Raw genomic sequence first — 230686 nt, forward strand, 5'->3', positions numbered from 1 at the left:
TTTGGAAAGTTCGTTGTAGAACCGCTTGAGCGTGGATATGGTACTACACTAGGAAACTCCTTGCGTCGTATCCTATTATCCTCACTTCCTGGCGCTGCTGTAACTTCCATTCAAATTGATGGAGTGCTCCATGAATTCTCTACGATTGAAGGCGTAGTAGAAGACGTGACAACCATCATTTTGAACTTGAAGAAACTGGCTCTCAAAATCTACTCTGATGAAGAAAAAACATTAGAGATCGATGTACAAGGTGAAGGGAAAGTAACTGCTGCTGACATCACTTTCGATAGCGATGTAGAAGTACTGAATCCGGACCTTCATATCGCAACACTGGGCAAGAATGCTCACTTGCATATGAAGCTTACGGCAGAACGCGGCCGCGGCTACCGTCCAGCTGATCAGAATAACCATGAAGATCAGCCGATTGGTGTCATTCCAATTGACTCCATCTTTACGCCAGTTTCAAAAGTGACGTATCAAGTGGAAAACACGCGTGTTGGCCAGTTGGCTAACTTCGACAAACTGACGTTGGATGTATTCACTGACGGCAGTATCCGACCTGAAGAGGCAGTTTCTCTTGGTGCAAAGATCTATACGGAGCATTTGAATATCTTCGTAGGTCTTACTGATGAAGCACAAAATGCCGAAATCATGGTTGAAAAAGAAGAAGACCAAAAAGAGAAAGTTCTTGAGATGACTATCGAAGAATTGGACTTGTCTGTTCGTTCTTACAACTGTCTGAAACGTGCTGGAATCAACACAGTACAAGAACTTGCTAATAAATCTGAAGAAGACATGATGAAAGTGCGTAACCTAGGACGTAAATCATTAGAAGAAGTTAAAAAGAAACTAATCGATTTAGGACTTGGTCTTCGTAAAGAAGACTGATCCCGCTTAGCGGAGCATTTGACACCAGGAAAGGGAGGGATAACCTATGGCTAGAAAGTTAGGACGTACTACGGATGCTCGTATGGCGCTTTTGCGTAACCTTGCAACTGATCTTATCGTTCACGAAAGATTGGAAACAACGGAGGCGAAAGCTAAGGAGCTTCGTTCTGTAGTAGAAAAAATGATCACTCTTGGCAAACGTGGAGATCTTCACGCTCGTCGTCAAGCTGCTTCTTTCTTGTACGGAACTAAAGCGGACGAGAACCAAGATGCAGTACAAAAACTATTCAGCGATATCGCCGGACGTTACGAAGAACGTCAAGGAGGTTACACACGCGTGTTGAAACTTGGACAGCGTCGTGGTGACGGTGCCGCTATGGCAATCATTGAACTAGTATAAGGTAATAACAAGGGCAGGAAAATCTCTACCACGAGGTGTATTCCGGCCCTTTTTTCTTTAGCAGATAAAGCAAGCGCCGACATTAGCGCTTGCTTTTCTTTTTTGTCGGGATTCTTTATACTAGCTATAGAAATGACAGGAACGGACAAACACGTTTAGTATTTCCCCGGAAATAGTCGGGTAATGACGAAGGAGCACGAAAACATGCACGCGATTGAATTCAAGAATGTTTCTTTCCGCTACGAGGAAGAGCAGCCCTATGTACTTCGCAATGTCAGTTTTCAAGTGGAGGCTGGGGAATGGCTGGCGATCATCGGTCATAATGGTTCAGGCAAGTCAACGATTGCCAAGCTGATGAACGGGCTGCTGTTTCCGACGGAGGGGGAGATCATTATCAACGGTATACCGCTTAATGAGGAGAATATATGGGAGATACGACGCCAGGTAGGTATGGTTTTCCAAAACCCAGATAATCAATTCGTCGGTACGACTGTTCGTGATGATGTAGCATTCGGTTTGGAGAACCGCGGGGTGCCCCGTTCTGAAATGATGAATCGGATCACTTCTTCTTTGGAACAAGTGCGTATGCAGGATTACCTGCTGCATGAACCATACCGTCTGTCAGGCGGACAGAAGCAGCGGGTGGCTATAGCAGGTGTCCTGGCTATCTCTCCAAGCGTCATTATCCTGGATGAGGCAACAGCGATGCTGGACCCACTCGGCAGGAAGGAAATCCTTGATACTGTCCATCGTGTTCAAGCAGAACAGCAGCTTGGTCTGATTACTATCACCCATGATTTGAATGAAGTGATGCAGGCGCATCGGGTATTGGTCATGAATGACGGAGAAATATGGACGACTACTGTCCCAAGGGAATTAGTGAAAAGAGAGACGGAACTGCAGCAAATCGGTTTGGACGTGCCGTTTGTTACGCAGCTTGCTCATGCTTTGGAAAGACAAGGTATTATCCTAAGCGAGCAGCCGATTGATCACGAGGAGTTGTTAGATGCATTATGGACATTACATTCAGACAAGTAGACTACACGTATCAGGCAAACTCCCCGTTTGAGCATAAAGCGCTAAAGGATTTGTCTTTTCATTTGCCAGGAGGGAGCTTCACAGCTATTGTCGGACATACCGGCAGCGGTAAATCCACTCTGTTACAGCATTTGAACGGACTAGTGAGACCTACCAACGGAAGCGTACAGATTGGTGAACATACACTGGAGCCAAAGAAAAAGCCTAAGCAAGCAAAAGAACTTCGTAAACAAGTAGGCATTGTGTTCCAATACCCAGAACATCAGCTATTTGAAGAAACAGTAGAGAAGGATATCGCCTTCGGCCCGCGGAACTTCGGAGTAGCTGAGAATGAGATCTCAAAGCGTGTAAAGGAAAGTGCAGCAGCTGTAGGGTTGGATTTATCCTTACTGAGCCGATCTCCATTTGAGCTAAGCGGCGGGCAAATGCGTCGTGTTGCGATTGCAGGTGTGCTTGCTGTGCGGCCTAGTGTGCTCGTTCTGGATGAGCCTACAGCAGGATTGGATCCACGCGGGCAGCGGGAGATCATGGATATGTTTTACCGGCTTCATAAAGAACAGCAGCTTACAACGATATTGGTAACACACAGTATGGAGGATGCGCTGACGTATGCTGATCATATGCTTGTACTCGATAAAGGGGAAAAGTATATGGAAGGGTCTCCTGTAGAAGTATTTCAAAATCGGCAAGCTCTCCAGCAGGTGCAGCTTGATGTACCGGAGATATTCCAGTTTCTTCAGAAGGCATCCGAACGTTTCGGCAAACCGGTCGCCTTTGAGGGAGAGAATATGGACAGGCTCGCTGAGCGGCTGGCGGATTTGGCAGGTGATAAGAAATGAACAATCTGCTGATTGTCGGTCAGTATGTTCCGACCAATAGTATTGTCCACCGGATGGATCCGAGGATAAAGATGCTGATCATCTTCTTTTATGTGATTTTCATTTTCTTTGCCAATAACGTCGTCAGTTATGCGCTGTTCACAGTATTTGCAGTCGGAGGTACACTTCTGACGAAGGTTCCATGGCGTTTTATCGCCAAAGGGCTGACACCGGTATGGTTTTTAATTATCTTTACGTTTATCCTGCACTTATTCGTTACAAAGGAAGGCACAGTATTGGTGAACGTATTCGGATTGCCGATTTATAGCGGAGCACTGGAACAAGGAGCCGTTATCTCACTGCGTTTCTTTTTGCTAATCCTTTTGACATCTCTGCTGACGTTGACGACAACGCCGATCGAGATTACTGACGGAGTCGAGTCCTTGCTTGGTCCTCTGCGCCGATTCAAGTTCCCAGTTCATGAACTAGCGCTGATGATGTCCATCTCCTTACGTTTTATCCCTACTTTGCTTCAGGAGACCGAGAAGATTTCCAACGCTCAAGCTTCCAGGGGCGTGGATTTCCGTACAGGGCCATTCAGGGAGCGCGTACGGGCTGTAATTCCCTTGCTGGTGCCTTTGTTTGTCAGTGCCTTTAAACGGGCAGAGGAGCTTGCTATGGCAATGGAAGCAAGAGGCTATCGCGGCGGAGAAGGACGTACGAAGCTTCGGGAGCTGCGCGTGATGAAGCGGGATGTTGCAGCACTCGTCATCTTCATTGTAGTGGTGGCTGCTGCCTTGATAACGAGAGACTATAGTTAGGAGTTACAAAGATGACGCAACGTATGAAGGCGACTGTCAGCTATGACGGCACGCATTTTTCCGGCTTCCAGGTGCAGGAGAAAAACCGCACGGTCCAAGGTGAGCTGGAGAAGGCACTTACGAAGATTCATAAGGGAAAGCAAATCAGGATCCAAGCATCTGGCCGTACAGACGCAGGTGTGCACGCCAGAGGGCAGGTGATCCATTTCGATACCGAGCTTCGCATGGGAGATTACAATTGGCGCAAGGCGCTCAATACCTTGCTGCCGGATGATGTACGGATAACAGATATAACACAAGCAGAAGAAGATTTCCATGCACGCTACAGTGTGAAACGGAAGCAGTATAAGTATTTTGTCCATAATGCGCCGGAACAGGACGTGTTCAAGCGTCATTACGTGCATCATGTTCCTTATCAGCTAGAGCTGGATAGAATTCAGCAAGCTATCACAGCAATCGAGGGAACCCATGACTTCAGCGCTTTTTGTTCTGCGAGGACAGGAGTCAAAGGAGACAAGATCCGTACCGTCTATGAAGCTGTATGTGAAAAGCAGGACGATATGCTTGTGTTCACCTTCACGGGAAGCGGCTTTCTGTATAATATGGTGCGTATACTTGCAGGCACACTTATTGACATCGGGAATGGCCGCAAAGAGCCGGAGGACATGGCTAGAATACTAGAGTCGAAGGACCGGCAGCTGGCGAGTAAAACCGCTGCTGCGAGCGGACTTTGCCTCTGGAAAGTGGACTACTGAAAACTTTTTTGCAAAACAACGCATTCGGGTGTTACATGCTCTTGACATGAGGGTCTATGATGATATACTATGGTTTATGGCATTTTATTTCTATACCACGATTAGCCCCGGAAGACTAATTGTGTAGAATAATAAATGAACGATTCAATCGAAAAAATGGAGGAAATGACATGCGTACAACATTCATGGCGAACGAAAGCAATATCGAACGCAAATGGCTTGTTGTGGATGCAGAAGGCCAAACTCTTGGTCGTCTTGCAAGTGAAGTTGCTGCTATCCTACGCGGTAAGCACAAACCAACTTACACTCCACATGCCGACACTGGTGATAACGTAATCATCATCAACGCTGAGAAAATCGAACTTACTGGTAACAAACTTGCTGACAAGATCTACTACCGTCACTCTAACCACCCAGGTGGTTTGAAACAGCGTACAGCTGACGAAATGCGTACAAAATACCCTGAGCAAATGCTTGAGCTTGCTATCAAAGGCATGCTTCCTAAGGGACCACTTGCACGTAAAATGATCAAAAAGCTTCACGTATACCGTGGCGCAGAGCACAAACACCAAGCACAACAACCAGAAGCTTATACACTTCGCGGTTAATTAAAAAGGAGGTAAACGATAGTGGCACAAGTACAATACTACGGCACCGGTCGCCGTAAAAGCTCTACTGCCCGCGTACGTCTAGTACCAGGCACAGGTCAAGTAACAGTAAACAACCGTAGTGCGGAAGATTACTTCCCATACGAAACACTTCGTACAATCATCAACCAACCTCTAGTTGCAACAGAAACTGCTGGCAACTACGACGTTCTTGTAACTGTACAGGGTGGTGGATTCACAGGACAAGCAGGTGCTATCCGTCACGGTATCTCTCGTGCGCTTCTTGAAGCAGATCCAGAATACCGCGGTACACTTAAAAAAGCTGGCTTCCTAACTCGTGACGCACGTATGAAAGAACGTAAAAAATACGGTCTTAAAGGTGCACGTCGCGCTCCACAGTTCTCAAAACGTTAATTTTTGGGCACTCACGAAAGACTCCCAACCTATTGGTTGGGAGTCTTTTTTTGTGTTCATAAATCTTCTGCCTGACGGAAATGTAAGAAAAGTACTGAATTACTGAACCTGCTGTTCTATTTGTCCGTAGTATTCGTATCATAGTACGGATATCACGAATCAGAGGTGGGAAATGAAAGCGATTGTTTACACAAGGTACGGATCTGCAGACGTTCTTCAATTAAAAGAAACAGCAAAGCCAGTTCCAAAAGATCATGAAATATTAGTAAGGGTAAAAGCGACAACTGTAACAGCAGCAGATATTCGGGCACGAAGTTTTACTGTTCCACCGGTCTTTTGGCTGCCTGCCCGTATAACGCTTGGTCTTAGACAACCCAAAAAAGAGGTGCTGGGAGCTGAGTTAGCTGGTGAGATTGTTTCAGTAGGGAAAGATGTTAAAAGGTTTAAGAAAGGTGACCAAGTATTTGCGGCATCTCTGGAAGATTTCGGTGCCTATGCCGAGTATAAGTGTTTATCAGAAACTGGTCCTGTATCTATCAAACCTTCGAATATCTCTTATGAAGAAGCGGCTGCCATTCCAATAGGAGCACGAACAGCATTGTACTTTTTAAGAAAAGCAGCTATTCAGAGCGGCCAAAAAATACTGGTGTATGGAGCTTCAGGGAGTGTGGGGAGTTATGCAGTCCAGATTGCCAAGTATTTCGGAGCAAACGTAACAGGAGTTTGCAGCACGTCAAATGTGGAAGGGGTAAAATCATTAGGAGCTGACAAGGTAATAGATTATACCAGCGAAGACTTTTCTAAGAAAGATGAGTTGTATGATGTTATCTTTGAAGCAGTTAACAAAAGCTCATTTCCAGATTGCATGAAAGTGTTAAAGAAGGATGGTACTTATATAAATATCACAGAGCCGCTGCCGAGTGTTCGGATGTTATGGACTATATTAACAACAGGTAAAAAATTAATACTAAGTCGAAACGCACCTGAAACACCGGAAGCGCTAAATTTTCTCGGCGAACTCATACAGATAGGGAAATTGAAAGTGGTAATTGATAGGTCTTATGAATTTGAAGAAATAGTGGAAGCACATCGTTATGTCGAGAAGGGACATAAAAAAGGGAATGTCATTATTAATGTAGAATAACTTAATAAAGCTTTGTAACTATGAATTGGATAGGGCACTAAATAATCTTTAAGAGACTCTCACTTGATTGGAGTCTTTTTATTTGTGCTATTAGTGTATGGTGCACATATAAAAGCTCCTCTCTTACAGGAAGATATATTATCTGAAAGGAGAAATTCAAATGCAAAAACGTAATCTCATACTATTTATTGCTGCAAGTCTGGATGGGTATATCGCAACCAAGGAAGATTCATTGGATTGGCTCTTTGCTGTAGAAGGTGAGGGGGATAATGGTTATTCGGAATTCTACGAGACAGTTGATACGGTTATTATGGGCAAGAAGACGTATGATTGGGTGATAGATAATATAGAAGAATTTCCCTACCAAAATAAAGCGTGTTATGTCTTTACGCGTTCAGATATCAAAGATACTGAGCACGTACAATTTGTCCAGGGCGATATTGCGCGTTTCACGAATCAGTTAAAACAACAAGATGGCAGGAATATCTGGATAGTCGGCGGCGGAGAGCTGTTGTCTTCGTTCATTGAAGAGCAACTGATAGATGAAATGATACTTACTATTGCACCTGTGGTTATTGGCAATGGTATACCTTTATTCAAGGAGGGTCATAATCAAATCGAATTTACTTTAAAAAGAACAAGAACATTCAATCAGTTTGTGGAGCTGCATTATGAAGTAAAGGCTTGAGTAATCTATTCTGTTATGAAGATAGGTAATGATTACTCCTTAATGTCTGATGGCATAGTGCGATATTATCCAAATATAAAGACACTGTAAAGTGCAATCTGCGTTTGCTTTCATTCTTAACACTAGCTGCATGGTATTCTATACCATGCTCTTTTAGATTAACAGTATGAGACAATCTATTTTATTTTTATTGATATGTGTGCTGTTGCTATCAGGCTGTTCATTGGCCCACACAGAAGCTGCCTATGATTCCGAATATAGCCCATTGGTTATTGCCCATCGCGGAGCGTCTGCTGTTGAACCTGAGCATACGTTCTCTTCATATGATCAGGCAATGGAGGATGGAGCAGATTATATCGAAATTGATTTGCGCAGAACGGCGGATGGCGAATTGGTTGCGATGCATGATGACACGGTTGATCGAACAACAAACGGAAAGGGATTGGTCGAGGAGCTAACTTTAAAAGAGATAAAAGCACTTGATACCGGAGAAGGGCAGACGGTACCGACACTAGAAGACATTTTTATACGGTATGGCAGTGAGGTGCAATATTATATTGAAACACGCGAAAATGATAAGGGAAAGCTCGTCATGGAGAGGCAAGTCCTGCAATTGCTAAAGCAGTATGCTATCCCGAAGGGTCAAGTCATCCTGCAGTCGTTCAGCAAAGACAGCATTCGTATATTACATGAACTCGATCCGGAGCTTACGCTTGTACAGCTGTTGAAGAAGAAAGACGTGGAGCAGCTAAATGGGAAAGATCTTCAGGAGATTAGAGACATAGCAATTGGCGTGGGTATCTATGCCGGCATATTAGAAGAATCAGTAGTAGATCTGATTCAGCATCATGATCTCGAAATCCATGCTTATTACCGAGGAGACGAAAGAGAGTGGACAGAGGAGATGCTTCATTACGAAGTGGATGGCATTTTTTCGGATGATCCGGCCTTTTTGGCGAATATGATGGAGAAGAAGGAGTAATCACAACTAGTGATATATTCCTTTTTTTGTGTCCAAATGTTTAGCTTCCCGCTGGGGTGATATAGAGGTAAAAGAATTATTGTAGCAATGAAGGGAGTTTTGTTCTATGAAAACAGTTGCGACAGTAGGAGGCATATTCGGTATCGTTGCCTCACTTCTAGCTATGTTCTTTACCTTAATTGAAAATACGTACACAGTCGGCAATTTTGGTTTGCTTGGAATTGCCGCGGGTATCCTCGGAATTATTGCCGCAGTCTTGCTCAATAAAAAACCAGTACTTGCTGGAGTTCTCCTTATTGTGGCAGCTGCAGTCGGTATCTACGGCGTGTTATTATACTTCTTCGTTCCAGCTGCATTGATGCTGATTGCGGCATTTGTGAAAATGAGCCGTAAAAAAGAAAGTTACTGAAAGAAGGCATACCAATTGAGGTATGCCTTCTTTGCATTTTGTTATGTAGTCGCTTGACGCTCGATTTCAACTTTCAATCTTTTTTCGGGAGCATAATCTCTTTCCCAGTTTTCCGGTTTGAGTATTTTTCCATCACTTTCACGATACTTAGCAACACCATTATGCAGCTTGCCCATATTTGCTTGATGTACTATATCAAACAGTGGTTCAGGCTCAACGCCTAGAATAGCAAACGAACCATTGTTAAAATAGGCCTCATCAATTAGTGCATCTGCTTGAGCAACAAGAACGTCATCTACTGGCTTTTGCTCTTCACGCATCTTGGTTTTGGCTTTCTCTAATCCTGCTAGGAATTGTTCATAAAGCTTTTCAAACTCAGTGAGATCTCCACCCACAGTGGCATATAGAAATTCCATTAATTCCTCACCTGACCATACTGCACGATGTAATGCGATCTCTTTACTCATAGGAGTTGGTTTGTCATTTTGTAAATGATCGAATGCCTTATGGAATTCTCTAACTTGGTTGTATTGTTTCGTCATCTCGTTATCTCCCTTTGGGTTTTTGCTTAATTTCATTATATCAATCGAGAGACGTCTAATACTCTATATGCCTTCTTCAGCGGTAATGTTTTAATTTAAGTTGATAATGCTGTTCTATCGCCAGTCAAGGCAGTCCCGAAGCTCTTGCAATTTCTCATGTACGTAATCAGCAGGAAATACGTTGTATACGTCAGCTTCTGGCCAGATAACATTCAAACGAGCAAAATCTTGAAAGTGAAGTACAGCTAAAAAAGGTTCCTCCTCATCAAGTTCTAACGTGTTATAAAGAAAATCCCCGCGCTTTGCAAAAGGTTTCTTAAGCCACTTCTCCAATTGAAGATAGAATTCCAATAAAGGACAAGCTTCTTCATAAAAGTAAGTTCTATCATTTATCTTAATTTCCAATAAACCTTCTACATAAAGAAAATTACCAAATTGTCTCCTCTCTCGGTTGGAAAGGTGCTCAAAATCAGATCTGAAATCAAAGTTTATTAGTAGCTGTTGCATGTGTTACCCCCACCACATGAGAGTAACAAAGACAGACCACAAAGAGACTGTTCCAGCTACGAATAACATTAAAACTATGTAAGCAGGTGTATCGCCTTTTCGTTTACGCGAGAATAAAATTACTATAAGCATTGCTAGTAGATACAAGACGATACTTATTACACAGAAAGCCGTCACATAATAAATTGGCCACGTATCATAAACGTGGTCCTGCATCCAGTATGCAAGGTCTTGACTGCCAATACCCAGGTATGTGGCGAGCAGGAATAACGGAATAAAGTATATTAAAAATCGTTTCATAGGTGTTCTCCTCTCTGATACACTAAATATATCATGTAAAACCAAATAATGGTTTACCGAGTCGGGAGTGAAAAAAGGTTATGAAACGGTATATCATCATGATGGTGGGAAAGACACATAGTGGAAAGACAACATTTGCGAAAGAATTAGAAGACAGGGTGGAGCACGCTGTTATGATAGACCAAGATACACATGCATTCTTTCTGCAATACCAATACCAAAAACTAGTTCCTAAGACAGGACCACATGATCTAAAACATGCAATCACACAGACTATAGTGGATTACGCAGTAAAAAGAACAGATGCCCATCTGATACTAAGCAACGCTAACCTTGACTGCTCATCACGAAAAAGACTACTTGATTATTATCGAGAGCGGGGATTTGTCAGTATAATTGTTTACTTCGACTTGCCTGAAACTATTCTTAGAGAGCGGGTTGCCAGAGGAAATCGTGACACAAGTATACTCCGTACCGTTTCTAGTTTCGAACAGGTCCTGGACAGGCAGATGAGGATGAAGAAGGCAGAGGAACCCGCGGCAGATGAGGCAGATCATCTATTCATTATACGAGATATAAATGATGTGGGTCAGATCATGGCCATGATTACTAACACAATACAAAAGTGAAAAAGAGGGATTGTTATCCCTCTTCGTATATTAATATCCGTAACCGTAACCATAGTAAGGATAGTTATAGTACGGATAGTATGGATAAGGATAGTAAGGGTATGGGTAAGGCCGAGGCCGGTTATAATAAGGCGGATAAAGTAAAGTGCTGCCGATCAGTCCGCCGACAACACCGCCTAGAAATGGTGCGCCGTAGCCATAACCTGGGCGGCCATAGCCGAATCCTGGACGGCCGAACCCGCCGAAGCCATAACCGGGACGACGTCGGTATTCATCCGTATACTCAGGATAAGAATATTGGAGTTGCTCGTCAGCTTGATAAGGTACAAGAGTTTGATTTTGTTCTTGCATGTAAAACACCTTCCTTTCTGTGCCAGTGTATGACGGGCAAGAGCGGAAGGCGCGGGACAGCAGCCCAAATAAGTTGGCTTTTTTAATTGAATGTATCGCGAAGGATGGCAGCTATCGGGATAAGCAATGCTAGTATGGGAACGAAAGCCCATATCCAGCTGTGCCTGGGGTGTTTGTTTTCCTCTTTCATTTTTTCCACTTCCAGCTCGAGCAGACGGATGCGCTGTTCCAAATCTTCTTTCATAATTCATCCTCCTTAGGCTTGTCTTCGAGACTCTAATAAAAAGAGCCTTCGTTTACATTGTAGTAAACAAAAGGCTGCTTCATGCTTAGGCAATAACAGCAGCTGTTACGGCGCCATATCCTTCACCGCTTCCAGCATTCTGTACAGATCTCTTATAGGAGGCATAAGAAATGTAAAGAGCAATTGTTGCTCCGATCAGGGACAGGATTAGGCCTATATAAGATATCACCGTGGCGATGAACTCATATCTTTCCTCTTCGATAATGACAGCATCGTTATTCACTGATCATCGCTCCTTCCTCCTCTTAGGTTATGCACCTATGGGCGGATGGTGCCATAGCATTTTGATCAATCGTTTGATTAGCTTCCCTTTTGTGAATTATCTGCGCTTTTGCTCAGGGAAAAACTATTAGCTATCAGCTATTCATATGGCAGCTAGAAAAAACGTTGCTGTAGACCCACCCGATGCCGGACTGATATGATGATGGAACTGGAATGAAAGGGCTGACGAGGCGTTGGAAAATGAAAAATATAAGGAACTGAAGATGGGAGAGCGCGGAGTCTATATTAGTATCGGTGCTTATCTTGTCTTGTCCTGTTTGAAACTGATTGTTGGATTTTTAAGTGGATCGGCTGCTTTAAGGGCGGACGGTTTGAATAATGCTACAGATATCGTGGCTTCTGTTGCTGTATTGATCGGACTGAAGCTGGCGAGAAAGCCACCCGATGCGGATCATCCGTACGGACATTGGAAAGCAGAAACAGTGGCAAGCCTTATTGCCTCCTTCATCATGATGACAGTCGGTCTCCAAGTGCTGTATACAGCTGTGCTGAATGTGTTTGATGGTTCTAACGAGGCGCCAGATATGATGGCAGCCTGGACAGGCGTATTCGGGGCGATCGTCATGTTCTTCGTGTACAGATATAATATGCGGCTAGGTTCAAAAATAAACAGTCAATCTGTCAAAGCTGCAGCAAAGGATAATCTATCAGATGCCCTTGTCAGTGTAGGAACAGTAGTAGGTATCATCGGCGCACAGCTAGGGTTGCCTTGGCTGGATCCGCTGGCGGCAATCATTGTCGGCTTGATTATCTGTAAGACGGCATGGGAGATCTTTACTTCTTCTTCTCACCAGCTGACCGATGGATTCGATGAAACACTTATGGTCTCCTATACGGAGACGATTATGAATATCTCAGGTGTAAAAGGTATAAAGACGATGAAGGCGAGAAGCTACGGCAATAATGCCATCGTCGATACAGAAATTTTGGTCAATTCCACGCTGGACATCCGGCAAGCACATGATGTGGCAACAACAGTGGAGAAGACGCTGAAGCGGGAGCATGGCGTCTACTGGGTGAATGTCCATGTTGAACCACAATAAAAAGCCAGAAGCGACTATGCTTCTGGCTTTTTTACTTTAATCAATGATCAGCATATTGTTTTCGTCAAATTTCCAATGCTCGCTGAACGCCACTTCCCAATAATAGCCATTAGGGTCAGTGAAATAACCGCTGTATCCACCCCAATCGACTCGCTGCGGCTGTTTCACGATTGTGGCACCGGCTCGTGCCGCTTTTTCGATTACATAATCGACTTCCTGTGCCGTTTTCGCATTGTAAGCGAGTGTGAAGCCAGGAAAACCAGTGCCTGTTTCAGGGGGATTATCCGCATTGATATCTTTGCGTAATGCATCTAGCGGATACAATTCCAGCTTCGTGCCTCTATTGTTGAAGAAGACGATATTCGGTGAGTTTTCTTTTACGCTTGTCTCGAAATCCAGGCCATCACGATAGAAAGCAAGTGACGCTTGCATGTCGTTCACACCTAAGCAAATCAAATTGATTTGGTTCATTTCGGCAAACACTCCTATTGTTTTTTTTGTCGTCGGTTTTTGAGCCATACACTAATGTTAAAAAAGATCATAATTACGGCCGCGGCACTAAGCAGAATCACGAGCATCAACGTTCCTGCGTTCGTGAAGTTATTGTAGATGCCAATGGATAAGCCCGCTAGCATAATGAATAAGTACATCCAGGTCTTTTTTGTCATAATCGTGCCCCTTTATGGAATAAGTAGGCCAGAAAGCATCTTCTGGGTGATATGGTTGAGTTCGGGCAGGTCATCTAGAGGGAAATACCGCAAATCCAGGCTTTCCCCATCAAGCATAGTGAATTCCCCTGAAACGTCGTGAGCCTCATAAACAGAGATGACATTATACACCTCGTCACCATTTGGATACTTGGCGTAGAACTCAGGTCCTGAACACATACGCAGGAAGCTGAAACGCTCTGCATGCAGTCCAGTTTCCTCAAAAAGCTCTCGTCTGGCTGTGTCTTCCAGTGATTCTCCGAGCTCCAAAGCGCCACCTGGAAGTCCCCAATCCTTTGTATCCGCTCTTAGCTGTAAGAGCAGCTGGCCGAATTCATTCCGAACAATGACACCGGCACCAGCCATGACGAGCGGTCGGGTTCCGACTGTTTCACGTAAGTCCATGATATAGTTGGCCAACGACATTACTTCCTTTCATCCTTCGGGTAGAAGGTATCTTTGCTGCGAGGAAAAAGAGTGTTGGAGATACCGTAGCTGATCAAGTAGCTGACGAGTAAGCAGATGCCAATAATGATTAGATTGTCATGAAGCAAATAAAGCAGTGCGCTTATTCCGCCCAGCACAACATAAATACCAACATTCAAATATAAGCGTTTCGTCTGATTATCGAAATTCATTTTGTACGTCCTTTTCTGTCATACTTTGTATAGCTATTTTTAATCGTCATGTTGCTAGCTTCAATCGTATACTTAGTTTTAATTGTATTACTAGCTTCATTATACCAGTGCCTGGATAAATTCCAAAGAAGAGCGTATATCCGGAATGGTTGTCCCATATAGTGTACAAATGCGCGGTATGGGAGGAAGCACGAATGACTAGAAGATGGATTGCAGGAGCCATAGCAGCTGCGCTGTTTATCATGCTGCTCGCTTACTACGTACCGAAGATTGTCACGACAGAGGAATCTTCCCATTCCTGGTCCTTGCCGTTGGCTGGCAAGACGATTGTCATCGATCCGGGACATGGCGGTGTAGACGGCGGAGCGGAAGGATCAGATGGTACGCAGGAAGCAGGAATTACATTAGCAGTCTCAAAAATGCTGCGGGACTATTTGCAGCAGGCAGGTGCACTCGTCTATCTGACACGGGAAGAGGATGTGGATCTGGCGGATGAGGATACAAAAGGACTTTCCCGCCGGAAATCAGAGGATATTCGGAACCGGGTAGCCTTTATAGAAGAGAAGGAAGCAGACTTTTATATAAGCATTCATACGAACGCATTGCTTTCTTCCAAATGGTCCGGAGCCCAAACATTCTTCAATGAAGATAATGCAGGCAGTAAAGCATTGGCAACGTTCATCCAGGATGAAATCAAACGTAATCTGGAAAACACGACACGGGTACCGCTGGCATTGAATACGATGTACCTGCTGAAGCACACGGAACCGACAGGCGCACTTGTCGAAATCGGTTTCATGTCTAATCCGCGGGAGCTGGAGCTCTTGAAGGATTCCACTTATCAGGAGCAAATGGCATTCAGTATTTATGAGGGTATCCTCCGCTATACAACCGAGAAGATGCCGGAAGATGAATGACCGAGCGCCGCTTGCCTAGCAGTCTTAAGAATGTGTTATACTAGCGGTAAAAGCAATCTGGAAAACGTTTTCCGGAACAAGCTAGGTAGGGGGCGTTCACATGGTAACAGAAGAAAAAGTACGGGAGCTTCTGAATGATATAGAAGATCCTTTTCTACATACGACGCTAGGAGAGACTGGCGCTATCGCAGACATCCGGATCAAGGAAGAGAAGCGTCATGTCAGCGTGAAAATTTTGGTTGGTAAAACAAATACAGCAGAGCAGATGCAGCTGCAGCAAGAAATTGTCAATGTACTGAAAAGTGCAGGAGCTGCAACAGTAGGATTGCGCTTTGATCAGCTGCCGCAGGACATTGTGGACCGCTACAGCCAAACACAATCCTCTGGCAAGCAGCAGAAATCCTTGCTGGACAAAGATACAAAGACAAAATTCATCAATATCGCCAGCGGTAAAGGCGGTGTCGGTAAATCTACGGTTACAGTCAATTTGGCGGTAGCACTTGCACGCATCGGCTTCAAAGTTGGTATCATCGATGCAGATATATATGGCTTCAGTGTTCCGGAAATGATGGGTATCGAGAAACGACCGGAAGTGGTCGATGACAAAATCACACCAGTCGAACGTTTCGGCGTGAAAATCATCTCGATGGGCTTCTTCGTGGAAGATAATGGTCCGGTCATCTGGCGCGGACCAATGCTTGGAAAAATGCTGACAAGCTTCTTCAAAGAAGTACAGTGGGGCGATGATCTCGATTACTTGCTTGTCGACCTTCCGCCGGGAACAGGCGATGTGGCTTTGGATATTCATACGATGCTGCCATCCTCCAAGGAAATCATCGTTACAACACCGCACCCTAACGCTGCTTTCGTAGCTGCACGTGCTGGTCAAATGGCGATTCGCACCGAGCATGAAATCCTTGGTGTTGTAGAAAACATGGCTTATTACGAAGTCCAGGCTACTGGCGAGAAAGAATATGTCTTCGGTCAAGGTGGCGGGGACAAGCTTGCAGATGCACTTGATACAGAAGTGATCGGACGCTTGCCGCTGGCACAGCCATACAAGGAAGAGGGAGTCTTTGCACCAGCTGTATATCAAGAAAATCACCCGCTCGGAGATGCGTATGATGACTTGGCAAGAGCGATCTTAGAGAAATATATGCAATAAAATAAAGCTGAGAGCATTTTTTCTCTCAGCTTTTTCCTATTTATCGAAGCTGCTCGACCCTGTAATATTCGCTCCTTTGATAAAGTACTTCTGGAATACGAAGAATAAGATGATCACAGGCAGCAATACAAGCAAGGAGCCTGCCATCAGGTAATTCCATTGTGTACTCGCTTGCTCTTTGAATACTTGCAATCCGATTTGCAGCGTGTAAAGATTTTCATCGTTCACATATAGTAAAGGACCGAGGAAATCATTCCACGCACCGTTGAACGAGAAGATAGCTACTGTTGCCAAAGCCGGCTTCACAAGAGGCAGTGCAATCTTCCTCCAGATATAGAAATGATTTGCACCTTCCATTTTTGCGGCTTCAATCATTTCGTTCGGAATCGTCCGGAAGAATTGCCGGAGCAGGAAGATATTGAACGCGCTTCCGAAAAGGGCAGGCACCACAAGCGGATAATACGTATTCAGCCATTCCAGCTTAGCAAAGAGAACATATTGCGGAATGAGTGTTACAAAGCCAGGAATCATCATCGTTGATAGGACGACCGTGAATAGGATATTCTTCCCCGGGAATGGAATCTTGGCAAATCCATACGCTATAAAAGCATTCACAAATACGTTGGCTACCACACAAATAAGTGTGATGGTAATCGTGTTCACAGCATACGTCGTGAACGGAGCGGACTGCCACGTATGTACGTAATTCTCCCAATGCCATTCCTGCGGCAGCAGGGTAGGCGGAAACTGCATGATTTCCTCCATCGGTTTGAGAGAGGTACTGATCATCCACCATATTGGTGATAACAGGAAGAGACTGCCGACTACGAGCAGGACCCAATTCAACGATCGCAACAGGTTATTGTTTAAAACTGGCTTCCTTCGTTCTCGTTTTTTGGCAAGCTGCTTTCTTTCTGCAATATCCATCACTTATCATCCCCCTCGTAATGCACCCATTTTGGTGCAAGCTTCAGGTTTATGATCGTAATGATGAGGACGACAACGAACAGGATCCATGACATTGCCATGGCATATCCCATATCGAACGATTGGAATGCCTTGATCCACATATAAAGATTATAGAACAGCATGGAACTTGCCGGTCCTCCAGAGCCATTCTGACTCATAACATATGCTTCTTGGAAGATTTGGAAGCTGCCGATAGTGCTAGTTATGATATCGAAGAATATGACTGGGGTAATCAAAGGTAACGTGATATGAAGGAACTTCTTCCATGGTCCAGCCCCGTCGATATCAGCTGCTTCATACAAATTCTTGCTGATACCTTGCATGCTCGCAAGATAAAGCAGCATACTGCCGCCGACACTCCACAGTTTCATGAAGATAAGAGACGGTTTCGTCCAATCCGGATCGAACAGCCAATTCGGCCCATTGATACCGAACCAGGAAAGAACGGTGTTAACAAGGCCAGTTCCTGGGTCCAGGAGCTGCATCCAAAGCAGGTAGACACCCACACCGGATAAAACAGCCGGAAGGTAGAAGATTGTCCGGAAGATCCGCATGCCTGGAAGACTTTGATTCATCAGCATCGAGATGAAGATAGCCCCTATGGTTGTAAGCGGAACTGAGAAAATAACAAAGTATAACGTGTTGTAAAGGGATGTCCAAAATAGGTCATCCCCTGTAAATAGCTGATCATAATTCTGCAAACCCACAAAGTTCATGCGGGATGTGATGTTGTAATCGGTGAAGCTTGCGTACAAAGAGAACGCCAGCGGACCTAGTGTGAATGCAAGGAAGCCGATGATCCAAGGGGCAATGAAAATATACCCTTGGAGACTTTCACGTCTTCCCGTTGTCCACCATTTTTTCTTTTTCATCGTATCCCCCCAAAAACTCACCCTATTGTGCTGTTTTTTCTACAAGTTCTTCCACGTCCTGCTGGGCTTTATCCAATGCTTCCTGCGCTGGTTTATTCTCTAACAGGATAGCATCGAGCTGCGGATTGATGAGATTCACGTAATCCGGAGCATAAGCAGGCATTGGAGTAAGCAATGTATCATTCAGGTTCTGTGCTGCCATTTCATAGACCATTTGGTCTTTATCTGATAGTTCATCAGATGTTGCTGCACTTTCGGATGCTTCGATATTGGCTACATTATCGAAGTTTTTCACTGCCCAGTATTCCTGAGCTTCTGTGTCAGTTAGATATTTAATGAATTCCCATGCCTCATCTGGGTGAGAAGAGCCTTTCGGAATCTCAGCTACAAATCCGCCGCCCCAGCTTGTGTGCCCGCTGCCAGATGTTTTCTCCGGTAATGGAGCTACACCAAAGTCAAGATCCGGTGCATAGTCACGTATTTGCGTATAGAAGGTTGCTGCGTTCGCCATCATACCGAGTGAACCGTCGAAGAAAGGATTGCTCTGCTGACTGTCGATTTGAGATTGGTAACGATTGATGGTATCTTCGCCGTATTTATCCTTCCAGCTCTTGATCCATTCCATCGTATCAACATTTGTTTCACTGTTAATGACTGGTTCATCATTCTCGTTGAAATAATTCATGCCTGATCCGTTCAATAGCCACACGTCAGATCCCACTCCATAAAGCGGGTAGAAGCCAATTCGTTCATACGTATCGCCTGACTTCTCGTCGAGTTTTTCCGCATACTCCTCGAGCTCTTCCCAAGTTTCGGGAGGCTTGTTCGGATCTAATCCTGCTTCTTTGAAGGCATCTTTGTTATAGAACAGCAGTCGTGTGTCTGTATTGAATGGAATCCCGTAGGAATCGCCTTCATACAATGTTGCGTCCCATAGATTCTCATAGAATCTGCCGGAAATATCGTCTTCTTCTAAATAAGGTGCCAAGTTCTCAGCTTGTCCTTCCTGTCCGCGAAGAGCAGTGGCATTGATGTCATTGATGACAACATCCGGTGGATTATTTGCCGCGATGGCAGCTAATTCCTTTGTCCAGATATCGCCGAATGGTATGTATGTATGTTCTACTACGATTTCGTCTTGCGAGTTATTAAAGTCCTCAATGATTTTGTCTATTACAGGACGGCGGATCTCGGAGCCCCAGAATGTCCAGAAATCTATTTTTACTTTACCGTCTTCGGTCTTTCCTTCTGAAGCTGCAGTTCCTTCTGAGCCGCCGGTAAATCCAGCACAACCCGTCAGGAAGAGGAGTAATGCCAGTGCCAGCAAACTGAATCGTTTCAGCATGTTTAATTCCCTCCAGTTGATTTATGAAAACGTTTTTCTTTACCCATCGTAAAATAGTTGGAAACGCTTTTATGAGAAAACGATAAATAAGACCTAGACAGAGGTAGTCTGCCTAGGTCTTATAATTTACTTCTCTTTTTGTTTGGATTGTGCTTCTTCTAATGCTTTTTGGACAGTCTGCATTAGCTTTTGCTCAAACATGGGTGTTTCGGCAGATTCCTGGATCGTTTTCTCCAGCTCCTTACGGAAATCCTGACTCTTCATGACGTTTAGCATCTGCTCTTGTACTTTTGGATCCTGCAGCAGCTGCAGCAGCTGCTTTTGAAAATCTGAATCATTCATCAAATCTTTGACGAGCTTCTTTTGCTCAGGACCAATATTTTTCGCGAAGGCTGCGACAAACTCCGGATCCTCGAAACGCTCTTTCCAGAATTTCTGTCCTTCTTCTGAGGTCCATGATTTATTGATAGCATCTTCTACCTTACTGGCATCCAAAGAGACCAGATCCTGCATTGTCTCATCAGACATTACTTCCGAGATGGCTTTTTTGCCTTCGTCTGTTTTCAATATATCGGCGACCATTTGTTTGGTCGTATCATAATCCGGCTGACTGCTTTCCGCGGCTTGCCCGCCCGTGCATGAAGTAAGCACGAATAGGGATAATAACAAGATCGGCGCTAACCGTATAAACATAATCATGTGCTCCTTCCACTGTAGTAAGTACGCTTACTTTGCGCAGAAGGTGCGGTGTTTATGCATTAATTCACTTCTTTCAATTCAGGTGTTCCGCCGGCAATCAGTTCACTGACAGTTACGTAATGATATCCTTTGTTTTTCAGCGCCGGCAGAATAGTCTCCAGGGCTTTTTCCGTTTGTTTAACGGAATCGGAAGCGTGCAGCTGAATGATATCACCATTGCTTGCTTCTTCCATGACTTCATCCACGATAAGCTGTGTTCCTGGATTACGCCAGTCCTGCGGATTGACACTATATTGAATGACTTTCAATCCGAGGGTTTCGGACAATTGGATGATTTCAGTATTGAAATCCCCGGTTGGTGCCCGGAGCAGTTCAACATCTTCATGACCGAGTTTACGGAATATTTCTTTTGCATAAGAGAGGTCTTTTCTTATTTGAGCAGGCTCTTGATCGATATAGCTTTTATATCTGTAGCCCATCATTCCCAATTCATGCTTATCCTCGACAATTCGATCAATGATTTGCGGATGACGCTCGGCCCACTCGCCACTGACGAAGAAGGTTGCTTTGACATTCTGTTCCTTCAATTCATCCAGTATAGGGATAGCTTGTGTATCTCCCCAGCTAATATTGAAGGTGAGTGCAATATTAGGCTCTTCCTTGCTCCCTTGTGTCAGTGCTGCTGGTTTTTCTTTTGAGGAAAAGACGGAAAGTGAGCTGCTCGTCTCCATCCAGATGATTAACGCTGTGAACATCGCCGCTGCTACGACAAATGCCCACCTTTTCCACTTGTTGAAACGGAATACATAAAAGTGCTGCATGCCTATCATTCCCTTCGCTGTCTCCGTAATGTAGTTCCATTCTATGCATGCCTGTCCGTGAACATGATGCTTGTCTGTTATCCGTTAATGAAAATGACAATACTTTTACAAAAAAACTGAGTCTAATTGAGGCAGTTGGGGGAAACCAATAGGAGAGAACCTCAGAAAGGGGCGTACGTAGTGAAGGCTTACCGCATGGATGCAGAAGAGGTTTTACAGGAACTGGGAACCTCACGAGATGGTATATCACAGGAAGAAGCACAGCGTAGACTGGAAGCGGATGGATACAATGAATTGAAAAGCAAAGAAAAAGATCCGGTATGGAAGCTGTTCCTTGCCACTTTTAAGGATGCCATGGTCATTGTCCTGCTCGTAGCGGCGGCTGTTCAGCTGGCATTGGGCGAAGTAGTGGAATCCATCATCATCTTCTTGGTCATCTTGCTCAATAGTGTCATCAGTGTTGTTCAGACAAAGAAAGCGGAAAGCTCATTAGAAGCGTTGCAGGAGATGTCAGCTCCATCAGCTAAAGTGGTGCGTAGCGGAGAGAGTAGGACTGTACCAGCTAAGGAACTGACTAAAGGAGATATTGTACAGCTGGATGCTGGGGATTATGTACCGGCAGACGGCAGGCTTATCAGCAGTGAAGCTTTGAAAATCAATGAAGGCATGCTGACGGGGGAATCCGAAGCGGCTGATAAGAAGACAGAGGCAATTGAAGAAGAAGCTTCTATTGGAGATCGTATCAACATGGTACATAGTGGGTCGCTTGTAGTGAACGGCCGAGGGAGCTTTATTGTAACAGCGATTGCCCAGGATACTGAAATCGGGCAGATTGCCAATATGATCGAAACGGCAGAATCCAAGCAGACGCCTTTACAGAAAAAACTGGATGAATTCAGCAAAAGACTCGGAATTGCTGTTTTAGTATTGTGTATTTTGATTTTCGCTGCTCAGGCTGCGCGCCTTTGGTTTGGAGATGCTCAGACAGACATGACACAAGGCTTTCTCAATGCCTTCACTTTTTCTGTGGCAGTAGCAGTAGCTGCAATTCCTGAAGCACTATCTTCTATTGTTACAATCGTCATGGCAGTGGGTACGACCAAGATGGCCAAGCAGCAGGCAATCATTCGCAGGCTTCCAGCAGTAGAAACACTGGGTTCCACTCGCGTGATTTGTACAGATAAGACGGGAACACTGACACAAAACAAAATGACTGTGACGGATACATTCCTTCCTGGGAAAAGCGAAGGGATATCTGAAGATGAGTCAGTACGGAGCAGAGCAGAGAAGTTGCTTCTGTATATCGCAGTTCTTTGTAACGACTCTAGTGTAAGTGAAGAAGGCGCGGAAATCGGAGATCCAACTGAAACGGCGCTGATCCACTTTGGAAAGAAGATGGGGCTGGATCCAGCTAGTCTGCGAAAAGAGAAGGAGCGGGAAATGGAGCTGCCTTTTGACTCGGATCGAAAAATGATGTCTACTGTCTACCAATTGGATGGGCACAGGCTGATGCTGACTAAGGGCGGACCAGATGTTATGTTTGAAAGATGCACGCACATCCTGATTGATGGAGAAGAACAATCATTGGATGAAATGCGTCTTAAGGAAGTAATGGAACAGAACGAAAAATTCTCCGATAATGCGCTCCGTGTACTGGCTTATGGTTATAAGAAGATACCCGATGATAAGCGTTCATTGAAGGTGCAAGATGAACAAGATCTTGTACTAGTCGGTCTCACAGCGATGATCGACCCTCCGCGCGAAGCTGTACCGGCGTCTATTGCAGAAGCAAGAAGTGCTGGTATTCGCAGTATCATGATTACGGGTGATCATAAAACAACTGCTCAGGCAATTGGAAAAGAAATCGGATTGATGGAAGAAGGGGATCTTGCACTGACAGGCAAGGAACTGGATGCACTCTCTGATGCAGAACTGGATGAGAAGCTTGGCCGGATTTCTGTCTATGCCCGCGTATCACCGGAAAACAAAATCAGGATTGTCCGGGCGTGGCAGAACAAAGGATCCATTACTGCTATGACCGGAGATGGTGTGAACGATGCACCTGCACTGAAGCAAGCGGATATAGGAATAGCCATGGGGAGCGGAACAGATGTAGCAAAGGATTCATCCGCTATGGTGCTGGCGGATGATAACTTTGTCTCTATCGTCAACGCTGTCGGAGTAGGACGCACGGTGTTTGATAATATCAAAAAGGCGATAGGCTATCTGTTTGCTGGAAATCTTGGTGCGATTATCGCGATTCTCTTCGCGGTCTTTCTGAATATGCCGAATCCATTCACGGCACTGCAGTTGCTGTTTATCAACTTAATCAATGACTCCCTGCCGGCGCTTGCTCTTGGTATGGAGAAGGAAGAGCCGGATGTCATGAAACGAAAACCTCGTGATATAAACGAAGGCATATTCTCTGGCGGGACGCTTCAAAGTGTAATCGTCAGAGGGGTGCTGATAGGAGCAGCAGTGATTGTTTCCTTCTATATTGGACTACGGCATTCTGATGAAATGGGAATAGCAATGGCCTTCACGACACTTATACTGGCCAGGACGCTCCAAACGTTTTCTGCAAGATCCAATACACAGACCATTTTCAAAGCGGGCTTCCTTACAAATAAGTATGTACTCGGTGCAGTAGCTATTTGTTTTCTGCTTTATGGCATCACAGTATTGCCGGGAGTACGCAGTATCTTCTCTATTCCGGAGGCATTCGGATGGAGAGACTGGTCCATCGCAACAGGGCTTGCTCTTGCGGCTGTCATCTTGATGGAGATCATCAAAGCTATACGCAATAGAAGATAATAAAGAGAAAAGCTCCGTTCAAAACGGGGCTTTTCTTTATGTTAAAATAGAATAATGAGTGCTCTGGATGGGCTGCCAGTCTGTTAACTGAGATGCTCCATAGAAGGGCCTCTCGGCAGCTTTTGAATTTTAATAGAAAAAAGATGTTGACGTATATTGAAATAGGTCGTATACTGTTAAATGGCGCTAAGATAAGACGAAAAAACACGCCAAACAGATTATCAAGTTTTTTAAAAAAGGTTGTTGACAGAAACAACCGAGACATGATAAGATGTTCTAGTCGCCGAAACAAGCGACAACAACTTGATTCTTGAAAACTGAACAAAACAACCAATTACGAACTAAACGACATGATCGTAAGATCAACGTCAGCTCTAACGAGCAATGCATCAAAACTTTCATGGAGAGTTTGATCTTGGCTCAGGACGAACGCTGGCGGCGTGCCTAATACATGCAAGTCGAGCGCAGGAAACCAGTTGACCCCTTCGGGGTGATTCTGGCGGAATGAGCGGCGGACGGGTGAGTAACACGTGGGCAACCTGCCTGTAAGACTGGGATAACTTCGGGAAACCGGAGCTAATACCGGATAGTATTTCCTTTCTCCTGATTGGAAATGGAAAGACGGTTTCGGCTGTCACTTACAGATGGGCCCGCGGTGCATTAGCTAGTTGGCGGGGTAATGGCCCACCAAGGCGACGATGCATAGCCGACCTGAGAGGGTGATCGGCCACACTGGGACTGAGACACGGCCCAGACTCCTACGGGAGGCAGCAGTAGGGAATCTTCCGCAATGGACGAAAGTCTGACGGAGCAACGCCGCGTGAGCGATGAAGGCCTTCGGGTCGTAAAGCTCTGTTGTTAGGGAAGAACAAGTACGAGAGTAACTGCTCGTACCTTGACGGTACCTAACCAGAAAGCCCCGGCTAACTACGTGCCAGCAGCCGCGGTAATACGTAGGGGGCAAGCGTTGTCCGGAATTATTGGGCGTAAAGGGCTCGTAGGCGGTTTCTTAAGTCTGATGTGAAAGCCCACAGCTCAACTGTGGAGGGTCATTGGAAACTGGGGAACTTGAGTGCAGAAGAGGAGAGTGGAATTCCACGTGTAGCGGTGAAATGCGTAGATATGTGGAGGAACACCAGTGGCGAAGGCGACTCTCTGGTCTGTAACTGACGCTGAGGAGCGAAAGCGTGGGGAGCAAACAGGATTAGATACCCTGGTAGTCCACGCCGTAAACGATGAGTGCTAGGTGTTAGGGGGTTTCCGCCCCTTAGTGCTGAAGTTAACGCATTAAGCACTCCGCCTGGGGAGTACGGCCGCAAGGCTGAAACTCAAAAGAATTGACGGGGGCCCGCACAAGCGGTGGAGCATGTGGTTTAATTCGAAGCAACGCGAAGAACCTTACCAGGTCTTGACATCCGCTGACAACTCTGGAGACAGAGCGTTCCCTTCGGGGACAGCGTGACAGGTGGTGCATGGTTGTCGTCAGCTCGTGTCGTGAGATGTTGGGTTAAGTCCCGCAACGAGCGCAACCCTTGATTCTAGTTGCCAGCATTCAGTTGGGCACTCTAGAGTGACTGCCGGTGACAAACCGGAGGAAGGTGGGGATGACGTCAAATCATCATGCCCCTTATGACCTGGGCTACACACGTGCTACAATGGATGGTACAAAGGGCAGCGAAGCCGCGAGGCTAAGCGAATCCCATAAAACCATTCTCAGTTCGGATTGCAGGCTGCAACTCGCCTGCATGAAGCCGGAATCGCTAGTAATCGCGGATCAGCATGCCGCGGTGAATACGTTCCCGGGCCTTGTACACACCGCCCGTCACACCACGAGAGTTGGTAACACCCGAAGTCGGTGAGGTAACCTTTTGGAGCCAGCCGCCGAAGGTGGGATCAATGATTGGGGTGAAGTCGTAACAAGGTAGCCGTATCGGAAGGTGCGGCTGGATCACCTCCTTTCTAAGGATAATTGGAACTACTACTTCGTAGTAGACATCGTAATTGGTTGTTTGTTCAGTTTTGAAGGATCAAGCTGTAAAATGCATATCCTTTAGATGGGCCTATAGCTCAGCTGGTTAGAGCGCACGCCTGATAAGCGTGAGGTCGGTGGTTCGAGTCCACTTAGGCCCACCATCTATATTTTTAATGGGGCCTTAGCTCAGCTGGGAGAGCGCCTGCCTTGCACGCAGGAGGTCAGCGGTTCGATCCCGCTAGGCTCCACCATTTTTTATGTGAACCTTGAAAACTAGATAAGAAACAACATGCCAGAACATCAAACTTTAAAGCCGACAATTTATTGTCGCGATTTATAGATTTATCATGCGTTATTAGTTAAGTGAAGAAGGGCGCACGGTGGATGCCTTGGCACTAGGAGCCGATGAAGGACGGGACTAACACCGATATGCTTCGGGGAGCTGTAAGTAAGCTTTGATCCGAAGATTTCCGAATGGGGGAACCCGCTATCCGTTATTGGATAGTACGTATCACTGAATACATAGGTGATACGAGGCAGACCCGGGGAACTGAAACATCTCATTACCCGGAGGAAGAGAAAGCAAATGCGATTTCCTGAGTAGCGGCGAGCGAAACGGAATTAGCCCAAACCAGAAGGCTTGCCTTCTGGGGTTGTAGGACACTCCTTTGGAGTTACAAAGAAACCATATAGACGAAGCGGCTTGGAATGGCCCGCCATAGAAGGTAAGAGCCCTGTACTTGAAATGTGGTTTCCTCCGGAGTGTATCCTGAGTACGGCGGAACACGTGAAATTCCGTCGGAATCCGGGAGGACCATCTCCCAAGGCTAAATACTCCCTAGTGACCGATAGTGAACCAGTACCGTGAGGGAAAGGTGAAAAGCACCCCGGAAGGGGAGTGAAATAGATCCTGAAACCGTGTGCCTACAAGTAGTCGAAGCCCGTTAATGGGTGACGGCGTACCTTTTGTAGAATGGACCGGCGAGTTACGATCCCCTGCAAGGTTAAGTTGTATAGACGGAGCCGCAGCGAAAGCGAGTCTGAATAGGGCGATATAGTAGGTGGTCGTAGACCCGAAACCGTGTGATCTACCCATGTCCAGGGTGAAGGTCAGGTAACACTGACTGGAGGCCCGAACCCACGCACGTTGAAAAGTGCGGGGATGAGGTGTGGGTAGGGGTGAAATGCCAATCGAACACGGAGATAGCTGGTTCTCTCCGAAATAGCTTTAGGGCTAGCCTCAAAGGATGATGGTTGGAGGTAGAGCACTGATTGGACTAGGGGCCCTCATCGGGTTACCGAATTCAGTCAAACTCCGAATGCTAATCAATCTACTTTGGGAGTCAGACTATGGGTGATAAGGTTCATGGTCGAAAGGGAAACAGCCCAGACCGCCAGCTAAGGTCCCAAAGTGTGTGTTAAGTGGAAAAGGATGTGGCGTTGCTTAGACAACCAGGATGTTGGCTTAGAAGCAGCCATCATTGAAAGAGTGCGTAATAGCTCACTGGTCGAGTGACGCTGCGCCGAAAATATACCGGGGCTAAACACACCACCGAAGCTGCGGATTGACATCTACGATGTCAGTGGTAGGAGAGCGTTCTAAGGGCAGTGAAGGTCGATCGTGAGGACGGCTGGAGCGCTTAGAAGTGAGAATGCCGGTATGAGTAGCGAAAAAAGAGTGAGAATCTCTTTCATCGAAAGCCCAAGGTTTCCTGAGGAAGGCTCGTCCGCTCAGGGTTAGTCGGGGCCTAAGCCGAGGCCGAAAGGCGTAGGCGATGGACAACAGGTTGATATTCCTGTACCACCTAAATCCGCTTGAACGATGGGGGGACGCAGGAGGATAGGGAAAGCGCGCTGCTGGTTATGCGCGTCCAAGCCGTGAGGAAGTTGAGCAGGCAAATCCACTCAACATTAATTCCAGGCGGTTATGGGGAGGGAAATTTAGTACCGAAGTTCCTGATTTCACACTGCCAAGAAAAGCCTCTAGTGAGGAAATAGGTGCCCGTACCGCAAACCGACACAGGTAGGCACGGTGAGTAACCGAAGATGATCGGGAGAACTCTCGTTAAGGAACTCGGCAAAATGACCCCGTAACTTCGGGAGAAGGGGTGCTTCTTTTAAGGAGAAGCCGCAGTGAAAAGGCCCAAGCGACTGTTTAGCAAAAACACAGGTCTCTGCAAAGCCGTAAGGCGAAGTATAGGGGCTGACACCTGCCCGGTGCTGGAAGGTTAAGGGGAATGGTTAGGGACTTCGTCCCGAAGCTGTGAACCGAAGCCCCAGTAAACGGCGGCCGTAACTATAACGGTCCTAAGGTAGCGAAATTCCTTGTCGGGTAAGTTCCGACCCGCACGAAAGGTGCAACGACTTGGGCACTGTCTCAACGAGAGACCCGGTGAAATTATACTATGCGTGAAGATGCGCATTACCCGCGACAGGACGGAAAGACCCCGTGGAGCTTTACTGTAGCCTGATATGGAATGTTGGTACAGCTTGTACAGGATAGGTGGGAGCCTTAGAAGCCGGAGCGCCAGCTTCGGTGGAGGCATCCGTGGGATACCACCCTGGCTGTATTGACATTCTAACCCAGAACCGTTATCCGGTTCGGAGACAGTGTCAGGTGGGCAGTTTGACTGGGGCGGTCGCCTCCCAAAGAGTAACGGAGGCGCCCAAAGGTTCCCTCAGAATGGTTGGAAATCATTCGTAGCGTGCAAAGGCAGAAGGGAGCTTGACTGCGAGACCTACAAGTCGAGCAGGGACGAAAGTCGGGCTTAGTGATCCGGCGGTGCCGTATGGAAGGGCCGTCGCTCAACGGATAAAAGCTACCCCGGGGATAACAGGCTTATCTCCCCCAAGAGTCCACATCGACGGGGAGGTTTGGCACCTCGATGTCGGCTCATCGCATCCTGGGGCTGTAGTCGGTCCCAAGGGTTGGGCTGTTCGCCCATTAAAGCGGTACGCGAGCTGGGTTCAGAACGTCGTGAGACAGTTCGGTCCCTATCCGTCGTGGGCGTTAGAAGTTTGAGAGGAGCTGTCCTTAGTACGAGAGGACCGGGATGGACGCACCGCTGGTGCACCAGTTGTTCCGCCAGGAGCATAGCTGGGTAGCTACGTGCGGAAGGGATAAGTGCTGAAAGCATCTAAGCATGAAGCCCCCCTCAAGATGAGACTTCTCATCATTTTAAATGAGTAAGATCCCTCAGAGACGATGAGGTAGATAGGTTCGAGGTGGAAGCGTGGTGACACGTGCAGCTGACGAATACTAATCGATCGAGGACTTAACTAACATTAAGTCAACGCCAAAGTCCAAGCACTCCGGTGCTTGGCCGTATGAAATGTCTGGCAGGACATGTTTCTTATCTAGTTTTGAGGGTTCATTTCCAATTGAATTCTTGCATAGTCTGGTGGTAATAGCGAAGAGGTCACACCTGTTCCCATGCCGAACACAGCAGTTAAGCTCTTCAGCGCCGATGGTAGTTGGGTTCGCCCTGCGAGAGTAGGACGCTGCCAGGCAAGGATGAAAGATTCCTTACACCGTTTATACGGATGAGGAATCTTTTGTTTTCTTAGGGTATTGCATTATGCCCTTAATCATGATATATTATTCAAGTCGCTTCGGAACGGAGCTGATGAAAATAAAAAACATGTTGACAACATAAGTTAAAACATGATATGATGTTCTAGTTGCCAAATGAGCGGCAGAACGAAATTGATCTTTGAAAACTGAACAAAACAACCAATTACGAACTAAACGACATGATCGCAAGATCAACGTCAGCTCTAACGAGCAATGCATCAAAACTTTCATGGAGAGTTTGATCTTGGCTCAGGACGAACGCTGGCGGCGTGCCTAATACATGCAAGTCGAGCGCAGGAAACCAGTTGACCCCTTCGGGGTGATTCTGGTGGAATGAGCGGCGGACGGGTGAGTAACACGTGGGCAACCTGCCTGTAAGACTGGGATAACTTCGGGAAACCGGAGCTAATACCGGATAGTATTTCCTTTCTCCTGATTGGAAATGGAAAGACGGTTTCGGCTGTCACTTACAGATGGGCCCGCGGTGCATTAGCTAGTTGGCGGGGTAATGGCCCACCAAGGCGACGATGCATAGCCGACCTGAGAGGGTGATCGGCCACACTGGGACTGAGACACGGCCCAGACTCCTACGGGAGGCAGCAGTAGGGAATCTTCCGCAATGGACGAAAGTCTGACGGAGCAACGCCGCGTGAGCGATGAAGGCCTTCGGGTCGTAAAGCTCTGTTGTTAGGGAAGAACAAGTACGAGAGTAACTGCTCGTACCTTGACGGTACCTAACCAGAAAGCCCCGGCTAACTACGTGCCAGCAGCCGCGGTAATACGTAGGGGGCAAGCGTTGTCCGGAATTATTGGGCGTAAAGGGCTCGTAGGCGGTTTCTTAAGTCTGATGTGAAAGCCCACAGCTCAACTGTGGAGGGTCATTGGAAACTGGGGAACTTGAGTGCAGAAGAGGAGAGTGGAATTCCACGTGTAGCGGTGAAATGCGTAGATATGTGGAGGAACACCAGTGGCGAAGGCGACTCTCTGGTCTGTAACTGACGCTGAGGAGCGAAAGCGTGGGGAGCAAACAGGATTAGATACCCTGGTAGTCCACGCCGTAAACGATGAGTGCTAGGTGTTAGGGGGTTTCCGCCCCTTAGTGCTGAAGTTAACGCATTAAGCACTCCGCCTGGGGAGTACGGCCGCAAGGCTGAAACTCAAAAGAATTGACGGGGGCCCGCACAAGCGGTGGAGCATGTGGTTTAATTCGAAGCAACGCGAAGAACCTTACCAGGTCTTGACATCCGCTGACAACTCTGGAGACAGAGCGTTCCCTTCGGGGACAGCGTGACAGGTGGTGCATGGTTGTCGTCAGCTCGTGTCGTGAGATGTTGGGTTAAGTCCCGCAACGAGCGCAACCCTTGATTCTAGTTGCCAGCATTCAGTTGGGCACTCTAGAGTGACTGCCGGTGACAAACCGGAGGAAGGTGGGGATGACGTCAAATCATCATGCCCCTTATGACCTGGGCTACACACGTGCTACAATGGATGGTACAAAGGGCAGCGAAGCCGCGAGGCTAAGCGAATCCCATAAAACCATTCTCAGTTCGGATTGCAGGCTGCAACTCGCCTGCATGAAGCCGGAATCGCTAGTAATCGCGGATCAGCATGCCGCGGTGAATACGTTCCCGGGCCTTGTACACACCGCCCGTCACACCACGAGAGTTGGTAACACCCGAAGTCGGTGAGGTAACCTTTTGGAGCCAGCCGCCGAAGGTGGGATCAATGATTGGGGTGAAGTCGTAACAAGGTAGCCGTATCGGAAGGTGCGGCTGGATCACCTCCTTTCTAAGGATAATTGGAACTACTACTTCGTAGTAGACATCGTAATTGGTTGTTTGTTCAGTTTTGAGAGATCAATCTCTCTTGTGAACCTTGAAAACTAGATAAGAAACAACATGCCAGAACATCAAACTTTAAAGCCGACAATTTATTGTCGCGATTTATAGATTTATCATGCGTTATTAGTTAAGTGAAGAAGGGCGCACGGTGGATGCCTTGGCACTAGGAGCCGATGAAGGACGGGACTAACACCGATATGCTTCGGGGAGCTGTAAGTAAGCTTTGATCCGAAGATTTCCGAATGGGGGAACCCGCTATCCGTTATTGGATAGTACGTATCACTGAATACATAGGTGATACGAGGCAGACCCGGGGAACTGAAACATCTCATTACCCGGAGGAAGAGAAAGCAAATGCGATTTCCTGAGTAGCGGCGAGCGAAACGGAATTAGCCCAAACCAGAAGGCTTGCCTTCTGGGGTTGTAGGACACTCCTTTGGAGTTACAAAGAAACCATATAGACGAAGCGGCTTGGAATGGCCCGCCATAGAAGGTAAGAGCCCTGTATTTGAAATGTGGTTTCCTCCGGAGTGTATCCTGAGTACGGCGGAACACGTGAAATTCCGTCGGAATCCGGGAGGACCATCTCCCAAGGCTAAATACTCCCTAGTGACCGATAGTGAACCAGTACCGTGAGGGAAAGGTGAAAAGCACCCCGGAAGGGGAGTGAAATAGATCCTGAAACCGTGTGCCTACAAGTAGTCGAAGCCCGTTAATGGGTGACGGCGTACCTTTTGTAGAATGGACCGGCGAGTTACGATCCCCTGCAAGGTTAAGTTGTATAGACGGAGCCGCAGCGAAAGCGAGTCTGAATAGGGCGATATAGTAGGTGGTCGTAGACCCGAAACCGTGTGATCTACCCATGTCCAGGGTGAAGGTCAGGTAACACTGACTGGAGGCCCGAACCCACGCACGTTGAAAAGTGCGGGGATGAGGTGTGGGTAGGGGTGAAATGCCAATCGAACACGGAGATAGCTGGTTCTCTCCGAAATAGCTTTAGGGCTAGCCTCAAAGGATGATGGTTGGAGGTAGAGCACTGATTGGACTAGGGGCCCTCATCGGGTTACCGAATTCAGTCAAACTCCGAATGCCAATCAATCTACTTTGGGAGTCAGACTATGGGTGATAAGGTTCATGGTCGAAAGGGAAACAGCCCAGACCGCCAGCTAAGGTCCCAAAGTGTGTGTTAAGTGGAAAAGGATGTGGCGTTGCTTAGACAACCAGGATGTTGGCTTAGAAGCAGCCATCATTGAAAGAGTGCGTAATAGCTCACTGGTCGAGTGACGCTGCGCCGAAAATATACCGGGGCTAAACACACCACCGAAGCTGCGGATTGACATCTACGATGTCAGTGGTAGGAGAGCGTTCTAAGGGCAGTGAAGGTCGATCGTGAGGACGGCTGGAGCGCTTAGAAGTGAGAATGCCGGTATGAGTAGCGAAAAAAGAGTGAGAATCTCTTTCATCGAAAGCCCAAGGTTTCCTGAGGAAGGCTCGTCCGCTCAGGGTTAGTCGGGGCCTAAGCCGAGGCCGAAAGGCGTAGGCGATGGACAACAGGTTGATATTCCTGTACCACCTAAATCCGCTTGAACGATGGGGGGACGCAGGAGGATAGGGAAAGCGCGCTGCTGGTTATGCGCGTCCAAGCCGTGAGGAAGTTGAGCAGGCAAATCCACTCAACACTATTCCAGGCGGTTATGGGGAGGGAAATTTAGTACCGAAGTTCCTGATTTCACACTGCCAAGAAAAGCCTCTAGTGAGGAAATAGGTGCCCGTACCGCAAACCGACACAGGTAGGCACGGTGAGTAACCGAAGATGATCGGGAGAACTCTCGTTAAGGAACTCGGCAAAATGACCCCGTAACTTCGGGAGAAGGGGTGCTTCTTTTAAGGAGAAGCCGCAGTGAAAAGGCCCAAGCGACTGTTTAGCAAAAACACAGGTCTCTGCAAAGCCGTAAGGCGAAGTATAGGGGCTGACACCTGCCCGGTGCTGGAAGGTTAAGGGGAATGGTTAGGGACTTCGTCCCGAAGCTGTGAACCGAAGCCCCAGTAAACGGCGGCCGTAACTATAACGGTCCTAAGGTAGCGAAATTCCTTGTCGGGTAAGTTCCGACCCGCACGAAAGGTGCAACGACTTGGGCACTGTCTCAACGAGAGACCCGGTGAAATTATACTATGCGTGAAGATGCGCATTACCCGCGACAGGACGGAAAGACCCCGTGGAGCTTTACTGTAGCCTGATATGGAATGTTGGTACAGCTTGTACAGGATAGGTGGGAGCCTTAGAAGCCGGAGCGCCAGCTTCGGTGGAGGCATCCGTGGGATACCACCCTGGCTGTATTGACATTCTAACCCAGAACCGTTATCCGGTTCGGAGACAGTGTCAGGTGGGCAGTTTGACTGGGGCGGTCGCCTCCCAAAGAGTAACGGAGGCGCCCAAAGGTTCCCTCAGAATGGTTGGAAATCATTCGTAGCGTGCAAAGGCAGAAGGGAGCTTGACTGCGAGACCTACAAGTCGAGCAGGGACGAAAGTCGGGCTTAGTGATCCGGCGGTGCCGTATGGAAGGGCCGTCGCTCAACGGATAAAAGCTACCCCGGGGATAACAGGCTTATCTCCCCCAAGAGTCCACATCGACGGGGAGGTTTGGCACCTCGATGTCGGCTCATCGCATCCTGGGGCTGTAGTCGGTCCCAAGGGTTGGGCTGTTCGCCCATTAAAGCGGTACGCGAGCTGGGTTCAGAACGTCGTGAGACAGTTCGGTCCCTATCCGTCGTGGGCGTTAGAAGTTTGAGAGGAGCTGTCCTTAGTACGAGAGGACCGGGATGGACGCACCGCTGGTGCACCAGTTGTTCCGCCAGGAGCATAGCTGGGTAGCTACGTGCGGAAGGGATAAGTGCTGAAAGCATCTAAGCATGAAGCCCCCCTCAAGATGAGACTTCTCATCATTTTAAATGAGTAAGATCCCTCAGAGACGATGAGGTAGATAGGTTCGAGGTGGAAGCGTGGTGACACGTGCAGCTGACGAATACTAATCGATCGAGGACTTAACTAACATTAAGTCAACGCCAAAGTCCAAGCACTCCGGTGCTTGGCCGCATGAAATGTCTGGCAGGACATGTTTCTTATCTAGTTTTGAGGGTTCATTCAATTGAATTCTTGAATTGTCTGGTGGTAATAGCGAAGAGGTCACACCTGTTCCCATGCCGAACACAGCAGTTAAGCTCTTCAGCGCCGATGGTAGTTGGGTTCGCCCTGCGAGAGTAGGACGCTGCCAGGCAAGGTAAAGGACTCCAACACTGCTATGTGCAGATTAAGGAGTCTTTTATTTTCGAAGCTGTGTCGAGTTAGATCGATTGCTTCGCCAAAAAACATGTTGACAACGTAAGTTGAAACATGATATGATGTTCTAGTCGCCAAATGAGTGACGGAACGAAATTGATCTTTGAAAACTGAACAAAACAACCAATTACGAACTAAACGACATGATCGCAAGATCAACGTCAGCTCTAACGAGCAATGCATCAAAACTTTCATGGAGAGTTTGATCTTGGCTCAGGACGAACGCTGGCGGCGTGCCTAATACATGCAAGTCGAGCGCAGGAAACCAGTTGACCCCTTCGGGGTGATTCTGGCGGAATGAGCGGCGGACGGGTGAGTAACACGTGGGCAACCTGCCTGTAAGACTGGGATAACTTCGGGAAACCGGAGCTAATACCGGATAGTATTTCCTTTCTCCTGATTGGAAATGGAAAGACGGTTTCGGCTGTCACTTACAGATGGGCCCGCGGTGCATTAGCTAGTTGGCGGGGTAATGGCCCACCAAGGCGACGATGCATAGCCGACCTGAGAGGGTGATCGGCCACACTGGGACTGAGACACGGCCCAGACTCCTACGGGAGGCAGCAGTAGGGAATCTTCCGCAATGGACGAAAGTCTGACGGAGCAACGCCGCGTGAGCGATGAAGGCCTTCGGGTCGTAAAGCTCTGTTGTTAGGGAAGAACAAGTACGAGAGTAACTGCTCGTACCTTGACGGTACCTAACCAGAAAGCCCCGGCTAACTACGTGCCAGCAGCCGCGGTAATACGTAGGGGGCAAGCGTTGTCCGGAATTATTGGGCGTAAAGGGCTCGTAGGCGGTTTCTTAAGTCTGATGTGAAAGCCCACAGCTCAACTGTGGAGGGTCATTGGAAACTGGGGAACTTGAGTGCAGAAGAGGAGAGTGGAATTCCACGTGTAGCGGTGAAATGCGTAGATATGTGGAGGAACACCAGTGGCGAAGGCGACTCTCTGGTCTGTAACTGACGCTGAGGAGCGAAAGCGTGGGGAGCAAACAGGATTAGATACCCTGGTAGTCCACGCCGTAAACGATGAGTGCTAGGTGTTAGGGGGTTTCCGCCCCTTAGTGCTGAAGTTAACGCATTAAGCACTCCGCCTGGGGAGTACGGCCGCAAGGCTGAAACTCAAAAGAATTGACGGGGGCCCGCACAAGCGGTGGAGCATGTGGTTTAATTCGAAGCAACGCGAAGAACCTTACCAGGTCTTGACATCCGCTGACAACTCTGGAGACAGAGCGTTCCCTTCGGGGACAGCGTGACAGGTGGTGCATGGTTGTCGTCAGCTCGTGTCGTGAGATGTTGGGTTAAGTCCCGCAACGAGCGCAACCCTTGATTCTAGTTGCCAGCATTCAGTTGGGCACTCTAGAGTGACTGCCGGTGACAAACCGGAGGAAGGTGGGGATGACGTCAAATCATCATGCCCCTTATGACCTGGGCTACACACGTGCTACAATGGATGGTACAAAGGGCAGCAAAGCCGCGAGGCTAAGCGAATCCCATAAAACCATTCTCAGTTCGGATTGCAGGCTGCAACTCGCCTGCATGAAGCCGGAATCGCTAGTAATCGCGGATCAGCATGCCGCGGTGAATACGTTCCCGGGCCTTGTACACACCGCCCGTCACACCACGAGAGTTGGTAACACCCGAAGTCGGTGAGGTAACCTTTTGGAGCCAGCCGCCGAAGGTGGGATCAATGATTGGGGTGAAGTCGTAACAAGGTAGCCGTATCGGAAGGTGCGGCTGGATCACCTCCTTTCTAAGGATAATTGGAACTACTACTTCGTAGTAGACATCGTAATTGGTTGTTTGTTCAGTTTTGAGAGATCAATCTCTCTTGTGAACCTTGAAAACTAGATAAGAAACAACATGCCAGAACATCAAACTTTAAAGCCGACAATTTATTGTCGCGATTTATAGATTTATCATGCGTTATTAGTTAAGTGAAGAAGGGCGCACGGTGGATGCCTTGGCACTAGGAGCCGATGAAGGACGGGACTAACACCGATATGCTTCGGGGAGCTGTAAGTAAGCTTTGATCCGAAGATTTCCGAATGGGGGAACCCGCTATCCGTTATTGGATAGTACGTATCACTGAATACATAGGTGATACGAGGCAGACCCGGGGAACTGAAACATCTCATTACCCGGAGGAAGAGAAAGCAAATGCGATTTCCTGAGTAGCGGCGAGCGAAACGGAATTAGCCCAAACCAGAAGGCTTGCCTTCTGGGGTTGTAGGACACTCCTTTGGAGTTACAAAGAAACCATATAGACGAAGCGGCTTGGAATGGCCCGCCATAGAAGGTAAGAGCCCTGTATTTGAAATGTGGTTTCCTCCGGAGTGTATCCTGAGTACGGCGGAACACGTGAAATTCCGTCGGAATCCGGGAGGACCATCTCCCAAGGCTAAATACTCCCTAGTGACCGATAGTGAACCAGTACCGTGAGGGAAAGGTGAAAAGCACCCCGGAAGGGGAGTGAAATAGATCCTGAAACCGTGTGCCTACAAGTAGTCGAAGCCCGTTAATGGGTGACGGCGTACCTTTTGTAGAATGGACCGGCGAGTTACGATCCCCTGCAAGGTTAAGTTGTATAGACGGAGCCGCAGCGAAAGCGAGTCTGAATAGGGCGATATAGTAGGTGGTCGTAGACCCGAAACCGTGTGATCTACCCATGTCCAGGGTGAAGGTCAGGTAACACTGACTGGAGGCCCGAACCCACGCACGTTGAAAAGTGCGGGGATGAGGTGTGGGTAGGGGTGAAATGCCAATCGAACACGGAGATAGCTGGTTCTCTCCGAAATAGCTTTAGGGCTAGCCTCAAAGGATGATGGTTGGAGGTAGAGCACTGATTGGACTAGGGGCCCTCATCGGGTTACCGAATTCAGTCAAACTCCGAATGCCAATCAATCTACTTTGGGAGTCAGACTATGGGTGATAAGGTTCATGGTCGAAAGGGAAACAGCCCAGACCGCCAGCTAAGGTCCCAAAGTGTGTGTTAAGTGGAAAAGGATGTGGCGTTGCTTAGACAACCAGGATGTTGGCTTAGAAGCAGCCATCATTGAAAGAGTGCGTAATAGCTCACTGGTCGAGTGACGCTGCGCCGAAAATATACCGGGGCTAAACACACCACCGAAGCTGCGGATTGACATCTACGATGTCAGTGGTAGGAGAGCGTTCTAAGGGCAGTGAAGGTCGATCGTGAGGACGGCTGGAGCGCTTAGAAGTGAGAATGCCGGTATGAGTAGCGAAAAAAGAGTGAGAATCTCTTTCATCGAAAGCCCAAGGTTTCCTGAGGAAGGCTCGTCCGCTCAGGGTTAGTCGGGGCCTAAGCCGAGGCCGAAAGGCGTAGGCGATGGACAACAGGTTGATATTCCTGTACCACCTAAATCCGCTTGAACGATGGGGGGACGCAGGAGGATAGGGAAAGCGCGCTGCTGGTTATGCGCGTCCAAGCCGTGAGGAAGTTGAGCAGGCAAATCCACTCAACACTATTCCAGGCGGTTATGGGGAGGGAAATTTAGTACCGAAGTTCCTGATTTCACACTGCCAAGAAAAGCCTCTAGTGAGGAAATAGGTGCCCGTACCGCAAACCGACACAGGTAGGCACGGTGAGTAACCGAAGATGATCGGGAGAACTCTCGTTAAGGAACTCGGCAAAATGACCCCGTAACTTCGGGAGAAGGGGTGCTTCTTTTAAGGAGAAGCCGCAGTGAAAAGGCCCAAGCGACTGTTTAGCAAAAACACAGGTCTCTGCAAAGCCGTAAGGCGAAGTATAGGGGCTGACACCTGCCCGGTGCTGGAAGGTTAAGGGGAATGGTTAGGGACTTCGTCCCGAAGCTGTGAACCGAAGCCCCAGTAAACGGCGGCCGTAACTATAACGGTCCTAAGGTAGCGAAATTCCTTGTCGGGTAAGTTCCGACCCGCACGAAAGGTGCAACGACTTGGGCACTGTCTCAACGAGAGACCCGGTGAAATTATACTATGCGTGAAGATGCGCATTACCCGCGACAGGACGGAAAGACCCCGTGGAGCTTTACTGTAGCCTGATATGGAATGTTGGTACAGCTTGTACAGGATAGGTGGGAGCCTTAGAAGCCGGAGCGCCAGCTTCGGTGGAGGCATCCGTGGGATACCACCCTGGCTGTATTGACATTCTAACCCAGAACCGTTATCCGGTTCGGAGACAGTGTCAGGTGGGCAGTTTGACTGGGGCGGTCGCCTCCCAAAGAGTAACGGAGGCGCCCAAAGGTTCCCTCAGAATGGTTGGAAATCATTCGTAGCGTGCAAAGGCAGAAGGGAGCTTGACTGCGAGACCTACAAGTCGAGCAGGGACGAAAGTCGGGCTTAGTGATCCGGCGGTGCCGTATGGAAGGGCCGTCGCTCAACGGATAAAAGCTACCCCGGGGATAACAGGCTTATCTCCCCCAAGAGTCCACATCGACGGGGAGGTTTGGCACCTCGATGTCGGCTCATCGCATCCTGGGGCTGTAGTCGGTCCCAAGGGTTGGGCTGTTCGCCCATTAAAGCGGTACGCGAGCTGGGTTCAGAACGTCGTGAGACAGTTCGGTCCCTATCCGTCGTGGGCGTTAGAAGTTTGAGAGGAGCTGTCCTTAGTACGAGAGGACCGGGATGGACGCACCGCTGGTGCACCAGTTGTTCCGCCAGGAGCATAGCTGGGTAGCTACGTGCGGAAGGGATAAGTGCTGAAAGCATCTAAGCATGAAGCCCCCCTCAAGATGAGACTTCTCATCATTTTAAATGAGTAAGATCCCTCAGAGACGATGAGGTAGATAGGTTCGAGGTGGAAGCGTGGTGACACGTGCAGCTGACGAATACTAATCGATCGAGGACTTAACTAAAACGAAAAGCGGAGGGAACCGCTTAGAAATGCAAGTATAAGTGAGAGGCCGGAAAGGGTGGTTTTACCCTTGCAGGGCTATCGCTTAGGCTGGAGTTTCTGGTTCCTGGAGCTGGATCTGACGAGTAAGTCAACGCCAAAGTCCAAGCACTCCGGTGCTTGGCCGCATGAAATGTCTGGCAGGACATGTTTCTTATCTAGTTTTGAGGGTTCATTTCCAATTGAATTCTTGAATTGTCTGGTGGTAATAGCGAAGAGGTCACACCTGTTCCCATGCCGAACACAGTAGTTAAGCTCTTCAGCGCCGATGGTAGTTGGGTTCGCCCCGTGAGAGTAGGACACTGCCAGGCAGTTCTTTTTTGTATACATATTTAATATTGATCCACAGTAGCTCAGTGGTAGAGCTATCGGCTGTTAACCGATCGGTCGCAGGTTCGAATCCTGCCTGTGGAGCCATCGCTTCCTTAGCTCAGTCGGTAGAGCACCACCATGGTAAGGTGGGGGTCAGCGGTTCAAGTCCGCTAGGAAGCTTAGAAAAAAAGTATTAGAGTTTAATTACTCTAATACTTTTTTTGATTTTATAGATTTTTAACTATTGAGCCCTATCATACTAGAAAGGGCTTTTTCTGTAATTTATGATGATAAAGAAGGTCTTACAATCAATTCACTCACATCGATCTCTGCTGGTTGTGAAATTGCATAAAGAATGGCCTTTGCAATAGCAGAAGCAGGAAGAGCTAGTCGGCGATATTCGAGCATAGCTTCACTCGCTTGTTTATCAGTAATATGATCAGCCAGTTCAGATTCAGTTACACCCGGTGAAATTAGAGTTGCACGAATATTATTTGTTGCTTCCTGTCGCAATCCTTCCGTGATTGCACGGACCGCATATTTGGTTGCGCAATAAACTGCTGCTGTTGGGGTTACTTCGTATGCGCCTATAGAAGCGATATTAATAATATGTCCGCTATGCTGTTCCTTCATCAGAGGTAATGCAGCGCCAATACCATGGAGGACACCTCGGATATTTACATCAATCATACGATTCCATTCATCAATTTTCAGAGATTCCAATTTTGATAGTGGCATTACACCAGCATTATTTACAATAACATCAATTTTTCCGTATGACTCTATAATCTCTTCTACTGTATCCTGCATTTGATTAAAGTCTGTAACATCGAGCTGCTTATAATCGGCTATATACCCTTTTTGGCGGATTATAGATACAACTGTTTCTAATTTATCTGTTCTGCGGGCTGCAGCAATTACAACAGCACCATTTTCAGCTAACAATTCTACAGTAGCTGCCCCGATACCGCTGCTTCCTCCAGTGACAAGAATAACTTTATTCTTTATACTCATGCTTGTATCTTCCTTTCTAATTCAACTTTGATAGAAGACTCTTTACGGGACCACATTATTCTTGGTCACGATATAGGATCATTCCTGCGTGGTATAAGATCCCGTTACGAAAATCTCCATCTGCTGTGAAACCAGTATCATCTTGGTATTCAATGTGGTCACCTATAATTTGATAAGCACCTGTATAGGCGCCTTCGACATTGCCGCGAGCTTCCACATAGCGTCCTTCGGGCAGCAGTTCATGCCGGATATACCGATCTTTGGTGACCCAAAGTCCAGCATAAGAATGAGTAGTAATCTTCAAACGATATCACTCCTTTTCTGATCTACTATTAGTATCAAGGAAAGTAAGCATGGGGCGGTAGCCGGCATCTCTTTAATTCTTGCCCTATTCTCCAAGCTGATGAGCTCTACAAAGGAGGATGTATTCCATGTCATCGGAAGAACAATTGCAATTGAAAGAACGCGAGCTTACAAAGTTAGTCACAACACTTGCAACCAAGGATGGTACGAATCTTACACTTATCTCTGGTTTGGAATTTATTCGATCTGCAAAGCCGCTGGAACCTGTACATACAATGCATGAACCTGCGTTATGCATTGTTCTGCAAGGAAGAAAATTGGTATCTGTTAATGGGGAGGACTTCTTTTACCAGAAGGGTGATTACTTAGTCGTAGCAGTTGATCTGCCAGTTATCGGAGAAATATTAGAGGCAAGTGAAAAGGAACCATATCTATGTCTTCGGTTGAATTTTAATTTCATGCAGATTGCAAAAGTTTCAAAAGAGTATAAGCAGCACGCAACCAATAAAGGTATTTCCGAGAGAGGCATATATGTAGATCAGACAAATGAAGCAATTGTGGATGCATTAATCAGACTCGTGAAACTGCTCCATACTCCTGAAGATACGGAGATACTTGCACCACTTATTATCAAAGAAATCCTTTACCGTATCATGCAGGGGAAGTATGGCGACAGAGTAAAAAACCTCGCTGCAAAAGGGAGTAAGTTATCTGAAGTAGCCGCTGCTCTAAATTATTTAAAGAAGTATTTTTCTCACGAAATAAAGATAGATGAATTGGCTAAACAAGTAAACCTTAGCACGTCGGCTTTATATCATCATTTTAAACGAGTTACAACTATGACTCCTATTCAATACCAGAGAGCATTACGGCTGCAAGAAGCAAGGAGATTAATCATTGGTGAAGATATGAGAGCAGCTGATGCAGCCTTTAAAGTTGGATATGAAAGTCCCACTTATTTTAATCGGGAATACAGAAAAATGTTTGGCAAGCCACCAGGAAGAGATCGGAAAGAGAATCTAAAGTTATATAATACGTAGTACATTCAAAAACAAAAAGCCGCATACGGTAGTATGCGGCTTCTTCTTATTTCCTGTACTTCTGATAATTCTTATTCCCACCAGAGAGATTATACACCTCTTTGAATCCCATGTTTCTTAATATATTCTGCGCAGCATTGCCCGTCACACCACTGTTGCAATAGCAGAGGGTCGGCTTTTTCGGATCAAGATCATTTGCTTTCTCCCGCAGTTTTGCTAAAGGTATGTTAACTGCCTCTGGTACGTGCGATGTGTCATATTGGGTTTTAGCGCGTGTATCAATGATCTGGAAAGACTCGCCTTGTGCCAGCCGATGCTGCAGCTCTTTAGGCGTAAGCAGCTTATTATGCTTCTTGATGGCATTATCGAGTGCCATGCCAGTGTACATGACAGGATCCTTTGTCGTGCTGAATGGCGGGGCGTATGCCAAATCGAGATGGAACAGGTCCTCTGCTTTGGCTCCGAACGTCATAGCGGTGACAAATACATCAATACGCTTGTCCACGCCTTCTTCTCCGACTGCCTGAACACCGAGCAGTCTGCCGGTTGCTCGGTCAGCAATAGCTTTTATCGTAATCTCTTTGCCTCCAAGATAAGCTGCGCGAGCAGGCTTGATATTATGCAGTGTCTCGATATCATATCCCTGTGCAAGAGCCTCTTGTTCGTTCATGCCAGTCTGCCCAACAGCTAGTTCGAATACACGGACAATCCCTGTTCCGAGAATACCGCGATGAGCAGAATTGCCTCCGGTAATGACATCACCAGCTATGCGTCCCATTTTATTAGCGGTGGACCCGAGTGGGCGATAAATGGCGTTACGAGTAATAACAGAAAAGCTCTCTGCTACATCTCCGACTGCATACACATCAGGTAAGTTGGTCTGCATTTTTTCGTTAACTGCAATTGCGCCTGTTTCGCCAATGTTAACGCCAATCTTTTCAGCCAGAGCTGTATTTGGTTTGACTCCTGCAGCTAGGAAGACTATATCAGATGTAATTGTATCTCCGTTTGACGTAATGACATCTGTATCTGTAATGCGAACAGCCTCTTGCCCAAGCAGCAAATTAACACCATGTGCTTCCAATGTATCGGCCACACGGTCAGCTATATCTTTATCCAGATGCCTCATCACTTGATTGCTGCGCTGGATTATAGTTACTTCAATCCCTAAATGGGTGAGCTGTTCGGCCATTTCCAATCCAATATAACCGGCACCAATGATCGTAGCACTTCTCGGCTTCCGGGATTCGATGAATTGGTCGATGGCGCCTGCATGCTGGATCGTACGCACGTGAAAGACATGCTCCAGCTCTGTACCTTCTATAGAAGGTGTTATCGGGCTGGCGCCAGTTGCGAAAACGAGAACATCGTAAGTGTCTGTCGCTGTTTCTTCAGTCTCCAAGTTTATAATAGTCAAGGTCTTGCTATCATGATCTATATCTACTACTTCATGCCTTGTTTGAATCGAGACATTATAGCGCTTTTTGAACCAAGCTGAATCACGAGGATTCAGTGTTTCCAACTCCTCTACCTCATCGCCGATAAAATAAGGAATACCGCAAACACTGTAAGAGATATCATAATCCCTGTCATAAATGCAGATATCTGCTTCTTCATTATTACGACGTGCTTTTGCTGCGACGGAGGTACCGGCTGCGACGGATCCTATTATACGGATTTTCATATTATCTCTCCTTTAATGGATGATGGCTAACCATATATAAAGTCCTGTTAGTGTTATAAACAGTGTTGGTATAGTTAATACAATTCCAGTTTTGAAATACGCTCCCCACGATATTCTGACACCTTTCTGGGATAGGACGTGGAGCCATAGCAGCGTTGCCAGTGAGCCGATCGGCGTGATTTTAGGACCGAGATCAGAACCGATCACATTTGCATAAATAAGGGCTTCCCGCATAGCTCCCGACGTGGACGTCTGGGATATCGCGATAGCATCAATCATGACTGTCGGCATATTATTCATGACCGAAGACAGAATGGCTGCGATAAATCCCATACCTATCGTGCCGATGAACATACCTTGGTCTGCCACATACTGGATCATGTCCGCGAGTATATCCGTCAGACCAGCATTACGCAATCCGTAGACAACGACATACATCCCGATAGAGAAGAAGACGATGTTCCACGGCGCGCCTTTTACCACTGCTTTTGCTTCAACTGCTGGGCTGCGCCGTGCAATAAGCAGGAAGAAGATAGCTATTGCCCCGGCTACAAAGGAGACTGGGATATGGAAGAATTCACAGATCAAATATCCGATCACTAATAGAGCGAGTACATACCAAGATAGTTTAAACATTTTCTTGTCTTTAATAGCCGAAGACGGCTGTTTCACATAATTTACTTCATAGTTCTTCGGAATACGTTTTCGGAAAAATAAGTAGAGCACAAGGATGCTTGCCCCAAGTGAAATCAAATTCGGAATGATCATACGCGAAGCATATTCCAGGAAAGTGATGTTAAAGAAATCAGCTGATACAATGTTCACCAAGTTACTTACGATCAGCGGCAGTGATGTTGTATCGGCTATGAACCCACTTGCAATGATGAATGGAAATACGAGTGTTTCGTCAAAACGTAGTGCTCGTACCATCGCCAGCACGATCGGTGTCAGGATCAAGGCTGCACCATCATTTGCGAAAAAGGCAGATACGACAGCTCCCAACACACAGACGTAAACGAACATCTTCACGCCGTTTCCTTTTGCGGCAGCAGCCATATGTAAAGCGGCCCATTCAAAAAAACCGATGCTATCCAATATTAGTGAAATCAAAATGATGGCCACAAACGCCAAGGTGGCATTCCAGACGATGTTAGTCACTTCCCATACGTCCGTGAAATCGACCACACCTGCTAAAAGTGCAAGTATTGCACCACCACATGCCGTCCAGCCGATACTCAGATTCTTCGGCTGCCAGATGATAAGTATAAGTGTGATAAGAAAAATGATACAGGCTAAAACAGTTGTCAACATGTGAATAAAAACTCCTTACTTAACAAGTGATTGCTTCTGCTTTTTTCCGCAGCTTTACGAGCTGTTCATCATTCTCGTCTAGCTGACCGAGAATTTGCTCTACCAAAGCGTGTTGTTCACAAGTATTGTTAAAACGATAGTAGCGCCATTGTCCGCGCCTTTCTTCGTAAACAAGACCTGCTTTTTTATATTTACGCAAGTGCTGGCTGATAGCTGGCTGGCTCACTTCAAACATGCCTACCAGTTCACAGACACAGTACTCCTTTTCCATCAGTAATTTCAATAGCAGCAGACGTGTCGGATCATGAAGGATCTTTAAAGTCTCTGTAAGCTTTTCCGTTGATAAAGCAATTGATGCCGTCATCCAATTCCCTCCTTCTGAAACTAGTATATAAGCAAATTGTTATATAAGGCAATTGTTATATGATATGTTTAACATAGATAGGGAAGTGGCGTGACGTCACGTCACATTATTGGAAAGGAATGTGTCCGATGATTTTAAACAAAGGCGGTAAGTTGAGCCCAGCGTACTTTTTATCTTATATAGAGCTTGTTGCTAGCTTCAGACAATGCAGCAAAGCAGATGTGTATGACATAGTCTTTGATAGGCTATTCGACCGGGATAAAACAAAACTTGGTTCAGCTAGCTTTCAAGCATTCGAAACAGCATATGAGCAGTTCAGTAAAAAGCATGAATCCATATAAGGGTCCATGCATTTATTTTATAGAGGACGCTTATATCGATTACCTGCTCAAGTGCCCCAGTTTAAGAAAGCGGCTTTATGCGTTATAATGGTAACAGCAATCATTATTTCACACACAGTTTTAAAATAGATTGAAAGAGAGTGTTCATTAATGGGACGTAAATGGAACAATATCAAAGAGAAGAAAGCTTCGAAGGATGCCAATACCAGCCGGATTTATGCGAAGTTCGGCCGGGAGATCTATGTAGTTGCCAAACAAGGTGAGCCGGATCCAGAAGCCAACCAGGCATTGAAATTCGTCTTGGAGCGTGCGAAGACGTATAACGTACCTAAGGCAATCATCGAGCGTGCGATCGAGAAAGCTAAGGGCGGCGGCGAAGAGAACTACGACGACATGCGCTACGAAGGCTTCGGTCCGAGCGGCTCTATGATTATTGTTGATGCATTGACGAATAATGTAAACCGTACAGCACCTGAGGTTCGTGCTGCTTTCGGTAAAAACGGCGGTAACATGGGTGTCAGCGGATCTGTTGCTTACATGTTCGATGCAACGGCAGTAATCGGAGTCGAAGGCAAATCTTCTGATGAGGTATTGGAAATCTTGATGGAAGCTGACGTTGATGCACGTGACATCATCGAAGAAGACGATGCGGTCATCGTTTATGCAGAGCCGGATCATTTCCATGTTGTACAGGAAGCTCTTAAGCAAGCTGGAATCGAAGAATTCTCGGTGGCTGAGCTTACTATGCTGGCACAGAATGACATCACACTAGATGCAGATACACAGGAGCAATTCGAAAAGCTTATAGATGCGCTTGAGGATCTAGAAGATGTGCAGCAGGTTTATCATAACGTCGATTTAGGTTAAAGTGAAAAAAGCAGTGCCATTGCGGCGCTGCTTTTTTTATCTTATAGAGATAATCCTGTCCATTTCCAATAAGTAAAATAGAACAATAGGATAACAAGTACATAAATCGGCATGAGCACAAGACTTATTTGGAGTAACTTTTTAGCGTCGTATGTGCAATCACCTTCTTCGTAATAGAGAAGCAGAGCTTTTGAGCTGACAGGGAACGTTACACAGTAATTCATTCCTATTAAACTTAAAAACACGATAGTATCGAGTTCGACAGCGATAGATTGCCCAAAAAGGATTAAACTTGGTATAAAGACAATAGCACGTGTTGTATGCGAGGTGATATATAAATGACTGGTAACGGTTACGACGGAAAGCAGCAGAACAATCGTCCATTCTGAAGCTCCTGTGAATAAATGCAAGTTATGCATCACTTCTTCTTCCATCCAGCCGACAACGCCCGTATCCACTAATACTTTCCCCAGCGCTGTGGCGGCTGCCACAAATAAAAGCAAGTTCCATGAAATGGCCTTTATACCTTGTTTCCAGCTTATTACGCCATAGCCAGGCATCATAAGCAGCAATGCACCAATCATAGTGACAAATGCGATATCATACCCATGAATATTTTCAGTAATCCATCCAATGATCAAACCAACGAGTATGATAATTGTCTTTTTCTCTATCTTAGTTATAGGTGTAACCCTATACGCATTTTTAATAGGAAGGACGTCGCTGCTATCTGATGCGAAGCGCTTCGGCCATAAAGTTAATTTTAAGATATACATTGTTATTAAAGTGATAATGATTGTAAAGGGCACACCCCATATCAGCCATTGCACGAATGATATCGATTGGTCCGTTGTACTTTCTAGTAATCCAATACCAATCAAATGGGAACCAGCACCAATTAAAGTTGCTGAGGTGCTCATTAAAATGATGACTGGAGCTAAAATAGCTAAAAATTCTTTTTGCTTACTTGAAAAGTGAGTACCTAGTTGCTTGATAATTGGCATGGATAGGGCAGCCCTTCCTGAAGTGGAAGGGATAAAAAGCGCCGTTAATCCTAATGCAAGAGTAAAAGCCCGTATCAAGGAATGTTTCGACTTAGCCCGAAACAGGATAGCATGACTGAACCGCTCAGCAAGTCCTGATTCTTTAATACTCTCACCAATCACAAATGCACCGAGCATCAGCCACACAACTTCTTCACTGAATGATTGATAAAGCAGTTGAGGTTCCCCTGCATTCATAAATATGATAAAAGCGATAAGCGAAACAGCAACATATCCAGCGGGAATTTTTGTCGTGATCCAAAGTGTCATTGCGGACAAGAAAGCAAAAAGCGATACTTTTGCGGCATAATCCATATCTGTCACTATGACAAATAATAGGATAAACGCATGAATAATACCTATAAGACGTGCTTTGCCAGGGATTTCTTTATTCTGTTTGGCGAGATGCTTTTTGCTTCTTCTATACCGATTCACTTGTTCCATGAGATTGGATCCTTTCTTTCGAGGTCCTTTGGTCTGCTAATGTCACACCTATTCTGATTTGGCGCAGGATGCATTCTACACTCTCTTTTATCCATCTAGGTGCCTTCGATATAGCCTTCTCTAAGGTGACGGGGTATTGGATGATACTTACGTATGCATCGATACCTGCTTTGTAATTGTTTTCGGCTCCGCGTCCAATTGAGCCCGTAATCGCTATGACAGGTATATTGTATTTCTTTGCAATCCTTGCAACTTCACAAGGAATCTTTCCATCAGGTGTCTGGAAGTCAAGACTGCCTTCACCGGTTATAACGAGGTCCGCATCTGCTATTTTCTCTTCAATCTGAATGTAGTTTTTAATCAGGTCGAATCGGGGGTGCAGCCTCGCACCTGTGAATGCAAGAAGTCCTGCCCCGAGCCCTCCTGATGCACCGCTTCCTGGTGCATGGCGGACGACCATACCTGTAGATTCCTCAATTAATGTAGCGTAATGGTCAAGTGAAACTGAAAGGGCATCAACTTGCTCGGCTGTTGCTCCTTTTTGGGGTCCAAAAACTCTCGCCACGCCGCGGTCACCGCACAATATATTTTTCCAGTTGCAAGCAACATCAATAGAAACGTCATTCAATCTGTGGGGTAAGGCAGACGTGTCTATTGATATCGCTTTCATTAAATCCGTGACAGATCTTATAGCAATACGATTCTGCTTTTCATCCAGAAATACAACACCAAGAGCCTCAGCCATACCTGCGCCACCGTCTGATGTACCAGAATCACCGCAGCCAATAATTATTTTATTGACGTGTTTGTCTAAAGCATCAAGAATTAATTCGCCCACGCCATATGTGGTTGTTTGCAACGGATTCCTCAAGTCTTTTGGTACCAATTTCAAGCCAGCAACGGCAGCCATTTCTATCACTGCTGTGCGTGTTTTCCCCTCTTGAAAAATACCATAATGGCTATCGATCTTCTGCCATACAGGTCCAGTGACAGTCTTATGGATTAACTCACCGTCTTTGATCTTAACAATCGCTTTTGCAAAGCCTTCTCCTCCATCTATCATGGGAAGTATCTCGGTCTGGATAAAAGGCTCGAATTTTTTAGCACCTGCTCCCATTGCAACAGCCACTTCTTCTGCATCAAGACATTCTTTAAAACCTGACGGAATCATAATAACTTTCATAATTTTTTCCTCCAATATATTTTTTAATACTGCTATCATAGCTTTCAAAAAGGTGTATTTACTGTGAAGTCCATTAAGATTGGATTAAAGATTGATGAATTTTCAGAAAATATGGTGGTGTATTGCGTAGAAGGAGGAGAGAAGGGAGCATAGTGGATTTGAATCAAAAAAACAGTAAAGAGCAGAGACCTCATAACGGGATCCTGCTCTTTTAATTAAGCAATATTTTTTTACGTCCAGGTCAGAGCTGGAAAAGCATATTTTTACATAAAACAGTTAGCGCATAAGTGTACCACCGTTCACATGGATAGATTGCCCCGTAATAAATGATGCTTTTTCCGAAGCTAAGAAAAGAGTCATTTCCGCAACGTCAGACACATCTCCTAATCTTTTCAATGGAACGCCATTCATGACTTTTTCTCTGTATGCAGCGTCCCACTGCTCGGTCATATCTGTTTCAATTGGGCCAGGGCAGACAGCATTGACCCGTATGTTATGATCAGACATCTCATAGGCTAGATGCATGGTCAGATAATTAAGTGCTGCCTTGGAGGCACCATAGGCAGGAGTTGCATTCTTATGTGGTGTGTTTGCAGTTGTAGAGCTGATATTTATAATCGCCCCTTGCTTATTCTCTATCATAAAAGGCAATACGGACTGGCTGATTAAAAAAGCGCTGGTCAAGTTCGTTCTAATAATATTTTCCCAATCGTCCAGAGTGGTTTGGAGAGTAGGAGTACGGGTGTTCATACCTGCATTATTAACTAAGACATCAACCTTTTGAAACGTTGAGCTAATTATTTCCTTGATTTGATTTGCGGTCTCAGGGCTGCTAGCGTCACCAGATACAATAAAACATGTGCCGCCTTCTTTCTGGATGTCATGCTGAAGGGCTGTCAATCTTTCGCTGTTTCGACCGTTCACAATCAGTGATGCTCCATGCCTAGCAAAGGTTAGGGCAATTTCTCTTCCGATTCCTTTTGTGGCACCAGTAACTACGACAACTTTGTTTTGGAATGACAAAATGATCCCTCCGATGTTTTGAAGTAAGAATATATTGTTCGTTTAAAAAGTAAACAGATAATAGATTGATTTCTAGATCGATCATGATTAGCTCATACACTTGTTGCTAAAGTAAACAGATAATATATGTTCATTGTAAGCGCTTAATCAAAGGGTTGCAATCAGATAATGAAGAATGTGTGATGAATATGGAGGAATTCAAGCGGTTGAGGGGTGGATTTAGAACTAGTAAACCTATAAAAAACACTGATCTTATCCTCTTCTAGAGGTTAAGATCAGTGTTTTACTGGATCTCTTTTAATTTACGCCATAAGGTTGTACGGTTAATGCCTAATCTTTCTGCTGTTTTAGAGTTATTCTTCTTTTCTTCCAGCCATACTGCTTGGATGATTTGCGTTTCAATATCGGCTAATGTTCCAGTAATGTCGATAACTGTTTTACTTTGATCCTGAAGTTCGTCCATTATGTCTGCAATAGTGGAATCTTGGATATAAGCTGCCTCTTCCTTTCGTACAGCTTTGTTGATGATTCTGCTTAGCTCGATAATATTTGATTCGAATGGATTTGATTCAAGAAGCTGTACAGCCTCTTCACTGATGCCTGCGATTTGCACCCCGTATTCACTATTAAAACTTGAAATAAATAAGCGGATCAGATTTGGAATATCTTCTTTGCGTTCCCGCAGCGGCGGAAGATGGAGCATCTTGAATTTTGCTGGAATCCGGTCTGATGTCTTATTGTTCATGGCAAGGATAATACGAAATGGAACTTTCGCCTTTAGCTGCTTTTCTATCCAGTCCTTTGTTGTTTCCGCTATTTTATCTGCATTCACTATATAAAGTGTACCGCCATCCTCCAGCACTATTGCCAGATAGGGAAGTAATACGCTTGGGAATGCTGCTCCGTCTATCCGGATAAAATCAGTAGTATCGTTAGTGTGAATATATCTAGCCAAACTTTCTTTTCCTGTACCATTTTCACCAATGATGACAATAGGAGCAGGTTGTTCACGTAATGCTTCAGCTTGTTCAATAGCCAGCTGCACTTCTTCATGGTTGGAGCTTAAATAAACAGAAGCATTTGGATCAGCCACTAAAGAAATGGACGGCAGCGATTTAGAAGGTGCTTCCTGTTCCAGTAATTCAATGACTACTTGCTGTGAGCTCAATTGATGTGCATGTAATTGGTAAAATCTATTTTTGTATACCACTTCAACTAGTATTTGTTCAAACTGAAAAATAGCCGCAGCTATTCTTCTAATGAAAGAAGGTGGAAGCGGTATGGGCTGGGTTGAGAGTGAACGAAGCTGCAGATACTTATCTGCTATGATTGTATGCTGATTCAAATCTTGGAGGATTTGTGCATACGTATCTCTTTCTTTCTTTATTTTTTCCACAGTACGGTACGTTTCTACTGCTTGGCGAAGAGCATTAACGACACTTTCTTTTCCAGAAGTCAATAAAAGGCCGTGCATGCCTATTTTTTCTGCTAATTGAACTGTGATTACATCTCCGATAACAAAGGTATAATTCTCTTCTTTCAATAATAGCAGCTGATTTTCAATATGATGCTCATCATCTATGGCATAAATATCAAGATTTACATCGATCAACTGACTGACACTCGATACCGCATTGGCTATAGCTGGGAAACCGACAAAGGCTACTCTGTTATCTGTATCCTTGATTAGCGTGATAATACGAAGCAGGTCAAAACCAGACACCTCTATATTTATTACCGGGATTGTAACATGTTGCTTAATCCGTTCAGCAGTACCGCCTCGGCTAATAATGATATCAGTGCCTTGCTTTTCAGCTTCTATTGCAAATTTAACCCCTTGCTGTAAATCACCTTGCACTATATCAATGTTGCCAAGTTCTTTTTGGTTGGCAACGTCTTGAATTAATTCTCCTAAGCCAGCATAAGGAGCAATGGCTGTAATCTTCATTTCCTTCACCTCAAGTGTAATTAAACGCCTTACTTGTACGTTACCACATTCAGTGTGAATCTAAAAACCTTTTCTACTCTATTATAGCCATTCATAATGTTATTTTGTTTCATTATGAAACGAAATAACATTTGTTATTTTATTTATGGCTATTAATTATTATAAATGGTTGATTTATGAAACAGTTTGGAGTATGCTTTATGAAAGCGCGTACAATGGAGGGGAAGAAAATGAATTTAACTGGTATTTGGCCAGCGATGGTCACGCCTTTTACAGAAAATCAACGTATCAACGAAGATGCTATACAAAAATTAACGAATTATCTTATAGAAGCTGGCGTTCATGGATTGTTTGCTTTAGGCACAAATGGCGAATTTCATATGCTTGACCGAGATGAGAAGCTTACAGTTGCAAAGGAGATCATCCAAACAGCTAATGGAAGAGTACCGGTAATGGTTGGAACAGGAGGTAATTCCACAAAAGAAGTAATTGATTTATCCCGAGATATGGAAGCATTGGGTGCTGATGCGCTTTCCATTATCACACCTTATTTTGTCGCTCCTGACCAAACGGACCTTGCAGTTCACTACGAAACGATTGCCAGTGCAGTTACTATCCCTGTCATGCTATACAATATCCCATCCAAAACAGGGATGTCGATAGAGGCAGAGACGGTTGCCAGACTTGCAAAGCACTCGAACATTCTTGGTATCAAAGACAGCAGCGGAAACTTCGATAACATCAAAGCTTATATAGAAGCTACTAATAATGAAGAATTTGCAGTGTTTGCTGGAACGGATTCGTTAATCCTTCAAACATTGCGTGCCGGAGGGCAAGGAGCTGTTGCGGCTACTGCGAATGTTCTGCCGGATAAAGTGTTAGCAATTTATGAAGGGTTCCGGAATAACGACGAACAGCAAGCAGAAGAAGCGCAGTCCAGTTTGCAGCCTTTACGGGAGACTTTCGTGCTTGGGGCCATTCCAAGTTCACTAAAGAAAGCAGTAGAGTTAGCCGGAATTCCGGTAGGACCGCCACGACTTCCAGTCACCGAAGCAAAAGGAGAAGTACTGCAAAAAATCGAGAACATGATGCAAGGATACAACCTACACACTCGTTAACAAAAAGGGGAGAGCGAATTGTCTATTTATAAATTCCAAACAGCAGATCATATTGTTGCAGGTCGTGAAGCAGTAGATAACATTAGTGAACATTTATCTTTACTGAATCTGCCGATTAAACAGGCGCTATTGATCACACAGCCGGCTTTGATTGCAGCAGGTGCCGCAGAAAAGGTAGAGAAGGCATTGGAAGCTGTAGGTATAACTGTGGATCTGACAACTGATGTAGAACCAGAACCTACACTTGAAAATATCGAAAGAGTCTTTTCAGAAACTGTCGGCGTGAAAGATTATGATGTACTGATCGGGCTTGGCGGAGGAAGTATTTTAGATACAACAAAACTGCTATCTGTTTTAAAAACAAATGATACTGCCTTGGAGAACCTGCTTGGAACTGACCTGGTGGAAAAGGCAGGGTTACCAACTATCTTAATTCCAACTACTTCAGGTACCGGAGCGGAAGTGACGCCGAATGCCATTGTCACATTACCTGAACAAGAGCTGAAGATCGGTGTTGTTAGCAGATATTTGCTTCCGGATCTAGTATTGCTTGATCCAACATTAACAACAGGACTGCCAAAACCAATCACAGCTGCAACAGGGATGGATGCATTCACACATGCGCTGGAATCTTATATTTCAAATAAGGCTAATTCGATAAGTGATATGTTTGCGCTGGAATCCATTCGGTTGATTACAGCTAATATTGTTACTGCTTATCAGAATGGAGCTGATTTGGATGCCAGAGAGAAAATGCTTATCGGCTCCATGTATGGCGGTATGGCATTAACAGCAGCGGGTACGGCAGCAGTTCATGCAATGGCTTATCCGTTGGGAGGCAAGTACAAGATTGCACATGGTGTGGCAAACTCCATGCTGCTTCCACATGTGACGCAGTTCAATATGGATGCGATGGTAGATCGCTTAGCCTCTGTAGCTGAGCCTATGGGCATTGATACAAATAGTCTGTCCAGTGAAGAAGCAGCCCAGGCAGTAGTAGATAAAATTAAGGAACTGACAACTGTATTGGAAATACCTCAGGATTTAGGGGAATACGGTGTGGAAGAAGAGAGCATTGAATCAATGGCAGTTGCTGCTTTGGAAGTGAAGCGATTGATGGACAATAATCCAAAGGTGTTGGATAAAGAAGATGTAAAGTCTATTTATCGCAAGCTGTTAGTCTGAGAGCGGTAAGAGCGATGAAAAAGATAGCGATTATTGCGGACGACCTGACAGGTGCAAGTGATTGCGGTGCAATGCTGCTTCCATATGCTGTAGAAGTGGATGTTCTTTTGGATGGGAAGATGAAAGAGATAGACAGCAACCAAGCGGTCGTTATCAATACGGACAGTCGTTCCCTTCCTGCATCAGCAGCTTACAGCAAGCTTGCTGAAGCTGCTGAAGGGGTTGCATTGACAGCGCCGGACATTATATACAAAAAAATAGATTCCACAATGAGGGGAAATGTAGGGCAGGAGCTGGATGCCCTATATGATGTTTTGAAGCCGGATGTTATCCTTTTGGCTCCTGGCCTTCCATCACAAGGAAGGGTAGTGAAAGATGGCATTCATTACCTGCATGGTATCCCTCTGGCGGATACGGAAGCTGCCAAGGATCCAAAAACGCCAGTAAAACATTCCGATATCAAGCAGTTGGTTTCTTCTCAAAGCAAGCATCTGGTCCAACATCTAAGTATAGGGGAAATCAGATCTGGCAATGAGAAAAGGGTCGAACGGCTGCTAGCAGCTGTTTCAGCGGGAGCTAAGATTATTACAGCTGATTCAGAGGATGATGACGATCTGCGTTTGCTTAGCGAAGCTGCTGTAGCTACCAAACTGAATGTCATCTATGCGGGGTCGGCGGGATTGATGGAATATCTTCCAACCGCACATGGCTTGGAACAAAAGGTGATTGCTCCATCTCTCGATCTTGTGGAAGAAACTGTATTGTTGGTAGTAGGCAGTGTAAGTCCAGTTGGGCGTAAACAGCTTAACTGGTTAATGGAATCAGATCATAGCGTTCAATTTTTGGAAGTCGATCCTGTGATGCTGCTTCAAGACAATCTTGAGGATACAAATGAATGGAAGATAGTAATGGAAGAGGCGCAATATGCACATGCGGCAGGAAAACATATTGTGCTGTTTTCTTCTTCCGAAAAGCCGGTCGCAGTCAATGAGGAAGAAGCGATTCAAAATAGTAATAAGATTGCGCAGAACTTAGGAGCAGTGGCTGCTTCAATAGTTAAAGGGATGAAAATCTCGAGATTATTTCTAACTGGCGGGGATACAGCTATTCGTGTGATGGAAGCACTCCAAGCAGATTCTTTTCACATCCTGGGTCAAGTTGAGGTTGGGGTTCCAATAGGGAAGCTTAATGGAACTAACATAATTGCTGTCACGAAGGCTGGAAGTTTTGGATCACAGGAAGTCATGGGGAATGCATTGCAATTGCTTAAAGGAGTAGATAAAGTTGAAGCCAACTATCGGAATTAGTATGGGTGACGCGGCTGGAATCGGTCCGGAGATCATTGTGAAAGCTTTGCAGCACAAAGAGGTTTATGAGCAAGGTAACCCCTTTGTAATCGGAGATCTCAGCATGTTAAGGAGAGCGGCAGAGGTCGTTAGTTCAGTTCTGGAATTTCATACTGTCGAAACTATTGATGCCTGCCGATTTGAGCATGGCGTAATCGATGTAATGGATCTACAGCTGCTTCCGGAGGATCTGGAACAGGGCGTTGTCTCCAAAGAAGCCGGGAATGCAGCATTTCACTACTTAAGTAAGGCAATTGAGCTTGGCAAGGAAGGGGAGTTAGCAGCTATATGTACTGCTCCTTTAAATAAAGAAGCACTTCATTTAGGCGGGCATAGATATCCTGGCCATACCGAGATCCTTGCAGAACTGACCGGAACCAAGGATTATTCTATGATGCTTTCCTCACCTAAACTTCGCGTCATTCATTTAACAACACATATTGGGTTGTTGGATGCCATATCCGCCATTAATCCGGAGCGGACATACACTGTCATTAAATTGGCGTATGAGACGCTGACAAAAGCGGGATATGATAATCCGCGTATCGCGGTATGCGGTATCAACCCGCATGCGGGGGAAAACGGTTTATTTGGAAATGGGGAAGAAGAGGAGAAGCTGACGCCTGCCATTGTGAAAGCACAGCAGGAAGGAATCGATGTCAGCGGACCACACCCGGCAGATACACTATTCTTCCGTGCGGTCAGAGGAGACTTTGATATCGTAGTAGCCTGTTATCACGACCAAGGACACGTTCCGATTAAGGTGCTTGGATTAGAAGAAGGGGTTAACATAACAGTGGGTTTAAAAGGCGGACTGGTGAGAACCTCAGTAGATCATGGAACAGCATTTGATATAGCTGGAAAGAATATTGCAGATGAACGCAGCATGCTTGCAGCTCTACAGACTGCAGCCGATTTAGCTCCGAAACAATCAATTACTAGGTAATAGTTGAGCGGCAAGATGTATTACATGCTAGTGCAAACGATGCATCTTCCGCTGTTCTCTTAAAAGCATAAGATGGTGAATTGATTCAAAATAAGCGCTATACGATGCACCTTAGAGGATTGATAGCTTGCTATTTATTGTAAGCGCTATCAAATTAGGGGGTAAAAGCGATGAATAAGAACTTGAAGGAAAGTGAAGCACCTGTCAAGGAAATGAAAGAAGCACCGTCTGCATTACCTAAAACATTTATGGAATACATGCGAAGTCTGGGACCGGGCCTTGTACTGGCGATGACTTTCCTTGGTACTGGGGATTTGGTCAGTTCTACAGTCTCGGGTGCGAACTACGGGTATGCGCTTTTATGGACATTGGTCGTCGCGCTGGCTGCTCGTTATTTCATGGTTTCAGCGGTAGCGAAGTATAAATTGCAGAACCGTCATGGAGATACTTCGATTCTGCAAGGATTTCAGAGAGTGTGGCGCGGGTTCCCTTTACTTCTGGGTGTTGCAATCTTGTTCCTTGGAATAGTCATTCAGATGAGCTTCCTCCGAGCATGTGCTGTTGCACTTTATAATTTGTTTGGGGGATTCGGCGGTGAGACTTGGGGTGTCTTCCTCTTCAGTTTAGTGGTTGTCGGACTTACGTTCCTATTATTGATCAATCCAAACCAATATAGGTTATTGGAAATGCTGGCTCGCTTTGCTTCTGTAGCCATCATTGCTGCGTTCGTTTTTGCCCTGTTCCGAATCGGTTCATTTGATGTCATCGGGTTCTTGAAGGGACTGACATTCGATATGCCGCCAAACCAAGGGCCATTCAATGCCATATTCATCGCAGTTGCTACTATAGGAGCGATTGGCGGGTCAGCTGTAAATCTGCTGTATCCTTATTTCATGGATGATAAAGGCTGGGATAAACCGAAATACCGGAAGATACAGCAATTGGACCTAATTACGGGAATGCTGCCACTCTTGGTAATCAATGTGCTTTTCTGGGTAGTAGCTGCGGAAGTATTCTATGGAACCGGCATACCAGTCAGCAATGAAAATGACTTGGCGCTTATGATGGAATTGGCTGTTGGTCCAGCTGGTCCGACGATGCTTTGGGTCTGTCTGTTCCTAGCGGCTTTTACAAGTTTTCCGGCTCAAGCTCGCGGCTTCACTTTGCTGATGCTTAATGGCTTTCATCTATCCGCAAAGAAGGATTATAAAAAAACAGATGAAGATCCCAAATTCCGCTACTTATCCATTGGTCTATTTCTTTTGCTTCCTATTCTTATATCGATCCCTGGAGCGCCGGACTTGGTACTGCTGAATGTATTCGGCACTAGTGTCATCACTGCTTTGATCCTTCCGCCTATTGTCGTTGGATTGGTATTGATGACAAGCAGCCGGAAATATATGATGGATGGTTACAAAAATAGATGGTGGGAGACAGGAATCTTAGTAATTATTGCTGCTATCGGTATTTGGTCGACGGTGGAAATCATTCGTAATTTTGTCGATCAGATAAGTAAATTCATATAGAAAAAAGAATCCGGTATTTACCGGATTCTTTTTTTTATATGTCATAAGTCTTGTGAAGGATATGAATAAGAGGGTTAAAAGTCCTTTTAATAGATAAGTTAGCTGCTGAAGTGGGGAATACGATAAAAGGGGTATTTATATGTATATATTTCCCATATACTCGCGTTTAAGTTCTCTTCTGAGGGTTAGAGTTATAATAGATGAGATTAAAAAGAGCTTAGTTTCGCAGCTTTCGTATAAAAGATAAACATGAAAGTGTACTGTATTAGCTAAATATAAATCTTTTGAACTGAGTACAAGGTTTTGATTGTACGATTGATTAATTATTAAATCTTAAATTAACAGAAAATTATTACTATTATCCCGCAGGAAATCCCATCATCTACGCATATGCTCCTCTTTTCTCCCGACACTCTTCCCGTAACCGACAGAATCTCGTAATCTATCTATAACATCTGAGCGATATTACATAATCTGTCATTTAACAGGCGGAGGTGGATAAGGTTAACGGGCAGGACCAAATCAGGGAAAAGGAGAATGAGAAGATGCAAAAACGAATGGCAAAATGGCTCAGTATTCTGGCGGTCGGTGTTTTTCTCTTGTCCTTGCTTTCTCCTACAGCTTCACGAGCACAGTCTTCTGAGCGAACTTCTGTAAAAGCGAGTGAGGGTGTAGCAGCGAAGGTGGACAAGGATGTTACGTCGCAGTTCAAAGCGGATGAGCAGGTGACGTATCTAGTTAAGTTAAAGGAACAGGCGGATACGAAGAAGGCTGCAGAGATTGCTGTCGAGAAGGCGAAGAAGCAGTCTGCGAGTTTGTCTGCCAAGGAAGAGAAGCGCATCCAAAACTCAGCTGTTGTCAGCGATTTGCGGGTGACTGCAGATGCTTCTCAAGCAATTTTGCTTGATTACTTGAAGCAGGCAAAGGACAAGGGCGTTGTAAAGGATTATGACTCTTACTATATCGTCAATGCATTAAAGGTAACCAGCTCCAAAGAGGTGATGGAGGAGATTGCTGCTTCTGAGGAAGTGGAGAAAATCCTGCCAAACAGAGAGCGTAAAATTCTCGAGCCTGCAAAAGCAGAAGAAAAGCAGGTTGCCGCTTTGGCTGAGGAAGTCGAAGCTTGGGGCGTAGAAAGGGTCGGAGCACCTGCGGTATGGCAGGAAACTGGCTTGGATGGAACGGGTGTCGTTATCGGCGGATTGGATACTGGTGTGCAGTATGATCATCCTGCACTATTGGATAAATACCGCGGCTATGACCCAGCTGATCCGGATAATGTTTCCCATGAATTCAACTGGTATGATGCGGTCGATGGGGAAGCAGTACCGTATGATGACTTGGATCACGGTACACATACAATCGGTACAGCTGTCGGTGCAGAACCTGATGGCTCTCAGGATATTGGGGTTGCACCAGGTGCAAAATGGATTGCGGTAAAAGCTTTCCATCCTGATACCGGACAGGGGCAAACAACGGATGCCATCTTGCTCGATGCGGCTGAATGGATGCTTGCACCAAAGGATGAAGAAGGCAATCCGCATCCGGAGCAGGCGCCAGATATCGTCAATAACTCTTGGGGCGGCGGTCCAGGATTGGATGAATGGTATAGGGATGTTGTCCAAACCTGGCGAAATGCTGGTATCGTCCCAGTATTCTCCGCTGGTAATGACGGGGACGGAGACGCAACAGTGTCAGCACCTTCCAATTATCCAGAGTCGATCTCAGTCGCTGCGACGGATAGTGAAGATGGATTGGCCAGTTTCTCCTCTCGAGGCCCTTCGCCTTATGAAGGAGAAATCAAGCCGGATATTGCTGCTCCTGGGGTGAGCGTCTACTCCTCGGTAAGCGGCAGTGAGTATAGTGCCTCTTTCAGCGGCACCTCAATGGCAGCTCCGCATATAAGCGGTGTCATTGCTTTGCTTCTGCAGGCAGACAGCTCGCTGACAGTCGATGAGATCGAAACGATCTTGTACGATACAGCTGATCGCCAGACGAGCAGTGAGTATCCAGATGAAATCAATGAAGGATTCGGCCACGGTATTGTGAATGCATACTTGGCTGTATCCACGATTGCGACTGGTGTCGGAGAAATCAATGGTAACGTCTATCAGGATGGCGAGGACGAAGAACCTGCTGTCATTACACATGAAGCAGTGTCAGAAGTGTATCAGGGTGTTGCCACGCCACTCACAGCAGAAGTAACAGATAACATCAGCGCAGACACGGTAACGCTTCAATACAAAAAGGATGAGGGAGAATGGCAATCTGTTGAGGCAGCGCTTGTAGAAGGAAATGCAGCAAGCGGTACGTTTCAAGCGGTGCTGCCAGCGGAAGCGACAACAGGTGACTCACTCGCATATAAATTTGTCGTGACCGACTTTGGCGGCAATACAACAGAGACGGATACGTACGAAGTGGAGCTCATTGCACCACTGACAGTTGGCTATAGCCAGGACTTTGAAGAGGAGCCATCTGGCTGGACATCATTTGGTGATCAGAACTCCTGGGAGTGGGGAGCCCCAGCTGACGGCCCTGAGGCAGCAGCTTCTGGCGAGAATGTATACGGAACAGGTGCTTATCCAAACAATGCAGATGCGACTTTGCTAGCTCCGCCGGTAGCAGTGCCAGAGGATGGAGAAGCGTATTTGCAGTTCCAAACATGGTTCGACTTGGAAAGCCGTTATGATTATGGCCATGTGGTCGTTTCGACGGACAAGGAGAGCTGGGAGCAGGTAGGCACGTACAATGGAGCAAATGGAGCTTGGTCTGCTGAACAAATCGATTTGGGTGACTTTGCCGGACAAACGGTTTACGTAGGTTTCCATCTGGAGACGGACGGAAGCATCAGCAAACAAGGCTGGTATATCGATGATGTAGCCATTTCGGATTCCTCTAACACCTCTGCCTCGATTATGAAAGATACAAAGAAGGTGAAAGAGGACGCAAAGCAGACAAAGGATAGTGCAAAGAGTAAGAAGAAGGTAGATGCGAAGAAGCTTGCTCCAACACCGATCAAAAATGTACAAGGTCCAACGCTGCCGGATGGAAAAGCAGATCCATCTGATATCAGCCCAGCTGCTTTACCGGTTGATGCAACAGTGACAGTACAAGAAACGGGCCGGAGCGTACAGACGGATCCAGCAGATGGCAGCTATCGCTTGCTGCAGGCTGCAGGTGATGTGACATTGGAGGCTTCCGCATACGGCTTCCACTCCAGCACAGCACCAGTAACCGTAACAGAGGGATCTGCCGTTACACAGAATTTCACGCTGGACCCTATTGCGGAAGGAACAGTTTCAGGCACTGTGACGAATTCCCAAACAGGTGAACCGATTGCTGGTGCCAACGTATATGTAGTCGAGGATGCGGCCATACAACCAGTACAAACCGATGAGAGCGGGGCGTATACGCTGACTGCTTATGAAGGAACGTACACACTTAAAATCACGGCACCATCCTTCAAAGGAGCAGAATTCGAAGTCACGGTGAATGCGGATGAAGCGACAGAACAAAACGTTGAGCTGGAGCCATTCATCGGATTTGCAGGAGAGATCGGCTATGATGATGGAACTGCTGAGAATGCACATGCCTTCTATGATGGCGGAAATGGCTGGGCAGTTAAATTCACGCTGGCGGAAGGGCAATCTTCAGCACAGGTGACAGGCGGATTATTCCGTTTCTGGGATGAAAGCTTCCCGACACCAGGAGGCACGAACTTTGCAGTTGAAATCTATGATGATTCCGGTGAAGACGGTGCACCAGGTAAGAAGCTCGCCGGACCAATTACTGGGGAAGCACTCCGGAATGGAGAATGGACTCAGGTTGATTTGGCGGGAGAAGGCGTTGTAGTAGATTCTGATTTCTATATTCTTTATGTCCAAACAGATCCGAATCCGAATACTCCTGCATTGGCGACGGATGAAGACGGAGAATTCTCCGGCCGCAGCTGGCAGAACGTAGGTGGGGAATGGAGCCCTGTGCCGGAAGAGGACGGGAACTACATGATTCGTGCTCTTGTTGATTACGAAGCACAATCTCCAGTCATCACGTCGCCTGCACCAGACACAGTCACGAAAGAAGACAGTGTGACAGTGGAAGGGACAGCCGCACCTGGCGGGACAGTAGAGATCAGTAATAACGGTGAGGCTGCTGTGTCAGTAGAAGCATCGGATGAAGGAGCTTTTGCAGCGGAAGTAGAGCTGACAGAAGGGGAAAACAGTCTGACAGCCGTCACAAAACTGGAAAATGGCAGCACAGCCCCATCTGAACCAGTGACGATAATCCGGGATCAAACGGCACCGGAATTAACGATTACAGCACCGGTAGATGGTTCCAAGACAAATAAAGAGACGGTAACTGTTACAGGGACAGCATCAGATGATTATTTGAACAAGCTGACAATCAATGGTGCGAAAACAGATGTAAATGAAGACGGGACTTTCTCCAAACGTATCCTATTGGATGAGGGCGTCAATGAAATTAAAGTAGTCGCGACAGATGAGGCAGGAAATAAAGCAAGGAAAGTTATCGAGCTGGAAGCAGACTACACTGCGCCTGTACTGGGAAATGTGAAGCCAGATCAGGATGCAGAAGTGCAGCCTGGTGAAACAGTTGTGATCTCCTTCGAATCAGAGCCTGGTCTAGAGGATGCGACCTTCTACTTGAAGGCACCGCTGACCAATTTCCGGACATCATCCCAAGCTACAGAGCTGCCGATGAGGGAAACCGAAGATGGCCTTTATGTAGGCTACTGGACAGCAACGTCATCTGCGAAACTAGATGGAGCGGATGTGGTCGTGAAAGCAACAGATGCATTCGGGAATGAGACGGAAGCAACTGCAGCTGGAAAGGTATTTGTGGAATAACGAAGAAGAGGCTTCTCCGAATTATTGGAGAGGCCCTTCTTTTTATCGTTAATCATCGATACGACATCGCTTTTAAGCTTTCGGACACAAGATTGAGGAATAGCTTCATGAAAGAATATGGAAGACGGAACTGGCGCAAAGGGTATGTACCATTAGGATTAACCCTTGTCTAGTTTAATTCACTAATAATAATTAGGCTTACACTTTCCTTAATATAAAGAAGAAAGCTTTATCTGGAAATTGTTCTTTTATATCCATAATACCTAAAAGCGTGTTTGCATCAACTTTTCTAAAAACATCTATTATCCCTTTATTGTCGTAGATCATTGCTGAGGTAACTTTCCCTCTATGTTTTACTTTTCGTAACCTTGCTTTACTCTTATTTGTTTTTAGGATAGGTCGTAATATTGTCATAGATGAGGGGAGGATTTTCTTGGGAATGTTATGCAAGCTTTGCAAAAGAAAATTGATAGGAAGCAAATTTGGATTAATAGTATAGAGAACCTCATTACTTTTTTTGAAAACTAAAGGGTGGACATGTTCTTCATCGATAAATTCTTTTCCGTACCAACCTGATGCTGTTAAAAGTCCCTCCAGTGGGTGTCCAGTTACGATTTCTTCTCCTTTCCACATCCCAATCATTTCTTCTGGCTCAACAATATCCAGCTGATCATAAAAAGCAAGGGCATCTTCTTGTGATGTACCATTACGTAATATTACGTTTAGGAGATCGATATTCTCCATCTGTCCAACTCCTTTGTGATAAAGATATTTCAAGACCAATCTAATAGTATCATAGGATTTATTCTGGACATGCTGCAGTGACAACTAATGCTAAAGATATAAGAAGAAGGACCCGTCAGTGACGGGTCCTTCTTTTATATACCGATTGAGATATATTTTGTTTCCAGATAAGGCTCAATTCCTTCGATTCCGCCTTCGCGGCCGACGCCGCTTTCCTTCATACCGCCAAATGGAGCTTGAACGGCAGATGGACCGCCGTCATTCCAGCCGACAATACCATATTTCAGGTTCTCGGCAATATACAGTCCGCGGCGATAGTTTTCTGTGAAGAAGTATGCCGCCAAGCCATATGGTGTATCATTTGCCAGACGAATCGCTTCATCGATTTCTGTATAAGTGGTAATCGGAGCAACTGGCCCGAATGTTTCCTCATGCATGATGTCCATGTCATCCGTTACGTGATCAAGAACAGTCGGATTGACGAAGAAGTAGCCTTTGTCGGCATCTGCATTATACGTGCCGCCAGTAAGGACTTTAGCGCCTTTGGACTTTGCATCATCAATTTGAGCCACAATTTTATCAAAGCCTTTCTTATTGATGACAGGGCCGATTGCTACACCTTCTTCTGTACCAAGACCTACCTTCATTTCGGATACAGCTTTAGTGAAGGCTGTTGTAAATTCGTCTTTTATGGATTCGTGGACGAGCAGTCTATTGGCACAAACACATGTCTGTCCCGCGTTCCGGAATTTTGATGCCAGGGCATGCTTCACAGCACGGTCAATATCTGCAAACTCATCAACAATAAGCGGAGCATGTCCGCCGAGCTCCATGGATACATGCTTGACACTATCGGCGCTCTGTTTCATGAGCAGTTTGCCGACAGGAGTAGAGCCGGTAAAGGAAATCTTCCGGATATGAGGGTGCTCGGTGAAGATTTTCCCTACCATCTCGCCATCAGCATTTACATATTGGATAACGTCTTCCGGAATTCCGACTTCATGAGCCATTTCGACTAACCGTATGGCTGTCAGCGGTGTATCTGGTGCGGGTTTGATAATGAATGTACAGCCCGCAGCTAATGCTGGAGCAGCTTTTCTTGTAATCATTGCTGCTGGGAAATTCCAAGGTGTGATTGCGGCTACTGGACCGACTGCTTCCCGAGTTACCAGCAAACGCTTATCGGTAGTGGAGGCAGGGATGGTACGGCCGTATACACGTTTTGCTTCTTCTGCAAACCATTCGATATAGCCAGCTGCATATAATACTTCACCTTCTGACTCTTTTAGCGGCTTGCCGTTTTCTTCTGTCATCAATGCAGCAAGCTCTGCTTTGTTTTCTATCATCTTGTCATGCCAAGCGCGGAGGAGCTTACTGCGTTCCGTTGCAGAAGTTCGGGACCAGGAAGGGAAGGCTTGATTGATTTTTTCTATTTTCTCGTTTATTGCTTCTTCTGAATCGATTGTTACTCTTTTGATCAATTCACCGGTGGCTGGATTCGTTACATCGAATGTTTCAGTCATGTCGAACGCCCCTTTTCTTGTTTATTTCATAGTAAAAGCATAACAAGGATTTTTTCTATCAGACAAAAAAATGCTCACAATTTTTGATGTTCATGTTTATATTCCTGTTTTGAGAGGAAAATATGCAAGAAGAACAGAAGTGATAAAAATAGCTATAAACGTTGATGTAACGGGGTTTTTGGCAAGAGAGAAGGGGTGTAATCTACTGATTAATTATCTGAATTAAAAGAAATTAAGAAAGTGGGTTTACAAAGCCTTGCATTCCTGTATATAATAACTCTTGTCAGTTTCGAGTTACGAAAAACGTAACGATGAAAAACAGACATCCTGGCCCGTTGGTCAAGCGGTTAAGACACCGCCCTTTCACGGCGGTAACACGGGTTCGAATCCCGTACGGGTCATCAAGTTTTTGGAGGATTAGCTCAGCTGGGAGAGCATCTGCCTTACAAGCAGAGGGTCGGCGGTTCGAGCCCGTCATCCTCCACCACTTGCTTAAAAAAGTAATTAAAAAGTGTTGACAAGTTGTTTGGATAATGATATGATATCATTCGTGACGTTCGAGTCAATGAATTAAATAACTTGCCGGTCTAGCTCAATTGGTAGAGCAACTGACTTGTAATCAGTAGGTTGGGGGTTCAAGTCCTCTGGCCGGCACCACTTATGCTGGAGGGATAGCGAAGTTGGCCAAACGCGGCGGACTGTAAATCCGCTCCCATCGGGTTCGTAGGTTCGAGTCCTACTCCCTCCACCATTTATTGGGCTATAGCCAAGCGGTAAGGCAACGGGTTTTGGTCCCGTGATCGTTGGTTCGAATCCAGCTAGCCCAGCCATTTACTTCTTTTCAATAGAATGTTTTTGAGCCATTAGCTCAGTTGGTAGAGCATCTGACTTTTAATCAGAGGGTCGAAGGTTCGAGTCCTTCATGGCTCACTTTATAGATCAGTTCCAGTAACTGTTTCTATTACGCGGGTGTGGTGGAATTGGCAGACACGCTAGACTTAGGATCTAGTGCTTCGGCGTGGGGGTTCAAGTCCCTCCACCCGCATCATCATTACTATACTGCTGAGCGGAAGTAGTTCAGTGGTAGAACACCACCTTGCCAAGGTGGGGGTCGCGGGTTCAAATCCCGTCTTCCGCTCCATATGGGGCCTTAGCTCAGCTGGGAGAGCGCCTGCCTTGCACGCAGGAGGTCAGCGGTTCGATCCCGCTAGGCTCCACTCATATGAAAAATCGTCCATCTGGGCGGTTTTTTTTTTCATTTTTCAGGCATAGGAGTAAATCTCCTATGCCTTTTTGTTTATTCTTAAGCCAATCGGGAAACAGTTTAGATAAAAGTCTTTTGGTAGGAGGATACGAATGGAGGATAGATCTACATATAAACGCAGGAATATCTTTTCTGGATTTATGTTCGGTGTTGGTCTGGTTGCATTCATCGATGAAGCTGTGTTTCATCAGCTTTTGCATTGGCATCATTTTTACGATTTGTCTTCTACGACTTTGGGGCTTGTATCGGATGGTTTCTTTCATGCGCTGAGCTGGTTTGCGACGGTTGGAGGATTGTTCCTTTTTGCTGATCTTCGCAGACGCAGAGGTCTTATTCCACTTAGATGGAGTGGTGCTGTTTTGGTGGGAAGTGGTGTCTTCCAGCTGTATGATGGCCTGATTCAGCATAAGTTGTTCCGCATTCACCAGATTCGTTATGGAGTCGATATCTTCTATTATGACTTGGTTTGGAACATAATCGCTGTCCTGTTGATAGCAGCGGGTATTTGGTGTATCCGTCTTTCGAGGGGGAAAGAGCATGTACGTTGAAAGATTAGCTCTGATTATAGCCTCCTGCTGTATACTGTCTTATCTGCTGGCAATGAAGTATTCTGCGAAGCGCTTCAAAACCTGGCCGCTGCGCAAGCTTGTGTTATTTGTAAGCGGCATTGTAATCGGCCTTCAGGCTGTTGCAGGGCCAATAGCAATGCATGCGCACCATAGCTTTGTCTATCATATGATTGGGCATTTGCTGCTCGGGATGCTTGGACCCTTGCTGCTCATCTTATCGCAGCCTGTAACCTTGCTCCTGCGCGCGCTTTCGCAATCGGGAGCAAGGTCAGTCTCTCGTGTTTTTCGCAGCAGATATGCACGTTTCCTCATTCATCCGATCACTGCAGCCGTACTGAATATCGGAGGTCTATGGCTTCTCTATACAACGCACCTATTCCATCTCATGCATGAATCAGCCTTGGTTTCGATGCTGGTCCATCTGCATGTATTTGCTGCGGGTTATTTATTCACGCTGGCTATGTTGTATACAGATCCCGTCCCATACCGGAAGAGCTATCTTTACCGGGTGATCGTATTTGTCTTTGCCCTTGCAGGACACGGCATACTGTCGAAGTATTTGTACGCGAATCCGCCTATGGGCATAGCTCCTGCTGATGCGCGGCAGGGAGCAATGTTAATGTACTATGGCGGTGATCTGATCGATCTCACTATAATCGTCATTTTGTGCTGGCAATGGTATCAAGCGGCTGCGCCTAAAACTTCATTATCTGCTGCAAAAGCTGCCGAGTAAGGCAGCTTTTTTGATGATTGCTGCTATTTTTGGTAAAAATACCGCTGTAACCGATTTACAAAGTGTCAAGACACCTGTAAACTTAATGTGTCACATAATACTTTTCGCAGAGGTGCTGGAATGGAACGAACAGTAGCAGGTCATAAAACAACTAAACCGATTTCAGAACGAAAGCTGCTCGGGATTGTCGGAACAGGCTGGTTGTTTGATGCAATGGATGTTGGTATTTTATCTTTTATTATTACGGCGCTGACATTGGATTGGGGATTATCATCCCAGCAAGCGGGCTGGATTGGCAGTATCAATAGCATCGGAATGGCTGTTGGGGCATTTGTTTTCGGAATTATGGCGGACCGTGTAGGCCGGCGGACGGTCTTTATGATCACGATTTTGATTTTCTCCATAGCGAGCGGATTATCCGCTTTGGCAGCTTCTTACTTTATTTTCGTTGTGCTGCGCTTCTTTATCGGTGCAGGACTCGGCGGGGAGCTGCCGGTTGCATCTACATTAGTGTCGGAGTCTGTAGCACCAGAGAGACGAGGGCGCATGGTCGTGCTGCTGGAGAGCTTCTGGGCTGTCGGCTGGCTGCTTGCGGCAATTATCTCTTACTTCGTCATCCCGGATTACGGCTGGAGAGTTGCTCTCTTGCTGACAGCTATACCTGCGTTATTCGCAGTCTTTCTCCGTAAGAATCTGCCGGATTCACCGTCTTATACGAAGCTGAAACAAAAAACTTCTGTCATGTCGGGTATCCGTCAATTGCTGGCGAAAGGATTTGCTAAACGAAGCCTGATGCTCTGGATTGTTTGGTTCTGCATTATGCTCAGCTACTATGGCATGTTTCTGTGGTTGCCGAGTGTGATGGTAGAAAAGGGATTCGATATGGTGCGAAGCTTCGAGTACGTCTTAATCATGACACTCGCCCAGCTGCCAGGTTACTTCTCTGCTGCTTGGCTGATTGAGAAGGTAGGAAGGAAGCCGATACTTATCATTTATCTGGTAGGTACGGCTATCAGCGCAGTGCTGTTCGGTAATGCGGAGTCAGCAGGCATGCTGCTGACAGCGGGCATGCTGCTTTCGTTCTTCAATCTGGGAGCTTACGGTATTTTATACGCTTATACCCCTGAGCAGTATCCTACTGCTATCCGTGCAACAGGCTCGGGGATCGCAGCAACTGCCGGGAGGATCGGTGGAATCCTGGGGCCATTGCTGATTGGATATCGAGGCGCGTTAGGTATATCTGTCAGCACTGTTTTCCTTCTATTCTGTGTAACAGTTCTCGTTGCTGCAGCGGCAGTTTGGCTCCTTGGAGAAGAAACGAAGGGTAAGACGCTTGCTTGATGCGTTCTTACACTCCTGTATGGTAAAGTAGAGCGAGAGTAAGAAGGAGGGGTAACGCTTTGTTTACCATACAAGATTATACGGAGGCAGTGAGTGTCACCTTGGAGAAGCATTCGGAGGATGTAATAAACGAATTGAAGCAGATTTTCCAGCTGCCTTTCCTCCCGGAAGTGGAGAAAATTGCTTTTCGTATGTTCAAGGAGCCGATGGCTTTTGAGCTGACGATCATGTATTATGCACTCGATGCAGATGGTAATGAACGCTATTATGATGAAATGGGCGATAAATACGCTGGCGGAAGTGAAGAAGTGGCAGAGGAGATTCCGTACTTCCAGCTGCCGGATACGGCTAGTGATGCATTCGAAGCTTTCCGTGAACTGCAGGAGGACGCTGTTGAAAAAGCGGATGAACAGGTGATGATTGCCTGGTTTGCTGACTGCTACAAGCGAGCAGGCGGGGATGCTTTCCCGCTTGAGGCGAGTGTCGGTTTTCATAACGATGTGAAAGCTTACTTCCTTAAACAAGGTGCTTGGGCAGAAGATCGCCATTAATAGAAAGTGCGTACCTCGTGTACGTGCTTTTTTTATGCAAAAAAAAAATTAACAGCTTCCCTTACAGGCTGTTAATTGGCACTACATGTTTTTTCTCTGCTTTTCATATTCATTCAATAGATCATCCAGCTGTACGCTTGCTGTGACAACTGCTTCGGATGTAAGTGGCATGCGGCGTGAAAGGTTTAGCATATGATTGCGCGTCTGTTCGATTTTTTCCAAAAGATTGTCTAATGTAACCATTTTGACCTCCAGAATCTGATATACTATTTGCTGATAAGATTACCCTTTGCTCTTTTATTTAAAACGTCATTTTTTTAAAAAAATATAAAAAACAAGAAAAAACTGTTGCTGGCCCACTTTAAGGTTTGAAATAAGATATTTTTTTGGGAAAGTGAAACCTTTTCGGAACGTCATTCGTTATCAAGAAGCCGCAGTTAGGCGGGAGGATTTTCATGGAGAACATCATAAAATATCATATAAAAAACGTCAAGAAGGGTGATCATGCGGCCTTCGAGGAAATTGTTTCCTTTTATCAGAACAAGGTGTACCATATCGTATACCGAATGGTCGGAGACAGCCACGAAGCGCAGGATATCGCCCAAGAGGCATTTATCCGTGCTTACACCAACATCCATTCTTTTGACGAGAACCGGAAATTCTCCACATGGCTTTACCGGATCGCAACGAATTTGAGCATCGATCGTCTGCGGAAGAAAAAGCCTGATTTTCATCTGGATGCCGAGGTGAAGGGAACAGAGGGGTTGGATATGTATTCCCAGCTGGCGGCCGATCAGGCACTGCCTGAGGAAGAAGTCGAAAGCATGGAGCTTCAAAGTTATATCCACAAGGAAATATTGTCCCTTCCGCCAAAGTACCGCAGTGTTATCGTATTGCGGTTCCTGGATGATTTATCATTAGCGGAGATCGGCGAAATCCTGGACCTGCCGCTCGGGACAGTGAAGACGCGTATCCACCGTGGCAGAGAGCTACTACGGAAAAAACTGCGCCACGTATAAAGGGGGGTAACACATGAATTGCGAAGAAAGCCTTGCGCTTATGCATCTGTATCTGGATGGAGACGCTTCGGAGGAAGAAGCACAGCAGCTTCGGGAGCACCTGAAGACCTGCCCAGATTGTAATCAGCATTACCGTGAGCTCAAACAGACGGAAAGCCTGCTTAGCGGCGCTGCCTATGAGTTGAGTGCACCGGCCGGCTTCACCGCCAGTGTCATGGCGAACTTGCCGAAAGAAAAGAAGCGCGTCGGATATATGAGGTGGTTCCGTACGCACCCTGTCATCACAGCTGCTGCAGTATTCTTCCTATTCATGTTCACAAGCGGATTATCTGCTTGGAATAGTGATAGCAGTGTAAGTGTATCGAAGCAAGAGGGTTTGATAGTAGAGAATGATCTCGTCATTGTACCGGAGGGCGTCACAGTCAAGGGGGACCTGGTTGTCGAAAACGGTGATTTGGATATAAGGGGTCAGGTGGATGGCGATGTCACCATCATCAATGGCGACCTCGTCGAAGATCCTGGTGCTAATGTGAATATGGCTTCTGTTGATAATATATCAGGTGAATATCAGGAAATTGACCGGATATTCGGCTGGGCTTGGTATCATATAAAAGAATTAGTTACATTTTAATGTTAGAGTGGAGCTGCTTGTAAGAGGGCTCTCTTTTTTTTACCTTTATATCATTGGCAGTACAAGCCTGTATTACGTTAAGATAACAGGGGACAGTAAGGTTAAATTACTCCCTCTGTTGGTAAGCGACTGTTAAAGGGGAACTGTGCTATAATGTACGAAGAAATTCGAGCTATTCATATATAAAAGGACGTGTATCCATGTTTGGGGGATTAAGTGAACTTTCTATATTATCCATACTGCGGATTATCGTGGACATTGCAGCAGTATGGTTCATTTTCTACAAAGTCTTAATGCTCATAAGGGGAACGAAAGCGATTCAGCTGCTGAAGGGGATCTTCATCGTTGTTATAATCGCTTTCTTGAGCAGTGAGCAGATACTCGACTTCCCGATGCTCGCCTTCCTGAGCTCGCAGGCGATTACGTGGGGATTCGTGGCCATCGTCGTTTTGTTCCAGCCGGAGATCAGGCGTGCTTTGGAGCAGCTCGGACGAGGCAGCTTCTTCTCCCGGAACGTGCGATCGGAGGAAGAACAAACGAATAAGAACATAGAAGCGATTGTAAAGTCCTGTAATTACATGGCGAAGCGGCGAATCGGTGCGCTGATCACGATTGAACGCGAGACAGGTATGGGAGATTATATCGAGACAGGAATTCCGGTGAATGGTCACCTGACATTCGAACTGCTCACGAATATTTTCGTCCCGAATACGCCATTGCATGACGGAGCTGTCATTCTGAAAGAAAACCAGATTGCAGCGGCTGCCTGCTACCTGCCGCTATCGGAGAGTCCGTTCATTTCCAAGGAACTTGGGACGCGTCACCGGGCGGCTATGGGGATCAGTGAAGTGACAGATGCACTGACAATCATCGTTTCAGAGGAGACAGGGGCGATTTCCTGTACGAAGAACGGAGAGTTGTTCCGTGACATCACGCCAGATGCTTTGAAAGAGATCCTCGATAGAGAAGTAGGCGTACCAGCTTCCGGTTCCAAGGCGAGAAGATGGAGGGGTAAGAATGGATAAATGGCTGAAGAGTCCATGGACATTGCGTGTTGTATCGCTTGTGTTTGCTGTCCTTCTCTATGCCTATGTAAGTGCGGAATCGGACGTAGATAACCGTGCGGGTGAGGTTCCGATCACCAGCTCGGATGAAACAAACACAGTGGATGCACCTGTCGGCATCCGGATCGATGACTCGAAATATGTTGTCAGCGGCGTTCCGGAGTATGTATCGATGCAGCTTGTCGGGCCGGCAAGTGATGTAACGGCAGCGATACAGCAGAAGAACTATGAAGCGTATGTCGATCTGAGAGATCTGGATACCGGCACGCATACAGTGAAGCTGCATTACGAAAATGTCTCGGACAACCTGCAGGTATATATGCAGCCAGCCTCGATTGAGGTGACAATTCAAGAAAAAGCTTCACAGCAATTTAACGTAAACGTAGGCTATACCAATGAAGACCAAATGGCAGCAGGATTCCAAGTTGACAGCTCCACTGTGGAACCTCAGACGGTTTCAATCGTAAGTACACAAGAGGTCATCGACCAAATTGCCAGTGTGCGTGCTTATGTGGATCTGACAGAAATAGATGCTGACATTAATAGCAGGGAAGCGCCTGTAAAAGTATATGACGCCCAGGGCAATGAGCTGAGTGTGAATGTACAGCCGGAAACAGTCGAAGTTTCGGTGCAGGTGAGCAATCCGAGCAAGACTGTCCCTGTAGAAGTAAAGACAAAGGGGCAAGCGCCAGATGATGTGTCTGTTGCTTCGCTCACACCTGAAAAACAGGAAGTGACAATCTATGCACCTCAGGATACATTGGATGGTATCGATTCGATCAGTACCGAAGAGATTGATTTGTCCAAGGTGACTGAGAACCAGACGATAGATGCGGACTTGCAGCTGCCGGATAATGTACGCTCAGCAAGTGACGAGCAGGTATCAGTTGATATCGAGCTGGAAGAAACGAGCGAGACGACAATCGAGAACGTTCCGGTTACAATCGAAGACCTGCCTGATGATCTGGAAGCAACGCTAACAGATCCGCAGAATGAGCAGATCGATGTAACAGTAAGTGGAGCGCAGAGTGAAATCGAAGGCTTGTCGGCTGACGATATTACGGCGACAATTGATGGAAGCGGCCTGGAAGAAGGGGAGCAGACAGTCCAGATCGATGTATCAGGACCTCAGAACATCGAGCTTACCCCGAGCCAGGACGAAGCCACAATAACTGTTCAATCCGCAGAAAATGCAACGAGTGAAGAAGATACGAATACAGATACACAGACACAGTGACTGTGAGCCATGTGAAGGAGAGGTAACAATGGGAAAATATTTTGGAACGGACGGCGTCAGGGGGATTGCGAATGAGGAGCTCACCCCGGAGCTGGCCTTCAAGCTAGGCAGATATGGCGGCTATGTGCTGACAAAGACAAGTGAAGACAGACCAAAAGTGATGATCGGCAGGGATACACGTATTTCTGGTGAAATGCTTGAAGGAGCGCTAGTTGCGGGCCTCCTGTCCATCGGGGCTGAGGTAATGCGCGTCGGTGTCATCAGTACACCAGGTGTTGCTTATCTTACAAAGAATATGGGAGCAGCTGCAGGTATTATGATTTCTGCCTCCCATAACCCTGTACAGGATAACGGAATCAAGTTCTTCGGTCCGGATGGCTTCAAGCTTTCTGATGAGCAGGAGAACGAAATTGAGCAGTTGATCGATGCAGAGACAGATGAACTGCCTCGTCCATCCGGAGCTGACCTAGGTCAGATCAATGATTATTTCGAAGGCGGCCAAAAGTATATTCAATACTTGAAAGGTACGATCGATAACGATTTCGAAGGGCTTCACATTGCGATTGACAGTGCCCATGGAGCAACTTCTTCCATTGCGACTCACTTGTTTGCGGATCTGGAAGCGGATATCTCTTCGATTGGTTCATCGCCTGATGGATTGAATATCAATAAAAACGTCGGGTCCACGCATCCAGAAACATTGCGTGATTTCCTTCTGGAAAAAGAAGCAGATGTCGGACTTGCCTTCGATGGTGATGGTGACAGATTGATCGCTATCGATGAAAAAGGACAAATCGTCGATGGTGACAAAATCATGTACATCTGTGCTAAATTCCTGAACGATTATGGACGTTTGCGTCACAACACAGTTGTATCGACCGTCATGAGTAATATCGGCTTCTACCGTGCGCTGGATAAGCATAATATCAAGAGCAACAAGACAGCTGTCGGCGACAGATATGTGATGGAAGAAATGCGCCGCGGTGATTTCAATCTTGGCGGTGAGCAATCCGGTCATATCATCTTCCTGGATTACATGACAACTGGTGATGGGATGCTGGCAGCATTGCAGCTGATCAATGTTATGAAAGAAACAGGCAAGAAGCTGTCCGAGCTTGCTGAAGAAGTAGAGATCTTCCCGCAGATCCTGAAAAATGTGCCGGTAACAGATAAACAGGAGGCACTTGTGAACCAGCAAATCCTTGACTCCATCGCAGAAGTTGAGCAGGAGCTTGGTGATCAAGGACGCGTTCTTGTACGACCTTCCGGTACGGAATCGCTTGTACGGGTAATGGTGGAAGCACCAACGAAAGAAGACTGTGAGAAATATGCAGATAAAGTTGTTGCTGTCATCGAACAAGTACTGGGAACTAAATAAAACCAAAGTATGTATGCGCAGGGGAACGGAACACTACCTTTGCGCATACTTTATTTACATGCAAGAAAGAATTGACCAACATGATTTCCTTCATGTAAAATGAAGAGGTTAGTCATTCGAGCAGGAAAGTGAGGATAGAGGTTACAACATCATAAAAGCGCCAGGACTTATCCCGAGCGGTGGGGTAAGTTGACGAGGTGGAGGTTTATCGAACCATTCGGCGGATGCCTCCCGATTGCACACATCTCAGTCGTCATGTTTTAGAGCTGAAAGCAGAGAGGCGACTCTCTGGATAAGGACAAAACAAGATGTGAAAAATAGATAAAACGAGAAAGGGGCAAACAACGCCCCTAAGCTTAGCGCAGGCCGTTCGTTTGCCCCTTCCAAGTCTTGAGGAGGACAACAACGACATGTGTGGAATTGTAGGATATATTGGACAGAATGATACGAAGGAAGTATTGCTTAACGGACTAGAGAAGCTGGAGTATCGCGGATACGATTCAGCTGGTATCGCAATCGAAAATGAGCAAGGCGTGAACCTTTTCAAAGTAAAAGGGCGCATTGCTGCATTGCGTGAAAAAGTAGATCATAGCGTTTCATCCACAATGGGAATCGGCCATACACGCTGGGCGACACATGGTGCACCGAACGAAGACAACGCGCACCCGCACCAAAGCGCTTCTGGCAAATTCACGATTGTGCATAACGGTGTAATCGAGAACTATGTCGACATCCGTAAAGAGTATCTTTCTGACGTAACATTGAAAAGTGATACCGATACAGAAATCGTTGTACAGCTTGTAGAGAAAATGTATGAAGAGACAGGGGATACAGCAGCAGCATTCCGTAAAGCGGTCAGCTTGCTTACTGGTTCTTATGCCCTTGCAATGATCGATAAAGACGATAAAGAAACAATCTTTGTGGCAAAAAATAAAAGCCCATTGCTTGTAGGTATCGGCGAAGGCTTCAACGTCGTAGCAAGTGACGCGATGGCAACACTTCGCGAAACAGATACGTACAAAGAGATCCGTGACAAAGAAATCGTTATCGTTCGCCGTGACAGCGTGGAAATCCAGCTGCTTGACGGTACGACAGTAGAACGCGATAGCTTCAAAACGGAAATCGATGCAGCCGATACAGAAAAAGGCACATACGATCACTTCATGCTGAAAGAGACAGATGAGCAGCCATTCGTTATCCGTAAAATCATCCAGCACTACCAGGATGAAGCGGAACAAATTAAAATGGAACCTGCTATCCGTAACGCGATGGTAAATGCAGACCGTGTTTACATCGTAGCAGCAGGAACAAGCTACAACGCTGGACTAGTCGGTAAACAATTCATTGAAAACCTGGCTAAAATTCCGGTTGAAGTGCATATCGCAAGTGAATTCGCCTACAATATGCCGCTTCTATCTGAGAAGCCATTATTCATATTCCTTTCCCAATCAGGTGAAACTGCTGACAGCAGAGCCGTATTGGTGAAAATCAAAGAACTCGGACACCCAGCACTTACAATCACAAACGTGCCAGGATCCACCCTTTCTCGTGAAGCAGACTTCACATTGCCACTTTATGCTGGCCCAGAAATCGCGGTAGCCTCTACTAAAGCATATACAGCACAGATGGCAGTTATGCTATTGCTAGCTGTAGACGCAGCAAAAGGCAAAGAAATCACACTTGATTTCAACCCGCTTCAGGAGCTTGCGATCGTTGCGAACGCAATGGAAGTACTGACAGATCAAAAAGAAACATTCGAAACACTAGCACAAAGCTATCTAAGTGAATCCCGCAACGCATTCTTCATCGGCCGCGGTGTCGATTACTTCGTCTGCGTCGAAGGTTCATTGAAATTGAAAGAAATCTCCTACATCCAAGCAGAAGGCTTCGCTGGAGGAGAACTGAAACATGGAACTATCGCCTTGATCGAAGAAGGCACACCAGTAATCGCACTAGCGACACAAAGCTCCCTGAACCACTCCATCCGTGGTAACGTACAGGAAGTAAACGCACGCGGTGCCAACACATTGCTCATCAGCATGAAAGGCTTGGAGCATGACGAAGACGCCTTCGTCATCCCAGCAGTGCATGAGCTATTAACACCACTTGCAAGTGTCGTACCGCTTCAATTGCTTGCTTACTATGCAGCTGTACAGCGTGGTGCGGATGTTGATAAGCCACGTAACTTGGCTAAGAGTGTAACGGTGGAATAAGTCTTACCAGTTAACGCACAATATCTCATTCGCTATGGAATTCGTTCTTAGCGTATATACAATACAAACAGAGAAGCACCATACTTATTATTTATGAGTATGGTGCTTTTTTTTCGAGAAAAAGAAAGGAGGGACTTTATATGAAGAAAACGTATTTTATATGGCTTTCCATTTACTTTGTTGTCTGGACTTTAGCCTATTGGGAATATGCCGCATTTCTAACTGTAGGACGACTAACAGGTATAAGTGTCTTTTTTATTCTATTATTCATAGTGCCGCTTTTTAAAGAAAAGCCGCTAATACAAACCCTATTATTCTGTACACAAGCACTACTGACAATTCTCATCTTCTACCCTATAAACAACGAATTAAGCTTATTTGCAATTCTTATACAATCCTTGATAATGGCTGAAGCGGCTTTTTATCTTTCTCGAATTAAAAGTTTAATTGTATTTTCTGTGCAAATTTTGAGTGCTGCGGTGATTTTAATGATGTCAACAGTCACTCCTTCGCAATTATACTGGAGTGCATTATATTATCTTTTACTTGTAGTTGCTTTGCTTTATCATCAAGTTATACATAATCGAGAAAAAGAGGCACGATTAAGCAATGAAGCCTTACTGGAAGAATACAGAAGAATGAAGAGGCAGCTTCTTGTAGAGGAGCAGCAAGCGAGACAGGATGAGCGGATGCTGATTGGACATGAGATTCATGATTCAGTTGGGCATAAGCTGACGGCGCTGCTGTTTCAGTTTGAAGCTTTTCGTTTAACGGCTGCTGAGAAGGATAAGGAAACGGTTGAGAAGCTGAAAGAACTGGCTGAACAAAGTCTGGAGGAAACGCGGCAGGCGGTGCGGTCATTCAAGCAACATGAAGTGGGCGGATTACAGGGTGTTATTCGGCTGATTCGGAAATTAGAGACAGAGAGTTTCATGAAGATCAACTTTTCGGTAAAGCATGGGGCGTTTGCGGCTCCTTTGACTGGTGAGCAGTCATTCGCGATTTATCGTGCGGTGCAAGAGGCATTGACGAATATTATGAAGCATAGTTCTACAAGAGAGGCGCAAGTCATTTTTGAGTCTCCTGGAGGAAGCATCTTTCGGTTTGAAGTGATTAACGCAACAACGCATGATCGCTATTTTCAAGAAGGTTATGGGTTGAAGGCGATGCGGGAGCGTTTAGAAAAAGTGGGCGGTTCGCTGGAGATTGATTATGAGGCGCAACGTTTTCTAGTGAGAGGTACGATAAGATTAGCAGACTGGGGCGGTTCTGATGATTAAAATTTTATTGGCTGAAGATCAAGTGATGGTGCGTCAAGGCTTAAAGATGATGATCGAAACGGACGAGGGAATTAGTGTGACAGGGGAAGCGGATAACGGGAAAGAAGCAGTCAGATTATGTGAAAAGCAGTTTTTTGATGTGGCAATTTTGGATATTCGTATGCCTGTGATGGATGGCATCGAAGCAGCGAAAATCCTCCGCACTCGCTTCCCTCATATAAAGGTTCTAATGCTTACTACCTTTGATGATAGCGAGTATGTGATGAACGCCTTAAAGCTGGGAGTCAGCGGCTATATGCTAAAAAACGGTGATACAGCATCACTCATTCGCTCTATTAAAAGCGCCTTGAGCGGCGGCCTATCCTTGGAGGATCAGGTGGCATCAAAAGTGATGCCGATTCTGCTGCAAAATCAGGAGGAGAGAAAAATTGATCCAACACTGACTCCGAGGGAAAGAGCGATTTTGAAGTGTATCGGTGAGGGACTGAATAACAAGGAAGTGGCCGAGCGGTTAGGCTTGTCGGTAGGGACGGTCAAGAACCAGACGAGTCATGTTTTAGATAAATTGGAGTTGAGGGATCGCACACAATTAGCTATTTATGCGATACGTCACCGCCTTGTATAAAAAAGTGACGAAAGTAATAAGTGCCCAATCGCGGAATGACCATAGTCAGTAGTGGCTCTGGTCTTTTTTATTTATGATGCAAGTAACAACATTAAAGGAGGCAAAAACGTGCTTGAAACCATCAACTTAAGCAAGTCCTTTAAGGGTAAGAAGGTCGTGCAGGATTTAAATTTATATTTGAACGATGGGGAATCAGTTGGATTGCTTGGCCCGAATGGTGCCGGAAAATCTACGACGATTTCCATGATTTCCACTTTGATCAAGCCGACGAGCGGAAAGATAATCTTAAACGGTGTAAATGCGGTTAATAAACCAGGTGAAGTCAGAAGGGTTTCGGGTGTGGTACCGCAGGAATTGGCATTATATCAAGAGCTGTCCGCCTATGAAAATCTTAAGTTTTTTGGCTCGATTTATAAATTGAGAGGTAAAGAACTAGCGATAGCTATTCAGCAAGCTTTGGAATTTGTCGGGTTGGATGATCGTAAAAAGGATTTGGTAAAGACTTATTCTGGCGGGATGAAACGCAGACTTAATATAGCAGCAGCGTTAATGCATCGCCCGCAGATTTTAATATTGGATGAACCGACAGTCGGTATCGATCCCCAATCGAGAAATCATATCCTGGAAGCTGTACGGGCGCTGAATCAGCAAGATGGAACGACAATTCTTTATACGAGTCATTACATGGAAGAAGTAGAGCAGCTCTGTGATCGAGTATATATTATGGATCATGGCAAGATCATTGCGGCAGGAACAAAAGATGAATTACTCAGTATCTTGTCGACCGAGGATAAAATAAAGGTAGAGTTAAATAAGCTTGATGAAGCCTTTGTAGAGCAAGTAAAGACCATTGAAGGAGTTCGTAAAATGGAGGTATCTGAATTGCAGCTGAAGATTATAGCCGCAAAAGGCAGCAGCTTGATCAGCAAATTGGTTCATCTTACCGAACAGCATCAAATCCAATTGCTTCATTTTCATACGGAATCGCCTAGTTTGGAAGATGTATTCCTTCACTTAACCGGACGTACGCTGAGAGATTAAAGGGGTGTCATGATGCGGAGTTTTATCAAAAAAGATTTATTGATATTTTTACGAGACTGGAAAGAGCTGCTCACGGTCATGCTACTTCCTATCGTTTTGGTTATCGTGCTGAATTTTGCTTTTGCGGGGTTATTTGATGGAGACGATGAGGTATCAATGGATTTGCAGTTAGCAGTAGTGAATGAGGATAATGAGTCTGAGGCAATGGAGCAGTTGAAGGATAGATTGATTAGTGATGCTGCCTTTGAAGAGCAGGAGGCAAATGCGATTGTGGAAGCTGCAGGGGAGATACAACCTGTTCAACTGCTATCGGATTATCTGGAAAGTGACGAATTAAAGGAATGGGTGACGGTTCATCATCTGGAGGAAAAGGCAGCGGCCGAGAAAGTTAAAGAGGGTGACCTGGACGGTGTGCTGATCATCCCTAAGGGGTATACCGCAGATAGTTTGTATGCGAGCTTCGCAGGCGAATCTCCAACTACAGCATTGACTTATAAGATAGAAGAAGAGACGACGAATAGCAGTGCTCTGCAACAGTTCATAGAAGAATTTATTGAGCAGTTGAATTATCAATTTGCAATACAGGAAATAACGGGTGGTGCAGAAATAGAGGCAGCGCCTCCTGAAGGTGGTTTGGAGGATATAGGCGCTGCGTACAATTTCAAGGTCAATCAGTACTTTACAATATCATTAGGAGCATTATTTGCCTTATTCGTTGTAGCGACGGTAGCAATGAAAACGGGGGTGGAAATCAGGGACCAAGTATTCAACCGAATCCTATTAGCGAATAGCCATCCTATGCGTTTTTTAATTGGTAAAATGGTATCCACGATTTGTCTAGTTGTACTGCAGATTATCTTTGTATTGCTTGTATCCCACTTTCTTCTGGATGTATTTCCGGATCGTTCGATAGCCTTTTGGAGTGGTATCTTCGTGATGATTGCGTTACTCGCTTTGGTGCTGTCGGGCTTAGCGGCTATATACACGGCGATATTATTACGGATGAATAGTGTTGATGCCGCAAATGGGGTCTTTATGTTGGCTACTTTGCTATTCGGTACGCTAGGAGGAGGCTTTGTTCCCATCTATATGATGCCTAAGTGGCTGCAGCAGATTGGAGAATGGACTCCGAATGGTCTATTCTTAGCCATACTGACAGAGTGGGTCCAATTTGAGAATCTGTCCTCCATCGTCCAACCAAGCATAATTATGATCGGCTTTTTCCTATTATTCACTTTCATTGGCTTGGCTTTGTTTCCGAAAAGGGGGAAAGCACAATGAAGAACGTATTATGGGTGCAATTTTCCAAGGATAAACGGAATCCGCTGCTCATTCTATTATTGATTACGGGCAGTATTGCCGCCACGCTTCTATTTGGCGGTGGTGTCCAGTCCGTGACAACAGTTGGGCTTTTCAGTGAAGATGTCAATGATGCTGAATTAGAGAAAAAATGGGAAACGTTGTTAAATACGGATGACTCTTTCACGTTTGAAATAGTAGAACCAGAAGAAGCGCGTGAAGACATAAAGAAAGGCAATATCGATGTAGCAGTAAGAGTCATGGAGGATGATTACCGGCTGCTGGTCTCCAAAAATATGCCAAGCGTTTCTTCTATCGAACATCATGTTAATAGCGTGTTTCAACGAGAAGCTCAAATCGCCGCGGTCGAATTACAAGAAGGAAAAGATGTACGGGGTGAATTGGATGACTACCTGGCAGATGCACCATTTCAGATAGAAGCGCAAGGGTTGGAAAGTGAACAGATTCCTACGTACAACATCCGTACGCAGCTGCTGTTTGCCTTCACTTTCTTGATCTCGATGTTCATCCTTGGATTCAAGGTTAATAATGTGACACATGATAAGGTGTCTGGTATTTGGAATCGGATGATTTTATCACCGATGAAGAAAACAGGTATGTACAGTGGTTATTTGTTATATAGCTTTCTGGTAACGATGCTTCAAATTGTCGTCGTGCTCATCGTGTTTAGATATGTCATGAATTACGATGTAGGAGATAATCTGTGGCTGATAATCCTCATTACAGCGTGCTTTACATTCGGTATGATCAGTATTGCCATGTTGATTACCGGTTTTGTCAGGACACCGGAGCAGTTTTATGCCATATACCCGTCCCTTATCCCGCTGATTCCACTTGTCAGCGGAGCCTATATGATGCCAGGAACGATTACGAATCCGGTGTTACTGTTTATTGCTGATTTATTTCCGCTGGCACATGCTATGGAAGCGATTATGTCTGTCGTTTTCTATGGTGCTGGTCTGCAGGATGTTTTGATGTCGCTGTTGTATATGCTGTTGATTGGCGTAGTGGCGATGGGATTGGGGATTAACCTTGTGGAGCGGAGAAGCAGGTAAAAAAATGCACATTATTGAAAAGTCTCGATCATGGATCGAGACTTTTTCATTCCTTGTCATACCATTTGATCAAGCTATGTAAAATGCTATCTAATAAGCCAATCTCGGCAGCTTTTGCGATGGCTCCATCACCAAACCGTTCGCTGCGAACTATATAAGTAGCGGCGCGAATACCATCTGCAACGCTTAACTCCATATCTGACGAGTAGTCTGGTAACCCGTTACTCTTCCAGTTGTATAAAGGGGTTATGGCGCCGACAGTATATAGCAGATTCGTGGCTTTGTCTATACGTTCACTATAGGCGGGGTAGTTTAATGAGTACTCGTTTCCTCCATTTGTCCATACTACATTACGATCTTCACCTGTCATTTCTTCCGCAACAGAACGCAATTCCTCCCAGGCATCTTCCTTCCTAGTTCGTTAATGAGTTGTATATTATTCGGATTTCCCTCCATAAACATCATCCTCCTTTTATTAGATTATATCGCATTCCCAGTATACGCTGAGTTGCAAACACGAAATCTGGTATCGTTTTATGGCCTCCTCTTATCCTCAACTTCCATAATTCTGGATATTAACTGTAGACATAATAAAACTAGTTCCAGCTCACGAATTAATTCTTTATATATTTGTACGTATAAGTACAAAGAATTGCTCTGAAATATATTTATTTTTTTGAAGAATAATAAAGAATCTATCTATAAAACAAGGATTTTATACTTATTGACAACTTTATCTATTCCTCCTAATCTTAAACTAGCAATATGTAAGCGTTATCAATAAAGAGGAGGAAAGAGATGAAAGCTAACAAACGTATACTCGTGATGTCGATGCTGTCTGCCGCATTACTTATTCCTGTTATTCCAGGCGCCGATACCCTGGCAAAGGATAAAGGTGGAAAAGAGAACATACCTGTATTTGAAAATGCCTCTGTCCATGATCCATCCTTCATTGAAGTGGACGACCAGTACTACGTCTTTGGCTCCCATCTAGCTGCAGCAAAAACGAATGACCTTATGAAATGGAAAATGGTCGACTCTGGTGTGCGTGATGGCAATAAGCTTATTCCCAATGTAACGGAAGAGCTTAAGGAGACACTTGAATGGGCGCAGACGGATACCCTCTGGGCAGCTGATGTCATACAGCTGGCGGATGGGAAGTTTTATATGTATTACAATGCGTGTAAAGGTGATTCACCGCGGTCTGCGATGGGTGTGGCAGTTGCTGATAATATCGAGGGGCCCTACGAGGATACGGGTATTATCCTGAAGTCGGGTATGTGGGATGAGCCGAGTGAGGATGGCGCGATTTATGATGCGACTAAGCATCCGAATGTGGTCGATCCGGATGTGTTCTATGATGAGGAAGGCAAGTTGTGGATGGTGTATGGCTCCTACTCTGGCGGTATTTTCATTATGGAAATGGATGAAGAGACGGGCAAGCCGATTCCAGGGCAAGGGTATGGGAAGAAGCTAATGGGCGGAAACCACAGCCGGATTGAAGGACCGGCGATGATGTACAGCCCGGAAACAGATTATTATTATATGTTCCTTTCCTTCGGCGGACTGGATGCTGTTGGCGGATACAATATTCGTGTGGCGCGTTCTAAGACTCCAGATGGTCCGTTTTACGATGCAGAAGGAAATGACATGATTGATGTGAAAGCAGATCCGAATCTGCCTCTGTTTGATGATAAGTCTATCGAACCTTATGGCGTGAAGCTGCTGGGGAATAACTTGTTCGAGAAGAAGGTCGGTGATCCAGGGGAGGAGCCGGGTATAGGGTATGTTTCGCCGGGACATAATACTGCTTTTTATGATGAGGAAACAAAGAATCATTATTTAATCTTCCATTCTCGTTTCCCTGACCGCGGTGAAGAGCATGAGGTTCGGGTGCATCAGATGCATATGAACGATAAAGGCTGGCCGGTCGTTGCTCCATCTCGTAATACGAATGAAAAAGAGGCGAAGATCAAACGGAAGGATATGGCTGGTGACTATCAGTATGTGAACCATGGAAAAGATATTTCTGCTGATGTGAAAACTTCGGAACAGATAACTCTGAAAGAGAACGGAAAAGTCGAAGGTGCTGTAAAAGGAAGGTGGAGTCACGGAAAAGATAATGAGATCACTCTGACGATTGATGGCGAGAAGTATAATGGGTTCTTCCTGAAACAGTGGGATGAAGCGGCACAGGAATATGATACGACGTTCACCGCTTTATCTGACAAAGGTGTTGCGGTATGGGGCAATCGAATGGAAGATATGAAAGATAAAGAAGTTGTTGCAGCGGTGAAAAATGATCTTACTATCTCGAACAGTGATAATCTGTATCAAAATGTAGAGCTGCCAACAGAAGGTACCCACGAATCCACGATAGTGTGGACGTCATCCAATTCAAATGTGATCGAGGCGGATGGTACGATACACCGGCCAGAGGCAGGAAGTGGAGATGGCAAAGCGACACTGACCGCAAGTATTCAAGCAGGCAAAAAGAAAGATAAGAAAACCTTTCGAGTGACAGTAAAGCAACAGGCTTCTGAGCCAGAAATTGCGCAATATAACTTTGGTAATCCAGGCAGTAAGGAAGCGGCCGATTCATCTGGTAGCAATCTGCCTGCACAATTGAAAGGGAACGCTGTGCAAACCGAGGACGGCAAGCTGGCGTTGGATGGGAAAGATGCTTATGTGGAACTCTCCCCACTCGTTGCAGATGCAGAGGACTTCACGTTTTCCGCCTGGGTGAACTGGCAAGGCGGTGCAGCATGGCAGCGAATCTTTGATATTGGTGAAAGCAACGGCAAAAACATGTTCTTCACACCGTCTGACGGCAGCGCCAGCTTCGATTTACCATTCATAATGGAGTTGACCAGAACATAACAGCTGATAAAGCATTGGCTGCGGGTGAATGGGTACATCTTGCGGTGACACTGGAAGGTGATACCGGAAAACTGTACATGAATGGAGAGCTTGCAGGGACAAACGAGAATATTACTGCTAACCCAGCAGATATTCTTGGAAACACAAACTATCTGGGGCGAAGCAGGTATGCTGCGGATGCGTTCTTTGGCGGGCAGATGGATGATGTTGCCGTGTATCGGAAGGCTTTGAGTGAAGAGGAGATAAACGAACTGGCTAATTAAATAGGCGTTATCAGAACACCTCTTGTAATGGAGGTGTTCTTTTGCTTTACTCATAGAATATTACCCAAGTTATCTGTTTCAATTAATTAATGTAAGTATTAATAGTGAATACAATATGGTTAAGGAATAATATTCCTATAATGTTTATAATAGAAAGTATATAGTGAAAGTTTAAGTAGGGTGATGATGTTGCGTATCGAGAAATATAATCAGCAAACAGGGAATCCAGCTTATTGTCATGAAGCTATATTCTCTCTTATTATAGGAATCTTTTCGATTCTAGGAGTTATTTTTATGGATAATGGGGCAACACTAGGTGGATTTGGACTAGGAATTGCGTACATAGCACATAGAGAGATTAAGAAGGGCAAACTAAAAGGGCGGAAGTTTGTAGTGTTAGGTATAGTGTGCAGTCTGATCGGTATAGCAGGTAGTTTCCTGTGGTAGATACCAAACCATCTAGCATAAAGTCGATAATAGAACAGTCTCTATTACTAGTCATCTTTTCTTTTTCTAGGCTTGTGGTTATAGTAGAGATACAATAAGATCTTCGATAATTGTTTTTGGGGGTAAGTAAAATGATAGCATTCGCAGATTATCTGGCTCAAATTGACAATCCACAGCATCGGGAACGAACGGAAGAAGTGCTGAAATGGGTGGCTGAGAAATATCCTAATATGGAACAGAAAATAGCCTGGAACCAGCCGATGTTTACTGATCATGGCACATTTATTATTGGCTTTAGCATCGCCAAACAGCATCTGGCTGTTGCTCCGGAAAAGGCAGGAATAGATCATTTTTCTGACGACATAATACAGGCAGGCTATGACCATACGAAGCAGCTGGTTCGTATCAAATGGGATGGACCAATTGATTATTCATTATTAGAAAGAATGATAGAGTTCAATATTACAGATAAAGCAGACTGTACGACTTTTTGGCGGAAATAATGAAAGTGAATGAAAAACACCTCTAAATGGTGTTTCTTTGCTGGGGATTCTCCCAGCGTGCTGGACAGAGTAAGGAGAAGACATATGGAACAATCTAATCAATTAAAACAGAATGCCTCACGTATTGGAGTCGTTGTATTAGTCTTAAGCATTATGCTTATCGGTGCTAACTTGCGTGCGCCGATAACAGGGTTAAGTCCTTTAATAGATAATATCCGTTCAGATACCGGCATTGGCAATGCTTCAACTGGTATGCTGACTACTTTGCCTTTGATCGCATTTGCAGTATTTGCGCTGGTCGCGCCAAGAATTGCTAGGCGTGTAGGTATTGAAAGAACTTTATTTGCCGGACTGATTATCATAGCTGTTGGACTTATATTTCGGTTTTTCTCACCGGTATGGATGCTTTTCGTTGGTACGGCTTTAGCAGGAATCGGAATCGCCATGGGGAATGTACTTTTGCCAGGCTTGATTAAGCGGGAATTCCCTAAAAATGTAGGCGTTATGACTGGAGCTTATGCAATGACCATGAATGGGATGGCTGCGCTCGCTTCTGGAATTAGTGTTCCTCTTTCAAACGGTCTTGGCAGTGGATGGCATGGATCACTCGCAGTATGGGTGATTTTGACGCTTGTAACGATGGTCGCTTGGATACCGCAGCTGCGCCAGAGAGTAACAACATCATCTATTTCCCTACCTAAGAAAGGAAAGAAACTATGGTCATCGGGTCTCGCCTGGAAGGTAACAGGTTTCATGGGATTGCAATCGCTATTGTATTACATCATGATCACCTGGATGCCTACAATACTTCAAAATCAAGGCTTTAGTGAATCAACAGCTGGCTGGCTTTTAGCTCTCACGCAGCTTTGCAGCTTGCCAACTTCATTCTTGCTCCCGATCCTAGCAGGGCGGTTATCTGGACAAAGGGGAATAGTAAGCATAATAGCTTTGTGTTTCGTTATGAGCTTCTCTGGATTGCTGACGGGTATCACATGGATCAGTGTCATTAGTGTACTGCTATTCGGATTAGCGGGAGGCGGTGTGTTCAGTCTCGCGACAATGTTTTTTGTCTTGCGAACACAGTCAGCTCAAGAATCAGCTGAATTATCAGGTATGGCTCAGTTTGTCGGGTATTTACTAGCAGCAGTAGGGCCGACATTATTTGGTTTGCTGCATGACGTGACGTCAAGCTGGACAGTGCCATTGGCATTATTGGTTGCTGTAGCTGCAGTGCTCTGGATTGTTGGTATGGGAGCGGGGAAGAATGCTTATATCAATCAGCAGCCAGGCGGGGGCGAACAGTAACAAGAAAGACTAACTACCCGGGGTAGTTAGTCTTTTTAATTACTGTAAGATGAACTGTTAAAGGTAGCTGAGGATTAGAAATTAGCTTCTATAAGAATCAGATATATGAAAAGGTAAGTTATAATTCGGGGTAAATAATAGTTGCTATTGTGATTAACTATATAATTTTAGATTAGTTGTTAACTTCTTATTAATTTCTCTTATCCCCTAGTAATCGCAACTTGTTTCCTTGCATTCTTCTTTAAATTGAGGAAAACCTTCATTTGTACTGATACCTGCTACACTTATATCATTATTGAATTTTATTGAGAAACCAGCACTACCATTCACTGTACCATCTATAGTCATACTACCCATTGGAGCTGTATAAGGTTCGTCCATTTCGATAGAACTTACATTTTCAAAATTGCTTTCTATATAACTTTTAGCTGTATTCTTGGCTTTAGTTATAGTGTCATCATCGTACTCAGAATTACTCGCGTTCACATTACATCCTCCTAGTAGTATAATGGAAAATATAGAAAATAATAAAATACATGTATTTTTTTTCATAATAACACCTCGTATAAAGTATAACAAAGAGAGGGCTTGTTACCAATGAGCAAATTGAATGATTATCAGGCCGGTTATATTTCACAGGAAACCTATGTGAATGGTAAGGAGCAAATCGTAATTGAATCATCATTTTCGAATGAAAGAGTAATCTGGAAAACAGTAGACATCATTGAAGACGAAGACACAGGTTTATATGGTTATGTATTAGAAAATCCTAAAACTGAAGAGATAGTAATTAGTTTTAGAGGTACAGAAACTGATAAAGGTTTATCTGAAATGATAAAAGATTTTGATGAGGATTTAAATGGAGTTGTTTTGGGTGATTCGAATTATACTGATGTTTATGAGGCGACGGAGACTTATACCGGTTCCCGGGCTCAAATCCAAAGTCTATATGTTGGCAGTGCGAAATATAATGCGCAAGAGCGAACAGTTACATACACAAATAAGAACCAGTTTTCTGAAGCAGAAGTTGCTGTTAAGAAATATGTGAAGAGATATGGTGCCGAAAACATAACATTTACTGGTCATTCCCTGGGCGGAGGAATTGCGCAGTATTGCGCAGTCATTTATGACGCCGATGCAGTTACCTTTGCTGCAGCAGATGCTTACGGGCTGTTAAGTGAGGATCAGCAGCAAAATGTCCAGAACGGTGATTACAAAGATAACATTATTACTTATGCATACCCAACTGACATGGTCTCAATGTTTCATGATAAGACAATTGGCTCGTTTTATTATATGGAAGATCCAGCGGGGAAAGATGGTGTAGGGGATCAATTAGCTGATAAACTTGGTTCTCACTATGCTAGTAATTACATGGATGCAAGTCTATACAATGAAGATGGCTACTACAAATCAGATCTATTATTTGATGAAAAACTTCGCGCGGCTATCCCCACATCACCTCTCTTCCTGAAAAATAGTGGTGTATCAGATTTTCACATCGTAATTCAAACCGAATTAATGAAAGCCTATGCGGCACAAGTAGAAGCTAGCGAAGATCTGATTGCGAAGACTAAAAAAGAGATGATGCAGTTCTTGGATGACTATCTCTCGGCGATGGAATATGCGAAGAGTAAATTCAAAGGGCAAGTTGGATCGGGCAGATATGATAAGCTGAATGGCTCCGATGTGGATGATATCTATCGGGATCTGACGGTAAGTGGTCCAAACGGTATTCCGATGTTATTTGAGATGGATTATTTTGATGAAGTGATTGAATTTCTGAAGGATGCACAATCTGACACGGGGGAAATCGCACACAATATGAACAAGATGGCGAAGGATTTTGCACATATTGATGAAATGCTGGCAGGTTGGCTGAGGTTTTAATTCGTTAGTAGGAAAGCATGATAAGAATGTTAGATATACTTGATGAATTTGACGAATTCCTGGAACGACGAAAGCAAAAGAAAGAGTTGGAAAGAAGTATCAAAGATGATTTAGAAGCAGATGAGAAGTTTTATAAGAAGTATTTAGAGCGCTGCAACCATATAGAATCACTTTCAGAGGAGCATATAAAACTAAAGGATGCACTGGAGGATTGCTTTGATGGACAGGCGAATAAAGCACTAAGACAGCGTTTGGAAGAGAATATCCTGCTTTTGAAAGGGATAGAGCATTCTTATGTTATTTTGAGGGAGAGTATCAGGGTTAGAGGTGGCTGGTGGTAATTCTAAGTAAGCTTCTTATCCTCTTGCAGAGGCGAATGTTAACTTTAAAGAATGAAAATCAAGATAAAATCGAACCTTCCATATGGTTGATGGAAGGTTTTTTGTTGTCATAAAAAAAACGATCAACTTCTTATTGACTGTGTGGTAACCACACGGTTTATGCTATTGCTATAGAGGGGGAGTTATAATGCAATTTTTGACGAGCGGCGAATTAGTGAGATTACTTGATATAACGAAATACACATTAAGATATTATGAAGAACAGCAGTTGATACAGCCAGCATTCATTGATTCCAATGGGTATCACATGTATGGAGAAGATGAAGTATACGCTATGGCACATGTTCTGCTTCTCAAGAAAATTGGATTTTCGATAAAAGATATAAAAAGCAGTTTGGAGAATGAACTAGATCAAACAAAAACATTAACATCTGTACTATCAAGAATCGAAGATGAAATGGAGCAACTTAATAATGCGAAGAATAAAGTCCAAACAATTCTCGGTCTTCAGCAAAATGTATCAAACGGTCTAATTACTGAAACGAAAGAAATTCGATCATTTACATACCTTCCTGATGAATTTGTGGATGAAGCCTATAATCTGAATTTGAAAGGGTTAGCGAAACGGAAGGATGATAATCTGACGATTTTGGATGAGATTTCCTATGTCATTACAGAGAACGGTGAGAAGATCAAAGTAATGTTTGGAAGCACTAATGAAGAAGCAGAGCATATCATGCCAAGCGGAACTTACTTTAGTAAGAAAATTACTATTGAACAAGAAGAAGAACTTGAGCCAGAAATACAGTGTTTTTACGGTGATCTGGCTTTGCTTGATGCTGAATACGAAGATAGCTTATTCATTCATGAGGAAGCATATCTGTCTGCTTTCTATACCAAGTCCATGGTTTATAGTCTGGAGGTGAAAGCGAAATGAATATCTCTAAAGACGGTATGGACAATGAGATAAAAGAAATGGCGAATCTATTGATGGAGGGTTTTGGCGGAAAGCTTGGTACCTTGAAATTACCTGGAAAGGAAACAGAATTTATGCTGCGCTGTCTGGCAGAACATATCTTGAAGAATCATTGGGATAATTTAATTATCATACGTGATAAGGAGATACAAGGTACTTTATTCGTTAAACCGAAGAAATGGAATGTAAGTGAGATATCAACCCGGTTGTTCAAGAAACTGCGTCTTCGCTCATTTTTAAAAGCAAGCATTTTTCTTTGGATGCTTGATCATAGAACTAAAGGGAAGGAGATTCATATTGACTTCCTTGTAGTATCTAAATCAAACCGAGGGATAGGTATTGGAGGCCGCCTAATTGAAACTCTTAAAAGTCGTGTAGAAGCAGATCAATATATTACATTGTTTGTTTCTGCCACTAATGTTGCTGCTAGAAGGCTTTATGAGAAGCAAGATTTCCAGGTTAAAAGAAAAGGAACAAGCGTAATCGGAGCAAGCTTTCACGGAACAAGGAATTGGTGCTTTATGGAATGGAGAGGCTCTTGCATATGAAAAAGAGATATAAGCTACTCATTAGCATTCTGTTCATTATTATGCTGGTCGCTGGTGTCTTCATCTATGAGAATGATTATGCAATGCAAGAAAAAGATGTCATCATAAGAACGGATCAAGGAGATTTGGCTGGGTTTGTTGCACTACCTCAAGAGAAGAATGAAGGTGTTGTTATCTTTGTACACGGAGATGGTGCACAAAATGCAACGCAAGATGGCGGCTATAAGCCTTTGATGGAACGCTTTGCTAAACAAGGTTATGCATCTGTTTCATGGGATAAACCTGGTGTCGGAAAATCAACAGGAAATTGGTTAGACCAAACAATGGACGAACGTGCACAAGAAGTAGAAGATGTGATGGAATGGGCGGAAAACCAAGATGATATAAACACCGAAAAAATTATTCTTTGGGGAGCCAGTCAAGCAGGGTGGGTCATTCCAAAAGTACAGCAGAAACGCGAGGATGTCACAGCGTCTATCTTAGTAGGCCCCGCAATTAATTGGCTTCGCCAAGGTGCGTATAATACCACTGAGGAAATGAAGAGTGAAGGGAAAACTGAAGATGAGATAATGCAAGTGCTAAACAACGATAAAAAAGAGTCTGATCTTATCCTCGCAGGTGCTACTTATGAGGATTATATAGAGGAAACTGCAGATGACAGTCTTTCTGAAGAAAGATATGCATTCGTTCAAAAGAATATCTCAGCTGATGCAACGGAGGATATTGAGAAGGTTGAGTCTCCTGTACATATTGTATTGGCCGAAAACGACCTGAATGTGGATTCGAATGAAACAGAAAAAACGTATAAGCAGCTGTTGCCGAAGTCACAATTAACAGTAAGAATAATATCCGGGGTTGATCATTCTATGTTGAATCCAGCACTTCACGAGTCGCAAATCTTGACTTATTTGAGTGCAATTTTAGCACCAAAAGATACGCTTGTAAGTGAGGAGTACCTTGATTATTGTGAGGAATTAATCCGTCACATGTAAAACTTTTCTTTTATAAAGGAAAAACCGTCAGCAGCTAATGCTGGCGGTTTTTGATTATAAGTCTATAAATAGAATCCTACTTCCTAGTATTGGGTATAGATACTGTAACCTCTGAAATATTAGGAAGCTGTTCTTTATAACAATCTTGATTCCTGTATTTGGATTAAAAGAAAGTATCGTATCCAGACGAGGTTGGTTGTATAATCATGAAGCAAATAGATGCACTTATTATAACTATAGCCGTTAATGAAGACATGAAATACAAGCAAGCCAGCAGCATGAGTTAAAGACCTAGCAGAACGAGGTGTTGCGATAGTGAATTTATATAAATCAACTAAAAACAAATGGAAAGAAGAATTGAAGCTCGCACTTGATAGAGAGGAATTTCGTCTTCTTTATCAGCCAAAGCTCAACCTGCAGACGGGTAAGCTGTGCGGAGTGGAGGCGTTGATCCGATGGGAACATCCTGAGCAAGGAATCATTTCTCCACTGGATTTTATCCCTGCTGCTGAAGAGACAGGAATGATTCTTCCTATTGGAGAATGGGTGCTACGGTCGGCATGTATGCAGAATAAAGCGTGGCAGGAACAAGGTCTGTCTTCTATGATTGTGGCGGTTAATCTTTCGGCTTCTCAATTGTATCAAGGTGATTTGGCAGAGAAGGTACAGTCTATTTTAGAAGAATCCCAACTCTCTCCGGAGTATCTGGAGCTGGAGATTACCGAATCTATGACGATGGATGTCGATTATGTATTGCCTGTATTGCATAAGCTGAAACAGATAGGTGTTCGAATCAGTTTGGATGACTTTGGTACCGGATATAGTTCTCTCTACCACTTAAAGGAATTCCCGATAGATATCATCAAAATAGATCGGTCATTTGTGCGTAATTGCACTATTGATTCCAAGGATGCCACCATTGTCAAAACGATTATTGCAATGGCACATCAATTAAAGCTAGAAGTGATTGCCGAAGGTGTGGAATCCAAGGATCATCTTGTTTTCCTGCAGCAGAATCTATGTAATGAGGCGCAGGGATATCTTTTCAGTAAACCGGTTGCACCCGAGGAATTTAAGAGAAGCATTCCTCGTTTGGAACAGATAATCCCGGATGAAGGTATCTCCTTAGAGAAGTCCAGGGAAACTTGGTTCAAAAGCGGTGTGGAAAATACGTATCATGACTTGCAAGAGGCCGTACGGAAACAACAGGGAATGATTTTTAAATTCAAAAAAGAACATGAACGGTTTGTCCATAGTTTTTGTGATGGAGAACTGATCTACCGCTTGCAGTTTACTCCTGACCAGCTTATCGGAAAAGACTTAAAAGACTTTCTTCCGGCCGAAGAAGCGGAAAGAAAAATGGAATTCTATGAGCGAGCGTGGAATGGAGAAGAGAATGTCATATACGAGTCCAGAGTAAATGGTTTGTCGTATGTCACATCGCTGAGACCAGTCTTACGGGGAGGAAAAGTAGTTGAAGTAATTGGATGTTCGGTGGATATTACAAAGAAAACTGGAGTTGTATTCAGCTCAGATGATGTGAAATATCGTCTAATTGCAGAAAATGTCCATGACTTGATATGTATAATAAATCCGGACGCCATTATACTTTATGCTTCACCGTCCCATCAAAAGCTTCTCGGTATAACTCCTGAAACCTTTATAGGAAAAAGTGCTTTTAAATGGATCCACACTGAGGATGTAGAATTGATTCAAAATCGTATCCATCAGATTCTGACATATAAAACAGCTTGGCAGGTGAAGTTCAGATACCAGTGCGCCAATAATGGATGGCTGCTTGTTGAAGCTATTGGAACTCCTGTACTGGATGAACGGGGGGAAGTGGAATATATAGTGGTGGTGTGTCGCGATGCATCGTAGAGAAGAGGACTTTATGTTCGGAAAGTTAGATGTACAGCAGCTGATGCTTCTGGAATCATTACCGGTTGCCATTGTCATTCACAGAGAAGGCAGCATCCTGTACGCAAATAAATCATTTGTTGATCTGATTGGAGCTGCCTCTATACAGGAACTAAAAGGAAAATCAATTCTGGATTTTTCTCCCCCAGCTTATGTAGACATAGTCGAAGAACGTTTCCGGCAATTAAATCGAGTCGGAGCAGTAATATCGCCGACAGAAGAGAAAGTAGTGCGTCTGGATGGAGCAATCATTGATGTCGAAATAACTGGTGTCTCTTTAGAGTATGAAGGCGAGCTTTCTTACTTAATGATCATACAGGAGCACACCGGAAGAAAAATGGCTGAAGAAGCGTTGCGGCAAAGTGAGGCACGATACAGATTGATAGCGGAGAATATGACAGATTTGGTCTGTATCATCGACTGGGAGGGCTATTTCAAGTACGCTTCGCCGTCCCATGTAACGGTGCTTGGGTTTCCTGCTGTCGCGTATGAGGGAAAACCAGCGAGGGATTTCATGCATGAAGATGACCGTATGAAGGTACGGCAGAAGATGGGTGAAATGGTGATGACAAAAGAGGGCTGTGTGCTAAAATTCCGTTTTAAGAATATCATGGGCAATTGGATTTGGCTGGAGGCACAAGTAAGCCCTATCTTCGATGAACATGGGGTATTTGAACATTTCCTCTTTGTATCAAGGGACATTACAGAAAGATTGGCATATGAACAGCAACTGACGCATATGGCCTATCATGATACCTTAACTGGACTGCCGAACCGAAGGCTGTTCAAGGAAAAGCTGGAGCAAGCGCTGGAAGAGGCAAAGCAGAACAGGAAGAAAGTAGCTGTCATGTATCTGGATCTCGACAATTTTAAATATATCAATGATACTCTTGGTCATGATGTAGGCGACGAGCTGTTAAAGCAATTCGCTAGCAGGGTCAAGGGGTGCCTGCGGAATCAAGATGTGCTTTCGAGACAAGGCGGAGATGAATTTACGATTCTTTTGCCGGAAATTGAAGAGGAAAATGATGTTTTTCGTATTGCGGACGATATCCTTGAATCCTTTCAAAAAGCATGGAATATAGGCAGGAATCTCTTCAGGACAACATCCAGTATCGGGATAGCTTTCTACCCGGAGAATGGCACGAAAGAGTATGAGTTGATGCGGAGTGCTGATGCCGCTTTGTATCAGGCGAAGAAGAATGGCAAAAATATGTATCAGACATTTTAGGAGAGATTAGTTCAATAGAACCTTCTACATACGAAAAGACAGGTTGAAGACAACCTGTCTTTTTCGTATAGGTATCAGCTATCCATTCGATAACTGATAAACGATAATAGGGATGCAATAAGAGCACATATCCCGCCCACAATTGCAAGGTTTGGCAGGTTTCCGTATGCAACGACCAACCCGCCTAGCGCAGAACCAAGTGTAATACCGATATTGACGGATACAGGAGTCAGCGAGGAAGCAAAGTCCCTGGCCGCTGTCGAATAGGCCGCTGCTTGATCCATCAGATAAATTTGAATGGTCGCATTCATGACGTAAATCATGACTGCGATTAGCATGATGCTGATCAATCCGGCAATTGTGATGTCCATTGTTACGTATAGGGAGCCAATGATGATTGCTTGGATGATGAATGCATAACGCAGATCTCCAATACCGTTACGGCCGGCTATCTTTCCAGCTAAGAAGTTGCTGGCGATGGAAAAGAGTCCGTATGCAAGCAAGACAAGTCCGACTGAGCTGGAGGCAATACCTAATTCATCCTCAATGATAGGCGTGATATACGTGTAGATCGTATACGTTCCAGCGATACTGAACGTCGGGATAAAGAAACCGACGAGGATTTTCGGATTCTTGAATAGGACAAGCTGCTTCATGATGGAACTTTTCTCGCCTGCTGCTGTCTTTGGCAGGATGAATAGACTGATGACAAAGGCGATAACACCGAGTAGTGCAGTCACCCAGAACGTCAGGTGCCATGAGTCTAATTGGCCTATGAACGTACCAAGCGGTACACCCAGGACATTGGAGATCGTGAACCCGGCAAAAATGAGTGCAATAACCGAAGAACGTCTTGCCGCTGGCATTGTGTCACTTGCTACTGTCATCGCTAAAGCGGTAAGGACACCACTTGCTGCTGCTGTCACGATTCTTGCTGCTAGTAATACTCCAAAAGAGGATGTTAAAGCACTAATAATATTACCTAAAATAAAGACGACAATTAGTGTGAGCATCAAAGGATATTTCGGAAAACGGCTTACCCAGCCAGTTAAGAGGGGAGTGCCGATTGCATAAGCAATGGCAAATCCCGATACAAGTGTTCCGGCCGAAGCGACCGTTACGTTTAGATCAGCAGCGACCTCTGTCAGCAGGCCGACAATGACGAATTCGCTTGTTCCCATAACGAACGTCAATAAAGTTAATGTGAATGCTAAAAATGTCTGTTTTTTAGTTAAAGCCATCGTGTCACTCCATTTGTTGTATATTTGTATATCGTAATAAATCGATATTCAAAGTTGAAAGAAAAGAAATCCGTGGAGGATTTCTTATAAGTCGTTACAATTCTTTACCCAGGTAAGCTGCCAGCTTCTGAATTGTTTCTTCGTTTCTGCGGTAATAAGTCCATTGGTTATAACGGATTGACTCCAATAACCCTGCACGCTGCATCATGGCCAGATATTGCGAAACCGTGGATTGAGAAGCTTGCACCTTTTCTTGAATGTCGCCGACACAGACACCGCCCTTATAATGAACCTCCTTCGGCAGATGTGCCTGCTGCTTGGGAAAATGCTTCTCTGGTTCTTTAAGCCAATGCAGTATTTGCAGTCGTTTTTCGTTCGACAAAGCTTTGAATAGTTCGATTGTATTCATGCGTCTATTGTATATCGAGGTTTTCCGATAAAGCAATCATAAAGCTTCGTTTTTTTACAGCTGTTGTTGAGTCAGGATTAGCTAATAAGTTAAACTGCTAGGAGGTAAAGATGAATAAATATTGTTGGAATATCATTTCAATTGCATGCCGTTCTTGTTTTGTTTCTAGTAGTATTTGATTATTGGATAAGTTTTAATTTATATGGGCAGGCAGGTATGATTGCTGCAGGGATTTGGGGTATTTACCTGAATATTCATGCTCTGATAAAAATGCGAAACAGAATGAACAGATCAAGTATAGTTAATCATTGGTTTGGTTCTTCTGGCTCTCTGAATACAAAAGTAAATGTATTCAGAGAGTTTTTTGTTTTCTTGGGTAACTAGAGATTAATCAATAGTCCATGAAGAGAGAAAAACATTTAATTTAGGGCTATTATAATGCATAATCAGTACTTTTTTTCACCATTGTTACATTTTGTTCTAAAATTGGATAATCATGTGCTATACTTTAGCGCGAGGTGATGAGATGAACAAAATGTACTTAATTGCATCATTTACTGCTCTTTTACTCTTCTTATGTGGTTGTGGATTGAATACGTCAGTTGATCAATCCTCTAAGAATGATGGCTCAAAAGAATCTAGTACATCAGTACCTAAAGAGGGAGAGGCAAATTCAAATGAGACAGAACAGTCAACGGAAGAAAAAAAGCCAGAACCAGATACAGACACCTATGTGATTGAAGATGGAAAATTTACATACGACAGCATTTCATTTGATATACCTTCTGAATTTGAATTAATCGAAGCGCCAGAAGAGGAGAGCGGAAGTATCACGTTCGGATTCCAAAATGATACTGCTGCGTTTGTATTAGTAGTTGATGATTTATCGTATATGCCGAATTTAACCCCGGATGCTTATGTTGAAATGGCTAAGCAGCAAGCTGGAATCGACTTTTTAAGTAATCGGAAATATGAAGTCAATGGTATAGAAACATATGAATTGGTTAGTCATGAAAATAATAAAATCGTACAAAACATTTTTATACATGATGAAAAAGCCTTTACATTCTCTTTTGGCCTTTTTGAAGACGAAATAAATCCAGATAACCCGTTCATAAAATCCATAGTAAATTCCGTTTCTTTTGAGTAGAAGCCATTAACCAGCGGTGTTGCAGTAATGTCAGTATCTTGCTATAATGCTATAAGAAAATGGAATACGTTCGTGTTACACTGTATAACCTCAATAATTTGGTTTGAGGGTCTCTACCAGGAGCCATAACTCCCTGATTACAGATTTATAATCTGTAATCAGGGAGTTTTTTTATGTGCCATTTTCGAATATAGGATATAGAAAGGAAATGAAAATTGAATTTCAGAGTCTTTATATTAGCTATTTCTGTTATATCGGTAGGGTTAGTTGAACTGATTGTCGGGGGGATATTGCCTACCATAGCGAATGATCTGCAGGTTTCGATTGGACAGGCAGGGCAGCTTATTACAGTGTTCGCTTTGGTCTATGCAGTGTCAGGTCCGATTTTATATACGATGACTGCAAATATTGAACGAAAGAAGCTTTTGCTTTTGACGTTAGGTGTATTTGTACTGGGGAACGTCATCACATACGTGAGTCCGTCCTTCCTCTTTGTCATGATTGCTCGAGTCCTCACTGCCATGAGTACAGCATTAATCATTGTTCTTTCTTTGACGATCGCAGCGAAAATCGTCAAGCAGCAGCATCGTGCTAAAGCAATTGGGCTCATTTATATGGGGATCAGTTCCTCGCTCGTACTTGGGGTACCGATTGGTATCATCATCAGTGATGCATTCGGCTGGAGAATGTTGTTTTTGTTCATAGGATTAATGGCTTTGCTTTCCATGATATTAATCGCATTTACGCTCGATCGTATTGAGGTAGAACAAGTGCAATCCTTGAAATCGCAGCTGAAAGCACTGCGTAATAAAAAGATGCTGACAGCACATTTGACGATGCTGTTCCTGCTTGCAGGTCATTATACGATTTACGCTTATTTCACGCCTTTCCTTGAATCGGAGTTAGGTCTGAATACGCAATGGATTAGTATTTGCTACTTTATTTTCGGTATCGCAGCTGTTGGTGGAGGAGCCTTTGGAGGCAGTCTGGCAGATAAATTTGGATCCAAAGTGAGTATCATCCTAGTAGTGGCATCATTTGTAATTATTTTATTCCTGCTTCCATTCTCTACAGTTTCCTTCCCATTATTCCTTGTGGTGATGGTAATCTGGGGTGCATTAAGCTGGAGTCTGGCACCGCCGCTGCAGAACTATATCATTGAATCGGATGCAGAGACAGCTGGGATACACCAGAGCTTCAACAATTCAGCGCTGCAGATAGGTATTTCATTAGGTTCGTTAGTAGGCGGTCTTGTCAATGGTGCTACATCCTCGATGCAGACGACAGCGCATGTCGGAAGTCTGTTAGTAATCTTATCGCTTGCTTTTGCAGTTTGGTCATTCCGAAGTGTAAATAAGTCGGCTTTACGTTCCAGATAGAGGTGTTCGTATAGGTCGTGTCGAATCTTCCCTTCAGACTGTTTCTTGCGAAAGGATGAACTGAATGGAGAAATTCGGCTTGTACGGGAGATTTCTAGTCCATAAAGATAATAGAGAAGAATTGAGTTCGATACTGCTGGATGCAGCGGAGGCTATGGGGCATATAGATGGCTGTGAAATATATCAGGTCAGTGTGTCTCATGATGAGCCGCAAGCAGTATATGTATACGAAGTATGGAAGGATGAAGCAGCTCATCAAGCCTCACTTGCTTTAGATGCGACACAAACATTAATCCGACGGGCAAAGCCTCTTATAACAGGAATGGAACGTATCAATACCCTGCAAACGCTCGGAGGGAAAGGTCTTCCTACTACATGAAAAGCGGACAATCAGTTGTCCGCTTTTTTTATTTCTGCAGCTGTCCTCCATGAAAGATTTTCAGAATGATAGCCCATTCTGGCACTTCTAATCTTTCATATCCTCTTAAATAAGCTCTGTTGTCATAAGGTACTTCTATTACGGTTGTTCTAATATCTTCTTCTATCTCTGCAATTGCATAAGGTGCGATCGGTTTTGGCTGGCAGCCGAGAGAGCCTGGATTCAGAAAGATTTTTCGATCGTTACGAAAATGATGAAGTGGGTGATGATGACCAAAACAAATGAGTTCTGTATCCTTTTGTTCCTGAAACAGCATCTCTAGATTTTCAAGAGAAGGTGCAACAATACGAGAGAAAGGATCCTCGCTTATGTGGGCATTCACTTTATCTGGGTGGATATGGTAGTGCGTGAACAAAACGGCATGCCCCTTGATATGCTGATTGATTTGGCGTGGCTGCTTATGAAGTATGTCAAGGTAACCTGGATCAGTTCGGTCGGCAATCCACTGGTGATGTGCTCTTTCGTTCTTGTGGCTTTCGGGGTAAGTCTCCTGTCTGCTTAGTGCCAGCACAGCTTCATCATGATTTCCGGTAATGATTGATATGTCATCTCTGCCAAATAAAAGCTCCAGTACACGATCAGTTTCATAACCGATCGCCAGCATATCACCGAGGCAGTATATGTGCTCGACATCTCCACGCTTGTCTATATCTCCTAGCACAGCCTGCAGTGCAGCAAGGTTTCCGTGTATATCTGTCAGGACAGCAATGCGCATACAATCAGCCCCATTCATACTTTTTATATCCTTCATATATTTCCAATTATGGTAACATGGTTTGTGAGTGGAGAATAGGGGTTGATTGCATGAGTGTGAAAGGAATGATTGTTGGAGCTGCATTCAGTATCACAGCTGCTGTACTTTGTACCTTTATTTTTGTGATTGTTGTTAGTACCTCTCTTCTAATGGCCGCCCCCTCGATAATGTATATCGGGGTATTTCTTCAGGTCGTTGTGCCCTTTCTGATGGTTTTCAGTATTGCTGGAGCACAATTCAAAAGAATTGAACGGGTCAGTGAAGGGGTTAAATGGGCTATCAGCAGCATCATGGCTTTTATTGTGGTCGCCTATGCCGGTACGATTGGTTCCCTGACGACTCATATGGTCGTGTGGGGAAATAAACTGGAAAACTTAGCGGTCGGCGATATTATTGTGTGGGGTTTCATCTACGGGTTTCTGCTGCTGCCGTTGGCGGCACCGGTCGGTCGATGGCTGATCCTTTTACTAGTAGACTGCTGTAAGTTTTTTGAAGATTCTAAAGAGAGAGGTGTTTGAAGTATGAGCGGATTAGAGAGTAAATTGGAAAAGGTAGCAGAGGAAGTGGATTTCTCAGGTGTGGCATATGTTGTAGAAGAAAATCAAGAAAGCTTTTTCTTCCAAAATGGCTATGCCAATAAGCAAGATAAGCTAGCATTTGATAAGCAAACAAGGTTTGGAATAGCTTCTGGAGCAAAGATCTTCACAGCTGTGGCGATTGCCAAGCTAGTGGACCAAGGACGACTGGATTTCCAGACCAAGTTAATAGATTGTCTCCCGGTAGCATTTCCGCATTTTCATAAGGACGTAACAATTCACCAGCTGCTGACGCATACGTCTGGTATACCGGATTATTTTGATGAAGAAGAAATGGATGACTTTGAGGAGCTGTGGCAAACGTTGCCGATGTATCGAGTAAGATCGGGTGCGGATTTTCTGCCATTGTTCCAAGATAAGAAGATGATGTTTTTGCCTGGTGAACGGTTCCATTATAACAACGCTGCTTTCATCGTGTTGGGATTAGTGATAGAAGAACTTGCTAAAGAACCATTTACGGTTTTTGTCCAAAAGCATATCTTTGAAGCCGCTGGAATGACAGAGGCTGGATATTTTACATTTGATAAACTGCCAGGGAATACAGCAATTGGTTATATCAAGGAAGATGATGAGTATCGTTCCAATATTTATGCGTTACCAGTAAGGGGCGGTGCAGATGGCGGGGTGTATGTGAGTGTTACTGATATGGCGCGTTTTTGGGATGCACTGACTCAGTATAAACTGCTGAACGCAGAACTTACCGAGGCGCTGCTGAAGCCGTATGTCCAAGTCGATGAGGAGACATCATACGGATATGGGATATGGATAAAAAAAGAGGAGGGAAAAATCAAAAAGTATTATGTTGTCGGCTTTGATCCGGGCGTGAGTTTCCATTCTGCTTATTATCCAGAGACGGGAAGAAAGATAGTGGTACCTTCAAACCATGGAACTGGCCCGTATTACATAGTTCAAGCAATCGAAGAATCGGAGGAAAGAAGCAAATGACACAGGACTTGACCATCGATTTAGGTGAACAGATGCTGAATTGCCGGACAGCAGGCATTATTGTAAAAGATAATCATGTGCTGCTGCACAAGAACAAGAAAGATCCGTTTTGGACACTAATTGGCGGACGTATTCAGTTAGGAGAAGATTCAGGACAGGCTGTAAAAAGGGAATTCGAAGAGGAACTCGGCATTCCTGTAAGGGCAGAGCGGCTGTTATGTTCAGTGGAGAATTTCTTCACCTACAAAGGTCAGCCCTATCATGAATATAGTTTTATTTATCTAATACAGGGTGTTGAAAACAGGCTGTGCGGAATAGGAGAAGTCATATCACCAGAAGGAGGAGAGTTCCATTATGAATGGATTCCCTTAGAAAAAATCGGGGAGCTTTCGATTAAACCTGATTTCCTAGGTGAGAAGCTAGTCAACTTGCCATCTGCACCAGTGCATCTGATTCATAAAGAAAAGATATCTGTGGAAGCAAAATGAAAAGCAGCTATATGCAGGAACATTTTGAGACTATATATCTGCAAAGGAGAAGGTTTGAGGAAAATATCCGTAAATACAGCAATAGAGAATGGATGAGGCCTCAACCAGACAAATGGTCTATCGGAGAAACATATTACCATCTTTATTTGCTGCTAAAACGATTCAGGCAGCTAAATAAAGTTTATATCCCTGTTAGTAAACCATTCTCTGTATTTAAGAAGCGAGCTAGCTACCAAACGAAGATAGAAGATATCTATAGAGCATACCGGGAAAAACACGGTAAACCGATGAAAGCACCTTCCATTCTGCTGCCGCCAAAAGGGATAGAGAGCAAGGTGAAATTTGATCAGCTAAAGCATGATCTTCATAAGGAAACAATTCTGCTCAAAATCATGGTCTCTGAAATAGATAATGCTATTGCCGGACATATCCGCTATCCTGACCCACTCGCGCATTACCCCAACTTAATCCAAAGTGTGCAGTTGATAGGGATTCATGAGCAGCACCATTTTCGCCTCTGTCAGAAATATTACCTTTAGATTTAGTGAACATACTAATTGTATATGTTCAATAAAAGTTTTAGCACAGTTGCAAATAGCTTGCTGTATCTTCTTCAAAGGTGTAAGCTCTTACATATGAAGTAGGTAAATTAACCTATTTATACATATTGAAGGGAGCTTTGCTTATGAATGAGCAGAAAGTAGCAGTCATCACAGGAGGCGGCAGTGGTCTTGGACAAGCAGCAGCATTGCGACTGGCAGAAGAAGGTATCGCAATCAGTGTCGTTGACGTTTCTGAGGCAGCCGGTAAAGAGACGGTTCGCTTAATAGAAGAGAAAGGGTCAAAAGCTATTTTCATCAAATCGGATGTAAGCAAGGCAGAAGAAGTGAAACATTATGTAGATAAAACGGTCGAGGCATTTGGTACTATCGATATGTTCTATAATAATGCAGGTATTTCTGGTCCTGGCGTAAAATTCGTGGATAATACGATTGAGCAAATCGATATGGTATTAGGAATTAATCTAAACGGCGCCCTTTACGGGTTGAAATATGTATTGGAAGTAATGCTTGCTAATGGCGGCGGGCGAATTGTCAACACGTCATCCACAGCAGGTGTTGTAGGACAAGCCACAGTTGGTACATATTCAGCTACGAAGCATGCAATGGTTGGGATTACGAAAACGTTGGCTGCTGAGTATGCCGAGCAAGGCATTGTAGTAAATGCAATTGCTCCAGGTACGACAGAAACGCCAATGGTTCGAGAATACAAGGAAAAGAATCCTGATGCATTCAAAAATGCGACAGAACCGATTCCGCAGAAGCGCCTTGGCCAGCCGGAGGAAGTAGCAGAGCTTGTCACATTCCTATTGACTGGTAAAGCACCTTATATTAATGGTGTAGTTGTACCGATCGATGGCGGATTTACTGCAATTTAACAGAATCAGAAAAGGAGAGATTTCGATGAAACGTTTTGACGATAAAGTAGTATTGATTACAGGTGGGGGTTCTGGATTAGGACGCGCAGCAGCTTTGCAAGTAGCAAAAGAAGGTGCAAAGCTTTCTCTTGTTGATTTGAGTGAAAAAGGTATGGAAGAAACGAAGCAGGAAATATTGGCTGTAGCCCCTGAAGCAGATGTTCTTACGATTGTGGCAAACTGTGCAAATGAGCCGGAAGTTGAGGCGTATGTAAAACAAACAATTGATCAATTTGGTAAGATCGATAGTTTCTTTAACAACGCTGGTGTGGAAGGAACGCAAAATCTGACAGAAGAGTATCCTGTAGACGAATTCGAACGCGTTGTGAACATCAACTTGAATGGCGTATTCTACGGCATGCGCCACGTATTGAAAGTAATGAAGGAGCAGGGCTATGGTTCTGTAGTAAATACAGCATCTGTAGGTGGTATCCGCGGAATCGGCAACCAGTCCGGTTATGCAGCAAGTAAGCATGGTGTAGTAGGTCTTACGAAAAACTCCGGTATCGAATACGGACAATTCGGTGTGAGCATCAAAGCCATTGCTCCAGGTGCCATCATGACTCCAATGGTTGAAGGATCCCTTCGTCAGCTTGGCGGAGATAACTGGGAAGAAGCGGGCAAGGAATTTGTCAGCGTTAACCCAATGAAACGCTTTGGTAAGCCGGAAGAAGTCGGTTATCTTGTTGCATTCCTTCTTTCCGATCAAGCAAACTTCATCAATGCTACTGTTGTACCAATTGATGGCGGACAATCTTATAAGTACTGAGTCAGGCGCAGAAAAGACCATCTGGATAAAACCAGATGGTCTTTTCTTTTTTGTAATCAGAATCTTGCATAAAATGCTATTTATGTTACGATGTGGGTAAATTCATAATAAGTTTTCACACTAGGGGATCCCTTCATAAGGGCTGAGATGAAGAGTAGTGACTCTTTAAACCCTCAAAACCTGAACAGGTTCGGACCTGCGTAGGAAAGTGTAGACACTCGGGTTTACATGCTCTTTTGTATGTATTCATTCGCAAGTTTCACACCACTTTCCTTTGGGGAGTGGTGTTTTTTGCATGTCCGGCCTGTTCGTATTCAGGAGGTGATGGCAATCAAATTGATGGCAGTAACTGATGATGCATATGAGGCAGCAGATTTAAGACGTATCTTGATGGAGATACACCCTTATGTCGACCATGTGCAGATCAGGGAGAAACGTAAGCCTGCTGGTACAGTGTATCAGCTTTGTAAGGAGCTTTTGGCCGAAGGGCTGCCAGCACACAAGCTTTGGCTTAATGACCGAGTGGATATAGCTTTGCTGCTTGGCTTGAAGCAAGTGCATATACCAGGTCATGGTCTTCCACCGGAAGAATTGAAAAAGCTGTATCCTGATTTGCGGATTGGTGCGCCTGTCCATTCGTTTGAAGAAGCAATACAGGCGGAGTCTGTCGGGGTGGCATACGCGCTGTATGGGCATTGTTTTCCGACAGCTAGTAAGAAGGGGAAATCACCGCAGCCATTAGCCAATTTAGGGTATATCCGTCAGAATACCCACATTCCGTTATACGCAATAGGAGGAATTGATGTGGAGCGATTGGCTTTTTTGAAAGCGTTTGAATTAGATGGGGTTGCTGTTATGAGTAGTATCTTTTCTGCTGCAAACCCGCTTGATGCCGTGAAGAAATTAAGGGAGGAGTGTCTGCGTCTTGAAGAGATCCACTGAAGTAGCAATTGTTGGAGGAGGTATCATCGGCAGTGCAATCGCTTATTATTTAGCGAAAGCAGGCCATCAAGTCGATTTGCTGGAAGCAGGCCAAGTCGGATCAGGCTCGACGCAAGCAGCAGCTGGTATGCTAGGTGCCCATTCAGAATATAAGGAATTCGGTGCTTCCCTTTATCCCTTTGCCCGTACTAGTCAAAGGCTCTATGAACAGGCAGAAGAGGATATTCGCTCTCTGACAGGGATAGACATGGAACGTCGCCCAGGTGGTTTATTACAGCTTGTTTTTACAGAAGAAGAAACATTGAACTCTCCGTTCTCTTCGTTGGAAGGAGTAACATGGCTGGATCGTGCAACTGTGTTAAAGAAAGTACCTGGTCTGTCAGAAGCGGTTTCAGGCGCTCTTCATATGGCAGAAGATGTGCATGTCACACCTTCAATTGCCTGCAAAGGATTCCATACAGCTGCCCGTATGCTAGGTGCCCGGATTAACGCTTATACCCGGGTCGATGAGATTGTGAAGGAATCCGCTCATTATCGGTTACGGACTTCCAAGGGAGAATGGCAAGCGGATCGTGTGGTGATTGCCAGCGGAGTTTGGAGTAATGCTCTGCTCCAGCGTTCAGGGTTGGGGACGCCGATTTTTCCAGTGAAGGGTGAGTGCATTGCTGTTACGAATACGCAAACTCCTCTTACATGCAGTTTATTCCATGATCAGCATTATATTGTTCCGCGTAACAACAATGAGCTGATCATAGGTGCAACAAAGGTCAAGAATGATTGGAGCACTGAGCCCACGCTTGGAGGATTACAGACTATCATGGAGAAAGTGAGAAGGATGCTGCCAGAGGTTGATAAAATGCCGTTCCTCAGAAGCTGGGCAGGTCTCAGACCTCAGACATACGATGGCAAGCCGCTGATTGGTGAGCATCCAGAAATGAATGGCTTGTATATCGCTGCTGGCCATCAGCGCAATGGCATTCTGCTTGCCCCAGCTACGGGCAAGATGATTTGTGATTTGATAAGCAGCAATGAAGTTCTGGAAGAATGGAAGGAAGCATTTCGTGTCGATAGATTGAACACTGGCGAGGAGGTATTGATGTGAATATTCAGCTGAATGGCAGGCAGCAGGAATTATCTGCTGATATCAAGACTATAGCTCAGCTGTTAGCATCACTTTCCCTGGAGAAAAGGATTGTGATTGTCGAACTGAACAAAGAGATCATTAATAAAGCTTCATATGCAGATCAGCCGATTAGAAATGGCGATAAAGTCGAGCTGATTCATTTTGTAGGAGGAGGATGAAGAATGTTACAGATTGCAGATAAGACATTTGCTTCCCGCTTATTATTGGGAACAGGCAAATACCCGTCATTTGAGGTACAGGTAGAGGCGGTCGATATTTCGAAGGCAGAGATACTGACATTTGCTGTGAGGCGGATGGATATCTTTGAGCCATCTCAGCCAAATTTCCTGGAACAGCTGGATCTGGAAAAGTACTCTTTACTTCCGAATACAGCAGGGGCAAAGACAGCAGAAGAGGCTGTTCGTATTGCCAAACTGGCTAAAGCTTCGGGTTTATGCGATATGGTGAAGGTGGAAGTGATTGGCTGTGACCGGACATTGCTTCCTGATCCAGTTGAGACACTGCGGGCATCTGAAATGCTGTTGGAGGAGGGCTTCATTGTCCTGCCTTACACGTCGGATGATGTTGTATTGGCCAAGCGGCTCGTGGATCTGGGAGTACATGCGATTATGCCAGGTGCATCGCCAATTGGTTCGGGAAAAGGTATCATCAATCCTTTCAACCTGCGTATGATCATTGAACAGAGCAGTGTACCGGTCATTGTTGATGCTGGTATTGGTTCTCCTAAAGATGCTGCGTATGCAATGGAGCTCGGGGCTGATGGTGTCTTGTTGAATACAGCTGTGTCCGGAGCTGCAGACCCTGTTCGAATGGCATATGCGATGAAGCTGGCTATTGAAGCAGGTCGTTTAGGTTTTGAAGCAGGAAGAATTCCTGAAAAAAATTACGCAGTAGCTAGCAGCCCGAATGAAGGTTTGTTTACCTGATGAAGGATCGTTATCGGAAACAGGAGCTGTTCATCGGCAAGGATGGGCAGGCACAGGTGGAAAACGGTAAAATTGTCTTAATTGGGATGGGAGCATTAGGCTCTGCTTCTGCAGAGATGCTTGTACGTGCTGGTATTGGAGAACTGATGCTTATTGATCGGGATTATGTTGAATTCCATAATCTCCAGCGCCAGCAGCTGTATACAGAGCAAGATGCTGCTGCCTATTTGCCGAAAGCTTCTGCAGCAAAGGAGCGACTACAGGCAATCAATCAACAAGTGACGCTGCATACCGTGATTGAAAATGTTGATTACCATAATATCGAGCGCTTGATTGAAGATGCTGATGTAATTGTGGATGCTACCGATAATTTCGAGACACGTTTAATCGTCAATGATGCAGCATTGAAGCACGGTATTCCGTACTTATATGGTGCATGTGTGGGCAGCTACGGGATAACCTACCCAGTGCTCGCCGATAAAGATACTCCATGTCTTCACTGTCTCTTGGAACAGCTTCCGCAGCAAAGCGAAACATGTGATACGGCAGGAATCATCAGCCCGATTGTCCAATGGGTGGCGGCGATGCAAGTGACACAAGCATTACGAATCTTATGCGGTCAGGAAGTAAAGGCAGAACTATGTGCATTTGATATTTGGACAGGGGATTATACGAGAGTGGACGTGAAAAACCTTCGCAATTCAAGTTGTCCCAGCTGCGGCACACATGCAGTATTGCCTTTTTTGAATGGCTCCTCCCAGACGAGACTGGATGTCCTTTGCGGAAGAGAGGCAGTCCATATAAGGCCTAGCGCCAAAAAATCATTGAACCTGCGAGCTTTATCTGAAGAGTGGGTTTGTGCAGTCGACCAGATCACTGTTAATGAATACTTGCTGGCTTTTCAATACAAGGGTCATAGATTTGTGCTATTTGCTGATGGCAGAGCAATCATTCATGGTGTGGCTGACATAAGCCGGGCGCGTTCCCTTTATGACAGTCTTGTCGGATAATGTTGTTAGAATTTTCAGTTGACTCTGTATCTTATTCATGCTAAACTCCTTCATAACAAATGAATATATAAAACTCTTATCAAGAGCGGCGGAGGGACTGGCCCGATGATGCCCGGCAACCTGCAAGTGTAACTTTGACTTGTATAGGTGCTAATTCCTGTAGATGAGAGAAGACACAGTACGGTACATTCGTCTCCCTGTCCTCTCAGGGAGGCTTTTTTTTTATGCAGAAAATCATTCGAGGAGGCAAAACAGATGACAGCAGTGAAGATTGGATTGATAGGATACGGCACAGTAGGAAGCGCTGTAGGGAGGACGATCCGCTCCCATCAGGAGAACCTGCAGACGATTTTCGGGAAGGAGGTACATGTGGCAGGTGTCTTGGTGCGGGAAAAGAAGAAGTATGCGCAGCAAGTGACGGACGCATTGCTGACAGATGATGCAGATGAGTTGTTCTCCATATCTGATCTTGATGTGATCATCGAAGCGAGTGTCGGAATTGAGCCTGCTTTCAGTTATCTAACGGAAGCAATCCAGCACGGCTGTCATATAATCACAGCGAATAAAGAATTGATTGCTTCCCGGGGCGCGGAGCTGAAGCAATTGGCAAAGGATAAAGGTGTTCGGTTGGAATATGAAGCAGCAGTCGCGGGCGGTGTACCGGTGATTGGGACGTTGAAGCAGCTTCTGCATATTAACCATGTCGTCAAAGTAGAGGCGATTTTAAATGGCACATCCAATTTCATTCTGACGGAAATGTCCGATAAGGGCCTTCCATTTGGAGAGGCGCTGCGTCTCGCGCAGGAAGCTGGTTTTGCAGAAGCAGATCCCGCCAATGATGTTGATGGCTGGGATGCGTTTTATAAACTAATGGTGTTGAGTGATTTGTTATTTGAAGCTCAGCCGTTTTGGGAGAAGGTCACGCGCAGGGGAATCCGTTCGGTTTCCTCACAGGATATCCGTGCAGCCGCAGAACAAGGGTGGAAAATTAAACATGTTGCCACGCTTGAAAACGCGGGCGGAGAAGTGACGGCATCTGTAGAACCAGTCATCCTAACAGCTGCACACCCGTTGTACAGTGTAGATGGAGTAGATAATGCTGTATGTGTGGAAGGTGATCTGGTTGGCAAGCTGAAGCTTCAAGGGCCAGGTGCCGGCGCCCTGCCGACGGCCAGTGCCATCGTCGAGGACTTGGCGAACCTCGTCCATCAGCGGAAAGAAATCAGTGTAAAACGCGAAATCAAATTCACGGAGAAACGGGAGGCAGTTCCTTATGTTCACTTGCCGTCTGGTGAGACAGTTCTTCTTCACGGAGAAAACGTTGCATCTGATGGTCGCTATTATCGACTTGCTGCAAGAGCACAGGCTAAGGCAGAGGCTTAATGTAGGAAGACGATAAGATGGACAAAAAGAAGGTGTACATATGATGACTTATGTATGCCTTTTTACATGCTTATTCTAATAAGCACTGCCTCTTTTGACCTATTTTTTGTATAATGAGGAAGTACATAGAGAAATGTGCAATATTTTAGGTAAGGGGTAGATTTTATGGTAGCTTGTCCGTCATGTGGACACAACAATACGGAGGGGAGTAAGTTTTGCGAGAATTGCGGTGCAGCTTTACAAGGGCAAACTGCAGCAGGTCACACACAGCAAGAAGCAGTTTCATCGGGTGAAAGTGCCAAGGCGAATGAGTACCTTGAGGTCACAAAACAGGCATCATTATCATTTTTCCATTATTTTGCTGATGTGATTAAACACCCATTTAGCTCAGGTAAGCGCTACGGTGTTAGCAATCTGACGAATAGCATCATCACGATGATTCTCTTCGCTGTGTTTTTAGGATTGACAGTTTATATCGGGATGAAGAATTTATTAAAGGAAATAAGCACTGTACCTCTTTTTGGAGACATGCTAAGTGCGGATGAACTAGACATTGAGTTATCATTTGTCGAGTTTGCCATCAAGCCGTTCATTTTCTTTGCATTTTTTGTTTTCGTGGTGGCAGTTTTGGTATTTGCTGCGAGCAAACTCTCAAAGATTGAAACAAGCTTCAAATCTATAATAGTTAGGTACGGGAGCTATTTAATTCCTTTCCTAGGATTAGTAGCATTAGGTTTCCTGCTTGCACTAGTAAATATTAATCTTTTCTTGTGGTTTACTACTATTGGTTTCGTTGGCACGTTTTTCATTGTGCCTGTGCTTGTGCTGGTAAGCTTATATCGTGATAGCAGAAGTGGCTTGGATATTGTATACAGCTCTTTATTTGTTACTATCTGTACAATGATTGTTTTGTATATCGCTCAAAGAATGTATTTGGAAGAACTAATAGAACAAATGGAAGAACTCATGAATCAATTTTCAATCTTTTAATTAGGAAAAGAGACAGGAAATCCTGTCTCTTTTGTTTTACTCAATATTCGTCAGCTTCCAATCGTCTCCCGATTTCTCTGCTGTGTATGTCCAATCATAATCCTGTTGTTCGGAGGTTCCATCGCTGTATGAGATTGTAATTGTTTCTTTTGTTGTGATAGTTGCCGAATCACCGTCTTCTTCATAGCTTGTAATCTCGTAATCATCCAGGGATTCTGTGATGCTTTTGGATGTCAAATTATCAACAAGTGTCTGTTGGGATTCGTATAACGCTGATCCTTCTGCCATATATGGAGAAACGCTGCTGAAGCTATCATAATTAATTGCGTCTATTAAGCCATACAGGTAGTTGTCCATCAATGTGACTGCTGTGTCAGGAATATCTCCTTCAGCACTGCTGTCAGCCGTTTTTGTTTCATCGGATTTACTGGATCCATCCGCTTCATATAACGTAGGCTTCTTGTTCTCCACTATCTCGGTGTTTTCACCGATGGAGCTGAAATAGTTATAATCTGCGTCATATGCTTGCCATTTCTTTGCTTTTTCATCATAGATCATGACGTAATTGAGTTCATGGGACTGCTCTTCTAGCTCAGTTGATGCTCCATCATAAATCTCAGCTTCATTGAACATTTGGCTGACATCAGCTGTTACCGCCCAGCCGGTGTCCAATTTGGTTACATTAAATGTATCCAGGTCGAATTCCGATGATAGGTAGGAACCCTCGTAGGAATAATCCCAAGAATCCAAACTGTCGATTTCGTCTTGGACCATCTGCTTAAATGGTTTTCCGGCATCTTTTAGCAGACTTGTGTCTTTTGCAGCTTTGGCATTTGCCAGCTGATCACCTACTGCATTGATCTGATCCATGATTTGTTTTCTCGTATCTTCTGTTATAGAACCTTCCACTTGCAGGTCACTGTATGGATTCGTATCCTCGCTGTAGAGGTCCATACTTTCTGTTGCAGCCATTTCTATCATATCGTGTGTCAGTTCAGCTGATACTTCGTGAGTACCTGGTACAAATGGGCCATATGTCTTTTCGAAGTCATCTGCGTCTGCTTGTCCAACTTCTTTCCCATCTACTTTAAGCACCGTATCTTTATAAGCAGTAGCTAGGGTTATGTAATATGGCTGAACGTTAATTTCGTAATTATCATACAGAAGAAGTTTTTTCCCATCCTTAGAAAGGTGGATAGGACCAGTGGCATACGCAACTGTTTCCTCTGTTTGGCTTCTCATATCCGCTACTAAAATGTCCAATTCTTCCGGATTTTCATTGTAGTAAGCTATGAGTCCCTGTACGGAATCCTCATCAATCTTGAGCTCTTTATCATCTGTAGTAAGGACCTTCGCGAGTTTCTTTGCATCTTTCTCTGCTAAAGCCGTTTCAAACTCGTCGATCACCTTATCTTTACTGGTCATTGCTTCACCAGTCTTGTAGCCGACAAACAAGATAATCAGTACTGCGATGACACTCGCTAGGATGATCTTGTTCTTCTTACTCATTTTCTTCTTGGGTGCGGTTTGCTGCTGGCGCTGGGGAGTGGGTGTTCCGCTTGCGCTTGTGCCGCAGTTATTACAGAACTGGGCGCCAGGCTTCAGTTCTTTACCGCATTCTTTACAGAACTTCATAAGTTCTCCTTTCCCTGTCTCATCAGGATAATAGTATAAAAATAATAAAGACAGCATTATTATTATAATCTTATCCTACTAAATATCTAGATGGTTAAGGGAATTAAATTGGAAAAATGGAAGTTTTATTAAATAAATCCAGTCAAAAGGGCCTTGGTGACTGTAGAAATTGATAATATAAATTAAACAAGAATTAAAGCCGTTTACAGGTTATAGTCAAAACGGACCATATCTCGGCACTGAATACCGTTTTCAAAAATAGGTTCTTCATAGTGGCGAAGAAAGAAATCATGCTCTATTGTTTTCATTCGGAAACCGCATTTTTGGTAGAAGGCGATTTGATCTATACTTGAATTGCCTGTCCCTACTTCCAATTTAGTATAGCCTTGTATGCGGGCTTGCCCAATGGCGTGGTGGATGAGTTTTTTACCGACCCCCTTACCTTGATCGGCTTCTCTTACTGAAATATTAACTACTTCCGCGGTGTCTGATCTAGTCTGCAATAGAACATAGATGCCGGAGATTTGATTGCCTATTTCTGCAATAAAACTGCTTCCAGAACGAAGGTATGCCTCTATCTTTGTTTTAGAAGGGTCTGCTTCGAGCAAAAGGTCCATGGGCGGGGTTTCAGTTGGGTGGAGCTTTCGTATCTTCATTACATCACTCCTCTTAGGTACTATAGTAGTTATTAAAAAGGCTGCCGAAATCATTCAGCAGCCTTTTATTACGGCAGGTATTTGACAATCATGACAGAACATTTCGCGCGTTTCGCTACACGGCTGCTGACACTTCCGAGGACGATTTCCTGGAGGGGATTCAGTCCGCGGCTGCCCATGATAATGAGATCAGCTCGGGTATCACGTGCATGCTCTAAGATCATGGGTACAGGTTCGCCGTGTTTCATGATCAGTTTGTAATGGATGGATGCTGCTTCGAACGCATCGCGGAAACGCTGGAGCTTTTCGTCACGTTTGCTTTGCAGTTGAATTGGATCCGTGCTGTGCAGAACATCTGCTTTTGTCTTTTCATAATCAAGTACTTGAATTCCTTCTACGTGGGTTCCCGGCTGTAGCTTTGCCAACTGTATGGCATGCTCTGCTGCAAGGAAGGAGTGGTCGGATCCGTCAATTGCCACTACGATCTTCTTATACATGGATGCACCGCCTTTTAATGGTTTGATACGTTCACATGTGCTGAATCGCTAGTTGTCAATTTGTGCATGAGTGCTTGGCTATCCTTGTTCAACCCCTCTAAGTAACGTAGGAGTCCTTCTCCCTGAATTTTAGCACGATTTTGTCAATGGCTGCCACTGCGGAGTCATCCTATACATGCGTGTTGGTGAAAGTGAGTGTTACTTGTTTTGCTGTATTCCCATATTAGTACTCAAAGCGATGAACAGAGAACCTTTGATAGTGTAGGGGTGTAATCGATAATTGTTGTTACTTTTTTCGACTTTCATTTTATTTTTAGAAGAAAAGTTGTCGAAAAAAGAGTGCATACAAACGTTTGTACAATTAATTCAACTTTACAATATCGGGTAGACAGTGGAATGGGCGCTTTATAAGCATATATAGTAAAAAGGCAGTACACATTTTTTCGCATGTGTACTGCCTTTTTGAGTGTATGCCCTTCCAAAGTGAATGGCTGATGCAAATGTTACAGCCGCACAGATCGCATCCAGACACCGATGCTTAAAAATATAACCCCTGTCAAAAGAAGAATACTAATAATGACGGGCGTTTGAGCTGCGGCATCGAATAAAGTGATCTGCAGACCGAACGTTTCTTTGAATTCATCCAAAATGGGGGCGGGAGCACCGGCAAAGGTAGTTTCCATAGCAGGCTGCATCAGAACGTCACGCAGTGCTGCAACCCCATAAGTCGGGGGAAAGAACTTGGTTATTTCCTGTACGAATACTGGCAGCTGTCCGATAGGAATATAGATTCCAAGCAGGAATCCGGATAGGGTGCCAACCAGAGTACCCATGGAAGAGAATGATTTCCGGGATCGGATTAAAACTGTAATGGCAAATAGGAAGGCGGCTGAAGAAAAAGTGATTAGCATGATTAAAACGATTGCCAATAGCAAGCTGTTCCAACTGACGGTAGGTTTGTCAGTCAGCCAAAAGTAGCTTTGGGCCAGCAATAATGCGCCTACAGAAAATAGAACAGCTATAAGCCAAGCGGATAATAAATATCCGATAACCAATTGGGTCCGGGTGATAGGTGTAATCAGCAGTGCGTGCAGCTGATTGCTCGCAGCATCCTCGATCATTGTGCCCAATACGGAAAGCGTGACTGTCAGTGAAATAACAACGATGATCCCGGCTAGAAGCCAGCTTTGCATGAGCTCTTTCATGCCGGCGGCTCCCTGCGCTGCTTGCTGGGCACTATCAGTTGTCACATCAGCGAGAAAAAGCAGATAAAGAACGATGATGATACCAGTCGTGAGTAAAGACATGAAGACAGCAGTTTTGTCACGAAAATATAGTCGGTTAGAGCGCTTTGTCAGCTGCCAGATTGTGTGCATGTATATTCTCCTTTACTAAGTTAATGAATACATCGTCCAGACTGCCTTTGATTAATTCAAAATCTGTGACAATACCTTCTAAATCTCGGAGGATATGGTATGCTTGCAAGCTATTTGAAACTAAAATCTGGAAAAAATCGTTCTTTAGGCTATAGCTGTAACGATGTTCACCTAAATACCTTACTGTTAATTCGTTATCGTTCACTTGTAAGCGCAATGTATCTGAAGCGTAAAGCCGTTTTAACTCTGCGGGTGTTCCTTGTGCTTTGATTCTGCCTTTATCAATGACAACAATTTGATCGGCTTCTGCTGCTTCTTCCATGTAATGCGTTGTCAGAAAAACAGTCATCTGGAGTTGCTGCTGCAGACTTGCAATGGTCTTCCATACATCGACTCTTGTTTGTGGATCCAGACCCGTTGTCGGTTCATCTAAAAATAGAATTGCTGGCCGGTGAAGGAGAGCCCGGGCGATTTCTGCACGCCGTTTCTGTCCGCCTGACAGCTGCCGGAATTGCTTTATAAGGATCGGTTCCAGCTGCAGGGTTTCGGTTACCCAGGAGATACTCTTCTGAGTCTCGTTTTTTGACAACCCATAGAACCTCCCCCACATGTCGAGATTCTCCTTTACGGTCAAAACATCATCCAGTACGTTATCTTGAAAAACCAAGCCGATCCGCTTGCGAATTTCTGCATCATTCTTGCCTGCTTGGAAGCCATCGACGAAGATAGATCCCTTTGACTGCTGGAGGCGGGTGGCGATCATATGGATGGTCGTCGATTTTCCCGCGCCATTTACGCCTAGAAATGCGAAAAGATGCCCTTTCTCCACATCAAAGGATATGTCATCCACCGCTTTAAACTTGCCATAGCTTTTCGTTAGATTTTTAATTCTAATTATTTTCATTCGCTCCAGCCTTCTTCCTTTTATAATTAGCCAGTTCTTCATTCAATTGCTTTGCTTCAACACTATGAATAAGGCGGTAGATGATCCACAGGACAATATAAATGAAGATAACAAGAGCAAATAATAACGCGAGCAGCTTCCAGTTACTTGTATCAAACCAGCCGAAGAGGGCAGCGGAACCTGTGAAAGTACCCAACACAACAAAGAGGAACAGAAGTGAGCGTGTAAAGATGTTAGACTCATTTGCTCGACCCAGAATCAAAATCTGTATCCACGTAAGGACAAAGGTAATAAGCAGGTTTTGAGGTACAAGGGCAATATCCATTGTGCTATTTCCGATAAAGAGATAAATGTATATGCTTGTTGCCAAAATAGAGAACATAAACATGATGCCCCATGATTGGATGAAACTTACAAAAGTCTTCATCATTCATTCCTCCTTGCCAATTCCGAGTTTATGTTTGAGCTGCGGTACGTATTGCCTGGAAATCATTACTTTTTCTCCGTTCGTGAGGGTGGCTGTAAGTTTACGGCCCAGTGCGGGCTTTAGTTTTTCCACCTTGGAGAGATTGACGATAACAGATTTGGATATACGTATAAGATCGGGACTGAAATGCGACTCCTCAATTTGGTACAGCTTTAATGAGGATTGATATACAGCGTTCTTATCATAAAGAAATACAGAATTATCTACTGACTCGATATAGTAGATAGAGTCAGGCTGCAGAAGATGCACTTCTCCATTCCTCTCTCCAGACAATCTTTCCTTGCTGGAGGCCGATAAGATTTTGGCGAGCTCCAAAATGCGAGAGTCTGTTTGACGGCAAGTGATTTGCACTTCGGTTTCGAGGCAATTATCGTCCTCTTGAATTGTGATTTTCATTGAGCGCCTCCTGTCTTTTATTTATTCGTATTTCCAGTGTAACGGTCAGCAGAGGAAAAACAATACCAGATGGTGTATCCTGCCAATAAGAGCAGTTAAGCTGCCATCTATGTATTGATCAAACGTTTGATAAAGATCGCTGACCGGGAAAAAGTAAATGATGAAGGAGGAGAATACAATGAAAACTGTTACCCTGCCGGATGGAACGGAACTCACTGCGATCGGACAAGGAACTTGGAATATGGGGGATGAAGACTCAAGGCGTCATAATGAAATTCAGGCTTTGCGCACAGGCATTGATCAGGAACTCCAGGTGATTGATACAGCAGAAATGTATGGAGACGGCCGCTCGGAACGCCTGGTACGGGAGGCGATAGCTAACCGCCGGGGGAATGTATTCCTTGTTTCGAAGGTGCTGCCATCCAATGCATCGTACGATGATGTGCTAGCAGCCTGCGACCGTTCCTTGGAGCGGCTAGGAACTGACTATCTGGATTTGTATCTGCTTCATTGGCGAGGAAGAGTGCCACTGGCAGAAACAGTGGCGGCTTTTGAACAGTTGAAGGAAGAAGGAAAGATTAAGCGCTGGGGTGTATCGAATTTCGATACAGATGATATGGAAGAGCTGTGGAATGTAGAAGACGGACAGAATTGTGCAGTCAATCAAGTGCTCTATAATCTTACTGCGCGAGGAATTGAATATGATCTGATTCCATGGCAGAAGGAAAAAGGTATTCCAATTATGGCGTATTGTCCGTTAGCGCAAGGTGATCGTAAGGAGATTCTGCACAATGCTGAAGTTCGTGAACTGGCAAAAACATATGATGTGTCCGTTTCCCAGATTGCTTTAGCGTGGACGATTCAGTCAGGACATGTGCTCAGTATTCCAAAAGCGGGACAGGCTCCTCATGCGGTAGAAAATGCGGAAGCTGCAAATCTTGTATTAAATAAAGAAGATCTTGCAAAATTAGACAAGGAATTCCCGCCACCGACGTCGAAAGTACCGTTGGAGGTCGTGTGAATGCATAGGCATTTTACATGACAGTTTATTCAGGCAACGCTATACTAAACGAGAAAAACTGCTAAAGGAGTGCTTTTAAATGAACTATGTAACACTGAACAATGGCGTGAAAATGCCACAGCTTGGCTTTGGAGTTTGGCAGGTTGGAGATGAAGAAGCAACTGCAGCAGTAGCGAAAGCACTTGAAGTTGGTTATAAAAGCATCGACACAGCAATGATTTATAAAAATGAAGCCGGCGTCGGCAAAGCAATCAAAGAAGCAAACGTGAACAGAGAAGATTTGTTCATTACAACAAAAGTCTGGAACTCCGATCAAGGTTTCGACAACACAATTGCAGCTTTTGAAGCGAGTCTTGAACGTCTTGGTCTTGAATACGTGGATCTTTATCTTATCCACTGGCCGACACCGCAGTACGATGAGTACGTGGATACATTCAAAGCATTAGAAAAACTTTACAAAGACGGTCGCGTGAAAGCAATCGGCGTATGTAACTTCGAAATCGAGCATTTGGAGCGTCTATTGAAAGAAACAGAGATCGTGCCAGTCTTGAACCAAGTGGAGTGCCACCCGTACTTGGCGCAAAACGAACTAAAAGACTTCTGTAAAAAGCATGATATCTTTGTAGAAGCATGGAGCCCGCTTGATCAGGGCGGCGATGTTCTTAAGGATGAAGTTGTGACAGCAATTGCTGAAAAGCTTGGTAAAACAGCTGCACAAGTTGTGCTTCGCTGGCACCTTCAGAATGACACAATCGTCATTCCGAAATCTGTAACGCCATCCCGTATCGAAGAGAACTTCCAAGTATTCGACTTCGAGCTTTCTGCAGAGGATATGGATGCAATCAATAAATTGGATTCAGGCCGCCGTAAAGGTGCACATCCAAATGATATGAATAAACGATAAGTGAGAAAGAGCGCCGAAATGGCGCTCTTTTTTTGCGTTGACAGTTATAGGGGGAAGTGATTGTATGGATGTAGAAATATGAGTGTAGGAAGGACTGGATTATGTATTGTCAGACATCATCGGTTTTATCATAATCATTTTGATTTTCGCGGTGCTGGTTAAATTCAGGGTGATTAGGATAGTTAGTAAGAATGGATATAAGTATAAGCAAACGAAGCACGAGTTAAATCTTACTTATAAGAAATTCAACGGTTTCGATTACTATTATTTTAAATTCAACCAAGGCAAGCTGATAACACTCTCTTATGATGTGGAAGTCCAGGAAGGAGAACTGATATTGGAATGGCATGATCGTAAACAGTTGCTCTGGAAAGAAGCATTTACTGAAAACACACAAGGATCTTTTACAGCTCAGACACATTACAGGCGTTACTCCGTCAGGATCGAAGGCAAACATACAAAGGGCGGATGTCGTTTACAGTTTACGGAAAATGGTTCGCAGTAACTCTTGCTAACGGGTTTCGACAGAACACAGTTTTTATATGAAGCATTGAAATATTTTAGATTTTCAATTGCTAATACAATCCGATTCTGCTCGCTGTAATCTCTTTTCCGTTCTTTCCGGTTGAGGTAACTTGGCAAAAAATCGCAGGAGCGAGTGTGATGCTGCTTTCGATTTTTCTTCTTACCTCGAATAAAAAAATAAATATCATTCATCTAAAAAGAGTACGGGTTGATGGTAAGGTCTGTGCATGTCTATGCTATAGTAAAAGGGAAAATTAGAGGAGGGATCAGGATGCAGACAGAACGGTTACAGAAGCAGGATTTGGAAGCGGCAATGCAGATGTCAGAGTATGCTTTCCGGTACCGCATACCGGAAGATAAGCGAGACGCAAGACTGGAGCAGATGGATCAGCACCAGCAGCTTTTTGGTATCAAGGAAAATGGGAAGCTGGCTGCCAAGCTGCAGCTGCTGCCGCTTTCGATCAAACTTGGTGAGCAGACAATGCTGATGGGTGGGATTGCCGGGGTGGCTACTTATCCGGAATATCGCCGGAATGGATATATAAAGCGACTATTAACTGATACGCTTTATCATATGCGCGAGCAAGGGATGCCTGTTTCGATGCTGCATCCATTCTACGTCGATTTCTATCGCAGGTTTGGGTACGAGTTATTTGCGGACCGAACGATTTATACATTGAAGAAGAAAGATCTCATGCGCCTGACACCGGTGGACGGCACAATTGAGCGTATAAAGAAAGAGGAACATACACAGGAAATTGAAGATATCTACAATGCTTACTCCTCTACATACAGCGGCATGCTTGCACGAGAAGATTTTTGGTGGAAGCATCGGGTATACCGCGACCATGATTTTATTGCCCTTTATCGTGACGCTGAAGGTAAAGCGCAAGGGTATATCATTTATGAGATCGCTTCACGTGACAAGCTGGATGTGTCGGAATTCGTTGCCCTTACGGCTGATTCTCGTATCGGGTTGTGGAATTTCCTTGCGCAGCATGATTCCATGTTTGAGGAAGTAAAGTTGGACCTGCCACCGCATGATCCGCTTATCTTTATGCTGCCGGATCCGCAGCTTGAGGTGAAGCATTATCCGTACTTTATGGCGCGTATTTTAGATGTGCCTGCCTTCTTTGAGAAATATGATTGGCAAGGAAGTCCTGCGGGTGTTGTGCTGCACGTAGAGGATACAATCATTCGGGAAAATAATGATACGTTTACTTTTAAAGACGAAAACACAGAAATCTCATCAGAGACGAAAGGCATTAAGCTATCTATCAACATGCTTGCTGCCATTGCGTTTGGTTACAAGCGACCGTTTGTCCTTTGGCAGGCAGGGTTGATAGACGGACCAGAGGAAATGATTCGGAAATTCGAGCAAAGTATCCCAAGGCGTGAACCATACATCTATGATTTCTTCTAAGGAGATTACCATTATATGAAAAAGAAAGAGTTCCACCGGCTTGCCCGTGCTGTGATCCGTAAAGGAGACAGCATCCTGCTGGCTAAGGCGGAAGGATGGCAAAACAGCTTCCTGCCAGGCGGTCATGTGGAAATTGGAGAAGGTGCTGAAGCTGCCTTGTTGCGTGAACTGCAGGAGGAGCTTGGCGTAAAGGGAAAGATTAGTAGCTTTCTCGGAGACTTCGAGCACAGCTGGCAGTATGAAGATACAGTACATTTCGAATTGACACATGTATTTGAAGCAGTGATTGATAAGGAGCAGATTGAGAGCCAGGAACCGCATCTTCAATTCTTCTGGGCAACTCCAGAAGAATTCGAAGAGCTGGATCTGCAGCCTTATCCACTTATCAATGCCTTGCGAGAAGGCCAGCTTCCTAAGTCTGTGTGGCGGAGCACATTGGAGACAAACTGATTTTATCGGTTTGTCTTTTTTCTTTAAAAAATACTTGCGGTTGACGCTGCGTCAGCGTTTATCGTTATAAGCATAAGGAGGGAAGCATGATGACATACACTGTTCAAAAGCTGGCAGAGCTTGCTGGGGTGAGCAAGCGTACATTGCGCTATTACGATCAAATCGGTTTGCTGCATCCGGCTGAAATCAATGTGAGCGGATATCGGATCTATACGGAAAAAGAGGTGGATCTGCTGCAGCAAATTCTTTTTTTTAGGGAGTTGGATGTGGATCTGGATACAATCAAATCCATTATTTATTCTCCGGATTTCGATAGGAAGAAAGCTTTAGAAGAGCACCGCGACAGTTTACTGGAAAAGCAGGAGCATATCCGTATGCTTCTTGGAAACGTTGAAAAAAGTATTCAAGCGATAGAAAGGAAGGTAGAAATGACCGATCACGAAAAATTCACAGGCTTCAAGGAACAGAAAATTGCTGAAAATGAAGCCAATTATGGAGAAGAAATCAGAGAAGCATATGGCAAAGAAGCAGTGGAAGCTTCCAATCAAAAATTCCGTGGTTTGACGGAGGAACAGTACAAGAAAATGAACGAAGTCGAGCAGCGTTTATTCGAAAAGCTGAAGACTGCAATGCAGGCAGGAGATCCAACTGCACCAGAAGCATTGCACGCAGCTGAACTGCATCGGGAATGGCTGTCATTCACTTGGTCTGCCTACTCTAAAGAAGCACATGCAGGTTTAGCGGAGATGTATGTCGAAGATGAACGATTCGCAGCTTATTATGAAAATAAAATTCGAGAAGGAGCAGCTCAATTTCTTCGGGATAGCATCCGTTATTATACAAAGCTTTGACGTCATGCGCAGCTTTTGTATTCCAAAGCGAAGAGGTGATACACTAATTGGAAAAGGAGAGATGACATGAACAGAAAAGTTGTAGTGAACGGTATGGAACTGGCTGCTTATGATTATGAACATAAATATGTCACGAAAAACGGGAAGGAATTGAACGAAATCAGCTTCAAGTTCCCAGTGACAAGTGAAGCTTACCATGATGTGGCTGTTATGCTGTATAAAGATGATTTCCAAGTGGAGGTTCCGGAAGAAAACATTGCTTTCGAAGCAGCAATCAAACAGTACAGCACAAGTATCACGAATCTGTATGAGAAAGAACAGGTAGGCGAATATTCCCTCGTGCTGGAGGAGAAGGCAGGAGCTGCGCTATGAAGATTGTCGTAGCTCCTGACTCCTTTAAGGAGAGCATGACAGCATTGGAAGCGGCGTCTGCTTGCGAGCGGGGAATCCGCCGGGCAATTCCGGATGCAGAAGTCGTAAAGGTTCCGATGGCTGATGGCGGTGAAGGGACTGTGCAATCATTAGTGGATGCGACGGGCGGGAGGCTGCATACCTGTGAAGTAACAGGACCGCTTGGAAATAAGGTAAGTGCGGTATTTGGTATGCTTGGTGGTGGAAAAACGGCTGTTATCGAAATGGCTGAGGCATCGGGTCTCCATCTTGTCCCGCGTGACAAGCGGGATCCGCTCCGTGCTACAACGCGCGGAACAGGCGAATTGATGATGAAAGCATTAGATGCAGGAGCAGAGCATTTGATTATCGGTCTTGGCGGCAGTGCAACGAATGATGGCGGCGCAGGGATGGCTGCTGCTCTGGGAGTGAAATTCCTGGATGCAGAGGGGAAGCAGCTGGAAGATGGTGCACTTGCGTTGAAAGAGCTCTCCGAAGTGAAAGCAGAAGGACTAGATCCACGCTGGCAGCATGTTCAAGTGGAAGTAGCCTGCGATGTGGAAAACCCGCTGACGGGTGAAAATGGCGCATCCTTTGTGTTCGGACCACAAAAAGGTGCAAACGACGAAATGGTCATTCAACTGGATGACATACTCACACATTACGCTGCAAAAGTGGAACAGACTGTCGGTAAGCAGATTGACCAGCTGCCAGGTGCAGGAGCTGCAGGTGGATTAGGAGCCGGATTAGTGGCTTTTATGCCAGCAGAACTGAAAAGTGGCATCACCATTGTGAAGGAAGCAGCAGGGCTGGCAGATCATATCAAGGGTGCAGATTTGGTTATTACAGGCGAAGGGAAAATCGATGGCCAGACGATTTACGGAAAGACACCGATCGGGGTAGCCAAATCAGCGAAACAATTCGGAGTGCCAGTCATCGCCATCGCCGGAAATGTAGGGGAAGGAAGCGACGCAGTCTATGCACATGGTATAGATGCTGTGTTCAGTATCATGCCAGGTGTAATGAACTTGTCAGATGCACTTTCCAATGGGGAAACAAATATTGAACAGACTGTCTACAATATCTGTAAAACGATGCAAATTTCCCGGTCATTCTAAAAGAAATCTTTCCTTGGAAAACTAGATATGAAAGATACCTTTCTTTATGTATAAAACTTCACAAATTGGTCACACTGTTATGTGTAAGCGGTTACTTTATAGCGTATACTAACAGTATAAAGTGGAGGGTATACAGAAAGGAGAGGCTGAGAATGATCTTGAAAGCGCTTAAGGAAACGGGTGATATGACGATCTCTTATTATGAGAACGGCATGCTGCATACCTTTACCGGAAGATATCATAATCTGAATCTCTTGGACCAAACGCTTTGCCTGGAAAATGATGAAAAGAAACGAATGATAATCCATATCGCGGGTATTCAGCAAATACATTAACAAACAGCCGAAAGCATCTCTTGATGTTTTTCGGCGTTTTTTTATGTTTTTTACCATTTTTGCGGTACAATAGATGGAACAAATAAGATACCCGTTTCCTTATGTAAACGGATACGGGAAAACAGCTGTCAGAAGAACGGGCTGATTAGTGGAGGTTTCAAGCATGGGTTCGCAATATCCAGATGATGGACTGACTTTACATACAGATCTTTATCAAATCAATATGGCGGAGACGTATTGGAGTGATGGGGTCCACGAAAGAAAGGCAGTGTTCGAGGTTTCGTTCCGCAAGCTGCCGTTCGGTAATGGCTTTGCCATATTTGCAGGATTGGAGCGTGTTATAGAATATTTACAGCAATTTCGTTTCACAGAGAGTGATCTGGCGTACTTAAAGGATGAGCTTGGTTATGGGGAAGACTTCCTTGCTTATCTGAAGGATTTGCGTTTTACAGGGACTGTTTACTCCGTTGTTGAAGGAGAGCTTGTCTTCAGCAATGAGCCGCTTATGCGGATCGAAGCACCGCTGGCTGAGGCGCAGCTGGTAGAGACGGCAATTTTGAATATCGTCAATTACCAGACGCTGATTGCGACAAAGGCATCCAGAATCAAGCTCCTGCTTGGCGATGAGATTGCACTGGAGATGGGCAGCCGTCGTGCGCATGAGCTGGATGCAGCAGTCTGGGGTACGAGAGCAGCTTATATTGGCGGGTTTGAGGCAACTTCGAATGTCCGTGCAGGCAAGAAATTCGGCATTCCGGTAGCAGGGACATTGGCACACTCGATGATTCAAGCTTATCGCGACGAATACACTGCATTCACTAAGTATGCGGAGCGGCATACGAATTGTACATTCCTTGTCGACACATATGATACGCTTCGTTCTGGTGTACCGAACGCTATCCGGGTTGCGAAGGAACAGGGTGATAAAATCAAGTTCACTGCAATCAGACTTGATAGCGGAGACTTGGCTTACTTATCCAAGAAGGCTCGGAAAGCATTGGACGAGGCTGGATTTACGGAGACGAAGATTTCCGCATCGAATGATTTGGACGAAGAAACGATTCAGAGCTTGAAATCCCAAGGAGCGAAGATCGACATCTGGGGTATAGGGACAAAGCTGATTACTGCTTATGATCAGCCGGCTTTAGGTGCGGTGTACAAGATGGTGAGCATCGAGGATGAAGGCGCGATGCAGGATACTATCAAGATCAGTGCCAATCCGGAGAAGGTATCGACGCCAGGCTTGAAGAAGGTATACCGAATCGTCAATCGAATTAGTAAAAAATCCGAAGGCGATTACATCGCGATGGAGGATGAAAATCCACAGGAAGAGGATCATCTGAAGATGTTCCACCCAGTCCATACGTATGTGAGCAAGTTCGTGACAAATTACGATGCAGTTAATCTGCATCAGACGATATTCAAAGACGGCAATCTTGTCTACGAGCTGCCTGCTATTGAGGATATCAAGGCTTATGCGAAAGACAATCTTTCTCTGCTATGGGATGAATATAAACGTCCAAAAGCGCCGGAGGAATATCCTGTCGATCTCAGTCAGAAGTGCTGGGATAATAAGATGGCGAATATCCAAAAAGTGAAAGAGCATGTAAAATCTTTGCACACAACAACTTAATAGGGTTACAATTCATCTTATTGGGAATAACTGTATCATCCAGTTCTTATCTTCTAAATGGAATTCCTGTGAAAATGCTGTTGCAGCAATGTTAAGAATGCAGATTAATAGCCATGAACACCGGGATGCATGCTATAATAAGGAAATACGGGAACAGCCATGTTCCTGCATATTAATCTAAAACATACAGCTTTTACATCAGGTGAAGGTTATGTATAAATTTATCAAATGAGGTGTTTTTCATGAACAAAGCAGAATTAGTAGAAGCAGTAGCGCAACAAGCAGAACTATCTAAAAAAGATGCAAGCAAAGCAGTTGATGCACTACTTGAAACAATCTCTGAAACACTTGCAAAAGAAGAAAAAGTACAGCTTGTAGGCTTCGGTACTTTCGAAGTGAGAGAGCGTGCAGCACGTACTGGCCGTAATCCGCAGACAGGCGAAGAAATCACAATCCCTGCTTCCAAAGCGCCAGCTTTCAAGGCGGGTAAAGATTTCAAAGAAGCTGTAAAATAAGAAAGATTCCTTTTAGGAAATAAAAACTGCCGACGCACTAGTGCGTCGGCAGTTTTTTTATAGCTTGCTAATATGGATGATCGACAGTTGTCCGTTGTTTGCTTCGATTTTCCATAACGGTTCAAACATTGTACGTAAGGTGACGACTGTATCTTCATCTGTCTTTAGACCTTGGACCGTCTTGTCCTCTACCGTATAATCTTTACCTTCCTCTAAACCGAAACGCAGATGCAGAAGATTCCGTACGCCGTTAAAGGTAGGGAAGGAAATGCTGTAGCCCTCTTTTAAAGCAGATGTTAGCTTGTTTTGCTGTGACTGGAGCATCTCTGGATCGACTTTTGGATAGCTGTCCTGAATTACTCTCCATTCGCCTTCTTCAATTAGTTTTGCGGTTTGCTCTCTTCCCAGGCCGCTTTGGGCGATACGTTCGATTTGATAGGCTTCTGCTTGAGATATTGTGATTGTCATGTTTATGTCTCCTTTAGTGAATGGCTTTATTCGATGGTGCTTGGATGGTGTAGGATTTCCGTCTTTTGTACAGGTAGGCAATCAGCTCCAGCAAAAAGCCAGGTACCTTTTTCGGAAATAATTTTTTCTTGTAGAATCTTTCATAAGCCCGGTGAAGGTCTTCCCATTGCGTGCAATGCTTTTGCTGGCGGAATCGGGCAGGATCGATTAAGCGGATGTTTCCATCAGGTGTGATCAGGATGTTACGCAGATGAATGTCGGATGGATTCAATCCTTCTGCTGCTGCTGCGGCCAGGGCCTTGTCAATATCGGCTATATGATGATCTGTTATGGGGATTCCCTCACGTAGGCAATCGTACAATGTATGGCCAGGAATGTAATCCATTACCAAATAACCGTTACCGGCTGCGTGAAGAGCAGGAAAGAAATGGTTGCTCTCAAGTGTTTTATAGATTTCCGCTTCTTCCGCTGCAATGTGACGGAAGGCAGGGAAAAATACCTTCATTACTTTAGAAGATTCCGTAAGGCGGAATGCGAATGCGCTCCTGCCAGTCCCGATTAATACGAGAGAGGAAGGGTACGCTGTTAAATGGGGCATCGTATCAGAACCAGACATGTGAATCTGCTCAGCAATCTGTTCAAAATCAGCCATTTCCAGCACTCCTTTTCTTTGGAACAAGGGCTTGTACAGTTATCATACGCACGAACTCGGGAGTAGGTGCATAAAAATAGTAAAAAAGCTAGTCCATCCTCCGTGATCCCAATCTTGGATTTCCTGCTTTCTGGCTATTTTCATCGTAACAGGGACTGTTTTCTTTACCTTTCGGGAAAATAACTATATCGTCAATCTATAAAGCTCCTCTTTTTTCAACCCAATCAAAATCATATAAAGAGAAAAGGTGATTACATGCAAGAGAGACCTAGTACAACGGAATATCCTGCTTATTTCCAAGATTACATGAAACTTGTGCCTGAGGGAAACATAGTAGCTTTGTTTAAGGAACAAGAAAGACAAACATCCAATTTACTGCAAGGCCTGACTGATGAACAAGCCTGCTTCGCTTACGATACGGAGAAATGGACGATCAAGGAAGTGATTGGCCACCTGACAGACACAGAAAGAATTATGTCTTATCGCTTGCTTACCATTGCACGAGGAGATGTGACGCCGCTGCCAGGATTCCATGAAGATTCCTATGTGCTGCAAGCGAAGTTCACGGAGATGACAGTAGCGAGCCTTCTGGCGCAATATAAGGCAGTGCGTTCCTCCACGATTGCTTTGCTGGAGTCACTGAATGATCAGGATTGGATCAGGCAGGGAATGGCAAACGGTCATGTAACGTCGGTTCGGGCGCTAGCGTATATAATGCTTGGCCATGAACGTCATCACCACAATATCCTCCATGATCGTTACTTTGCTTCTGCTACGTATCCGCTGAACCGTATGTGAGTTGGGGTATATTGACAGAATTACTTAACTCGTGTATGCTATATTGCAGATTAATAGAATAGGATTGTGATTGCTCCAAAGGGGAGTAGCTTCCAGTTAAGTCGACAATACGTGATAGCTTGCTATCGCCGGTTTAACTGACAACGTCAAGTTGTTTGCCAGACCTTTGCCAATTTGGTGAAGGCTGATTACAGACGGGACCTTCACTCTGTGGGGGTCCTTTTCGTTTAGTACACACAAATGGAGGAATTATTTCCGTGTTGAAGAAATGCTTAGAACTGATGCAGCTGCGGGCACCATCGATAAGGCTCGAACTTAATCAGGCAAGCTATCATGCAGGAGAAAAAATTGAGGGACATTTTCAGCTTCTTGGAGGCTGGAAGGACCAAAATTTGAACAGATTAGATTGTGATTTAGTTATAAAAAACAGCGCAAACGATAAAATAGTGAATATAAAGAATGTATTAAGCATTTTTATGTCCAAGCAATTGAAATCGAATGAGCAAATGAAGAAGCCGTTCACATTCCGTTTGCCGGAGGAACTGGAACCAAGCTCTGGAACATTGGTCTATGAACTGCAGACGAAGCTTGTGTTCGCCAATGAAAAATGCGCGAAGGATGATAGGCAAGTACAGATATTAGCGTAGACGCTAAGAGAAGGAGGAGATTGCATTGGGAAGGCTTTGCTGAAAATAACAACTTTATATAACAGAAGTTTTGCTGACGCTGCTCCTCGTCGAGGTGTCGCAGCTATTTTATTAATCTGCTTGTAAACTATCAAACAAATAAGCGAGGTGAGTCCCTTCATTCAAAGAAGGGAATTAATTGGACCCATCAATAGTCATTAATTTAAGTTTAGTAGTGTTATTCATCATTTTTACGGCCTTTTTCGTAGGTGCAGAGTTTTCAGTCGTGAAGGTACGTATGTCCCGGATCGACCAGCTTGTTGCGGAAGGGAATAAACGGGCAATCATTGTCAGTAAGCTAGTGAATAATCTTGATTATTACTTGTCAGCCTGTCAGTTGGGTATCACTGTAACGGCGCTAGTACTAGGTGCGTTAGGTGAACCTACAGTAGAGAAAATACTACACCCGCTGTTCAATGATTTAGGATTGTCTGAATCTGTTTCCACCTTGCTTTCCTACGCCATTGCTTTTGCGTCGGTCACTTTCTTGCATGTTGTGATTGGGGAATTGGCGCCAAAAACACTGGCAATCCAGTACACAGAGCAATTGACTTTAATTCTAGGTCCGCCTCTGTATTGGTTTGGTAAGCTGATGGCTCCGTTCATTTATTTACTGAATGGTTCTGCTCGTGTATTTCTGAAGTTGTTCGGCGTGAAGCCGGCTACGCATGAATCAGCACACTCGGAAGAGGAATTGCGCATCATCATGACGCAAAGTTATCAAAGTGGTGAAATCAACAAAACAGAACTTAGTTATATGGAAAATATTTTTACATTCGACGAACGTGTGGCGAAGGATATCATGGTGCCGCGGACACAAGTGGTCACCTTGGAGAAATCCATGACAGCTGCAGAAGTGATCGAGATCATCGATGAACATCAGTTCACACGATACCTTGTGACAGAGGATGGAGATAAAGACCATATCATCGGTTTCGTCAATGTGAAGGAAATGCTTACGGATTTTGCAGCGGGCAGAAGACAAAGCCTGCCTAACTTCATCCATGAGCTGCCGCTTATCCATGAAGGAACGTCGTTGCAGGATGCTCTTTTGAAGATGCAGACTGAACGCGTGCATATTGCACTCGTAGTGGATGAATACGGTGGAACCGCAGGTATTCTGACGATGGAGGACATTCTGGAAGAGATCGTCGGGGAGATCCATGACGAATTCGATGAAGATGAAGTGCCGGATATCCAGGAAGTGTCTGATCGTACGTATCATATCAATGGTCGGGTACTGCTGGATGATCTAGAGGATCAATTCGGCTCTGTGTTTGACAATCGAGAAGACGTTGATACGATCGGCGGCTGGATTTTCGTCAAAAATGACGACGTAGATTCTCAAACCACTGTTGTGGATGTAGCAGGAAATGAGTGGGAGGTTATCGAAATGGATAACCATCAGATCCTTAAGATTGAACTGCGCATCCTGGAACAAGAACAGCTTCCGAGGCTGGAAGCTTAAGAATCGTGAATAAAAAAAGAAAGGCCGGGATGCCTCTTATGCATCCCGGCCTTTTTTTATTGGAGGTAAACAAATCAAGATGATCAGACTTTATGAAAATAAGCATCAGGAAAAGAATGAGGTTGCCAGGCATCAGCATGACACCCATCAGCTGCTTTATGTCCTGGATGGCGAAGGGAAATGTGAATTGGATACTAGGAGCCAGAAGCTGCATCGTGACAGCATCGTGCTAATCTCTCCTCATACAGAGCATGCGATCCAAGCTCATTCGAAGATGACGGTGCTCGTATTGGAATTCGATATCCGTCAATTAACGGACGATGTCGTTTCTTATCTCGTTGAACCAGTATTCACAGTATCGCGTGTCTTGAACCTATCTCTTTTCGAAAGCAGTGAGATCCGTCAGCTGCTGCGGAAGATGCTATTCGAACAATCACAGAACCACCCGATTCATGCGATGGGGCTGAAGCTCATGCTTGCTCAAGTACTTTACCAGCTTGCAATCATGCAGCAGGAAGATACGACACAGGATACAAATACGAGACGTGCAAGGTGGCTCAAGCATCACCTGGAAACACGATATTTTGAGATTGCCAGTATGGAAGAAGTTGCAGCCAAAGCTGGTGTAAGCAGCCGTTATATGAATCAGATATTTAAAGAAATGTATGATACGACTCCTTATCAGTTCCTGACGGAGGTAAGGCTGCTTAAGGTGAAGAAAATGCTGCGTGAGTCCGATAGGGAAATTGTTTCCATCTGCTTCGAAGTTGGGTTTGAAGCTGTCTCGACATTTTATCGTGTCTTTAAAAAATATGTCGGTGTAACGCCGAATGTCTATCGGCGCACAACAGATGATTTCTGAAATTGAGAATATCAGAAAAGAATGATAAGAAAAATGTAAACGCTTTACTTATACTATCCTTAATATGGATAATGGGAGGCGTAAGTATGGCGACGAAGAAAATTGGGATAATCATGAACGGTGTAACAGGAAGAATGGGAACAAATCAGCATCTTATCAGGTCCATTGCGGCAATCCGCGCAGAAGGCGGTGTGCTGCTTTCGAACGGAGACCGTCTGCTGCCGGATCCGATTCTTGTCGGACGGAATGAAGAAAAGCTTGCGAAGCTTGCCCAGGAAAATAGTGTAGAGCGCTACAGTACTGATTTGGAAGCGGCTTTGGCCGATGACTATAACCTGATTTATTTTGATTCGCAAACGACGAATCGAAGGGAAGCAAGTATCAAGCAGGCAATTGAAGCAGGTAAGCATATTTATTGTGAGAAGCCGACTGCTACAAGCTTAGAGGGTTCCTTGGAACTGGCTAGATTGGCACGGGAGGCTGGTGTGAAAAACGGGGTCGTGCAAGATAAGCTTTTCTTACCAGGATTGCTGAAGCTGAAGCATTTGATCGACAGCGATTACTTCGGAGAAATTCTATCCGTAAAACTGGATTTTGGCTATTGGGTATTCGAAGGCGATTGGCAGGAAGCGCAGCGCCCGAGCTGGAATTACCGAGCGGAGGACGGTGGCGGCATCATTGTTGATATGTTTGCACACTGGCGTTATGTCATCGATCATCTTTTCGGGGAAATCGACAGCCTGACTTGTCTTGGAGCAACTCATATCCCGTACCGGGTGGATGAAGCAGGCAATCGCTACAAAGCGACAGCTGATGATGCGGCATATGCCATTTTTGCCCTTAAAAACGGGATAGTGGTACAGGCAAACTCCTCTTGGACGACTAGAGTCGACCGAGATGATCTGGTTACCTTCCAAGTGGATGGGACGTTGGGAAGCGCGGTGGCTGGTCTTAGGGATTGCAAGGTACAGCATCGTGTCACCACACCGAAGCCAGTGTGGAATCCGGATATCCCTAATGCAATTGATTTCCGTTCCCAGTGGGAGACATTGCCGGAGAATCGTTCGTATGACAATGGATTCAAAATTCAATGGGAACTATTTTTAAAGCATGTGGAAGAAGCTGCAGCGTTTCCGTGGGACTTGCTGGAGGGCGCGAAAGGTACCCAGCTGTCAGATTTGGGGCTGGAAGCATGGCGTGAGAAGAAGTGGGTCTCTGTTCCGAGTCTGGAAGTATAAAGGAGGAAGCAGTATGACAACGATACTTTTACCAACGCAAGGTCGTTCATTGGAGGCGTACACACTAGTCCATTCAGCTTCAACCTATCCGATAGAAGGAGCTTTCCGGACAAGGACAGCCTATTCTGCTGCTCACGTTGTTGCGGATGCACAATCTGAAGCACATCCTATCTTAGGAGGGGCAATTGATTGGGAGGCAACATTGAATTATCGGAAAGCATTGTGGAAGCTTGGTTTCGGTGTGGCAGAGGCAATGGATACGGCACAGCGAGGCATGGGACTCACATATGAGATGGCAAAGGAACTGATTTCTATAAGTGCAGAGGAAGCGAAAAAAGAGAATGTGTTGCTCGCTTCTGGTGCAGGGACGGATCATTTGCCGGCTGACAGTTCGTTTACGACGTCAGAGATTAAGCAGGCTTACGAAGAGCAGTGCGCATTCGTCGAAGGTACCGGAAGCCGGATCATCCTGATGGCAAGCCGTGCGCTGGCTGCTAGTGCACGATCGGCAGCGGATTACAAGGATGTGTACGGGCATGTGCTTAGCGGAGTAAAAAAGCCGGTTATCCTCCATTGGCTCGGGCCAATGTTTGACCCAAAATTGACTGGCTACTGGGGATCGGAAACGATCAGCCGTGCGATGGACGACTGTCTGGAACTGATCCATCAGTATGAAGGGAAGATCGACGGTATTAAGATTTCTCTACTCGATAAGGACAAGGAAATCGAAATGAGAGCGAAGCTTCCTGCTTCGGTTCGGATGTATACAGGAGATGATTTTAATTACCCAGAGCTGATCCAAGGTGATGGAGAGCAGTACAGCCATGCGTTGCTCGGTATCTTTGATGCAATTGCACCAGCTGCTTCCGAGGCGCTGCGAGCACTTGATGCAGAAGATCTTGACCGATACCGGAAAATCTTCGATAAGACAGTGCCGCTTTCCAGGCACATCTTTGAGACACCAACGTACGCCTACAAAACAGGCGTTGTTTTCCTGGCATATTTGAATGGGTATCAATCACATTTCCGGATGATCGGCGGTGCAGAAGGAGCTCGGTCGGTTCTTCATTTGAGTGAGCTATTCAGACTGGCTGATCAAGCGGGAGTCCTCGTGGACCCGGCACTTGCAGCAGAACGGATGCAGCTCGTACTGAAGCTGGCTGGTATCGAACAGAAGGTAATGTCATGACAAAAGCGGATCTGCAGCTTCTCAGTCTCAATCAGATTACGACAGAAAACTGGTCGCTGACCGAAGCAATCCAAGGCTGCGCCCGTCATGATATTCATTGGATATCCATATGGAGGCATAAGCTGGAAGAAATCGGTGTAAAAGAAGCGAAAAAATTGTTAACGGAATACGGCCTTCAAGTCTCAAGTCTTTGCCGTGGCGGCATGTTTCCGGCAGCTACAGAGCGGGAGAGGCAGCAGCGAATAGATGATAACAAACGGGCAATAGAAGATGCGAAGGCATTGGGGACAGATGTGCTGGTGCTTGTATGTGGTCCGGCTTCGGATAAAGATATCGCCAAGGCTCGTCATTGGGTGGAGGCAGGGATAGAAGCAATCCTTCCATATGCGGAGGATCTAGGTGTAAAGCTTGGCATTGAGCCGCTTCATCCGATGTATGCAGCAGATCGTTCTGTCATCAATACATTGGGGCAGGCCAACACTCTGGCAGAGAAGCTGCAATCCGAGCATCTTGGAGTTGTGGTAGATGCCTTCCACGTATGGTGGGATCCAGAGCTGCGTCACCAGATTGATCGGGCTAAGGGTAAGATACTCGGCTTCCATGTATCAGATTGGAAGGTGCCGATGAAGGATATGTTCAAAGGGCGAGCCATGATGGGCGAAGGCGTCATCAATTTACGCGAGATGCGCAGCATGGTGGAGGAAGCAGGCTATCAGGGCCCGATCGAAGTAGAGATCATCAATCAGGAGATTTGGGATCAGCCAGGCGATGAGGTGCTTCATCAAATGAAGCGCTGCTACCAGGAACATGTATAAAAGGAGAGCTGATAAATGGCACTGCTGAATCAATTGGAGGAGCTAGCTCAAGAAGCTGCAATAGCTGCTGACACTCAGACAACAGCACCTTTCATTTTTTCTGCTGCGGGTCTGGATCATCCGCATATTTACGGTATGGTGCAAGGTCTCCTGGATGCTGGGGCACAGCTTATGCACATCTATGATCGAAATACAAATCAGGCAAATGCCCTTCAACAAAGATTTCGAACAGGAGAAGTCGTCTCAGAGCTGTCCCAAATCCTGCATAGCGAGGTTGATTTGATAGTAACAAGCATTGTGCCATCCGTGCGCGGGGCTTTAGGCATTCAAGTATTGGAGCACAACAAGCATTTTCTTTCCGCAAAGGCGCCTTTTACGACAATGGCTCAATTGCATGCGGCAGAGGAAGCGGTGCGCCGTACAGGGAAAAAATGGGCGGTGTTTTATAGTGAGCGATTGGCTGTAGAGGCAGCCCTGCTGGCAGATAACATTATACAAGAGGGGCTGATCGGTGATTTATTCCAGCTTACTGGTTCAGGGCCTCACCGACTCCAGGCAGACACAAGGCCGGATTGGTTTTTCGATCCGCAGAAAAATGGCGGTATTTTATGTGACATCGGCAGCCATCAAATTGAGCAGCTGCTTCATTATACGAGAAGTAAAGAAGCTGAGGTACTGCATAGCAAGGTGGCGAACTATGCTCATCCGCAATATGGTTTCTGGCAGGATTTCGGTGACGCAACACTTGTTACTAACACAGGAGTCAGCCAATATTTCCGTGTCGATTGGTTCACGCCCGATGGACTTCGGGTCTGGGGAGACGGACGAACGGTGCTGCACGGCACAAACGGGTATGTGGAACTGCGAAAATACACGGATGTGGCACGCTCGGCAGAAGGAGAACATCTGTATGTGGTGACGGATCGGGAGGAAGTTTATTTCTCAGCTAAGGGAAAGGTAGGATTTCCGTATTTCAGACAATTGATTACTGATTGTCAGCAGGGAACGGAAACAGCGATGAGTCAGGAGCATACATTCCAGGCAGCGGCTCTGGCTATCCAAGCACAGGAGCAGGCAATCAGCCTGACAAAGGTGGGGGAAAAGCAATGAAGCATGCAGTCGTTTTAATCGGAATGAATGGATATGGGGAGCATTACTTGGATGCATTGCTGAAGCGGGAGGACATCACATTCGCCGGAATCGTGGAAATCTATCCAGAAAGAAGCAGTCTGTTGGAAAAAGTAAAGCAGCGTGGGATTCCGATATTTTCGGCGGTGGACGCTTTCTATCAATACAACCGAGCAGATTTAGCCATCATTGCCACCCCTATTCATCTGCACACAGAGCAAGCACTATATGCGCTTCAACATGGCTCAAATGTTCTTTGTGAAAAGCCGATTTTTGCCGATATGCGGGATCAATTGAAGTGGGATCAAGCAATCTCTGAATCCGGAAAGTGGGCTGCCATTGGCTTCAACTGGTCGTTTACTGCTCCAATCTTGGAGCTTAAGGAAGATATCCAGAAAGGACTCTATGGAAAGCCGAAGCAGCTGAAAACATTGGTGCTGTGGCCGCGGAATGAAGCATACTTTTCCCGTTCGGCTTGGTCGGGTAAACTGATGGCGCCGGATGGACGGCAAATTCGCGATAGTGTAGCCAATAATGCCGCTGCTCACTTCATCCATAATATGCTTTACATGCTCGGGCATGAGCTCAAGGAAACGGTGCATATCAAACGTCTGGAAGCTGAGTTGTATCGAGCCAATGATATCGAAACCTTTGATACATGTGCCATTCGCATGCATGCGGAATCTGGGTGTGAGCTGCTCTTTTATGGATCGCATGCAACAGCAACAGAGCAAGGCCCCCAATTCTTGTACACTTTTGAAAAAGGCTATATCGTATATGATTGCAATCTCGATCAAGGCATCATCACAGCGTATACAGAGGATGGTCAGGAAAGAATCTATGGAAATCCGCAGACCAATCATCTGGATAAATTGGATTATTGCATCGCTGCACTTACAGATGGAAGGGATATTCCGTGCACATATGAAACAGCGCTTGGCCACGCATCGATTATTGAGGCACTGCACCAGAATATTGCGGCTGGGCAGCCTTTCCCTAAAGAAGCAATCAAACAGACAGCGGGCAATCTTAGAACCGTTATCGATTTAGAGCAGACGATGAATGCATGTTTTATGAGTGGTAAACTGCCTTATGAATTACAGATACCTTGGAGCAAACCAGCTAAACAGGCTGATGTGATCCTGACACTTCAGAAGGGGAGCGTCTGATCACGCCCAGTCGAATGCTGATATTTGTAAGCGCTTTATAATACCTTGTGGAGGGTGAAACATGAATCGAGCGAAAACGACGTGGCTAATTCTTTCTGTTTTGCTGCTTGGAATAGTTGTGCTGATGGTTGTCGCTCCTGCTACAGATGCTGCAGGTCAGGAGGCGAGGAAGCTGACGATGGGGCACATCCATAACCCGAATAGTCCGGTTTATGCGAGTCTGGAGGAATTCAGCGGGGAGCTTGAGAAGCGTACTGACGGTGTGCTGACAACGGATATTTATACCGAAGGCGGTCTTGGTGACGAGAGGGTAATGCTGGAGCTTGTCCAGAATGGAGTAGTCGACATGGCTAAAGTAAATGGCGGTGTACTGGAGAGCTTCTATTCCGATTTCTCCGTCTTCAGTTTGCCTTATGTATTTGAGGATGAAGAGCATTTTAAACGAGTTATGGTGTCCGATATTGTAAAAGACCTTTATGAAGAACTGGAATCCATTGGTCTGCATGGTATCGCTTATTACGATGCGGGGGCAAGGAGTTTCTATACAGCAGACACGCCGATTCAGAAGCCAGAAGACCTACATGGACTGAAAATACGTACGATGACGAATACAACATCAATCCGGACGATGGAGCTGCTTGGAGCTTCCCCTACACCGCTTCCTGCGCCGGAAGTATATACAGGGCTGCAGCAAGGTGTGATAGACGGAGCGGAGAGCAGTCCGATTGCCCTTACGGATGCGAACCATGGCGAGGTAGCCAAATACTTTTCTTACGACGAACATACGCGAATTCCTGATTTCCTCATTATGAGTGAGAAGACGTGGAATAGTCTGAGCCCGGAGCAGCAGCAGGCAGTCGAGGAATCAGCAGCGATCTCTTCGGAAAATCATAATGCGCGCTGGGACCAGCTAATCGAAGAAAGCATCAAGAAAGCAGAGGATGAGATGGGTGTTACCTTCAATGAGCTTGATCAGGAGCCATTCAAGGAACTGGTGCAGCCGCTGATCGAAGAAAGGCGGGAAGATCCGGAAATAGCGAAAGTGCTGGATGACATCGCGGCGTTACAGTAAACGAAAAGGAGCTGAACGAGGTGGAAAAAGTACGGAATTGGGTTGATAGATGCATTTTGCTCGTGACGTGTACGCTGACGGTCTTCTTAGTCGCAGGTGCAATATGGCAGGTATTCACTCGATTTGTCCTGCAAAATCCGAGCGTGTTCACAGAAGAGGTGCTTCGGTTTTCCTTCATCTGGGTCGGGTTGCTTGGAGCCAGTTATGCTTTCGGAGTGAAAGAACATATCGCGCTGACGTTCCTAATGTCCAAATGGAAACATGCAAAGGACAAAAAAGCTGCCGAGTTGATCATAGAAGTGACGGTGCTGGTGTTTATGGTAGTTGTCTTTATTATCGGCGGGACACAGCTGATGCTTGCCTCGATGACACAGACTTCACCAGTCCTTGGTCTCCCGATGGGCTACGTATATGCTGCACTGCCGCTGTCTGGCTTGCTGAGTGTTTACTATATAGTCACGAATCGATTAATGGCACGCAAGGAAGCCGCTAGAGGGAGGGACGCAGCATGACGAGTGTCGTTCTTGCAGGTATCGTCTTATTCGGGTTGTTTTTTCTCTTGATTTTCTTCGGTGTTCCGATTGCAATCAGCATTGGCTTGTCGTCGTTGGCAGCTGGAGCCATGCTGCTGCCATTTGATGAGATTTTAATGGTCGTTTCACAGCAGTTTGTCGCTGGTATCGATAGCTTTGTCTTGTTATCCCTTGTCTTCTTTACATTGGCTGGAAGTATCATGAATACGGGCGGAATCGCTTTGCGTTTGATCAATTTGGCCAAACTTTTGGCGGGGCGCCTTCCAGGTTCCTTGGCTCACACAAACGTCATCGGAAACACTCTTTTCGGAGCCTTATCTGGTTCTGCTATTGCATCAGCTGCAACGATGGGGAAAATCATGGCACCTATGCAGAAGAAAGAAGGCTATGATCCATCTTATTCTGCAGCAGTCAACGTAGCTTCTGCACCGGCTGGTTTGATCATTCCGCCAAGCGGTACGCCAATTTTATACTCTGTTCTAAGTGGTGGTACGTCGATTGGCGCACTGTTCATTGCGGGTTATTTGCCTGGTATTTTGATGTCTGTTCTGATTATGGTAACGGCTTACATAGTTGCAAAAAGACAGGGATATACGGTATCTGAACCAATCCGCTTCTCTCAGGCTGCCAAAGTTATCCTGGATGCTATCCCGAGTTTGATGCTGATTGTGGTCGTCATCGGAGGAATTTCTTTTGGGGTCTTTACGGCTACAGAGGGAGCGGCTGTAGCAATCCTGTACGCTCTGGTGCTTAGCATGATCTATCGCAGTCTGAAATGGAAGGATATCCCGGTGATTCTTCGTGATACAGTCATGTTCTCCGGCGTCATCCTTCTGTTAATTGGAGCCTCAGGGGCTATGTCTTGGATTCTATCATACTCCAAGCTGCCGCAGATGCTTTCATCTGGGATACTTGATTTCAGTGGTAATGCAGCCGTGCTGATGCTGATTATTGTTCTGATTCTATTGCTTGTCGGCACTTTTATGGATATCGCTCCTGCATTGCTGATTTTCACACCCATCCTGCTGCCTGTTGCTCTGGAATTCGGTGTGGATCCAGTCCATTTTGGGACAATTATGTCGATGGGACTTGCTATCGGTACAATTACACCACCGGTGGGAACGGTACTCTTTATTGGATCCAAGGTTGGCAATGTTACTGTGGAACAAATGACAAAACCATTACTGCTGTTCTACATTCCTGTGTTCGTTGCTTTCCTTGCAGTAGCTTATATTCCGGCACTGAGTCTATGGCTGCCTGAGCTTATGGGTGTACTCAATAAATAAGAAACAGGCCTTCTCGCAGGAAGGCCTGTTTTTTCGCTTAATAGCAGCTAAATGCTGCAACTCGTCTGAGGTCAATGCCAAAGTACTGCCAACGGAACTGCTGCGGACGCCAGCGGAAGCCGGCAATCGAAGTACGGCCGACAAATACTGGGTAGTACCAGAAGCGCTGTCCGTTCTCAAGCTCCAAATAAGTGTAACGGAATAGACAGAAACGGATACCGCCTGGATCTACAGCAAATGCAGAAGGTCCTCCGGCACCTACTGACTGCAGCTGCGGAATTTGAGATGGAGGAGGTCCAGGAGGTCCGAACTGCCCTTGCTGACCGCCTTGCCCTCCAGTTCCTGGAGGACCGAATGGAAAGCCGCCTTGCCCACCGCCGAACCCAGGACCACCGAATCCAGGTCCGCCTGAGCCAGGGCCGCCGGGACCGCCAAAACCAGGGCCGCCTGGAAATTGAATTTGTCGTTGCTGCTCTTTTTTATCATCATTTTCGTAATACATCATCATTCTCCCTTCTTGCTTCTTCTTCATCGTATGTAGGCGCCTGTGCAAGGGTAGCTTGCCTATCCTATTTTTACCGGTTTCTCTTTTACACGGCATGGGTATAGCTTTTAAAACAGGAGAGGAAGACGACTATGGCCGATAAACAAGAAGCTAAACAAAAAGCAAAGGAGACAAAGGAAGAAACAAAGCCATGGATTCGGAGGTTTGGTCGAATCGGTTATATGTCTCAGGGGATAGTCTATGCCCTCATCGGTGTTCTTGCACTCTTAGCCGCGCTTCATGTGGGAGGAGATACGACTGACACAGGTGGTATGCTGCAAAAACTGGCGGGTATGCCCTTTGGAAATGTTTTGTTATGGCTGATCGGAATAGGATTAATCGGGTATGTATGCTGGGATGCGATACTAGCCATCAAGGACCCGAACAAAGAAGGAAACGGAAACCGTACAAAAGGGATCATTATTCGCATAGGCTATGGCGTCAGCACGGTCATATATGCCAGTATTGCATTTAATGCGCTTCGTTTTGCTGCCACGAATCAAGGAAGCGGCGGAGGGAGCGAGCAATCCCTGACAGCAAAGCTTCTTACATATCCCTTCGGACAGTGGCTGGTTGCAGCAGTCGGACTTATTATCATCGGATACGGCATCTATGAATTTTTCAGTGGTGTGTCTGGAAGCTTTATGAATCGATTCAAGACAGCTGAAATGAATAAGCACGAAAAACGTGCTGCCCGCCAAGCAGGCCGCATCGGTTTGATAAGCAGAGGCATTGTTTTCGGCATAGTTGGATTCTTCTTCGTCCTTACAGCTATTCAGTCTGATCCAGATGAAGCGAAAGGACTGGATGGGGCGCTGGCAGAAGTTTCGCAGCAGCCATACGGACGCTGGCTCCTTGCAATTGTATCTGTTGGGTTCATTTTGTTCGGGGTGTATAGTATCATTCGAGGCCGGTATGAGAGCATGAGCTTCGGGAAGAATGCATAATAATTTTAATATTTTTCCGGAACAGGGGAAAGCTACGTTAGCAGAAGAGTGAAAGGGCTTTTATTATGTCTTTTTTTCGAATATATAATAGGAAATGAAAAAAATCATTAACGTGTGTGAAATAACTTTTGACAAGATCTCCAAGTAGGAGTAAAGTTGTAGGTGGATATTTTGAGCAATTTGTGAACGTACAGTTGTGAACAAATTCACAACAAAGTATAATGTTTACGTATAAATATAATGCATTACCATAGCAAAGGAGAATACGTTATGTCAGAAACAAACGAAAGTGTTAGCCAGAGCCAACAGGACCTAGCTGCGCAATTGCTAAAACCTGAAGTGCAAGAATCATTGACTTCTTTGATTGAACAGCTTCCAAAAATCAATGAACTTGTGAACGCTTTGACTGCTTCTTACGACTTCGCACAAGCTGTAGCAACAGATGATGTGTTGAAATCCGATACAGTTAATGCAATTACAGAAGTACTTCATCCAGTGACAGATTCTGTGAAAACAGTTGCCCAAACTGCGATTGAAGCTAAAGACCGTGCAGAAACAAGCAACGAAACAATCGGCCTTTTTGGTCTGCTTCGTCTGATGAAGGATCCACAAGCGCAGAAGATGTTCCGTTTTGTTCAGAGCTATCTTGAAGTAGCGAACGAAAAAGAAAGACAAAAACAAAAATAAGAGCTTATAAGGTAAGGACGGAGGATTAAGTATGGCAAAGAATATCGTTATTTTAGGCGCCGGTTACGGCGGAGTCTTAGCCGCTCAAACCGTACGTAAGTATTACAGCAAAGCGCAAGCAAATGTAACGCTTATCAATAAAACACCTACACACCAAATCATCACTGAGCTTCACCGTCTTGCAGCGGGCAGCATTTCCGAGCAAGCAGTGGCAATGCCAGTTGAGAAGCTTTTGAAAGGTTTGGATGTAGACTTCAAAGTAGCAACAGTAGATAGCTTTAATGTCGACAAGAAGGAAGTAGTTCTTGCTGGCGGAAATACACTTTCTTACGATGCTTTAGTAGTAGGTCTTGGAAGTAAGACTGCTTACTTTGGTATCCCTGGATTGGAAGAAAACAGCCTTGTTTTGAAATCAGCAGATGATGCAAACAAAGTTTACAACCAAATCCAAGATAAAATTAAAGCATATGCAGCATCTAAGAATCCTGCAGACGCGACTATCCTTATCGGTGGCGGTGGTTTGACTGGTGTTGAGCTAGTCGGCGAAATCGCGGACAAGCTAGCTTCTTTCTGCTTGCCTCACGGTGTGGATCCAAAAGAAATCAAGCTTCAGCTTGTTGAAGCTGGTCCGAAGATCCTTCCGATGCTTCCACAGCATCTAATTGACCGTGCGCAATCCAGCTTGGAAAAACGCGGCGTAGAATTCTTGCTTGGCTTGCCTGTAACGAACGTAGTAGGCAATGTCGTAGAATTAAAAGACGGTCAGAAAATCGAAACAAATACATTTGTATGGACAGGCGGCGTACAAGCGCTTCCAATGGTAGCTGAATCTGGATTGGAAACAGATCGCGGTCGTGCGACTGTGAACAATTTCCTTCAGTCTAAGAGCCACCAAGATGTATTCGTTGTCGGTGACAGTGCTGTATACTTCGGTGAAGACGGTCGTCCTTGGCCTCCAACAGCACAGATCGCTTGGCAAATGGGCGAGCTAGTAGGATATAACCTATTCGCTTACCTTGAAGGCAAAACAATGGAAAACTTCAGCCCGATCAACTCCGGTACACTTGCGAGCCTTGGCCGCAGGGACGCTGTAGCATTCATCGGTGCGAACCAAACACCATTGAAAGGTCTTCCTGCTACAATGATGAAAGAAGCAAGTAACATCCGCTACTTGACTCACGTAAAAGGACTATTCAGCCTAGCTTACTAAACATAAACATATCGAAAGCACCTCCCCATCGGAGGTGCTTTTTTGTATGTTACGAAATGTAAGATATCGGTCATTTTTCTTATTTTTCCAGTTATAATGGAAGTCTAGGAGGAGAGACTATGCTAATTTTCATTCGTTTATGGAAGAGCATCACTGGGTTCAATTTTCTGGCAATAGCTTTAGCGTCTGTCCTTGTCGTGCTGATAGGAACCGTCGGTATTCATGTAATCGAAAAAGATAATTTCCCATCTTTGTTCGATGGATTCTGGTGGACGATGACAACTGTAACCACAGTCGGATATGGAGATTTTTATCCAGAGACGGTACGCGGAAGACTGCTTGGAATCTTTTTGTTCTTATTCGGAATCGGCGTAATTGGTGTATTGATCGGAAAGATTGTAGACGGTGCCTCAGCTTATAATCGCATGCAAAGGGAGGGGAAATTGATGATCAAAAGGAAGGGGCATTATATCTATATCGGTTGGTCAAAAAAGGTGAAGAGATCAATTGAGGAAGTGCTGGCAAGTGAAGAAAATGCCTTTATTGTCGTTGTTGATGATAGGAAAGAGCATCCATTCGATCATGAACAAGTTGCTTTTGTACAAGGAGATCCATCTGATGAAACGACTTTGATACAAGCAAATCTCCTGGAAGCAGCACGCGTTGCTGTGTTCTCAGATCCCGAACTGGAATCTACACTATTAGCAGATGCTAAAACACTTCTGATAGCTTCAGCGGTCGAAGGGCTTTCCAAAAAAGAAAATACGAATATACATACTGTTGTAGAAATCAATAATGAAACACATATTCCTAAGTTTGAGCATATATCCATTGACGATTTTATTCTATCCAATGACTCCGTTTCCCTTTTGATGGCCAAAGCTGTGATGGCGCCGGGAACATCCAATCTCTTCCGTCAGCTATTGAGCAAACAGTACGGGACTAATATTTTTGAGATACATCCTGACTCTGTTTGGAAAACATATCAAGATGCGCAGGAAGCGCTGACGAGAGAGGGGATGGTCCTGCTTTGTATCAATCAGGATATGAACTACCTAAATAAAAGAGAAACCTCCCTTCAATCTGAAGACAGGCTGTATATCCTGGCAAGTGATGAAACTTATGAAAAATTCTCACAACGTGTTGTACAGTAGCTCCTTACATGATATTATAGAAAAAATTTACAAGTGATGATGCGAAATAGTACAGCATGGACGCTCCTTTTACAGAGAATCCCTGTAATGCTGAAAAGGGTGAAGGAGTTCAGCTGGAACAAACCGTGGAGCTGTCTGCCGGATGAAGATGATGGCAGACCGGGAAGTGCCCGTTAACGCACAAGGGTCTACGCAGCAATGCGTGTACTTATCTGAGCCTGGCTGGGTGACCTGCCGGGGAAACTAGGGTGGCACCGCGATGGTATCTCGCCCCTAAGATGACAATCATCTTTGGGGTGGGATTTTTTTTTGGCTTCACTTCAAACAGAGAGAGGGGAATGAAGATGAAAAACTACCGTTTACGTGCTATTGGAATGCTGATAGCAATTGCGTGTGCATCCTGTGGGGATTGGCTGTATTTGATTGCTTTGAATTTAAAGGTATACGAGCAGGCAGATCATGCTGCGGCAGCTGTTGCAATTCTTTATATGATCAAACCGGCAGCTGGATTACTTATGAATAGCTGGGCTGGCAGTATCATTGACCGGCTGGATAATCGGAAGCTGATGATTTTGTTATATGGTATAAGGATTGCAGGAATAACCGGTATGATCATGGCCGCTTCTCTCTGGCAAATATATGTGCTGGTTTTTATCGTTGCTGCTGCAGGTGCTATCTTCGAACCTGCCAGTTTACCGTATATAACGGGTTTGATTCATAAAAGACACTGGAAGAGATTCAATTCCTATCGTGCAATTGCAGATGGCAGTGGCTTTGTATTAGGGCCGGCAGCTGCAGGGATTTTAGTTGGCGCAGGATCTGTTGAGGTTGCATTAGGCGCTAATATCCTATTGTTACTGGCAGCAGTTAGTATATGCATAGCTTTGCCATCTGTAAAAGTTAGCTTGGAAGAAAGGGCGGAGAAGGGTTGGCTAAAAGTTTGGAGAAAGGATTGGTATCTTGTTACAGCATTCAGTAAAAAATTCGTCATGCTGACCCTGTTGCTGCTGTTGTTCAGCTGCATCACTGTCATGACTGCAGCTGTCGATTCTATGGAAGTTGCGTTTTCTGCAGAAGCAATCGGATTATCAGAATCTGCTTACGGACTGCTTGTAAGTATTGCTGGAATCGGTTTTATTTCGGGTTCTGTACTGTTGACTATCGTGAGTCACCATTTCCGTTCCATTCAACTGCTTTCTTACGGAGGAGCTGGAGGGGCCTTAGGGTATATATTGTTTGCTTATTCTCAAAGCTTTCTCCCTGCAAGTGTGGGTGTATTCATATTATCTGGTGCACTGGCTTTTGCGAATGCTGGGTATATGACTTATATGCAGGAGCATATTCCAATCGAGCAAATGGGCCGGATGATGAGTATGTATCAATCAATAGAAGCCATACTGATTATCGTGATGACAGCAGTTTTGGCCGTTATCAATCAGCTGACGGATGTAGCTGCAGCGGTGCAAATCGGCTGCCTGATCATGCTCTCGCTGGCGGTAGTATTAATCTTAATCAGCAAAAGTGCATCAGTGCGAGGAGAAGCCTGATATCCTTTCGGATACCAGGCTTCTTTTTATGCACAATTAGGGCCTGGACTGACGACCAACAGTATAAACTGATCGATTTTGGCGAATTTGATAATACTATAAAATAATACCGCACGCGGCGCCGAACAATACGATAACCCAAGCTGGAACCTTCCAGAAATTCAGAAGACTGAAGAAAATAGCGGCAAATGCAATATCAATTGATGAATGGATCGTCGATGACCAGATAGGAATAAAGAATGCACTGATCAAAATTCCTACAACTGCGGCATTGATACCGGCAAAGGCTTTGCGGAAGCTGCTGTTTTTCTGCAGACTCGACCAGAATGGCAAGGCTCCGATTAAGAGCAGAAAAGCTGGCAGAAAAATAGCTGCGGTAGCTAGCAATCCACCTTGCCACCCATAAAGAACTGTCCCTAGATACGCTGCAAATGTGAAGAGTGGTCCGGGGACTGCCTGGGCGGCTCCGTATCCAGCAAGGAAGTCTTGCTGACTGATTAAACCAGTTGGGACGAATTCACGCTCTAAAAGCGGAAGGACAACATGACCGCCTCCAAAAACGAGTGAGCCTGCACGATAGAAGCTGTCGGCCATAGCAAGAAGCGGAGCATCTGTTATCGCACGCAGCGCAGGAAGACCGGCTAATAAAAGGAAAAAAAGACTAAGACAGATTACTCCGGTCTTCTTACTGATAGAAATGTGTAAATGACCTGATTCCTCTTCGTTTAGTTTCGGATGAAACAGGAGGTATCCAACACCAGCCGCAAGCAATAGTGCCAGCAGCTGTGCCAATTGATGAGGCCATAAAAGTGTAAGAACTAGGGTGCCTAAGGCAATTCCCTTTGTGAGGGGGTTTGCTGTGAGCTTTTTGCTCATTCCAAGTATGGCATGAGCAACGACTGCAACGGCGACGAGCTTCAGGCCCTGAATCCAGCCTGCATTTGAAAGATTCGTTTGTCCAAGAAATAGAGCGAACAGAATGAGTATCAGAACTGAAGGCAAGGTAAACCCGATAAACGAGATAATTCCTCCTACAATACCGCCTCTTATAATTCCGATGCCAATACCGACTTGACTGCTGGCAGGTCCGGGAAGGAACTGGCTCAGTGCAACCAAATTGGCATATGTGTGTTCATCGATCCAGCGTTTATTCCGTACATACGTCTCCTGAAAATAACCGAGATGGGCAATCGGGCCACCGAACGATGTACAGCCTAAACGAAAAGAAATAATAAAGATTTCAAGAAGAGATGATATCTTTTTTTGGTCATGCGTCATATTTGGAGCTCCTTTCCATATATTAATCGTTGGAACAGCGTGAAACGTGCTATAAAATTCATTTGTACTATAACATTACCTTTTCTACAGTACTTTGGAATTTACAATAACTTTATAAACTAAATTGCAGATCACATTCTTGACAGGTTAAACGAAAAAAATTATTATTATCTAGACCAATCGTTATAATTTAAGGAGTGCAAGGTTGTATGGGACAGTGAAAAAGAAGGAAAGCACAAAAGAACTCATCTTACGTACCGCTTCAGAGCTGTTCCAGCGACAAGGCTATCATGGCACAGGCTTGAATCAGATTATTGAGGAAAGCGGTGCTCCTAAAGGTTCGCTGTACTATCATTTCCCGAATGGGAAAGAAGAGATTGCAGTAGAAGCAATTAAGCTGATGAAGGAGCATCTCCTCGTAGGAGCCGAAAATGATCTTAACGAGAAGGATACTGCAGCAGAGGCTTTTCAGTACCATATCCATAAGATTGCTTCCGATTTTGAAAAAAAACATCAAATGGAAGGTGTTCAAATCGGACTGATTGCGTCAGAAACTGCGTCAACTCATGAAGTGCTGCGAAACAGCTGCCAGCATGCCTATGCGGACTGGCAGGCATTATACGCAAATCGATTGATTGCTTTTGGCTATGAAAAGGAAATGGCGAAGGATCTGGCAGTTACGATAAATGCCTTGATAGAAGGTGCAGTGACCCTGGCTCTGACAAGTGCATCGGGAAGCCCGCTGTATAGTGTGGCAAGACAGCTTCCGTCATTACTTAAACAATAATTCCACATTGGAGGAGAAAGCTTTGCAAATGGATAGTAATAATACAGCTACAACAGCTGTGAACAACAGTAATATCAAAGCTATGCCAATCATCATCTCATTTTTGATTGCTGGTTTTGTTGGTCTTTTCAGTGAGACAGCGCTGAATATTGCGCTGCAGAATATCATTAATGGATTTGGTATCTCAGCCTCCTCAGCTCAATGGCTGACTACAGGTTACCTTTTGACACTTGGTGTGCTTGTGCCGGTATCCGGTCTAATCATGCAGTGGTTCACGACACGTCAGCTATTTTTGACATCTTTGGTGTTCTCAATCATCGGTACTATCATAGCTGCTGTTGCACCGTCATTCAGCGTGCTGTTAATTGCGCGTGTTGTGCAGGCAATAGGTACTGCTCTATTGCTTCCGTTAATGTTCAATACGATTCTTAACATCATCCCGCCGCATCGACGCGGAAAAGCGATGGGATTAATCGGTCTAGTTATAATGTTCGCACCTGCAGTAGGTCCGACGATCTCAGGTCTGATCATCGATAAACTTACTTGGCATTGGATTTTCTGGTTCTCCTTGCCATTACTAGTAGTGGCACTTGTATTCGGGGCATTCTTCATGCAAAATGTTACACAATTGACAAAGCCTAAAATCGATATTCTATCTATCGTCTTATCGACTATCGGTTTTGGTGGTGTGGTTTACGGATTCAGCCATGCTGGTGAAGGCGGCGGTTGGGGCGATCCAATCGTTATCGTTACCATTGCAGTCGGCGTTTTGAGCCTTATTTTATTCTCTGTTCGTCAGGTTAAGATGGAACAGCCGATGATGAACTTGAACGCGTTCAAGTACCCGATGTTCGTATTAGGCTTGGTGCTCATCTTAGTAAGTATGATGGTTATGCTTTCCTCTATGATCTTGCTGCCATTGTACCTGCAAACATCCCTAGCGCTTACTCCGCTAGTTGCCGGTCTTACAATGCTTCCTGGCGGTGTTATCAATGGTTTGCTTTCTCCTGTCATGGGAGGACTATTTGATAAGTTCGGACCGAGATTCCTTGTTACTCCTGGTCTTATCATTGTCACTTTGGTTATGTTCGGGTTCTCTACCATTTCCCTGGACACGTCCACTGGCTTCATCATTGGATTGCATATCGCTTTGATGATTGGTATCTCCATGATTATGATGCCGGCACAGACAAATGGCTTGAACCAGCTGCCTCCTAGTCTGTACCCAGATGGAACAGCTATCATGAACACATTACAGCAGGTTGCTGGTGCAATTGGTACTGCTGTAGCAATCTCTATTATGACTGCTGGACAGAAGAGCTTCATGGAAGATGCGGCCAATCCGCAAGATCCAGCTACAATGATTCAAGCATTTACAGAAGGTGTCCAAGGTTCATTTATCTTTGGTATCATTGTTGCTATTATTGGTGTGGTCATCAGTTTCTTCATCCGACGAGTGAAAGTGGATCATCAAGCAAATTAATTAAAATCCTGCCGTATAATCGGCAGGATTTTTTTGTGTGGAAAATTAAGGTATGATAAGTGAGTAAACAGAGATTGGGGGGATATGTTTGCTTACAATAGAACAATTAAAAGAAATAAAAAAACTTCAGCAAATTGTGGAGCAATATGACAGTATAAATCTGAAGCTGAATTGGGATATGCTCGAGAATAGGAGTGATGAGGATCAGACTGATTTTTTGTCATATGATTCGGGCCAGCTTGTCGGTTTTCTTGGCTTATATAGCTTCGGGAGCAAAATTGAAGTATGCGGTATGGTGCATCCAGATCATCGGAGGAAAGGCATCTTCAGCAGACTATTTCATAACAGCCATCCTGCCCTGGAAAAAGCTCGGAAAATCTTGTTAAACGTTCCGGCGGATAGTCAATCGGGAAAACAATGGTTGGACTCAATAGCTTGTACATATGAAGAATCAGAGTACATGATGAAATGGGAGGGAAACATACTTCCGGAATTGGATAAATCCATTCGTTTGCGACCTTCACGTAAAGAAGATATCGAAATGAAAATGAAATTGGATATCGTCTGTTTTGAGTTTAAGCCGGATGAAGCAAAAGTTTACAATGATAGATTGGAGAGGAATGGATTTCAACAGGAATTTTTCATGATTGAGGCAGAAGATAAGATAGTCGGGAAGATTCGTATTCATCGTGAGAAAGAACGAAGTGAGATATATGGTTTTGCAATCCTTCCCGAATTCCAAGGAAAGGGATATGGGAGAATGGCTTTGCAGGAAGCTGTGCGGATGGAGGCACAGCGAGGGCAAACGGTTTATCTGGAAGTCCAGCCAGAGAATGAAAAGGCGCTGTCTTTATATACGTCGACCGGATTCAAGAAAGAAAGCCAGCAGGATTATTATCTTTATTCCATATAAATAGGCCGCCTTAAAGGCGGCCTAACTTTATTTCTGTAATAAGCGATTGATGCTTACCATCTCGACGCACAAGCATAGTACATCGATGGCTTTTTTCAGTTCTTCAGTTGGTGGAAGTGTTGGTGCAATACGGATGTTCCGGTCATATGGATCCTTACCGTAAGGGTAGGTTGCACCAGCGCCAGTTAAGGTTACACCAGCTTTTTTGGCAAGCTCCACGACATCCTTCGCGCAGCCTCCCATCGTGTTCAAGCTGATGAAGTAGCCGCCGTTCGGATTCGTCCAATCGGCAATTCCTTTACCACCCAGTTTCTCCTCCAGGATTGTCAAGACGGTCTTGAATTTTGGCGCAATGATTGCGGCATGCTTTTTCATATGGGCAGCAAGGGTGTCTTTATCTTTTAAAAATGCTACGTGGCGCATTTGATTCAGCTTATCCGACCCAATGGATTGAACGGATAGATGCTTTTTATAGAAAGTAATATTCTTTTCGCTGGAAGCCAGAGCAGCAACACCAGAGCCTGGGAAAGTTACTTTAGAAGTAGAAGTGAATTCCATGACACGATCCGGATTCCCCGCAACCGCAACTGCCGTCATGATATTTTTAAGTTCATCTGGTTCTTCTGTAAGATGATGGACGATATAAGCATTGTCCCAGAAAATCCGGAAATCATCTGCAGCTGTTTTCATTCCAGCAAGACGATCAACAACAGCATCGGTGTATGTAAAACCATCCGGATTGCTGTATTTAGGTACACACCAGATTCCTTTGATTTGCGGATCAGCTGCGACGAGCTTTTCTACTTCATCCATGTCAGGACCTTCTGGAGTCATCGCAACACGGATCATCTCGATTCCCAATGCTTCGCAAATTGTGAAATGACGGTCATAGCCAGGGCTAGGGCAGAGGAATTTCACGTTATCTTGCTTGATCCATGGTGTCGCGTCTTCTGATACACCATGCAGCAAAAATTGAACGATGGAATCATGCATCAATGTCAGACTGCTGTTTCCTCCAACGATTACTTGCTTCGGTTCAACATCTAGGATGGAAGCAAAAAATGCCTTTGCTTCTGGAATACCGTCCAATACACCGTAATTCCGTGCATCTGTTCCATTTTCCGTTTTAACAGTGCTGCTAGACGTAATGATATCGAGCATCGGCTGGGAAAGATCAAGCTGCTCAGTGCATGGTTTCCCGCGCGACATATCCAGCTGCAGCTGCTGACTGGCGATTGCCTCATATGCATCCTGCAGCGTATTGTATTTCTGTTGTAACGCTTCATTCGAAAGATCTTGATAATTAGCCATGGTTGCCGCCTCCGTTGCTTATTTTTCAATGATTATCTTAACACGAAAAGAGTGGAATTCCTAACGTGTTCGAATTATTCTATTAATATTACAAAGAAAGGAATGGGGGTTAAGTCAATGGGAAATGTTTTTACAAGAATTGGAGAAAAGATAAGTGATTATCCGTTATTTGCAGCGGAGTGGGAAGAGAGGGCTCGGGAAATTCTGCCGGCTGGTCCTTTTGGATTTTTGCAAAGCGGGGCCGGAGATGAAGAGACGCTCGGGCAGAATAGAGAAGCATTCAGCGAGTACGACCTCCTGCCGCGAGTTCTGCGGGATGTCTCCAATGTAGATACTTCTATCCAGCTGTTCGGGCAGGAGCAAAGTATGCCTGTGATGCTGGCGCCAGTAGGTTTCCAAGGAATCTTCCATCCGGAGAAGGAGCTTGGCAGTGTGAAAGCTGCAGCAGCTGCCGGTATTCCGTTTGTTGCAAGTACGGTTACATCGGCTTCCTTGGAAGAGATTGCAGCAGCAGCACCGAAAGCAGTGAAATGGTTCCAATTGTATTGGTCTAGGAATCGTGCTTTAACTGCCAGTATGGCAAAACGGGCTGAAATAGCGGGCTATAAGGCAATTGTAGTGACGGTCGATACAGGTCTGCTTGGGTGGCGAAAACGAGATTACCGGAATGGCTATTCGCCGTTGAAGCTGTTAAAAGGAACAGCAAATTACATAAGTGATCCTGTTTTTCAGGAATTGGTGCCACAGCTTACAGAGGAACATGTAAGAGAGGCTATACTGGAGAATATCCATCACCCGAACCTTACATGGGATGATTTACTATTCTTGCGGGAACAGACAAACTTGCCGATTGTGGTGAAAGGCATCTTGCACCCAGCAGATGCCAAGCAGGCAATTGAATTAGGAATGGATGCTATCGTTGTGTCCAACCATGGGGGAAGGCAGCTTGATAGTGCCATTGCTTCTTTACGGGCACTGCCTGCAATCGCGGAAACAGTAAATGGAGCAGTGCCGATATTGTTGGATGGCGGTGTGCGGAGCGGATCAGATGTATTTAAGGCAATTGCCTTGGGAGCGGACAGCGTCCTGATCGGCCGTCCTTATGTATACGGACTCGCTGCGGGCGGACAAGCTGGAGTGAGCCGTGTGATCGAGGATATGCGTACAGAGCTTCAATTGACCTATGCACTGTCAGGTATATCATGCACGAAGGAAATTGATGCAGCTTATCTAGTGAAAAGATAGAGAAATAGGAATCTTAGAGGTGAAGTTATGCGGATAGAAACACATACAAAGAAAAAACGGACGAAGGCAACCATTGCAACCGTCCTGCAGTACGTATTGAATGTAGCCTTGATTCTTTTGGCTATCGCCATTTCCATATTGCTAGTGAAGGAATTGATTGATATTATCACCAACTCCTTGTTCAATGAAGGCAATACTTCCAGGTTGGCATTTTTGAATAATATCCTGGTATTTTTCCTGTATTTCGAGTTTATTGCCATGATCGTGAAGTATTTTCAGGAGGATTATCACTTTCCGATCCGGTATTTCCTTTATATCGGTATCACAGCGTTAATTCGTCTGATTGTCGTTTATCATGAGAGTGCGCTATATACATTGTATTACTGTGGTGCGATACTCCTGCTTGTTATGTGTTATTTCATTATGAATAGAGCTAATGAAAGATCAAAGAAAGAAGACTTTTAAAAAGAGAAGTATGCCGCTTTAAGAGCCGGCATGCTTCTCTTTTTTTGGAAACAGGGTATAGCTGAAGCTGATGAGAAAATCAATACCAAGAATAATTGACCAGATGCGCAGGACGCTGCTGAGTGCCTCTGTTCGCTCCCCGTCGCTGATCCAATAGATGACAGCAAGCAGCAGACCAGCGCCGATGATATATGCAAGCAAGTGCTGCAGCCAACCCTTCACTTCTTTCTTAGCATGTTCTTTGCCGTAAAGTTTCTTCGGTTTCTCGCCTTGTTTTGTAATGTAATAGGCAAAGCGCTGATCGGCCCAGCGTATCATGGATTTTCCATATGCCAGGCTGACGCCGATATAGATGGCAGCAATGGCGTGGGGAACAGTTGCTGTTGCGCCGCGTGCAAGATCAAAGCCGGTAGCTAATAGCAATATCAAGTCAATCAGAGGGGTCGCACCGAGCAGGATCATACCGACTTTTGGAAGCTTGAACACATAGCGGGCAATTAGTCCGGCAGCAATAAAAACCCAAAAACCGACTTCACATAGAATGATTAAAACAATGATACTGTTCATTTTCCATCTCCTTTTTATAGTACAGATGTATTATTATGCTAACATGGGAACCTTTGTGATACAAGTGTATTAAATAAATTGATTTCATATAATCTTTTTGCTACAGTAAAGCTATGCCAAAAAAAATAGATCATGAAGCAAGAAAGCAAGATATAGCCAAAGCAACTTGGAAGGTCATCATGGATGGCGGGATGGAGGCAGCCTCTGTCCGGAACATTGCCAAAGAAGCAAATCTGTCACTAGGTGCTCTTCGTCATTATTTCACGACACAGGAAGAGCTGCTTCAATATGCGATGGAGCTTGTTAAATCCCGTTGTGAAGCTCGGATCATGCAAGTGATTCAACAAGTATTGCAGCCGAAACAGCTTGTGACAAAGGTATTGTTGGAGCTTATCCCAATTGATAAGGAAACAATGGCAGAAATGCAAGTATGGTTTATGTTCACGCTGCATTTCAAATACAAGCAAGGAGATGCTTTCCGTCAGACAGATGGTATCCGGGAAACTGTGCTGCGTGTGTTGGTATTCCTTTCGGAAAGTGGATATATGAAGGAGGGGAGAGATCTGCAAAAGGAAACGGAAAAGTTATATGCGTTAATTGATGGATTGGCTTTCCACCGTTTCATTGATCCTGAGCATTTTTCCGGTGAATATGCCGCAGAACTTCTAACTGAATATGTAGATGATTTGTGCCGGGAAGAGAAGGGGAGTAATTGATACTCCTCTTTTTTTAGTTAAAAAAAGGTGCGTATCTAGCTAAAATTTATAGATTGGTTTTTACGGTGGGAGAGAATTTGATAACAAAAATGACATACTAATCTTATATGTTATATACTTAGAAACCTTGATATGATGGAAAAAATTTAATTATATTTTTTGAGCAAAATGATTCCATTATAAAAATGTTAGTAGTAGAATGAGTGTCAGAAACTTTTTTAAGTTTTTTAATTAAATAAACTAACTGCAACACGAGGAGGAAAAAGTAGTGGAGTCAACATTAACAGCACAACGTTATTATGTGAATGGCGAATGGAAAGAAAGCAACACTGGAAATGTCGTGGAAATTATGTCTCCGTACAAAGAGGGCGTCGTTGGTACTGTGCAGGCATTGTCTCAGGAAGAGGCTGCAGCAGCAATTCAATCAGCGAAGCAAGCACAAAAAGCATGGGCAAAGGTTTCCTTGCAGGAAAAAGCAGATCTGCTTTATAAATGGGCTGATGAACTGCTTGCAATGCAGGATGAACTTGCGCATACGATGATGCTTGAAGTCGGTAAGAGCCTGAAGGATGCTAAAAGCGAAGTGCAGCGGACGTATGACTATATCCGTTACACTGCACAGGAAGCATTGCACACTAATGGCGAAAGCATGAGAGGCGATCGTTTCCCAGGTGGTTCCAGCTCTAAAGTTGGTATTGTGGACAGAGTACCATTAGGTGTTGTTCTTGCAATTGCGCCTTTCAACTACCCAGTAAACTTATCAGCATCCAAACTGGCTCCAGCACTTATTTCCGGTAATACGGTCATCTTCAAGCCTGCTACGCAAGGCGCTTTGAGCGGTATCAAGATGATGGAGGCATTCGACCGAGCTGGCTTCCCAGCGGGTGTTGTCAATATCGTCACTGGCCGTGGTTCTGTCATCGGTGACTTCCTTGTGGAGCATAAAGATATAAGCATGGTTTCTTTCACTGGGGGAACTAAAACAGGTGAGAATCTGGCGAAAGTTGCTGGCATGAAGCCTGTCGTTCTTGAGCTTGGCGGTAAAGATCCTGGTATTGTCCGCGAAGATGCAGATCTTGATAAAGCTGTGAAGAATATCATCAGCGGAGCATATTCTTATTCAGGTCAGCGTTGTACAGCGATCAAACGTGTACTTGTCCATGATAATGTGGCAAATGAATTGGTTGCTAAATTGCAGGCTGAAGTGGAGAAATTGGCTGTTGGTTCTCCAGAAGACGGCAATACAGTTGTTCCATTGATTGATAGTAAATCAGCAGATGGCGTGCAAGCGCTAATCGATGATGCATTGGAAAAAGGCGCGACACTTCTTGCAGGTAACAAACGCGAAGGCAATCTGATTCATCCGACATTGCTTGATCATGTAACCGAAGATATGGATGTTGCATGGGTAGAACCATTCGGTCCAGTATTACCTGTCATCCGTGTTGGTTCTGATGAGGAAGCAATCGAAATTGCTAATAAATCCGAGTACGGCTTGCAGGCGAGCATCTTCACACGTGATGTGGATAAAGCCTTCTATATTGCGAACGAATTGGAAACTGGGGCTGTCCAAATCAATGGACGTACAGAGCGTGGTCCTGACCACTTCCCGTTCCTTGGAGTAAAAGGTTCTGGTATGGGAACACAAGGTATCGCAAACAGCATTCTTTCTATGACAAGAGAGAAGCTGACTGTATTGAACCTGGATAAATAAAATAAAAAAGAGGAATCCCGTAGGATTCCTCTTTTTTGTGTTGATTTAGTCTTCGTCGATGATTGTAAGCTGACGCGTTTTCTCAGCCACTTCTTCTGGATCAACTGTAATGCGGTTGACGCCAGTATCCATCGCAGCTTTCGCTACTGCTTTAGCAACAGCTGGAGCAACACGCGGATCGAATGGAGCTGGGATAACGTAGTCTTCGTTCAAATCGCTTTCGTCGATCAATTCAGCGATCGCTTTAGCAGCTGCAATCTTCATTTCCTCGTTGATGCCAGTTGCGCGAACATCCAGCGCACCACGGAAGATACCAGGGAAGGCAAGTACGTTATTCACTTGATTCGGGAAGTCAGAGCGGCCAGTACCGATTACGCGGGCACCTGCTTCTTTTGCATCAGCTGGCAGGATTTCCGGATCAGGATTAGCCATTGCGAAGATGATAGGATCCTTCGCCATAGTGCGTACGTCGTCTTTTGACAATAGGTTTGCCAAAGATACACCGATGAACACGTCCGCATCCTTGATCGCATCAGATAGGCTACCTTCCTGACGGTCACGGTTCGTGATTTTCGCTACGCGGTCTTTCATTTTGTTCATGCCTTCTGGACGGCCTTCGTAAATCATACCTTTGGAGTCACACATGATAACGTTGTTCACACCAAGGCTGTGCAGCAATTCGATGATTGCGATACCTGCAGCGCCAGCACCGTTAGCTACCACTTTGATGTTATCGAAGCTTTTGCCAACCAATTTCAATGCGTTCAGCAACCCAGCAACCGTTACGATTGCAGTACCATGCTGATCATCATGGAATACTGGAATGTCCGTTTCCGCTTTCAAGCGCTCTTCGATTTCGAAGCAGCGAGGAGCGGAGATGTCCTCTAGGTTCACGCCGCCGAATGTTGGTGCCATCAATTTCACAGTGCGAACGATTTCGTCCACGTCATTTGTGTCAAGCACGATTGGGAAGCTGTCAACTCCTGCGAAGCTTTGGAATAGGACGGATTTTCCTTCCATTACCGGAAGCGATGCTTCTGGACCGATGTTTCCAAGACCAAGCACGGCAGAGCCGTCACTGACAACTGCAACCATGTTGCCTTTCATTGTGTATTCGTATACGTCATCCTTGTTTTGGTGGATTTCTTTACAAGGTTCAGCTACACCAGGAGAATAAGCAAGGCTCAAATCCGTTGCATTACGGACAGGGATCTTCGACTTCATCGTCAGTTTCCCTTTATTTTCGCGGTGTATTCTCAGTGCATCTTCTCGTAGATTACTCATCCTCTTACATCCCTTCTTTATATGTAAATATCTAATAGTAGATTTCTATACCAGCTTCGATTATACCTTTCTGCAGAGGAGGAAAGCGATTAATTGGCTTGTAATTCCCATTTTATAATTAAAATAACTGATAGTTAAACTAAAGAAAGTGAAATGCAGCCTCTTTTAGTCAGATTGACAGGAAATATCTGTTATGATATTTTCTATATAAAGCGTTTACAAGTGAACGAGGATTGTTACCGCATTGCGGGCAAAACCTGAATTTACACAAGCAGCCAGCTGCTATGTGTGAATTTGGGTTTTTTTCATTCTGTTAAGAAAGAGGGGGAAATCAATGAAGATAGAAAAGATCCTGAACAATAGTGTTGTGGTTACAAGGAATGATAAAAATCAGGAACTGGTCGTGATGGGAAAAGGCTTGGCTTTCAAGAAGAAGATTGGAGATCCGATAGATGTATCTCAGATTGAGAAGAAATTCATCTTGGAAAAATCAGGTGTGGCCGATAAACTAGAGACACTTTTGCGGGATGTTTCTCCTTTTTATCTTTCTATTGCCGCTAAAATAGTAGAATATGCTCGCGGTCATCTCCCGTACGATTTGGATGAATATCTTTATGTAGCATTGACTGATCATCTTAGTTTTGCCATCAGCAGAGAGAAACAGGGTATTACCCTGAAGAACCCGCTTGTTTGGGAAATACGAAAATATTATAAGCAAGAATATAAGATTGCGTGGAAAGCGCTGGACATCATCGAAGAGGATACAGGCTATCATTTAAGGGAAGATGAAGCTGCATCCATCGCATTGCATTTGGTCAATAGTCAGCTGACAGGTGAACACATGCTGACGGCTGTACAAGTAACGGAAATAGTCAGCAACCTGCTGAATATAGTTACCTACTATTTGAAAGGTAATGTAGATGAGAACTCGGTCAATTATGAGAGATTCCTGACACACTTGCGTTTTTTTGCAGTACGTTTTCTGCGGGATGAGAGATTACCTGAACTGGCTGAATCATTCCTTTATGATCAAGTGCGGCTGAAGTACAAGCATGCATTTCAATGTACAGAAAGAATGGATATTTACTTAAAGGAAAAGTTTGATTCTGGACTTACACAGGATGAGCAATTGTATCTGACTGTCCATATACATCGCCTTACAGAACAGTCGCAGAAAAATAAAAGTAAATAAATTGTAAATGTAAGCGTTGACATTTTGGGGTGAAGGTGATAAATTTTACTTATCAGCTGAATATCCTTCGAAGGAATGTTACCTTAATAGGGCATAACCTGATTAGCTTGGCAGCACACACTTGTGCGCCAATCTGATCAGGTTTTTTATTTGCCAAATTCCAATAATAAAGGTGGGATTAAGATGAAGTATGAGCAACTGGCCAAAGATATCATCGAGCAAGTCGGAGGCCGCGAAAATGTTAACAGCGTTGTCCATTGTATCACTCGTTTACGCTTTAAGTTGAAGGATGAGAATAAAGCCAACACCGAAGCACTAAAGAACATGGACGATGTTGTTACCGTTCTGAAGAGCGGTGGACAATATCAAGTTGTCATCGGCAATCATGTGCCGGATGTATATAAAGCAGTAGCGCATGTTGGCGGGTTCACTGGTAACGAGCAAGCGTCTCAAGAGGAAGACAAGGATACAAATCCATTCAATAAGTTTATCGATATTATCTCTAGTATCTTTACGCCGGTATTAGGAGTATTAGCTGCAACTGGTATGATTAAAGGTTTCAATGCTATGTTTCTCGCATTTGGTTGGTTAAAAGCAGAATCTGGTACCTATCAGATCCTTAATGCTGTTGGCGATTCTTTGTTCTATTTCTTCCCCATTTTCTTAGGCTACACTGCAATGAAAAAGTTCGGCGGAAGTCATTTTATCGGGATGGCTATCGGGGCTGCGCTCGTTTATCCGACACTATCCGGTCTTACAACAGGCGATCCACTGTATACGTTATTTAGTGGTACGCTGTTTGAATCACCAGTGCATATTACATTCTTGGGGATGCCAGTAATCTTGATGACTTATTCATCATCTGTTATTCCTATCATTCTGGCGACGTTCTTTGCAGCAAAAGTTGAAAGAGGCTTCGCAAAGATTGTACCTGATGTTATCAAGACCTTTGTTGTACCGTTCTTGACATTGTTAGTGGTTGTACCGTTGACATTCATGATTATCGGTCCGATTGCGACTTGGGCAGGTCAGCTTATCGGGCAAGCGACACTTAGCATCTATGACTTAAGCCCAATCATTGCTGGTTTGTTCTTAGGGGCCTTCTGGCAGATATTCGTTATTTTCGGTTTGCATTGGGGACTTGTACCAATCTCGATCAATAACTTGTCCGTCTACGGCGGAGACCCTGTGTTAGCACTCGTCTTTGCTGCTTCCTTTGCGCAAATCGGTGCAGTATTGGCTGTTTGGATCCGTATCAAGCAGAGAAAGCTTAAAACATTGAGCATACCAGCCTTTATCTCTGGAATCTTTGGTGTGACAGAGCCGGCGATTTACGGTATTACATTGCCGCTGAAGCGACCATTTATCATTAGTTGTATCGGTGGTGCTTTAGGTGGAGCTGTTCTAGGTATTTTCAAAACAACTGGCTATATGACAGGAGGATTGGGTATATTCCAGATCCCTACATTCATTGGTCCAAATGGTTTTGATATGGGATTCTGGGGTTCATTCGTTTCAATTGGTGTAGCGTTTGGGGCTGCATTTGTACTGACAATGCTATTCGGATTCACCAAGGAAAACAACAAACCAGACACAGTACAAGAGCCAACAACACCGATTCAGAAAGAAGAAAAGCTCGCTATTGGTAATGAGGTGATTGCCAGTCCATTCCAAGGTTCTATCGTTTCTTTATCTGAAATCAAGGATGAGGCGTTTGCGACAGGTGCACTCGGCAAGGGCGTGGCAATCATTCCATCAGAAGGGAAGCTATATGCTCCTGCTTCTGGAGTTGTGTCGGTATTGTTCCCAACGAAACACGCAATTGGCATCACAACGGATAACGGGGCTGAAATCCTGATTCATATCGGAATGGATACGGTTCAGTTGGACGGCAAATTCTTTGAAGCTCAAGTAAAGCAAGGAGATCGCGTGGAAAAAGGCCAGCTGCTAATAGAATTTGATTTGGAAAGTATCCAGAGTGCCGGTTTCGATATCACGACACCAGTTGTGGTGACAGATGTAAGGGGTTACAACCTGGTTGCGGCAACAGAGGAGAAGCAAGTGAAATGGGGAGAGCCGCTCCTTACTTTGAATATTTAAATACTTGATCAGTAGATATAAAGAGAGAGGGAGATGAGGATATGAGTGTATTTCCTGAAGGTTTTTTATGGGGTGGCGCCGTAGCTGCCAATCAAGTAGAAGGTGCTTATCGTGAAGGCGGTAAAGGGTTGACGACAGTCGATTTGCTGCCGATAGGAGCAGATAGATTTTCAATCATGCAAGGTAATATTGAAACACTGGAACCAGTTGTTGGTGCGTACTATCCTTCGCATGAGGCGATTGATTTCTATCATAGCTACAAAGAGGATATCGCATTGTTTGCGGAGATGGGGTTCAAGGCGTTACGAGTTTCGATTGCTTGGGCACGCATCTTCCCGCAGGGGGATGAAGAACAGCCAAATGAAGAAGGGCTGCAATTCTATGATAATCTGTTTGATGAGTTACGGAAGCATAAGATCGAGCCAGTTGTAACGATGGCGCATTTTGATGTTCCAGTCCATCTTGTACAGAAATACGGAAGCTGGCGGAACCGGGCGCTCGTATCTTTCTTTGAAAACTACGCTAAAACTATCTTTACAAGATATAAACGTAAAGTAAAGTACTGGATGACTTTCAATGAAATTAATATGCTTCTGCATCTGCCGTTTGTAGGAGCAGGTCTTGTCTTTCGGGAAGGTGATGACAGAAAGCAAATTCAATATCAGGCAGCTCACCATCAGTTGGTTGCCAGCGCGTTAGCAGTGAAGCTCTGCCATGAAATCATACCTGAAGCAAAAATCGGCTGTATGCTGGCGGCGGGTACAACTTACCCGTACTCGGCAAATCCAGCTGATTATCTGGATGCAATGGATCGAGACAGAGATTCCTTCTTCTTTATTGATGTTCAGGCTCGTGGGGCTTACCCGGGATATGCGAAGCGCTTTTTCAAGGACAATAACATCCATATTCAGATGGAACCAGAAGATGAAGCTATCCTCCGTCATACTGTCGACTATATCGGGTTCAGTTATTATGCCAGCCGCACGACTAGTACGGATCCGGAAGTACTCGGCAAAACGACAGCAGGAAATGTATTCGGTTCTGTGGAAAATCCATATTTGCCGAAATCGGAGTGGGGATGGACAATAGACCCTACAGGTTTCCGAATTACTGCGAATCAGCTTTATGATCGATATCAGAAACCGTTGTTTGTCGTAGAGAATGGACTGGGCGCGATTGATACAGTCAATGAAGAAGGTCAAGTAGAGGACTCGTATCGTATTGACTATCTGCAAAAACACCTGGAACAATTGGGTGAAGCAATTGAAGATGGAGTCGAAATCCTTGGTTATACCAGCTGGGGACCGATCGATCTTGTCAGCGCCAGTACAGGGGAAATGAAAAAGCGATATGGCTATATCTATGTTGATAAGGACAACGATGGGAATGGCTCTCTTAAACGGATAAAAAAGAAAAGCTTCTATTGGTATAAGAAGGTCATTGAAACGAATGGCGGTAAATTGAGCGATTAATAGAACAGCACCTCCCGGATCAGCCGGAGAGGTGCTGTTCTGTTCTATTGTAGGAAAAACTCAGCCTTTCTGTTTCGTTGGACGAATCAGCAGTTCATTGACTGCAACGTCATCCGGCTCGCTCAGAGCATAACGGACTGCTCGTGCAATGCTGTCAGGTGTAACAGCTGCTCCTAATGTCTCGCCCATGCTTTCGCGGATTTCATCATCTGTGATACTATCCGGGAGTTCGGTTTTAATGGCTCCTGGAGAAATGATTGTTGTGCGGATATTGTTTTCTGCTTCTTCCTGGCGCAAGCCTTCCGTGATGGCACGCACAGCGAATTTCGTACCGGAATAAACAGCAGTTCCCGGACCAGATTTATGCCCCGCAACAGAGGATGTATTGATGATATGGCCTTGCTTGCGCTCACGCATATGCGGCAGCACAGCAGCAATGCCATACAATACACCTTTGATGTTAACGTCTACCATCGTATCCCATTCAGAGATTTGCTTTTTATGCAGGTAGGATAGCGGCATTAGACCGGCATTGTTGAAGATGGCATCAATCTGGCCGTACGTTTCCAAAGCCAGCTGTGCCAGCTGTTCAACCTCTTCCTGTTTTGTTACGTCTGTGACTTGATAGATAGCTTCTCCGCCATCCTGCTTGATGGAATCTGCCAGCTCTTGCAAACGCTCTTCGCGTCGGGCAGCAAGGACAACCTTAGCACCATGCTGCGCCAATTCTTTAGCTGTTGCCTCTCCAATACCGCTTGATGCACCTGTAATAATGACAACTTTACCTTGAATATTTTCGCTCATGATTCGATTGCTCCTTTCGGATGTCTAGTTCTCCTAACTAATAACCCGTTTGGAAAATCTGAAACATAAAAAAAGAGCCTCCTATAGGAGACTCGTGTCATTCTTAGTCATCATCACCATCATCATCTTGATCGTCATCGATGGATTCTTTTTCTGTATACGTCACTTCGCCGGATTCTGCATCAACAGTTACTTCGATTTCATCCTTATCGGTACGAAGCTCCACATCATATTCCAGTCTGCCGTCATCTTCATCAAGGGAGATATCTGTAAGTACAGCATCTTTTTCCTGTGCGAGAGCTGTTTCAGCTGCCGTTTTGATGTCTACTTTTGGCTGTGGTGTTTGGTTATCATCGTCATCGTCATTATCTTTTCGTGATTCAACAGTTCCGTCATCGGCATTCACGCGTACATCGTATTCAGCTTTATCGTCATTTACATCCACTTCGTAATAAGCCTGACCGCTGCGTGTAGTATCAAGTTCGACACTAGTCACTGTTCCTGCTTGCTCTTTGCTTGCATTGTCAATGGCTTGATTCAAATTCACTTTTGTATCAGCAGGTACTTTATCGTCGTCCGCACTTACATGCTGGAAACCTAGGCCTAATCCAGCTGCCAATGTAATCGCCAAACCGCTTGCTATTAAGTTCTTTCTTTTCATATTATCCATCTCCTTGTTCGTTGTTATGGTACTACTATATCCAACGCATCTTAGAACAACATGAAGTGAAAATTAGAAAACGCTGAGAAAAGAAGGAGACATTTCACAGACGACTTGTTTAATCTCATTCAAAGGGGGAATTATCTCTAAGTCGAGACAAATCGTAAGGAGGTGTTATCTTGCAAAAGCAGTTCGATTTACTTTATATAAATGGAGAATGGCGAAAAGGGAATAGCGAAGAAACGTTTGAAAATATCAACCCATATACAGGAGAGACATTGCTTAGGATCCAAGGAGCGAACGAAGAGGATGTGGATGAAGCTTATCAAGCAGCAGCGCGCGCACAGAAGGAATGGGCTGAGCAGCCACCGCAAGTGAAGCGGGAACTGATTGAGAAAGCTGTCCAGGTCATTGAACGGGAAAAAGAGCTATTCATCGAATGGCTGATCCAGGAAGCAGGAAGTACGTACCGAAAAGCTGTCGGGGAAATAACAACCGCGGTTAATTTCATGAAAGAAGCTGCTTCTTATCCGAACCGGATGAAGGGGGAAGTATTTCTTTCCCATGTTCCAGGCAAGGTAAATAAAGTCTATCAGGAACCGCTAGGAGTAATCGGTGTTATTAGTCCATGGAACTTCCCGCTTCATTTGACAATGCGTTCTGTGGCAGCTGCACTGGCTACAGGTAACGGGGTCGTTATCAAACCTTCCAAGGATACAACCGTGACAGCAGGCTCACTTGTAGCAGCTCTGTTCGAAGAAGCTGGGGCACCGAAAGGACTGATCAACCTTGTCAGCGGTAAGAGCTCCGAGATTGGCGATGCTTTTGTGAAGCATCCGATTCCGCGTATGATTTCCTTTACAGGATCCACCGGAGTCGGCAAACACATCGCATCTCTTGCTGCAGGCGAATTAAAAAGTACAGCATTAGAGCTTGGCGGTAACAATGTGCTAATCGTGATGGATGATGCCAATATCGATGCGGCAGTAGAATCTGCTGTATATGGTAAGTTCTATCATCAAGGGCAGGTTTGTATCGCGCTTAACCGCATACTCGTTCAGGCATCTGTAGCAGAGGAATTCACGAGCAAGTTCGTTGAAAAAGTCAAAGAATTGCGTTACGGTGACCCTACAGATAAAAACACACAAGTGGGCCCGATTATAAATGAGCAGCAAGTGGACAGCATAAAAGAGCAGCTGCAGCGCGCAATCGATGCTGGGGCAAATGTTCTTACAGGCGGCAGCTTCCATGGCAATGTGTTAGAGCCTACAGTCGTCAATCAAGTAGACAACCAGTCACCGCTCGCAGCCGAAGAGATATTCGGACCAATCGCACCAATCATTACGTTCGAAACGGAAGACGAAGCAGTGGAGATGGCTAATGAAAATCCATATGGTCTTTCCGGTGCAGTGCATTCTACAGTCGGACATGGTGAATTGATTGCAAAACGAATTGAAACAGGCATGATCCATGTCAACGATCAAAGCATCAATGACGAACCGCAAGCGCCATTCGGCGGTGTGAAGCAATCCGGTCTTGGCCGTTTCAACGGTAAGTGGGCATTGGAGGAATTCACGGAAACGAAATGGATCGGTGTCCAAAATGAACGCACGGATTACGATAGCTTTTTGAAATAAACAGAAGTGAGGGATTAACATGAGCAAAGTATTCATTATTGGAGCAAACGGCAAAGTAGGAAAAAACTTAGTCAACGTTCTGAACGAGAAGAATGAGCATGATGTATCCGTCGGATTGCGGAAGGAAGAGCAATTCGGGTATTTCGAGGAGAAAGGTGTAAAACCGGTCTACTTGAACTTGGAAGATAATGTAGACGCGATTACAGATGCGATACAAGGATCCGATGTTGTCGTATTCACAGCAGGTTCCGGCGGAAGCACTGGAGCTGATAAGACGTTGACGATTGATTTGGACGGCGCTGCGAAGTCCGTGAAAGCTGCTGAGAAAGTTGGTGCGAAGCAGTACATTATGGTCAGTGCCATTCATGCTGATTCTCCAGAAGAGTGGAGTGAAAGCATGAAGCCATATTACATTGCTAAGCATTATGCAGATCAAATCATTCAAGACAGCAAGCTGAATTATACGATCCTGCGTCCCGGTGGTTTGTCAGATGATGCAGGAACTGGCAAAGTTACAACAGATCCATCCGAATTCAAGACAACTCAGATTCCACGCGAGGATGTAGCGCGTGCCATCGTCGCAGCAATCGGGAATGAAAAAGCAGAAGGCAAGATTGTTTCCTTGCTTGCTGGAGATACACCGGTTGAGGATGTTTATAACTAAGTGTAAAGGAAGGCCGCTAAATTAGCGGTCTTTTTTTATTCCCATCCTAACTATGCCATATATGACTGTTGTGAATTATCTCAAATTAACGAATCCAATTCCCAATAATTCAAGTAGAATTACCAAACACTTTTTTGGAGGGAAAACTTGAGATGGTTTTATTGAATTTATAGATATTTTAGCTGGGAGCTCGATTGAAATAAATGAAATAGACGGGGAATGAAGAGAAAGAGGGGCTCTCTTTTGAACGGGTTGATGAAAATAAATAGCGTTTATATTACACGTTTAGTTTTCTAGGAGGCTTACGGTTGAAAAGACATATAGAAAATAGATTGAAATATCTCTACTCAGGTGAGTTAGCTGCTGTAATTTCCTTCGTGATTCTCAGTGTGCTAGTGAATCTTAACTATCCTGACTTGAAGCTTTATTCTCTTTTTTCATTTTGGACAGCATTTCTTCTTTTGGAGTTCCTGTTATTGCAAGGCACAATGTATTGGTATATCAAGCTTAAAAGGTTCAGGAATGAGAAGACATTTATCACTCCCACATATGTAGTACACAAACTAATAAAACTTAGGAAAGTAAATGTGCTGCTGATTGGCATTCCGCTGCTTGCGTTTATCTATGATTTCCTCCGCTTGCATTCCCCGTTTCCTATAGGCGGACTTTTTATAGCGTTATTTATATATGTCTTCGCTATATTGGAGTACATAAACTACTTCTATATACAGCTCTCGTATGACAATATTTCTGACCTTAGATACTTAAAGCAGCGCAAAGTGCTGAAGCAAGCCAGTATACAGAGGGACATCAATCGATTATTACATAACAAAGAAAAAAAGAACCTCTAAAATGAGGTCGATGTATTACTTTTTGATGGGATCACTGATGAAGAGTTTATCAACTGTGGTATCCAATACAAAGGCTATATCAAACGCTAATTGTAACGTAGGATCGTATTTATCATTTTCAATGGCATTTATTGTTTGTCTGGAAACTCTACAGAGTTTAGCCAGTTCTTCTTGGGATAACTTAGCTGATTTTCGTAATTCCTTAATGTTGTTTTTCATTTAATCACCATATTTTTTCCTGTAAATTAGCAATGTTACCAGATATATAATTGAAATCACTGTCAGAAACATTATCGGTGAAATCCAATTACCATTATAAGAAGTATTCCCCTGAATAGTTAGATAAATTGACTGGGCAACATCTAAGATTAGCATACCCATAACTACGATAAACGCATATGATTGAGCTTTCGACTTGATAAACTTCCTTCTTTCATCACCTTTTTGAGAAGATGCTGCAACGAAAATCAAAATTCCGCAAACTAACAATATGACTGAATACACAATTTTAACCCAATCCATTTTCAATTCACCCCTCATCTGAAATGTAAAAAGTATTTGACAATAATTATTGTATGCATAGAATGTAAAAATGTCAAATCATTTTTACATTTATAAATATAAGTTGAGGCCAAGCCTTCAACTTATATTAAATTAAGACATTCCAGAAAGATGTAAATGGAAAAGGATCCCGCATATTAGATATATCTAATATGCGGGATCCTTATAAAAACAGTAGTTTAATTTCTTATCCTAATATACGATAGGAGGTTTCCTTTTCGTTTACTTCCAAAGCTCAGAAAGCAATGTATAGCTGTTTCTGCGTTTTTCTTGGTCGTAAACATCTGCTGAAACGATAAGTTCGTCAAACTGTGTTTTTGCATGGAAGGCTTCCAGTTCATTGGCCACTTTTTCTTTATCTCCGACGAAGGAGTAAGTCAGAGTATTTGTGACATGGAGCTTTTCATGCTCGTTCCAGATATGATCCATGCTCTCTACTGGGGCAGTGGAAGATCCGGAGCGACCGCGGATGATGCTTAGGAATTTTAGCTTCAATGTTGTGGAAAGGAATTCCGCTTCTTCATTTGTATCCGCAACGATACCGTTAACAGTGACCATTGTATATGGTTTGTCCAGATAAACAGAAGGCTGGAATCGTTCGCGGTATAGACGCAATGCATTGTGCAGCTCTCCTGGTGCGAAATGGCTGGCGAATGCAAATGGCAAACCGAGCATTGCAGCAAGCTGTGCGCTGAATGTGCTGGAACCTAACAAATAAACCGGTACGTGCGTTCCATGACCTGGATGTGCTTTGATTGGCAAGTTGTCATCACCAAGATATTGCAGCAATTCCTGAACATCATCTGGGAATCTTTCCGCGGCTGTGTGAGCATCACGGCGCAAAGCACGGCTTGTCATATAGTCTGTACCAGGTGCACGACCTAAACCAAGATCGATACGGTCTGGGTACATCGTTGCCAATGTCCCGAATTGCTCCGCTACGACTAGCGGTGAGTGGTTCGGCAGCATCACACCGCCGGAGCCGACGCGGATAGTGGAGCTATGTCCAGCAAGATAGCCGATCAATACAGAAGTTGCGGAGCTCGCAATACTCGGCATGTTGTGGTGCTCAGCAACCCAGTAACGGTTATACCCTAGTTTTTCTGTATGCTGAATCAGCTGTTTACTGTTCTCGAAAGCTTCTTTTGGTGTTTTATTGTCTGGTACAGGTGATAAGTCCAAAACCGATAAAGGTGTTCTGGTCATCATTCATACTTCCTTTCTGCTTGCTTCTTATTATTTATAATCGAATCCGTTTTGTTTCAGAACGTCTGTCACTTTTCCGTATTCTTTATATCGTTCGGAATAGAAAGCAGCAATTCTTTCTGACCAAGGGTGAGCTTTTGTTTCGCCTGTTCGGGCTTTGATAGCGTCTTGCTGTCTTTTGTCCATTTCTTCGACAGCTTCCTGCTGGTTTTGTACATATGTTTCTTTATGATAGAAAGCTTCCATTGGAATTCGCGGGCTTTGTGCTGGGAGCGGATCTGCCGGGTAGCCGATGGCCAAACCAGAGATTGGGAAAGCAAGCTCAGGCAGCTCAAGCAGCTCTGAAATTTCGGCTGGACTTCTGCGGACGCCGCCGATAGGTACGGTGCCAATTCCCATGGATTCTGCTGCAGCAACAGCAGTACCGAGTGCAATGCCAACGTCAGTAGAGCCTACTAGCACAGCCTCGATATTCTCCATAACCTCAAGTTCCTTATCGTGTAGATCCGTTATATGCTTGGCGCGGCTGTAATCCATGCAGAAAACGAGAAAAGCAGCTGCGTCATCAATATGTTTCTGATTACCGGAAAGCGCCGCTAACTGGCGTTTTCTCTCTTTGTCAGTAACAACGACAACAGAAACCTGCTGGCCGTTGATCCAGTTCGGAGCTTGGATAGCGGCGCCCATGATGGCATCAAGCTGCTCTTGTGTCAGTTGTTTATCAGTGAATGTCCTTACGGAACGGTGATTGTGCAATTGATTGATGAAGTCGTTCATAATAGCCTCCTAGTTCGTCATTCGACTTACATGCTCTACGGAATATTATACGTAGGTAAAAGAATAGAAAGCAAAAGAACAGCTTACAAAGCAGGAAAGCACGAGCGTATGGCTCGTGCTTTCCTGCTTAGTCCTTATTCAGTGTCAAAACAGTTTCAGCTGTTTCATTCAATACATGAATCTGCTGGGTTGGCGTTTGCGGGAAGTAATAGCCATGCTCCATCATATAGCTGAAAATCCGTTCATGCTGTTCGATGTGTTCATGCAGCTTGGACTTTAAATCGGTGCGCAGCTGTTCATTTCCCGTTTCATTTATAGCCTTCGCGGTGTTGATGATGCCGGTTTTGACAGTGACCAGCAAATCAGTAACAATCACTTGATCTGTAATCTCCCGGGCAGACCCCAGGATTTCAATAAGCTTATCCATGCTGTACCTCCTGATTCAGAAAGCGCTGCAGCATATGGATATGGCGTTTATCTGCATCCGCTTGGGCTATAAGCAGCGTTTTGAGACCATCGTCCTTAGCCAAGAATCGCATACCTGAGGACTTTGTCAGCGAAAGGCAAGCTGTATTCAACAGCTCCATTGCTTCCATTGTTTCATGGATACCAGATTGATGCATACGGATGTGCCTCCTCTTTTAACACTATCTTGTGAGAAAATAGCTGCTTTATACATACATAAAATCGTATGTCGGGGACAAGCTGAAACAAGATAAGGAGGAAGGACGATGAATGATAATCAACAACTGGCTCCGCATGAAACGATGGAAGTTCATGAGCTGCTGAACTTCAAGACAACGTCCGTTATGAAGGCGAAGTTCCTGCAAGGCGTTGTGTTTGATCAGAAAATCAAGCAGCTGATGGAGAGAGATGTGGAAACCTCTGTACGCCAAATTCGGGAACTCGAGGAGTTGTACAGCAAGTCTCAGCTCGTAAAGGAAGGTGAAGCAGATGCGTGATTACCTAGACCCGGAAAACGCCAAAGGAATGCCTGACCTGATGGATTCGGCCATCTGTACAGAGATGCTTATTACTGCAAAATCAGCGGTGAACAACTATGCAATCGCAATAACGGAAGCTGTAAATCCAGAGCTGCGACAAACCCTGGTTCGACATTTGGATGAAGCAATTGAGATGCAGGGTGCTATTTCTGCCTTGATGGCACAGCACAATTGGCTGTTTCCAGCAGACCCGAAATCACAGTTTCCATTCGATCGGAAAGCTGCCAATACAGCAATCGATGTGGTCAGCATGGATTTATTCCAATATGACACCGACCGTCTCGGTATGTTTGCGACGCCGACCAATACCGAATCGAAGGAGAATCAGCAATGAAGGCAGTGACGTATCAAGGGATAAAAGACGTTCATGTAAAAGAAGTGAAGGCACCATCGATCAAGAAACCGGATGATATCATCGTCAAGCTGACTGCTACAGCGATTTGCGGCTCTGATCTGCATTTGATACATGGGATGATTCCGAATATGCCGGAGAATTATATCATCGGCCATGAACCGATGGGAATCGTCGAGGAAGTCGGCCCCGAGGTAACAAAAGTGAAAAAAGGCGACCGCGTAGTCATTCCGTTCAATGTGAGCTGCGGAGAATGCTTCTTCTGTCAGCATGATCTGGAAAGCCAATGTGACAACAGCAATAAAAACGGGCAAGTAGGTGCCTATTTCGGCTATTCAGATAACAATGGCGGCTACCCGGGCGGACAAGCGGAATACATGAGGGTACCTTATGGTAACTTTGTGCCTTTCAAGATTCCGGAGAATTCCGAGGTTGCGGATGAGCAGCTGATTTTGCTGGCAGATGCAGGGTCGACAGCTTTCTGGTCAGTCGATAATGGGGGCGTAAAGCCTGGCGATACAGTTATCATATTCGGATGTGGTCCTGTCGGGCTACTTGCACAGAAATTTGCCTGGCTGAAGGGTGCAAAACGTGTCATCGCTGTTGACTACATTGATTACCGTCTGGAGCATGCGAAGCGTACCAATAACGTAGAGATAGTAAATTTCGAGCAGCATGAGAATACAGGTGAATACCTCAAGGAGATAACAAAAGGCGGAGCTGACGTGGTCATCGACGCGGTCGGCATGGATGGGAAAATGACTCCAATGGAATTCATCGGCAGCGGGCTGAAGCTTCAGGGCGGAGCATTAGGTGCCTTTGTCATGGCAGCTCAATGTGTCCGTAAAGGCGGTAATATCCAAGTGACAGGAGCATACGGCGGCCGTTATAATGCGTTTCCTTTCGGTGATATATTCCAGCGGAACGTCACAATCAAAAGCGGGCAAGCTCCCGTCATCCACACCATGCCGTATTTGCATGGATTGCTTCAGGATCGGAAGGTCGACTTGGCTGATATCATCACACATATCCTTCCGCTCGATCAAGCTAAAGAAGGCTACGAAAAATTCGATACGAAAACTGATGGCTGTATCAAGGTCATATTGAAACCATAAAGGACTGCTTTCCTAGCAGTCCTTTTTTAGTTGTAACGTCCCAACAGGAGATAAGCCAAATAGAAGAAAAGCTTTATGCCAATTTATCAATCCACAGCTTGCGGAAATTCGGGTGGCCGAATCCGGTCAGCTCAAAATCCTGCAGGAAAGCAGTATGGGTTCGTTCTTTCATCGGATGATTCTGGAAGATGATGAGTCGTTCCTGATGAAGGTAGGATTCAATTTTATCGGCGATTTTATATCTATCTTTCGTTGTTTTACCGTTTTTGAAAGCTTCCAAATAGGTATCAATCTTTTGGAGGTGAGCCGGGCTAAAGTATGTCCGGAATAACAATGCTTCATTTTTAAAGGCCCCAATGAATGAAAGCTCGCGGTCAATATTGGCAACTTCCCCCATGAAGGCCATGTCGAATGCAAGCATCTCTTTTTTGTTATAAATACTGTCCAGTTCATATTCGCATAGTTCAAGGATTATGCCATACTTAGCCGCTTCTTGCGACAGCCATTCGGCTTGGATTCCAGCAGACTTATGACGCAGGACACCCACCTTTAATGACTCACCCTGATAAGCTGTTTTTTTCAGCGCTTCCAGTAGTTTTTGTTCACTTTTCATAGGTGCAACGGATTTCTCAAGGAAGAAGCTGCTTGCATGCTTCAATTTACCAAACAGATTCTCCAAGTTTAACTCGGTGAAAATTCTCTCTGTGTCTACTAAGTGATACATAGCTTCCCGGAAATATCTGTCCTGGATGATAGAATCACGATGAAAATTGAAGGCAAGGAACCGGAACCCTGGCTCAACTTCATAGTGTGACTGCGTCGGTCCCTGTTGGTCAGGCAAACTGTAATTGACTTTCTTTTCACCGGGTTTGATACGCCACATTTCGACTCTATCAAGGAAAGGACGCATTTGGAAGTAAGAAGGGAAAACCTCTAGCACAAGTTTTTGCTCCGTTCTTTCTTTCAATTGATAAGGTCCGGTTGCTACCCATTCGTACTCATTGAAAGGCACGTCTCTTGGAAGGATTGCCATGCTTACACTCGCCATATAACGAAGGAAAAACGGATTAGGCTGTGCTAGCTGGAACCGGATGATATAACGATCGATCACTTCTGTCTGCGCTATATCACTAACGAGCCAGTAATATGGCGAATCTGGTTTGAAGCGGTCTATCGTATAGGCTATATCCTCTGCAGCCATCTCTCGTAAATGATGAAAAAGGACACCTTTTCGCAAATAAAAAATCCATTCGGTGCTATCATCATTCGTTTTCCAATGATGGGCCAGATGGGGGTGTATGCTGTCTGTTTCTTGATCGTAGATTACTAGGGTGTCGCTGATCTGCTCAATCAGATGGCTTTCGAAGGTAATCGAGCTTGCGCATGGATCAAGCGTTGTAATCGGCCGATTGAACACGGTACGAAGCGTATCCTGCCCTTCCTGCTGCTGGTAGCCGAAAAGCTGCTCCAGTTCCGTCATATGGGCATACCAGTGACGGGGAATCGGCAGTAGCAGGAGCTGGAAGAGGATAGTGGGTTTATCTTCCTGAATGCAGAATTTCATATACTTTTCTACGTCTTCCCGAAAATCGCTCGGAAACGAAAGGATGGACTTTTTGCCTCTGCCTCGTCCAGGCTGATAGCGAAGGTGCCCAAGTTCCTCCAGCTTCTTCAGTTTGCGGATGACATGCCTTCTCGTACATTGCCAGATAGCTTCGATTTCCTGCAGCGTACATGATACTTGTCCGTCCTTTTCTTTCTCGTATAAATGGGCTCGTATGAGGTAGTAGCTAATATCCAAGTCGTTTCCCCTCCTAAAAGGTGACACCTTTAATGGAATTATACACTTTTTACCTCTTTTCAACTTCTACATAATGGAAAAAAGAGAGAGGAGGAGCAGAAATGTTCAGAAGTCTGCATCCGAATATTAGAATACGAATTTATACTTCATTTATGAGCCGCATGATTGGAAGCATGATCTTCCCATTTATGGCGGTCTATTTTGTACAAGAAATGAATGCGGCAATCGCAGGGATACTCATGATGGTCAACGTCATTATTCAATTCCTGGCAAGTCTTTATGGCGGGCACTTAGCCGATCGAATCGGAAGGAAGCGGATGATGGTACTTGGCGAAGCGGCAAAAGCAGCAGCATTCATCGGAATGGTCTTGGCCAATACACCAAGTTTCACTTCCGCTTCCATAACCTTTGCCATGCTAATGGTGATCAGTATTGCCAGCGGGATGATAATGCCAGCCCAAGAGGCGATGCTCATTGATGTGAGTACACAGGAAACTCGTGCTTATATGTACGCTATCAACTATTGGGCAAATAATCTGGCTATGATGATCGGTCTCACGATCGGTGGCTGGCTTTTCCAGGATTATATGTTCCAGCTGCTTATCGGATTAGTGGTCATGTCTATCATCACCATGGCTATTACAATTATGTTCATCCAAGAAACATACACGGTCCGCACAACGGCTGGAGAAAAGAAAGACCTTGGATTGAAATCTTTATTCCGGAGTTATCGCAGTGTTGGTAGAGATAGAGCCTTTTTGCTGTTTGTGCTTAGCGGCATCGCCATCCTATCGCTTGAATTCCAGCGAAGCAATTATTTGACGGTTCGTATGGAGAAGGACATCGCAGAGATGAGCATGTCTATTTTCGGCTTCAGTTTATCCGTAGATGGACTGCGGCTGGTCAGTCTCCTGACTGTGGAAAATACACTGATAATTGTGCTATTCACCGGATTGGTCACCAAGCTGATCAAAGGGCATAATGAGCGTCTGGTTATGTATACAGGCTTTATTCTTTTCGGCGCAGGATTTGCCATCATGGCTGTCAGCAACAGCCCATTTCTTTTGGCAGCAGCAGTTCTGATCTTATCCTTAGGAGAATTGATGTATGTACCAACCAGGCAGAGCATGCTGGCTGACATGGTCGATGATACGAAACGCGGGACGTACATGGCTTTTCACGGCTTTGTGTTCCAATTCGGGAAGCTGATCGGTGCCGCGGGCATCATCATGGGAGAATCTGTCGGCAAGTACGGAATGGGATTTAGCTATATTGTCTTTACGCTGCTTGGCATCTTGTTCTGTGAAATGGCACTGCGCCAGCGGTATGCAAGTGTTAAGCGTGTCCCTCCAAAAGAAAAAACCAAACTTATTTAGAAATTGGAACAAAAACTTCCGTATCTTCGTATGAAGGGAATAAAGAATTTGCGGAGGTACGGCAATGGGGACTTATTATATCAAACAGAGAGTATTCAGCTTTAAGGATAGCTTTTCGGTATTCGATGCAGAACAGCAGGAGCTGTACCGTGTCAAAAGCAAACTCTTTTCACTGCAGGATCGACTTACGATAACCGATCTTGATGATAAGCCGCTTGTTGAAATCAAGCAGCAGCTAGCCTTTTTGAAGCCAAGATATATCATCGAAGAGAAAGGACAAAAAGTTGCCGAAGTGACCAAGAATTTCACCTTCTTCAAAGCTAACTTCTCGTTAAAGCCGCAAAACTGGAGCCTGCATGGCGACGTTTGGTCACATCAGTACACACTGACGGATGAAAATGGACCATTGATGCATGTAACGAAGAAGTGGTTCACCTGGGGCGATACGTATGAAATGCAAATAGAGGATGAATCCCATTTGCTTACGTATATTGCTGTTATGATTGTAATGGATATGGTCTTGCATAATAATAGTACTTTCGCTTTTGATGGGGGAGGCGGGGAATAAGAGGGTAACGCACGATGTGCCATCCCATATTCAAAGAAACGTGTAAGAGTTCGAATCAGGACAAAGGGTGGAAGACATATGAAATTGGAGCGTTTGATTTCTATAATCTACAAACTGTTGAACCACGAAGTTCTGTCTGCATCTGTGCTCGCTGAAGAGTTCCAAGTTTCCCCAAGAACTATTTACCGGGATATCGATGTGATTTGTGCTGCAGGAATCCCGGTTATATCGTATCAGGGAAATAAGGGTGGCTATGGCATTATGGACGGATACAAGATGGACAGAAGCTTGCTCGGTTCATACGATGTTGATTATCTGGTTACGGTGCTCCGCAGCCTAGCCACTGTGTTTGAAGATGAACGTGTACAGAGCACCATTGAGCGCCTTCAAACAATTGGGAAGGACAATCAAAATCAGAATCTTTCGGTGGACTTTGAAAGCTATCGGACGGCGCCGGAAGCACTTCGTCAATTGCGTTCTGGCATCACGGAGCGAAAAGTTATTTCCTTTGATTATATAAATGCACAAAATGAACGTACCACCCGTGATGTGGAACCATTGCAGCTTCATTATAAGTATAGCAATTGGTACCTTAATGGATTTTGCCGAAAACGGAAGGATTATAGGGAGTTCCGATTGTCCAGGATGCTGAAGCTGTCTTTGACGCAGGATTCGTTTCAGCCACATGACGAGATTCTGAAAGAAGATTATACTTCTGACAACGAATGGGGAAATAAGGTGTCTGATGTGGTAATAAAGGTTAGACAGGAGTCATTGGCGGAAGCGTTGGATCAGTTTCACCAGGTTGATAAGCAATTTCATGATGATGGTAGCATGACGATGAGAATCCCGGTTTATGAGCCGTTAAAAGCACGATGGTTATGGTCAATTCTGCTGAGTTTCAGCAGCGGAGTCGAAGTCGTCCAGCCGCACGCCCTTCGAGTCATTTTAAAAGAGAAACTGAAAAACACAATTAAACTTTATGAAGAAGTATGACAGACTGCTGTCATACTTCTTTTTTTATAATGAGATCCGTTACAACCTTAATCTATCTATATTAAAAGGAGAAGATACGAATGAATCATCCCGAACAAATGTTTAACTACCATTCTTGGGCCAATCAAACCATCCTAAACCGGATCAAGGAGCTTCCAGCCAATGTGCTGCGCGAGGAAGTGAACACCGCGTTTCCTACTATTGCCCAAGCTTTCAGTCATATCTATGCAGTGGAAAGTGTCTGGTATAGGGTTTTAAATGGTGCTCGAATGCAGGAAGCTCTGGAAATGTGTATGCCACTTGAAAAGGAGAATCTTCTGCATTCTGCAGATCAATTTGCAAACGACTTCGCGCAGTCAGCGGAACATTACAAAGAATGGTTAAGAGACCAGGAAGACTTGGAGCGAACTATTCTGCTCGAGAATCCATATGCTGGAACTAGAGAAACTCGGTTATCAGAAATTGTACTGCATGTAGTCAATCATGGTACCTATCACCGGGGCAATGTCTCTGCAATGCTGCGCCAGTTGGGCCACGCCTCTACTATGAACGATTATTCACTCTTTTGGTATCAGTAAATTTTATGCTGATACACGGTGTAAGCAGCTTTTTAGTGTAGAACTTTCAAAAAAGGCAGCACATAATGTGCTGCCTTTTTTCAATGCTTTGTCGCAAGCTGTGGTATTTGTAAACCGGACTGCTTCTTATGGCGGACCAGACGCTCGAGATGCTTCCGATACAAGAACATAACTAGCATATGGATAGGTGCCTGAGTATATTTATAGACGAACCAAGGCAAGGAAGGTAAGTATTCGTGTATGGCCACGACCATCTCCTGCTTTCCTGGTATTTGACGAAATTCAATGCGGCCCCGCTGGCTTTCTTTTACATTCGCGAACAAGCCGCCAGTAATGTAATACAATGCGCGGTGGGGTGTACTTCTTTCTTTGGCGTAAGAAAGTATCAGCAGCGGCTGCTTGGTAAATGTCAGATAGATTTTGCAGTTAAGCTGATCATCAACCTCGGTCCGAACAAAAGGTCGCAGGGACTCGGATACCCAGCTCATGTAATGCTTCGCTGCCCATCCTGCATCTCTGCCAGAAGGTAGCGGCATGCGTTGTACAGAGCGCACGTCCTGGCGAGGCGGTGGGGAAGGGAGCGTCAGCTTTTTACTATGCTTGGAATCTTTACTTTTCTGCTCTTCATCCATGGCAGTCTTGGCAGCTTCATCAAAAGGAATTTGACCATTACTGATGCCTTCCACGTAGTGTGAAGGTTGCGCAACCATAGGGTGCGTTAGACTTTCAATCAGTGGGTAGACAGTTTCCTTGGGCATACCGCTGATAAGTTTTACCCAAAGACGAGACAGTTTGATAGTTGGAAATGGCACATGTATGCTTAGGAATTTCTTGCCCATTACGCGGGAGATGTGTTCCAGCATTTCCTTGTAAGTCATAACCTCAGGTCCGCCAACATCGATCGCTTTATTTGCAACATCTTTGTTGCCGACGCTTTTTTGTAAGGCAGTCAGTACATCGGCAAGGGCGATTGGGTGTGTCTCAGTTCTTGTCCAGTTTGGAAGCACCATGACGGGAAGCCGTTTGACCAATTTTTCAGCAATCGGAAAAGAAGAGCCTTTCGGACCGACGATTAATCCAGCTCGGACTGTCGTCACAGGTACGCCGTAAGATCCAAGAATTTTTTCTACTTCCAATCGGCTGCGAAGATGACGGGACAGTTTTTCCTCCTGCGGTATGATTCCGCTTAAATAAACGATTTGCTTCACGCCGTTTTTCTTGGCTGCTTGGGCAAAGTTATCGGCCAAAATGACATCCATATCCTCAAATCTCGCCTGTGTGAGCTTGGCGGATGGGCTCATCGAGTGGACAAGGTAGACGGCGATATCTGCTCCTTGAAGACCCTTTTCGGTATCGATCTGGGAAAATAAATCGCATGACCGCCATGTTACCTGTTCAGTGTTCTCCCGCTTGTCACCGCTCCGTGATAGGGCGATGACGTCAAAACGCTCTTTCAATTTATCCAATAAATGACTGCCTATGTAGCCGCTCGCTCCTGTCAAAGCGACGACGGGGCGTTTTTTCTGTTCGGTTTGCATGATATACCGCTCCTGTCTTCTGGTTCTTGTGTTTAATCGTACCCTTCTTTCTCGTACCTGTAACAAAAAAACCTTCTCTGTAGTCAGAGAAGGTCAATTCGGTGCAAGCTTGGCTGCATCATTTGTGTTATAAAGCTGGATAAGAGCAGACTGCAGCTGGTTGAGCTCCCGCTGTAAATCGAGCTCATCATACCTTTCAAAGGATACTGGCTGCCGTGTTGTAAGACTGGTCATAATGCTGCCAAGCTGGTTTTGAATTGCATCATATTGAGTTTCCGTTAACTTATCTTTGTTCTTGCGGAGGGACATGAGCAAATAGCCTGCGTGCTGGGCGTGCATGATGGCTGGCCATAACACCTCTGCCTGCTGCTGGGAAGCCGAGAAATCGCCAAGACTTCGATCATATGCAGCGCGTAATTCAATCAAACTGTTCATCAGTTTCTTTGTATGTCTCTTTTCCTGATCTCCTGAATGAACTGCACGAAGGAGCTCCTGCATATGGACAATTGTTTCTTTTAATATGATCGGGAGGAAGCGGGTATGGATACCACGCCATAAAAGCAAAACAGCGATTATGGCAATCAAGCTTCCGACAATTGTATCGACAACCCTCGCTGTCACAAAATAGCTGACAGTATTGCCTGGATTCATTGTTTCTACCAATACAAGAACGAGAGGCGCAATGAACATATTAGCAAAAACGTAGTTTCGGACAATCACCAGTTCCACACAAAGCTGCAGCAGACCGACAATAAGAATCAGATAAAAGCCTGATGGTTCCAGTGATAAAATCAATCCGCCTATTACGGTACCGACAATGGTGCCGAGAGAGCGCTGGATTGCCCGATGAATAGTGAGCGTCGTATTTGCGCCAATAAGTACAGCTGCACAGGCTACTGGCACCCAATAAGGTCGGTTGAATCCCAGGCTATGTGCCAGCAGCGATGCAATCATAATAAACAGTCCGTAGAATAAAGCGTGCCGAACAGTGATGTTCTTACGTGAAATACCATTACGAAGAACAGTCCACGCGGATTCTTTCTCAACCTGGATTGATTCCTCTGCAGTTGCTTGTGAAGCAAGATCATATGCCTGTTCCAATTCAAGCTGGAGATTGTGGACTACTGTCTGTTCCGACTTTGTATATGCAGGCCAGTTGCCTTTTGCGTCTTCGAGTGCATCAATCACCGCGGTCAGCTGCTTCTCAAGTGAGATTCGCACATCTGAGCTAAGGTTTTCATTATTGAGCTGTGTCAATGTATAGAAAATATCTGCTGCCAGCTCATGTAAACGCAGTGTAGATGGCTGCCTTTTGGATGCATAGATGATACGATCGGCTTGTCTTAACGTCAGGACAGTAAGATGCTGCATCTGATAGAAAGCTGGTGTTCCAGCGGATTGCAGCATTGCCATAAGCTGTCTGTAGGACTTGTTAAGAACTTGTTCATCGTGGTTCTTTTTCGTCCAGAGCCAGCTTGCCATGGCTAGAAGCCAGGATAGTGCTCCGCCAAGCAGGACGTAAAATCCTCGTTCCCACGCGCTATTTGGGTCTAGTGGCAGCCCTGTAGCCATACAGAATATCAGGACGAAGAACATTGGACCTGGAATGAGAAGCTGCAAGGTGTTCAGGACATAAAAGGCTATTAAGCCGATAATACCTGCGACTATAGAGAGTACAATTGTATACGGAGCAAGCAAACTTCCAAGCACCATAGCGGCAGCAAGGCATATAGCCACGGCAGCTAGTTTTTTTGCTCGTTGTTTAAACGTTTCTGCTCCTATATATAAGAATGTGAAAGCGCCAAGCGCGGCTGAAAATCCATGGATGATGTCCCCCAGTAATAAACCGATCAATATCGGCAGGCAGGTGGCAAGACCTGATCCTATTGCCCGGTTCCAAGGATAGGCAGCAGATCTGACACGTAATGCATCTCGCAGACTAAGCCGTGCAGGCGCCTGTGGTAAATGATAATCCTTCAAGTAAATCCCTTCTTTTCTTTCCATGATACCCATAAAAAAAGGTCATAATCAGAACTATTATATTGTAATGCAATTCACAAACTAATTCAAACGGGTGAAGTACTTTGTGAAAGAATTTCGCATAAAAATACCTGTAATCAAATTTGTTGCAAGGCATCCATTTTTACTTTTTAATGTTATGATGTTATGTGATAGAAGAAATCTATCATCTTATTTCTGTAATAAAGGAGCGATAGTGAGATGGCAAAAAAGAAGAAATCCGCAGGCAATACATCAGGAGCTGCTTCTAAAGCATCCAAGGTCATTGTTTGGGTTATCTTGGCGATTGTCCTTTTAGTAGTGGCACTGGTTCTCATTAATAATTATACAGGGTCTTCCAGTGATGAGGCGCAGGACATCGACTACAGCAGTCAGCCTTTCCTCGGCGATGAAAATGCCCCGGTTAAAATAGTTGAATTTGGCGATTACAAATGTATCCACTGCCAAGAGTTCCATCATAATAATTTCCCTGTAATCGATCAGGAATTGATTGATACTGGTAAGGCTAGCTTCTATTTCATGAATATGCCGATCATTAATGCTGACTCAAAGAAGGGCGCACAATTCAGTGAAGCAGTTTACCAAGTGCTTGGAGATGATGGATTCTGGAAATTCCACGATGTTCTCTTCGCAGAGGATTTGAACACAAGCTTCACGGATGATTTCCTGATGGACAAGCTTCGTGAAGTAGTCAGCGATGAAGAAGCGGAAGAAGTGCTGCAAGTGTACAACAAGGGAACCGATGATGCTGTTTCAACAGATACAGAACTTGCAAATGAACTTGGTGTGCAAGGTACACCTACTATCTTCGTCAATGGAAAACTATTCGAAGGTCAAGATATGAACGATTTGATCGACATGGTAGATGAGGAAACGCAGGAGGCGAACTAATGAATAAGAGCCTGTTATTTGCCTGGATAACGGCAGTCATTGCAATGCTGGGCAGTCTCTATTTCAGTGAAATCATGAAATTCGTGCCATGTACACTATGCTGGTACCAGCGTATCCTCATGTATCCGCTGGCTATCATACTAGGTATTGCATTTTATAAAAATGATGTTCGAATCTATAAGTATGTGCTGCCGCTTAGTATTCTCGGAATACTAATTTCAGGCTATCATTACCTGCATCAGAAAGTGCCTGCTTTAGAAGGAGCGAGTCTCTGCTCCAGCGGTGTACCGTGCTCAGGTCATTATATCAACTGGCTCGGGTTCATAACGATTCCGCTGCTGGCATTCACAGCTTTCGTGATTATCACAGTTTGCATGTTCATCCTTCGCAGAAAACATGCATAAGAAAAAGCATTTGCCATTTTCGGCAAATGCTTTTTTTCATAGGATGGTGATGTTCAATAAGGAAGGAATAAGCAGGCCTCCCCAAATCAATGTCATACCGGCAGCCATGATCATGCCGATAGTCGAGAACGTACCCTCTTGTTCACCATATTCCATTGCTTTGTTAGTGCCCACTCCATGGGCTCCCATTCCAAGCGCCAAACCACGTGCAACAGGCGATTTTAATGCCATTAGCCGAATAACATAAGGGCCGATGATACCGCCTGTAACGCCAGTCACAATAACAAAGACGGTCGTCAAAGTCGGAAGGCCGCCAATCGTTTTTGATACTTCAATCGCAATTGGTGTTGTAATGGACCGTGGCAGGATACTGATCAGTAAATCGCCATTGAAGCGCATAACAAGACTCAAAAGCAAGGAAGAACCAATTGCTACCAATGTACCGGCTGCAATGCTTGTTAGAATGATCATGATATTCTTACGTAACAGAGGAGCATGTTTGTAAATTGGTATAGCAAAAGCAACTGTGGCTGGGCCGAGCATATGTGTCCATAAACTTGAAGATAAGGCGTATTCACTTGGCTCTAAATGTGCCATCTGGATAATGCCGATAAGAATCAAAGGACACAGCAGCAGCGGATGGAAGAATGGCACTGGCCATTTCTTGTACACAACTTTTGAGGCGCGGTAGATGACGTAGGTAACAATGGTGCCTATTAAGATGATAAGTGCGGTAGTCATTGTGTGTGTCCTCCTTTTCTTTTTCTTCTATACAGCTTCTCAGCAGTGAATCCAGTAGCGGCCATCACGATGAAGGTGCTGATAAGGATCAGCAGCACAGTCTCCAGACCTTGCCAGTTTAATATCTCCTTATAATTCAGGATACCAACAGCTGATGGGACAAAGAAAAGCAGAAGTTCAGCCAACAGCCAGCCCCCTGCTTTCTCGATCCATTCCAGTTTGACGATGCCTGCAAATAAGCTTAGTAATAACAAGACCAGACCTACGATAGAGCCTGGTACCGGAAGAGATAATATATGTGCTAAGCCGACACCGGCAAAATAAAATACGTGAATGATCGCTAGCTGAGAAAGCATGGTAATCGTTTTTCGTACCATAAATCTTCCTCCTAACAGAAAGTTATCCATAACTTTTATTGATAACTCCATCATACTGCGGTCTCACGTATTCGTAAAATACATATATATTATATTGTCTATAACTTTAAGTTATATTGACTTAAAGGAAAAACTCAATGAAACGCCTTCCGGCATAGGAAATATACTTGTCCTTTTTTGTGATGATTGCCAGGTTCCACGGAATGGAAGGCGTTAAATCGATAATGCGGATATCAGCATTATAGGTTCGGTTACAAATGGATTCAGGAAGCAGGCTGACTCCTAAGTTGGCTGCGACCATTTCACTGATGAAATCCCATTGCGCGCTTTTGAAGAGGATATGTGGTTCGAAGCCTTCCTCGATGCAGCGTTTCCGCATAATATCGTGCAATGCAAATTCCTCATTATAGAAAATGAAGTCTTCATCCTTTAATTCCTTCAGCTCAACTAATTCCCTATCAGCGAGTGGATGGTCGCGATGCACCATCAGCTTCATCTCTTCCTCTACAATCGGATAATAGTTGAACTCCGTTTCATCAAGGGGCAGAACAGCAACGCCAAGCTCAAATTCTCCTTCGTCTACTGCCTTTACGACACGGGCAGCCCCATATTCGGTAATATTGATCGTGACATTCGGATAGGTCTGGTGGAAGCGAGCCATTACCTTTGGAAAGAAGAGACTGCCTATAATCGGCGGAATTCCGATCGTGACAGCTCCTTGCTTCAGATCAGTAAGATCTTGGAGTGTCGTTTGCATTTCGTCCAATTGGGCAAGTACTTGCTGACCATAGGTATGTACTACTTTGCCGGCATCGGTCAAGGTAGTGGATTTGTTCGTACGTTTGAATAAGGTGATTCCGAGTTCTTCTTCCAGACTCTTGATTGTTTTACTGAGAGCAGGCTGAGATACATGCAAGCTTTCTGCTGCTTTTGTCAGTCTCTTCTGTTTCACAATTTCGATCAGATAGCGTAGCTGCCGCAATTCCATAACGATACCGTCCTTTCTTAAGTTCAAGTATACCCATTTCTCTATAGAAGGAAAATGCTATAATACAAGCAACAACTGATAGAAGGAGTCCTTTTAATGGGATATGAGATAAAATCGTTAACAGCAGATGATGCGTATGCAGTTTTGCATTGGCGCTATTCCCCGCCTTATGATCTCTATAACCTCACCTATACGGAAGGTGCGGTCATGATGCTCATGGTAGGTGATTATTATGGAGTCTACGAAGACGGGATTCTGCTTGGATATTTCTGTGTTGGAGATGATGCTCGAGTGCTTGGCGGTGACTATAGTGACCAGACCTATTTGGATATAGGAGTAGGCATGGCACCTGAAAAGACCGGACACGGAAGAGGCTCGCAGTTCTTCACTGAAATACTCAATTGGATCAAGACAAATATCGAGCAGGACCAATACCGGCTAACAGTAGCAGCTTTCAATGAACGAGCTGTCCACCTTTACGAAAAGGCTGGTTTCCGAGAGGTAAATCGTTTTAACCGCGAGTCCGATGGCTTGCTGTTCCTAATCATGACAAAGAGCCCATGCTGACATGGGCTTTATTTATTCTAACGCGCCTTCTGGATTGTAAACAGAAATATCGATATCGGTTTCTTGCCCTAATATCAGCTTGGTGAGCTGAGAGGCAACAAACGGCCCCATTGTAAGGCCTGACGCACCTAACCCATTCATTACATAAAGATTTTTATGCTTTGGCAGACAGCCGAATACCGGGAGAAAACCAGGGGTAAATGGCCGGAATCCAACCCGAGTCTCAGCCAGTACAGCTCCTGCTAATTCAGGGGCAAGCTGCATAGCCTTACTCAGTACTTCATGTACTCCGCCGGCCGTGATTTTCGTATTCATCTCTGTATCATTCTCGTGAGTGGCTCCTACTACCATTCTGCCGTCTGGGAATGCGAGCAGATATTGATCATTAGGCGGTATAATAACAGGCCAAGTCTCTGTTTGGGCAGCATCCAGCTGTAAATGACAGATTTGGGCTTTTTGGAAGCTGACTTGCAGTGAATAGCCTAACGGTTTCAAAAGCTCTTTGGCCCAAGCTCCGGCTGTGACGACAACTTGATCAGGTATCCATTCTTCATTGCCGGCCGTGACGACAATTTGTCCAGCTGTCAACGATAGGTGAGCTTCGGCTGAAACAAAACGAGCGTTATATTTCTTAGCTGCCCGATGCAAACTATTACGTAAAGCCCGACCATCGACACGAGCGGCTCCGCTGACGTGCACTGCACCAAACCCGGGGGCTAGTAATGGGAAAAGCTGGCGCACATCCTCTTCTCCCAACATGGTGATGGCTCCCATTTCCGGAGCGTCGTCTCTTCGTTTTTCTGCCCGCTTTTGCATGGCTTCTAGTTTCTTGGGATCCTGATGCAAACTTAAGGCACCTACGCGGGCATAGCCAGTTTCTTCTTCACCATCAAGCCGGAGTTCTTCAATAATCTCCGGATAATAGCGGGCTCCCCCTTTTGCCAGCTCATACCAATCTTTGTTGCGCCGCTGGGAGAGCCACGGACATACGATACCTGCTGCAGCGTCTGTCGCTTGTCCTTGGTCAAAGCGATCAATCACCGTAACTTGCATGCCGGCCTTGGCGAGCTTATAAGCGGTAACGGATCCTGCTATTCCTGCTCCAATAATTGCTATATGCATGTCGAACATCCTTTTCTTCATTTAGCTACAATATACCATAGCATATTCACCCTTTTTTCAGTATTATAATCGAATGATATATAGTATAAGTGAGATGTAAAACAAAACTATTAAAGGACTTAATAGACATGGCGACTAGAAGTAGAAAACTGTTTCATCGTATAAAAATCAATCCGCCGCAATTTTTTGCGCTGGGATTTCTTATGTTAATCGCATTGGGTACGTTTCTTCTGATGCTTCCGATGGCGACAGCGGATCGACACCATCTTTCTTTTATTGATGCGCTGTTCGAGGCAACTTCAGCTGTATGTGTGACAGGGCTGGTAGTGGTCGATACACAGACCACCTTTACTTTATTTGGCCAAATTGTACTGTTGTGTCTTATCCAGATAGGCGGATTAGGATTTATGACACTCGCAGTATTCATCGCATTGCTGCTTCGCCGCAATATAAGCTTTGAGGAGCGGCATTTAGTCAAAGAATCACTCAACCAGAATTCGTACGAGGGTATTGTTCGGATGGTGCGGTTTGTTCTTTTATTCACTGTTATTTGTGAGGTGATTGGAACTATTATCCTCGGGATTCACTGGGGGAATGAGTTTGGCTATCCGAAATCTTTTTATTACGGACTCTTTCATTCAATATCTGCATTCAATAATGCCGGATTTGATATTATGGGGGATTTCAGCAGCGTGACTGCTTATGTTGGTGATCCGATAGTCAATCTTACGTTGACAAGTCTTCTGATGTTAGGTGGAATTGGCTTCATCGTCGTAGCTGATATCTTACAGAAGAAAAAAGGGAAACGACTGATGCTCCATACAAAAGTTGTTTTATGGATGTCTGCTATACTTGTCGCTATCGGGACAATATTAATCTATTTATTGGAGTATGGTAATCCAGCCACTATCGGAAGTATGCCATGGAATGAAAAACTATTAGCTTCTTATTTCCAGGGTGTAGTTCCGAGGACTGCTGGTTTCAACTCGCTGAATACAGCTGATCTGACATTAGGATCACAGCTGGTAACTATGGCGCTTATGTTTATCGGCGGCGGAACTGGAGGAACGGCAGGGGGCATTAAAGTCACCACATTTGCCATATTGCTTTTTGCAGTATGGGCACTGATCAAAGGAAAGCAGGAAGTGAATATCAGAAATAGACGGATACCAGGAGATTTAGTTTTCCGGGCATTTTCGATCACGACATATTCTGTCCTCCTTGTATCGCTATTCGTGTTTTTGCTTGCTATTACGGAGAAAGGTGCTGCACTCAATTATATTGCGTTCGAAGTACTTTCTGCTTTCGGGACGGTTGGGATGACACTGGGATTGACGCCGGAGCTTTCCGAACCGGGGAAGATGCTTCTTACCCTCCTCATGTTCATGGGCCGTGTTGGGCCGATTACAATAGCGTTCGCATTAGCTTTCCAAATTAAGAAGACTGCTGTGCGAAATCCGGAAGAACGAATCATTATCGGCTGATATCGGTGGTGTATCCGTTTTCGGTTTCTCAATTCTTTGTTTTCAGATAAAATAGAACTACATTATTAAGGTATTAGAGGAGTGACAAACTTGGATAAGAAAGAAATAGAAATATTAGAGCTATTAGAGAAAAACGGCAGAATGGATGTACATATGATAGCGCGGATGGTTGAGCTGTCCGTTGAGGAAGTAGAAGCTGCTATCCGAAAATTCGAGGAAATGCAGATTGTTCATGGTTATTCAACGCTGATCGATTGGACGGAAGTGCGGGGCTATGAAGGTGTGACCGCTATGATTGATGTAAAGGTAACGCCTGTTCGAGGCAAAGGGTTCGATGATGTAGCAGAACGTATTTATCGCTTCCCTGAAGTGAAAGCTGTCTATTTGATGTCAGGCGCATACGATTTGTCTGTATCAGTGGAAGGAAAGACGATGTCACAGGTGGCCCGCTTTGTATCGGAAAAGCTATCCACATTGGATACAGTTATTTCGACGACTACGCACTTCATCCTGAAAAAGTATAAACATGATGGCATCATCTTCGGTGAGGATGACAATAATGATCGCAGAATGCCGGTGAGTCCATGAGTCTGGATACAAGCCGCTTCATTGCGGAGCATGTCGATGCTTTGAAACCATCCGGCATCCGGCGTTTCTTCGACTTAGCTTCGACAATGGATAATGTTATTTCCTTAGGGGTTGGTGAGCCAGATTTCGTCACGCCCTGGAATGTGATCGAAGCAAGCTACCATTCACTCGAGCAAGGGTATACAGCCTACACAGCGAATGCTGGACTGATGGAGCTGCGTGAACTGATTTCTGATTATCTCAAAACGACATACTCTGTGAGTTATCGTCCGGCAGATCAAGTGATCGTGACGGTAGGGGCCAGTCAGGCAATCGATATTGCGCTGCGTGCTATCCTTAACCCGGGTGATGAGGTTATCATTGTCGAGCCGTGTTTTGTTGCTTATGCTTCGGCTGTTTCATTGGCAGGGGGCGTACCAGTCTCTGTCGGGACGAAAGCGGAGAATGGCTTCAAGCTGCAGCCAGAGGAATTAGAGAGTGCCGTTACGCCAAAAACAAAGGCAATCATCCTATGTAATCCGAATAACCCAACGGGCACGATGCTGAATCGTGAGGAGCTGCTGCCGATTGCAGAGCTTATAGAAGCACATGACTTGCTCGTCCTTTCCGATGAAATATATGCAGAGCTGAGCTATGAAGCTGATTACGTGAGCTTCTCCAGCTTACCGAATATGCAGGATCGCACGATTCTTATTTCGGGATTTTCCAAATCGTTTGCAATGACAGGCTGGCGTCTTGGTTATGCCGCGGGACCTGCTGAACTGATCCAGGCAATGACAAAGATTCATCAGTATACAATCATGTGTGCGCCGACGATGGCCCAGTACGGTGCAGTTGAAGCGCTGCGCAGCGGAGCAGCCAGTGTAGAGCATATGAGAAAAAGCTATCGTCAGCGGAGGAACTTTGTTACATCAGCTTTCGAAGAAATGGGCTTGATGACGAACCGACCAGGCGGAGCTTTCTATATCTTCCCATCCATCAAAGAAACCGGAATGAGTTCCGAAGCCTTTGCAGAAGCATTGCTGATTGAAGAAAAGGTTGCCGTCGTACCTGGAAGTGTATTCGGGGAAAGCGGAGAAGGCTATATTCGCTGTTCTTATGCTACTTCGATGAAGCAGCTGACAGAAGCAATGAAACGGATCAAGCGTTTTGTTGAAAAGCAGCAAGCATAAAAAAGACCCTCTCGTATGAGAGGGTCTTTTCGTTTATTCGTTCAATAGAAGTCTGTCGCGGCCAAACTGGAACCAATCTTTAACAACTTGTTTTTGGTCCTTGTCGAGACTAGTCAATCCTTTATCGGATTCTGCTGCGAATACAGCATCACCATATAATTTGCCGAGTTCATGAACATGGTCATTGTGACGCTGGAAAATAGTAAAGTTCAACGGATCATTTTCCGTAGCACTTTCATTGCTGACGACAACAATACCGTCAACCAATCGTGTCATGATAGGTGAACCGCCGACAAACTTCTGAATGCCTTGTGGGTCTGATGGTACGGACTTTGCTGCAAAGTCTCTTTCTGGTTTTAGTACTAATGCTGATATTTTTGCCATGTGGGTTCTCTCCTTCGAACGCTTTTATTCCATTAAAGCATAATAGGATGCGCTTCGCTATTACTCTGCTTTTGTCGGAACCCAGCCTTTTGTTTGCAGGATGATATTCCAAAGCGGATCTGGAATGCCATGATGATCTTCGCGGGCAGGGTCGATCAAACGGATGATTTCGTCTTCGCGTCCTTCTTTGAGCTTTGTAACGAACTCAGGATCGATTAGCAATTCACGTCCCATAGCAACCAATTGGACACCTGTTGCTTTCGCTGCGGCTACATCTTCAGCGGAGTATAAGGATCCAACACCGATCAATGGTAGTCTGTCATTGATTCGTTCTTTGATCAAATCGATACGTTTTGCATTCGTATCTGCACCGCGTCGTGCTGTAGAATGGAAGTCCATCAAGGATACATGCAGGTAATCCAATGGTTTTTCTGCAAGTGCATCAATTAACTCGAACGTTTCTTTCATCGTCAATCCAGGTGTTTCCGGTTCCTCCGGGGAGAAACGATATCCTATGATAAAGTCTTTGGAACCGTGTTTTTCTACAGTTTCTTTCACTTTATCGATGACAGCTAATGGGAAGCGCAAACGCTCGCCCCATTCATCATCACGACGATTGGAGAATGGAGAATAAAACTGCTGAATGATATAGCCGTTTGCACCATGGATTTCGACACCATCGAAGCCTGCTTCGATAGCGCGGCGAGCAGCTTCACCAAAATCGTCTACGATTTGCTGAACCTCTGCTGTTTCCAATGCGCGCGGAGTAGCCGCTCCTTCTTTTTCAACAGCGCTTGGAGCAACGATATCTCCATTAGGTACAAGATCAGCAACTGCTTCGCGCCCGCCGTGGTGTATCTGGATGATCGCTTTTGCTCCTTCAGCCTTGATTGTGTCAGCCTGTTTCTTCAAGCCAGGGATGTCTGTATCACGAGCCACGGAAGGCTGTCCAGGGAATGCCTTCCCGCTATCAGAAACATTGGATGCAGCAGTGATGACCAAGCCGATATCCTTGGAACGCTGTGCGATATATGGAAGTTCCTGATCAGAAATCGTACCATCAGGATTGGAAGAGTAATGTGTCATCGGAGCGAGTACGAAGCGGTTTTTCAACGTAACGCCATTTGGTAAAGTTAAACTCTCGAAAAGAGAAGCGTATTTTTCATTCATGGGAATCATTCCTCCTTTGTATGGACTATATTCTAGAGAGTTGTGAAAAAGGTAGCAAACAAAATGCTCATTCGTAAGCGAGTTATTTTTTGTAACAGCCATCTGCAAAAAAATCTATGGCCATGCTATACTGTTGAAACAACAAAGACAGGAGCAACGATGGTATGTTGAACAAATATGATTATTATTATGGTGCCTTCCTTTCCAAGCTAGTATCCATGCAGATTGTACCTGCGCTGATCGAGGAAAGTAAGGAAAGGCGCGTATACCAGCTGGAAACAGGTTCGAATCGGATGAAAGTGTACTCGAAGTACGCGACAAGTTCGACTAATACGTGGAATTTCCGCTTCTCGGATGAGGAACGGGAACGTCTGCTGCAATGGTCTGAAGAAGAACGGCATCAGCTGTTTGTCCTGATTTGCAGTAAGAAAGACCTTCTCGGCGGAGAAATCGCAATCCTGACATTCGACCAGCTGCTTGCGTGCATGGATGTGCGGGAGAAATACAAAGAAGCCAGCTGCCGTGTTGCAATCAGGAAAAAAAAGCATAGCCCATTCCTTTATGCTTATGGTACTTCCTGCAGCTTGGATGATGCCTTACCGCTAACGCGTAATTTCGCGGATTTATTATTGCATACTTCGATACCAGAGCCCGTATAAAGAAGTGTATAGCAGAAAATAGCTATACACTTTTTCTATATAGGAAAGAAAGCGGATTCAAAAAAGTTACACAAAGGACTAATTATCTATTACAATGGCGTTATGAATAAAAAAGGAGATTGTCTATGGGGAAATCCTTTTCTGTCCAAAAAATACTCAATAATAATGTACTGATAGCCGAAAATGAGGATTCAAAAGAAGTCGTCCTGATCGGTAAAGGCGTCGGTTTTGGGAAGAAATCAGGCAGTAAGCTGGAGGAAGGCGAATTTGAAAAACTGTTTGTGCTTCAAGATGAAAAGGAGCAGAACAGCTACAAGCAGATGCTGGATCATATCGACGAAGAACTGGTTGCGGTTATGAATGATGTCATTTATCTAATCGCAGAGCGGATGGAGCAGCAATTAAATGAGCATATTCACATCGGGCTGACCGATCACTTAGCCTTTGCAATGAAACGACTGGAGCAAGGCTTGGATATCAAAAATCCTTTTGCAGTGGAAACGAAATTCATCTATCCGAAGGAATATAGCGTAGCTAGTGAGGCTGTATCACTTTTAAATGAACGGCTCGGCATCCAGCTGCCGGAAGGTGAAATCGGTTTTATTACGCTGCATATTCACAGTGCTTGTATCAATCAGCCTGTAGGAGAACTAAGTCAATATACAAGGCTGATTGCGCAGATGTTCCAGGTGATCGAGGCAAGTTTAGCTATAACAGTCGATCGGGAAAGTATTGATTATATAAGGCTTGTCCGTCATTTCCGTTTTGCAATCGACCGGATAAAACGGGGTGAGGAAGTTCGAGAGCCTGATAAGATCATGAACCTATTGAAAACTGAATATCCACTGTGCTATAATACTGCTTGGAAGCTAGTCAAAATATTACAGCAAACGTTAAAACGTCCTGTACAAGAAGCAGAGGCAGTCTATCTCACTTTGCATCTGTACCGTTTGACCAATAAATTATAATGTGCATGGCATTTATGCGTGTAACTGAACTGATCAGGCATGAGGATAAAAGGATGCGCAAGAAGAATTCATTTCTTTTTGTGTGATTTTCTTTATCGCTCATGTCTTTTTTATTGATATTTTGTGTAAACGATATCAGGATGTAAAGGAATTGGAGTGTACAGTAGATGAAAAATGCTTTTGGTGTCCTGCAGAAAATCGGCCGGGCGCTTATGCTGCCTGTCGCAATACTACCTGCTGCCGGTATCTTGCTGGCATTGGGGGATGCATTACAGAACCCGGATCTGATGGGGAATATCGGCTTTTTGAACAGTGCTTGGGTGCAGCTCATTGCTTCTGTCATGCAAAGTGCCGGCTATATCGTATTTGATAACTTGCCGTTACTATTTGCGGTAGGTGTTGCCATTGGACTAGCGAATGGAGATGGTGTGGCAGGTATTGCAGCCATCATCGGTTATCTGATCATGAACGCGACGATGAGTGCGGTGCTCATCGCTAATGGCAGCATCCCGGAAGATGCTGTTGAACAAGCAGAATTCTTTGCAGGGAATAATCCAGCTTACACGACGATGCTCGGAATCCCGACACTCGCCACAGGAGTATTCGGCGGGATCATTGTCGGTGTGCTGGCAGCCATTATGTTCAATAGATTCTATAAAATTGAGTTGCCGCAGTATCTGGGATTCTTCGCTGGAAAGCGTTTTGTTCCAATTGTGACATCTCTTGCTGCATTGGCGCTTGGTCTGTTGATGCTTGTTGTCTGGCCGCCAATCCAACATGCATTGAATAGCTTCTCGAGCGGCTTGTTATCATCCAATATGACGCTGACGGCTTTCATTTTCGGTGTCATTGAGCGGGCGTTGATTCCTTTCGGCCTGCATCACATTTTTTATTCACCATTCTGGTATGAATTCTTCAGCTACACGAATGCGGCGGGAGAACTGATCCGCGGTGATCAGCGTATTTTCATGGCGCAAATCAGAGACGGGGCAGAGCTGACAGCAGGTACATTCATGACTGGCAGATATCCGTTCATGATGTTCGGTTTGCCGGCGGCAGCCTTGGCTATTTATCACGAAGCAAGCCCTGAAAGAAAGAAAGTTGTTGCTGGGTTGATGGGTTCAGCGGCACTGACTTCCTTCTTGACAGGAATCACAGAACCGCTTGATTTCTCTTTCTTGTTCGTTGCGCCATTGTTATACGCTGTACACTGTGTATTTGCTGGACTTTCCTATATGACGATGTACATGCTGGATATTAAAGTCGGAATGACATTCTCCGGTGGATTCATTGATTTCTTCTTGTACGGAATCCTGCCAAACCGGACGGATTGGTGGCTGGTTATTCCAGTAGGATTAGCTTTTGCGGTAATCTATTATTTCGTATTCCGATTCGCAATTCGTAAATTCAATCTCATGACGCCAGGTCGTGAAAGAGAAGTGAAAGAAGAAACAAATACAAGAAACTCTCGGGCTGGAGGATTGGCGTATCACGTGCTGGAAGCGATGGGTAATAAAGAAAATATCAAATACTTGGACGCATGTTTAACACGTCTTCGAGTCACAGTGAATGATAAGAACAAAGTTGATAAAACTGAACTGAAGAAATTAGGGGCAGCGGGTGTGCTGGAAGTCGGGAACAACATGCAAGCCATATTTGGGCCGAAATCGGAAGGGCTGAAAGAGCAGATACAGGATATCATAATGGGCAAGACATCAAGCCCGAAAATTGAAGCTGCACCTGTAGCGGAAGTCGTTTTACAGGTCGAGGATATACAATCCAACCTGCTTCAAAATGACCCATTCGTCATACCGATGTCTGGAACACTGCGTTATTTGGAGGATGTACCGGATCTAGTCTTCTCTGAAAAACTAATGGGAGATGGCTTTGCGATCGAACCTGTCAATGGAACTGTTGTTTCTCCGATTAACGGAAAAGTCATCAACATATTTCCTACAAAGCACGCCATTGGTTTAGAGGCAGACAATGGTCGTGAGGTGCTGATTCATATTGGATTGGAAACGGTGAATTTGAAGGGGGAAGGATTCGAGGTTTTTGTGAAAGAGGGAGACAGAGTCGTAGCGGGTCAGAAACTAGTGGAAGCTGACCTTGCAAATATAGAACCACACGTCCCGTCTTTGCTGACCCCGGTTGTGTTTACGAATCTGGTACCTGCTGAGAAAGTCGTCTTCCAAGCAGGAAAGAAAGTAAAAGCGAACCAGAAAAACAGAGTTAAAATCGAAATGTTTTAGAAAAGACAGCTATAGCGATAATGCTATAGCTGTTTTCATTCGTTCAAATATGTCTTTTCCAGATAGTCCTCTTTATTTCCGTATACCTTGACGATATGAGATTCACCCCAGCTGCACAAGGAATCCAGTATCTCTTGCAAACTCCAGCCATACTCGCTCAGTTCGTATTCGACACGCGGCGGAAGCTCATGGTATTGAATCCTGTTAATGATCCCGTCTGCTTCCAATTCGCGAAGCTGCTGCGTGAGCATTTTCTGGGAGATATTCGGCATAAGCCGCTTCAATTCGCTTGTCCGTTTCTTTCCGTGTGTCAGATGGCAGAGAATGACGGTTTTCCACTTCCCGCCTATTACCTCAAGTGTTGCTTCTACACTAATATTATATTTCTTTTGCATTTTCTTCTCTCCTTATAGGTACTAAAAGGTGCCTATAGCACAAAAAAGTACGTACTATTCAATATGAATCCTATACGACATAATAACATTACTCCGGCTGATGCGGGAGATAAAAGAAATGGAAAGGAAATGTAATATGAAAGGAAAACAATCTTTTGCCTTGATCGCTTTGGCTATTACGGCTTTTGCGATCGGCACAACAGAATTCATCAGTGTGGGTCTGTTGCCGCTGATTGCGGATGACTTTCACTCATCAGTGCAGGCGGCTGGACTTACAGTGTCCCTATATGCCATCGGGGTTGTTGTCGGTGCTCCGATCCTGACACCGATGCTTTCCCGTATACCGAAAAAGAAGCAGCTTCTTTTGGTTATGCTTGTCTTTTTGATAGGTAATAGTATAGCCGCTGCTGCTCCTAATATGTCTATTCTGCTGGTTGCTCGTTTCATCTCGGCGCTTGCGCATGGCGTATTCATGTCGATCGGCTCTACAATCGCTGCGAGTTTGGTTCCGCCAAATAAGCGGGCAGGAGCAATCAGTATCATGTTCACTGGACTTACTGTTGCCACGATTACCGGTGTACCGTTCGGGACATTCATCGGTCAGCAGCTAGATTGGCGAATTGCTTTTCTATTTATTGTCGTTATTGGACTTCTTGCTGGTTTGGCTAATCTGGCATTGCTGCCAAATACGCTGCCTAAAGGCGTAAAAGTAAGACTTAAAGATCAAACTAGTCTCTTGCGGTCAGTCCCTATCGTTCTGGTTCTTCTTATTACGGCACTTGGCTATGGCGGCACATTCGTCGTCTTTACGTATTTATCACCACTTTTGCAGCAGATAAGCGGATTTCAGCCAGGGACAGTGACGTTGCTTTTGCTCTTGTATGGTATTGCAGTAGCAATCGGCAATATTACTGGCGGTAAGCTGGCTAATAAAAAGCCGGTTCATGCTTTATTTTATATGTTTGCCATACAGGCAATTATACTAGCTGCCTTATACATCACATTACCTGTCAAAGGACTTGGTTTGCTGTTCATACTGCTTATGGGATTGTTCGCCTTTATGAACGTTCCCGGTTTACAGTCGTATATCGTTGTGCTTGCCGAACGGCTTGTACCGCAGGCGGTTGATGTAGCCTCTGCTTGGAATATTGCAGCTTTCAATGCTGGAATTGCCCTCGGGTCCTATTTGGGCGGAGTTGTTACAGAGCAGCTCGGTCTGCTTCATACAAGCTGGGTAGCAGCCATTATGGTTGCAGCAGCAGTTGGTTTAACAGCTATTTCGAGAAAACTAGAAAACAAAGGAGTAATATCTCATGAAATCAGTAAAGCTCAATAACGGCAATTCTATGCCGATGCTAGGTTACGGTGTCTTCCGTGTAGAGGATGGAGAGGAACTAGCTGAAAAAGTCTATTTTGCTATCGAACAAGGATATCGCAGTATCGATACAGCTGCTATTTATGGAAATGAGGCAAGTGTCGGCCAAGGAATTAACCGGGCCATCCAAGCAGGGTTAGTGAAAAGAGAAGATTTGTTTGTCACCTCTAAAGTATGGAATGCAGGCCTGACATTGGAACAAACAAAAGCAGCTTATGGAGAGAGTTTGGAAAAAATGCAGCTTGATTATCTTGATCTTTATTTAATCCACTGGCCAGGGAAAGATAAGTTTTTAGAGCCATATCGAGCACTGGAAGAACTATATGAAGAGAAGAAAGTGAAAGCGATTGGTGTGAGCAACTTCCAAGTTCATCATTTGGAAGAATTACTAAAAACCGCTTCTGTGGTGCCGGCAATCAATCAAGTAGAATTCCACCCGCGCTTGATTCAAGCAAAACTGCGTGCATACGCGAAGGGAAATGGAATCCATTTGGAAGCATGGTCACCTCTTATGAACGGAGAACTGCTGGCGCAGCCATTGCTGCAGGAGCTATCTAGCAAATACGGGAAATCCCCGGCCCAGATTGTGCTTCGCTGGGATATTCAGCATGGTGTCATCACGATACCAAAATCAATGACAGACAAACGTATCATCGAAAACAAGGAAGTTTTCGATTTTGAAATTCAACCAGAAGATATGGAGCGCTTAGATCAATTGGATGATGGTACCCGCAGTGGCCCGCATCCGGACGAGTTCGATTTTTAAGATGAAGAAAGGCAGCTGTCTGCAGAAGACAGCTGCCTTTTTCATTTATATTGCTTAAACCATTTTATCCACCTGGATTTGCTTGCTTGCAGCAGGGATTCGGTGGTTCTGTCATGCTTTTGCTTCTGATATTCGATAAAGCTGGCAGAGCCAATCAGCAGAATGCCAGCTCCAATCAGATATAACCACCATGGTGCGCTTCCCCAAAGGGTACGGGTGTTGAAGAATAAGTTAAACACAACAGTGATCGTCCCCGTCAGGAAATACGCACGATATTTCCGTAAGAAACCAATGACAGCGGCCAGTAAAGAAAGGCTGCCAAGAGATAAGGCATCATAAATTGTCATTGAAGACAGCCCATCAAGCACGAGGATGCCGAACCCAAATGTTAGCAAAACTAACTCGATATGCGGTGTTACATCGGGATCATAGAAAAACAGTCGCAAGATGATAAGAACTAGTAATGCAATCGGTACGACATATAGCTCTGTTGTTAAATATGGACTGATGTCTGCGACTTGCAGGACGAGTATATAAGGGTACAAACAAGATACGATGGCAGCAAGCCGTACATAACGTCTTTCAGCTGCTGGTGCTGTGTATATACTGATTGCATATAAAAGTACCGGTACTGATAAACCAAATAGCGTATCAGCAAGGCCTGATTCATAGGCTGCAACACCTGCCAGACTGCCGACGATAGTATAAACGATAGCACCGATCCGATATATATCCACTCTATTCGAAACAGAACTCTTGCCCGCTTCGGCAACGAAAGATTGGTAATTGCTGAAGCTGGTAAGTGCTAATCCTGCTGCGCCGGCAAGCAGTAAGTAAGCTAAACGGATTTCCTGACCGATGCTTCCATAGAGAAGCGAAATGGCAAGAAGTAACAGCAATGTGCAGGCAGAAACGATGCTTAGCTGCCATTGATGCTGTTGATAGATTGCAATTACCCCGACAAAGAAAGCCAGCAGGATGATTTGCCAGGAGAATAGGCCAGTAAGCTCTGTTAATGCGAACAGCAGAATAACGTTATAGCCAGTCAGCAGGCTAATCCGCAATAAGGAACGCCAGCTAGGCAGCAGAGCATATGCCAAGGCAATGCAGCCTGTTGTCAATGCTGCAGCCAGTGTAAATTGATGACTCAGATTTGTGTACTGATCCAAATGAGTGATCGAGATAAGGAAGACAATTAAAATACTGGCATTTGCAAATATATACTTTTCTATCGTTCTCGTAACAATGTGGGCAGACAACACGAATTGAACGAGCGGAATAAGAAGCCAGACAGGCGGAACAAAATCCAACAACTGTGCAAGCAAAACCCATAGCGTGCCGAAAATAATCAAAGCATGACTGCACCAGAAGAAGTAGACCGAACCAATCGGAGCTTTCTTCTTCATGTATAGGCTAGCTGCAAAGAACAGCATTCCGCATAACAAGACATAAGCTGTTAATATATTCGAGTCCCGAATTTCGAATAGATCTTGCAGTGATACATATGTCACAATGATGGAGCTGAGCACTGCAAGCCATAATGGATGCCTCCGAAAGACTTGAAGAGCCATTGATTGAATACCGACATTGATAAGTGAAACAATCGTAACTGTGACTGCAGGTAAATTCCACGAAAAGATGGCAATCAGAACAGCGCAACTCTGCAGGATTTGACCGGTTAGGAAAAACGATAAAAATAACGGCCGGTATCGATATCTACGGCAAAGGAATGCAATTGCAATGGCTATCAAAGCAATCAAAGTTGCATGTCCTGAAATACCAATTTGTTCATGATAAAATTCATTTTCAGTATATAGACGGTAACCACCGAGTAATAATGCTGCGATCAAGCTAATCGGGGTAATGATCTTACTGATGAGCACAACTTCTGCGTTTTCTTTCTCGTAACAGAAGAAACCTGCTGCAGCCACTAATAGCAGCAGATAGCTATTGGCTTCATAATATCCATAGCTATGATTTACCAGGAATATAGGGATGACAAGCCCTACGTCTGCCCAGTTAATCGTAATTTGGAATGGCTCCAAGAATGTTATCTTTCTTGGCCAAATATAACTGTATGAAAGCCCGATGAAACATAACGTCGCCAACGCACTTGTACGGATCCAAATTGGAGCATCTACCATATAAAGCAGCCAGTAGACGACAAGCAGGAACAGTCCGACGCTAGGATAGCTGTAATAGACTTTGCGTGAGGAAGCGGTCCAGATCGTATACTGGATCAGTAAGAATAAAATCCCGATTAAGTACGCCCAATTAAAATCAAAATAATAGAGAAGACTTGTGAAAAGGATAAAAAGAAAGCCATTTATTGCATGGATAAAAGATTCATAGACCACTTGCAGCCAGCGAGGCAAATTCCATGTCAACATAACGAGAATGAAGCCTAAGCCTATGAATTGACCAAAGAACATATTGAAATAAGAGTTAATCTCCAAAAGCAGCAAGATGCTGCCAATCAAGGTGAAAGCGATAAATCCAAAATGATAAAGTTTACTGAAGTTCTTGGCTGCCAAAATCAATGCGTTAGCGCCAATCACCAGTAAAGTCAGATCATAGGTGATGGCACTGCTCATCAGTATGATTGTGATGATGGCTTCTGTTCCAAGTTTCATTTGCAGATAATTAGGCCAATATCGCTGCAGTGTCTTAAGTTTAAATGTATTGCGAATCGTTCGCTCGAACAAAAGCAGCAGGAAGTTGGCCAGCTGCAAGCAGAATAAAAATGCACTATACGTAGTCGTGACATATAGTAATGCTGAGATTAAGGTGGACGATAAGCCGACATATGTTACCCATATGAATGCTTTGGATCCTGTACGGGCTGCCACTGCATAGTACAAAGCTGTACAGCTTAATGCCGCAACAGTTCCTATCAATGCTGCACCGTCACCGCCGAAGGACAAATAGCTGCCAAACAGCTGATAGTAGGATGCTGAGAAGATGACTATCGGTACAAACAGCGCTGCGAGCATTAAGAATGCGAAGGCTGTTTGCGGAATCCTAACTTTATAGCTGAGATAACTCAATCCTGCGAAAAGGAAAGGTATCAGGCTGATTAATAGCACTTTTCCTAAAGATGAGAAGTTCCCCCAGTTTGAAGTGCCGAGATATAACCCGCCAAAGAAAAGCATGATGATCCCGAGGACAAGAATGATAGTCAGATTGCGCTCTCGGATTTGTTCAGGAGTCTTTTGTTTTTTCTGTTTCTGGTTGGCTGATGAATTCCAATAGACAGCAGTTTCTGGTGTAGTGTACATCTGTTCAGCCGCCGCAGCTGTCTGACGTGCGGGGGAAATCTCTGGATGTGTTTTTGTTTCAGTCTGTTTCGAAGCATCATAAGCTAGTTTGGTTCGATACCCTGTCATTGCGTTCGAGTACGTTTCGTTAGATATATAGCCTTGATCTAATAATTCCCGAAGTCTTTGTTCGAACAGATCTCCGGATTTATTGGGAGGCGTAGTATCCATTTTTTCACCTCACTATTATTTGGTTGTTATTTCCAAACTTTATTATATAGAAGTAAGACTTGTCTGAACAGCCGCCTCATTCCTTTCATTTCTGTTTTCTGTTATGATAGGCGGTAGAAAACGTGAACGAAGCTGTTCATATAGAAGGAGAATGAAAATGAAGGATTTTCTACAATTACAGAATAAGCACATCGTCATCATGGGTGTGGCGAATGATCGCAGTATCGGATGGGGCGTTGCGCAATCGTTATATGCCGCTGGTGCGAAGCTGATTTTTACATATCGCCAGGAGCGTTCCGCTAAAAAGTTGAACAAGCTGTTGGAAAAGAATGAAATGGAAGCAGCTGTTATCCAGTGTGACGTAAACGATGATGACAGCATCGCGTCTGCATTTGCAGAAATCAAAGACAAGTTCACAACTGTCCATGGTCTTGTACATTCCGTAGCTCATGCACATCAAGAAGATTTGAGAGGTGATTTCATCGACACTTCTCGTGACGGCTATGCATTCGCACAGGATACAAGTGCCTATTCATTAGTAGCTGTAGCAAAAGCAGTCCGTCCGTTAATGACAGAAGGCGGCTCCATCGTGACAATGAGCTACCTTGGTGCTGAACGTGTGCTGCAGGGCTACAACGTCATGGGTGTTGCAAAAGCAGCGCTGGAAGCAAGTGTACGCTACTTGGCGAATGATCTTGGTCCGGATAACATCCGTATTAACGCTATCTCTGCAGGTCCAATCCGTACATTGGCTGCAAAAGGCGTACCTTCTTTCAATGACATCCTTTCAAAAGTGGAACATACTGCACCGCTTCGCCGTAATGTTTCTGCTGAGGAAGTTGGCGATATGACTGTTGGTTTGCTCGGAGCTCTTTCCCGCGGTGTAACTGGTGAGATTGTTTACGTGGATGCTGGTTTCAATATCATCGGTATTGGTTAATTTGCGCTTTAACCCGTTCTAATAATGATTAGGACGGGTTTTTATGTTCAGCAAGGAATTTGTAATACGTGGAAGTGAAACGGGAATATCACACATCTGATTTCTATTGATTTATGGGAAAAGCTAAATCTTATGATTTGGCTTTTTTATTTTTTGGAAAAAAGTTCTTTTCAAATGGAAAGTGCTGGTGTATACTTTGGTGTATCAAGTGTACTACTATAACTAATACAGTTAATACAGAAGCTCGAATGAGGTGAATACATGTTTGAACTTGACTTGCGAAGCGGCAAGCCGATATATGAACAAATCGTTGATAAGTTCAAAGAACTGATTATCAATCAGGTGCTGGAAACGGACGAGAAGCTTCCCTCGGTACGGGAGCTCGCCCAGCAGCTGACGATCAATCCGAATACAATCCAAAAAGCATACCGTGAGCTTGAAAATCAAGAATTGATCTATTCCGTAAAGGGACGGGGGAGTTTCGTGAACGCGATTAGTTTACAGGTCGATCCACAAAAGGTGAAGCAAATGCAGGAGGAAATGAAAAAACTGCTTACCGAGGCACTGTATATCGGTATGACAGCAGATGAAATTCGAAATGTGGTGGAGCAGCAGCTGCGTAATGGGGGAGGAAGCGAAAAATGATCAAAGCAGTAGAACTAAGTAAAAAATTTGACCGGAAACAAGTGTTGGACCAAGTTGGTTTTCAGGTTAAGAAAGGGACGATTTACGGTCTACTTGGCTCGAACGGTGCAGGAAAGACAACCATAATGCGTATTCTTGCCGGTATACTGAAGCAAGACAAAGGGTGTGTCCTGGTAGACGGCAAAACTGTATTTGAAAATGTGGCGTTGAAACAGCGCATCATCTTCATGCCGGATATTCTTTATTTTCTCCCGCAATATACAGTGAAGCAGATGGGTCAATTTTATGCTGATATGTATGCGAATTGGGATCAGCAGCGATATGACCAGCTGATCAGCCAATTCAAACTGGAGAACAAGAAAGTCTCTACCTTTTCGAAAGGTATGCAGCGACAAGTGGCATTTTGTCTGGCATTGGCAGCAAAGCCGGATTTTCTAATCATGGACGAACCGCTTGATGGATTAGACGCTGTTGTGCGGCAGCGAATTAAAGGCTTACTTATCAATGACGTTGCGGAGAGAGAGATGACCGTCCTTATTTCTTCCCACAATCTGCGGGAAATGGAGAACCTCTGTGATGACGTTGGAATCGTACATAAAGGAAAAATGATTCTGGAGCGGAATCTGGATGATATGAAGACAGAGGTTCAAAAGGTTCAGTTCGCTTTGCGTAAAGGGCAGGATATGAGTTTCTTAGAAAAATTAAATATCCTTCACCAGGAAAAACGCGGGAGCATCCATCTGCTGATCGTCAAAGCAGACCATCAGGAGTTAGAAGGAATACTTGCAGCACAAAACCCAGTCGTACTGGATATGCTGCCGCTATCCTTGGAAGAAATCTTTATCTATGAAATGGGAGGTGCTGGCTATGCCATCGAAAACATCCTTGATTAAGAAGCAAATCATTTTGCATGATGTCCGACAGGTTGGTTGGTTAAGTGTATTATATTTTTTAGCTTTACTATTAATTCTGCCGATACAAATTATTATCCAGTATTCTGATCTGCCAAATAGAGAATATATGGAAAAAGGCGATCTTTTCCTATATATTCCGGATGTCCAGTGGCTTCTGTCCATTACAGCGCCAGTGCTTCTGGGGATATTATTATTGCGTTACTTGCATAAGAAACAAGTATCTGATTTCATCCACAGTATGCCTATTAAGAGGGCGTCATTGTATCATCACCATCTAGTTGTAGGACTGATATTATTATTCATTCCTATTATATTGAATGCTCTGATTCTGATTGGTTTACAGGCTTTCACTGGCATAGGGAATTATTTTAATGGGATGCATGTGTTATCTTGGCTGGGCATAATGCTATTTCTTAATACTTTTATGTTATTGGCCACGATTTTCACAGGCATGATAACAGGGATGTTCTCCATGCACTTTGTACTAACTTATATTTTAGTCTTGCTTCCAGCGGGTCTTGCTCTCCTGCTAATTGCGAATATGAGTATTTTATTCGTAGGTTACCCGATGGATTATTATGCAGATATGGCGATTTTTAAATTCTCACCAATCTCCTATTTCTTTGTTAACTTTGCTCCTGGTTCTGATTTTTCCTGGATTGTGATGTCAGCATATGCAGCAGCGGGTTTGCTATTATATCTGGCTGCATTCTGGTTATACGCTCACCGGCAAATGGAAGCTACTTCACAAGCAATTGTATTTCCTTTCTTGCGACCTGTTTTCCAATACGGCGTAACTTTCAGCTTTATGATGGCAGGCGGTTATTATTTCCATGTTGCGTCTTCGTCATTTGCTTGGGTTATATTTGGCTATGTTGCAGGATCGCTAATCGGGTTTATTATAGCTGAAGCGATATTGAATAAAACATGGAGAGTTTATAGTAACTACAAATCTTATCTGATATTCGCAGTTTCCTTAGCAGTTGTTCTTATTGCTGTGAATCTCGTTAAAGAGAATTATGAAAATAAGATTCCTTCCGCTGACAACATTGAAAGAGTTTATTTTGGAGATACCTATACTTACACAGAGGATCGGGAATATTTGCAACCGGGTATTAAACCGCTATATTTCACTGATAAGCAAGATATCGAGCTGGTTCGGGATTTACATGAGCAAGCAATAGATACTCCGAGAGTAGATGATTGGTATGAAGGAAATATGCGTTCCACGTTCGTCGTTTATGAGCTGAAAAACGGAAAGAAGATAGCTAGATCATATACGTATTCTCTTGATGACAATGCTGAACTGAAAAGTCTGCAACATGAGATTGAAGGATCAAAGGCGTATAAGTATGCAAATAACGCTGTCTTTAATATTGAGTCGGATGGGATTTATGCTGTGGATGTACAGTCAAATAACATTAAGCAAAGCAGCACCAGGATTTCCGATCCAGAATTGATACATGCGCTTATTGAAGCTATCAAGAAAGATATAGAGCTTAAAGATCCACAGGCGTATTCAGAGGAAGTGCTAACTTATTCAGTGGATCTAATGACTAATAAAGATCAAGATTACTATTATGCAAATTTTGATGACAGTGATAAAAATACGATTAAAGTATTACAGGATGCGGGGCTTTATGATGATCTAAAAGTATATTCCGAGGATATATCAAGTATTGATTTGGAGGACTCTGAACGGAATAATACGGTAACTGTAGAGGATGAAGATGTAATCAAGCAAATACTCGATCACATTACTTACTATAGCGAAGAAGAAGATTCTGCTTTTGTAACGTTCAACCTTAACAGGGGACAGAGTATGCAAGATGAGCTCTCTATCGAATACGATGACCTCCCCGAATCAATCAAAAACCAACTGGAGGAATAAAGCGTGGCTAGCGAGTGTGTATATGTGACGGAGTCGGTGTTTCAGCATATCTATTCGCTCTACCATCAGCGGGTATATCATGCAGCGCAGAAGGTACTGCGTGATCCGCAGCTGGCAGAGGACGCGGCGCAAGAGACGTTCATCAAAGCTTATCGTAATCTGGACAAGCTGGAGGATGTGTCGAAGGCAGGTGCATGGCTTGCAACAATTGCTTCACGTACAGCCATTGATATGCTTCGCAAAGAAGGTAAATGCAAGTTCATTAGTATAGAATTGGCCAGCTGGGAGCTTGAGCAGCATTATCTCGAGCATATCGTCATGGAAGAGGTCGAGCTGCGGGAGACGAAACGAGAACTCGAGCAGGATATTCGAAAGCTGAAGCCAAAACTCCAAGAAGTGCTGGCGCTGCGTTATGTGAATGATATGAAAGAAAGTGAAATTGCTGCTAACCTATCTTTAACTAAATCAACAGTGAAGACTCGATTGTACAGGGCAAAGCAACTAATAAAAGCAGAGCGGGCAAACCGCGATATGATAATGGTAAGAGAGACATGGTAAAGCCTGTCTCTCTTTTTTGGTGAACAATAACGGAGTAAAAATAAGAAAAAATCATTTAAATCCGAACAATATATTGATTTGGTTTATTAAAGTATGTATAATGACCTTACCGCATACATGACAGGTGGTTGTTGGCATGCTAGAGAATAGCAATGAAATCAAGAAGAAGCTGTCACATATGTACAATGATGTGTCGAAGGAATTGTTCGGTGTCGGAACGACATTATTGAAGGTTTCCATCGATCAAAACATCATCACCATCCAAGCCAAGCATCGGCGTTCACCGCGATCTGCAGCTTTGGAAGGCGAGGCTCCTAGCTTGAAGCAGGAGGTCGACTTCCGATTATCCATGCTGTACAAAAAACGCTTGGCAGAAAAACTTAATACCGAAACGGAATGGCACATTGAGTCTATACTACGAGATTACGACGCAGCCTCTCAACGTGCTTTTACCAATATTGTCTTAGGCAGTTAAGCCAACACCGGATTCATCTGGTGTGCGGTTAATGCCATAGAAAAGCTTGATTGGTCTGACCTTTGTTGATCGAAGAGAAGATGATCTAGTAGAATGCTCGCATTCTATTAAGATTGTCTTCTTTTTTTGCTTTTATAAATCACTAATTATATGGGGGTTTTTCACATGAATGGTCGTATTAAAATGCTTTTTGGTTCAGCTGCAATCGCTTCTGCACTTACTTTATCTGCTTGTGGCAGTGACAGTGCTGGTGCTGGGAAAGAAAAGCTTGTCATCTCTACGTGGGGTTTCTCGGAAGATTTCTTCAATGAGGATGTGTATGCGCCATTTGAAGAGGAACACAATGTCGACATTGTAGTAGAAACAGGAAATAACGCAGAACGATTGAACAAAATACGACAAGGCAACTCAGACGTTGATCTAGTCTATCTATCTGACTATTACGCGCAGCAAGGGGTGGATGATGGCTTGTTCGAGGAGCTTGATTCTTCCAAGCTGACCAACCTGGATAAGATCTATGATGCAGCCAAGACTCCTAACGGTGAAGGATATGGACCAGCATACACAATCGGACAGTTCGGGATTGCCTATAATCCTGAAATGGTGAAAGGATCTGTTGCATCATGGAAGGATCTGTGGAGTGCAGAGTGGGAAGGTAATGTAGCGATTCCTGGTATTACGACTACAACAGGACCGATGTTCCTTGATGCAGCTTCCAAAGTGAGCGGCAATGATTCATTCAATGAAGATGCAGCATTCAAACAGCTCGAAGCGTTGAAGCCTAATATCGTAAATGAATATAATCAGACCTCTGAATTCGTCAATATGTTTGGACAAGGCGAAATCGCAGGCGGACCGATTATGGAAATGTACTTCAGTTCTTTGAAGGAAGCAGTTCCCGAAGCTGAATTTGTTACACCTGAAGAAGGCGGATATGCTGTCATGAACACAGTTAACGTAGTGAAGGACAGCGATCAAAAAGAATTGGCTGAGGAATTTATCAATTATCAGCTGAGTACAGAAGTACAAGAAAAGACAGCAAAAGCGAAGGTAGACTCTCCGGTTAATACAGAAGTGGTACTTTCCGATGAAGAGCAGGAAGGTGTTACGTACGGTGAAGATGTCATCGAGGAACTACATGTCCTGCCAGCAGACTTCCTAGTCGAGAACTCTAAGGGATGGATCGATCGCTGGAATAAAGAAGTGACCAAGTGAGGGGGAGCATGATGAAGAAAGTCATATTGGATGTAGATACTGGTATTGATGATGCAATTGGAATCATGCTTGCTGTGAAAAGCGAGGCGCTAGATGTCGTTGGTATCACGACAGTCAGCGGCAATGTCTCTTTGGAAACCGCTACGACTAACACAGCCAAGATACTCGATTTGCTTGAAGATGATAAGACTCCTATATTCTCGGGGGCTGCCAAACCGCTGACCCGGAAACCTCATTTCGAGCATCGTGTACATGGAGAAGACGGTATTGGAGGCGCACTGAAAGGTGTTGCTACGCACCGTAAGATACAAGAACAATCTGCAGCTGATTTTATACAAAACCAAGTCATGGCCGCACCAGGCGACATCACATTGATCATGACAGGTCCACTGACTAATCTGGCTGAGGCCGTACAGCAGTATCCTGAAATTGTATCGGCAGTCAAAGAAGTCATCTTTATGGGTGGTGTCGTGAAAGGGGTTGGCAATGTAACGCCGGTGGCGGAGTATAACATGTTCGCTGACCCAGAAGCTGCATCCATTGTTTTCGAAGCAGGGTTCCAGTCCTTAACACAAGTCGGACTGGACGTTACGAGAAGTGCTTTGCTGAAGGATGAACATATTGATTTAATACAGAACCCAGTATTACAGGATTATGTTCGGACAAGCACTGCGACATACCGCAATAGCTATTTTGAGCGGAATGGCGTATGGGCTTGTGCAATGCATGACCCGCTAGCCGTTGCGATTGCGATAGATTCCGAGCTGGTAAAAACAGAATGGCTGCACGTTACGATGGAGACAAACAGTACCTACTGTGACGGTCAGACTGTCTGCGATTTCCAGAACCGTCTAGGACATCCGGCGAATATGCATGTTTGTCTAGAGCTAGATGAAGCTCGTTTCTTCGACCTCTTTCTCAAGCTGTTGAACGCTTAGACAAAAGAACGGGAGTTAATCATTATGCGAAATTATTATAAGTATCTCCTGATCTTGCCGGGGGTTCTATTTCTAACAATTTTCATGCTCGTCCCAATCGGCATGACAATCATTTCGACCTTCTTTCCAAATGAAGCAGCAGCTGATACAAGCAATTACGCCAGTCTTTTCCGGGATTCATACTTTTTGGAGATTCTATGGACAACACTGCGGGTAAGCCTTTTGACTACTATCCTTTGTATGGTGATTGGTTTCCCGGCTGCGTATTTTATTGCAAGATTGTCTGCGAAAATGAAGGCAGTCCTGTTGATTTTGACTATATTCCCGCTGCTGACGAGTCCTGTTGTGCGTTCCTTCAGCTGGATGGTCATCATTGGCCGCAATGGGCTGGTCAATGAAGCATTAATGGGAATTGGCATTATACAGGAACCTTTGGAAATTCTGTATACGCCAACTGCCGTCATCATCGGGCTTGTCCACCTCTTCCTGCCATTGACCATCATTACATTGGTTGGTGTTATGGAAAGTATTGAGTCAGATTTGCTGACGGCAGCTGCGAGCCTTGGTGCTAGCCGATTTGGAGTGTTTACGAAGGTAGTCCTGCCGCTTTGCGTACCTGGTTTAGTAATTGGTGCTATTTTGGTTTTCGTCGGCAGTTTTACCGCGTATACGACGCCTGCTTTGCTAGGAGGTCAGCAGCGTGTCCTTTCGACGCTGCTCTATCAAAATGCTAATACATTAAATGACTGGCATATGGCCAGTATTCTAGCTGCCATCATGATTGTTGTGACGCTCATTGTTATCACATGCATGAATTTACTGGCAAATAGATTGAATCCGAGGAGGTAGACGATGCGGGAAAAAAATATAGGACTTGGTATATTCACGTTTCTAGTATTCGTTTTCTTGCTGGGGCCATTGGTGATTATTTCTGTCACTTCTTTTGAACAGGGGACAGTACTTCGGTTTCCGCCAGAATCCTTCTCGCTCGATTGGTATAAAAATATATTCGAGGTGAGCGGTTTTCTGGAAACGTTCAAGGTTTCCATCTATCTCTCCTTGGCTGGCAACCTGCTTGCGCTGTTGATTGGCATACCAGCAGCTTATGCCTTGAATCGATTCGATTTTAAAGGGAAGGCGCTTTTGGAAGGTATATTCGTATCCCCGATCATCATTCCGGGTATCGTGCTAGGTTTTACGTTCCTGCGCTTTTTCATAACATACTATCAGCTTCCGATCTATGCAGGTCTGTTTATCGGGCATACTGTCATTATGCTGCCCTTCATTATCCGTGTCGTCTCTTCAAGCCTAGCTAACTTTGATTTTTCCATCGAAGAGGCGGCAGTCAGTTTAGGGGCAAGCAGAATCGGTACTTTCTTCAAAGTAGTTCTGCCGAATATCAAATCCGGTATCATAGCCGGAGTTCTGATCGCATTCCTGGAATCATTCAATAATGTGGACATTTCGGTCTTCATGACTGGACCTGGCGTAAGCACACTGCCAATTGAAATGCTCACGTATGTGCAGAATTACTTCGATCCGACCATCGCTGCTTTATCCGTTGTATTGATGATCATCACAGCTTTATTCATGTTCTTTGTCGAACGGTTGCTTGGCTTATCTTATTTCACGAAACGGTAATTAGGAGGCTATATCATGTCTTTGTTTACGCTGCAGGACGTCGCGGTTGCTTATCAGAAACAATCTATTCTTCAAGACTTCAATTTGTCTATCGGAGAAGGGGAACTCGTTTCCCTTCTTGGTCCAAGTGGTTGCGGGAAGACGACCACGCTTCGATTGATTGCTGGATTCCTGCAATCAAAACAAGGTAAATTCTTGTTCCGCGAGAAGGATTATACGAAAGTTCCGGTAAACAAACGCAATTTCGGCTTTGTTTTTCAAAATTATGCTTTGTTCCCGCATATGACGGTATTCGATAATGTTGCGTTCGGCTTGCGTCAGCGAAAAGTATCGAAAGCGTCGATCAAGGATAGAGTGCTGCGGGTGCTTGATATTGTCAGTTTGAAAGGTTTCGAAGAACGCTTTCCAGCTGCATTGTCAGGCGGACAGAAGCAGCGTGTCGCAATTGCCAGAGCGTTAGTCATTGAGCCGGATCTCCTGTTATTCGATGAACCTTTAAGCAACTTGGATGCCAACCTGCGTGTGAATATGCGCGTGGAGATCAGAAGGATACAGCAAGAGCTTGGCATTACGACAGTATACGTCTCGCATGACCAGGAAGAGTGCTTTTCCATTTCGGACAAGGTAGCCATCATGAATAAAGGGATCATTGAACAGTTAAGTGATCCTGCTACTATCTACAGACAGCCGAAGACGAAATTTGTCGCGGACTTCATCGGATTCAAGAACTTCATCCAATTCGACAGCCGACGTCAGGAGGCAGATGAAATCGCTGCAACTGTACAAGGAATAACTTTAACTGTTCAGCAGCAGGACAATGCCGCTGGATTGGTAGGAGCAATCAGACCGGATGATCTGCGTCTGTATCCAGTGGATGCAGCACCAATGTCGGTGGAGAATGCTGTACAAGGGAAAGTACTGATCAGCACGTATCTAGGCCGCAGTTATCAATATGAAGTGCAAACGAGTATTGGGCAGTTCACCGTAAATGATGATGCTGCAGCAGCACCACTGGCAAATGGCCAGGACGTTATACTCGAGATTCCAAAGAAACAAATCGTGCTCGTCGATTAGGAGGTGTACCATGCTTGTTGATTTACTGATCCGTAACGTGCGGGTATTTAACAGCTATCGAAAGAAATTCATCGATGCCGATGTTGCTATGCTGGATGGGAAATTCCTTTATATCGGTAAAAAAGATACCGATAAACTGGAGCCAGAAAATGTGATAGATGGAGCAGGAAGGTACATGGTACCAGGTTTGATTGATATTCATTTGCATATTGAGAGTACGATGATCACGCCCTCATCCTTCTCTTATGGCATCATTCAAAACGGCGTGACGACTATTGTGCCTGAACCCCACGAGATGGCAAATGTTTTCGGAGTAGACGGTGTGAAAAGCATGATGGAGGCAAGTGCGGATTGCGCGGTGGACATGTTTTATGCTATTCCAAGCTCCGTGCCGGCCACATCGATGGAGACGACAGGCGGAGAGATTGATATCCATGATATCGATGCGCTGATGCTGTCAGGTAATATACAATGCCTTGGTGAGATTATGAACTATTATGATGTTATATCAGCTCCTGATAGTAAGACGAATCGTATCCTGGAGCATGTAAGACAAGCATATCCCCAGTTAATTATTGAAGGTCATGTACCAAAGATTTTGAATCTTGAACTGCAGCGAATGATTTATGCCGGTGTCGATTCCGATCATACGCATCAGACAGTAGAAGGCATGGAGCAGCGAATCAATGCAGGAATGTTTGTAGAATTGCAGGAAAAATCTATGACGCAGGAAATCATAGATTACGTAATTGAAAACGATGTAAGTGAACATTTCTGCTTTGTAACGGATGACGTCATGGCAGATAAATTGCTGGAAGAAGGGCACCTGAACCAGCTTGTCCAAAAGGCTATAGTTATGGGGATGAAGCCGGAGCAGGCAATATATGCAGCTACTGCTGCACCTGCAAAACGAATGCAGATGAAGGACCGAGGTATAATAGCTCCTGGGAAGATAGCTGATTTCATCTTGCTTGATGATTTACATACTTTCTCCATCCAAGAAGTTTTCAAGCGCGGACAACAAGTTTACGATAAGGACGCTGTAAAGGAGCAAATCGTTCTTGAACCACAATTTCCTCCATTCTACTATGAGAGCATTAAGCTGAATGAACTGAGGCATGACGATTTTCTTCTATTGAATGAAACTGACGAAAGTGATGCTCAGTACCGTGTTATGGAAATAAAAGATGGTTCGACATTCACGACAGAACGGCATGTTCGTTTGGCTATTGAATCTGGACAGGTGCAATGGCAGGAAGCAGGACTTGCGCTTGTCATGACTGCGGAAAGATATGGGAAGAACGGTAATCGTGCCTTTGGTCTGTTAACAGGGGATATGCTGAAAGAGGGGGCGATTGCCACTACATATTCGCATGATAACCATAACTTGCTTGTTATCGGTCGTGATATAGATGATATGGTCCTCGCGGCAAATGAAGTGATTCGTCATCAAGGCGGCATCTGCTGTGTGAAGGATGGTCAAGTTCTATCTATGGTGCAATTGCCTGTTGGGGGTATTCTGTCGGAAGCACCATTGAAGGAAGTGGCAGCACAAGTTTCTGACCTGACAAAGTCTATTAAATCACTCGGTTACAAGCATTATAATGTTCTTATGTCGATCAGTACCCTCTCGCTGCCGGTAAGTCCTGCATTGAAATTGACGGATCAAGGCTATATCAGGGTGAACGAGGGACATATCGTACCTTTGGGAGTTTAGAAGGAGTCTGCATCGGCAGACTCCTTTTTTACGTGCTCAAGATAGAAGCGCTTCGGCGGTTCCGTTATAATAAAGGCAAATGAGAAAGATGAAGGAGAATCGCATGCCAGGTATGAACAAAGCATTATATGACTATATCATGGACAACGCCTCACATATAACAGATCGATGGGCCGCATTATTATATGACTACAAAGATTCGATCTATGCAGATGATGCTGGAAAAGAGATGCGTGCGAAATTAAGAAAACAGCACCGAATGACAATCGTCACCGTTGCCAGTGCACTTTTGGAGGACGAAGAGCAATATAGTCAGAATCTCAAAATATGGGTAGAAAAAGTGGCGAATAGCCGAGTTAAGACCAATACACCAATTCATGAAGTGCTGCAGGCAGTAGGGAAATCAGGAACGGTCATTTGGGAATTTATCGAGTCATTTACAGAAGAGCACAAAGAGGATGTCACGCCTGCGATGGTCATCCGGTGGTCGAAGAATCTTCATCGTGCTCTAGATGAAGTCATCAATAAATTCACAAAGTTCTATTATGAGCTGATAGACAGGAAAATCAGAAGTCAGCGCGAAGTAATCCATAAGACTAGTTCACCTGTTATTCCAATTATGAAAGGCATCGGTGTTTTTCCATTGGTCGGAGAAATAAGTGAGCGGAGGGCAGAGCTGATCGTCGAGCATATGCCGCAAGCTTGTAAGGAAAAAGGGATAGAAACGCTCTTCATAGATATGTCAGGAGCGAGTTTTACAGAGGCGCTAGTAAGGGAAAAACTCAGACAGATGGTGCAGATCCTGCAGATGCTCGGAATAAACTGTGCAATTTCCGGTGTCCGTCCAGATTTGGCACAGACTTTAGGAGGAGATAGACAGGAAGGGGATATGCTTTTCTATAATTCCTTGCAGCAGGCATTGTCGCATTATGGATTGACCCGAAGTTAATATAGACGAGGAGGATATGAATGAGAGTCGAGCATTTGACGGTAAAAGCGAATGGAATGAACATGCATATGGCTGCAGCTGGACCGAATGATGGTAAATTGGTGATACTCCTCCATGGATTCCCGGAATTCTGGTATGGGTGGAAGGAACAGATCGTTCCGCTTGCAGAACAAGGATTCCGAGTGCTTGCCCTTGATCAGCGAGGCTACAATTTGAGTGATAAACCAGAAGGTACGGCCAATTATGTATTGGACGAGCTCCGTGACGATGTTATAGCAGTGATCCGTCTCTTCCAAAGAGAGAAAGCAATTATCATTGGCCATGACTGGGGGGGAGCTGTCGGCTGGCATCTGGCAGTCACTCGGCCGGAACATGTAGAGAGATTCATTGCTATCAATATGCCGCATCCTGCAGCTATGCCTAAAATACTCGCTACCAATCCGCTGCAGTGGTTCAAGAGCTCTTATATGGCCTTTTTCCAAATGCAGGATGTACCGGAAAAATCATTGGCGGCTAATGACTATTATGGTCTTGCAATGGCTTTGACAAAGTTCAGCCAAGAAGGAACGTTTTCTCAGATGGATGTAGATAATTATAAAGAAGCATGGTCAAAGCCAGGTGCGCTGACAGGCATGCTGAACTGGTACCGAGCATTGACAGAAAAGGATAACATCAGCGTGTACGGTCAAAAGAATAGAGTGATGGTTCATGTGCCTACCAAGATTATTTGGGGAATTAAGGATCAATTCCTTTTAAAGAAACTGGCGCAGGAATCTACCAAGTACTGTTCCGATTACGAGCTGGTATATATTGATGATGCGACACATTGGGTGCACCATGAGCAGCCGGAAATCGTCAATATGCTGATTAAAGAATTCCTGGTAGAAAAAACGCAAGTAGCCGAAGGAGTAGGGGTATGACATTCGATTTGCATACACATCATTACCGATGCGGGCACGCTGAAGGACAAATAGAGGATTATATTATTGCTGCGATTGAGAAAGGCTTGCACTATATCGGGATAGCGGATCATTCTCCTTATTTCTACAGTGAGGAAGATCAGCTTTATCCTGGTATTGCGATGCCAATCAGCGGATTTGAAGCATATGTACAGGAAGTGCTGCAACTGAAAGAGAAATATAAGGATCAGATTCATGTCCTTTTAGGTGTAGAGAGTGATTTCTTCCCGCAGCATGCTGCTTTATATGCGGACTACTATAAAAAGTATCCATTCGATTATATTATCGGTTCCGTTCACTATGTTGATGAAGTGAATATCTTCAAGCAAGGCAGGTGGGATGGCTTATCAGAAGCAGACCACATCCGGGTGAAAGAAACTTATTACGATATGATTCAGCAATCGGCTAAAAGCGGCATATTTCAAGTGCTTGGCCATATTGATGCGATGAAAGGCTTTTATCCTGCGTTTTCTGAGATTCCTGCTGATCATGCGATTGAACAAACCTTAAAAGTTATCGGGGAAACTGGTGTTGCAATTGAAGTGAATACATCCGGAGGGACGAAGGCAGTAGGCGGATGGTATCCTTCAGACCGGATTTTGGAGCGGGCACTGCATTATGGCGTGGACATATCCTTTGGCTCTGATGCCCATGTACCATCCCGGATCGGCGAGGATTTCGATAAAGTGAAAGAGCGTTTGAAGGATATCGGATTCAAGGAAATGGTCTACTTCGTGCAAAAACAAAAAAGGGTACTGCCATTGTAATTACAGTTTTTTTGTTTACTTTCATTATGACGGGGTATTTATACACCAATACGGTAAACAAAAAGCTAAGGAGTGATTATGATGGTACAAGCACAACAAGTAGACAAGCAAGAAGTGAAAGAGCAGGCTAAAGCAGGTTCCAAACTATTGACTGGAGCAGTTGCTGGAGCAGTTACAGGTGCGGCAATCGTTTTACTTAACAAACAGACACGTCAAAAGGTATTCCAAAATGTCGGCGTGGCAAAGGATACAGTTGTCAGCTTCGTAAAAGAAGCGAAACAGGATCCGCAAGGCACGAAGGAACAGGTTATGTCCAAAGTGCAGGATGCAACTGAGCTTGCAAAGGATGCAGCTAACGACGTTAAGAATGTTTACGATAAAGCTCAAAATGAGATTATGTCTTCTGTCAACGATGTCCAAGAGGATTCCAAATCTGCCCTTGGCACAGTAAAAGAAGTGAAGGAAGATTTGAAAAATGCAGGTAGTAAAGCGAAGGAAGCTTCTAACAAATTAATGGAATCCAAACCGGAAAGTGCACCAAGCAATCCGATGACAAAGTCAAAAAATGAAGGCAATAGCGGTTCTGATGAACAAAAGAGCCAGCCTATCAACAAAACAACTACAGCACCTACTACTAAAACAACACCGCCTACTCCTAATAACAAGCAATCTATCTAAAAAAAATCGCCTCCCTTAGGGAGGCGATTTTTAATTAGTGATATCTTTGATATATTGTCCTATATCATTGCTTTGCGTATCGAGATTTTGGATATCTTCCATAAACTCTACCATTACACGGGATTGCTCTTCTGAAGCGGTAGATACCTCGCCTATACTCAATGTAAGGTTCTCCATATTTGTCCGGATCTCCTGAAGAGATTGGCCGATTGTTCCGACAGCTTCCTTTGTACCGATAGAAAGCTTGCGGATTTCGTCTGCAACGACACCAAACCCTCTGCCAGCGTCACCAGAGCGAGCTGCTTCAATAGCTGCATTCAAGCCTAGTAAGTTCGTCTGTGTCGAGATATCTTCGATTAGTTGCACAACTTTACTGATTTCCTGAGAGTTTTCATTTGCATGGGATGCCTGGCTATCAATATCTGTGCTCGTAGCAGAAAGTTCCTCTGCTTGAGCTGCTACTTGCTGTACTTTTCCTTGTAGGCTGCTTACAACTGTGCGTAACTCATCAAGCTGCTTATCCAAGATTTCTTCATCTTTCAATGTTTTGGTAATCTGAAGAACGCCTACAATCTCACCGTTCTCATCTCTAATTGGGTTGGCAGAATTCTGCATCCCAATACCGTATCTTTCCTTTGGAATATGTACTTGTACTTTTTCGCCTTGAAGCGCTTGACGTAGAAGGTCATTATCTTCTGTAAAAGCGAATTCGCCGACTTTAATACCGACATCCAAATCCTTAGAAGGAGAGAAATAAACATAATTCTCTGTATCTGTAACGACAACAACGTTATTTTCTCCAATATTCTTTTTGATTTCCGGTGCTAGATGTACCAAAGCTTGTATCGTAGGGTGCATAATTTATAACCTCCTTATTCTTGGTTTGTTACTTTTTTCATTGTTTCGATTATCTGTTTGCTCTTTTCATCCAAAGCCTGAATATCATCCATGAACTCGACCATTATTACTGACTGCTCCTCAGAGGAGGTAGATACTTCATTTATGCTAAGAGTTAGGTTTTCAATACTTGATCGTATTTCAGTCAAGGACTTGCCTATCGTTTGGACGGCTTCCTTCGTGTTATCGGAAAGCTTTCTGATTTCATCTGCAACGACACCAAACCCTTTTCCTGCATCACCAGATCGAGCTGCCTCGATGGCTGCATTAAGACCAAGTAAATTGGTCTGCGTAGAGATCTGTTCGATTAATTGTACTACCTCACCAATTTGGCGGGAGTTTTGGTTGGCGCTATTTGCCTGCTCATTGATATCACTGCTTGTGGCAGAGAGTTCTTCTGCCTGTGCAGCGACATGCTGTACTTTTCCTTGTAGTGCATCTATTACTTGATTTAATTTGTTAAGTTCTTTATCTAGCTTCTCTTGATGCTCCAATGTACGTGATAGTGATAATAAGCCGACAATTTCATTCGTCTCCATATCGCGAATCGGAGTAATGGAGGTTACAACTGGTGCACCAAGCGCTTCGTAATCTTCAGTGATGGCAAAGACAATATGCTCTCCTTTGATAGCGCGCAAATAAACTTCATGTTCATCCAGTCTTGTTCTTCCGGCTTCAATGCCTAGTGATAAGAGTGTGGAAGGGGCGAAGTAAATAAACTTTTCGGTGTCCAGCACACCCATCGCAGCTGTCGGTCCAAGCGTATCTTTTATAATAGGGGCAATATTGACTACTGCCTGTAACGTAGAATTCATAAAATGAGCTCCTCTGCACATGGTTTTCCTTTATATCGGTAAGAAGTACCAGGAAGTGAAGAGTTCCACTAGAAAAAGACCTATGTTGTCATAATTTGTAGAAAAGTTTCCGTTTGCAAGATTGGGGGAAAAGCAGAGAAGAACATAAATCGGGAGAGGGGAAATCTACATGTATGATGATTTAAGAGGAAAGACAGCTATCGTCACTGGATCTTCCAAAGGTATTGGGCGAGCAATCGCAGAGCGTTTCGGACAAGAAGGCATGAATGTTGTCGTCAATTATCATGGGGATGAAGATGGTGCTAATCAAGCAGCTGAGACTATTCGGGAAGCTGGTGGAAAAGCCGTTGTCATTCAAGCTGACGTTTCCAAGAAAGAAGAAGTTCAGAAATTGCTGGATGCGGCTTTGGAGGAATTCGGCGGATTGGATGTAATGGTGAATAACTCAGGCTTTAGCAAGCCGCAGCCGTATCATGAAATGGAGGAGGATACGTGGAGAAGTGTCATTGATGTAAACCTGACAGGCACATTCCTTGGCGGCCAAGTAGCTCTTCGTTATATGCTCGAAAATAATGTGAAAGGCAGCATTATTAATATGTCTAGTGTACACCAGCAAATACCGAAGCCTTCGGACAGTCATTATGCAGCATCCAAAGGCGGTATCAAGCTATTGACCGAAACAATGGCACTTGAGTATGCAGCTAACGGAATCCGAGTAAACGCTATTGCACCAGGAACAATTGATACGGAGCGGAACGAAGATACCAAGCCGGAAAACGAAGCAAGACAGATGAAGAAAATACCGATGCAGTCTTTTGGTAAACCAGAAGAGATTGCAGCAGCAGCTGCGTGGCTTGCATCCGAGGAAGCGAGCTATGTCACAGGTACTACTCTTTTCGTCGATGGAGGTATGACACTATACCCGTCTCAGTTGGAACTGTAAGAGGTGACATAATCGTCACTTTCTGGCAATTAATGTTACCGGAATGACAGGAGCTCATGCTGCTTTCCTTCTATTATAAGACGTAATAGAACTAAAAGAAGGAGAGAATCCACATGGAGCAGATCGTCTTTTTAAGTGCTATGCTGATGTTGGGACTTACCTTTGTACTTATAATTGCAGCTATTTTGTCCAATGGTTTAAAGGTGTTGTTCGATCTTACAAGTAATTACATGCGCGTAGCCGTTTTTTGTTTTGCTATCTATATTATCAGTTTTAGCGCTTATCTTGTCTTGGCTAACTAAAAAAGCGCCCATGAGGGCGCTTTTTCCTTAGTCAATATGCATTTCCAGATGCGGGTAATCCTTGAATCCTGGCCAATCTCCGCCCCATTCGAAGCCGAGATCTTTGGCAATTTCGACTACTTCCATCCAGTCGGATTTCCCGTTCTTATTCCCGTCATATTCCATATCCCAGATCACATTGCCTGGTTCTGGTTCCAGGGCAAAGTCAATGGCAAGTCCATAATTATGCATGGATTCCCCGCCTTGGACCTGGGTGACAATTTGTCCGTCCGTTGTGCGTCCTTGGGCGTAGAGCTTGTCTTGTTCTTCTTTGGAACGATAGTCATCCGTAATTATAATGGAGATACCGATGTCAGAAGCCTTTTCTATTAATTTATGCATGTTTTTTTCTACTGTAGGATGTAGTCCGGTAATGTCATCTGCATTCATGGAATCAGTAGGAGTGGTTTGAATGGGCGGAAGCTGCTCTATATGCAAAAAGCCGAATAGGACCAGCGCTGCAACTGTCATAAGCAAAGTAGTTACTATAATCCTTTTCCAGTGCAAATTCGCTATTCTCCTTTTTGAAATCTTGTATATTATATTCTAGCATAGCGGAATAGGTACTAGATTGCACGTATTGAAGCGAAGTTTTGAAAGGAAAAATAGGAGATTTAAGGAAGGGGGGAGGGAAGCGGACATGATCAGCTTGTCTGGACTTGTCTCATCATGCGCTTCTCGATGCTTGCGTCCAATTTCCGGATGCGTTTCAGTGCTTCTTGCTGAGATATGGTCTTGTAATGATGTGCACCGCCTATTTCTTCATCAGCTGTATCTGCTTCCGCTACTACTTGCTGTAATGGGTCAAGCTTCAAATTATGCTCGGGCAGGTAAGAATCTGTATGCAGAAGGATAGCCAAGGAAATTGCTTTGGCGGCCTGCGGCTCTTCACCTAAACGAATCAAGAGCTTATGCGCACGAGCAGCGCCCTTAATAGCATGGATATCATTCTGTTTATACATATCGTAATCCCATTTTCCATCGCTATACCATTCATAATGGCCAATATCATGCAGCAATGCAGCTTTGACCGCCATGTCTGGATCAACCTGCTTTTTCTCACTTATAGCCAGTGCGTGTTCCGCCACCGATATGGCATGCGCCTGTCCGGAACGTTCGAGGTATTTCTGTGCGATTGGGTGTGTATAAATCTGCTCTAATGTTACTTTTCTCATTTCTTTATCTCCTTTCTCTGTAAAAGTATATTGTTCAAGATATTAACACGTTAAGCGAAAGACTGCAAGTGAAAAAAACGGGGGATTTCATGTATATGGAATAACCGTTTCTACTCAAACTAAAACATCCTGCCTTCCTGAGCCTTGAGCAAAAGGGGGGAGCGTTGCATTCAATTTATGCTATGCTAAAAATATTGTTACCATAAACTGTTACATATAAAAATCACAAAGAAGGAAGAGACAGCATGAAGGAATATGTAAGCTTGTTACGCCAGGGAAGTAAATCAGCCGCATTGGCTGCAGTGGTCAATTTGGTCATTGCACTTGTCAAAGGAGGGGCTTTCTTGTTGACAGGGAATGTGGCAATGTTTGCAGAGACGATGCACAGTTTTGGGGATGCTGCTAACCAGCTGTTCGTTTATGTCGGCTCTGCACTCAGTAAAAAAGCCCCGACAGAGCGGTTCCCGGGAGGATTTGGCCGAGCTGTCAACTTGGTGCTGCTCGGTGCAGTCCTGATCGTAGGTATCCTTGCTTATGAAACCATTCGTGAAGGAATTACGCATCTGGCCCATCCATCTGAATCTGAGGGATTATGGATAAGTATTACAGTTCTTGCACTAGGCTGTATACTTGAGGGATTCGTACTGCTTAAAGCGATGCGTGAGATTGCCCATGAGAGTGAATCAGGTGCTAAAGGGCTGGCGGTTATTCCGATGAGCTTCGTGCATGTAAAACGCGCAAAACCAGCTACAAAATTGGTCTTTATGGAAGACTTGGTTGCTACTAGCGGCGGATTGGTTGCCATCATCGCCATTTTGATAGCTGCTTACACACCATTTTACCAGGCGGAAGGAATTGCTTCTATTATAATTGGCGCGATGATGTTTCTTGTCGTAGGACGCGTTTTCCTTGATAATGCAGCTGGTGTCATCGGAGAAGCGGATGAAGAGATGGCTGACAAAATCGGAGACATCTTGTTTGCTGATAAAGATGTAAGAGATGTGCAGGAAATGACTGTCGTAAAAGAAGGGGAATCCTTCCACGTCGAAGCTAAACTGGAAATTGACCCTACAATTACGGTAGCTGCCGCTGATGACATCAAGGATCGGCTTGAAGCCCAAATCATGGAGCATAGAGGCGTAACGGATGTCATCATTGAATTTGACGAAGACGATAAAAATCAAGCATGGAAAAGCAAAGAATAAGGAAGCTGCATATGCGGCTTCCTTATTTTTATTACGATGACATATAATCGCCGCCGTTTACGTGGATGAATTGTCCAGTAATGTAGGCAGCTTCATCAGAAGCCAGGAGAACGTAGCTGCCGATGAGATCGACGGGCTGGCCAGGTCTGCCGAGAGGAGTCTGGGTACCGAAGTTTCCGATTCCGTCTTGCGGCAGGGTGGCAGGAATGAGCGGGGTCCAAATCGGTCCAGGTGCAACTCCATTCACACGTATTCCCTTGGAAGCCAACCCTTTTGCCAATGATCGAGTGAAAGCAACGATTGCTCCTTTTGTGGACGTATAATCGATCAATGTAGGGTTGCCGATATATGGAGTGACGGAAGACGTATTAATAATACAGTTCCCTTTTCCAAGATGCGGCAGGGCGGCGCGTGTCAGATAAAAGTAGCTGAAGAAATTGGTCCGGAAAGTCCGTTCAAGCTGTTCTGGCGTAATATCCGTTAAATCGTTCTGTACTTCCTGACGTGCAGCGTTGTTGACCAGGATATCAAGCTTATTGAAGTCCTCTATTACTTGTTTTATAAGATTTTCGCAAAATGCAGCATTGCTTATATCACCAGGGTACAGCACACATTTGACGCCTTCCTGTTCAATCCGCTTCTTTGCGTATTCCGCGTCCTCCTGTTCATCCAGATAGGATATCGCTATGTCTGCGCCTTCTTTGGCGTAAGCGATAGCAACAGCACGTCCGATACCGCTGTCTCCTCCTGTAATAAGGATAACCTTTCCCTGCAGCTTTCCGCTGCCCTTCCAATGTTCGAATTCTTCAATCGGTAGAGGGTCCATCTCATGCTGGATTCCGGGCTGGCGGTTTTGTTTCCTTCCAGGGTTGCCGTCTTTCATAAAATCATATAAATCCATTTTAGTTGCCTCCTTTTATTCCATAAGGAAAGTTATTGACAAAAACAGCAAGTTCTAAAACGCCGGGCCCGCGAATAAGTTCCTTTGGATGGGTTTTTTTCGGCAGGGATTTAGGCTAGAATAGACGAAAGAGGAAATGGAAGGAGATGGTTGCGATGCGAGCTTATGAAAACTACATTGCAGAGCTTTTCACATTTGACGATCCATTCTTTCGTTCAACAGATCTTGATTTTGATATAGATGTCCAGCGTATGGAAAAGACGATGGAGGACATGGAAGCATATCTGAACAACAAACCCGCGGAGAATTGATCCGCGGTTTTTATTTTCGTCTTTTAATGTACGATTGGTTTATACTAGAAAAAGAGAGCATGATACATAAATAGATTACGTTCCAGCTTGAGAGGGAAAAGAGTACTATCACCATTATCGAGGAGGCAAAATTATGTCCAATCAATCCAGAATTATTTCAGAGCTGCAAGTAAAACCAACAATAGACGCTAAACAGGAGATCCGCAGCCGAATCGACTTCTTGAAAGATTATCTGCTTAAAACAGGTGCGAAAGGATTCGTTCTCGGTATTAGCGGCGGACAGGATTCCACTTTGGCGGGGCGACTTGCGCAATTGGCAATCGAGGAACTGAAGAAGGAAGGAAAGGATGTGACCTTTGCTGCTGTTCGTCTGCCACATGGAGAGCAAGCGGATGAAGAGGATGCACAATTGGCACTGGACTTCATAGCACCAGCAGAATCTTATGTTTACAATATTAAAGCTCCAGTTTCAGAAGCGGCGAAAGCATATGAAGATGCAACTGGCGACAAGCTTGCGGATTATCACAAAGGAAACATCAAGGCACGAATGCGGATGATCGCCCAATATGCAATTGGAGGTCAAGAAGGACTGCTGGTCATCGGAACAGATCATGCTGCAGAGGCTATTACCGGTTTCTACACGAAGTACGGCGATGGCGGTGCTGACATTCTACCGCTAAGCGGCCTGAACAAGCGTCAGGGTAAACAGCTTCTTATCGAGCTTGGAGCGCCAGAGCGTCTGTATGAAAAAGCGCCGACAGCTGACTTGCTTGATGAAAATCCGGGACAAGCTGATGAAACAGAACTCGGACTATCCTATGAGGATATCGATGATTATCTCGAAGGGAAAATTATCGAAGAGAAGACAGCTAAACTTCTAGAAGACCGTTACTTCAAAACAACGCATAAACGGCAAATGCCTGCCACTATCCATGATGACTGGTGGAAGGAATTATAAAATAGACGAGACTCCTGCGGGGGTCTCGTCTATTTTTGTAAGGCTATACTTGAAAAAGAGTAGTAGATGCGTAAAAATGGTACTAGCTTTAAGGAGGTATACATACGATGTTCAAGGAATTTAAAGAGTTTGCGTTACGCGGGAACGTCGTGGATTTGGCTGTAGCTGTAGTGATCGGTTCCGCATTCAGTGCCATAACGACTTCCCTCGTCAACGATATCATCATGCCGTTGATCGGTATCATTACTGGAGGGCATGACTTTAGCGGGCTGCAGTTCACTGTTGGCAGTGCTGTAGTAAAGTATGGCGCATTCATTCAAACTGTCATTAATTTCTTTTTGATAGCTTTAGCACTATTCATGGTCGTTAAAGTCATGAATAAATTAAAACGCAAACAGCCGCAGACAGAAGAGGTTGTCCAGAAACTTTCAGTGGAACAAGAGCTGCTTACAGAAATCCGTGACCTATTGAAAAATGAAGAGAAAATGAAGGATCAGACATGAGTCTGGTTCTTTTTTTGATTAATTTATGACCAGGCCGGGAATGGAAAAACAGAAGCCTTGTAATCTGCTATAATTTGGATTACGAGGAGTTGAGACAGCATGCACGTTTTACGCACACTCCATCCTTACAGCTGGACAATCATCATTGGAACGGTGTTCGGCAGGATGGCAACTAGTATGAGTATTCCTTTTTTGGCAATTTATCTGACGCAGGTGAAAGGGGCGTCAGCAGGATTCACCGGTTTGATCATCGCTATCAGTTCTTTGGTCGGTATCCTGTCCAGCTTCTATGGCGGATACTTTTCTGATCGATTCGGAAGAAAGATAATCATCGGTATCAGCATATTCGGCTGGTGCGGGGTATTCGTAGGATTCGCGTTGGCGGATGCTATTTGGGTATTCTTTGTCATGAATGCACTGAATGGATTATGCCGTTCGTTGTTCGAGCCAACGTCCAAAGCTCTTTTGTCGGATGTGACCGATCAAAAGAACCGTTTACTTGTTTTCAATATGCGCTATACAGCCATAAATATAGGTGTCGTATTCGGTCCTCTTTTAGGTCTGTACTTTGGTTCGGCTGCTTCTACCGCGCCATTTCTGATAGCCGCTTTGGTTTATTTTGCCTACGGACTTGTACTTATTTTTCAATTTTTACGTGTCAAAGTGGAAGAGGCAGCTGCAGCAGGAGCCAATATAATTAGTGTCCGTGAAGCCTTTCATGTGACGCGAAAGGACACACTGTTTATGTTCCTGCTGATCGGGGTCACCATCAGTGTTTTCGGATATTCACATTTCAGCGCCACTCTGCCTCAGTTTTTCGCAGCTACGCCCAGCATTGAAGATGGAGCACGGCTATTCAGCATGATGCTCACGCTGAATGCGTTGACAGTTCTGATTGTGCAGTACCCAATCGTTGCTATCGCGAAAAAGTATTCACTCGTATTGTCGCTGATGCTCGGAAATATACTGATTGCCCTCAGTTTGCTAAGTATGGCCTTTTTGCACGAGATAATCTGGATTGCAGCTGCGGTCATTCTGTTCACAATCGGAGAAGTGCTGTTATTTTCCATGTCGGATATGTTCATTGATGAGATTGCCAATCCCGATATGAAAGGAACATATTTCGGAGCAATGGGCTTTACAGGATTTGGGAATGTGGCAGGACCGCTGATTGGAGGCATGCTGTTGGATCATTTCGGTGCTGTTCATCCGATTCCAATATTCACAATCATAGCCTTCCTAGTTATTATTGGTGCCCCATTCTTATTCCGAGTTTGGGTAATGCTAAAAGGGAAGGAGAGAAATACGAAACCTGTATTAAAGAAGGAGCATGTTAGATGACAAGTTATCCGCCGCTGCCTCAGTCATTTTACGAGCAGCCTACACTAGATTTGGCTCAAAGCTTATTGGGATGCCTGCTTGTACACGAAACACCGGAAGGGATCACATCCGGTTATATCGTAGAGACCGAAGCATACCGAGGGGCACTCGATCGCGCCGCACATAGCTTTAATAACCGGCGAACGAAACGGACGGAAATCATGTTCCATACGCCCGGCCATATATACACGTATACGATGCATCGTCAAGTACTGCTCAATGTAGTAAGTGCAGAGGCTGAGATACCGGAGGCTGTCCTTATACGGGCGCTTGAACCGAAGGAAGGGATAGCACTTATGGAAACACGCAGGCCTGGACGCAAGACGAGGGAGCTGACCAATGGACCTGGGAAGCTTTGCCAGGCAATGGGCATAATCCAGTCACTGTATGGCGGTCATTTCACCAATCCGCCATTATATATAGCTCCTGGGTATTCACCCGAACAGGTGGAAACAGGGCCGAGAATCGGAATTCCGAATGCGCAGGAAGCCAAAGATTTTCCGTGGCGCTTCTGGGTGCATGGGAATAGGTATGTTTCCAGGTGAGTCCCTTTTTAAAACGGCTATAATCATGTAAAATGAATACATCATGTCCGGCACTCGCCGGCAATGCAAAAAGGAGAGATAGGCAGTGGGTAAAGTACTCGTCTTCGGACATAAGAACCCGGATACAGATGCGGTTACATCCGCAATTGCATACGCTCATTTGAAAAATAAACTAGGTATGGAAGCAGAAGCAGTCCGCCTGGGAGATTTGAATGAAGAAACAGCATACGCTTTGAAAACCTTCGGATTGGAAGCACCTCGTGTGATTGAGGCAATTGATGGAGATGCTGAGCAAGTCATCTTAGTCGACCATAACGAAAAACAGCAAAGTGTTTCCGATATCGACACAGTTTCTGTAATTGAAGTTGTCGACCACCATCGTATTGCTAATTTTGAAACAGCTGATCCGCTTTATTACCGTGCAGAGCCAGTTGGATGCACAGCAACCATCATCAAGAAAATTTACAAAGAGCATGATGTAGAGATTCCAAAAGAAATCGCAGGTGCGATGCTGAGCGCAATCATCTCTGATTCTCTATTGTTCAAATCACCTACATGTACGGAACAGGACATTAAAGCTGCAAAAGAACTTGCAGAAATTGCAGATGTCGATGTGGATACATACGGCTTGGATATGCTGAAAGCTGGAGCTGATGTAAGCAAGAAAACTCCTGAGGAATTGATCACACTTGATGCGAAAGAATTCCAGATGGGAAATGCAACAGTGGAAATCGCACAAGTAAACGTTGTAGATGAACAGGATGTTCTTGTACGTCAGGCAGAAGTGGAAGCAGCGATGAAGCAAAAAATCACAGATAAAGGCTTGAAGCTCTATCTCTTCGCAATCACAAATATCCTGACAAATGACTCCACTGCTATCGCAATCGGAGCAGATACGGAAGCTGTCGAAAAAGCATTCCAAGTGAAGCTTTCCAATAACACAGCTACACTTAAAGGAGTGGTATCCCGCAAGAAACAAATCGTACCAGTTCTGACAGAAGTCATGAATGGCTAATGGTTTATGAGCAGTCACACTATGTGATTGCTCATTTTATTTGCTGTCAGCATGGCCATAATGCTAAAGTGAATATACACGCCCCAAAGGAACAACCCCGAAATAGTTTCTTCCAATCAAGAACTCTGTTTTTTCTGTACTGGCATAGGATATTTTTCTTATCAATAAGGGAATAGGAATGCACACTGCTTACTTACTTTTCAGAATAAAAGGGAGGTTTTTCAGGATGAAATATACAGCTATACCAGGAATTGAGCGCCCGCTATCAAAATTAATCCTGGGAACAACAAAATTCTTCAAAGATAATAAAAATGATGTATTCGCTGTTCTGGATGCCTTTTTACAGGCAGGCGGCAATACGATTGATACAGGCCCAAAATACGCAAAATACCAAGCTGAGAAGCTGATTGGTCAGTGGATGCAGGAGCGTGGTAACCGTGAGGATGTGATTCTTATCTCCAAAGGCGGTCATTACCACATTGATAAGGATGGTACACATCACCCGGAAATGAAACGTGTCGATCCTGCCGAAATTACAAAAGACCTGCATGATAGCTTGGAAAATCTGCAGACAGATTTCATCGATATCTATCTCATACATCGCGATGATCGAAGTGTTCCGGTCCAGGTGCTGATGGATATGCTGCATGAGCACCAGCAATCCGGAAAAATCGGTGTATATGGCGTTTCCAATTGGCAGTCCGATCGCATTGAAGAAGCTAATGCCTATGCAGATGCCAAAGGATATGACCGACTGTTTGTAAACAGTCCAAACTTGAGCCTTGCACAGCTGAACGAGGTGCGATGGGCGGAGACAGTAGCTCTGGATAATGACTATCTCACCTGGCATCGCCATACAGGCATGCCTGTCATTTCCTGGGCGTCGCAGGCAGGCGGTTTCTTTACCGGTACTTATGATAGGAATCATGTGACAGATGAAGAAATTGCCCGAGTTTATTACAATGATGACAACTGGAAACGTTTTGACCGTGCAGCAGAAATTGCCGAGAAAAAAGGCGTGACAGCAAATCAGATTGCGGTCGCTTATGTCCTGCATCAAGAATTCCCGACATGTGCCATTGTCGGATGTAAAAATGTACAACGATTAGAAGAAGCACTGCCGGCAGTTGATATCGAACTGACAGAGGAAGAAGTAAAGTGGCTGAATCTGGAGCTTGCGGATGCCGCAGTAAAGTAGGGTATTTCTCTCTTACGATTTTTTGATTTATCGTATACAATAGTACATAATGCAACGTATACGATTTGTAAGGAGAGGAGATTCAGCGTGCGGACAATGAGCAGACAGCATATACCCGTGCGGGCGAAGAATATCGTCCTGATCGGATTCATGGGTGTCGGGAAAACGACCATCGGCAAAATGGTTGCCGATAAACTTTACAGAGATTTCATCGACGTCGATATCGAAATCGAACGCCGTTATAACAAGACAATACCAGAAATATTCGCTCAGCATGGTGAAGGATATTTTCGGGAGATTGAACGGAATACCGTTATTGATATTTGTGATAATAAACAATGTAATATCGTTTCTCTCGGCGGTGGCGCTTTTAAGCAAGAAGCCATCCGGGAAAAATGTCTCGACAGCTGTCTGGTGCTCTTCCTTGATTTGAGCTGGGACCGCTGGAAGGAACGTATGGATCTTCTGATTGAAAACCGTCCTGTATTGCATAATAAGTCTGTCGACGAAGTCCAGCAGATTTTCGACGAACGGCAAGCGATATATGCAGAACATAATGCGCGGGTTACAACCGATAATCTGAATCCCGAGGAAGTTGCGGATTATATCGTAGAAATACTGAAGCTGGGCTGGGAACTACATCAGCCGCTATCCTCCTGATCGCATTTTATCAAAGAGCTATTGCAATTAACTTGTTGTAATAGCTCTTTTTAACCGGAATAATTGTCCTAATTGTCAAATAATTACCGGTCCTATCTGCTTATTTTTGCTGTTAAGGGGTTTTCCGGACCAAAAAGCAGGGTACAGAAACGTACGATTTCAAAGGAGGATGAACGTCTTGCATCACAAAGATACGATTCATGTTGTTTCCAGTGCGGATAATAATTATGCCCACCACCTCGGTGTGATGCTGGCATCACTGCTTACAAATGTCAATAAGAACAGACGAGTCATGCTATATGTAATCGACGGGGGCATAACAAAGCCAAATAAACGGATGCTGATGAAAACAACGATGCAATTCGGTGTTCCAATCCGTTTCCTATCCATAGATACAGAATCCTATAAGAATGCAACAGAAAGCAGATATATCAATAAAACGGCTTACTACCGTATCTCCATTCCCGAGGTCATAACAGATCCGAGTGTGGAACGAGTCATCTATATCGACTGCGATACGCTTGTGTTGACGGATATCGCCCAGCTGCACGATATCGAGCTGGATGGAAGTCTGATGGCAGCAGTAGAAGATGCCGGCCAGCTTCAGCGTTTGGAGAAAATGAATATAACCACAGAAGGCAAGTACTTTAATTCGGGTATGATGGTCATTGACATGGAAGGCTGGCGCAAACAGAATATATCGAATAGAGTGCTACAATTTATTGACGAAAACAATGATCCAGAGTTTCTTTACTTGCATGATCAGGATGCCTTGAATGCGATCCTATGGGATAAATGGAAGCC

Annotated in this window: 222 protein-coding genes, 13 tRNA genes, 9 rRNA genes, 2 pseudogenes, 3 riboswitches and 1 other annotated feature (2 of these 250 only partly in view); of the genes and pseudogenes, 176 read left to right on the forward strand and 70 right to left on the reverse strand. The window is 44.7% G+C overall.

Annotated features, from left to right (window positions below; translation table 11 throughout):
• From ABXS78_RS00380 to ABXS78_RS00435, 12 genes are all read left to right on the forward strand, one after another.
• On the forward strand, positions 1-888 hold the 3' portion of the coding sequence (locus tag ABXS78_RS00380) for a DNA-directed RNA polymerase subunit alpha (RefSeq protein WP_038565251.1). It extends 57 nt beyond the left edge of the window; the window shows 888 of its 945 coding nt (coding positions 58-945); its start codon lies beyond the left edge, outside the window; its stop codon occupies positions 886-888.
• Between the two features lie 46 nt (positions 889-934).
• Positions 935-1288: a 50S ribosomal protein L17 gene (rplQ, locus tag ABXS78_RS00385; protein WP_077304172.1), complete on the forward strand. Its 354-nt coding sequence runs from the start codon at positions 935-937 to the stop codon at positions 1286-1288.
• Positions 1289-1492: 204 nt separating this feature from the next.
• On the forward strand, positions 1493-2326 hold the full coding sequence (locus ABXS78_RS00390; protein WP_366248445.1) for an energy-coupling factor ABC transporter ATP-binding protein: 834 nt from the start codon (positions 1493-1495) through the stop codon (positions 2324-2326).
• The gene (locus tag ABXS78_RS00395) at positions 2302-3165 is read left to right on the forward strand and encodes an energy-coupling factor ABC transporter ATP-binding protein (protein ID WP_366248446.1); all 864 of its coding nucleotides are present in this window, start codon (positions 2302-2304) and stop codon (positions 3163-3165) included. The genes ABXS78_RS00390 and ABXS78_RS00395 overlap by 25 nt, the downstream gene beginning before the upstream one ends.
• Positions 3162-3965 carry an energy-coupling factor transporter transmembrane protein EcfT gene (locus ABXS78_RS00400; protein ID WP_095224655.1) on the forward strand — a complete coding sequence of 268 codons (804 nt, stop codon included), beginning with the start codon at positions 3162-3164 and terminating at the stop codon, positions 3963-3965. The genes ABXS78_RS00395 and ABXS78_RS00400 overlap by 4 nt, the downstream gene beginning before the upstream one ends.
• An 11-nt stretch (positions 3966-3976) precedes the next feature.
• A complete protein-coding gene (gene truA, locus ABXS78_RS00405) occupies positions 3977-4720 on the forward strand; it encodes a tRNA pseudouridine(38-40) synthase TruA (RefSeq protein ID WP_366248447.1) in 744 nt (247 codons plus the stop codon).
• Between the two features lie 170 nt (positions 4721-4890).
• Positions 4891-5328 carry a 50S ribosomal protein L13 gene (rplM, locus tag ABXS78_RS00410; RefSeq protein WP_095220661.1) on the forward strand — a complete coding sequence of 146 codons (438 nt, stop codon included), beginning with the start codon at positions 4891-4893 and terminating at the stop codon, positions 5326-5328.
• A 21-nt stretch (positions 5329-5349) separates the two neighbouring features.
• A complete protein-coding gene (gene rpsI, locus ABXS78_RS00415; protein WP_038565267.1) occupies positions 5350-5742 on the forward strand; it encodes a 30S ribosomal protein S9 in 393 nt (130 codons plus the stop codon).
• 172 nt (positions 5743-5914) lie between these two features.
• Positions 5915-6886 carry an NAD(P)-dependent alcohol dehydrogenase gene (locus tag ABXS78_RS00420; RefSeq protein WP_366248448.1) on the forward strand — a complete coding sequence of 324 codons (972 nt, stop codon included), beginning with the start codon at positions 5915-5917 and terminating at the stop codon, positions 6884-6886.
• Positions 6887-7046: 160 nt separating this feature from the next.
• Positions 7047-7574 carry a dihydrofolate reductase family protein gene (locus ABXS78_RS00425; RefSeq protein WP_366248449.1) on the forward strand — a complete coding sequence of 176 codons (528 nt, stop codon included), beginning with the start codon at positions 7047-7049 and terminating at the stop codon, positions 7572-7574.
• Between the two features lie 223 nt (positions 7575-7797).
• Positions 7798-8556, forward strand: coding sequence for a glycerophosphodiester phosphodiesterase family protein (locus tag ABXS78_RS00430; RefSeq protein WP_366248450.1), 759 nt, complete (start codon positions 7798-7800; stop codon positions 8554-8556).
• 106 nt (positions 8557-8662) lie between these two features.
• The gene (locus ABXS78_RS00435; protein WP_366248451.1) at positions 8663-8965 is read left to right on the forward strand and encodes a hypothetical protein; all 303 of its coding nucleotides are present in this window, start codon (positions 8663-8665) and stop codon (positions 8963-8965) included.
• A gap of 41 nt (positions 8966-9006) precedes the next feature.
• On the opposite strand, the gene ABXS78_RS00440 is transcribed toward ABXS78_RS00435, so the two are convergent.
• From ABXS78_RS00440 to ABXS78_RS00450, 3 genes are all read right to left on the reverse strand, one after another.
• Complete coding sequence (locus tag ABXS78_RS00440; protein WP_366248452.1) at positions 9007-9507, reverse strand: HAD family hydrolase; 501 nt, start codon at positions 9505-9507, stop codon at positions 9007-9009.
• Positions 9508-9621: 114 nt separating this feature from the next.
• Positions 9622-10014, reverse strand: a complete 393-nt coding sequence (locus ABXS78_RS00445; protein WP_366248453.1) for a hypothetical protein — start codon at positions 10012-10014, stop codon at positions 9622-9624.
• Between the two features lie 3 nt (positions 10015-10017).
• Positions 10018-10314, reverse strand: a complete 297-nt coding sequence (locus ABXS78_RS00450; protein WP_366248454.1) for a hypothetical protein — start codon at positions 10312-10314, stop codon at positions 10018-10020.
• Between the two features lie 80 nt (positions 10315-10394).
• Here ABXS78_RS00450 and ABXS78_RS00455 point away from each other — a divergent pair, with 80 nt between their 5' ends.
• Positions 10395-10943 carry an ATP-binding protein gene (locus ABXS78_RS00455; protein ID WP_366248455.1) on the forward strand — a complete coding sequence of 183 codons (549 nt, stop codon included), beginning with the start codon at positions 10395-10397 and terminating at the stop codon, positions 10941-10943.
• Between the two features lie 30 nt (positions 10944-10973).
• Here ABXS78_RS00455 and ABXS78_RS00460 read toward each other — a convergent pair whose 3' ends face one another.
• From ABXS78_RS00460 to ABXS78_RS00470, 3 genes are all read right to left on the reverse strand, one after another.
• On the reverse strand, positions 10974-11294 hold the full coding sequence (locus tag ABXS78_RS00460) for a hypothetical protein (protein ID WP_366248456.1): 321 nt from the start codon (positions 11292-11294) through the stop codon (positions 10974-10976).
• A gap of 82 nt (positions 11295-11376) precedes the next feature.
• Positions 11377-11538, reverse strand: coding sequence for a hypothetical protein (locus tag ABXS78_RS00465; RefSeq protein ID WP_366248457.1), 162 nt, complete (start codon positions 11536-11538; stop codon positions 11377-11379).
• Positions 11539-11623: 85 nt separating this feature from the next.
• The gene (locus ABXS78_RS00470; RefSeq protein WP_366248458.1) at positions 11624-11821 is read right to left on the reverse strand and encodes a hypothetical protein; all 198 of its coding nucleotides are present in this window, start codon (positions 11819-11821) and stop codon (positions 11624-11626) included.
• 232 nt (positions 11822-12053) lie between these two features.
• Here ABXS78_RS00470 and ABXS78_RS00475 point away from each other — a divergent pair, with 232 nt between their 5' ends.
• Positions 12054-12923, forward strand: coding sequence for a cation diffusion facilitator family transporter (locus tag ABXS78_RS00475; RefSeq protein ID WP_366248459.1), 870 nt, complete (start codon positions 12054-12056; stop codon positions 12921-12923).
• A gap of 36 nt (positions 12924-12959) precedes the next feature.
• On the opposite strand, the gene ABXS78_RS00480 is transcribed toward ABXS78_RS00475, so the two are convergent.
• From ABXS78_RS00480 to ABXS78_RS00495, 4 genes are read right to left on the reverse strand one after another with little or no spacing between them, the layout of a single operon-like run.
• On the reverse strand, positions 12960-13394 hold the full coding sequence (locus tag ABXS78_RS00480) for a VOC family protein (protein WP_366248460.1): 435 nt from the start codon (positions 13392-13394) through the stop codon (positions 12960-12962).
• Between the two features lie 14 nt (positions 13395-13408).
• Positions 13409-13591, reverse strand: coding sequence for a hypothetical protein (locus ABXS78_RS00485; protein ID WP_366248461.1), 183 nt, complete (start codon positions 13589-13591; stop codon positions 13409-13411).
• Between the two features lie 12 nt (positions 13592-13603).
• Positions 13604-14035, reverse strand: a complete 432-nt coding sequence (locus tag ABXS78_RS00490; protein ID WP_366249845.1) for an NUDIX hydrolase — start codon at positions 14033-14035, stop codon at positions 13604-13606.
• Positions 14036-14055: 20 nt separating this feature from the next.
• The gene (locus ABXS78_RS00495) at positions 14056-14268 is read right to left on the reverse strand and encodes a hypothetical protein (protein ID WP_095224666.1); all 213 of its coding nucleotides are present in this window, start codon (positions 14266-14268) and stop codon (positions 14056-14058) included.
• Between the two features lie 242 nt (positions 14269-14510).
• On the opposite strand from ABXS78_RS00495, the gene cwlD reads away from it, so the two are divergent.
• Together cwlD and ABXS78_RS00505 are read left to right on the forward strand one after the other, a co-directional pair.
• Complete coding sequence (gene cwlD, locus ABXS78_RS00500; protein WP_366249846.1) at positions 14511-15185, forward strand: N-acetylmuramoyl-L-alanine amidase CwlD; 675 nt, start codon at positions 14511-14513, stop codon at positions 15183-15185.
• Positions 15186-15285: 100 nt separating this feature from the next.
• Positions 15286-16350: an Mrp/NBP35 family ATP-binding protein gene (locus ABXS78_RS00505; protein WP_366248462.1), complete on the forward strand. Its 1065-nt coding sequence runs from the start codon at positions 15286-15288 to the stop codon at positions 16348-16350.
• Positions 16351-16386: 36 nt separating this feature from the next.
• Here ABXS78_RS00505 and ABXS78_RS00510 read toward each other — a convergent pair whose 3' ends face one another.
• From ABXS78_RS00510 to pdaB, 5 genes are all read right to left on the reverse strand, one after another.
• The gene (locus ABXS78_RS00510; RefSeq protein ID WP_366249847.1) at positions 16387-17277 is read right to left on the reverse strand and encodes a carbohydrate ABC transporter permease; all 891 of its coding nucleotides are present in this window, start codon (positions 17275-17277) and stop codon (positions 16387-16389) included.
• Positions 17277-18191, reverse strand: a complete 915-nt coding sequence (locus tag ABXS78_RS00515; RefSeq protein ID WP_366248463.1) for a sugar ABC transporter permease — start codon at positions 18189-18191, stop codon at positions 17277-17279. Before ABXS78_RS00515 ends, ABXS78_RS00510 begins: the two co-directional genes overlap by 1 nt.
• A gap of 22 nt (positions 18192-18213) precedes the next feature.
• Positions 18214-19536 (reverse strand): ABC transporter substrate-binding protein, encoded by a 1323-nt coding sequence (locus ABXS78_RS00520; RefSeq protein WP_366248464.1) that lies wholly within the window; start codon positions 19534-19536, stop codon positions 18214-18216.
• A gap of 126 nt (positions 19537-19662) precedes the next feature.
• A complete protein-coding gene (gene gerD / locus ABXS78_RS00525; RefSeq protein ID WP_366248465.1) occupies positions 19663-20229 on the reverse strand; it encodes a spore germination lipoprotein GerD in 567 nt (188 codons plus the stop codon).
• 65 nt (positions 20230-20294) lie between these two features.
• Complete coding sequence (pdaB, locus tag ABXS78_RS00530) at positions 20295-21056, reverse strand: polysaccharide deacetylase family sporulation protein PdaB (protein ID WP_366248466.1); 762 nt, start codon at positions 21054-21056, stop codon at positions 20295-20297.
• A 180-nt stretch (positions 21057-21236) separates the two neighbouring features.
• Between pdaB and ABXS78_RS00535 the strand changes: the two genes are divergently transcribed.
• From ABXS78_RS00535 to ABXS78_RS00600, 14 genes are all read left to right on the forward strand, one after another.
• Positions 21237-23870 (forward strand): cation-translocating P-type ATPase, encoded by a 2634-nt coding sequence (locus ABXS78_RS00535; RefSeq protein ID WP_366248467.1) that lies wholly within the window; start codon positions 21237-21239, stop codon positions 23868-23870.
• A gap of 397 nt (positions 23871-24267) precedes the next feature.
• Positions 24268-25829, forward strand: a 16S ribosomal RNA gene (locus ABXS78_RS00540).
• Between the two features lie 97 nt (positions 25830-25926).
• Positions 25927-26003 (forward strand) — tRNA-Ile (locus tag ABXS78_RS00545).
• Positions 26004-26017: 14 nt separating this feature from the next.
• Positions 26018-26093, forward strand: a tRNA-Ala gene (locus ABXS78_RS00550).
• Positions 26094-26199: 106 nt separating this feature from the next.
• Positions 26200-29125 (forward strand): 23S ribosomal RNA (locus ABXS78_RS00555).
• Positions 29126-29239: 114 nt separating this feature from the next.
• A 5S ribosomal RNA gene (gene rrf / locus ABXS78_RS00560) occupies positions 29240-29352 on the forward strand.
• A 290-nt stretch (positions 29353-29642) separates the two neighbouring features.
• Positions 29643-31204 (forward strand): 16S ribosomal RNA (locus ABXS78_RS00565).
• Positions 31205-31382: 178 nt separating this feature from the next.
• Positions 31383-34307 (forward strand): 23S ribosomal RNA (locus ABXS78_RS00570).
• A gap of 112 nt (positions 34308-34419) precedes the next feature.
• Positions 34420-34532: ribosomal RNA gene (gene rrf, locus ABXS78_RS00575) — 5S ribosomal RNA — on the forward strand.
• A gap of 252 nt (positions 34533-34784) precedes the next feature.
• A 16S ribosomal RNA gene (locus tag ABXS78_RS00580) occupies positions 34785-36346 on the forward strand.
• A gap of 178 nt (positions 36347-36524) precedes the next feature.
• Positions 36525-39449 (forward strand): 23S ribosomal RNA (locus ABXS78_RS00585).
• A 236-nt stretch (positions 39450-39685) separates the two neighbouring features.
• Positions 39686-39798, forward strand: a 5S ribosomal RNA gene (rrf, locus tag ABXS78_RS00590).
• Together the 16S, 23S and 5S rRNA genes with 4 tRNA genes alongside form the textbook arrangement of a ribosomal RNA operon.
• Positions 39799-39829: 31 nt before the next feature.
• Positions 39830-39904 (forward strand) — tRNA-Asn (locus ABXS78_RS00595).
• 2 nt (positions 39905-39906) lie between these two features.
• Positions 39907-39979 (forward strand) — tRNA-Thr (locus ABXS78_RS00600).
• Positions 39980-40081: 102 nt separating this feature from the next.
• Here ABXS78_RS00600 and ABXS78_RS00605 read toward each other — a convergent pair.
• Both ABXS78_RS00605 and ABXS78_RS00610 read right to left on the reverse strand, forming a co-directional pair.
• Entirely contained in the window at positions 40082-40813 is a 732-nt protein-coding gene (locus ABXS78_RS00605) for an SDR family oxidoreductase (RefSeq protein WP_366248468.1), read from the reverse strand.
• 55 nt (positions 40814-40868) lie between these two features.
• Entirely contained in the window at positions 40869-41117 is a 249-nt protein-coding gene (locus tag ABXS78_RS00610; RefSeq protein ID WP_366248469.1) for an Atu4866 domain-containing protein, read from the reverse strand.
• Positions 41118-41244: 127 nt separating this feature from the next.
• On the opposite strand from ABXS78_RS00610, the gene ABXS78_RS00615 reads away from it, so the two are divergent.
• Entirely contained in the window at positions 41245-42156 is a 912-nt protein-coding gene (locus ABXS78_RS00615; protein ID WP_366248470.1) for an AraC family transcriptional regulator, read from the forward strand.
• Between the two features lie 46 nt (positions 42157-42202).
• On the opposite strand, the gene ABXS78_RS00620 is transcribed toward ABXS78_RS00615, so the two are convergent.
• From ABXS78_RS00620 to ABXS78_RS00630, 3 genes are read right to left on the reverse strand one after another with little or no spacing between them, the layout of a single operon-like run.
• On the reverse strand, positions 42203-43840 hold the full coding sequence (locus ABXS78_RS00620) for an FAD-dependent oxidoreductase (protein ID WP_366248471.1): 1638 nt from the start codon (positions 43838-43840) through the stop codon (positions 42203-42205).
• A 12-nt stretch (positions 43841-43852) separates the two neighbouring features.
• Positions 43853-45151: an arsenic transporter gene (locus tag ABXS78_RS00625; protein WP_366248472.1), complete on the reverse strand. Its 1299-nt coding sequence runs from the start codon at positions 45149-45151 to the stop codon at positions 43853-43855.
• Positions 45152-45170: 19 nt separating this feature from the next.
• Positions 45171-45515, reverse strand: coding sequence for a metalloregulator ArsR/SmtB family transcription factor (locus ABXS78_RS00630; protein WP_366248473.1), 345 nt, complete (start codon positions 45513-45515; stop codon positions 45171-45173).
• 128 nt (positions 45516-45643) lie between these two features.
• Here ABXS78_RS00630 and ABXS78_RS00635 point away from each other — a divergent pair, with 128 nt between their 5' ends.
• Positions 45644-45856, forward strand: a complete 213-nt coding sequence (locus tag ABXS78_RS00635; protein WP_366248474.1) for a hypothetical protein — start codon at positions 45644-45646, stop codon at positions 45854-45856.
• A 150-nt stretch (positions 45857-46006) separates the two neighbouring features.
• Positions 46007-46723 carry a YebC/PmpR family DNA-binding transcriptional regulator gene (locus tag ABXS78_RS00640; RefSeq protein ID WP_366248475.1) on the forward strand — a complete coding sequence of 239 codons (717 nt, stop codon included), beginning with the start codon at positions 46007-46009 and terminating at the stop codon, positions 46721-46723.
• 41 nt (positions 46724-46764) lie between these two features.
• Here the strand turns inward: ABXS78_RS00640 and ABXS78_RS00645 are convergent, their stop codons facing one another.
• From ABXS78_RS00645 to ABXS78_RS00660, 4 genes are all read right to left on the reverse strand, one after another.
• Positions 46765-48210, reverse strand: coding sequence for an SLC13 family permease (locus ABXS78_RS00645; RefSeq protein WP_366248476.1), 1446 nt, complete (start codon positions 48208-48210; stop codon positions 46765-46767).
• Complete coding sequence (locus ABXS78_RS00650) at positions 48188-49393, reverse strand: glycerate kinase (RefSeq protein ID WP_366248477.1); 1206 nt, start codon at positions 49391-49393, stop codon at positions 48188-48190. The genes ABXS78_RS00645 and ABXS78_RS00650 overlap by 23 nt, the downstream gene beginning before the upstream one ends.
• 276 nt (positions 49394-49669) lie before the next feature.
• Entirely contained in the window at positions 49670-50416 is a 747-nt protein-coding gene (locus ABXS78_RS00655; RefSeq protein WP_366248478.1) for an SDR family NAD(P)-dependent oxidoreductase, read from the reverse strand.
• A 283-nt stretch (positions 50417-50699) separates the two neighbouring features.
• Positions 50700-52364, reverse strand: coding sequence for a PrpR N-terminal domain-containing protein (locus ABXS78_RS00660; protein WP_366248479.1), 1665 nt, complete (start codon positions 52362-52364; stop codon positions 50700-50702).
• A gap of 230 nt (positions 52365-52594) precedes the next feature.
• Between ABXS78_RS00660 and dapA the strand changes: the two genes are divergently transcribed.
• The 6 genes from dapA (at position 52595) to ABXS78_RS00690 (ending at position 63353) form a co-directional block, all read left to right on the forward strand.
• The gene (dapA, locus tag ABXS78_RS00665; RefSeq protein ID WP_366249848.1) at positions 52595-53482 is read left to right on the forward strand and encodes a 4-hydroxy-tetrahydrodipicolinate synthase; all 888 of its coding nucleotides are present in this window, start codon (positions 52595-52597) and stop codon (positions 53480-53482) included.
• Between the two features lie 18 nt (positions 53483-53500).
• Positions 53501-54667, forward strand: coding sequence for an iron-containing alcohol dehydrogenase (locus tag ABXS78_RS00670; protein WP_366248480.1), 1167 nt, complete (start codon positions 53501-53503; stop codon positions 54665-54667).
• Between the two features lie 14 nt (positions 54668-54681).
• Complete coding sequence (locus ABXS78_RS00675) at positions 54682-55974, forward strand: four-carbon acid sugar kinase family protein (RefSeq protein ID WP_366248481.1); 1293 nt, start codon at positions 54682-54684, stop codon at positions 55972-55974.
• Positions 55952-56959 carry a 4-hydroxythreonine-4-phosphate dehydrogenase PdxA gene (gene pdxA, locus ABXS78_RS00680; RefSeq protein WP_366248482.1) on the forward strand — a complete coding sequence of 336 codons (1008 nt, stop codon included), beginning with the start codon at positions 55952-55954 and terminating at the stop codon, positions 56957-56959. Before ABXS78_RS00675 ends, pdxA begins: the two co-directional genes overlap by 23 nt.
• A 170-nt stretch (positions 56960-57129) precedes the next feature.
• A complete protein-coding gene (locus tag ABXS78_RS00685) occupies positions 57130-58485 on the forward strand; it encodes an Nramp family divalent metal transporter (protein WP_366248483.1) in 1356 nt (451 codons plus the stop codon).
• Between the two features lie 545 nt (positions 58486-59030).
• Positions 59031-63353 carry a S8 family serine peptidase gene (locus tag ABXS78_RS00690; protein WP_366248484.1) on the forward strand — a complete coding sequence of 1441 codons (4323 nt, stop codon included), beginning with the start codon at positions 59031-59033 and terminating at the stop codon, positions 63351-63353.
• Between the two features lie 198 nt (positions 63354-63551).
• Here ABXS78_RS00690 and ABXS78_RS00695 read toward each other — a convergent pair whose 3' ends face one another.
• Together ABXS78_RS00695 and ABXS78_RS00700 are read right to left on the reverse strand one after the other, a co-directional pair.
• Complete coding sequence (locus tag ABXS78_RS00695; protein WP_366248485.1) at positions 63552-64097, reverse strand: DUF4334 domain-containing protein; 546 nt, start codon at positions 64095-64097, stop codon at positions 63552-63554.
• Positions 64098-64231: 134 nt separating this feature from the next.
• Positions 64232-65620: an NAD-dependent succinate-semialdehyde dehydrogenase gene (locus tag ABXS78_RS00700; RefSeq protein ID WP_366248486.1), complete on the reverse strand. Its 1389-nt coding sequence runs from the start codon at positions 65618-65620 to the stop codon at positions 64232-64234.
• Positions 65621-65949: 329 nt separating this feature from the next.
• On the opposite strand from ABXS78_RS00700, the gene ABXS78_RS00705 reads away from it, so the two are divergent.
• From ABXS78_RS00705 to ABXS78_RS00765, 13 genes are all read left to right on the forward strand, one after another.
• Positions 65950-66021 (forward strand) — tRNA-Glu (locus ABXS78_RS00705).
• A 10-nt stretch (positions 66022-66031) separates the two neighbouring features.
• Positions 66032-66107 (forward strand) — tRNA-Val (locus tag ABXS78_RS00710).
• Between the two features lie 94 nt (positions 66108-66201).
• Positions 66202-66277 (forward strand) — tRNA-Thr (locus ABXS78_RS00715).
• Between the two features lie 8 nt (positions 66278-66285).
• A tRNA-Tyr gene (locus ABXS78_RS00720) sits at positions 66286-66371 on the forward strand.
• 5 nt (positions 66372-66376) lie between these two features.
• Positions 66377-66450, forward strand: a tRNA-Gln gene (locus tag ABXS78_RS00725).
• 27 nt (positions 66451-66477) lie between these two features.
• Positions 66478-66550 (forward strand) — tRNA-Lys (locus ABXS78_RS00730).
• Positions 66551-66585: 35 nt separating this feature from the next.
• Positions 66586-66665: transfer RNA gene (locus ABXS78_RS00735), tRNA-Leu, on the forward strand.
• Positions 66666-66686: 21 nt separating this feature from the next.
• Positions 66687-66761 (forward strand) — tRNA-Gly (locus tag ABXS78_RS00740).
• A 3-nt stretch (positions 66762-66764) separates the two neighbouring features.
• Positions 66765-66837, forward strand: a tRNA-Ala gene (locus tag ABXS78_RS00745).
• 139 nt (positions 66838-66976) lie between these two features.
• Positions 66977-67432: a DUF2243 domain-containing protein gene (locus ABXS78_RS00750; RefSeq protein WP_095224549.1), complete on the forward strand. Its 456-nt coding sequence runs from the start codon at positions 66977-66979 to the stop codon at positions 67430-67432.
• Positions 67422-68186, forward strand: coding sequence for a cytochrome c oxidase assembly protein (locus tag ABXS78_RS00755; RefSeq protein WP_366248487.1), 765 nt, complete (start codon positions 67422-67424; stop codon positions 68184-68186). The genes ABXS78_RS00750 and ABXS78_RS00755 overlap by 11 nt, the downstream gene beginning before the upstream one ends.
• 120 nt (positions 68187-68306) lie before the next feature.
• Positions 68307-69527 (forward strand): MFS transporter, encoded by a 1221-nt coding sequence (locus ABXS78_RS00760; RefSeq protein ID WP_366248488.1) that lies wholly within the window; start codon positions 68307-68309, stop codon positions 69525-69527.
• Positions 69528-69586: 59 nt separating this feature from the next.
• Positions 69587-70078, forward strand: a complete 492-nt coding sequence (locus ABXS78_RS00765; protein ID WP_366248489.1) for a hypothetical protein — start codon at positions 69587-69589, stop codon at positions 70076-70078.
• 81 nt (positions 70079-70159) lie between these two features.
• On the opposite strand, the gene ABXS78_RS00770 is transcribed toward ABXS78_RS00765, so the two are convergent.
• Positions 70160-70321: an aspartyl-phosphate phosphatase Spo0E family protein gene (locus ABXS78_RS00770; protein WP_095224545.1), complete on the reverse strand. Its 162-nt coding sequence runs from the start codon at positions 70319-70321 to the stop codon at positions 70160-70162.
• Positions 70322-70533: 212 nt separating this feature from the next.
• Between ABXS78_RS00770 and sigW the strand changes: the two genes are divergently transcribed.
• The 11 genes from sigW to ABXS78_RS00825 all read left to right on the forward strand — a co-directional run bounded on the left by sigW (position 70534) and on the right by ABXS78_RS00825 (position 82941).
• Positions 70534-71097, forward strand: a complete 564-nt coding sequence (gene sigW / locus ABXS78_RS00775; RefSeq protein WP_095220470.1) for an RNA polymerase sigma factor SigW — start codon at positions 70534-70536, stop codon at positions 71095-71097.
• Positions 71098-71110: 13 nt separating this feature from the next.
• Positions 71111-71728, forward strand: coding sequence for a zf-HC2 domain-containing protein (locus ABXS78_RS00780; RefSeq protein ID WP_366248490.1), 618 nt, complete (start codon positions 71111-71113; stop codon positions 71726-71728).
• Between the two features lie 200 nt (positions 71729-71928).
• Entirely contained in the window at positions 71929-72753 is an 825-nt protein-coding gene (gene cdaA, locus ABXS78_RS00785) for a diadenylate cyclase CdaA (RefSeq protein ID WP_366248491.1), read from the forward strand.
• Positions 72746-74029 carry a CdaR family protein gene (locus ABXS78_RS00790; RefSeq protein WP_366248492.1) on the forward strand — a complete coding sequence of 428 codons (1284 nt, stop codon included), beginning with the start codon at positions 72746-72748 and terminating at the stop codon, positions 74027-74029. Before cdaA ends, ABXS78_RS00790 begins: the two co-directional genes overlap by 8 nt.
• Positions 74030-74057: 28 nt before the next feature.
• Positions 74058-75407 carry a phosphoglucosamine mutase gene (gene glmM, locus ABXS78_RS00795; RefSeq protein WP_366248493.1) on the forward strand — a complete coding sequence of 450 codons (1350 nt, stop codon included), beginning with the start codon at positions 74058-74060 and terminating at the stop codon, positions 75405-75407.
• Between the two features lie 410 nt (positions 75408-75817).
• Positions 75818-77620 (forward strand): glutamine--fructose-6-phosphate transaminase (isomerizing), encoded by a 1803-nt coding sequence (glmS, locus tag ABXS78_RS00800; protein ID WP_366248494.1) that lies wholly within the window; start codon positions 75818-75820, stop codon positions 77618-77620.
• A gap of 140 nt (positions 77621-77760) precedes the next feature.
• Complete coding sequence (locus ABXS78_RS00805) at positions 77761-78900, forward strand: sensor histidine kinase (protein ID WP_366248496.1); 1140 nt, start codon at positions 77761-77763, stop codon at positions 78898-78900.
• Positions 78893-79525, forward strand: coding sequence for a response regulator transcription factor (locus tag ABXS78_RS00810; protein WP_366248497.1), 633 nt, complete (start codon positions 78893-78895; stop codon positions 79523-79525). The genes ABXS78_RS00805 and ABXS78_RS00810 overlap by 8 nt, the downstream gene beginning before the upstream one ends.
• 108 nt (positions 79526-79633) lie before the next feature.
• Positions 79634-80566: an ABC transporter ATP-binding protein gene (locus ABXS78_RS00815; RefSeq protein ID WP_366248498.1), complete on the forward strand. Its 933-nt coding sequence runs from the start codon at positions 79634-79636 to the stop codon at positions 80564-80566.
• A 9-nt stretch (positions 80567-80575) separates the two neighbouring features.
• Entirely contained in the window at positions 80576-81847 is a 1272-nt protein-coding gene (locus ABXS78_RS00820) for an ABC transporter permease (RefSeq protein ID WP_366248499.1), read from the forward strand.
• Complete coding sequence (locus ABXS78_RS00825; protein WP_366248500.1) at positions 81844-82941, forward strand: ABC transporter permease; 1098 nt, start codon at positions 81844-81846, stop codon at positions 82939-82941. Before ABXS78_RS00820 ends, ABXS78_RS00825 begins: the two co-directional genes overlap by 4 nt.
• Before the next feature lie 46 nt (positions 82942-82987).
• Here ABXS78_RS00825 and ABXS78_RS00830 read toward each other — a convergent pair.
• Positions 82988-83335 (reverse strand): annotated as a pseudogene (locus tag ABXS78_RS00830) (DUF6508 domain-containing protein); the annotation flags it as partial.
• Positions 83336-83739: 404 nt separating this feature from the next.
• On the opposite strand from ABXS78_RS00830, the pseudogene ABXS78_RS00835 reads away from it, so the two are divergent.
• The 3 genes and pseudogenes from ABXS78_RS00835 (at position 83740) to ABXS78_RS00845 (ending at position 88339) form a co-directional block, all read left to right on the forward strand.
• Positions 83740-86084, forward strand: a pseudogene (locus ABXS78_RS00835) (LamG-like jellyroll fold domain-containing protein).
• A gap of 578 nt (positions 86085-86662) precedes the next feature.
• A complete protein-coding gene (locus tag ABXS78_RS00840; protein ID WP_366248501.1) occupies positions 86663-87034 on the forward strand; it encodes an iron chaperone in 372 nt (123 codons plus the stop codon).
• A gap of 84 nt (positions 87035-87118) precedes the next feature.
• Positions 87119-88339 (forward strand): MFS transporter, encoded by a 1221-nt coding sequence (locus ABXS78_RS00845; RefSeq protein ID WP_366248502.1) that lies wholly within the window; start codon positions 87119-87121, stop codon positions 88337-88339.
• Between the two features lie 207 nt (positions 88340-88546).
• Here ABXS78_RS00845 and ABXS78_RS00850 read toward each other — a convergent pair whose 3' ends face one another.
• The gene (locus ABXS78_RS00850) at positions 88547-88825 is read right to left on the reverse strand and encodes a hypothetical protein (protein WP_366248503.1); all 279 of its coding nucleotides are present in this window, start codon (positions 88823-88825) and stop codon (positions 88547-88549) included.
• 111 nt (positions 88826-88936) lie between these two features.
• On the opposite strand from ABXS78_RS00850, the gene ABXS78_RS00855 reads away from it, so the two are divergent.
• The 7 genes from ABXS78_RS00855 to ABXS78_RS00885 all read left to right on the forward strand — a co-directional run bounded on the left by ABXS78_RS00855 (position 88937) and on the right by ABXS78_RS00885 (position 96237).
• Positions 88937-90229, forward strand: a complete 1293-nt coding sequence (locus ABXS78_RS00855) for a hypothetical protein (protein WP_366248504.1) — start codon at positions 88937-88939, stop codon at positions 90227-90229.
• A 17-nt stretch (positions 90230-90246) separates the two neighbouring features.
• Positions 90247-90570, forward strand: coding sequence for a hypothetical protein (locus tag ABXS78_RS00860; protein ID WP_366248505.1), 324 nt, complete (start codon positions 90247-90249; stop codon positions 90568-90570).
• A gap of 187 nt (positions 90571-90757) precedes the next feature.
• Positions 90758-91507 carry a MerR family transcriptional regulator gene (locus ABXS78_RS00865; RefSeq protein ID WP_366248506.1) on the forward strand — a complete coding sequence of 250 codons (750 nt, stop codon included), beginning with the start codon at positions 90758-90760 and terminating at the stop codon, positions 91505-91507.
• Positions 91504-92094, forward strand: a complete 591-nt coding sequence (locus tag ABXS78_RS00870) for an N-acetyltransferase (RefSeq protein ID WP_366248507.1) — start codon at positions 91504-91506, stop codon at positions 92092-92094. The genes ABXS78_RS00865 and ABXS78_RS00870 overlap by 4 nt, the downstream gene beginning before the upstream one ends.
• Positions 92091-93086 (forward strand): alpha/beta hydrolase, encoded by a 996-nt coding sequence (locus ABXS78_RS00875; protein ID WP_366248508.1) that lies wholly within the window; start codon positions 92091-92093, stop codon positions 93084-93086. The genes ABXS78_RS00870 and ABXS78_RS00875 overlap by 4 nt, the downstream gene beginning before the upstream one ends.
• A 315-nt stretch (positions 93087-93401) precedes the next feature.
• A complete protein-coding gene (locus tag ABXS78_RS00880; RefSeq protein ID WP_366248509.1) occupies positions 93402-94967 on the forward strand; it encodes an EAL domain-containing protein in 1566 nt (521 codons plus the stop codon).
• A gap of 13 nt (positions 94968-94980) precedes the next feature.
• A complete protein-coding gene (locus tag ABXS78_RS00885; RefSeq protein ID WP_366248510.1) occupies positions 94981-96237 on the forward strand; it encodes a diguanylate cyclase in 1257 nt (418 codons plus the stop codon).
• A gap of 74 nt (positions 96238-96311) precedes the next feature.
• Here the strand turns inward: ABXS78_RS00885 and ABXS78_RS00890 are convergent, their stop codons facing one another.
• Positions 96312-97478, reverse strand: a complete 1167-nt coding sequence (locus ABXS78_RS00890) for an MFS transporter (protein ID WP_366248511.1) — start codon at positions 97476-97478, stop codon at positions 96312-96314.
• Between the two features lie 94 nt (positions 97479-97572).
• The gene (locus tag ABXS78_RS00895) at positions 97573-97887 is read right to left on the reverse strand and encodes a metalloregulator ArsR/SmtB family transcription factor (protein ID WP_366249849.1); all 315 of its coding nucleotides are present in this window, start codon (positions 97885-97887) and stop codon (positions 97573-97575) included.
• A gap of 526 nt (positions 97888-98413) precedes the next feature.
• Here ABXS78_RS00895 and ABXS78_RS00900 point away from each other — a divergent pair.
• From ABXS78_RS00900 to ABXS78_RS00910, 3 genes are all read left to right on the forward strand, one after another.
• On the forward strand, positions 98414-99037 hold the full coding sequence (locus ABXS78_RS00900; RefSeq protein ID WP_366248512.1) for a hypothetical protein: 624 nt from the start codon (positions 98414-98416) through the stop codon (positions 99035-99037).
• Between the two features lie 60 nt (positions 99038-99097).
• Positions 99098-99197, forward strand: a riboswitch (purine riboswitch).
• A gap of 55 nt (positions 99198-99252) precedes the next feature.
• Positions 99253-100416, forward strand: a complete 1164-nt coding sequence (locus ABXS78_RS00905) for an MFS transporter (RefSeq protein ID WP_366248513.1) — start codon at positions 99253-99255, stop codon at positions 100414-100416.
• 64 nt (positions 100417-100480) lie between these two features.
• The gene (locus ABXS78_RS00910; protein WP_366248514.1) at positions 100481-100795 is read left to right on the forward strand and encodes a putative quinol monooxygenase; all 315 of its coding nucleotides are present in this window, start codon (positions 100481-100483) and stop codon (positions 100793-100795) included.
• A 28-nt stretch (positions 100796-100823) separates the two neighbouring features.
• Here the strand turns inward: ABXS78_RS00910 and ABXS78_RS00915 are convergent, their stop codons facing one another.
• Positions 100824-101588, reverse strand: a complete 765-nt coding sequence (locus ABXS78_RS00915) for a metallophosphoesterase family protein (RefSeq protein ID WP_366248515.1) — start codon at positions 101586-101588, stop codon at positions 100824-100826.
• A gap of 71 nt (positions 101589-101659) precedes the next feature.
• On the opposite strand from ABXS78_RS00915, the gene ABXS78_RS00920 reads away from it, so the two are divergent.
• The 13 genes from ABXS78_RS00920 (at position 101660) to ABXS78_RS00980 (ending at position 112279) form a co-directional block, all read left to right on the forward strand.
• The gene (locus tag ABXS78_RS00920) at positions 101660-102127 is read left to right on the forward strand and encodes a hypothetical protein (RefSeq protein ID WP_366248516.1); all 468 of its coding nucleotides are present in this window, start codon (positions 101660-101662) and stop codon (positions 102125-102127) included.
• A 3-nt stretch (positions 102128-102130) separates the two neighbouring features.
• Entirely contained in the window at positions 102131-103150 is a 1020-nt protein-coding gene (locus ABXS78_RS00925; protein ID WP_366248517.1) for a serine hydrolase domain-containing protein, read from the forward strand.
• Positions 103147-103638, forward strand: coding sequence for an NUDIX hydrolase (locus ABXS78_RS00930; RefSeq protein ID WP_366248518.1), 492 nt, complete (start codon positions 103147-103149; stop codon positions 103636-103638). The genes ABXS78_RS00925 and ABXS78_RS00930 overlap by 4 nt, the downstream gene beginning before the upstream one ends.
• Positions 103635-104177 (forward strand): DinB family protein, encoded by a 543-nt coding sequence (locus ABXS78_RS00935; protein ID WP_366248519.1) that lies wholly within the window; start codon positions 103635-103637, stop codon positions 104175-104177. Before ABXS78_RS00930 ends, ABXS78_RS00935 begins: the two co-directional genes overlap by 4 nt.
• Before the next feature lie 146 nt (positions 104178-104323).
• On the forward strand, positions 104324-105076 hold the full coding sequence (locus ABXS78_RS00940; protein WP_366248520.1) for an SDR family oxidoreductase: 753 nt from the start codon (positions 104324-104326) through the stop codon (positions 105074-105076).
• 25 nt (positions 105077-105101) lie between these two features.
• The gene (locus ABXS78_RS00945) at positions 105102-105884 is read left to right on the forward strand and encodes an SDR family oxidoreductase (protein ID WP_366248521.1); all 783 of its coding nucleotides are present in this window, start codon (positions 105102-105104) and stop codon (positions 105882-105884) included.
• A gap of 112 nt (positions 105885-105996) precedes the next feature.
• Positions 105997-106108: riboswitch (TPP riboswitch) on the forward strand.
• Positions 106109-106208: 100 nt separating this feature from the next.
• A complete protein-coding gene (locus tag ABXS78_RS00950; protein WP_366248522.1) occupies positions 106209-106826 on the forward strand; it encodes a thiamine phosphate synthase in 618 nt (205 codons plus the stop codon).
• Entirely contained in the window at positions 106810-107928 is a 1119-nt protein-coding gene (thiO, locus tag ABXS78_RS00955; RefSeq protein ID WP_366248523.1) for a glycine oxidase ThiO, read from the forward strand. Before ABXS78_RS00950 ends, thiO begins: the two co-directional genes overlap by 17 nt.
• Positions 107925-108128 (forward strand): sulfur carrier protein ThiS, encoded by a 204-nt coding sequence (thiS, locus tag ABXS78_RS00960; protein WP_366248524.1) that lies wholly within the window; start codon positions 107925-107927, stop codon positions 108126-108128. The genes thiO and thiS overlap by 4 nt, the downstream gene beginning before the upstream one ends.
• A 3-nt stretch (positions 108129-108131) precedes the next feature.
• A complete protein-coding gene (locus ABXS78_RS00965; RefSeq protein WP_366248525.1) occupies positions 108132-108896 on the forward strand; it encodes a thiazole synthase in 765 nt (254 codons plus the stop codon).
• Positions 108896-109906, forward strand: a complete 1011-nt coding sequence (locus ABXS78_RS00970; protein ID WP_366248526.1) for a ThiF family adenylyltransferase — start codon at positions 108896-108898, stop codon at positions 109904-109906. The genes ABXS78_RS00965 and ABXS78_RS00970 overlap by 1 nt, the downstream gene beginning before the upstream one ends.
• 73 nt (positions 109907-109979) lie before the next feature.
• Positions 109980-110076: riboswitch (SAM riboswitch) on the forward strand.
• A gap of 85 nt (positions 110077-110161) precedes the next feature.
• Entirely contained in the window at positions 110162-111289 is a 1128-nt protein-coding gene (locus tag ABXS78_RS00975; RefSeq protein WP_366248527.1) for a homoserine dehydrogenase, read from the forward strand.
• A 165-nt stretch (positions 111290-111454) separates the two neighbouring features.
• Complete coding sequence (locus tag ABXS78_RS00980; RefSeq protein ID WP_095224505.1) at positions 111455-112279, forward strand: zinc ribbon domain-containing protein; 825 nt, start codon at positions 111455-111457, stop codon at positions 112277-112279.
• A 36-nt stretch (positions 112280-112315) separates the two neighbouring features.
• Here the strand turns inward: ABXS78_RS00980 and ABXS78_RS00985 are convergent, their stop codons facing one another.
• From ABXS78_RS00985 to ABXS78_RS01015, 7 genes are all read right to left on the reverse strand, one after another.
• Positions 112316-113914 carry a zinc-ribbon domain-containing protein gene (locus tag ABXS78_RS00985; protein WP_366248528.1) on the reverse strand — a complete coding sequence of 533 codons (1599 nt, stop codon included), beginning with the start codon at positions 113912-113914 and terminating at the stop codon, positions 112316-112318.
• Between the two features lie 203 nt (positions 113915-114117).
• Positions 114118-114570, reverse strand: coding sequence for a GNAT family N-acetyltransferase (locus tag ABXS78_RS00990; protein ID WP_366248529.1), 453 nt, complete (start codon positions 114568-114570; stop codon positions 114118-114120).
• Positions 114571-114638: 68 nt separating this feature from the next.
• Positions 114639-115067 carry a universal stress protein gene (locus ABXS78_RS00995; protein WP_366248530.1) on the reverse strand — a complete coding sequence of 143 codons (429 nt, stop codon included), beginning with the start codon at positions 115065-115067 and terminating at the stop codon, positions 114639-114641.
• Positions 115068-115570: 503 nt separating this feature from the next.
• Positions 115571-116443 carry an ABC transporter permease gene (locus tag ABXS78_RS01000; protein ID WP_366248531.1) on the reverse strand — a complete coding sequence of 291 codons (873 nt, stop codon included), beginning with the start codon at positions 116441-116443 and terminating at the stop codon, positions 115571-115573.
• Positions 116409-117347 (reverse strand): ABC transporter ATP-binding protein, encoded by a 939-nt coding sequence (locus tag ABXS78_RS01005; RefSeq protein ID WP_366248532.1) that lies wholly within the window; start codon positions 117345-117347, stop codon positions 116409-116411. Before ABXS78_RS01005 ends, ABXS78_RS01000 begins: the two co-directional genes overlap by 35 nt.
• Complete coding sequence (locus tag ABXS78_RS01010; RefSeq protein WP_366248533.1) at positions 117334-117777, reverse strand: DUF3021 family protein; 444 nt, start codon at positions 117775-117777, stop codon at positions 117334-117336. Before ABXS78_RS01010 ends, ABXS78_RS01005 begins: the two co-directional genes overlap by 14 nt.
• Positions 117778-118230: a LytTR family DNA-binding domain-containing protein gene (locus ABXS78_RS01015; RefSeq protein ID WP_366248534.1), complete on the reverse strand. Its 453-nt coding sequence runs from the start codon at positions 118228-118230 to the stop codon at positions 117778-117780.
• A 178-nt stretch (positions 118231-118408) separates the two neighbouring features.
• On the opposite strand from ABXS78_RS01015, the gene ABXS78_RS01020 reads away from it, so the two are divergent.
• The 11 genes from ABXS78_RS01020 to ABXS78_RS01070 all read left to right on the forward strand — a co-directional run bounded on the left by ABXS78_RS01020 (position 118409) and on the right by ABXS78_RS01070 (position 127395).
• Positions 118409-119251, forward strand: coding sequence for an aldo/keto reductase (locus ABXS78_RS01020; protein ID WP_366248535.1), 843 nt, complete (start codon positions 118409-118411; stop codon positions 119249-119251).
• Between the two features lie 79 nt (positions 119252-119330).
• Positions 119331-120155 (forward strand): aldo/keto reductase, encoded by an 825-nt coding sequence (locus tag ABXS78_RS01025; protein WP_366248536.1) that lies wholly within the window; start codon positions 119331-119333, stop codon positions 120153-120155.
• A gap of 106 nt (positions 120156-120261) precedes the next feature.
• A complete protein-coding gene (locus tag ABXS78_RS01030; RefSeq protein WP_366248537.1) occupies positions 120262-120660 on the forward strand; it encodes a hypothetical protein in 399 nt (132 codons plus the stop codon).
• A 291-nt stretch (positions 120661-120951) separates the two neighbouring features.
• The gene (locus tag ABXS78_RS01035) at positions 120952-122103 is read left to right on the forward strand and encodes a GNAT family N-acetyltransferase (RefSeq protein ID WP_366248538.1); all 1152 of its coding nucleotides are present in this window, start codon (positions 120952-120954) and stop codon (positions 122101-122103) included.
• A gap of 15 nt (positions 122104-122118) precedes the next feature.
• Complete coding sequence (locus tag ABXS78_RS01040; RefSeq protein ID WP_366248539.1) at positions 122119-122553, forward strand: NUDIX domain-containing protein; 435 nt, start codon at positions 122119-122121, stop codon at positions 122551-122553.
• Positions 122554-122639: 86 nt separating this feature from the next.
• Entirely contained in the window at positions 122640-123404 is a 765-nt protein-coding gene (locus ABXS78_RS01045; protein ID WP_366248540.1) for a MerR family transcriptional regulator, read from the forward strand.
• A 66-nt stretch (positions 123405-123470) separates the two neighbouring features.
• Complete coding sequence (locus ABXS78_RS01050) at positions 123471-123776, forward strand: DUF3219 family protein (RefSeq protein ID WP_366248541.1); 306 nt, start codon at positions 123471-123473, stop codon at positions 123774-123776.
• Positions 123773-124912: a glycerate kinase gene (locus ABXS78_RS01055; RefSeq protein WP_366248542.1), complete on the forward strand. Its 1140-nt coding sequence runs from the start codon at positions 123773-123775 to the stop codon at positions 124910-124912. The genes ABXS78_RS01050 and ABXS78_RS01055 overlap by 4 nt, the downstream gene beginning before the upstream one ends.
• Positions 124913-125064: 152 nt before the next feature.
• The gene (locus ABXS78_RS01060; RefSeq protein WP_366248543.1) at positions 125065-125247 is read left to right on the forward strand and encodes a YolD-like family protein; all 183 of its coding nucleotides are present in this window, start codon (positions 125065-125067) and stop codon (positions 125245-125247) included.
• A gap of 163 nt (positions 125248-125410) precedes the next feature.
• Entirely contained in the window at positions 125411-126880 is a 1470-nt protein-coding gene (locus ABXS78_RS01065) for a nicotinate phosphoribosyltransferase (protein WP_366248544.1), read from the forward strand.
• 242 nt (positions 126881-127122) lie between these two features.
• The gene (locus ABXS78_RS01070; protein WP_038557662.1) at positions 127123-127395 is read left to right on the forward strand and encodes an HU family DNA-binding protein; all 273 of its coding nucleotides are present in this window, start codon (positions 127123-127125) and stop codon (positions 127393-127395) included.
• Between the two features lie 57 nt (positions 127396-127452).
• Here the strand turns inward: ABXS78_RS01070 and ABXS78_RS01075 are convergent, their stop codons facing one another.
• Together ABXS78_RS01075 and ABXS78_RS01080 are read right to left on the reverse strand one after the other, a co-directional pair.
• Positions 127453-127863, reverse strand: a complete 411-nt coding sequence (locus tag ABXS78_RS01075) for a hypothetical protein (RefSeq protein WP_366248545.1) — start codon at positions 127861-127863, stop codon at positions 127453-127455.
• Positions 127864-127876: 13 nt separating this feature from the next.
• On the reverse strand, positions 127877-128515 hold the full coding sequence (locus ABXS78_RS01080; protein WP_095224485.1) for a serine/threonine protein kinase: 639 nt from the start codon (positions 128513-128515) through the stop codon (positions 127877-127879).
• Between the two features lie 255 nt (positions 128516-128770).
• On the opposite strand from ABXS78_RS01080, the gene ABXS78_RS01085 reads away from it, so the two are divergent.
• From ABXS78_RS01085 to ABXS78_RS01140, 12 genes are all read left to right on the forward strand, one after another.
• The gene (locus tag ABXS78_RS01085) at positions 128771-129313 is read left to right on the forward strand and encodes a DinB family protein (RefSeq protein ID WP_095224484.1); all 543 of its coding nucleotides are present in this window, start codon (positions 128771-128773) and stop codon (positions 129311-129313) included.
• A 257-nt stretch (positions 129314-129570) separates the two neighbouring features.
• A complete protein-coding gene (locus tag ABXS78_RS01090; RefSeq protein WP_366248546.1) occupies positions 129571-129960 on the forward strand; it encodes a sporulation protein in 390 nt (129 codons plus the stop codon).
• Positions 129961-130138: 178 nt separating this feature from the next.
• Positions 130139-131467 carry a hemolysin family protein gene (locus tag ABXS78_RS01095; RefSeq protein ID WP_366248547.1) on the forward strand — a complete coding sequence of 443 codons (1329 nt, stop codon included), beginning with the start codon at positions 130139-130141 and terminating at the stop codon, positions 131465-131467.
• Between the two features lie 79 nt (positions 131468-131546).
• On the forward strand, positions 131547-132329 hold the full coding sequence (locus ABXS78_RS01100) for an AraC family transcriptional regulator (RefSeq protein WP_366248548.1): 783 nt from the start codon (positions 131547-131549) through the stop codon (positions 132327-132329).
• Positions 132330-132415: 86 nt separating this feature from the next.
• The gene (locus ABXS78_RS01105) at positions 132416-133567 is read left to right on the forward strand and encodes a Gfo/Idh/MocA family oxidoreductase (RefSeq protein WP_366248549.1); all 1152 of its coding nucleotides are present in this window, start codon (positions 132416-132418) and stop codon (positions 133565-133567) included.
• A 13-nt stretch (positions 133568-133580) separates the two neighbouring features.
• The gene (locus tag ABXS78_RS01110) at positions 133581-134756 is read left to right on the forward strand and encodes a dihydrodipicolinate synthase family protein (protein WP_366248550.1); all 1176 of its coding nucleotides are present in this window, start codon (positions 133581-133583) and stop codon (positions 134754-134756) included.
• Entirely contained in the window at positions 134753-135571 is an 819-nt protein-coding gene (locus ABXS78_RS01115) for a sugar phosphate isomerase/epimerase family protein (RefSeq protein ID WP_366248551.1), read from the forward strand. Before ABXS78_RS01110 ends, ABXS78_RS01115 begins: the two co-directional genes overlap by 4 nt.
• Positions 135572-135586: 15 nt before the next feature.
• Entirely contained in the window at positions 135587-136681 is a 1095-nt protein-coding gene (locus ABXS78_RS01120) for a Gfo/Idh/MocA family oxidoreductase (RefSeq protein ID WP_366248552.1), read from the forward strand.
• The gene (locus ABXS78_RS01125; RefSeq protein WP_366248553.1) at positions 136678-137868 is read left to right on the forward strand and encodes a Gfo/Idh/MocA family oxidoreductase; all 1191 of its coding nucleotides are present in this window, start codon (positions 136678-136680) and stop codon (positions 137866-137868) included. The genes ABXS78_RS01120 and ABXS78_RS01125 overlap by 4 nt, the downstream gene beginning before the upstream one ends.
• Positions 137869-137929: 61 nt before the next feature.
• A complete protein-coding gene (locus ABXS78_RS01130) occupies positions 137930-138940 on the forward strand; it encodes a TRAP transporter substrate-binding protein (protein ID WP_366248554.1) in 1011 nt (336 codons plus the stop codon).
• 20 nt (positions 138941-138960) lie between these two features.
• Positions 138961-139452 carry a TRAP transporter small permease gene (locus ABXS78_RS01135; RefSeq protein WP_366248555.1) on the forward strand — a complete coding sequence of 164 codons (492 nt, stop codon included), beginning with the start codon at positions 138961-138963 and terminating at the stop codon, positions 139450-139452.
• Complete coding sequence (locus ABXS78_RS01140; RefSeq protein ID WP_366248556.1) at positions 139449-140759, forward strand: TRAP transporter large permease; 1311 nt, start codon at positions 139449-139451, stop codon at positions 140757-140759. The genes ABXS78_RS01135 and ABXS78_RS01140 overlap by 4 nt, the downstream gene beginning before the upstream one ends.
• A 37-nt stretch (positions 140760-140796) precedes the next feature.
• On the opposite strand, the gene ABXS78_RS01145 is transcribed toward ABXS78_RS01140, so the two are convergent.
• Positions 140797-141291, reverse strand: coding sequence for a hypothetical protein (locus tag ABXS78_RS01145; protein ID WP_366248557.1), 495 nt, complete (start codon positions 141289-141291; stop codon positions 140797-140799).
• Between the two features lie 104 nt (positions 141292-141395).
• On the opposite strand from ABXS78_RS01145, the gene ABXS78_RS01150 reads away from it, so the two are divergent.
• The 5 genes from ABXS78_RS01150 to ABXS78_RS01170 all read left to right on the forward strand — a co-directional run bounded on the left by ABXS78_RS01150 (position 141396) and on the right by ABXS78_RS01170 (position 146848).
• Entirely contained in the window at positions 141396-142250 is an 855-nt protein-coding gene (locus ABXS78_RS01150; protein WP_366248558.1) for a DUF1206 domain-containing protein, read from the forward strand.
• A gap of 270 nt (positions 142251-142520) precedes the next feature.
• A complete protein-coding gene (locus ABXS78_RS01155; RefSeq protein ID WP_095224471.1) occupies positions 142521-142937 on the forward strand; it encodes a DUF1641 domain-containing protein in 417 nt (138 codons plus the stop codon).
• 31 nt (positions 142938-142968) lie between these two features.
• Positions 142969-144147, forward strand: coding sequence for an NAD(P)/FAD-dependent oxidoreductase (locus ABXS78_RS01160; protein ID WP_366248559.1), 1179 nt, complete (start codon positions 142969-142971; stop codon positions 144145-144147).
• A gap of 119 nt (positions 144148-144266) precedes the next feature.
• Entirely contained in the window at positions 144267-145301 is a 1035-nt protein-coding gene (locus tag ABXS78_RS01165; RefSeq protein ID WP_366248560.1) for an ion channel, read from the forward strand.
• A gap of 27 nt (positions 145302-145328) precedes the next feature.
• Positions 145329-145579 (forward strand) — a binding site (T-box leader).
• Positions 145580-145645: 66 nt separating this feature from the next.
• A complete protein-coding gene (locus tag ABXS78_RS01170; protein ID WP_366248561.1) occupies positions 145646-146848 on the forward strand; it encodes an MFS transporter in 1203 nt (400 codons plus the stop codon).
• Positions 146849-146944: 96 nt separating this feature from the next.
• Here ABXS78_RS01170 and chrA read toward each other — a convergent pair whose 3' ends face one another.
• A complete protein-coding gene (gene chrA / locus ABXS78_RS01175) occupies positions 146945-148126 on the reverse strand; it encodes a chromate efflux transporter (RefSeq protein WP_366248562.1) in 1182 nt (393 codons plus the stop codon).
• Positions 148127-148331: 205 nt separating this feature from the next.
• Here chrA and ABXS78_RS01180 point away from each other — a divergent pair, with 205 nt between their 5' ends.
• The 3 genes from ABXS78_RS01180 (at position 148332) to ABXS78_RS01190 (ending at position 151309) form a co-directional block, all read left to right on the forward strand.
• The gene (locus tag ABXS78_RS01180; protein WP_366248563.1) at positions 148332-148913 is read left to right on the forward strand and encodes a TetR/AcrR family transcriptional regulator; all 582 of its coding nucleotides are present in this window, start codon (positions 148332-148334) and stop codon (positions 148911-148913) included.
• Positions 148914-148941: 28 nt separating this feature from the next.
• On the forward strand, positions 148942-150396 hold the full coding sequence (locus tag ABXS78_RS01185) for a DHA2 family efflux MFS transporter permease subunit (protein WP_366248564.1): 1455 nt from the start codon (positions 148942-148944) through the stop codon (positions 150394-150396).
• Positions 150397-150484: 88 nt separating this feature from the next.
• A complete protein-coding gene (locus ABXS78_RS01190) occupies positions 150485-151309 on the forward strand; it encodes a GNAT family N-acetyltransferase (RefSeq protein WP_366248565.1) in 825 nt (274 codons plus the stop codon).
• 27 nt (positions 151310-151336) lie between these two features.
• Here ABXS78_RS01190 and ABXS78_RS01195 read toward each other — a convergent pair whose 3' ends face one another.
• Complete coding sequence (locus ABXS78_RS01195; protein WP_366248566.1) at positions 151337-152620, reverse strand: aminotransferase class I/II-fold pyridoxal phosphate-dependent enzyme; 1284 nt, start codon at positions 152618-152620, stop codon at positions 151337-151339.
• Positions 152621-152737: 117 nt separating this feature from the next.
• On the opposite strand from ABXS78_RS01195, the gene ABXS78_RS01200 reads away from it, so the two are divergent.
• A complete protein-coding gene (locus ABXS78_RS01200; protein WP_366248567.1) occupies positions 152738-153865 on the forward strand; it encodes an alpha-hydroxy acid oxidase in 1128 nt (375 codons plus the stop codon).
• Between the two features lie 27 nt (positions 153866-153892).
• Complete coding sequence (gene psiE, locus ABXS78_RS01205) at positions 153893-154330, forward strand: phosphate-starvation-inducible protein PsiE (protein ID WP_366248568.1); 438 nt, start codon at positions 153893-153895, stop codon at positions 154328-154330.
• A gap of 18 nt (positions 154331-154348) precedes the next feature.
• On the opposite strand, the gene ABXS78_RS01210 is transcribed toward psiE, so the two are convergent.
• Positions 154349-154897: a hypothetical protein gene (locus ABXS78_RS01210; RefSeq protein WP_366248569.1), complete on the reverse strand. Its 549-nt coding sequence runs from the start codon at positions 154895-154897 to the stop codon at positions 154349-154351.
• A 113-nt stretch (positions 154898-155010) separates the two neighbouring features.
• Here ABXS78_RS01210 and ABXS78_RS01215 point away from each other — a divergent pair, with 113 nt between their 5' ends.
• Positions 155011-155613: a TetR family transcriptional regulator C-terminal domain-containing protein gene (locus ABXS78_RS01215; RefSeq protein WP_366248570.1), complete on the forward strand. Its 603-nt coding sequence runs from the start codon at positions 155011-155013 to the stop codon at positions 155611-155613.
• A 268-nt stretch (positions 155614-155881) separates the two neighbouring features.
• Positions 155882-157327 (forward strand): NADP-dependent glyceraldehyde-3-phosphate dehydrogenase, encoded by a 1446-nt coding sequence (locus ABXS78_RS01220; protein ID WP_366248571.1) that lies wholly within the window; start codon positions 155882-155884, stop codon positions 157325-157327.
• A 45-nt stretch (positions 157328-157372) separates the two neighbouring features.
• On the opposite strand, the gene ABXS78_RS01225 is transcribed toward ABXS78_RS01220, so the two are convergent.
• Complete coding sequence (locus tag ABXS78_RS01225; protein WP_366248572.1) at positions 157373-158611, reverse strand: malic enzyme-like NAD(P)-binding protein; 1239 nt, start codon at positions 158609-158611, stop codon at positions 157373-157375.
• A 334-nt stretch (positions 158612-158945) separates the two neighbouring features.
• Here ABXS78_RS01225 and licT point away from each other — a divergent pair, with 334 nt between their 5' ends.
• The 3 genes from licT (at position 158946) to ABXS78_RS01240 (ending at position 163375) form a co-directional block, all read left to right on the forward strand.
• Entirely contained in the window at positions 158946-159803 is an 858-nt protein-coding gene (gene licT, locus ABXS78_RS01230) for a BglG family transcription antiterminator LicT (protein ID WP_366248573.1), read from the forward strand.
• Positions 159804-159986: 183 nt separating this feature from the next.
• On the forward strand, positions 159987-161903 hold the full coding sequence (locus ABXS78_RS01235) for a beta-glucoside-specific PTS transporter subunit IIABC (protein WP_366248574.1): 1917 nt from the start codon (positions 159987-159989) through the stop codon (positions 161901-161903).
• A gap of 41 nt (positions 161904-161944) precedes the next feature.
• Positions 161945-163375 carry a 6-phospho-beta-glucosidase gene (locus ABXS78_RS01240; protein ID WP_366248575.1) on the forward strand — a complete coding sequence of 477 codons (1431 nt, stop codon included), beginning with the start codon at positions 161945-161947 and terminating at the stop codon, positions 163373-163375.
• A gap of 60 nt (positions 163376-163435) precedes the next feature.
• Here ABXS78_RS01240 and ABXS78_RS01245 read toward each other — a convergent pair whose 3' ends face one another.
• On the reverse strand, positions 163436-164179 hold the full coding sequence (locus tag ABXS78_RS01245) for an SDR family oxidoreductase (protein WP_366248576.1): 744 nt from the start codon (positions 164177-164179) through the stop codon (positions 163436-163438).
• 103 nt (positions 164180-164282) lie between these two features.
• Entirely contained in the window at positions 164283-164840 is a 558-nt protein-coding gene (locus ABXS78_RS01250; protein ID WP_366248577.1) for a PepSY domain-containing protein, read from the reverse strand.
• Positions 164841-165019: 179 nt separating this feature from the next.
• Between ABXS78_RS01250 and ABXS78_RS01255 the strand changes: the two genes are divergently transcribed.
• The 3 genes from ABXS78_RS01255 (at position 165020) to ABXS78_RS01265 (ending at position 167992) form a co-directional block, all read left to right on the forward strand.
• Entirely contained in the window at positions 165020-166477 is a 1458-nt protein-coding gene (locus ABXS78_RS01255; RefSeq protein WP_366248578.1) for an aldehyde dehydrogenase family protein, read from the forward strand.
• Positions 166478-166496: 19 nt separating this feature from the next.
• On the forward strand, positions 166497-167141 hold the full coding sequence (locus ABXS78_RS01260) for an SDR family oxidoreductase (protein ID WP_366248579.1): 645 nt from the start codon (positions 166497-166499) through the stop codon (positions 167139-167141).
• 308 nt (positions 167142-167449) lie between these two features.
• A complete protein-coding gene (locus ABXS78_RS01265) occupies positions 167450-167992 on the forward strand; it encodes a general stress protein (RefSeq protein WP_366248580.1) in 543 nt (180 codons plus the stop codon).
• Positions 167993-168007: 15 nt separating this feature from the next.
• Here the strand turns inward: ABXS78_RS01265 and ABXS78_RS01270 are convergent, their stop codons facing one another.
• The 6 genes from ABXS78_RS01270 to ABXS78_RS01295 all read right to left on the reverse strand — a co-directional run bounded on the left by ABXS78_RS01270 (position 168008) and on the right by ABXS78_RS01295 (position 171159).
• Positions 168008-168211 carry a helix-turn-helix transcriptional regulator gene (locus ABXS78_RS01270; protein ID WP_095223864.1) on the reverse strand — a complete coding sequence of 68 codons (204 nt, stop codon included), beginning with the start codon at positions 168209-168211 and terminating at the stop codon, positions 168008-168010.
• Complete coding sequence (locus tag ABXS78_RS01275; protein WP_366248581.1) at positions 168212-168514, reverse strand: hypothetical protein; 303 nt, start codon at positions 168512-168514, stop codon at positions 168212-168214. It abuts the gene before it with no gap.
• A 261-nt stretch (positions 168515-168775) separates the two neighbouring features.
• A complete protein-coding gene (locus tag ABXS78_RS01280; RefSeq protein ID WP_366249850.1) occupies positions 168776-169759 on the reverse strand; it encodes an LLM class flavin-dependent oxidoreductase in 984 nt (327 codons plus the stop codon).
• Between the two features lie 30 nt (positions 169760-169789).
• Positions 169790-170536, reverse strand: a complete 747-nt coding sequence (locus ABXS78_RS01285) for an NADPH-dependent oxidoreductase (protein ID WP_366248582.1) — start codon at positions 170534-170536, stop codon at positions 169790-169792.
• Positions 170537-170663: 127 nt separating this feature from the next.
• Entirely contained in the window at positions 170664-170963 is a 300-nt protein-coding gene (locus ABXS78_RS01290) for a spore coat protein (protein WP_366248583.1), read from the reverse strand.
• The gene (locus tag ABXS78_RS01295; RefSeq protein ID WP_366248584.1) at positions 170956-171159 is read right to left on the reverse strand and encodes a hypothetical protein; all 204 of its coding nucleotides are present in this window, start codon (positions 171157-171159) and stop codon (positions 170956-170958) included. The genes ABXS78_RS01290 and ABXS78_RS01295 overlap by 8 nt, the downstream gene beginning before the upstream one ends.
• 108 nt (positions 171160-171267) lie before the next feature.
• Between ABXS78_RS01295 and ABXS78_RS01300 the strand changes: the two genes are divergently transcribed.
• Genes ABXS78_RS01300 through ABXS78_RS01310 form a run of 3 tightly spaced genes read left to right on the forward strand, consistent with a single transcriptional unit; the run spans position 171268 to position 173007 of the window.
• Entirely contained in the window at positions 171268-171498 is a 231-nt protein-coding gene (locus ABXS78_RS01300) for a spore coat protein (RefSeq protein ID WP_366248585.1), read from the forward strand.
• Positions 171491-171874, forward strand: coding sequence for a spore coat protein (locus ABXS78_RS01305; protein ID WP_366248586.1), 384 nt, complete (start codon positions 171491-171493; stop codon positions 171872-171874). The genes ABXS78_RS01300 and ABXS78_RS01305 overlap by 8 nt, the downstream gene beginning before the upstream one ends.
• Positions 171871-173007 (forward strand): zinc-dependent alcohol dehydrogenase, encoded by a 1137-nt coding sequence (locus ABXS78_RS01310; RefSeq protein ID WP_366248587.1) that lies wholly within the window; start codon positions 171871-171873, stop codon positions 173005-173007. The genes ABXS78_RS01305 and ABXS78_RS01310 overlap by 4 nt, the downstream gene beginning before the upstream one ends.
• 73 nt (positions 173008-173080) lie before the next feature.
• Here the strand turns inward: ABXS78_RS01310 and ABXS78_RS01315 are convergent, their stop codons facing one another.
• Positions 173081-174808 carry an ABC transporter substrate-binding protein gene (locus ABXS78_RS01315; protein ID WP_366248588.1) on the reverse strand — a complete coding sequence of 576 codons (1728 nt, stop codon included), beginning with the start codon at positions 174806-174808 and terminating at the stop codon, positions 173081-173083.
• A 101-nt stretch (positions 174809-174909) separates the two neighbouring features.
• Here ABXS78_RS01315 and ABXS78_RS01320 point away from each other — a divergent pair, with 101 nt between their 5' ends.
• From ABXS78_RS01320 to ABXS78_RS01335, 4 genes are all read left to right on the forward strand, one after another.
• Complete coding sequence (locus ABXS78_RS01320) at positions 174910-176184, forward strand: MFS transporter (protein WP_366248589.1); 1275 nt, start codon at positions 174910-174912, stop codon at positions 176182-176184.
• 64 nt (positions 176185-176248) lie between these two features.
• Positions 176249-176752, forward strand: coding sequence for an LURP-one-related family protein (locus ABXS78_RS01325; RefSeq protein WP_366248590.1), 504 nt, complete (start codon positions 176249-176251; stop codon positions 176750-176752).
• Positions 176753-176830: 78 nt separating this feature from the next.
• Positions 176831-177748: a YafY family protein gene (locus tag ABXS78_RS01330; RefSeq protein ID WP_366248591.1), complete on the forward strand. Its 918-nt coding sequence runs from the start codon at positions 176831-176833 to the stop codon at positions 177746-177748.
• A gap of 80 nt (positions 177749-177828) precedes the next feature.
• Positions 177829-178326, forward strand: a complete 498-nt coding sequence (locus ABXS78_RS01335) for a DinB family protein (RefSeq protein ID WP_366248592.1) — start codon at positions 177829-177831, stop codon at positions 178324-178326.
• 80 nt (positions 178327-178406) lie between these two features.
• Here ABXS78_RS01335 and ABXS78_RS01340 read toward each other — a convergent pair whose 3' ends face one another.
• Together ABXS78_RS01340 and ABXS78_RS01345 are read right to left on the reverse strand one after the other, a co-directional pair.
• A complete protein-coding gene (locus ABXS78_RS01340; protein ID WP_366248593.1) occupies positions 178407-179864 on the reverse strand; it encodes an NAD(P)H-binding protein in 1458 nt (485 codons plus the stop codon).
• 93 nt (positions 179865-179957) lie between these two features.
• The gene (locus tag ABXS78_RS01345) at positions 179958-181844 is read right to left on the reverse strand and encodes an FUSC family protein (protein WP_366248594.1); all 1887 of its coding nucleotides are present in this window, start codon (positions 181842-181844) and stop codon (positions 179958-179960) included.
• Between the two features lie 240 nt (positions 181845-182084).
• On the opposite strand from ABXS78_RS01345, the gene ABXS78_RS01350 reads away from it, so the two are divergent.
• Together ABXS78_RS01350 and ABXS78_RS01355 are read left to right on the forward strand one after the other, a co-directional pair.
• Positions 182085-182774: a DsbA family protein gene (locus tag ABXS78_RS01350; protein WP_366248595.1), complete on the forward strand. Its 690-nt coding sequence runs from the start codon at positions 182085-182087 to the stop codon at positions 182772-182774.
• The gene (locus ABXS78_RS01355; protein WP_366248596.1) at positions 182774-183178 is read left to right on the forward strand and encodes a disulfide oxidoreductase; all 405 of its coding nucleotides are present in this window, start codon (positions 182774-182776) and stop codon (positions 183176-183178) included. Before ABXS78_RS01350 ends, ABXS78_RS01355 begins: the two co-directional genes overlap by 1 nt.
• 36 nt (positions 183179-183214) lie before the next feature.
• Here the strand turns inward: ABXS78_RS01355 and ABXS78_RS01360 are convergent, their stop codons facing one another.
• The 3 genes from ABXS78_RS01360 to ABXS78_RS01370 form a co-directional block, all read right to left on the reverse strand.
• Positions 183215-183919, reverse strand: a complete 705-nt coding sequence (locus tag ABXS78_RS01360; protein ID WP_366248597.1) for an LrgB family protein — start codon at positions 183917-183919, stop codon at positions 183215-183217.
• A complete protein-coding gene (locus ABXS78_RS01365; protein ID WP_038557742.1) occupies positions 183916-184296 on the reverse strand; it encodes a CidA/LrgA family protein in 381 nt (126 codons plus the stop codon). The genes ABXS78_RS01360 and ABXS78_RS01365 overlap by 4 nt, the downstream gene beginning before the upstream one ends.
• Before the next feature lie 121 nt (positions 184297-184417).
• Positions 184418-185284 (reverse strand): LysR family transcriptional regulator, encoded by an 867-nt coding sequence (locus ABXS78_RS01370; RefSeq protein WP_095223883.1) that lies wholly within the window; start codon positions 185282-185284, stop codon positions 184418-184420.
• Between the two features lie 96 nt (positions 185285-185380).
• Between ABXS78_RS01370 and ABXS78_RS01375 the strand changes: the two genes are divergently transcribed.
• On the forward strand, positions 185381-185851 hold the full coding sequence (locus ABXS78_RS01375) for a GNAT family protein (RefSeq protein WP_366248598.1): 471 nt from the start codon (positions 185381-185383) through the stop codon (positions 185849-185851).
• Between the two features lie 12 nt (positions 185852-185863).
• Here the strand turns inward: ABXS78_RS01375 and ABXS78_RS01380 are convergent, their stop codons facing one another.
• On the reverse strand, positions 185864-186973 hold the full coding sequence (locus ABXS78_RS01380; protein ID WP_366248599.1) for an FAD-binding oxidoreductase: 1110 nt from the start codon (positions 186971-186973) through the stop codon (positions 185864-185866).
• A gap of 128 nt (positions 186974-187101) precedes the next feature.
• Here ABXS78_RS01380 and ABXS78_RS01385 point away from each other — a divergent pair, with 128 nt between their 5' ends.
• From ABXS78_RS01385 to ABXS78_RS01395, 3 genes are all read left to right on the forward strand, one after another.
• The gene (locus tag ABXS78_RS01385) at positions 187102-188457 is read left to right on the forward strand and encodes a TrkH family potassium uptake protein (protein ID WP_366248600.1); all 1356 of its coding nucleotides are present in this window, start codon (positions 187102-187104) and stop codon (positions 188455-188457) included.
• A gap of 90 nt (positions 188458-188547) precedes the next feature.
• The gene (locus tag ABXS78_RS01390; protein WP_366248601.1) at positions 188548-189045 is read left to right on the forward strand and encodes an Lrp/AsnC family transcriptional regulator; all 498 of its coding nucleotides are present in this window, start codon (positions 188548-188550) and stop codon (positions 189043-189045) included.
• Entirely contained in the window at positions 189042-190217 is a 1176-nt protein-coding gene (locus ABXS78_RS01395) for an aminotransferase (protein WP_366248602.1), read from the forward strand. The genes ABXS78_RS01390 and ABXS78_RS01395 overlap by 4 nt, the downstream gene beginning before the upstream one ends.
• Before the next feature lie 33 nt (positions 190218-190250).
• Here the strand turns inward: ABXS78_RS01395 and ABXS78_RS01400 are convergent, their stop codons facing one another.
• A complete protein-coding gene (locus ABXS78_RS01400; RefSeq protein WP_095223889.1) occupies positions 190251-190601 on the reverse strand; it encodes a hypothetical protein in 351 nt (116 codons plus the stop codon).
• Between the two features lie 60 nt (positions 190602-190661).
• Positions 190662-191771, reverse strand: a complete 1110-nt coding sequence (locus tag ABXS78_RS01405; RefSeq protein ID WP_366248603.1) for an NADH-dependent flavin oxidoreductase — start codon at positions 191769-191771, stop codon at positions 190662-190664.
• Between the two features lie 164 nt (positions 191772-191935).
• Between ABXS78_RS01405 and ABXS78_RS01410 the strand changes: the two genes are divergently transcribed.
• From ABXS78_RS01410 to ptsG, 3 genes are all read left to right on the forward strand, one after another.
• A complete protein-coding gene (locus tag ABXS78_RS01410; protein WP_366248604.1) occupies positions 191936-192430 on the forward strand; it encodes a hypothetical protein in 495 nt (164 codons plus the stop codon).
• Positions 192431-192555: 125 nt separating this feature from the next.
• The gene (locus tag ABXS78_RS01415) at positions 192556-193398 is read left to right on the forward strand and encodes a PRD domain-containing protein (RefSeq protein WP_366248605.1); all 843 of its coding nucleotides are present in this window, start codon (positions 192556-192558) and stop codon (positions 193396-193398) included.
• A gap of 167 nt (positions 193399-193565) precedes the next feature.
• Positions 193566-195650 carry a glucose-specific PTS transporter subunit IIBC gene (gene ptsG, locus ABXS78_RS01420; protein WP_366248607.1) on the forward strand — a complete coding sequence of 695 codons (2085 nt, stop codon included), beginning with the start codon at positions 193566-193568 and terminating at the stop codon, positions 195648-195650.
• Positions 195651-195685: 35 nt separating this feature from the next.
• Here ptsG and ABXS78_RS01425 read toward each other — a convergent pair whose 3' ends face one another.
• Complete coding sequence (locus ABXS78_RS01425) at positions 195686-196045, reverse strand: helix-turn-helix domain-containing protein (RefSeq protein WP_366248608.1); 360 nt, start codon at positions 196043-196045, stop codon at positions 195686-195688.
• A 136-nt stretch (positions 196046-196181) separates the two neighbouring features.
• Here ABXS78_RS01425 and ABXS78_RS01430 point away from each other — a divergent pair, with 136 nt between their 5' ends.
• A complete protein-coding gene (locus ABXS78_RS01430) occupies positions 196182-197381 on the forward strand; it encodes an MFS transporter (protein ID WP_366248609.1) in 1200 nt (399 codons plus the stop codon).
• Entirely contained in the window at positions 197359-198186 is an 828-nt protein-coding gene (locus ABXS78_RS01435) for an aldo/keto reductase (RefSeq protein ID WP_366248610.1), read from the forward strand. The genes ABXS78_RS01430 and ABXS78_RS01435 overlap by 23 nt, the downstream gene beginning before the upstream one ends.
• Positions 198187-198227: 41 nt before the next feature.
• On the opposite strand, the gene ABXS78_RS01440 is transcribed toward ABXS78_RS01435, so the two are convergent.
• Positions 198228-201674 (reverse strand): hypothetical protein, encoded by a 3447-nt coding sequence (locus ABXS78_RS01440; protein WP_366248611.1) that lies wholly within the window; start codon positions 201672-201674, stop codon positions 198228-198230.
• 157 nt (positions 201675-201831) lie between these two features.
• Between ABXS78_RS01440 and fabI the strand changes: the two genes are divergently transcribed.
• From fabI to ABXS78_RS01520, 16 genes are all read left to right on the forward strand, one after another.
• Positions 201832-202614 (forward strand): enoyl-ACP reductase FabI, encoded by a 783-nt coding sequence (gene fabI / locus ABXS78_RS01445; protein WP_366248612.1) that lies wholly within the window; start codon positions 201832-201834, stop codon positions 202612-202614.
• Positions 202615-202875: 261 nt separating this feature from the next.
• Positions 202876-203259, forward strand: coding sequence for a GntR family transcriptional regulator (locus ABXS78_RS01450; protein WP_366248613.1), 384 nt, complete (start codon positions 202876-202878; stop codon positions 203257-203259).
• Positions 203256-204152 carry an ABC transporter ATP-binding protein gene (locus ABXS78_RS01455; RefSeq protein WP_366248614.1) on the forward strand — a complete coding sequence of 299 codons (897 nt, stop codon included), beginning with the start codon at positions 203256-203258 and terminating at the stop codon, positions 204150-204152. Before ABXS78_RS01450 ends, ABXS78_RS01455 begins: the two co-directional genes overlap by 4 nt.
• Positions 204127-206064 (forward strand): hypothetical protein, encoded by a 1938-nt coding sequence (locus ABXS78_RS01460; protein ID WP_366248615.1) that lies wholly within the window; start codon positions 204127-204129, stop codon positions 206062-206064. The genes ABXS78_RS01455 and ABXS78_RS01460 overlap by 26 nt, the downstream gene beginning before the upstream one ends.
• A gap of 3 nt (positions 206065-206067) precedes the next feature.
• Positions 206068-206622 carry an RNA polymerase sigma factor gene (locus tag ABXS78_RS01465; RefSeq protein ID WP_095223901.1) on the forward strand — a complete coding sequence of 185 codons (555 nt, stop codon included), beginning with the start codon at positions 206068-206070 and terminating at the stop codon, positions 206620-206622.
• Between the two features lie 136 nt (positions 206623-206758).
• Complete coding sequence (locus tag ABXS78_RS01470) at positions 206759-207097, forward strand: Na-translocating system protein MpsC family protein (RefSeq protein WP_095223902.1); 339 nt, start codon at positions 206759-206761, stop codon at positions 207095-207097.
• A gap of 165 nt (positions 207098-207262) precedes the next feature.
• Positions 207263-208312 (forward strand): ABC transporter substrate-binding protein, encoded by a 1050-nt coding sequence (locus tag ABXS78_RS01475; protein WP_366248616.1) that lies wholly within the window; start codon positions 207263-207265, stop codon positions 208310-208312.
• Positions 208313-208323: 11 nt separating this feature from the next.
• A complete protein-coding gene (locus ABXS78_RS01480; protein WP_366249851.1) occupies positions 208324-209250 on the forward strand; it encodes a nucleoside hydrolase in 927 nt (308 codons plus the stop codon).
• A gap of 24 nt (positions 209251-209274) precedes the next feature.
• Positions 209275-210099: an ABC transporter permease gene (locus ABXS78_RS01485; RefSeq protein ID WP_366248617.1), complete on the forward strand. Its 825-nt coding sequence runs from the start codon at positions 209275-209277 to the stop codon at positions 210097-210099.
• A 3-nt stretch (positions 210100-210102) separates the two neighbouring features.
• Complete coding sequence (locus ABXS78_RS01490; protein WP_095223906.1) at positions 210103-210891, forward strand: ABC transporter permease; 789 nt, start codon at positions 210103-210105, stop codon at positions 210889-210891.
• 15 nt (positions 210892-210906) lie between these two features.
• A complete protein-coding gene (locus tag ABXS78_RS01495) occupies positions 210907-211965 on the forward strand; it encodes an ABC transporter ATP-binding protein (protein ID WP_366248618.1) in 1059 nt (352 codons plus the stop codon).
• A 10-nt stretch (positions 211966-211975) separates the two neighbouring features.
• Entirely contained in the window at positions 211976-213682 is a 1707-nt protein-coding gene (locus ABXS78_RS01500; RefSeq protein ID WP_366248619.1) for an adenine deaminase C-terminal domain-containing protein, read from the forward strand.
• A 103-nt stretch (positions 213683-213785) separates the two neighbouring features.
• A complete protein-coding gene (locus tag ABXS78_RS01505; protein WP_366248620.1) occupies positions 213786-214631 on the forward strand; it encodes an STAS domain-containing protein in 846 nt (281 codons plus the stop codon).
• A gap of 20 nt (positions 214632-214651) precedes the next feature.
• On the forward strand, positions 214652-215551 hold the full coding sequence (locus tag ABXS78_RS01510) for an alpha/beta hydrolase (RefSeq protein ID WP_366248621.1): 900 nt from the start codon (positions 214652-214654) through the stop codon (positions 215549-215551).
• Positions 215548-216357: a histidinol-phosphatase gene (locus tag ABXS78_RS01515; protein ID WP_366248622.1), complete on the forward strand. Its 810-nt coding sequence runs from the start codon at positions 215548-215550 to the stop codon at positions 216355-216357. The genes ABXS78_RS01510 and ABXS78_RS01515 overlap by 4 nt, the downstream gene beginning before the upstream one ends.
• A 78-nt stretch (positions 216358-216435) precedes the next feature.
• Positions 216436-217035 (forward strand): hypothetical protein, encoded by a 600-nt coding sequence (locus ABXS78_RS01520; protein WP_366248623.1) that lies wholly within the window; start codon positions 216436-216438, stop codon positions 217033-217035.
• A 30-nt stretch (positions 217036-217065) separates the two neighbouring features.
• On the opposite strand, the gene ABXS78_RS01525 is transcribed toward ABXS78_RS01520, so the two are convergent.
• Both ABXS78_RS01525 and ABXS78_RS01530 read right to left on the reverse strand, forming a co-directional pair.
• The gene (locus ABXS78_RS01525; RefSeq protein ID WP_095223913.1) at positions 217066-217893 is read right to left on the reverse strand and encodes a methyl-accepting chemotaxis protein; all 828 of its coding nucleotides are present in this window, start codon (positions 217891-217893) and stop codon (positions 217066-217068) included.
• 14 nt (positions 217894-217907) lie between these two features.
• The gene (locus tag ABXS78_RS01530; protein ID WP_366248624.1) at positions 217908-218747 is read right to left on the reverse strand and encodes a methyl-accepting chemotaxis protein; all 840 of its coding nucleotides are present in this window, start codon (positions 218745-218747) and stop codon (positions 217908-217910) included.
• A 169-nt stretch (positions 218748-218916) separates the two neighbouring features.
• Between ABXS78_RS01530 and ABXS78_RS01535 the strand changes: the two genes are divergently transcribed.
• Complete coding sequence (locus tag ABXS78_RS01535; RefSeq protein ID WP_366248625.1) at positions 218917-219690, forward strand: glucose 1-dehydrogenase; 774 nt, start codon at positions 218917-218919, stop codon at positions 219688-219690.
• Positions 219691-219803: 113 nt separating this feature from the next.
• The gene (locus ABXS78_RS01540) at positions 219804-219992 is read left to right on the forward strand and encodes a hypothetical protein (RefSeq protein WP_366248626.1); all 189 of its coding nucleotides are present in this window, start codon (positions 219804-219806) and stop codon (positions 219990-219992) included.
• Positions 219993-220019: 27 nt separating this feature from the next.
• Here the strand turns inward: ABXS78_RS01540 and ABXS78_RS01545 are convergent, their stop codons facing one another.
• Together ABXS78_RS01545 and ABXS78_RS01550 are read right to left on the reverse strand one after the other, a co-directional pair.
• Entirely contained in the window at positions 220020-220538 is a 519-nt protein-coding gene (locus tag ABXS78_RS01545; RefSeq protein ID WP_366248627.1) for a M15 family metallopeptidase, read from the reverse strand.
• Between the two features lie 137 nt (positions 220539-220675).
• Positions 220676-221206 (reverse strand): HD domain-containing protein, encoded by a 531-nt coding sequence (locus tag ABXS78_RS01550; RefSeq protein ID WP_366248628.1) that lies wholly within the window; start codon positions 221204-221206, stop codon positions 220676-220678.
• Between the two features lie 245 nt (positions 221207-221451).
• Here ABXS78_RS01550 and ABXS78_RS01555 point away from each other — a divergent pair, with 245 nt between their 5' ends.
• Positions 221452-222411, forward strand: a complete 960-nt coding sequence (locus ABXS78_RS01555; RefSeq protein WP_366248629.1) for a cation diffusion facilitator family transporter — start codon at positions 221452-221454, stop codon at positions 222409-222411.
• A gap of 31 nt (positions 222412-222442) precedes the next feature.
• On the opposite strand, the gene ABXS78_RS01560 is transcribed toward ABXS78_RS01555, so the two are convergent.
• Positions 222443-223312, reverse strand: a complete 870-nt coding sequence (locus tag ABXS78_RS01560) for an SDR family oxidoreductase (RefSeq protein ID WP_366248630.1) — start codon at positions 223310-223312, stop codon at positions 222443-222445.
• Positions 223313-223467: 155 nt separating this feature from the next.
• Here ABXS78_RS01560 and ABXS78_RS01565 point away from each other — a divergent pair, with 155 nt between their 5' ends.
• The 9 genes from ABXS78_RS01565 to ABXS78_RS01605 all read left to right on the forward strand — a co-directional run.
• On the forward strand, positions 223468-223623 hold the full coding sequence (locus tag ABXS78_RS01565; RefSeq protein WP_366248632.1) for a hypothetical protein: 156 nt from the start codon (positions 223468-223470) through the stop codon (positions 223621-223623).
• A 133-nt stretch (positions 223624-223756) separates the two neighbouring features.
• Complete coding sequence (gene nadE / locus ABXS78_RS01570; RefSeq protein ID WP_366248633.1) at positions 223757-224581, forward strand: ammonia-dependent NAD(+) synthetase; 825 nt, start codon at positions 223757-223759, stop codon at positions 224579-224581.
• A gap of 107 nt (positions 224582-224688) precedes the next feature.
• Positions 224689-225084, forward strand: coding sequence for a large conductance mechanosensitive channel protein MscL (gene mscL / locus ABXS78_RS01575; RefSeq protein WP_366248634.1), 396 nt, complete (start codon positions 224689-224691; stop codon positions 225082-225084).
• A gap of 99 nt (positions 225085-225183) precedes the next feature.
• On the forward strand, positions 225184-226425 hold the full coding sequence (locus tag ABXS78_RS01580; RefSeq protein ID WP_366248635.1) for an MFS transporter: 1242 nt from the start codon (positions 225184-225186) through the stop codon (positions 226423-226425).
• Positions 226422-227009 (forward strand): DNA-3-methyladenine glycosylase, encoded by a 588-nt coding sequence (locus ABXS78_RS01585; RefSeq protein ID WP_366248636.1) that lies wholly within the window; start codon positions 226422-226424, stop codon positions 227007-227009. The genes ABXS78_RS01580 and ABXS78_RS01585 overlap by 4 nt, the downstream gene beginning before the upstream one ends.
• An 85-nt stretch (positions 227010-227094) precedes the next feature.
• The gene (locus tag ABXS78_RS01590; protein ID WP_366248637.1) at positions 227095-228024 is read left to right on the forward strand and encodes a manganese-dependent inorganic pyrophosphatase; all 930 of its coding nucleotides are present in this window, start codon (positions 227095-227097) and stop codon (positions 228022-228024) included.
• A 226-nt stretch (positions 228025-228250) separates the two neighbouring features.
• Positions 228251-229222: an aldo/keto reductase gene (locus tag ABXS78_RS01595; protein ID WP_366248638.1), complete on the forward strand. Its 972-nt coding sequence runs from the start codon at positions 228251-228253 to the stop codon at positions 229220-229222.
• A gap of 96 nt (positions 229223-229318) precedes the next feature.
• Entirely contained in the window at positions 229319-229882 is a 564-nt protein-coding gene (locus tag ABXS78_RS01600) for a shikimate kinase (protein ID WP_095224077.1), read from the forward strand.
• A 178-nt stretch (positions 229883-230060) separates the two neighbouring features.
• Positions 230061-230686, forward strand: partial view of a glycosyltransferase family 8 protein gene (locus tag ABXS78_RS01605; protein ID WP_366248639.1) — the 5' portion only. It continues 247 nt past the right edge of the window; the window shows 626 of its 873 coding nt (coding positions 1-626); it begins with the start codon at positions 230061-230063; its stop codon lies beyond the right edge, outside the window.

This window comes from Terribacillus aidingensis (genome assembly GCF_040703035.1).
Lineage (GTDB): Bacteria > Bacillota > Bacilli > Bacillales > Amphibacillaceae > Terribacillus.

What these genes read in the sequence shown, in the direction of transcription:
- rplQ (WP_077304172.1), top strand. Translation starts at nt 935, where the DNA reads ATGGCTAGAAAGTTAGGACGTACTACGGATGCTCGTATGGCGCTTTTG.
- ABXS78_RS00390 (WP_366248445.1), top strand. Translation starts at nt 1,493, where the DNA reads ATGCACGCGATTGAATTCAAGAATGTTTCTTTCCGCTACGAGGAAGAG.
- ABXS78_RS00395 (WP_366248446.1), top strand. Translation starts at nt 2,302, where the DNA reads ATGGACATTACATTCAGACAAGTAGACTACACGTATCAGGCAAACTCC.
- ABXS78_RS00400 (WP_095224655.1), top strand. Translation starts at nt 3,162, where the DNA reads ATGAACAATCTGCTGATTGTCGGTCAGTATGTTCCGACCAATAGTATT.
- truA (WP_366248447.1), top strand. Translation starts at nt 3,977, where the DNA reads ATGACGCAACGTATGAAGGCGACTGTCAGCTATGACGGCACGCATTTT.
- rplM (WP_095220661.1), top strand. Translation starts at nt 4,891, where the DNA reads ATGCGTACAACATTCATGGCGAACGAAAGCAATATCGAACGCAAATGG.
- ABXS78_RS00420 (WP_366248448.1), top strand. Translation starts at nt 5,915, where the DNA reads ATGAAAGCGATTGTTTACACAAGGTACGGATCTGCAGACGTTCTTCAA.
- ABXS78_RS00425 (WP_366248449.1), top strand. Translation starts at nt 7,047, where the DNA reads ATGCAAAAACGTAATCTCATACTATTTATTGCTGCAAGTCTGGATGGG.
- ABXS78_RS00435 (WP_366248451.1), top strand. Translation starts at nt 8,663, where the DNA reads ATGAAAACAGTTGCGACAGTAGGAGGCATATTCGGTATCGTTGCCTCA.
- ABXS78_RS00440 (WP_366248452.1), bottom strand. Translation starts at nt 9,507, where the DNA reads ATGACGAAACAATACAACCAAGTTAGAGAATTCCATAAGGCATTCGAT.
- ABXS78_RS00445 (WP_366248453.1), bottom strand. Translation starts at nt 10,014, where the DNA reads ATGCAACAGCTACTAATAAACTTTGATTTCAGATCTGATTTTGAGCAC.
- ABXS78_RS00450 (WP_366248454.1), bottom strand. Translation starts at nt 10,314, where the DNA reads ATGAAACGATTTTTAATATACTTTATTCCGTTATTCCTGCTCGCCACA.
- ABXS78_RS00455 (WP_366248455.1), top strand. Translation starts at nt 10,395, where the DNA reads ATGAAACGGTATATCATCATGATGGTGGGAAAGACACATAGTGGAAAG.
- ABXS78_RS00460 (WP_366248456.1), bottom strand. Translation starts at nt 11,294, where the DNA reads ATGCAAGAACAAAATCAAACTCTTGTACCTTATCAAGCTGACGAGCAA.
- ABXS78_RS00465 (WP_366248457.1), bottom strand. Translation starts at nt 11,538, where the DNA reads ATGAAAGAAGATTTGGAACAGCGCATCCGTCTGCTCGAGCTGGAAGTG.
- ABXS78_RS00480 (WP_366248460.1), bottom strand. Translation starts at nt 13,394, where the DNA reads ATGAACCAAATCAATTTGATTTGCTTAGGTGTGAACGACATGCAAGCG.
- ABXS78_RS00485 (WP_366248461.1), bottom strand. Translation starts at nt 13,591, where the DNA reads ATGACAAAAAAGACCTGGATGTACTTATTCATTATGCTAGCGGGCTTA.
- ABXS78_RS00490 (WP_366249845.1), bottom strand. Translation starts at nt 14,035, where the DNA reads ATGGACTTACGTGAAACAGTCGGAACCCGACCGCTCGTCATGGCTGGT.
- ABXS78_RS00495 (WP_095224666.1), bottom strand. Translation starts at nt 14,268, where the DNA reads ATGAATTTCGATAATCAGACGAAACGCTTATATTTGAATGTTGGTATT.
- cwlD (WP_366249846.1), top strand. Translation starts at nt 14,511, where the DNA reads ATGCTGCTCGCTTACTACGTACCGAAGATTGTCACGACAGAGGAATCT.
- ABXS78_RS00505 (WP_366248462.1), top strand. Translation starts at nt 15,286, where the DNA reads ATGGTAACAGAAGAAAAAGTACGGGAGCTTCTGAATGATATAGAAGAT.
- ABXS78_RS00510 (WP_366249847.1), bottom strand. Translation starts at nt 17,277, where the DNA reads ATGGATATTGCAGAAAGAAAGCAGCTTGCCAAAAAACGAGAACGAAGG.
- ABXS78_RS00515 (WP_366248463.1), bottom strand. Translation starts at nt 18,191, where the DNA reads ATGAAAAAGAAAAAATGGTGGACAACGGGAAGACGTGAAAGTCTCCAA.
- ABXS78_RS00520 (WP_366248464.1), bottom strand. Translation starts at nt 19,536, where the DNA reads ATGCTGAAACGATTCAGTTTGCTGGCACTGGCATTACTCCTCTTCCTG.
- gerD (WP_366248465.1), bottom strand. Translation starts at nt 20,229, where the DNA reads ATGTTTATACGGTTAGCGCCGATCTTGTTATTATCCCTATTCGTGCTT.
- pdaB (WP_366248466.1), bottom strand. Translation starts at nt 21,056, where the DNA reads ATGCAGCACTTTTATGTATTCCGTTTCAACAAGTGGAAAAGGTGGGCA.
- ABXS78_RS00605 (WP_366248468.1), bottom strand. Translation starts at nt 40,813, where the DNA reads ATGAGTATAAAGAATAAAGTTATTCTTGTCACTGGAGGAAGCAGCGGT.
- ABXS78_RS00615 (WP_366248470.1), top strand. Translation starts at nt 41,245, where the DNA reads ATGTCATCGGAAGAACAATTGCAATTGAAAGAACGCGAGCTTACAAAG.
- ABXS78_RS00620 (WP_366248471.1), bottom strand. Translation starts at nt 43,840, where the DNA reads ATGAAAATCCGTATAATAGGATCCGTCGCAGCCGGTACCTCCGTCGCA.
- ABXS78_RS00625 (WP_366248472.1), bottom strand. Translation starts at nt 45,151, where the DNA reads ATGTTGACAACTGTTTTAGCCTGTATCATTTTTCTTATCACACTTATA.
- ABXS78_RS00630 (WP_366248473.1), bottom strand. Translation starts at nt 45,515, where the DNA reads ATGACGGCATCAATTGCTTTATCAACGGAAAAGCTTACAGAGACTTTA.
- ABXS78_RS00635 (WP_366248474.1), top strand. Translation starts at nt 45,644, where the DNA reads ATGATTTTAAACAAAGGCGGTAAGTTGAGCCCAGCGTACTTTTTATCT.
- ABXS78_RS00640 (WP_366248475.1), top strand. Translation starts at nt 46,007, where the DNA reads ATGGGACGTAAATGGAACAATATCAAAGAGAAGAAAGCTTCGAAGGAT.
- ABXS78_RS00645 (WP_366248476.1), bottom strand. Translation starts at nt 48,210, where the DNA reads ATGGAACAAGTGAATCGGTATAGAAGAAGCAAAAAGCATCTCGCCAAA.
- ABXS78_RS00650 (WP_366248477.1), bottom strand. Translation starts at nt 49,393, where the DNA reads ATGAAAGTTATTATGATTCCGTCAGGTTTTAAAGAATGTCTTGATGCA.
- ABXS78_RS00660 (WP_366248479.1), bottom strand. Translation starts at nt 52,364, where the DNA reads ATGAAGATTACAGCCATTGCTCCTTATGCTGGCTTAGGAGAATTAATT.
- dapA (WP_366249848.1), top strand. Translation starts at nt 52,595, where the DNA reads ATGAATTTAACTGGTATTTGGCCAGCGATGGTCACGCCTTTTACAGAA.
- ABXS78_RS00675 (WP_366248481.1), top strand. Translation starts at nt 54,682, where the DNA reads ATGAAAAAGATAGCGATTATTGCGGACGACCTGACAGGTGCAAGTGAT.
- ABXS78_RS00685 (WP_366248483.1), top strand. Translation starts at nt 57,130, where the DNA reads ATGAATAAGAACTTGAAGGAAAGTGAAGCACCTGTCAAGGAAATGAAA.
- ABXS78_RS00690 (WP_366248484.1), top strand. Translation starts at nt 59,031, where the DNA reads ATGCAAAAACGAATGGCAAAATGGCTCAGTATTCTGGCGGTCGGTGTT.
- ABXS78_RS00695 (WP_366248485.1), bottom strand. Translation starts at nt 64,097, where the DNA reads ATGGAGAATATCGATCTCCTAAACGTAATATTACGTAATGGTACATCA.
- ABXS78_RS00700 (WP_366248486.1), bottom strand. Translation starts at nt 65,620, where the DNA reads ATGACTGAAACATTCGATGTAACGAATCCAGCCACCGGTGAATTGATC.
- ABXS78_RS00750 (WP_095224549.1), top strand. Translation starts at nt 66,977, where the DNA reads ATGGAGGATAGATCTACATATAAACGCAGGAATATCTTTTCTGGATTT.
- ABXS78_RS00755 (WP_366248487.1), top strand. Translation starts at nt 67,422, where the DNA reads ATGTACGTTGAAAGATTAGCTCTGATTATAGCCTCCTGCTGTATACTG.
- ABXS78_RS00760 (WP_366248488.1), top strand. Translation starts at nt 68,307, where the DNA reads ATGGAACGAACAGTAGCAGGTCATAAAACAACTAAACCGATTTCAGAA.
- ABXS78_RS00770 (WP_095224545.1), bottom strand. Translation starts at nt 70,321, where the DNA reads ATGGTTACATTAGACAATCTTTTGGAAAAAATCGAACAGACGCGCAAT.
- sigW (WP_095220470.1), top strand. Translation starts at nt 70,534, where the DNA reads ATGGAGAACATCATAAAATATCATATAAAAAACGTCAAGAAGGGTGAT.
- ABXS78_RS00780 (WP_366248490.1), top strand. Translation starts at nt 71,111, where the DNA reads ATGAATTGCGAAGAAAGCCTTGCGCTTATGCATCTGTATCTGGATGGA.
- cdaA (WP_366248491.1), top strand. Translation starts at nt 71,929, where the DNA reads ATGTTTGGGGGATTAAGTGAACTTTCTATATTATCCATACTGCGGATT.
- ABXS78_RS00790 (WP_366248492.1), top strand. Translation starts at nt 72,746, where the DNA reads ATGGATAAATGGCTGAAGAGTCCATGGACATTGCGTGTTGTATCGCTT.
- glmM (WP_366248493.1), top strand. Translation starts at nt 74,058, where the DNA reads ATGGGAAAATATTTTGGAACGGACGGCGTCAGGGGGATTGCGAATGAG.
- glmS (WP_366248494.1), top strand. Translation starts at nt 75,818, where the DNA reads ATGTGTGGAATTGTAGGATATATTGGACAGAATGATACGAAGGAAGTA.
- ABXS78_RS00805 (WP_366248496.1), top strand. Translation starts at nt 77,761, where the DNA reads ATGAAGAAAACGTATTTTATATGGCTTTCCATTTACTTTGTTGTCTGG.
- ABXS78_RS00810 (WP_366248497.1), top strand. Translation starts at nt 78,893, where the DNA reads ATGATTAAAATTTTATTGGCTGAAGATCAAGTGATGGTGCGTCAAGGC.
- ABXS78_RS00820 (WP_366248499.1), top strand. Translation starts at nt 80,576, where the DNA reads ATGATGCGGAGTTTTATCAAAAAAGATTTATTGATATTTTTACGAGAC.
- ABXS78_RS00825 (WP_366248500.1), top strand. Translation starts at nt 81,844, where the DNA reads ATGAAGAACGTATTATGGGTGCAATTTTCCAAGGATAAACGGAATCCG.
- ABXS78_RS00840 (WP_366248501.1), top strand. Translation starts at nt 86,663, where the DNA reads ATGATAGCATTCGCAGATTATCTGGCTCAAATTGACAATCCACAGCAT.
- ABXS78_RS00845 (WP_366248502.1), top strand. Translation starts at nt 87,119, where the DNA reads ATGGAACAATCTAATCAATTAAAACAGAATGCCTCACGTATTGGAGTC.
- ABXS78_RS00855 (WP_366248504.1), top strand. Translation starts at nt 88,937, where the DNA reads ATGAGCAAATTGAATGATTATCAGGCCGGTTATATTTCACAGGAAACC.
- ABXS78_RS00860 (WP_366248505.1), top strand. Translation starts at nt 90,247, where the DNA reads ATGATAAGAATGTTAGATATACTTGATGAATTTGACGAATTCCTGGAA.
- ABXS78_RS00865 (WP_366248506.1), top strand. Translation starts at nt 90,758, where the DNA reads ATGCAATTTTTGACGAGCGGCGAATTAGTGAGATTACTTGATATAACG.
- ABXS78_RS00870 (WP_366248507.1), top strand. Translation starts at nt 91,504, where the DNA reads ATGAATATCTCTAAAGACGGTATGGACAATGAGATAAAAGAAATGGCG.
- ABXS78_RS00875 (WP_366248508.1), top strand. Translation starts at nt 92,091, where the DNA reads ATGAAAAAGAGATATAAGCTACTCATTAGCATTCTGTTCATTATTATG.
- ABXS78_RS00885 (WP_366248510.1), top strand. Translation starts at nt 94,981, where the DNA reads ATGTTCGGAAAGTTAGATGTACAGCAGCTGATGCTTCTGGAATCATTA.
- ABXS78_RS00890 (WP_366248511.1), bottom strand. Translation starts at nt 97,478, where the DNA reads ATGGCTTTAACTAAAAAACAGACATTTTTAGCATTCACATTAACTTTA.
- ABXS78_RS00895 (WP_366249849.1), bottom strand. Translation starts at nt 97,887, where the DNA reads ATGAATACAATCGAACTATTCAAAGCTTTGTCGAACGAAAAACGACTG.
- ABXS78_RS00900 (WP_366248512.1), top strand. Translation starts at nt 98,414, where the DNA reads ATGAACAAAATGTACTTAATTGCATCATTTACTGCTCTTTTACTCTTC.
- ABXS78_RS00910 (WP_366248514.1), top strand. Translation starts at nt 100,481, where the DNA reads ATGGAGAAATTCGGCTTGTACGGGAGATTTCTAGTCCATAAAGATAAT.
- ABXS78_RS00915 (WP_366248515.1), bottom strand. Translation starts at nt 101,588, where the DNA reads ATGAATGGGGCTGATTGTATGCGCATTGCTGTCCTGACAGATATACAC.
- ABXS78_RS00920 (WP_366248516.1), top strand. Translation starts at nt 101,660, where the DNA reads ATGAGTGTGAAAGGAATGATTGTTGGAGCTGCATTCAGTATCACAGCT.
- ABXS78_RS00925 (WP_366248517.1), top strand. Translation starts at nt 102,131, where the DNA reads ATGAGCGGATTAGAGAGTAAATTGGAAAAGGTAGCAGAGGAAGTGGAT.
- ABXS78_RS00930 (WP_366248518.1), top strand. Translation starts at nt 103,147, where the DNA reads ATGACACAGGACTTGACCATCGATTTAGGTGAACAGATGCTGAATTGC.
- ABXS78_RS00935 (WP_366248519.1), top strand. Translation starts at nt 103,635, where the DNA reads ATGAAAAGCAGCTATATGCAGGAACATTTTGAGACTATATATCTGCAA.
- ABXS78_RS00940 (WP_366248520.1), top strand. Translation starts at nt 104,324, where the DNA reads ATGAATGAGCAGAAAGTAGCAGTCATCACAGGAGGCGGCAGTGGTCTT.
- ABXS78_RS00945 (WP_366248521.1), top strand. Translation starts at nt 105,102, where the DNA reads ATGAAACGTTTTGACGATAAAGTAGTATTGATTACAGGTGGGGGTTCT.
- ABXS78_RS00950 (WP_366248522.1), top strand. Translation starts at nt 106,209, where the DNA reads ATGGCAATCAAATTGATGGCAGTAACTGATGATGCATATGAGGCAGCA.
- ABXS78_RS00965 (WP_366248525.1), top strand. Translation starts at nt 108,132, where the DNA reads ATGTTACAGATTGCAGATAAGACATTTGCTTCCCGCTTATTATTGGGA.
- ABXS78_RS00970 (WP_366248526.1), top strand. Translation starts at nt 108,896, where the DNA reads ATGAAGGATCGTTATCGGAAACAGGAGCTGTTCATCGGCAAGGATGGG.
- ABXS78_RS00975 (WP_366248527.1), top strand. Translation starts at nt 110,162, where the DNA reads ATGACAGCAGTGAAGATTGGATTGATAGGATACGGCACAGTAGGAAGC.
- ABXS78_RS00980 (WP_095224505.1), top strand. Translation starts at nt 111,455, where the DNA reads ATGGTAGCTTGTCCGTCATGTGGACACAACAATACGGAGGGGAGTAAG.
- ABXS78_RS00985 (WP_366248528.1), bottom strand. Translation starts at nt 113,914, where the DNA reads ATGAAGTTCTGTAAAGAATGCGGTAAAGAACTGAAGCCTGGCGCCCAG.
- ABXS78_RS00990 (WP_366248529.1), bottom strand. Translation starts at nt 114,570, where the DNA reads ATGAAGATACGAAAGCTCCACCCAACTGAAACCCCGCCCATGGACCTT.
- ABXS78_RS00995 (WP_366248530.1), bottom strand. Translation starts at nt 115,067, where the DNA reads ATGTATAAGAAGATCGTAGTGGCAATTGACGGATCCGACCACTCCTTC.
- ABXS78_RS01000 (WP_366248531.1), bottom strand. Translation starts at nt 116,443, where the DNA reads ATGCACACAATCTGGCAGCTGACAAAGCGCTCTAACCGACTATATTTT.
- ABXS78_RS01005 (WP_366248532.1), bottom strand. Translation starts at nt 117,347, where the DNA reads ATGAAAATAATTAGAATTAAAAATCTAACGAAAAGCTATGGCAAGTTT.
- ABXS78_RS01010 (WP_366248533.1), bottom strand. Translation starts at nt 117,777, where the DNA reads ATGATGAAGACTTTTGTAAGTTTCATCCAATCATGGGGCATCATGTTT.
- ABXS78_RS01015 (WP_366248534.1), bottom strand. Translation starts at nt 118,230, where the DNA reads ATGAAAATCACAATTCAAGAGGACGATAATTGCCTCGAAACCGAAGTG.
- ABXS78_RS01020 (WP_366248535.1), top strand. Translation starts at nt 118,409, where the DNA reads ATGAAAACTGTTACCCTGCCGGATGGAACGGAACTCACTGCGATCGGA.
- ABXS78_RS01025 (WP_366248536.1), top strand. Translation starts at nt 119,331, where the DNA reads ATGAACTATGTAACACTGAACAATGGCGTGAAAATGCCACAGCTTGGC.
- ABXS78_RS01035 (WP_366248538.1), top strand. Translation starts at nt 120,952, where the DNA reads ATGCAGACAGAACGGTTACAGAAGCAGGATTTGGAAGCGGCAATGCAG.
- ABXS78_RS01040 (WP_366248539.1), top strand. Translation starts at nt 122,119, where the DNA reads ATGAAAAAGAAAGAGTTCCACCGGCTTGCCCGTGCTGTGATCCGTAAA.
- ABXS78_RS01045 (WP_366248540.1), top strand. Translation starts at nt 122,640, where the DNA reads ATGATGACATACACTGTTCAAAAGCTGGCAGAGCTTGCTGGGGTGAGC.
- ABXS78_RS01050 (WP_366248541.1), top strand. Translation starts at nt 123,471, where the DNA reads ATGAACAGAAAAGTTGTAGTGAACGGTATGGAACTGGCTGCTTATGAT.
- ABXS78_RS01055 (WP_366248542.1), top strand. Translation starts at nt 123,773, where the DNA reads ATGAAGATTGTCGTAGCTCCTGACTCCTTTAAGGAGAGCATGACAGCA.
- ABXS78_RS01060 (WP_366248543.1), top strand. Translation starts at nt 125,065, where the DNA reads ATGATCTTGAAAGCGCTTAAGGAAACGGGTGATATGACGATCTCTTAT.
- ABXS78_RS01065 (WP_366248544.1), top strand. Translation starts at nt 125,411, where the DNA reads ATGGGTTCGCAATATCCAGATGATGGACTGACTTTACATACAGATCTT.
- ABXS78_RS01070 (WP_038557662.1), top strand. Translation starts at nt 127,123, where the DNA reads ATGAACAAAGCAGAATTAGTAGAAGCAGTAGCGCAACAAGCAGAACTA.
- ABXS78_RS01075 (WP_366248545.1), bottom strand. Translation starts at nt 127,863, where the DNA reads ATGACAATCACAATATCTCAAGCAGAAGCCTATCAAATCGAACGTATC.
- ABXS78_RS01080 (WP_095224485.1), bottom strand. Translation starts at nt 128,515, where the DNA reads ATGGCTGATTTTGAACAGATTGCTGAGCAGATTCACATGTCTGGTTCT.
- ABXS78_RS01085 (WP_095224484.1), top strand. Translation starts at nt 128,771, where the DNA reads ATGCAAGAGAGACCTAGTACAACGGAATATCCTGCTTATTTCCAAGAT.
- ABXS78_RS01100 (WP_366248548.1), top strand. Translation starts at nt 131,547, where the DNA reads ATGATCAGACTTTATGAAAATAAGCATCAGGAAAAGAATGAGGTTGCC.
- ABXS78_RS01105 (WP_366248549.1), top strand. Translation starts at nt 132,416, where the DNA reads ATGGCGACGAAGAAAATTGGGATAATCATGAACGGTGTAACAGGAAGA.
- ABXS78_RS01110 (WP_366248550.1), top strand. Translation starts at nt 133,581, where the DNA reads ATGACAACGATACTTTTACCAACGCAAGGTCGTTCATTGGAGGCGTAC.
- ABXS78_RS01115 (WP_366248551.1), top strand. Translation starts at nt 134,753, where the DNA reads ATGACAAAAGCGGATCTGCAGCTTCTCAGTCTCAATCAGATTACGACA.
- ABXS78_RS01120 (WP_366248552.1), top strand. Translation starts at nt 135,587, where the DNA reads ATGGCACTGCTGAATCAATTGGAGGAGCTAGCTCAAGAAGCTGCAATA.
- ABXS78_RS01125 (WP_366248553.1), top strand. Translation starts at nt 136,678, where the DNA reads ATGAAGCATGCAGTCGTTTTAATCGGAATGAATGGATATGGGGAGCAT.
- ABXS78_RS01130 (WP_366248554.1), top strand. Translation starts at nt 137,930, where the DNA reads ATGAATCGAGCGAAAACGACGTGGCTAATTCTTTCTGTTTTGCTGCTT.
- ABXS78_RS01140 (WP_366248556.1), top strand. Translation starts at nt 139,449, where the DNA reads ATGACGAGTGTCGTTCTTGCAGGTATCGTCTTATTCGGGTTGTTTTTT.
- ABXS78_RS01145 (WP_366248557.1), bottom strand. Translation starts at nt 141,291, where the DNA reads ATGAAGAAGAAGCAAGAAGGGAGAATGATGATGTATTACGAAAATGAT.
- ABXS78_RS01150 (WP_366248558.1), top strand. Translation starts at nt 141,396, where the DNA reads ATGGCCGATAAACAAGAAGCTAAACAAAAAGCAAAGGAGACAAAGGAA.
- ABXS78_RS01155 (WP_095224471.1), top strand. Translation starts at nt 142,521, where the DNA reads ATGTCAGAAACAAACGAAAGTGTTAGCCAGAGCCAACAGGACCTAGCT.
- ABXS78_RS01160 (WP_366248559.1), top strand. Translation starts at nt 142,969, where the DNA reads ATGGCAAAGAATATCGTTATTTTAGGCGCCGGTTACGGCGGAGTCTTA.
- ABXS78_RS01165 (WP_366248560.1), top strand. Translation starts at nt 144,267, where the DNA reads ATGCTAATTTTCATTCGTTTATGGAAGAGCATCACTGGGTTCAATTTT.
- ABXS78_RS01170 (WP_366248561.1), top strand. Translation starts at nt 145,646, where the DNA reads ATGAAAAACTACCGTTTACGTGCTATTGGAATGCTGATAGCAATTGCG.
- chrA (WP_366248562.1), bottom strand. Translation starts at nt 148,126, where the DNA reads ATGACGCATGACCAAAAAAAGATATCATCTCTTCTTGAAATCTTTATT.
- ABXS78_RS01185 (WP_366248564.1), top strand. Translation starts at nt 148,942, where the DNA reads ATGGATAGTAATAATACAGCTACAACAGCTGTGAACAACAGTAATATC.
- ABXS78_RS01195 (WP_366248566.1), bottom strand. Translation starts at nt 152,620, where the DNA reads ATGGCTAATTATCAAGATCTTTCGAATGAAGCGTTACAACAGAAATAC.
- ABXS78_RS01200 (WP_366248567.1), top strand. Translation starts at nt 152,738, where the DNA reads ATGGGAAATGTTTTTACAAGAATTGGAGAAAAGATAAGTGATTATCCG.
- psiE (WP_366248568.1), top strand. Translation starts at nt 153,893, where the DNA reads ATGCGGATAGAAACACATACAAAGAAAAAACGGACGAAGGCAACCATT.
- ABXS78_RS01210 (WP_366248569.1), bottom strand. Translation starts at nt 154,897, where the DNA reads ATGAACAGTATCATTGTTTTAATCATTCTATGTGAAGTCGGTTTTTGG.
- ABXS78_RS01215 (WP_366248570.1), top strand. Translation starts at nt 155,011, where the DNA reads ATGCCAAAAAAAATAGATCATGAAGCAAGAAAGCAAGATATAGCCAAA.
- ABXS78_RS01225 (WP_366248572.1), bottom strand. Translation starts at nt 158,611, where the DNA reads ATGAGTAATCTACGAGAAGATGCACTGAGAATACACCGCGAAAATAAA.
- licT (WP_366248573.1), top strand. Translation starts at nt 158,946, where the DNA reads ATGAAGATAGAAAAGATCCTGAACAATAGTGTTGTGGTTACAAGGAAT.
- ABXS78_RS01235 (WP_366248574.1), top strand. Translation starts at nt 159,987, where the DNA reads ATGAAGTATGAGCAACTGGCCAAAGATATCATCGAGCAAGTCGGAGGC.
- ABXS78_RS01240 (WP_366248575.1), top strand. Translation starts at nt 161,945, where the DNA reads ATGAGTGTATTTCCTGAAGGTTTTTTATGGGGTGGCGCCGTAGCTGCC.
- ABXS78_RS01245 (WP_366248576.1), bottom strand. Translation starts at nt 164,179, where the DNA reads ATGAGCGAAAATATTCAAGGTAAAGTTGTCATTATTACAGGTGCATCA.
- ABXS78_RS01250 (WP_366248577.1), bottom strand. Translation starts at nt 164,840, where the DNA reads ATGAAAAGAAAGAACTTAATAGCAAGCGGTTTGGCGATTACATTGGCA.
- ABXS78_RS01260 (WP_366248579.1), top strand. Translation starts at nt 166,497, where the DNA reads ATGAGCAAAGTATTCATTATTGGAGCAAACGGCAAAGTAGGAAAAAAC.
- ABXS78_RS01270 (WP_095223864.1), bottom strand. Translation starts at nt 168,211, where the DNA reads ATGAAAAACAACATTAAGGAATTACGAAAATCAGCTAAGTTATCCCAA.
- ABXS78_RS01275 (WP_366248581.1), bottom strand. Translation starts at nt 168,514, where the DNA reads ATGGATTGGGTTAAAATTGTGTATTCAGTCATATTGTTAGTTTGCGGA.
- ABXS78_RS01280 (WP_366249850.1), bottom strand. Translation starts at nt 169,759, where the DNA reads ATGACCAGAACACCTTTATCGGTTTTGGACTTATCACCTGTACCAGAC.
- ABXS78_RS01285 (WP_366248582.1), bottom strand. Translation starts at nt 170,536, where the DNA reads ATGAACGACTTCATCAATCAATTGCACAATCACCGTTCCGTAAGGACA.
- ABXS78_RS01290 (WP_366248583.1), bottom strand. Translation starts at nt 170,963, where the DNA reads ATGGATAAGCTTATTGAAATCCTGGGGTCTGCCCGGGAGATTACAGAT.
- ABXS78_RS01295 (WP_366248584.1), bottom strand. Translation starts at nt 171,159, where the DNA reads ATGCATCAATCTGGTATCCATGAAACAATGGAAGCAATGGAGCTGTTG.
- ABXS78_RS01300 (WP_366248585.1), top strand. Translation starts at nt 171,268, where the DNA reads ATGAATGATAATCAACAACTGGCTCCGCATGAAACGATGGAAGTTCAT.
- ABXS78_RS01305 (WP_366248586.1), top strand. Translation starts at nt 171,491, where the DNA reads ATGCGTGATTACCTAGACCCGGAAAACGCCAAAGGAATGCCTGACCTG.
- ABXS78_RS01310 (WP_366248587.1), top strand. Translation starts at nt 171,871, where the DNA reads ATGAAGGCAGTGACGTATCAAGGGATAAAAGACGTTCATGTAAAAGAA.
- ABXS78_RS01320 (WP_366248589.1), top strand. Translation starts at nt 174,910, where the DNA reads ATGTTCAGAAGTCTGCATCCGAATATTAGAATACGAATTTATACTTCA.
- ABXS78_RS01325 (WP_366248590.1), top strand. Translation starts at nt 176,249, where the DNA reads ATGGGGACTTATTATATCAAACAGAGAGTATTCAGCTTTAAGGATAGC.
- ABXS78_RS01330 (WP_366248591.1), top strand. Translation starts at nt 176,831, where the DNA reads ATGAAATTGGAGCGTTTGATTTCTATAATCTACAAACTGTTGAACCAC.
- ABXS78_RS01335 (WP_366248592.1), top strand. Translation starts at nt 177,829, where the DNA reads ATGAATCATCCCGAACAAATGTTTAACTACCATTCTTGGGCCAATCAA.
- ABXS78_RS01340 (WP_366248593.1), bottom strand. Translation starts at nt 179,864, where the DNA reads ATGCAAACCGAACAGAAAAAACGCCCCGTCGTCGCTTTGACAGGAGCG.
- ABXS78_RS01350 (WP_366248595.1), top strand. Translation starts at nt 182,085, where the DNA reads ATGGCAAAAAAGAAGAAATCCGCAGGCAATACATCAGGAGCTGCTTCT.
- ABXS78_RS01355 (WP_366248596.1), top strand. Translation starts at nt 182,774, where the DNA reads ATGAATAAGAGCCTGTTATTTGCCTGGATAACGGCAGTCATTGCAATG.
- ABXS78_RS01360 (WP_366248597.1), bottom strand. Translation starts at nt 183,919, where the DNA reads ATGACTACCGCACTTATCATCTTAATAGGCACCATTGTTACCTACGTC.
- ABXS78_RS01365 (WP_038557742.1), bottom strand. Translation starts at nt 184,296, where the DNA reads ATGGTACGAAAAACGATTACCATGCTTTCTCAGCTAGCGATCATTCAC.
- ABXS78_RS01370 (WP_095223883.1), bottom strand. Translation starts at nt 185,284, where the DNA reads ATGGAATTGCGGCAGCTACGCTATCTGATCGAAATTGTGAAACAGAAG.
- ABXS78_RS01375 (WP_366248598.1), top strand. Translation starts at nt 185,381, where the DNA reads ATGGGATATGAGATAAAATCGTTAACAGCAGATGATGCGTATGCAGTT.
- ABXS78_RS01380 (WP_366248599.1), bottom strand. Translation starts at nt 186,973, where the DNA reads ATGCATATAGCAATTATTGGAGCAGGAATAGCAGGATCCGTTACCGCT.
- ABXS78_RS01385 (WP_366248600.1), top strand. Translation starts at nt 187,102, where the DNA reads ATGGCGACTAGAAGTAGAAAACTGTTTCATCGTATAAAAATCAATCCG.
- ABXS78_RS01395 (WP_366248602.1), top strand. Translation starts at nt 189,042, where the DNA reads ATGAGTCTGGATACAAGCCGCTTCATTGCGGAGCATGTCGATGCTTTG.
- ABXS78_RS01400 (WP_095223889.1), bottom strand. Translation starts at nt 190,601, where the DNA reads ATGGCAAAAATATCAGCATTAGTACTAAAACCAGAAAGAGACTTTGCA.
- ABXS78_RS01405 (WP_366248603.1), bottom strand. Translation starts at nt 191,771, where the DNA reads ATGAATGAAAAATACGCTTCTCTTTTCGAGAGTTTAACTTTACCAAAT.
- ABXS78_RS01410 (WP_366248604.1), top strand. Translation starts at nt 191,936, where the DNA reads ATGTTGAACAAATATGATTATTATTATGGTGCCTTCCTTTCCAAGCTA.
- ABXS78_RS01415 (WP_366248605.1), top strand. Translation starts at nt 192,556, where the DNA reads ATGGGGAAATCCTTTTCTGTCCAAAAAATACTCAATAATAATGTACTG.
- ptsG (WP_366248607.1), top strand. Translation starts at nt 193,566, where the DNA reads ATGAAAAATGCTTTTGGTGTCCTGCAGAAAATCGGCCGGGCGCTTATG.
- ABXS78_RS01425 (WP_366248608.1), bottom strand. Translation starts at nt 196,045, where the DNA reads ATGCAAAAGAAATATAATATTAGTGTAGAAGCAACACTTGAGGTAATA.
- ABXS78_RS01430 (WP_366248609.1), top strand. Translation starts at nt 196,182, where the DNA reads ATGAAAGGAAAACAATCTTTTGCCTTGATCGCTTTGGCTATTACGGCT.
- ABXS78_RS01435 (WP_366248610.1), top strand. Translation starts at nt 197,359, where the DNA reads ATGAAATCAGTAAAGCTCAATAACGGCAATTCTATGCCGATGCTAGGT.
- ABXS78_RS01440 (WP_366248611.1), bottom strand. Translation starts at nt 201,674, where the DNA reads ATGGATACTACGCCTCCCAATAAATCCGGAGATCTGTTCGAACAAAGA.
- fabI (WP_366248612.1), top strand. Translation starts at nt 201,832, where the DNA reads ATGAAGGATTTTCTACAATTACAGAATAAGCACATCGTCATCATGGGT.
- ABXS78_RS01450 (WP_366248613.1), top strand. Translation starts at nt 202,876, where the DNA reads ATGTTTGAACTTGACTTGCGAAGCGGCAAGCCGATATATGAACAAATC.
- ABXS78_RS01455 (WP_366248614.1), top strand. Translation starts at nt 203,256, where the DNA reads ATGATCAAAGCAGTAGAACTAAGTAAAAAATTTGACCGGAAACAAGTG.
- ABXS78_RS01460 (WP_366248615.1), top strand. Translation starts at nt 204,127, where the DNA reads ATGCCATCGAAAACATCCTTGATTAAGAAGCAAATCATTTTGCATGAT.
- ABXS78_RS01470 (WP_095223902.1), top strand. Translation starts at nt 206,759, where the DNA reads ATGCTAGAGAATAGCAATGAAATCAAGAAGAAGCTGTCACATATGTAC.
- ABXS78_RS01475 (WP_366248616.1), top strand. Translation starts at nt 207,263, where the DNA reads ATGAATGGTCGTATTAAAATGCTTTTTGGTTCAGCTGCAATCGCTTCT.
- ABXS78_RS01480 (WP_366249851.1), top strand. Translation starts at nt 208,324, where the DNA reads ATGAAGAAAGTCATATTGGATGTAGATACTGGTATTGATGATGCAATT.
- ABXS78_RS01485 (WP_366248617.1), top strand. Translation starts at nt 209,275, where the DNA reads ATGCGAAATTATTATAAGTATCTCCTGATCTTGCCGGGGGTTCTATTT.
- ABXS78_RS01490 (WP_095223906.1), top strand. Translation starts at nt 210,103, where the DNA reads ATGCGGGAAAAAAATATAGGACTTGGTATATTCACGTTTCTAGTATTC.
- ABXS78_RS01495 (WP_366248618.1), top strand. Translation starts at nt 210,907, where the DNA reads ATGTCTTTGTTTACGCTGCAGGACGTCGCGGTTGCTTATCAGAAACAA.
- ABXS78_RS01500 (WP_366248619.1), top strand. Translation starts at nt 211,976, where the DNA reads ATGCTTGTTGATTTACTGATCCGTAACGTGCGGGTATTTAACAGCTAT.
- ABXS78_RS01505 (WP_366248620.1), top strand. Translation starts at nt 213,786, where the DNA reads ATGCCAGGTATGAACAAAGCATTATATGACTATATCATGGACAACGCC.
- ABXS78_RS01510 (WP_366248621.1), top strand. Translation starts at nt 214,652, where the DNA reads ATGAGAGTCGAGCATTTGACGGTAAAAGCGAATGGAATGAACATGCAT.
- ABXS78_RS01515 (WP_366248622.1), top strand. Translation starts at nt 215,548, where the DNA reads ATGACATTCGATTTGCATACACATCATTACCGATGCGGGCACGCTGAA.
- ABXS78_RS01520 (WP_366248623.1), top strand. Translation starts at nt 216,436, where the DNA reads ATGATGGTACAAGCACAACAAGTAGACAAGCAAGAAGTGAAAGAGCAG.
- ABXS78_RS01525 (WP_095223913.1), bottom strand. Translation starts at nt 217,893, where the DNA reads ATGCACCCTACGATACAAGCTTTGGTACATCTAGCACCGGAAATCAAA.
- ABXS78_RS01530 (WP_366248624.1), bottom strand. Translation starts at nt 218,747, where the DNA reads ATGAATTCTACGTTACAGGCAGTAGTCAATATTGCCCCTATTATAAAA.
- ABXS78_RS01535 (WP_366248625.1), top strand. Translation starts at nt 218,917, where the DNA reads ATGTATGATGATTTAAGAGGAAAGACAGCTATCGTCACTGGATCTTCC.
- ABXS78_RS01540 (WP_366248626.1), top strand. Translation starts at nt 219,804, where the DNA reads ATGGAGCAGATCGTCTTTTTAAGTGCTATGCTGATGTTGGGACTTACC.
- ABXS78_RS01550 (WP_366248628.1), bottom strand. Translation starts at nt 221,206, where the DNA reads ATGAGAAAAGTAACATTAGAGCAGATTTATACACACCCAATCGCACAG.
- ABXS78_RS01555 (WP_366248629.1), top strand. Translation starts at nt 221,452, where the DNA reads ATGAAGGAATATGTAAGCTTGTTACGCCAGGGAAGTAAATCAGCCGCA.
- ABXS78_RS01560 (WP_366248630.1), bottom strand. Translation starts at nt 223,312, where the DNA reads ATGGATTTATATGATTTTATGAAAGACGGCAACCCTGGAAGGAAACAA.
- ABXS78_RS01565 (WP_366248632.1), top strand. Translation starts at nt 223,468, where the DNA reads ATGCGAGCTTATGAAAACTACATTGCAGAGCTTTTCACATTTGACGAT.
- nadE (WP_366248633.1), top strand. Translation starts at nt 223,757, where the DNA reads ATGTCCAATCAATCCAGAATTATTTCAGAGCTGCAAGTAAAACCAACA.
- mscL (WP_366248634.1), top strand. Translation starts at nt 224,689, where the DNA reads ATGTTCAAGGAATTTAAAGAGTTTGCGTTACGCGGGAACGTCGTGGAT.
- ABXS78_RS01580 (WP_366248635.1), top strand. Translation starts at nt 225,184, where the DNA reads ATGCACGTTTTACGCACACTCCATCCTTACAGCTGGACAATCATCATT.
- ABXS78_RS01585 (WP_366248636.1), top strand. Translation starts at nt 226,422, where the DNA reads ATGACAAGTTATCCGCCGCTGCCTCAGTCATTTTACGAGCAGCCTACA.
- ABXS78_RS01595 (WP_366248638.1), top strand. Translation starts at nt 228,251, where the DNA reads ATGAAATATACAGCTATACCAGGAATTGAGCGCCCGCTATCAAAATTA.
- ABXS78_RS01600 (WP_095224077.1), top strand. Translation starts at nt 229,319, where the DNA reads ATGAGCAGACAGCATATACCCGTGCGGGCGAAGAATATCGTCCTGATC.